At 67.2% G+C, this 224,003-nt stretch carries 225 protein-coding genes and 1 pseudogene; 107 read left to right on the top strand and 119 right to left on the bottom strand.

Annotated elements, in window-relative coordinates:
* Positions 1–140 (top strand): annotated as a pseudogene (locus AB4083_RS00005) (IS30 family transposase); the annotation flags it as partial.
* Positions 141–304: 164 nt separating this feature from the next.
* Here AB4083_RS00005 and rapA read toward each other — a convergent pair.
* Together rapA and AB4083_RS00015 are read right to left on the bottom strand one after the other, a co-directional pair.
* Complete coding sequence (rapA, locus tag AB4083_RS00010) at positions 305–3,145, bottom strand: RNA polymerase-associated protein RapA (RefSeq protein WP_441605698.1); 2,841 nt, start codon at positions 3,143–3,145, stop codon at positions 305–307.
* Between the two features lie 59 nt (positions 3,146–3,204).
* Positions 3,205–3,696, bottom strand: coding sequence for a hypothetical protein (locus AB4083_RS00015; RefSeq protein ID WP_441605699.1), 492 nt, complete (start codon positions 3,694–3,696; stop codon positions 3,205–3,207).
* On the opposite strand from AB4083_RS00015, the gene AB4083_RS00020 reads away from it, so the two are divergent.
* The 7 genes from AB4083_RS00020 (at position 3,683) to AB4083_RS00050 (ending at position 15,917) form a co-directional block, all read left to right on the top strand.
* Positions 3,683–7,693 (top strand): pilus assembly protein, encoded by a 4,011-nt coding sequence (locus AB4083_RS00020; protein WP_441605700.1) that lies wholly within the window; start codon positions 3,683–3,685, stop codon positions 7,691–7,693. The two genes, AB4083_RS00015 and AB4083_RS00020, sit on opposite strands and share 14 nt — an antisense overlap.
* 199 nt (positions 7,694–7,892) lie before the next feature.
* On the top strand, positions 7,893–8,486 hold the full coding sequence (gene pilV, locus AB4083_RS00025; RefSeq protein ID WP_441605701.1) for a type IV pilus modification protein PilV: 594 nt from the start codon (positions 7,893–7,895) through the stop codon (positions 8,484–8,486).
* Positions 8,483–9,868: a PilW family protein gene (locus AB4083_RS00030; protein WP_441605702.1), complete on the top strand. Its 1,386-nt coding sequence runs from the start codon at positions 8,483–8,485 to the stop codon at positions 9,866–9,868. Before pilV ends, AB4083_RS00030 begins: the two co-directional genes overlap by 4 nt.
* A gap of 37 nt (positions 9,869–9,905) precedes the next feature.
* Positions 9,906–10,571 (top strand): pilus assembly PilX family protein, encoded by a 666-nt coding sequence (locus tag AB4083_RS00035; protein WP_441605703.1) that lies wholly within the window; start codon positions 9,906–9,908, stop codon positions 10,569–10,571.
* Between the two features lie 47 nt (positions 10,572–10,618).
* On the top strand, positions 10,619–14,884 hold the full coding sequence (locus tag AB4083_RS00040) for a pilus assembly protein (protein WP_441605704.1): 4,266 nt from the start codon (positions 10,619–10,621) through the stop codon (positions 14,882–14,884).
* Positions 14,881–15,315 carry a type IV pilin protein gene (locus tag AB4083_RS00045; RefSeq protein WP_441605705.1) on the top strand — a complete coding sequence of 145 codons (435 nt, stop codon included), beginning with the start codon at positions 14,881–14,883 and terminating at the stop codon, positions 15,313–15,315. Before AB4083_RS00040 ends, AB4083_RS00045 begins: the two co-directional genes overlap by 4 nt.
* Before the next feature lie 5 nt (positions 15,316–15,320).
* Positions 15,321–15,917 (top strand): GspH/FimT family pseudopilin, encoded by a 597-nt coding sequence (locus AB4083_RS00050; RefSeq protein WP_441605706.1) that lies wholly within the window; start codon positions 15,321–15,323, stop codon positions 15,915–15,917.
* A 36-nt stretch (positions 15,918–15,953) separates the two neighbouring features.
* Here AB4083_RS00050 and AB4083_RS00055 read toward each other — a convergent pair whose 3' ends face one another.
* Both AB4083_RS00055 and AB4083_RS00060 read right to left on the bottom strand, forming a co-directional pair.
* Positions 15,954–16,634, bottom strand: coding sequence for a Fe2+-dependent dioxygenase (locus tag AB4083_RS00055; RefSeq protein ID WP_441605707.1), 681 nt, complete (start codon positions 16,632–16,634; stop codon positions 15,954–15,956).
* Positions 16,635–16,755: 121 nt separating this feature from the next.
* Positions 16,756–19,083: a catecholate siderophore receptor Fiu gene (locus AB4083_RS00060; protein ID WP_441605708.1), complete on the bottom strand. Its 2,328-nt coding sequence runs from the start codon at positions 19,081–19,083 to the stop codon at positions 16,756–16,758.
* Between the two features lie 291 nt (positions 19,084–19,374).
* On the opposite strand from AB4083_RS00060, the gene panE reads away from it, so the two are divergent.
* On the top strand, positions 19,375–20,292 hold the full coding sequence (gene panE / locus AB4083_RS00065) for a 2-dehydropantoate 2-reductase (protein ID WP_441605709.1): 918 nt from the start codon (positions 19,375–19,377) through the stop codon (positions 20,290–20,292).
* Between the two features lie 208 nt (positions 20,293–20,500).
* Here panE and AB4083_RS00070 read toward each other — a convergent pair whose 3' ends face one another.
* The 3 genes from AB4083_RS00070 to AB4083_RS00080 form a co-directional block, all read right to left on the bottom strand.
* Positions 20,501–22,627, bottom strand: coding sequence for a M13 family metallopeptidase (locus AB4083_RS00070; protein WP_441605710.1), 2,127 nt, complete (start codon positions 22,625–22,627; stop codon positions 20,501–20,503).
* A gap of 193 nt (positions 22,628–22,820) precedes the next feature.
* Positions 22,821–24,602, bottom strand: coding sequence for a M14 family metallopeptidase (locus AB4083_RS00075; RefSeq protein ID WP_441605711.1), 1,782 nt, complete (start codon positions 24,600–24,602; stop codon positions 22,821–22,823).
* Complete coding sequence (locus AB4083_RS00080; protein WP_441605712.1) at positions 24,599–25,270, bottom strand: DUF502 domain-containing protein; 672 nt, start codon at positions 25,268–25,270, stop codon at positions 24,599–24,601. Before AB4083_RS00080 ends, AB4083_RS00075 begins: the two co-directional genes overlap by 4 nt.
* A 151-nt stretch (positions 25,271–25,421) precedes the next feature.
* Here AB4083_RS00080 and AB4083_RS00085 point away from each other — a divergent pair, with 151 nt between their 5' ends.
* Both AB4083_RS00085 and AB4083_RS00090 read left to right on the top strand, forming a co-directional pair.
* Positions 25,422–25,934 (top strand): RNA polymerase sigma factor, encoded by a 513-nt coding sequence (locus AB4083_RS00085; RefSeq protein ID WP_441605713.1) that lies wholly within the window; start codon positions 25,422–25,424, stop codon positions 25,932–25,934.
* Between the two features lie 2 nt (positions 25,935–25,936).
* Entirely contained in the window at positions 25,937–26,587 is a 651-nt protein-coding gene (locus AB4083_RS00090) for a hypothetical protein (protein ID WP_441605714.1), read from the top strand.
* 111 nt (positions 26,588–26,698) lie between these two features.
* On the opposite strand, the gene AB4083_RS00095 is transcribed toward AB4083_RS00090, so the two are convergent.
* Together AB4083_RS00095 and trxA are read right to left on the bottom strand one after the other, a co-directional pair.
* Entirely contained in the window at positions 26,699–27,160 is a 462-nt protein-coding gene (locus tag AB4083_RS00095) for a DUF4442 domain-containing protein (protein ID WP_441605715.1), read from the bottom strand.
* 69 nt (positions 27,161–27,229) lie between these two features.
* Positions 27,230–28,087 (bottom strand): thioredoxin, encoded by an 858-nt coding sequence (gene trxA / locus AB4083_RS00100; RefSeq protein ID WP_441605716.1) that lies wholly within the window; start codon positions 28,085–28,087, stop codon positions 27,230–27,232.
* 182 nt (positions 28,088–28,269) lie between these two features.
* Here trxA and AB4083_RS00105 point away from each other — a divergent pair, with 182 nt between their 5' ends.
* From AB4083_RS00105 to nadD, 8 genes are all read left to right on the top strand, one after another.
* Positions 28,270–28,881 (top strand): paraquat-inducible protein A, encoded by a 612-nt coding sequence (locus AB4083_RS00105; RefSeq protein WP_441605717.1) that lies wholly within the window; start codon positions 28,270–28,272, stop codon positions 28,879–28,881.
* Positions 28,878–29,504, top strand: coding sequence for a paraquat-inducible protein A (locus tag AB4083_RS00110; protein WP_441605718.1), 627 nt, complete (start codon positions 28,878–28,880; stop codon positions 29,502–29,504). The genes AB4083_RS00105 and AB4083_RS00110 overlap by 4 nt, the downstream gene beginning before the upstream one ends.
* A complete protein-coding gene (locus AB4083_RS00115; RefSeq protein ID WP_441605719.1) occupies positions 29,497–31,176 on the top strand; it encodes a PqiB family protein in 1,680 nt (559 codons plus the stop codon). Before AB4083_RS00110 ends, AB4083_RS00115 begins: the two co-directional genes overlap by 8 nt.
* Positions 31,173–31,802, top strand: a complete 630-nt coding sequence (locus AB4083_RS00120; RefSeq protein WP_441605720.1) for a PqiC family protein — start codon at positions 31,173–31,175, stop codon at positions 31,800–31,802. Before AB4083_RS00115 ends, AB4083_RS00120 begins: the two co-directional genes overlap by 4 nt.
* Positions 31,803–31,942: 140 nt before the next feature.
* A complete protein-coding gene (gene leuS / locus AB4083_RS00125; protein WP_441605721.1) occupies positions 31,943–34,585 on the top strand; it encodes a leucine--tRNA ligase in 2,643 nt (880 codons plus the stop codon).
* 5 nt (positions 34,586–34,590) lie between these two features.
* On the top strand, positions 34,591–35,133 hold the full coding sequence (locus tag AB4083_RS00130; protein ID WP_441605722.1) for an LPS-assembly lipoprotein LptE: 543 nt from the start codon (positions 34,591–34,593) through the stop codon (positions 35,131–35,133).
* 4 nt (positions 35,134–35,137) lie between these two features.
* Complete coding sequence (holA, locus tag AB4083_RS00135) at positions 35,138–36,157, top strand: DNA polymerase III subunit delta (RefSeq protein ID WP_441605723.1); 1,020 nt, start codon at positions 35,138–35,140, stop codon at positions 36,155–36,157.
* Positions 36,154–36,789 carry a nicotinate-nucleotide adenylyltransferase gene (gene nadD / locus AB4083_RS00140; protein ID WP_441605724.1) on the top strand — a complete coding sequence of 212 codons (636 nt, stop codon included), beginning with the start codon at positions 36,154–36,156 and terminating at the stop codon, positions 36,787–36,789. The genes holA and nadD overlap by 4 nt, the downstream gene beginning before the upstream one ends.
* 83 nt (positions 36,790–36,872) lie before the next feature.
* Here the strand turns inward: nadD and msrB are convergent, their stop codons facing one another.
* Both msrB and AB4083_RS00150 read right to left on the bottom strand, forming a co-directional pair.
* Positions 36,873–37,493 (bottom strand): peptide-methionine (R)-S-oxide reductase MsrB, encoded by a 621-nt coding sequence (msrB, locus tag AB4083_RS00145; RefSeq protein ID WP_441605725.1) that lies wholly within the window; start codon positions 37,491–37,493, stop codon positions 36,873–36,875.
* Between the two features lie 186 nt (positions 37,494–37,679).
* Positions 37,680–39,401 (bottom strand): cytochrome c biogenesis protein DipZ, encoded by a 1,722-nt coding sequence (locus AB4083_RS00150; protein WP_441605726.1) that lies wholly within the window; start codon positions 39,399–39,401, stop codon positions 37,680–37,682.
* A gap of 140 nt (positions 39,402–39,541) precedes the next feature.
* Here AB4083_RS00150 and AB4083_RS00155 point away from each other — a divergent pair, with 140 nt between their 5' ends.
* The 8 genes from AB4083_RS00155 (at position 39,542) to AB4083_RS00190 (ending at position 45,012) form a co-directional block, all read left to right on the top strand.
* On the top strand, positions 39,542–40,198 hold the full coding sequence (locus AB4083_RS00155) for an RNA polymerase sigma factor (RefSeq protein WP_441605727.1): 657 nt from the start codon (positions 39,542–39,544) through the stop codon (positions 40,196–40,198).
* Positions 40,199–40,203: 5 nt separating this feature from the next.
* A complete protein-coding gene (locus tag AB4083_RS00160; RefSeq protein WP_441605728.1) occupies positions 40,204–40,857 on the top strand; it encodes an NrsF family protein in 654 nt (217 codons plus the stop codon).
* 554 nt (positions 40,858–41,411) lie between these two features.
* The gene (locus tag AB4083_RS00165) at positions 41,412–41,678 is read left to right on the top strand and encodes a hypothetical protein (protein ID WP_441605729.1); all 267 of its coding nucleotides are present in this window, start codon (positions 41,412–41,414) and stop codon (positions 41,676–41,678) included.
* 102 nt (positions 41,679–41,780) lie between these two features.
* Complete coding sequence (locus tag AB4083_RS00170; RefSeq protein WP_441605730.1) at positions 41,781–42,848, top strand: NAD(P)H-dependent flavin oxidoreductase; 1,068 nt, start codon at positions 41,781–41,783, stop codon at positions 42,846–42,848.
* A 130-nt stretch (positions 42,849–42,978) separates the two neighbouring features.
* A complete protein-coding gene (gene rsfS / locus AB4083_RS00175; protein ID WP_441605731.1) occupies positions 42,979–43,368 on the top strand; it encodes a ribosome silencing factor in 390 nt (129 codons plus the stop codon).
* A gap of 87 nt (positions 43,369–43,455) precedes the next feature.
* Positions 43,456–43,926 carry a 23S rRNA (pseudouridine(1915)-N(3))-methyltransferase RlmH gene (gene rlmH, locus AB4083_RS00180; RefSeq protein WP_441605732.1) on the top strand — a complete coding sequence of 157 codons (471 nt, stop codon included), beginning with the start codon at positions 43,456–43,458 and terminating at the stop codon, positions 43,924–43,926.
* Between the two features lie 61 nt (positions 43,927–43,987).
* Positions 43,988–44,440, top strand: a complete 453-nt coding sequence (locus tag AB4083_RS00185; RefSeq protein ID WP_441605733.1) for a GNAT family N-acetyltransferase — start codon at positions 43,988–43,990, stop codon at positions 44,438–44,440.
* Positions 44,441–44,451: 11 nt separating this feature from the next.
* Positions 44,452–45,012 (top strand): Maf family protein, encoded by a 561-nt coding sequence (locus tag AB4083_RS00190; RefSeq protein WP_441605734.1) that lies wholly within the window; start codon positions 44,452–44,454, stop codon positions 45,010–45,012.
* A 29-nt stretch (positions 45,013–45,041) separates the two neighbouring features.
* Here the strand turns inward: AB4083_RS00190 and AB4083_RS00195 are convergent, their stop codons facing one another.
* Positions 45,042–45,845: a CPBP family intramembrane glutamic endopeptidase gene (locus AB4083_RS00195; protein ID WP_441605735.1), complete on the bottom strand. Its 804-nt coding sequence runs from the start codon at positions 45,843–45,845 to the stop codon at positions 45,042–45,044.
* A gap of 206 nt (positions 45,846–46,051) precedes the next feature.
* Between AB4083_RS00195 and AB4083_RS00200 the strand changes: the two genes are divergently transcribed.
* Positions 46,052–47,605, top strand: a complete 1,554-nt coding sequence (locus AB4083_RS00200; RefSeq protein ID WP_441605736.1) for a TerC family protein — start codon at positions 46,052–46,054, stop codon at positions 47,603–47,605.
* Positions 47,606–47,609: 4 nt separating this feature from the next.
* On the opposite strand, the gene AB4083_RS00205 is transcribed toward AB4083_RS00200, so the two are convergent.
* Positions 47,610–48,005, bottom strand: coding sequence for an MAPEG family protein (locus tag AB4083_RS00205; protein WP_441605737.1), 396 nt, complete (start codon positions 48,003–48,005; stop codon positions 47,610–47,612).
* A gap of 166 nt (positions 48,006–48,171) precedes the next feature.
* On the opposite strand from AB4083_RS00205, the gene ypfJ reads away from it, so the two are divergent.
* Both ypfJ and AB4083_RS00215 read left to right on the top strand, forming a co-directional pair.
* Positions 48,172–49,038 (top strand): KPN_02809 family neutral zinc metallopeptidase, encoded by an 867-nt coding sequence (gene ypfJ, locus AB4083_RS00210; RefSeq protein ID WP_441605738.1) that lies wholly within the window; start codon positions 48,172–48,174, stop codon positions 49,036–49,038.
* 170 nt (positions 49,039–49,208) lie between these two features.
* Complete coding sequence (locus tag AB4083_RS00215; RefSeq protein WP_441605739.1) at positions 49,209–49,577, top strand: YkgJ family cysteine cluster protein; 369 nt, start codon at positions 49,209–49,211, stop codon at positions 49,575–49,577.
* A 104-nt stretch (positions 49,578–49,681) separates the two neighbouring features.
* Here the strand turns inward: AB4083_RS00215 and AB4083_RS00220 are convergent, their stop codons facing one another.
* On the bottom strand, positions 49,682–50,434 hold the full coding sequence (locus AB4083_RS00220) for an anti-sigma factor family protein (RefSeq protein ID WP_441605740.1): 753 nt from the start codon (positions 50,432–50,434) through the stop codon (positions 49,682–49,684).
* Positions 50,421–50,993 (bottom strand): sigma-70 family RNA polymerase sigma factor, encoded by a 573-nt coding sequence (locus AB4083_RS00225; RefSeq protein WP_441605741.1) that lies wholly within the window; start codon positions 50,991–50,993, stop codon positions 50,421–50,423. The genes AB4083_RS00220 and AB4083_RS00225 overlap by 14 nt, the downstream gene beginning before the upstream one ends.
* Before the next feature lie 143 nt (positions 50,994–51,136).
* Between AB4083_RS00225 and AB4083_RS00230 the strand changes: the two genes are divergently transcribed.
* Entirely contained in the window at positions 51,137–52,090 is a 954-nt protein-coding gene (locus AB4083_RS00230; RefSeq protein WP_441605742.1) for a metallophosphoesterase family protein, read from the top strand.
* A complete protein-coding gene (locus AB4083_RS00235; RefSeq protein ID WP_441605743.1) occupies positions 52,087–52,425 on the top strand; it encodes a cupredoxin domain-containing protein in 339 nt (112 codons plus the stop codon). Before AB4083_RS00230 ends, AB4083_RS00235 begins: the two co-directional genes overlap by 4 nt.
* Here AB4083_RS00235 and AB4083_RS00240 read toward each other — a convergent pair.
* Together AB4083_RS00240 and AB4083_RS00245 are read right to left on the bottom strand one after the other, a co-directional pair.
* Entirely contained in the window at positions 52,412–53,200 is a 789-nt protein-coding gene (locus AB4083_RS00240) for a dioxygenase family protein (RefSeq protein ID WP_441605744.1), read from the bottom strand. The two genes, AB4083_RS00235 and AB4083_RS00240, sit on opposite strands and share 14 nt — an antisense overlap.
* A gap of 113 nt (positions 53,201–53,313) precedes the next feature.
* Positions 53,314–55,212: a DEAD/DEAH box helicase gene (locus tag AB4083_RS00245; RefSeq protein WP_441605745.1), complete on the bottom strand. Its 1,899-nt coding sequence runs from the start codon at positions 55,210–55,212 to the stop codon at positions 53,314–53,316.
* Positions 55,213–55,502: 290 nt separating this feature from the next.
* On the opposite strand from AB4083_RS00245, the gene fghA reads away from it, so the two are divergent.
* On the top strand, positions 55,503–56,348 hold the full coding sequence (gene fghA / locus AB4083_RS00250) for an S-formylglutathione hydrolase (RefSeq protein ID WP_441605746.1): 846 nt from the start codon (positions 55,503–55,505) through the stop codon (positions 56,346–56,348).
* Positions 56,345–56,890, top strand: coding sequence for a GNAT family N-acetyltransferase (locus tag AB4083_RS00255; RefSeq protein ID WP_441605747.1), 546 nt, complete (start codon positions 56,345–56,347; stop codon positions 56,888–56,890). Before fghA ends, AB4083_RS00255 begins: the two co-directional genes overlap by 4 nt.
* A 112-nt stretch (positions 56,891–57,002) precedes the next feature.
* Here AB4083_RS00255 and AB4083_RS00260 read toward each other — a convergent pair whose 3' ends face one another.
* Both AB4083_RS00260 and AB4083_RS00265 read right to left on the bottom strand, forming a co-directional pair.
* Positions 57,003–58,337 carry a DEAD/DEAH box helicase gene (locus AB4083_RS00260; RefSeq protein WP_441605748.1) on the bottom strand — a complete coding sequence of 445 codons (1,335 nt, stop codon included), beginning with the start codon at positions 58,335–58,337 and terminating at the stop codon, positions 57,003–57,005.
* Between the two features lie 101 nt (positions 58,338–58,438).
* Positions 58,439–59,107 (bottom strand): class I SAM-dependent methyltransferase, encoded by a 669-nt coding sequence (locus tag AB4083_RS00265; RefSeq protein ID WP_441605749.1) that lies wholly within the window; start codon positions 59,105–59,107, stop codon positions 58,439–58,441.
* A 156-nt stretch (positions 59,108–59,263) separates the two neighbouring features.
* Between AB4083_RS00265 and AB4083_RS00270 the strand changes: the two genes are divergently transcribed.
* Together AB4083_RS00270 and AB4083_RS00275 are read left to right on the top strand one after the other, a co-directional pair.
* Positions 59,264–60,490, top strand: coding sequence for an MFS transporter (locus tag AB4083_RS00270; protein WP_441605750.1), 1,227 nt, complete (start codon positions 59,264–59,266; stop codon positions 60,488–60,490).
* 194 nt (positions 60,491–60,684) lie between these two features.
* Positions 60,685–61,170, top strand: coding sequence for an FKBP-type peptidyl-prolyl cis-trans isomerase (locus AB4083_RS00275; protein WP_441605751.1), 486 nt, complete (start codon positions 60,685–60,687; stop codon positions 61,168–61,170).
* 70 nt (positions 61,171–61,240) lie between these two features.
* Here AB4083_RS00275 and AB4083_RS00280 read toward each other — a convergent pair whose 3' ends face one another.
* The 5 genes from AB4083_RS00280 to AB4083_RS00300 all read right to left on the bottom strand — a co-directional run bounded on the left by AB4083_RS00280 (position 61,241) and on the right by AB4083_RS00300 (position 65,699).
* Positions 61,241–61,681, bottom strand: coding sequence for an organic hydroperoxide resistance protein (locus AB4083_RS00280; protein WP_441605752.1), 441 nt, complete (start codon positions 61,679–61,681; stop codon positions 61,241–61,243).
* Between the two features lie 46 nt (positions 61,682–61,727).
* Positions 61,728–62,192 (bottom strand): MarR family winged helix-turn-helix transcriptional regulator, encoded by a 465-nt coding sequence (locus AB4083_RS00285; RefSeq protein WP_441605753.1) that lies wholly within the window; start codon positions 62,190–62,192, stop codon positions 61,728–61,730.
* Between the two features lie 111 nt (positions 62,193–62,303).
* Positions 62,304–62,867 (bottom strand): C40 family peptidase, encoded by a 564-nt coding sequence (locus tag AB4083_RS00290; RefSeq protein ID WP_441605754.1) that lies wholly within the window; start codon positions 62,865–62,867, stop codon positions 62,304–62,306.
* 101 nt (positions 62,868–62,968) lie between these two features.
* Positions 62,969–64,342: a hypothetical protein gene (locus AB4083_RS00295; protein WP_441605755.1), complete on the bottom strand. Its 1,374-nt coding sequence runs from the start codon at positions 64,340–64,342 to the stop codon at positions 62,969–62,971.
* Between the two features lie 76 nt (positions 64,343–64,418).
* Complete coding sequence (locus AB4083_RS00300; RefSeq protein WP_441605756.1) at positions 64,419–65,699, bottom strand: hypothetical protein; 1,281 nt, start codon at positions 65,697–65,699, stop codon at positions 64,419–64,421.
* A gap of 59 nt (positions 65,700–65,758) precedes the next feature.
* Here AB4083_RS00300 and AB4083_RS00305 point away from each other — a divergent pair, with 59 nt between their 5' ends.
* From AB4083_RS00305 to AB4083_RS00320, 4 genes are all read left to right on the top strand, one after another.
* Entirely contained in the window at positions 65,759–67,018 is a 1,260-nt protein-coding gene (locus AB4083_RS00305; protein ID WP_441605757.1) for an NAD(P)/FAD-dependent oxidoreductase, read from the top strand.
* Positions 67,019–67,098: 80 nt separating this feature from the next.
* Entirely contained in the window at positions 67,099–68,445 is a 1,347-nt protein-coding gene (gorA, locus tag AB4083_RS00310) for a glutathione-disulfide reductase (protein ID WP_441605758.1), read from the top strand.
* 92 nt (positions 68,446–68,537) lie between these two features.
* A complete protein-coding gene (gene hutG, locus AB4083_RS00315; protein ID WP_441605759.1) occupies positions 68,538–69,341 on the top strand; it encodes an N-formylglutamate deformylase in 804 nt (267 codons plus the stop codon).
* Positions 69,342–69,531: 190 nt separating this feature from the next.
* A complete protein-coding gene (locus AB4083_RS00320) occupies positions 69,532–69,744 on the top strand; it encodes a hypothetical protein (protein ID WP_441605760.1) in 213 nt (70 codons plus the stop codon).
* Positions 69,745–69,995: 251 nt separating this feature from the next.
* Here the strand turns inward: AB4083_RS00320 and AB4083_RS00325 are convergent, their stop codons facing one another.
* The 7 genes from AB4083_RS00325 to asnS all read right to left on the bottom strand — a co-directional run bounded on the left by AB4083_RS00325 (position 69,996) and on the right by asnS (position 76,109).
* Positions 69,996–70,424: a RidA family protein gene (locus AB4083_RS00325; RefSeq protein WP_441605761.1), complete on the bottom strand. Its 429-nt coding sequence runs from the start codon at positions 70,422–70,424 to the stop codon at positions 69,996–69,998.
* Positions 70,421–71,089 carry a carbonate dehydratase gene (gene can / locus AB4083_RS00330; RefSeq protein WP_441605762.1) on the bottom strand — a complete coding sequence of 223 codons (669 nt, stop codon included), beginning with the start codon at positions 71,087–71,089 and terminating at the stop codon, positions 70,421–70,423. The genes AB4083_RS00325 and can overlap by 4 nt, the downstream gene beginning before the upstream one ends.
* Before the next feature lie 12 nt (positions 71,090–71,101).
* Positions 71,102–72,553: an aldehyde dehydrogenase gene (locus AB4083_RS00335; protein WP_441606453.1), complete on the bottom strand. Its 1,452-nt coding sequence runs from the start codon at positions 72,551–72,553 to the stop codon at positions 71,102–71,104.
* A 55-nt stretch (positions 72,554–72,608) separates the two neighbouring features.
* Positions 72,609–73,400, bottom strand: a complete 792-nt coding sequence (locus AB4083_RS00340) for an SDR family oxidoreductase (protein WP_441605763.1) — start codon at positions 73,398–73,400, stop codon at positions 72,609–72,611.
* A 64-nt stretch (positions 73,401–73,464) separates the two neighbouring features.
* Entirely contained in the window at positions 73,465–73,779 is a 315-nt protein-coding gene (locus tag AB4083_RS00345; RefSeq protein WP_441605764.1) for a hypothetical protein, read from the bottom strand.
* 42 nt (positions 73,780–73,821) lie between these two features.
* Positions 73,822–74,700: a hypothetical protein gene (locus AB4083_RS00350; RefSeq protein WP_441605765.1), complete on the bottom strand. Its 879-nt coding sequence runs from the start codon at positions 74,698–74,700 to the stop codon at positions 73,822–73,824.
* Between the two features lie 8 nt (positions 74,701–74,708).
* Positions 74,709–76,109 carry an asparagine--tRNA ligase gene (asnS, locus tag AB4083_RS00355; protein WP_441605766.1) on the bottom strand — a complete coding sequence of 467 codons (1,401 nt, stop codon included), beginning with the start codon at positions 76,107–76,109 and terminating at the stop codon, positions 74,709–74,711.
* Positions 76,110–76,287: 178 nt separating this feature from the next.
* On the opposite strand from asnS, the gene AB4083_RS00360 reads away from it, so the two are divergent.
* The 5 genes from AB4083_RS00360 to AB4083_RS00380 all read left to right on the top strand — a co-directional run bounded on the left by AB4083_RS00360 (position 76,288) and on the right by AB4083_RS00380 (position 79,608).
* On the top strand, positions 76,288–76,614 hold the full coding sequence (locus AB4083_RS00360) for a HesB/IscA family protein (RefSeq protein ID WP_441605767.1): 327 nt from the start codon (positions 76,288–76,290) through the stop codon (positions 76,612–76,614).
* A gap of 158 nt (positions 76,615–76,772) precedes the next feature.
* The gene (gene rpsF / locus AB4083_RS00365; RefSeq protein ID WP_441605768.1) at positions 76,773–77,210 is read left to right on the top strand and encodes a 30S ribosomal protein S6; all 438 of its coding nucleotides are present in this window, start codon (positions 76,773–76,775) and stop codon (positions 77,208–77,210) included.
* A 14-nt stretch (positions 77,211–77,224) separates the two neighbouring features.
* Positions 77,225–77,455 carry a 30S ribosomal protein S18 gene (rpsR, locus tag AB4083_RS00370; protein ID WP_131150740.1) on the top strand — a complete coding sequence of 77 codons (231 nt, stop codon included), beginning with the start codon at positions 77,225–77,227 and terminating at the stop codon, positions 77,453–77,455.
* A 100-nt stretch (positions 77,456–77,555) separates the two neighbouring features.
* A complete protein-coding gene (gene rplI / locus AB4083_RS00375) occupies positions 77,556–78,005 on the top strand; it encodes a 50S ribosomal protein L9 (protein WP_441605769.1) in 450 nt (149 codons plus the stop codon).
* A 208-nt stretch (positions 78,006–78,213) separates the two neighbouring features.
* Positions 78,214–79,608 carry a replicative DNA helicase gene (locus AB4083_RS00380; protein WP_441605770.1) on the top strand — a complete coding sequence of 465 codons (1,395 nt, stop codon included), beginning with the start codon at positions 78,214–78,216 and terminating at the stop codon, positions 79,606–79,608.
* Between the two features lie 48 nt (positions 79,609–79,656).
* Here the strand turns inward: AB4083_RS00380 and AB4083_RS00385 are convergent, their stop codons facing one another.
* Positions 79,657–80,535 carry a LysR family transcriptional regulator gene (locus AB4083_RS00385; protein WP_441605771.1) on the bottom strand — a complete coding sequence of 293 codons (879 nt, stop codon included), beginning with the start codon at positions 80,533–80,535 and terminating at the stop codon, positions 79,657–79,659.
* Positions 80,536–80,617: 82 nt separating this feature from the next.
* On the opposite strand from AB4083_RS00385, the gene gstA reads away from it, so the two are divergent.
* The 5 genes from gstA to AB4083_RS00410 all read left to right on the top strand — a co-directional run bounded on the left by gstA (position 80,618) and on the right by AB4083_RS00410 (position 86,273).
* Positions 80,618–81,232 carry a glutathione transferase GstA gene (gstA, locus tag AB4083_RS00390; RefSeq protein WP_441605772.1) on the top strand — a complete coding sequence of 205 codons (615 nt, stop codon included), beginning with the start codon at positions 80,618–80,620 and terminating at the stop codon, positions 81,230–81,232.
* A complete protein-coding gene (locus AB4083_RS00395; RefSeq protein WP_441605773.1) occupies positions 81,229–81,561 on the top strand; it encodes a DMT family transporter in 333 nt (110 codons plus the stop codon). Before gstA ends, AB4083_RS00395 begins: the two co-directional genes overlap by 4 nt.
* 297 nt (positions 81,562–81,858) lie before the next feature.
* On the top strand, positions 81,859–82,947 hold the full coding sequence (gene alr / locus AB4083_RS00400) for an alanine racemase (protein WP_441605774.1): 1,089 nt from the start codon (positions 81,859–81,861) through the stop codon (positions 82,945–82,947).
* A 76-nt stretch (positions 82,948–83,023) separates the two neighbouring features.
* The gene (radA, locus tag AB4083_RS00405) at positions 83,024–84,406 is read left to right on the top strand and encodes a DNA repair protein RadA (RefSeq protein WP_441605775.1); all 1,383 of its coding nucleotides are present in this window, start codon (positions 83,024–83,026) and stop codon (positions 84,404–84,406) included.
* A gap of 178 nt (positions 84,407–84,584) precedes the next feature.
* A complete protein-coding gene (locus AB4083_RS00410; protein WP_441605776.1) occupies positions 84,585–86,273 on the top strand; it encodes an enoyl-CoA hydratase-related protein in 1,689 nt (562 codons plus the stop codon).
* Positions 86,274–86,277: 4 nt separating this feature from the next.
* Here the strand turns inward: AB4083_RS00410 and AB4083_RS00415 are convergent, their stop codons facing one another.
* Both AB4083_RS00415 and AB4083_RS00420 read right to left on the bottom strand, forming a co-directional pair.
* A complete protein-coding gene (locus AB4083_RS00415; protein WP_441605777.1) occupies positions 86,278–86,886 on the bottom strand; it encodes a glutathione S-transferase family protein in 609 nt (202 codons plus the stop codon).
* A gap of 105 nt (positions 86,887–86,991) precedes the next feature.
* Positions 86,992–87,789 (bottom strand): cytochrome C assembly family protein, encoded by a 798-nt coding sequence (locus AB4083_RS00420; protein ID WP_441605778.1) that lies wholly within the window; start codon positions 87,787–87,789, stop codon positions 86,992–86,994.
* 94 nt (positions 87,790–87,883) lie between these two features.
* On the opposite strand from AB4083_RS00420, the gene ffh reads away from it, so the two are divergent.
* The 5 genes from ffh to rplS all read left to right on the top strand — a co-directional run bounded on the left by ffh (position 87,884) and on the right by rplS (position 91,419).
* A complete protein-coding gene (gene ffh / locus AB4083_RS00425) occupies positions 87,884–89,263 on the top strand; it encodes a signal recognition particle protein (protein WP_441606454.1) in 1,380 nt (459 codons plus the stop codon).
* A 152-nt stretch (positions 89,264–89,415) separates the two neighbouring features.
* Entirely contained in the window at positions 89,416–89,670 is a 255-nt protein-coding gene (gene rpsP / locus AB4083_RS00430) for a 30S ribosomal protein S16 (RefSeq protein ID WP_441605779.1), read from the top strand.
* A gap of 2 nt (positions 89,671–89,672) precedes the next feature.
* Positions 89,673–90,188, top strand: coding sequence for a ribosome maturation factor RimM (rimM, locus tag AB4083_RS00435; protein WP_441605780.1), 516 nt, complete (start codon positions 89,673–89,675; stop codon positions 90,186–90,188).
* 33 nt (positions 90,189–90,221) lie between these two features.
* Positions 90,222–91,001 (top strand): tRNA (guanosine(37)-N1)-methyltransferase TrmD, encoded by a 780-nt coding sequence (gene trmD, locus AB4083_RS00440; RefSeq protein ID WP_441605781.1) that lies wholly within the window; start codon positions 90,222–90,224, stop codon positions 90,999–91,001.
* Positions 91,002–91,032: 31 nt separating this feature from the next.
* The gene (gene rplS, locus AB4083_RS00445; RefSeq protein WP_441605782.1) at positions 91,033–91,419 is read left to right on the top strand and encodes a 50S ribosomal protein L19; all 387 of its coding nucleotides are present in this window, start codon (positions 91,033–91,035) and stop codon (positions 91,417–91,419) included.
* A gap of 141 nt (positions 91,420–91,560) precedes the next feature.
* Here rplS and AB4083_RS00450 read toward each other — a convergent pair whose 3' ends face one another.
* Positions 91,561–93,612, bottom strand: a complete 2,052-nt coding sequence (locus tag AB4083_RS00450; RefSeq protein ID WP_441606455.1) for an EAL domain-containing response regulator — start codon at positions 93,610–93,612, stop codon at positions 91,561–91,563.
* Between the two features lie 141 nt (positions 93,613–93,753).
* On the bottom strand, positions 93,754–94,764 hold the full coding sequence (gene epmB / locus AB4083_RS00455; protein WP_441605783.1) for an EF-P beta-lysylation protein EpmB: 1,011 nt from the start codon (positions 94,762–94,764) through the stop codon (positions 93,754–93,756).
* A gap of 84 nt (positions 94,765–94,848) precedes the next feature.
* Here epmB and efp point away from each other — a divergent pair, with 84 nt between their 5' ends.
* From efp to folE2, 7 genes are all read left to right on the top strand, one after another.
* On the top strand, positions 94,849–95,418 hold the full coding sequence (efp, locus tag AB4083_RS00460) for an elongation factor P (protein ID WP_441605784.1): 570 nt from the start codon (positions 94,849–94,851) through the stop codon (positions 95,416–95,418).
* Between the two features lie 107 nt (positions 95,419–95,525).
* Positions 95,526–96,866, top strand: a complete 1,341-nt coding sequence (locus AB4083_RS00465) for a TRZ/ATZ family hydrolase (RefSeq protein WP_441605785.1) — start codon at positions 95,526–95,528, stop codon at positions 96,864–96,866.
* A 4-nt stretch (positions 96,867–96,870) separates the two neighbouring features.
* Positions 96,871–97,125, top strand: coding sequence for a YciI family protein (locus tag AB4083_RS00470; RefSeq protein ID WP_441605786.1), 255 nt, complete (start codon positions 96,871–96,873; stop codon positions 97,123–97,125).
* 41 nt (positions 97,126–97,166) lie between these two features.
* Complete coding sequence (gene ubiG / locus AB4083_RS00475; protein WP_441605787.1) at positions 97,167–97,877, top strand: bifunctional 2-polyprenyl-6-hydroxyphenol methylase/3-demethylubiquinol 3-O-methyltransferase UbiG; 711 nt, start codon at positions 97,167–97,169, stop codon at positions 97,875–97,877.
* A 13-nt stretch (positions 97,878–97,890) separates the two neighbouring features.
* Positions 97,891–98,571, top strand: coding sequence for a phosphoglycolate phosphatase (gene gph, locus AB4083_RS00480; protein ID WP_441605788.1), 681 nt, complete (start codon positions 97,891–97,893; stop codon positions 98,569–98,571).
* Positions 98,568–99,419, top strand: coding sequence for a squalene/phytoene synthase family protein (locus AB4083_RS00485; protein WP_441605789.1), 852 nt, complete (start codon positions 98,568–98,570; stop codon positions 99,417–99,419). Before gph ends, AB4083_RS00485 begins: the two co-directional genes overlap by 4 nt.
* 101 nt (positions 99,420–99,520) lie before the next feature.
* On the top strand, positions 99,521–100,474 hold the full coding sequence (gene folE2, locus AB4083_RS00490) for a GTP cyclohydrolase FolE2 (RefSeq protein ID WP_441605790.1): 954 nt from the start codon (positions 99,521–99,523) through the stop codon (positions 100,472–100,474).
* Between the two features lie 48 nt (positions 100,475–100,522).
* Here folE2 and AB4083_RS00495 read toward each other — a convergent pair whose 3' ends face one another.
* Genes AB4083_RS00495 through yidD form a run of 3 tightly spaced genes read right to left on the bottom strand, consistent with a single transcriptional unit; the run spans position 100,523 to position 102,943 of the window.
* Positions 100,523–101,335 (bottom strand): M23 family metallopeptidase, encoded by an 813-nt coding sequence (locus AB4083_RS00495; protein ID WP_441605791.1) that lies wholly within the window; start codon positions 101,333–101,335, stop codon positions 100,523–100,525.
* Positions 101,332–102,669, bottom strand: a complete 1,338-nt coding sequence (locus AB4083_RS00500; protein ID WP_441605792.1) for a dihydroorotase — start codon at positions 102,667–102,669, stop codon at positions 101,332–101,334. Before AB4083_RS00500 ends, AB4083_RS00495 begins: the two co-directional genes overlap by 4 nt.
* Positions 102,659–102,943 (bottom strand): membrane protein insertion efficiency factor YidD, encoded by a 285-nt coding sequence (gene yidD, locus AB4083_RS00505; RefSeq protein ID WP_441606456.1) that lies wholly within the window; start codon positions 102,941–102,943, stop codon positions 102,659–102,661. The genes AB4083_RS00500 and yidD overlap by 11 nt, the downstream gene beginning before the upstream one ends.
* Before the next feature lie 110 nt (positions 102,944–103,053).
* Between yidD and dksA the strand changes: the two genes are divergently transcribed.
* On the top strand, positions 103,054–104,196 hold the full coding sequence (gene dksA, locus AB4083_RS00510; protein ID WP_441605793.1) for an RNA polymerase-binding protein DksA: 1,143 nt from the start codon (positions 103,054–103,056) through the stop codon (positions 104,194–104,196).
* 79 nt (positions 104,197–104,275) lie between these two features.
* Here dksA and AB4083_RS00515 read toward each other — a convergent pair whose 3' ends face one another.
* Positions 104,276–104,701: a SufE family protein gene (locus AB4083_RS00515; protein ID WP_441606457.1), complete on the bottom strand. Its 426-nt coding sequence runs from the start codon at positions 104,699–104,701 to the stop codon at positions 104,276–104,278.
* Positions 104,702–104,756: 55 nt separating this feature from the next.
* Positions 104,757–106,139 (bottom strand): cysteine--tRNA ligase, encoded by a 1,383-nt coding sequence (gene cysS / locus AB4083_RS00520; protein ID WP_441605794.1) that lies wholly within the window; start codon positions 106,137–106,139, stop codon positions 104,757–104,759.
* Positions 106,140–106,310: 171 nt separating this feature from the next.
* Here cysS and AB4083_RS00525 point away from each other — a divergent pair, with 171 nt between their 5' ends.
* The 13 genes from AB4083_RS00525 to AB4083_RS00585 all read left to right on the top strand — a co-directional run bounded on the left by AB4083_RS00525 (position 106,311) and on the right by AB4083_RS00585 (position 118,555).
* Positions 106,311–106,847 (top strand): glycine zipper 2TM domain-containing protein, encoded by a 537-nt coding sequence (locus AB4083_RS00525; RefSeq protein WP_441605795.1) that lies wholly within the window; start codon positions 106,311–106,313, stop codon positions 106,845–106,847.
* A 426-nt stretch (positions 106,848–107,273) separates the two neighbouring features.
* Positions 107,274–108,281: an N-acetylornithine carbamoyltransferase gene (locus AB4083_RS00530; protein ID WP_441605796.1), complete on the top strand. Its 1,008-nt coding sequence runs from the start codon at positions 107,274–107,276 to the stop codon at positions 108,279–108,281.
* 10 nt (positions 108,282–108,291) lie between these two features.
* Positions 108,292–108,921: an FMN-binding negative transcriptional regulator gene (locus AB4083_RS00535; protein WP_441605797.1), complete on the top strand. Its 630-nt coding sequence runs from the start codon at positions 108,292–108,294 to the stop codon at positions 108,919–108,921.
* Entirely contained in the window at positions 108,911–109,378 is a 468-nt protein-coding gene (locus AB4083_RS00540; protein ID WP_441605798.1) for an OsmC family protein, read from the top strand. Before AB4083_RS00535 ends, AB4083_RS00540 begins: the two co-directional genes overlap by 11 nt.
* A 31-nt stretch (positions 109,379–109,409) precedes the next feature.
* Positions 109,410–110,606 (top strand): argininosuccinate synthase, encoded by a 1,197-nt coding sequence (locus tag AB4083_RS00545; protein WP_441605799.1) that lies wholly within the window; start codon positions 109,410–109,412, stop codon positions 110,604–110,606.
* A 5-nt stretch (positions 110,607–110,611) separates the two neighbouring features.
* Complete coding sequence (locus tag AB4083_RS00550) at positions 110,612–111,049, top strand: GNAT family N-acetyltransferase (protein ID WP_441605800.1); 438 nt, start codon at positions 110,612–110,614, stop codon at positions 111,047–111,049.
* A 33-nt stretch (positions 111,050–111,082) separates the two neighbouring features.
* Positions 111,083–112,183 (top strand): acetylornithine deacetylase, encoded by a 1,101-nt coding sequence (locus AB4083_RS00555; protein ID WP_441605801.1) that lies wholly within the window; start codon positions 111,083–111,085, stop codon positions 112,181–112,183.
* A 37-nt stretch (positions 112,184–112,220) separates the two neighbouring features.
* Positions 112,221–113,486, top strand: a complete 1,266-nt coding sequence (locus tag AB4083_RS00560) for an acetylglutamate kinase (protein WP_441606458.1) — start codon at positions 112,221–112,223, stop codon at positions 113,484–113,486.
* A gap of 6 nt (positions 113,487–113,492) precedes the next feature.
* Entirely contained in the window at positions 113,493–114,452 is a 960-nt protein-coding gene (argC, locus tag AB4083_RS00565; RefSeq protein WP_441605802.1) for an N-acetyl-gamma-glutamyl-phosphate reductase, read from the top strand.
* A gap of 24 nt (positions 114,453–114,476) precedes the next feature.
* On the top strand, positions 114,477–115,802 hold the full coding sequence (gene argH, locus AB4083_RS00570) for an argininosuccinate lyase (protein ID WP_441605803.1): 1,326 nt from the start codon (positions 114,477–114,479) through the stop codon (positions 115,800–115,802).
* A gap of 11 nt (positions 115,803–115,813) precedes the next feature.
* A complete protein-coding gene (locus AB4083_RS00575; RefSeq protein ID WP_441605804.1) occupies positions 115,814–116,161 on the top strand; it encodes a cupin domain-containing protein in 348 nt (115 codons plus the stop codon).
* A complete protein-coding gene (gene proB / locus AB4083_RS00580) occupies positions 116,154–117,296 on the top strand; it encodes a glutamate 5-kinase (protein ID WP_441605805.1) in 1,143 nt (380 codons plus the stop codon). Before AB4083_RS00575 ends, proB begins: the two co-directional genes overlap by 8 nt.
* A complete protein-coding gene (locus tag AB4083_RS00585) occupies positions 117,293–118,555 on the top strand; it encodes a glutamate-5-semialdehyde dehydrogenase (protein ID WP_441605806.1) in 1,263 nt (420 codons plus the stop codon). Before proB ends, AB4083_RS00585 begins: the two co-directional genes overlap by 4 nt.
* A 112-nt stretch (positions 118,556–118,667) precedes the next feature.
* On the opposite strand, the gene kynU is transcribed toward AB4083_RS00585, so the two are convergent.
* The 4 genes from kynU to AB4083_RS00605 form a co-directional block, all read right to left on the bottom strand.
* Complete coding sequence (gene kynU, locus AB4083_RS00590; RefSeq protein WP_441605807.1) at positions 118,668–119,954, bottom strand: kynureninase; 1,287 nt, start codon at positions 119,952–119,954, stop codon at positions 118,668–118,670.
* Between the two features lie 102 nt (positions 119,955–120,056).
* On the bottom strand, positions 120,057–120,563 hold the full coding sequence (locus AB4083_RS00595; protein ID WP_441605808.1) for a hypothetical protein: 507 nt from the start codon (positions 120,561–120,563) through the stop codon (positions 120,057–120,059).
* Between the two features lie 20 nt (positions 120,564–120,583).
* Positions 120,584–121,597 carry an amidohydrolase family protein gene (locus AB4083_RS00600; RefSeq protein ID WP_441605809.1) on the bottom strand — a complete coding sequence of 338 codons (1,014 nt, stop codon included), beginning with the start codon at positions 121,595–121,597 and terminating at the stop codon, positions 120,584–120,586.
* 150 nt (positions 121,598–121,747) lie between these two features.
* Positions 121,748–123,835, bottom strand: coding sequence for an FUSC family protein (locus AB4083_RS00605; protein WP_441605810.1), 2,088 nt, complete (start codon positions 123,833–123,835; stop codon positions 121,748–121,750).
* A 259-nt stretch (positions 123,836–124,094) separates the two neighbouring features.
* Between AB4083_RS00605 and AB4083_RS00610 the strand changes: the two genes are divergently transcribed.
* Both AB4083_RS00610 and AB4083_RS00615 read left to right on the top strand, forming a co-directional pair.
* Positions 124,095–124,637 (top strand): TetR/AcrR family transcriptional regulator, encoded by a 543-nt coding sequence (locus AB4083_RS00610; protein WP_441605811.1) that lies wholly within the window; start codon positions 124,095–124,097, stop codon positions 124,635–124,637.
* A 151-nt stretch (positions 124,638–124,788) separates the two neighbouring features.
* Positions 124,789–125,616, top strand: coding sequence for a hypothetical protein (locus AB4083_RS00615; RefSeq protein ID WP_441605812.1), 828 nt, complete (start codon positions 124,789–124,791; stop codon positions 125,614–125,616).
* Positions 125,617–125,909: 293 nt separating this feature from the next.
* On the opposite strand, the gene AB4083_RS00620 is transcribed toward AB4083_RS00615, so the two are convergent.
* Entirely contained in the window at positions 125,910–126,425 is a 516-nt protein-coding gene (locus tag AB4083_RS00620) for a hypothetical protein (RefSeq protein WP_441605813.1), read from the bottom strand.
* Positions 126,426–126,569: 144 nt separating this feature from the next.
* On the opposite strand from AB4083_RS00620, the gene AB4083_RS00625 reads away from it, so the two are divergent.
* Together AB4083_RS00625 and AB4083_RS00630 are read left to right on the top strand one after the other, a co-directional pair.
* Positions 126,570–127,379, top strand: coding sequence for a DUF4145 domain-containing protein (locus tag AB4083_RS00625; protein ID WP_441605814.1), 810 nt, complete (start codon positions 126,570–126,572; stop codon positions 127,377–127,379).
* Between the two features lie 32 nt (positions 127,380–127,411).
* Positions 127,412–127,894 carry a hypothetical protein gene (locus AB4083_RS00630; protein WP_441605815.1) on the top strand — a complete coding sequence of 161 codons (483 nt, stop codon included), beginning with the start codon at positions 127,412–127,414 and terminating at the stop codon, positions 127,892–127,894.
* On the opposite strand, the gene AB4083_RS00635 is transcribed toward AB4083_RS00630, so the two are convergent.
* From AB4083_RS00635 to AB4083_RS00675, 9 genes are all read right to left on the bottom strand, one after another.
* Positions 127,891–128,685, bottom strand: a complete 795-nt coding sequence (locus AB4083_RS00635) for a DNA adenine methylase (protein WP_441605816.1) — start codon at positions 128,683–128,685, stop codon at positions 127,891–127,893. The two genes, AB4083_RS00630 and AB4083_RS00635, sit on opposite strands and share 4 nt — an antisense overlap.
* A gap of 141 nt (positions 128,686–128,826) precedes the next feature.
* Positions 128,827–131,700 (bottom strand): hypothetical protein, encoded by a 2,874-nt coding sequence (locus tag AB4083_RS00640; RefSeq protein WP_441605817.1) that lies wholly within the window; start codon positions 131,698–131,700, stop codon positions 128,827–128,829.
* The gene (locus AB4083_RS00645; protein WP_441605818.1) at positions 131,693–131,896 is read right to left on the bottom strand and encodes a hypothetical protein; all 204 of its coding nucleotides are present in this window, start codon (positions 131,894–131,896) and stop codon (positions 131,693–131,695) included. The genes AB4083_RS00640 and AB4083_RS00645 overlap by 8 nt, the downstream gene beginning before the upstream one ends.
* Complete coding sequence (locus tag AB4083_RS00650; protein WP_441605819.1) at positions 131,893–132,123, bottom strand: hypothetical protein; 231 nt, start codon at positions 132,121–132,123, stop codon at positions 131,893–131,895. The genes AB4083_RS00645 and AB4083_RS00650 overlap by 4 nt, the downstream gene beginning before the upstream one ends.
* Positions 132,123–132,914 carry a phage BR0599 family protein gene (locus AB4083_RS00655; RefSeq protein ID WP_441605820.1) on the bottom strand — a complete coding sequence of 264 codons (792 nt, stop codon included), beginning with the start codon at positions 132,912–132,914 and terminating at the stop codon, positions 132,123–132,125. The genes AB4083_RS00650 and AB4083_RS00655 overlap by 1 nt, the downstream gene beginning before the upstream one ends.
* Positions 132,914–134,626, bottom strand: a complete 1,713-nt coding sequence (locus tag AB4083_RS00660) for a hypothetical protein (protein ID WP_441605821.1) — start codon at positions 134,624–134,626, stop codon at positions 132,914–132,916. Before AB4083_RS00660 ends, AB4083_RS00655 begins: the two co-directional genes overlap by 1 nt.
* On the bottom strand, positions 134,623–135,579 hold the full coding sequence (locus AB4083_RS00665; protein ID WP_441605822.1) for a hypothetical protein: 957 nt from the start codon (positions 135,577–135,579) through the stop codon (positions 134,623–134,625). The genes AB4083_RS00660 and AB4083_RS00665 overlap by 4 nt, the downstream gene beginning before the upstream one ends.
* Positions 135,576–136,442, bottom strand: coding sequence for a hypothetical protein (locus AB4083_RS00670; protein ID WP_441605823.1), 867 nt, complete (start codon positions 136,440–136,442; stop codon positions 135,576–135,578). The genes AB4083_RS00665 and AB4083_RS00670 overlap by 4 nt, the downstream gene beginning before the upstream one ends.
* The gene (locus AB4083_RS00675) at positions 136,439–139,783 is read right to left on the bottom strand and encodes a phage tail length tape measure family protein (protein ID WP_441605824.1); all 3,345 of its coding nucleotides are present in this window, start codon (positions 139,781–139,783) and stop codon (positions 136,439–136,441) included. Before AB4083_RS00675 ends, AB4083_RS00670 begins: the two co-directional genes overlap by 4 nt.
* A 39-nt stretch (positions 139,784–139,822) precedes the next feature.
* Between AB4083_RS00675 and AB4083_RS00680 the strand changes: the two genes are divergently transcribed.
* Positions 139,823–140,089 carry a hypothetical protein gene (locus tag AB4083_RS00680; protein ID WP_441605825.1) on the top strand — a complete coding sequence of 89 codons (267 nt, stop codon included), beginning with the start codon at positions 139,823–139,825 and terminating at the stop codon, positions 140,087–140,089.
* 122 nt (positions 140,090–140,211) lie between these two features.
* Here AB4083_RS00680 and AB4083_RS00685 read toward each other — a convergent pair whose 3' ends face one another.
* From AB4083_RS00685 to AB4083_RS00885, 41 genes are all read right to left on the bottom strand, one after another.
* Positions 140,212–140,772, bottom strand: a complete 561-nt coding sequence (locus AB4083_RS00685) for a DUF6631 family protein (RefSeq protein ID WP_441605826.1) — start codon at positions 140,770–140,772, stop codon at positions 140,212–140,214.
* A gap of 3 nt (positions 140,773–140,775) precedes the next feature.
* Positions 140,776–141,540, bottom strand: a complete 765-nt coding sequence (locus AB4083_RS00690; protein ID WP_441605827.1) for a hypothetical protein — start codon at positions 141,538–141,540, stop codon at positions 140,776–140,778.
* 3 nt (positions 141,541–141,543) lie between these two features.
* Entirely contained in the window at positions 141,544–141,717 is a 174-nt protein-coding gene (locus AB4083_RS00695; protein WP_441605828.1) for a DUF7210 family protein, read from the bottom strand.
* A 17-nt stretch (positions 141,718–141,734) separates the two neighbouring features.
* Positions 141,735–142,202: a phage tail terminator protein gene (locus AB4083_RS00700; protein WP_441605829.1), complete on the bottom strand. Its 468-nt coding sequence runs from the start codon at positions 142,200–142,202 to the stop codon at positions 141,735–141,737.
* The gene (locus AB4083_RS00705) at positions 142,199–142,711 is read right to left on the bottom strand and encodes a gp436 family protein (RefSeq protein WP_441605830.1); all 513 of its coding nucleotides are present in this window, start codon (positions 142,709–142,711) and stop codon (positions 142,199–142,201) included. Before AB4083_RS00705 ends, AB4083_RS00700 begins: the two co-directional genes overlap by 4 nt.
* Positions 142,712–142,793: 82 nt before the next feature.
* Complete coding sequence (locus tag AB4083_RS00710; protein ID WP_441605831.1) at positions 142,794–143,057, bottom strand: HI1506-related protein; 264 nt, start codon at positions 143,055–143,057, stop codon at positions 142,794–142,796.
* A 76-nt stretch (positions 143,058–143,133) separates the two neighbouring features.
* Positions 143,134–144,030 (bottom strand): Mu-like prophage major head subunit gpT family protein, encoded by an 897-nt coding sequence (locus tag AB4083_RS00715; protein ID WP_441605832.1) that lies wholly within the window; start codon positions 144,028–144,030, stop codon positions 143,134–143,136.
* A 78-nt stretch (positions 144,031–144,108) separates the two neighbouring features.
* Positions 144,109–144,513, bottom strand: coding sequence for a hypothetical protein (locus AB4083_RS00720; RefSeq protein WP_167256483.1), 405 nt, complete (start codon positions 144,511–144,513; stop codon positions 144,109–144,111).
* 65 nt (positions 144,514–144,578) lie between these two features.
* On the bottom strand, positions 144,579–145,685 hold the full coding sequence (locus AB4083_RS00725; protein ID WP_441605833.1) for a phage protease: 1,107 nt from the start codon (positions 145,683–145,685) through the stop codon (positions 144,579–144,581).
* Positions 145,686–145,942: 257 nt separating this feature from the next.
* Positions 145,943–146,521, bottom strand: coding sequence for a phage virion morphogenesis protein (locus AB4083_RS00730; protein WP_441605834.1), 579 nt, complete (start codon positions 146,519–146,521; stop codon positions 145,943–145,945).
* Between the two features lie 2 nt (positions 146,522–146,523).
* Entirely contained in the window at positions 146,524–147,006 is a 483-nt protein-coding gene (locus tag AB4083_RS00735) for a hypothetical protein (protein WP_441605835.1), read from the bottom strand.
* A 100-nt stretch (positions 147,007–147,106) separates the two neighbouring features.
* The gene (locus AB4083_RS00740; RefSeq protein ID WP_441605836.1) at positions 147,107–148,387 is read right to left on the bottom strand and encodes a phage head morphogenesis protein; all 1,281 of its coding nucleotides are present in this window, start codon (positions 148,385–148,387) and stop codon (positions 147,107–147,109) included.
* A gap of 22 nt (positions 148,388–148,409) precedes the next feature.
* The gene (locus AB4083_RS00745; protein ID WP_441605837.1) at positions 148,410–149,987 is read right to left on the bottom strand and encodes a DUF935 domain-containing protein; all 1,578 of its coding nucleotides are present in this window, start codon (positions 149,985–149,987) and stop codon (positions 148,410–148,412) included.
* Positions 149,981–151,603, bottom strand: coding sequence for a hypothetical protein (locus tag AB4083_RS00750; protein WP_441605838.1), 1,623 nt, complete (start codon positions 151,601–151,603; stop codon positions 149,981–149,983). The genes AB4083_RS00745 and AB4083_RS00750 overlap by 7 nt, the downstream gene beginning before the upstream one ends.
* The gene (locus AB4083_RS00755) at positions 151,600–152,154 is read right to left on the bottom strand and encodes a phage protein Gp27 family protein (protein WP_441605839.1); all 555 of its coding nucleotides are present in this window, start codon (positions 152,152–152,154) and stop codon (positions 151,600–151,602) included. Before AB4083_RS00755 ends, AB4083_RS00750 begins: the two co-directional genes overlap by 4 nt.
* Positions 152,155–152,160: 6 nt before the next feature.
* Positions 152,161–152,466 carry a VpaChn25_0724 family phage protein gene (locus AB4083_RS00760; RefSeq protein WP_441605840.1) on the bottom strand — a complete coding sequence of 102 codons (306 nt, stop codon included), beginning with the start codon at positions 152,464–152,466 and terminating at the stop codon, positions 152,161–152,163.
* Positions 152,463–152,756, bottom strand: a complete 294-nt coding sequence (locus tag AB4083_RS00765; RefSeq protein WP_441605841.1) for a DUF2730 family protein — start codon at positions 152,754–152,756, stop codon at positions 152,463–152,465. The genes AB4083_RS00760 and AB4083_RS00765 overlap by 4 nt, the downstream gene beginning before the upstream one ends.
* Positions 152,753–153,001 (bottom strand): TraR/DksA C4-type zinc finger protein, encoded by a 249-nt coding sequence (locus AB4083_RS00770; RefSeq protein WP_441605842.1) that lies wholly within the window; start codon positions 152,999–153,001, stop codon positions 152,753–152,755. Before AB4083_RS00770 ends, AB4083_RS00765 begins: the two co-directional genes overlap by 4 nt.
* On the bottom strand, positions 152,998–153,225 hold the full coding sequence (locus AB4083_RS00775; protein WP_441605843.1) for a hypothetical protein: 228 nt from the start codon (positions 153,223–153,225) through the stop codon (positions 152,998–153,000). The genes AB4083_RS00770 and AB4083_RS00775 overlap by 4 nt, the downstream gene beginning before the upstream one ends.
* Positions 153,226–153,435: 210 nt before the next feature.
* Complete coding sequence (locus tag AB4083_RS00780; protein ID WP_441605844.1) at positions 153,436–153,864, bottom strand: hypothetical protein; 429 nt, start codon at positions 153,862–153,864, stop codon at positions 153,436–153,438.
* The gene (locus AB4083_RS00785) at positions 153,861–154,628 is read right to left on the bottom strand and encodes a transglycosylase SLT domain-containing protein (protein ID WP_441605845.1); all 768 of its coding nucleotides are present in this window, start codon (positions 154,626–154,628) and stop codon (positions 153,861–153,863) included. The genes AB4083_RS00780 and AB4083_RS00785 overlap by 4 nt, the downstream gene beginning before the upstream one ends.
* The gene (locus tag AB4083_RS00790; protein ID WP_441605846.1) at positions 154,625–154,951 is read right to left on the bottom strand and encodes a putative holin; all 327 of its coding nucleotides are present in this window, start codon (positions 154,949–154,951) and stop codon (positions 154,625–154,627) included. Before AB4083_RS00790 ends, AB4083_RS00785 begins: the two co-directional genes overlap by 4 nt.
* 205 nt (positions 154,952–155,156) lie before the next feature.
* Complete coding sequence (locus AB4083_RS00795; protein ID WP_441605847.1) at positions 155,157–155,381, bottom strand: hypothetical protein; 225 nt, start codon at positions 155,379–155,381, stop codon at positions 155,157–155,159.
* Positions 155,382–155,417: 36 nt separating this feature from the next.
* Positions 155,418–155,828, bottom strand: coding sequence for a Mor transcription activator family protein (locus tag AB4083_RS00800; RefSeq protein ID WP_441605848.1), 411 nt, complete (start codon positions 155,826–155,828; stop codon positions 155,418–155,420).
* Positions 155,812–156,420: a hypothetical protein gene (locus AB4083_RS00805; RefSeq protein WP_441605849.1), complete on the bottom strand. Its 609-nt coding sequence runs from the start codon at positions 156,418–156,420 to the stop codon at positions 155,812–155,814. The genes AB4083_RS00800 and AB4083_RS00805 overlap by 17 nt, the downstream gene beginning before the upstream one ends.
* Before the next feature lie 3 nt (positions 156,421–156,423).
* Positions 156,424–156,687, bottom strand: a complete 264-nt coding sequence (locus tag AB4083_RS00810; RefSeq protein WP_441605850.1) for a hypothetical protein — start codon at positions 156,685–156,687, stop codon at positions 156,424–156,426.
* Between the two features lie 4 nt (positions 156,688–156,691).
* The gene (locus AB4083_RS00815) at positions 156,692–157,129 is read right to left on the bottom strand and encodes a phage protein GemA/Gp16 family protein (protein WP_441605851.1); all 438 of its coding nucleotides are present in this window, start codon (positions 157,127–157,129) and stop codon (positions 156,692–156,694) included.
* An 11-nt stretch (positions 157,130–157,140) separates the two neighbouring features.
* Positions 157,141–157,344, bottom strand: a complete 204-nt coding sequence (locus AB4083_RS00820; RefSeq protein WP_441605852.1) for a hypothetical protein — start codon at positions 157,342–157,344, stop codon at positions 157,141–157,143.
* Positions 157,341–157,673 (bottom strand): hypothetical protein, encoded by a 333-nt coding sequence (locus AB4083_RS00825; RefSeq protein WP_441605853.1) that lies wholly within the window; start codon positions 157,671–157,673, stop codon positions 157,341–157,343. The genes AB4083_RS00820 and AB4083_RS00825 overlap by 4 nt, the downstream gene beginning before the upstream one ends.
* 7 nt (positions 157,674–157,680) lie before the next feature.
* Positions 157,681–158,295 carry a DUF3164 family protein gene (locus AB4083_RS00830; protein WP_441605854.1) on the bottom strand — a complete coding sequence of 205 codons (615 nt, stop codon included), beginning with the start codon at positions 158,293–158,295 and terminating at the stop codon, positions 157,681–157,683.
* Between the two features lie 9 nt (positions 158,296–158,304).
* On the bottom strand, positions 158,305–158,439 hold the full coding sequence (locus AB4083_RS00835; protein WP_441605855.1) for a hypothetical protein: 135 nt from the start codon (positions 158,437–158,439) through the stop codon (positions 158,305–158,307).
* Entirely contained in the window at positions 158,436–158,669 is a 234-nt protein-coding gene (locus AB4083_RS00840) for a hypothetical protein (RefSeq protein ID WP_441605856.1), read from the bottom strand. The genes AB4083_RS00835 and AB4083_RS00840 overlap by 4 nt, the downstream gene beginning before the upstream one ends.
* Positions 158,666–159,274, bottom strand: a complete 609-nt coding sequence (locus AB4083_RS00845) for a hypothetical protein (RefSeq protein WP_441605857.1) — start codon at positions 159,272–159,274, stop codon at positions 158,666–158,668. The genes AB4083_RS00840 and AB4083_RS00845 overlap by 4 nt, the downstream gene beginning before the upstream one ends.
* Positions 159,271–159,507: a hypothetical protein gene (locus AB4083_RS00850; protein ID WP_441605858.1), complete on the bottom strand. Its 237-nt coding sequence runs from the start codon at positions 159,505–159,507 to the stop codon at positions 159,271–159,273. The genes AB4083_RS00845 and AB4083_RS00850 overlap by 4 nt, the downstream gene beginning before the upstream one ends.
* 2 nt (positions 159,508–159,509) lie before the next feature.
* Complete coding sequence (locus AB4083_RS00855; RefSeq protein ID WP_441605859.1) at positions 159,510–159,830, bottom strand: hypothetical protein; 321 nt, start codon at positions 159,828–159,830, stop codon at positions 159,510–159,512.
* Positions 159,827–160,198, bottom strand: a complete 372-nt coding sequence (locus AB4083_RS00860; protein ID WP_441605860.1) for a hypothetical protein — start codon at positions 160,196–160,198, stop codon at positions 159,827–159,829. Before AB4083_RS00860 ends, AB4083_RS00855 begins: the two co-directional genes overlap by 4 nt.
* A 4-nt stretch (positions 160,199–160,202) precedes the next feature.
* Positions 160,203–160,457: a hypothetical protein gene (locus AB4083_RS00865; protein ID WP_441605861.1), complete on the bottom strand. Its 255-nt coding sequence runs from the start codon at positions 160,455–160,457 to the stop codon at positions 160,203–160,205.
* On the bottom strand, positions 160,454–161,416 hold the full coding sequence (locus AB4083_RS00870) for an AAA family ATPase (RefSeq protein ID WP_441605862.1): 963 nt from the start codon (positions 161,414–161,416) through the stop codon (positions 160,454–160,456). Before AB4083_RS00870 ends, AB4083_RS00865 begins: the two co-directional genes overlap by 4 nt.
* Before the next feature lie 78 nt (positions 161,417–161,494).
* Positions 161,495–163,369, bottom strand: a complete 1,875-nt coding sequence (locus AB4083_RS00875; protein WP_441605863.1) for a transposase domain-containing protein — start codon at positions 163,367–163,369, stop codon at positions 161,495–161,497.
* A gap of 80 nt (positions 163,370–163,449) precedes the next feature.
* Entirely contained in the window at positions 163,450–163,884 is a 435-nt protein-coding gene (locus AB4083_RS00880; RefSeq protein WP_441605864.1) for a hypothetical protein, read from the bottom strand.
* A 2-nt stretch (positions 163,885–163,886) separates the two neighbouring features.
* Positions 163,887–164,246: a helix-turn-helix domain-containing protein gene (locus AB4083_RS00885; protein ID WP_441605865.1), complete on the bottom strand. Its 360-nt coding sequence runs from the start codon at positions 164,244–164,246 to the stop codon at positions 163,887–163,889.
* A gap of 158 nt (positions 164,247–164,404) precedes the next feature.
* Between AB4083_RS00885 and AB4083_RS00890 the strand changes: the two genes are divergently transcribed.
* Positions 164,405–164,989 carry a helix-turn-helix domain-containing protein gene (locus AB4083_RS00890; RefSeq protein WP_441605866.1) on the top strand — a complete coding sequence of 195 codons (585 nt, stop codon included), beginning with the start codon at positions 164,405–164,407 and terminating at the stop codon, positions 164,987–164,989.
* Between the two features lie 16 nt (positions 164,990–165,005).
* A complete protein-coding gene (locus AB4083_RS00895) occupies positions 165,006–165,323 on the top strand; it encodes a hypothetical protein (RefSeq protein ID WP_441605867.1) in 318 nt (105 codons plus the stop codon).
* A 464-nt stretch (positions 165,324–165,787) separates the two neighbouring features.
* Here the strand turns inward: AB4083_RS00895 and efpL are convergent, their stop codons facing one another.
* From efpL to AB4083_RS00945, 10 genes are all read right to left on the bottom strand, one after another.
* Positions 165,788–166,354 carry an elongation factor P-like protein EfpL gene (gene efpL / locus AB4083_RS00900; protein ID WP_441605868.1) on the bottom strand — a complete coding sequence of 189 codons (567 nt, stop codon included), beginning with the start codon at positions 166,352–166,354 and terminating at the stop codon, positions 165,788–165,790.
* A 41-nt stretch (positions 166,355–166,395) separates the two neighbouring features.
* On the bottom strand, positions 166,396–167,163 hold the full coding sequence (locus AB4083_RS00905; RefSeq protein WP_441605869.1) for an SDR family NAD(P)-dependent oxidoreductase: 768 nt from the start codon (positions 167,161–167,163) through the stop codon (positions 166,396–166,398).
* Between the two features lie 129 nt (positions 167,164–167,292).
* Entirely contained in the window at positions 167,293–167,712 is a 420-nt protein-coding gene (yiaA, locus tag AB4083_RS00910) for an inner membrane protein YiaA (RefSeq protein ID WP_441605870.1), read from the bottom strand.
* 67 nt (positions 167,713–167,779) lie between these two features.
* Entirely contained in the window at positions 167,780–168,340 is a 561-nt protein-coding gene (locus tag AB4083_RS00915; RefSeq protein WP_441605871.1) for a GNAT family N-acetyltransferase, read from the bottom strand.
* Entirely contained in the window at positions 168,337–168,804 is a 468-nt protein-coding gene (locus AB4083_RS00920) for a GNAT family N-acetyltransferase (RefSeq protein WP_441605872.1), read from the bottom strand. The genes AB4083_RS00915 and AB4083_RS00920 overlap by 4 nt, the downstream gene beginning before the upstream one ends.
* Positions 168,801–169,418: a YdeI/OmpD-associated family protein gene (locus tag AB4083_RS00925; protein ID WP_441605873.1), complete on the bottom strand. Its 618-nt coding sequence runs from the start codon at positions 169,416–169,418 to the stop codon at positions 168,801–168,803. The genes AB4083_RS00920 and AB4083_RS00925 overlap by 4 nt, the downstream gene beginning before the upstream one ends.
* 10 nt (positions 169,419–169,428) lie before the next feature.
* Positions 169,429–169,917: a GNAT family N-acetyltransferase gene (locus tag AB4083_RS00930; RefSeq protein WP_441605874.1), complete on the bottom strand. Its 489-nt coding sequence runs from the start codon at positions 169,915–169,917 to the stop codon at positions 169,429–169,431.
* Positions 169,914–171,227 carry an amidohydrolase family protein gene (locus tag AB4083_RS00935; RefSeq protein WP_441605875.1) on the bottom strand — a complete coding sequence of 438 codons (1,314 nt, stop codon included), beginning with the start codon at positions 171,225–171,227 and terminating at the stop codon, positions 169,914–169,916. Before AB4083_RS00935 ends, AB4083_RS00930 begins: the two co-directional genes overlap by 4 nt.
* Positions 171,228–171,363: 136 nt before the next feature.
* Complete coding sequence (locus tag AB4083_RS00940) at positions 171,364–172,065, bottom strand: alpha/beta fold hydrolase (protein ID WP_441605876.1); 702 nt, start codon at positions 172,063–172,065, stop codon at positions 171,364–171,366.
* Positions 172,066–172,170: 105 nt separating this feature from the next.
* Positions 172,171–173,568 carry a GntP family permease gene (locus AB4083_RS00945; RefSeq protein ID WP_441605877.1) on the bottom strand — a complete coding sequence of 466 codons (1,398 nt, stop codon included), beginning with the start codon at positions 173,566–173,568 and terminating at the stop codon, positions 172,171–172,173.
* Between the two features lie 169 nt (positions 173,569–173,737).
* Between AB4083_RS00945 and AB4083_RS00950 the strand changes: the two genes are divergently transcribed.
* The 3 genes from AB4083_RS00950 (at position 173,738) to AB4083_RS00960 (ending at position 180,511) form a co-directional block, all read left to right on the top strand.
* On the top strand, positions 173,738–176,011 hold the full coding sequence (locus tag AB4083_RS00950; RefSeq protein ID WP_441605878.1) for a TonB-dependent receptor: 2,274 nt from the start codon (positions 173,738–173,740) through the stop codon (positions 176,009–176,011).
* A gap of 26 nt (positions 176,012–176,037) precedes the next feature.
* On the top strand, positions 176,038–177,072 hold the full coding sequence (locus AB4083_RS00955; RefSeq protein WP_441605879.1) for an extracellular catalytic domain type 2 short-chain-length polyhydroxyalkanoate depolymerase: 1,035 nt from the start codon (positions 176,038–176,040) through the stop codon (positions 177,070–177,072).
* Between the two features lie 133 nt (positions 177,073–177,205).
* Positions 177,206–180,511, top strand: coding sequence for a hybrid sensor histidine kinase/response regulator (locus AB4083_RS00960; protein ID WP_441605880.1), 3,306 nt, complete (start codon positions 177,206–177,208; stop codon positions 180,509–180,511).
* Here the strand turns inward: AB4083_RS00960 and AB4083_RS00965 are convergent, their stop codons facing one another.
* Positions 180,512–181,165, bottom strand: a complete 654-nt coding sequence (locus tag AB4083_RS00965) for a response regulator (RefSeq protein WP_441605881.1) — start codon at positions 181,163–181,165, stop codon at positions 180,512–180,514. It abuts the gene before it with no gap.
* Positions 181,166–181,279: 114 nt separating this feature from the next.
* On the opposite strand from AB4083_RS00965, the gene AB4083_RS00970 reads away from it, so the two are divergent.
* The 3 genes from AB4083_RS00970 (at position 181,280) to AB4083_RS00980 (ending at position 184,307) form a co-directional block, all read left to right on the top strand.
* Positions 181,280–183,115, top strand: coding sequence for a 3-hydroxybutyrate oligomer hydrolase family protein (locus tag AB4083_RS00970; RefSeq protein WP_441605882.1), 1,836 nt, complete (start codon positions 181,280–181,282; stop codon positions 183,113–183,115).
* Between the two features lie 69 nt (positions 183,116–183,184).
* Entirely contained in the window at positions 183,185–183,694 is a 510-nt protein-coding gene (locus AB4083_RS00975; protein ID WP_441605883.1) for a peptidylprolyl isomerase, read from the top strand.
* Positions 183,695–183,857: 163 nt separating this feature from the next.
* Positions 183,858–184,307, top strand: a complete 450-nt coding sequence (locus AB4083_RS00980) for a YidB family protein (protein WP_441605884.1) — start codon at positions 183,858–183,860, stop codon at positions 184,305–184,307.
* 65 nt (positions 184,308–184,372) lie between these two features.
* Here AB4083_RS00980 and AB4083_RS00985 read toward each other — a convergent pair whose 3' ends face one another.
* Positions 184,373–184,630: a GlsB/YeaQ/YmgE family stress response membrane protein gene (locus AB4083_RS00985; protein ID WP_441605885.1), complete on the bottom strand. Its 258-nt coding sequence runs from the start codon at positions 184,628–184,630 to the stop codon at positions 184,373–184,375.
* Between the two features lie 515 nt (positions 184,631–185,145).
* Here AB4083_RS00985 and AB4083_RS00990 point away from each other — a divergent pair.
* The 3 genes from AB4083_RS00990 (at position 185,146) to AB4083_RS01000 (ending at position 188,102) form a co-directional block, all read left to right on the top strand.
* Entirely contained in the window at positions 185,146–186,345 is a 1,200-nt protein-coding gene (locus AB4083_RS00990) for a pyridoxal phosphate-dependent aminotransferase (RefSeq protein ID WP_441605886.1), read from the top strand.
* A gap of 81 nt (positions 186,346–186,426) precedes the next feature.
* The gene (locus AB4083_RS00995) at positions 186,427–187,413 is read left to right on the top strand and encodes a malate dehydrogenase (RefSeq protein WP_441605887.1); all 987 of its coding nucleotides are present in this window, start codon (positions 186,427–186,429) and stop codon (positions 187,411–187,413) included.
* 56 nt (positions 187,414–187,469) lie between these two features.
* Positions 187,470–188,102, top strand: a complete 633-nt coding sequence (locus AB4083_RS01000) for a LuxR C-terminal-related transcriptional regulator (RefSeq protein WP_441605888.1) — start codon at positions 187,470–187,472, stop codon at positions 188,100–188,102.
* Between the two features lie 103 nt (positions 188,103–188,205).
* Here AB4083_RS01000 and AB4083_RS01005 read toward each other — a convergent pair whose 3' ends face one another.
* The 6 genes from AB4083_RS01005 to AB4083_RS01030 form a co-directional block, all read right to left on the bottom strand.
* Entirely contained in the window at positions 188,206–190,857 is a 2,652-nt protein-coding gene (locus AB4083_RS01005; RefSeq protein WP_441605889.1) for a hybrid sensor histidine kinase/response regulator, read from the bottom strand.
* 52 nt (positions 190,858–190,909) lie between these two features.
* Positions 190,910–192,217, bottom strand: a complete 1,308-nt coding sequence (locus tag AB4083_RS01010; protein ID WP_441605890.1) for an MFS transporter — start codon at positions 192,215–192,217, stop codon at positions 190,910–190,912.
* A gap of 16 nt (positions 192,218–192,233) precedes the next feature.
* Positions 192,234–193,406 (bottom strand): OprO/OprP family phosphate-selective porin, encoded by a 1,173-nt coding sequence (locus tag AB4083_RS01015; protein WP_441606459.1) that lies wholly within the window; start codon positions 193,404–193,406, stop codon positions 192,234–192,236.
* Positions 193,407–193,446: 40 nt separating this feature from the next.
* Entirely contained in the window at positions 193,447–194,748 is a 1,302-nt protein-coding gene (locus AB4083_RS01020) for a dicarboxylate/amino acid:cation symporter (protein ID WP_441605891.1), read from the bottom strand.
* Positions 194,749–194,916: 168 nt separating this feature from the next.
* Positions 194,917–196,596 carry a ShlB/FhaC/HecB family hemolysin secretion/activation protein gene (locus AB4083_RS01025; protein WP_441605892.1) on the bottom strand — a complete coding sequence of 560 codons (1,680 nt, stop codon included), beginning with the start codon at positions 196,594–196,596 and terminating at the stop codon, positions 194,917–194,919.
* A gap of 108 nt (positions 196,597–196,704) precedes the next feature.
* Positions 196,705–198,414 (bottom strand): collagen-like triple helix repeat-containing protein, encoded by a 1,710-nt coding sequence (locus AB4083_RS01030; protein WP_441605893.1) that lies wholly within the window; start codon positions 198,412–198,414, stop codon positions 196,705–196,707.
* Positions 198,415–198,911: 497 nt separating this feature from the next.
* Between AB4083_RS01030 and prpE the strand changes: the two genes are divergently transcribed.
* Positions 198,912–200,804 (top strand): propionate--CoA ligase, encoded by a 1,893-nt coding sequence (gene prpE / locus AB4083_RS01035; protein WP_441605894.1) that lies wholly within the window; start codon positions 198,912–198,914, stop codon positions 200,802–200,804.
* Positions 200,805–200,984: 180 nt separating this feature from the next.
* Here prpE and ahpF read toward each other — a convergent pair whose 3' ends face one another.
* The 3 genes from ahpF to AB4083_RS01050 all read right to left on the bottom strand — a co-directional run bounded on the left by ahpF (position 200,985) and on the right by AB4083_RS01050 (position 204,797).
* Complete coding sequence (gene ahpF, locus AB4083_RS01040) at positions 200,985–202,568, bottom strand: alkyl hydroperoxide reductase subunit F (protein ID WP_441605895.1); 1,584 nt, start codon at positions 202,566–202,568, stop codon at positions 200,985–200,987.
* A gap of 177 nt (positions 202,569–202,745) precedes the next feature.
* On the bottom strand, positions 202,746–203,309 hold the full coding sequence (gene ahpC, locus AB4083_RS01045) for an alkyl hydroperoxide reductase subunit C (RefSeq protein ID WP_441605896.1): 564 nt from the start codon (positions 203,307–203,309) through the stop codon (positions 202,746–202,748).
* A 171-nt stretch (positions 203,310–203,480) separates the two neighbouring features.
* Entirely contained in the window at positions 203,481–204,797 is a 1,317-nt protein-coding gene (locus AB4083_RS01050; RefSeq protein ID WP_441605897.1) for a dicarboxylate/amino acid:cation symporter, read from the bottom strand.
* Positions 204,798–204,939: 142 nt separating this feature from the next.
* Here AB4083_RS01050 and prpB point away from each other — a divergent pair, with 142 nt between their 5' ends.
* The 8 genes from prpB to AB4083_RS01090 all read left to right on the top strand — a co-directional run bounded on the left by prpB (position 204,940) and on the right by AB4083_RS01090 (position 212,930).
* Positions 204,940–205,827 carry a methylisocitrate lyase gene (gene prpB, locus AB4083_RS01055; RefSeq protein WP_441605898.1) on the top strand — a complete coding sequence of 296 codons (888 nt, stop codon included), beginning with the start codon at positions 204,940–204,942 and terminating at the stop codon, positions 205,825–205,827.
* Between the two features lie 81 nt (positions 205,828–205,908).
* Positions 205,909–207,054, top strand: a complete 1,146-nt coding sequence (gene prpC / locus AB4083_RS01060) for a bifunctional 2-methylcitrate synthase/citrate synthase (protein ID WP_441605899.1) — start codon at positions 205,909–205,911, stop codon at positions 207,052–207,054.
* A gap of 310 nt (positions 207,055–207,364) precedes the next feature.
* On the top strand, positions 207,365–208,381 hold the full coding sequence (locus AB4083_RS01065; protein WP_441605900.1) for a hypothetical protein: 1,017 nt from the start codon (positions 207,365–207,367) through the stop codon (positions 208,379–208,381).
* 470 nt (positions 208,382–208,851) lie between these two features.
* Positions 208,852–209,778 (top strand): hypothetical protein, encoded by a 927-nt coding sequence (locus tag AB4083_RS01070; protein WP_441605901.1) that lies wholly within the window; start codon positions 208,852–208,854, stop codon positions 209,776–209,778.
* Between the two features lie 57 nt (positions 209,779–209,835).
* Positions 209,836–210,246, top strand: a complete 411-nt coding sequence (locus AB4083_RS01075; protein WP_441605902.1) for a hypothetical protein — start codon at positions 209,836–209,838, stop codon at positions 210,244–210,246.
* A gap of 4 nt (positions 210,247–210,250) precedes the next feature.
* The gene (locus tag AB4083_RS01080; RefSeq protein WP_441605903.1) at positions 210,251–210,937 is read left to right on the top strand and encodes a C39 family peptidase; all 687 of its coding nucleotides are present in this window, start codon (positions 210,251–210,253) and stop codon (positions 210,935–210,937) included.
* 8 nt (positions 210,938–210,945) lie between these two features.
* On the top strand, positions 210,946–211,446 hold the full coding sequence (locus tag AB4083_RS01085; protein WP_441605904.1) for a hypothetical protein: 501 nt from the start codon (positions 210,946–210,948) through the stop codon (positions 211,444–211,446).
* 149 nt (positions 211,447–211,595) lie between these two features.
* On the top strand, positions 211,596–212,930 hold the full coding sequence (locus tag AB4083_RS01090; RefSeq protein ID WP_441605905.1) for an acetate kinase: 1,335 nt from the start codon (positions 211,596–211,598) through the stop codon (positions 212,928–212,930).
* A 199-nt stretch (positions 212,931–213,129) separates the two neighbouring features.
* Here the strand turns inward: AB4083_RS01090 and AB4083_RS01095 are convergent, their stop codons facing one another.
* Positions 213,130–213,807, bottom strand: a complete 678-nt coding sequence (locus AB4083_RS01095) for a TerC family protein (RefSeq protein ID WP_441605906.1) — start codon at positions 213,805–213,807, stop codon at positions 213,130–213,132.
* 344 nt (positions 213,808–214,151) lie between these two features.
* Here AB4083_RS01095 and acnD point away from each other — a divergent pair, with 344 nt between their 5' ends.
* The 6 genes from acnD (at position 214,152) to AB4083_RS01125 (ending at position 223,097) form a co-directional block, all read left to right on the top strand.
* Positions 214,152–216,746 (top strand): Fe/S-dependent 2-methylisocitrate dehydratase AcnD, encoded by a 2,595-nt coding sequence (gene acnD / locus AB4083_RS01100; RefSeq protein ID WP_441605907.1) that lies wholly within the window; start codon positions 214,152–214,154, stop codon positions 216,744–216,746.
* A 15-nt stretch (positions 216,747–216,761) separates the two neighbouring features.
* On the top strand, positions 216,762–217,946 hold the full coding sequence (prpF, locus tag AB4083_RS01105; RefSeq protein WP_441605908.1) for a 2-methylaconitate cis-trans isomerase PrpF: 1,185 nt from the start codon (positions 216,762–216,764) through the stop codon (positions 217,944–217,946).
* 100 nt (positions 217,947–218,046) lie between these two features.
* Entirely contained in the window at positions 218,047–219,510 is a 1,464-nt protein-coding gene (locus AB4083_RS01110) for a bifunctional 2-methylcitrate dehydratase/aconitate hydratase (RefSeq protein ID WP_441605909.1), read from the top strand.
* A 187-nt stretch (positions 219,511–219,697) separates the two neighbouring features.
* The gene (locus AB4083_RS01115) at positions 219,698–220,810 is read left to right on the top strand and encodes an OmpA family protein (RefSeq protein ID WP_441605910.1); all 1,113 of its coding nucleotides are present in this window, start codon (positions 219,698–219,700) and stop codon (positions 220,808–220,810) included.
* 321 nt (positions 220,811–221,131) lie between these two features.
* The gene (locus AB4083_RS01120; RefSeq protein ID WP_441605911.1) at positions 221,132–222,238 is read left to right on the top strand and encodes an OmpA family protein; all 1,107 of its coding nucleotides are present in this window, start codon (positions 221,132–221,134) and stop codon (positions 222,236–222,238) included.
* A gap of 79 nt (positions 222,239–222,317) precedes the next feature.
* Positions 222,318–223,097, top strand: a complete 780-nt coding sequence (locus tag AB4083_RS01125) for a pseudouridine synthase (RefSeq protein WP_441605912.1) — start codon at positions 222,318–222,320, stop codon at positions 223,095–223,097.
* Here the strand turns inward: AB4083_RS01125 and AB4083_RS01130 are convergent, their stop codons facing one another.
* The gene (locus AB4083_RS01130; protein ID WP_441605913.1) at positions 223,098–223,967 is read right to left on the bottom strand and encodes a LysR family transcriptional regulator; all 870 of its coding nucleotides are present in this window, start codon (positions 223,965–223,967) and stop codon (positions 223,098–223,100) included.
* Between the last annotated feature and the right edge of the window lie 36 nt (positions 223,968–224,003).

Here is a 224,003-nt window from a genome sequence, read left to right on the forward strand (position 1 = left end):
CCAAGGGCATGGATCTGGCGTCGCTGACCCAGGCGCAGTTGAACAAAGTGGCGCGTGAACTCAACGAACGGCCACGTAAGACGTTGGGCTTCTTGACACCTGCCCAGAAGCTGCAGGAAGTTGTTGCGTCGACCGATTGAAACCGCCCCAGCAGAGAGAAAGTAACTCGGGCGCCGGCAGGCGCACGAAATGCCCGCTGCATAAGCGGCCAGTTCGCGTTAACGCGAAAATTAAACGATACCTTTACTGGATCCCGGCCTACGCCGGGATGACAAGTAGGAGGCCTACGCCAGGACGACGAGCTTTAGCGCAGCGCGAGAAAATCCGGGCTCACGACAAAGCGCACAGCGTCAAGACGCAACCGCGCCTGCGGAAGCGCCTCCAGCAGCGCCGTGCGCTCCCCCGCCACAGCAGCAACCTCAGCCTCGCTGATAGCAGGATTCACGGCGCGCAGCGCCAACAACCGCGAAAGCTCCGCATCGAGCGCCTCCGTCGCCGCCGCGACAGCGGCATCCACGTCAGCTTTAGCGAGCCCGGCGGCGAGCTCCTCCGCCTTCTCCAGCATCGGCGGCACCAGCTTCGCAAGAAACTTGCGATACCGCGGCACCTCGATATTGCGGTCCGCCGCCTTGCGCAAAGCCAGCTCGCTCGGCTGAAACCCGGCGCGCTCGGTCAAGCGCGTATCGACCGTCACCTGCACCGGCAACACCGGCAGAAAACGCTCGGCGTCCAGCTTGCGATCCGCCACGCATTCGAGCAGATACACCGCCTGCAGCAGCGCCGTGCGCGCCGGCAGCGTGTCGTCGACCAGGAAGGCGGCATTGCCTTCCTCGCCGGTCAGCACCAGGTCCAGCGCACCGGCCGTCATCGGATGATCCAGCCGCAGCAGCGGCAGGTCTTCGCGGGCCAGCGCGACGTCGCGCGCAAACGTCACCGCCACGGGGCCTTCGCTGAAACCGGGCAGGGCGTCGGTGGACAGGTATTGCGGATCGAGCAGCAGCACCTTGCCGCCGAGTTCTTCGGCGTGGATGCCGAACTGTTCGAGCAGGCGCTGGATGAAATCGTCGCGGCCGGGATCGTGTTCTTCGCGGGTGAACGCCTGCTGCAAGGCGTCGGCGTGCAGGTCGCGGCTGGCGGCCAGTTCCAGCAGATGATCGCGGCCGTCGCGGATCAGTGCGGCCATTTCCTCGTGGCTGGCGCGGGTTTCGGCCAGCAGCACGTCCAGTTCCTGGTCGCGGTTGTCGTCGCCGCGCGCGTGTTCGTCGGCCAGGCGCGCCAGCGGTTCGCCGTAGCGGCGCAGCAGTTCGCGGCCGTCGGCGGGGCTGAGGCGGAAGGCGTCCACGCCTTCGTCGTACCAGCGCGCCAGTACGTGCTGCGCGCTGTCGGCTACGGCCAGGATGTGGATGCTGATGTCGTGCTTCTGGCCGATGCGGTCGAGGCGGCCGATGCGCTGTTCGAGCAGGTCCGGATCCAGTGGCAGGTCCCACAGCACCAGGCGGTGGGCGAACTGGAAGTTGCGGCCTTCGGAACCGATCTCGGAACAGATCAGCAGGCGTGCACCGTCCGGTTGCGCGAAGTACGCCGCATTGCGGTCGCGCTGCACGATGCCGAGGCCTTCGTGAAAACGCGCCACGCCAACACCGCTCTTGGTGCGCAGCGATTCTTCCAGGGCCAACACCTTGGCCTGGCTGCGGCAGATCAGTAGGAACTTGTCTTGCGGATGCGCATCCAGCAGCGTCACCAGCGCATCGACGCGCGGGTCGGCGGAATAGTCCGGCTCCTGCGGCGGCGAGGGCTGCTGGATATCGGCGTGGAATTCGGCGAGCAGGGCCTGGCGGCCGTCTTCGCTGAGCAGGCCGGCGTCCAGCAGGTGCCACACCGGCACGCGCTGCGGGAAGCCGCCGATGCCGGCACGGCGGTTGCGGAACATGGCGCGGCCGGTGCCGTGGCGGTCGATCAGCGCGGCGAGCAATTCGCGCGCATGCGCAGGCTTGGTGCTGTCGGCCAGATGCGCGAGCAGGGCGTCATCGCCGGCGAAGGCCTCGCGCAGGCGGGCCTGTTGCGTAGCATCCAGCGGCTCGCCATCGAGCAGGCGGTCGGCGATCTGCGACAGGTCCTGGAAACTGTCGGCCTCGGCCAGGTAACTGGCCAGGTCGCGGTAGCGCTGCGGATCGAGCAGGCGCAGGCGGGCGAAGTGGCCGCTGCGGCCGAGCTGTTCCGGGGTGGCGGTGAGCAGGATCACGCCGGGCGTGGCGGCGGCCAGGCGCTCGACCAGCGCATAGCGCGGGCTGGCGGCCTCGGGGCTCCAGGCCAGGTGATGCGCTTCGTCGACCACCAGCAGGTCCCACGGCGCGGCCAGCAGTTGCTCGGCGCGCTTGGCGTTGTGTTCGAGGAAGCCGAAGTCGGCGATCACCAGTTGTTCGTCTTCGAACGGATTGGCGCCGTCGCCGTTCAGGTCCAGCGACTCGCAGCGCTCTTCGTCGTAGATGGCGAAGCTGAGGTTGAAGCGGCGCAGCAGTTCCACGAACCACTGGTAGACCAGGGTGTCCGGCAGCAGCACCAGCACGCGCTGGGCGCGGCCGGTGGCCAGCTGGCGGGCCAGGATCATGCCGGCCTCGATGGTCTTGCCCAGGCCGACCTCGTCCGCCAGCAGCACGCGCGGCGGACGGCGCGCGGCGGCGATGCCGGCCACGCGCAGCTGGTGCGGGACCAGGCCGATGCGTGCGGCGCCCAGGCCCCAGGCGGCGGAGCGGCGGGCCGCGGCGCGCCGCTGCAGGCCTTCCAGGCGCAGGTCGAAGCGGGCCACCGGGTCGGTGCGGCCGCCGATCAGGCGGTCGTCGGCCTGGCTGACGCTCTGCTCGTCGTCGAGCTGGCCTTCGTGCAGCTCGCGGCCTTCGCCGCGGTAGATCAGCAGGTCTTCCTTGATCTCGACCCGTTCGACCAGGAAGGCGATGCCCTTGCCGCAGATGCGCTGCCCGGCGCGGAATTCCGCGCGCACCAGCGGCGCCGAATCCACCGCATAGGGCCGCAGCACGCCGGCTTTGGCGAACAGCACCTGCACGCCGCGTCCCTCCACCCGTAGCACGGTGCCGAGGCCCAGCTCCGGTTCGGCGGTGGAGATCCAACGTTGGCCTGGTACGAACATCGGCGCTGCTTTTTTTGGCGAATCGGGTCGGGGATTATCCGCTCACATGGGGAGAATGCCTAGGGAAAGAGGATGGGAAAAGGGGATGGCAGGGCTGCGCGGGGCGCCGCGGAAGCGGCCGGGTCGATGGCCGAGGCGCCGAATCGTAGCCAGTAGTGCCCGGTGAACCGACGCACGTACTGTTCTGAAAGGAACGTTCCACGCTTATCGGAAGGATGCGGCCGCTCGTCGGACTTTGCTTGGCGTGATCGACTTATCGCGCAGAAAGTAAGCCCCTGTCGCAAGGGGAGCATGCCGATGCATGCCATCACGCGCATCGACGGCCGATCCGGCTGAAGCGCGTTCACCGCCACCAGCCGTTCGACGCTCGCCGTTGAATGCCACTCACCGGCGCCAGCCATTCGGTTGCGCGCCATCGATACGAGCCATGGAGCCGGGGCATGTGCGCCGGCGCGTACCGTCATGCCTATTCGCCAGCTTTTTGCTATCCGTCGCGGGGTCGCGCCGCGTTGTCTCGCTTTCATCTTGACGGGCAGCTTGCCGCTGGCCATCGCGCAGAACGCTGCGCCCGCGGCGGTGACGGAACTGAGCCCGACGCCGCCGAACCTGACCCAAGGCGTGGCGCCGAACATCGCGGTGACCTTCGACAACTCGGGCTCGATGTCGTGGAACTACATGGGCGACATGCGACCCTTCGACGACCAGCGCTGGTCCGGTCCGTGGCAATGCGCCGGTGTGATCGATCCGCGCGTCAGCAGCGCGACGGATATCCGCTCGCGCACCATGAACGGCGTGTACTACAACCCGAACGTGCTGTACCTGCCGCCGATCGGCGCCGATGGCACGGCGTTTCCCGACGCCGATGCAGGCGGCGACCTGACGCGCGTGCCGGTGGAAGGCACGGCGATCCATCGTCCGCGCAATCCGGTGGCGCTGGATGCCAGGAGCGAATTTCGCGGCAACCCGAACAGCCCGACCATGCGATCGCCTTCGTGGGAGACGCGATCGGCGGCTCATCTGGCCGGTGCCTATGAACCGGCGCGGCCAGGGCGGCCGGCTCACGACTATCGCTGGGGGTGCGGGAACCGCCAGGCGTCGCCGATGGATGGAAGGACGATCGGGCCCGATGGGAGGGCCTATCCCAACGGCGGTCCCTACTACTACCGCTACAGATCTTCCGCGCCATCGATTGCGGTCGATGCCTACGGCAATCCGACCGGCGCCGGCCGGGGCAATCTCTACAGCGGCGCAAACTGGGAGGCGGTCGCCATCCGCAACCGGAACGTGATCATCGATGGCGTCACCGTCAACGAATGGAAGAACTTCGCCAACTGGTACGCCTACTACCGCACGCGCATCCTGATGACGCGCACGGTGATGTCGCGCGTATTCGCCAAGCTCGGTGCACCCGCGACCGGTGGCGGCTACGGCAGCCCGTTCCGCGTGACCTGGCAGAACCTCTACACCGATGACACGTTCCGCCTGCAGGACAGCGCGATCATCAGCACGCTGATGGACGCCAACTCGCCGGCCTGCGTCGCCGCCAACGTCAATCCGGTGGTTCTCGGACTGCAGGCGGGCACGGTGAAGACGCCGCCGAACTGCTATCGCTCGGCCTTCTTCAATTGGATTTTCGAGGTGATGCCCAAAGGTGGCACGCCGTTGCGCGCATCGACCATCCGCGCCGGTACTTTCTTCCAGCGCGGCAGAGGCAATACGGGCGCTACCGGCGATCTGCACGATCCGTACTGGGAGCCGCCAGCGAAGCCCGGCGCGGACGGGTTGGAGCTGACCTGCCGGCAGAATTTCCACATGATGGTGACCGACGGCTATTGGAACGGAGCGAATCCGTCGCCGCTGCCCGCGCCGTTCAAGGACAGCCAGAGCCCGCACACGCTGCCCGATGGCGTGCGCTATTCCTCCTACGCCGCGGAGTCGCGCGTGTTCTGGGATGTGCAGGGCAGCAAGTACACCTCGTCGCTGGCGAATATCGCGTTTCACTACTGGGCGACCAACCTGCGGCCGGATCTCTACGATCCGGCCAAGGGCAAGCTGGTGCCGCCGTACATGCCGGACAAGAGTGTCGGCGTGGTGCCGGGTGCCGCTACGCCGGCGCTGGAGCAGTACTTCAATCCGAAGAACGACCCCGCCAACTGGCCGCACCTGGTGCAGTACATGGTGACCCTGGGCATCGCGGGCAAACTGAATTTTTCCGATGATGCGAATTGCACGGTCGCCGCGTCGAACGATCTGTGCGCCTTGCGCCGAGGCAGCACCAACGCGACCGGCGCCGCCGGCTGGACCCGGCCGGAGGGCGACCTGCCGGCCGCGGTGGACGACACCTGGCATGCGGCGATCAATGGCCGCGGCGCCTATTTCAGCGCGGCCAATCCGCAGCTGCTGGTGGACCAGCTCAGCTCGATCCTCACCAGCATCAGCGCGCGTGCGGTGCCGGCCAACACGGGGGCGGTGAACTCGGCCGTGCTGGTGGCCGGCGCATTGGGTTTCAACGCCGGCTACAGCTCGGCGGACTGGAGTGGCAGCCTGCAGGCGATGGCGCTGACGGCGCGTGGCGAGATCGCGGCGATGGCGTGGGATGCGGGGGCGATCCTGGACAAGATGGATCCGGCGAAGCGCCATATTTTGACGGCCGTGCGCCACGCCGACGGCAGTTTCAAGGGCGGTGTTGCGTTCAAGCATTTCGGCGAGCTGGATCGCGACGCGCAGGCATCGCTGGGCGGCCATCCGGCCAGCGCCCAGGACACCGGGCAGGCGCGCCTCGATTATCTGCGTGGCGAGCGCAGCAAGGAGAACAACACGTTCCGCGCGCGCAATCATCTGCTGGGCGCGATCATCGGTTCGCAGGCGGTGTATGTGAGCTATCCGTCCAGCAGTTACCGCAACAGCTGGCCTGCCGGTTCGCCGGAGCAGGCCGCGGTGGCGGGCGATGCGTCCGACTGCGCGACGAAGAAGCCGCTGACCTGCCATACGTACGAGGCGTTCGTGCAGAACAACCTCAGCCGCAAGCCGGTGGCGTATGTGGGCGCGAACGACGGCATGCTGCATGCGTTCGACGCCTCGCTGATCACCGACAGCAACGGCAACGTGACGCCCGCCATCGGCGCTGGCCAGGAACTGTTCGCCTACGTGCCACGCACGGCCTATGCCAACCTGGGCAACTTCACCGTCAAGAACGGTTTCAAGTTCATGCCGACCGTCGATGGCGTGCCGGTGACGCGCGACGTGTACTTCAGCCAGGCCACCGCCACGCCGGTATCCACCTCGCAAGGCTGGCGCACGCTGCTGGTAGGCGGACTGCGGCTGGGCGGTCGCGGTGTGTATGCGCTGGACATCACCGATCCCGGCGCGATGGGTGCGGGCAAGGTGTTGTGGGAATTCAACGCCGACGCGCCCAATCAGGCGGCGTGGACCGACGGTTCGATCAGCAACCCGGGCGGCAAGGCGTCCAACCTGGGCTACACCTACGGCCAGCCGAACATCGGCCGCCTGAACACCGGCAAGTGGGTAGTGCTGGTGCCGGGTGGTTACTTTCCGGATTGCACCAAGGCTCCGTTCACCGGCGCCAACTGCAGCGCACCCGCAGCGGCGTTCAACACCTACAGCTCGCTGTTCGTGCTGGATGCGCAGACCGGCAAGCTGATTCGCGAGCTGAAGACGCCGGACGCGAACCACGGTGGTGCCGACAGCCATGGCCTGGCCACACCGGTGCTGGGCGACTACAACGACGATCAGGTCGACGACGTGGCGTTTGCCGGTGACCTGGATGGCAATCTGTGGCGCTATGACCTGACGTCGAGCGATCCGAACCACTGGGCCGTGACGCTGGCGTTCAAGCCGGATACCGCTGCCGCGCAGCCGATCACCAGCATGCCGCGCCTGTTCGCCGATCCGGTCACTAACAAGTTCATCGTGGTGTTCGGCACCGGCAAGTACCTGGGCGTAGGCGACAACACCAGCGGCAGCGCGGCGACGCAGTCGGTGTATGGCATCCGCGATATCGGCGCGACGGTGACGCGCAGTGCGCTGATGGCGCAGACCCTGACCGAGGCAACGGCGGACGATGGCAAGACCATCGCACGCGGCCTGACCGACGCCGCGGTGCCGTCGAGCAAGCAGGGGTGGTACTTCGACCTGGGACCATCGACCTCATCGGCTGGCGAGCGTGTGGTGGTGAGGCCTGGCGCGCTGTTCGATACGGGGCGCGCCGTTATCCAGACGCTGATCCCCGGCACCAACGATCCATGCAACGCCAGCATCCAGGGCGCACTGATGGTGGTGAATGCGGCCACCGGCGGTGCGAACGGCGGCTTGTCGGCGCCGGGCGTGTCGGCCTGGAACGGCGCCGGCAAGTACGTGGTGGGCGGCCGGGTGAACGACCCGCGCACTACCGGCACGGTGCCGCTGGTGACCGCGGTGGGCGGCGGCAGCGTGCTGGTGCCGGGCTTGAAGCTCACCGGCAGCAATCATGTGCTGAACATCAACGACGCCCTGTGGCGGCGCCGGTCCTGGCGGCAAATCATTCGCTGAGCGAAGCCGCCCGTCTGGCCGAAGCCCCGGGCAGGCCCCGATCTAGTGCGATCCAGTGCTCATTTCTATTGCGAAGCCACGCATTCCCGCTGGATGGGCCTCGCCGCTCATCGGACGAATCCTGCCGCTTGTCGGATTCCGCTTGTGGGAATTCTCCTGTCCTAACGAGAGTAGCCGCGGCTCAAGGGGAGAATCCGTCATGCATGCTGTGTCACGTCAGCGCGGCGTTTCGCTGATCGAAGTGCTGATGGCCGTGCTGATCTTCAGCATCGGCCTGATCGGCCTGGCTGGCCTCATGGTCATGGCAACCCGCTCCAATCACTCAGCCTACCAGCGCACCCAGGTCACCTTCCTGGCCAGCACCATGGCCGACCGCATGGGCGCCAATCCGGTGGGTGTGTGGAGCGGCTTCTATAACGCCACCGGCTACCCGGTGGCCGCCAGCACCGCCTCGAACAACGACTGCAGCTCCGGCTGCACGCCGCAGGAGCTGGCCGCCTCGGACCAGCGCGCCTGGAGCCGGCAGCTGAGCAGCTTCCTGCCGAATGTGAGCGCCGTCATCAGCTGCAACAACGCCCCGGCCGGCTATACGCCGGCGGGCTGGACGATGGGCACGCCCGCCTCGGGCGCCACCGCCGCGGTGCCGGCCGACCCGGGCCAGGTGGGCATGCGGCCGCCGTACGGCGGCGTGTGCAACATGCGCATCGCCTGGGACGAGCAGCAGTCCGGCACTGGTCCGCAGCAGACGACCGGCGTCGCCCAACAGACCTTCTCGTGGACCTTCCAGCCGTGACCAATTCAGCGCATCCGACCCTTGCCGGCCGGGCCGCCCAGGCCGGCCTTACCCTGATCGAACTGATGGTGGCGATGGTGCTGGGCCTGGTCGTGGCCGGCGGCGTGGTCGCCATCTTCAATTCCACCTCCTCGAGCAACCGCGCGCAGACGCAGCTGGCGCGCTTGCAGGAAGAAGGCCGCTTCGCGGTGACCCGGCTCAAGCAGGACCTGGGCATGGCCAACGGCCAGTACTGCACCAACTCCGGCGGCGTGGCCAAGCCGGCGGCGGCATCGCAGCTCTACCTCGATGGCCTGCGCTCGCCAATGGTGTATGCCAAGGGCCTGCCGGCCGCGATCGGCGACATGACGACCGCCTTCGGCGCGACCAGCGCCACCAATACCTATCCGGCCGCGCCGACGGCGCAGTATTCGATGCCGTCGTACCTGTTCATGCGCGGCTACGACTGCACCGCCACGGCCTGCAAGCCGATCGATCCGAATACCGCCATCACCAGCATCCCCGCCACCGGCAAGGCCGTGGGCAACCGCGTGATCGGTACCGACGTGCTCACCGTGCGCTATGTCAACGCCGACCGCGGCTGGGCGATCCGCAGCGGCGGCACCTCGATCGCCACGGCCGCCTCGACCGGTTCGGTAATCACCAGCATCACCCTGGCGCCCGCCACTTCGGCCGGCGAACCGCCGGCCAGCGATTTCGCCAGCGGCGACATGGCCATGCTGGCCGACTGCTCCAACGCGCAGGTGTTCGCGGTGACCAAGACCGGGTCGACGCTGACCCCGGACAGCACCAACAACTTGGGCTCGCCAGCGCCGCAGCAGCCGCTGTCGGCACCGAAGCTGTTCGATTTCAACCGCGATTTCCAGACCGTCACCTACTACGTGAAGATGGTGGACAACGGCAATGGCAACGGCCAGACCACCGGTGCGCTGATGCGTCGCGTCAACGGCGGCGCGTTCAAGTCCGACGGCACCACCGCCAACCCGGGCGGCAGCGAGGACGAGCTGGTGCGCGGCGTGGAGCGGATGGACTTCCGCTACGGCATCCAGGACGCGAACGGCAAGGTGCGCTATGTCACCGCCGACGTGGTGGATGCCGCCACCGGCATCACCTGCCCGCCGGGCGAACTCAACAAGATCACCTCCGCCGGCTGCCTGTGGCGCGCGGTATCGAGCATCGAGATCAACCTGGTGATCGACGGCCAGATACCGCTGTACACGCTGACCGCGAACGACCTGGCCTACACCTATGGCATCGACGGCAAGACCACGCCGGCGGCGCCGACCGCGCACGGCATCAAGCCGAGCGACCAGGGTTTCGTCAATCCGCTGTTGCGGCGCGAGTTCACCGCGGTAGTGGCGGTACGCAATTTCAATCCGTAAGGCGGGACGCCGCCTGGCGGTCACGAAGGGGAAACACATGATGTACGCACGCTCTTGTCCGCGGCCGTCGCGCGCGCATCGCCAGCGCGGCGTGGTGCTGATCGTCGCGCTGATCTTCCTGGTGCTGCTGACCATCCTGGCGCTGAGCGCGTCGGGCCGCTCGCTGCTGCAGGAGCGCATGGCCGGCGGCCTGCGCAATACCAGCCTGGCGGACATGGCGGCGGAGACCACACTGCGCGGCGTGGAATGGAAGCTGTGGACCAGCACGACCAAGCTGACCACCGCGCCGCTGCTGTGCGGCTCCGGCGTGCTGGCCGGCAACTGCTATCGCTATGACCCGAGCAATACGGCGTTGTATGGCGCCAACGGCAGCATCACCAAGTTCCGCACTGGTGCGGGTTGGATCACCACCGGCACGGCGACCTACAAGGGCGCGGACGGCAGCACTGATTTCACCGCGCTGACCGGCAATCAGAAGACGGGCGCCCTGGCCAAGAACCCGGTCTATCTGATCGAGGACATGGGCACGGAGCTGCCGCCGGGAGCGAGCGGCGGCCTGCACGAATCCGGTGCCACCGGCACCGGCGGCAGCGGTGCCGGAAGCACCAGCCGCCACGTCTACCGCATCACGGCGCGCGCCACCGGCGCGGACGCCAACACGGTGAGGGTGATGGAAAGCACCTTCGCCGCCAAAAGCAATTAAACGCGAACCACTGAGCCCACGAGCTTTCGAGCCGGAGCCATCCAGCCATGCGTATTCCCCCCTTCTTCTCGACACGCCGCGGCAGCGCCGCGCTCGTGCTCGGCCTGACCCTGCTGAGCGGGTTGTCGGTACCGTTCGTGCCGACGGCCGATGCGCAGATCGCGCCGGTGCTTGCTACCAGCATCCTGGCGACGTCCAGCACGGCTGCGCCGGCCGCGGTGGTGGAGCTGAGTCCCACGCCGCCGAACCTGACCCAGGGCGTGGCACCGAATATCGCGGTGACCTTCGACGATTCGGGGTCGATGGGCAGCAATTACATGGGTGACAGTCGGCCGTTCGACAACAACGATTGGGATAGCGAGTGGCAATGCGCTGGCGTGATCGATCCGCGCATTAGCAGTGCGACGGACATTCGTTCCCATGCGATGAACGGCGTCTATTACAACCCGAATGTGCTGTACCTGCCGCCGATCAAGGCGGACGGCACGTCATTCCCCAATGCGGATGCAAGTCTGGTGAGGGTGCCGCTGGATGGCATTTCGGTGAATCGGCCGCGTAACCAGAAAACCTTGGCCGCCACCGGTACTTATAGGAACAACCCGAACGGAACGACCGATCCGACGGGTGCGACGAATCTGACCGGCCTGTTTACCGCCGCCAGCAATTCGACGCAGACTTTTACGGGCGCTTCGTGTCCAGGTAATGAGGATACTGGCTCGTGCGTATGTCTTGATAAAAGGCCGAACGGAAACTGTAAATCGACGTCGAAGTACCAATGGACGATAACGACTAATACGCCGCAGTCCGACAATCGGTGGGTATGCGCCGGCGGCCAGTCGTCGCCGATGGACGGCACGTCGCTCGGCTCCGATGGGAGGGCTTACCCCAACGGCGGCCCGTACTACTACCGCTACAAGTCGTCCGCGCCGGCCATCGCCGTGGATACCTATGGCAATCCTACTGCCGCCGCCCTGAGCAACAATCTGTACAACAGCGACAACTGGGAAGCGGTCGCCGTCCGCAGCGAAAACGTGACCATCGGCGGTGTGACCGTCAACGCCTGGCAGAACTTCGCCAACTGGTACGCCTACTACCGCACGCGCAACCTGATGACGCGCACGGCGCTGTCGCGCGTGTTCGGCAATCTGGGTGCTCCCGATTCGAATGGCGGGTACGGCAGTGCGTTTCGCATGGCCTGGCAGAATCTGTACACGTCCGACACGTTCACGCTTCAGAGCGACACCATCATCAATAGGCTGATGGACGTCAATTCGCCGGCTTGCGATGCATCCAGTGCCGACCCGTACGCTATCGGCGTGCAGACCGGCACGGTGAAGACGCCGCCGAACTGCTATCGCTCGGCCTTCTTCAACTGGATCTTCTCGGTGCCGGCCACGAGTGCGACGCCGCTGCGTGCGGCGACGATTCGCGCGGGCAAGTTTTTCCAGCGCGGCAAGGACAACACGGGTGCTACCGGAGACCTGCACGACCCGTACTGGGAGCCGCCGACAAAGACGGGTGCCGACGGTCTTGAGCTGACCTGTCGCCAGAATTTCCACATGGTGGTCACGGACGGTTATTGGAACGAGTCCCCTGATCCCACGCTGCCCACGCCTTTCAACGACGGCCAGACAGCGCAGACACTGCCTGACGGAACGAGCTTCTCCACTTCGGCGGCCGAGTCGCGTGTGTTCTGGAATGTGCAGGGCAGCAAGTACACTTCCTCGCTCGCTAATATCGCCTTCAACTACTGGGCGACGAACCTGCGCCCGGACCTCTACGATCCCACCAACGGCAAGCAAGTGCCGCCGTATATGCCGGACAAGACCACCGGCGTGGTTTCAGGCGCGGGTTCGACGGCGCTGGAGCAGTATTTCAATCCGAAGAACGATCCCGCCAACTGGCCACACCTGGTGCAGTACATGGTGACGTTGGGTATCGCGGGCAATTTGAACTTCTCCAATGACGCCGATTGCGTCGTGGCCACGGCAAACGACCTGTGCGCGCTGCGCCGCGGCCAGACCAATTCCACCGGCGCCGTCGGCTGGACCCGTCCGGCGAACAACTCGCCGCCGGGCATCGATGACACCTGGCATGCTGCGATCAACAGCCGCGGCGCGTACTTCAGCGCGGGCAACCCGCAGAACCTGGTGGATCAGCTCAGCGCGATCCTTACCAACATCAGCGCACGTACCATCCCGGCCAATACCGGCGCGGTGAACACGGCGGTGCTGGTGGCCGGCGCGCTTGGTTTCAATACCGGTTACAGCTCAGCGGATTGGAGCGGCACGTTCCAGGCGGTTTCGATCGCCACCAACGGCGTCACCTCGACGGTGGTGTGGGATGCGGGAGCGATCCTCGACGATGCCACCAAGACCGTGCCAGCCAACCGGGCCATTTTCACCGCCAAGGAAGGCAGCGACGGCAGCTTCGGCGGTGGTGTGGCATTCAAGACGTTCTCGGACCTGGACAGCGCCGGGCAGACCCTGCTGAGCGGCACGCCGGCCAGCGTTGACGCCACCAACGATACCGGTCAGACGCGAGTGGATTACCTGCGCGGCGACCGCGGCAAGGAAACGACCACGTTCCGCACCCGCAACCATCTGCTGGGCGCGATCATCGGCTCGCAGGCGGTGTATGTGAGCTTTCCGTCCAGCGGCTACCGCAACAGCTGGCCTACCGGTTCGCCGGAGCAGACCGCGGTAGCGGGCGATGCGTCCGACTGCGCGACGAAGACACCGCTGACCTGCCACACCTATGAGGCGTTCGTGCAGAACAACCTCGCCCGCAAGCCGGTGGCGTACGTGGGCGCGGACGACGGCATGCTCCACGCATTCGATGCGTCGCAGACGACCGATACCAATGGCAACGTGATTCCGACCACCGGTGCAGGCAAGGAACTGTTCGGCTACGTGCCGCGTGCCACCTACGGCAACCTGGGCAACCTCACCGTCAAGAACGCCTTCAAGTTCATGCCGACCGCCGACGGCATCCCCGTCACGCGCGACGTGTACTTCGGCGCCGACACCACCACGCCGGTGGCTACCTCGGCGGGTTGGCACACCCTGCTGGTAGGCGGACTGCGCCTCGGCGGGCGCGGCGTGTATGCGCTGGACATCACCGATCCGACGGCGATGGCCGCCGGCAAGGTGCTGTGGGAATTCAACGCCGATGCGCCCGATCAGGCGGCCTGGACCGACGGTTCGATCAGTAACCCCGGCGGCAAGGCGTCCAACCTGGGCTACACCTACGGCCAGCCGAACATCGGCCGTCTGAACACCGGCAAGTGGGTGGTGCTGGTGCCGGGCGGTTACTTCCCGGATTGCACCAAGGCTCCGTTCACCGGCGCCAACTGCAGCTCGCCGGCAGCCGCTTCCAACACCTACAGCTCGCTGTTCGTGCTCGATGCGCAGACCGGCAAGCTGATCCGCGAGCTGAAGACGCCCGATGCGAGCAACGGCGGCGCCGCCAGCCATGGCTTGGCCACACCAGTGCTGGGCGACTACAACGACGACCAGGTCGACGACGTGGCCTTCGCCGGTGATCTGGATGGCAACCTGTGGCGCTACGACCTGTCGTCGAGCGATCCGGGTACCTGGTCGATCACCCTGGCGTTCAAGCCGGCGACTGCGGGGGCCCAGCCGATCACCAGCATGCCGCGTCTGTTCGCCGATCCGGCGACCAACAAGTTCATCGTGGTGTTCGGCACCGGCAAGTACCTGGGCGTGGGCGACAACACCAGCGGCAGCGCGGCGACGCAGTCGGTGTATGGCATCCGCGATAACGGCACCACGGTGACGCGCACCCAGCTGGTGGCGCAGACCTTGAGCGAGGCGACCGCCGACGATGGCAAGACCATCGCGCGCGGCCTGACCGACAACGCGGTGGACAGCACCAAGGGCGGCTGGTACTTCGACCTGGGTCCGTCGACCTCGTCGGCCGGCGAGCGCGTGGTGGTGACGCCCGGCGCGCTGTTCGACACCGGCCGCGCCGTCATCCAGACGCTGATCCCCGGCACCAACGATCCGTGCAACGCCAGCATCCAGGGCGCGTTGATGGTGGTGAATGCGGCGACCGGCGGTGCGAATGGTGGCCTGTCGGCGCCGGGTGTAACGGCCTGGAACGGCACCGGCAAGTACGTCGTCGGTGGCCGGGTGAACGATCCGCGCACCTCCGGCACGGTGCCGCTGGTGACCACGGTGGGCGGCGGCAGTGTGCTGGTGCCGGGCCTCAAGCTCACTGGCAGCAATAACGTTCTGAACATCAACGACGCCGTCTGGCGCCGCCGCTCCTGGCGAGGGATTACGCAATGATCAAGAACTTGATGCGCCTGCGCGACCGCAGTACGCGCGGCTTCACCCTGGTCGAGCTGATGGTGGTGGTGGCGATCATCGCCATCCTCGCCGCCTTCGCGATACCGAATTACCTGCGCTATGGCATCCGCGCACGGCGTTCGGACGGGCAGAACCTGCTGCTGCGGGTGGCTTCCGCGCAGGAGCGGTTCTATTCGACCAATAATCGCTACGGCAGTCTGAGCGACATCGGCTTCGTCAACAGCACGGCGTCGGACAAGGGCTACTACACGGTCGCCGTGACGCCCGCCACGCCGGCCACGACGTTCACCGCCACGGCGACGCCGGTGAGCGGCGGCGCCCAGGCCAAGGACGACTGCAAGGCGCTGAACGTCAACAGTTACGGCGTGAAAGGCGCGACCGGTTCCACCACCAACGGCAAGTGCTGGTGACCGCCATGAATCGACAGGGGAAGAATGGCTTCAGCCTGGTCGAACTGATGGTGGCGCTGGCGGTGGCGGCGATCCTGCTGGTGGCGGCCGGGCCGAGCTTCCGCGATGCGATCCGGCGCAACAAGGTGAGCTCGACGAGCAACGCCTTGCTGGCCGATATCGCCTATGCGCGCAGCGAAGCGATCAACCGCGGCAACGTGGTGTCGATCTGCCCGAGCTCGGACCAGGCCACCTGCACGTCCAGCGGCAAGGCCTACGAAGGCGGCTGGCTGATCTATACCTACCAGCCCGGCAAGGGCGTGGTGACCACGGCTTACAGCACCAACGCAACGGATGGCGCGATCCTGCTGCGCACGTCCAATGCGCGCGACAGCGTGTCGATCCAGGCGCTGGACAGTGTGATCCTGAGCTTCGGTTCGCAGGGCCAGGTGCGCCGCACCGACAACAAGCAGCCGAAGTTCGCCACCTGCTTCCGTGCCGCGAATGACAGCGGCACCGGCACCAGCAGCACCGCGGTGCCCGGCGCGCAGCTTACGGTGAATGCTTCCGGCAGCACGACGTCGCAATCGTTGGGCGTACAGACCACCTGCACGCCGAGCTGACGCCAGCCAGCAGGAGCGACGCCGCCATGGCGTCGCTCAGGTCTCGCTCCATTGGCGCAGCAGGTTGTGATAGACGCCGGTGAGCGAGAGCAGGGTGGAGCGATCGGTGTCCGGCTTGGCGGTGAGCGACTGGATCGCAACGTCCAGGTCGAACAGCAGGCGCCGCTGTTCCTCATGGCGCACCAGGCTTTGAATCCAGAAGAACGCCGCAAGGCGCGCGCCGCGCGTCACCGGGCGCACTTCGTGCAGGCTGCTGGAGGGATACAGCAGCAGGTCGCCGGCGGGCAGTTTCGCTTCGTGCTCGCCGTAGGTGTCGTTGACGACCAGTTCGCCGCCGTCGTATTCGTCCGGTTCGGCGAGAAACAGCGTGCAGGAGAGATCGCTGCGCAACTGCCCGCCACCGGGCAGCGCCATCACGGCGCCATCGACGTGGTAGCCATAATGTCCGCCGCCTTCGTAGCGGTTGAAGCGCGGCGCCAGCGCGCGCAACGGCAGCGCCGCGGCGTGATAGAGCGGATGGTGCGCGAGTGCGTCGAGGATCAGGCGGCCCAGCGCTTCGCGCACCGGCGAGGTTTCCGGCAACTGCAGATTGCGTTTCACCTGCGCGCCTTGCGCGCCGACGGTCTGGCGGCCGTCGGTCCAGTCGGCACGATCCAGTTCGGCGCGGACATGGAGCAATTGGTCCGGCGAGAGCACGTTGGGGATATGCAGCAGCATGGCCGGTCCTCGCGGAGCGCCGTAGGTTGGGGTGAGCGCAGCGAACCCCAACGTTGCGGTGGCATGTGAGGCCTGTTGGGGTTCGCCTGCGGCTCACCCCAACCTACGGGGAATCGAAGAGTCAGAAGCGCACGTTGGCCGTGAGCATAGCCGAACGCGGCGCAGCGGGCGTGTAGCGGTAGCCGCTCTTGTTGATCGCCGCGACGTAGTCCTTGTCGAACAGGTTGTACAGGTTCAACTGCAGGTCGACGTGCTTGTTGATCGGGTACGTGGCCACCGCGTCGAACACCCAGTACGACTTGGTATACGCCGGCGTGCCTATCGCGCCGTCGGTGCCGCGCTTGAGCTGGTCGTTGTAGCGCGCGCCGCCGCCGATGGTCAGGCCGAACGGCAGGGTGTAGGTGGTCCACGCGGTGAAGGCGGACTTCGGCGTGTACGCAAGATCCGAACTGCCGTCGCTGGTGACCACGCTGCCGCTGAGCACCTTGCTGTCCATCACGGTGTAGCCGGCGCTGATCGCCCAGTGCTCGGTGAGCTTGCCCACCGCGCTGAGCTCCACGCCCTGCACACGCTTCTTGCCGGTCTGGTAGTACTGCAGGTCGGTCGGATCCTGCACCACGTCATTGTTGATCTCGGTGCGGTAGATGGCGCCGGTGAGCATCAGGCGGCTGTCGTAGAACTCCCACTTGGTGCCGACTTCGGCGGTCTTGGCCTTCTGCGGATTGAAGTTGGGATTGTCCGCGCTGTTGGCCGAACTGCTCAGCGTCAGCGTGCTGCCGCCGGGCGGCTGCTGCGAGATGGCGTAGTTGGCATAGATGCTGGCGTTGGTGGCGGGCTTGTACAGCACGCCGACCTTCCAGTTGGTGAGGTTGCCGCTCTTGCGCGCATTCAAGCCGGGCACGGCCGAGTTGGCGGGCAGGGCGCCGCACACGGGAGCATTGCGGCCGCCGCAGGTCACCGCGCTGTCGAACTCGGTCTTGTAATGGTCCAGGCGCACGCCGGCGTTGACCTGCCATTGCTCGTTGAACTTCAGCGTGTCGAACACGTAGGCCGAATAGGTGTCGGTCTTGCCGTGCGTGTAGCTGCCGTTGCGGAACCACTGCATGCCCGCTACGTGCGGGTTCGGGCGATACAGGTTCGCCGCGGGCCAGGTGTTGAGCAGCGAGACGGTGCCGATGGTGTTGGCTTCCTCGCGGGTCAGCTCGATGCCGGAGCTGAGGTTGTGCGTGATGCTGCCGGTCTGGAAGTTGGCGGTGAGGTTGAACTGGTCGGTGAGGATCTTGTTGGTCTGATCCTTGAACGTCGGGTTGCTGCGCGCGACGGTCCAGGTCGACGGATCGTTCGGGTTCGGCGTGAGCAGGTTGGCCGCGGTCGCCATGAACGAGGTCAGCAGGTAGTCCTGCCTGGTGCGGCCCCAGCGCAGCGTGTTGTGCAGCGCCAGGTCGTCGCTGAAGTCGTGTTCCACGCGCACGGTGAACAGGTCGGCCTTGACGTGGTCGTGGTCGGCGTCGGTGCCGTAGAAGTTCGACGGATCGACCGGGCGCGCACTGGCCAGCCACGGACGCTTGGGATCGGGGCTGCTGTAGCCGGGCAGGCCGATGGTGGAGACGCCGCCGTCGGGGATGTTGTTCTGCTTGACGTGCAGGTAGTTGAGGTACACGCGGGTGGCGGTGCCCAGGCCGAAGGCCAGCGAGGGCGCGACGGCCCAGCGGTTGTTCTCTACTTCGTCGCGGCCGGGCGTACCGCTGTTCTGCGCCATCAGGTTCAGGCGGAACGCGCTGCTGGCGCCGAGCACCTGGTTCCAGTCGGCAGTGGCGCGCTTGCGGTCGGAACTGCCGTAGGCGAGCTGGCCGGACACGGCGTTCTGCAGCAGCGGCTGCTTGGTCACCAGGTTGATCGCGCCGGTCGGCGCGGTGCGGCCGTAGTCGGTGCTGGCCGGGCCCTTGGTCACTTCCACCTGTTCGATATTGAAGATGTCGCGCGAGATGCTGCCGGTGTCGCGCACGCCGTCCACGAAGATGCTGTTGGACGTGTCGAAGCCACGCATGTAGATGCCGTCGCCGGTGGTGGTGCTGCCGTTCTCGCCGGCATAGAAGGTGCCCACGCCCGGGGTGTTGCGCAGCGCCTCGGTCAGCGTGGTGGCGCCTTGCTGCAGGAACAGATCCTTGGTGATCACCGAGATGGTCTGGGTGGTGTCGAGCAGGGGCTGGGTGAACTTGGGCGAGTCCACTTTGTCGGCGACGTAGTCGCTGCCGCGCGTCGCTTCGACCGTCACCGCCGTCAGGCTCTTGGCCTTGGCCTGCTGCGGATCCGACGCGATGTCGTCTGACGCCATGGCCGGCGTGGCCAGGGCCAGGCCGGTGAGCAGCGCGGCGGTGGCTGCGGCGAGCTGGCCGGGCTGCAGCCGGGCGGTAGGAGCGGAGTGCTTGCGGCTTTTGATGTAGGCCATGGGATGTCCAGATGCATCGGAGATAAGGCGGGCGCGCGGCGGCAGCCCATGCGCGCATGCGCCCACGCCGCCGCGGCGATCGCGCGGCACGGGCTGCAGGGAGTTGTCGATCACGGCGCTGCCGGTAGACCCCTGGGTAGGCCGTGATCTTCACATCGTATTTTTAATGAGAATGATTTGCAATCATTCCGTTCAGGCGCCAACCGGAGCCCATGCCGCGGCGGCGTACACTTCCGCTTCCCCTCGCCGGCCCCCGCAAGAACGGGCCGGCTGCTCGCAGGAGATGTATCGATGCGCATCCTCGTAGTCGGCGCCGGCGCCACCGGTGGCTATTTCGGCGGACGCCTGCTGGAAAGCGGGCAGGACGTGAGCTTCCTGGTGCGGCCGGCACGCGCGCAGGCGCTGGCCACGCACGGCCTGGCGATCCGCAGCGCACTGGGCGACGCCAACCTGCGCGCGCCGACGGTCACGGCCGGCGAACTGCGCGAGCCCTACGACCTGATCCTGCTCAGCTGCAAGGCCTACCACCTGCCGCAGGTCATCGCCGATATCGCTCCGGCGGTGGGCGAGGGCACGGCGATCCTGCCGCTGCTCAACGGCATGCGGCACCTGGATGCGCTGGATGCGCGTTTCGGTGCGGCACGCGTGCTCGGCGGCCTGTGCGTGATTGCCGCGACACTCGGCACGGACGGCGAGATCCGCCACCTCAACCGCTCGCACAGCCTCAGCTTCGGCGAGCGCGACGGCTCGCGCTCGGCACGCGTGGAACGGATTGCGCAGGCGATGGAGGGCGTGAAGTTCGAAGCGCGCCTCAGCAGCGAAGTGCTGCAGGACATGTGGGACAAATGGGTCTTCCTCGCCTCGCTCGCCGGCATCACCTGCCTGATGCGCGCGCCGGTCGGCGCTATCGTCGCCGCGCCGGGCGGCCTGGAAGCCACGCTGGCCATGCTGGAAGACTGCCGCCGCGTCGCCTCCGACCACGGCCATGCCCCCGCCGAAAGCGTGCTGGCGAAAGCGCGCGGCGTGCTGACCGAAGAAGGCTCGACGCTGAGCGCTTCGATGATGCGCGACCTGGAACAGGGCAGCCCGGTCGAAGCGGATCATGTGATCGGCGACCTGATTGCCCGCGCTGCGCCTGGCACTGCGCTGCCGCTGCTGCGCACGGCGTATGCGCACTTGAAGGCCTACGAAAACCGCCGCGCGGGTTAAGTCTCGTCATTCCGGCGCAGGCCGGGATCCAGTAGCGAGGCGGTACATGCAGACGAAAAGCGCCCATGGAGGTTTTCGCGAAAATCATGCGGCGGCGCCACTGGATCCCGGCCTGCGCCGGGATGACGGCAAAATAAAAGCGCCGCACTCTCGTGCGGCGCTTTTTTTCAGCAACGAAACGCCGCGACTCACGCCGCGGCGGCACCACTTACCAGATCTTCACCTGCTTCTCGCCATCCCGCACCATCGCATCGCCGGTCTTGCACTGGAACGCCTTGGCGAAGGCTTCCATGTTCGACGGTGCGCCGATCGCGCGCAGCGATACCGGGGCGTGCGGGTCGGTGTTGAGCGAGAGCAGGGCCTGCTTCTCGCGCACGTGGCCGCGCCACACGCGGGCCCAGTTGAGGAAGAAGCGCTGGTCCGGCGTATAGCCTTCGATCTTCTGCTCGGCGGAACCCGGCGTCTTGGACAGCACGCTTTGCAGCGCGTCGTAAGCCACATTCATGCCGCCCAGGTCGGCGATGTTCTCGCCCAGGGTCAGCTTGCCGTTGACGTGCGCGTCCGGCTTGTCCTTGATCGGCGTGTAGTCGCTGAACTGCGCCACCAGCTTGTCGGTGCGCGCGTCGAACTTGGCGCGGTCGTCCTTGGTCCACCAGTTTTCCTGGTTGCCGGCGCCGTCGAACTGGCTGCCTTCGTCGTCGAAACCGTGGCTGGCCTCGTGGCCGATCACGGCGCCGATGCCGCCGTAGTTGATGCCGTCGTCGGCGCTGGCGTCGAAGAACGGCGGCTGCAGGATCGCGGCCGGGAAGTTGATGGTGTTGTCGGTGGGGTTGTAGTACGCGTTCACCGTCTGCGGCGTCATGCCCCAGTCCTTGCGGTCGGTGGGCTTGCCGATCTTGGCCAGGTCGTAGTCGTAGTTGAACTTCGACGCGGCCTGCACGTTGGCGTAGAAATTGTCGCCGCTCACGTTGAGGCCGGACCAGTCACGCCACTTGTCCGGGTAGCCGATCTTCGGCAGGAAGGTGTTCCACTTGGCGACGGCCTTTTCCTTGGTGGCGTCGCTCATCCAGTCCAGCTTCTCGATGCGCGCCTTCAGAGCGTTGCGCACGTTGTCGACCAGCTCCTGCGCACGCTCCTTGGCTTCGGGCTTGAACACCTTGGCCACGTACAGCTGGCCCAGCGCCTCGCCCATCGAACCGTTCACCGCGGCCAGCACGCGCTTCCAGCGCGGCTTCTGCTGCGGCTGGCCGGCCAGGGTCTTGCCGTAGAAGTCGAACTTGCTGTCCTGGAACGCCTTGCTCAGGTACGGCGAGGCATCGCTGATGGTGTGGAAGCGCAGGTAGGCCTGCCACTGCTCCAGCGGCGCGGCGGCCAGCAGCTTGTCGAACTCGGCGAAGAACTTCGGCTGCGACAGCGAGAAGCCCTTGTCGATGTTCACGCCCTGGGCGGTGAAGAACTTCTCCCAGCTGAAGTGCGGAGTGACCTTGTCGGCCTCCTTCACGCTGACGAAGTGGTACTGGTTCTTCGGATCGCGCTCTTCCACCGGCGCCAGCGAAGCCTTGGCCAGCTCGGTCTCGAACTTCAGCACGTCGTCGGCCTGCTTCTTGGCGTCGGCCTCGGCGGTGCCGGTCAGCTGCAGCGCCTGGGCGATATGCGCCACGTAAGCGTCGCGGATTTCCTTGTACTTCGGATCCAGGTAGTAGTCCTTGGTCGGCAGACCCAGGCCACCCTGGTTGGCGTAGCCGATCTGCATGTCGGCGTGCTTGAAGTCCGCACCCGAGCCGAACTGGAACACCTGGCCGTCGCCTTCGGCGTAGCTCTTGGTGAGGTAGTCGGCCACGTCCGCGCCGCTCTTCAGCGCGCCGATGGCGTCGAGCTTGGGCTTGATCGGCTCGAAGCCGGCCTTCTCGATCGCGTCGTCGTTCATGCCCGACTGGTACAGCAGGCCGATCTTCTGCTCGATCGAGCCGGCCTGCGCCTGCGCAGCGCCCTTGGCGGCGGCGTCGACGATGTCGTGCTGGGTGTTGAGGCTGTTTTCCGACAACTGGTCGAAGGCGCCCCAGCGGGTGCGGTCTTCGGGGATCGGGTTGGCGGCGACCCACTTCGCGTTGACGAAGCCGTTGAAGTCCTGGCACGCGTTGATGCCGGTATCGAGCTCGCTGACGTCGAAGGGGCTCTTCTTGGCGGCGGGCGCGGCGGCGGTGGTGGCGGCCGGGGCCGGCGCGCTGCCGGCGGCGGCGGGGGCGGTCTGCTCGGCCTCGTGCTTGCCGCAGGCGGACAGCGTCAGGGCCAGGCTCACCGCAAGGGCGAGCGGCTTCAGGTACGGCTTGGTCATGGATCTCCCTCTCAATCGAATGGCGCCCCCGCGGGGCGATAAGTGCTGGTACGGCCGGTACCGCGGGTATCCCCTGTCACGGCCGCGACCTTCGACCCTAGGCCAAAGGTCACGGGGCGGCCCAGTGTCAAAGGTCAGGGGCGGGGGACGGCGGCGGGTTGCGTTGGGCCGTCCCGGTGGCCTGGCGCGGCGCTTACGGCGCCAGGCCCTGCAGGGTGGCGGCGTCGATCCGGTAGACCGGGTAGGCCCCCACGTCCTGGGCCGTGTACCAGGGTGAGCGCTCGAAGAAGAAAAACAGCCGCTGCGAGGGGCTGGCGGCAAAGGCCGCATCGGCGTGCAGCTTCTGCTCGAAGGCGGCCTTCAGCGCCGGGTCCTTGGCCAGCATGTCGCGCGCCAGCTTTTCCAGCACGCGCGGCTCGCCGTACTCCTTCGGCTCGAACACCGCATCGAGCAGGCCCCAGTGCAGCAGCGAATCCGGCGCCTGCGGCTCCAGCAGCTCGATCGCCACGTTGGCCGTGCGCTGGTCCATCGGCACGAGCACCGAACCGGCCGGCAATTCCACTTCGCGCACGCTGCTGGACTGCGCGAAGTCGCGCAGCATCAGATGCCCTTCGAACGGCTTCGCTGCCCACTGCGGCTTATCGAGCTGGTAGGCCTGCACCTTGAGTTTCGTCGGCCGGCTCAGGCGGCGGTAGCTGATGCCGTGCGCGTCGAGCTTGTCGATCACCTGCGTCCACTGCGCGGGAATCACATATGCGGCCGGCGCTGCGATCGCGCCATCCGGCAGCAGGCCGTTCCAGTTCTGGATGTCGTAGGTGCGCGGCTTCGACGGGTCGTACTGGATCCACTCGCTGTTCGACACATCGCTATGGCTAAGGCTGAACTCGTAGCCCTTGAACTTGAACGGCGTCGACGCCGGATCGTCCTTGAACGTCAGCGCCACCTGCGCTTGCGCGTCGTGCGCCCGCGCCACCACCGCCGCATCCGCCTTGCGATTGAGCGCGATCAGCTTCGCTGCATCCGCGCCGGTCTGCTCCAGCATCAGCGCGACCAGGTCGTAAGTGCCGCGCACGCGCACCTCGTAGCTTTTCAGCATATGCGTCTCCACCAGCAGCGCCGGGCGGTTCTGCAAGGCTGCGTAGCCGGTGGAGAAGCGCGGGCCGGAACCGAAGTTGACGATGCCCTTGCGCGGATCGCGGCCGTCCTTGAATTCCAGGTAGATCGAAGCGAGGTGGCCGCGCTTTTCGTAGGCGGGCATCACCTTGTCGTTGAGCAACTGCTGCTGCCACGCGCTCACGCCGGCATCGAGCTTGTGCGGGTCTTCCAGATACCAGGTCAGGTCGTACTGGTAATCCGCACCGTCGGTGGTGTGGATATCCATCAGCAGATCCGGCTGCCAGCGCTGCCACAGCTTCAGCCAGTCGCGCATCTCCGGCGCATCGGCCTTGACGTAGTCGCGGTTGAGGTTGAGGTATTGCGACTGGCCGCGGAAACCCATGCTGTCCGGACCGTTCTGGTTGATGCGGTGATAGGGGCTGGAATTCTCGTGCCCGTCCACGCTGAACACCGGGATGAACACCAGCACCGCGTGATCCAGCAGATGCGGCAGCTTGCCGCTCACCGCGAAGTCGCGCAGCAGCATCAGGCCGGCGTCCTTGCCTTCGATCTCGCCGGGATGGATGCCGGCCTGCACCAGTACGACGGGTTTTCCGGAGCGGTGCGCGGCTTCCGGCGTAAAGCTGCCATCGCCGCTGGCGATCACCACCGTCATCGGGCGGCCTTGCGGCGAAGTGCCGAAGCTTTCGACTTTCAGCTTGCCCGGCGCCGCATCGGCGAGCTTGTGCAGATAAGCCACGGTGTCCGCATAGCTGGGCGTGGTGCGGAAGTGCGCGGCCTCGGCGGGCGTGGTCCAGTCGGTGGCGTGGGCGAGGCTGGTGGAGGTGGCGAGCAGGGCGGCGAGCAGCAGTCGGTTCATGCGTGGTCCTGGTGTTGCGCCAGCGAGGCGGGCGACGCGGGCAGCGTGTCGGGCGCCACGGCACCGCCGGAAATGATGAAGGCCATGGCCTGGTCCATGGTCCAGTCGGTGGGCGTCAGTTCGTCCACGGCCACCACTTCCAGATAACCGCCGGTAGGGTTGGGCGTGGTGGGGATGTACACCGCGGCCATCTCGCGGCCGGTGCCTTCCTCGATCATCACGCGGGTGACGAAGCCGACCACCTTCATGCCCCGGCGTGGGAAATCGATCAGCACCACGCGCTGCACGCCGGACGGCTTCTGCTGCAGCACCGCCATCAGTTTCTTGGTGCCGCCATAGATGGTCTGCACCAGCGGGATGCGCGCCAGCAGGCCGTCGAACGCCTCCAGCAGGCGCTGGCCGATCACCCGGTTGGCCAGCCAGCCGAGCAGGTACAGCGCCAGCACGGTCAGCACCAGGGCCAGCACGAACAGCAGCCAGCCGCGGTTGAGCGAGCTGCCCAGCGCGGGGGAAGCCTGCCCCACCGCGCCGACCAGGGCGCCCACCAGCGGCGTGCCGATCCCGGCGAGCAGGCCGAGCACGAACTTGAACACCAGCCAGGTAACCCACAACGGGATAAAGGTGAGCAGGCCGGTAAGCAGATAGCGTTTGACGCGCAGTCGCCGCATGGGGCGGGCCCTCGGAAGGCGGGGAAGCGGGCATTGTAGGGGGCAGGCCGGCCGGGCGTGACGTTCGGCCCTTTCGCCGGCGCGGTGATTTTCCCGCTGTGATTTTTTGCGCGGCGCTGCGAATCATGGAAGGAGATCCAGGGGAGCGCAGATGGGCAACCGGCCGGACCAACGGGCATTCGAACAGCGATTACAGGAACACCGCCGGCTGATCGCCAAGGTGGCGAGCGTCTACGCCGCCGGCGCGGAAGACCGGCGCGACCTGGAACAGGAAATCTGCGTGCAGCTATGGCGCGCCTGGCCCGGCTACGACGAAGCCCGCGCGCGTTTCTCCACCTGGCTGTACCGCATCGCGCTCAACGTGGCGATCTCGCAGCTGCGCAGCAGCACCGCGGGCGCCGGGCGATTGGAGCCATTGCAGCCGCATCACCTGGACACCATCGGCGCGGAGCAAGCGCCGGAGCGCGACGAGCGCCTGGTTGCGCTGTACGCCTTTATCGGCCAGCTCGAACCGCTGAATCGCGCGCTGATCCTGCTCTACCTGGAAGACCGCAGCTACGCCGAGATCGCCGAGGTGCTCGGCATCAGCGAGACCAACGTCGCGACCAAGCTCGGTCGCATCAAACAGACATTGCGCGGCCGCATGGTCGCCGCGGAGGCATGACGATGGAACTGGATGAACTCAAGCAGAGCTGGCAGGCGCTGGATGGTCGCCTCGCGCAGCAGCATGCATGGAACCTGCAACTGCATCGCGAAAGCCGGCTGCAGAAAATGAAACACGGCCTGCGTCCGCTGTGGGTGGGGCAGATCGTGCAGATCGTCGCGGGCGCCTTGCTCAGCCTGGTCGCCGGCAATTTCTGGTTCGAGTACCGGCAGTATCCGCATCTGCTGTTCTGCGGTGTGCTGGTGCATCTGTACGGCGTGCTGATGATCGTGTTCGCAGCGCGCAATCTGCACTTGATCAAGCAGCTGGATTACGCGGCGCCCGTGCTGGACATCCAGCGGCGCCTGGCCGAATTGCGCGCGTGGAAAACCAGGGTGGAAGCACCGGTCTTCCTGGTCACCGGTTGCTTCGTATGGATTCCCGCGCTGCTGATGCTGTTCGCCGGCCTGGGCGCGGATGTGTGGCGGTTGCATCCGGATGTGGTGCTGTGGCTGTGCGCCAGCGGGGTAGCGAGTCTGGCGCTGGTGTGGCTGGGTGTTTATGCGATCAGGCGGGTATGGGGTGCGCGGGTGCTGGAACGCGAAGCGGCCGGCTACAGCGTGCGCCGCGCGCAAGCGGTGCTGGATGAAGTGCGCCGCTTCGAAACCGACTGAAACAGCCGGTGTAGGTTGGGGTGAGCCGCCGGCGAACCCCAACATCGGCACATCCATGCGCACCGCATTGTTGGGGTTCGCCTGTGGCTCACCCCAACCTACGCCGTAGCCTTATGCGGCTTCGCGGGCGCGCGGTTTCAGGCGTACGTACAGCTGCTTGCGTACCTTCGCTACGACCTCGCCGTCCGCGGTCGTCACATCCGTCTCGAACCAGCGCAGCACCTTCTCGCCATTCGCCGCGGCGGCGCGCAACTCGTCGAGCACCGCCGGTTCCAGCTTGAACTGAGCAAAGACATCGGCCCGCCCCGGCGCCACGAAATCGATGGCGCCGGCCTTGTCCCACACGAAGTACTCGCCGCCCAGCTGATGCATCACCAGCAGCATCCAGAACGGATCGGTCATGGAAAACAGATTGCCGCCGAACTGGGTGCGCACGTAGTTGCGGTTCCACGGCCGCAGGCGCAGCACCACCCGCGCTTCCGAGTAGTCCTCCGCCACGTGCTGCACGCGGATGCTGTTGAACAGGAACGGCGGCCAGAGGTTGAGCAGGCGGCGGAAGGTGGAGGCGCGCATGGGGGTCGTGGATGGCGAAAGGCAGGCCAGTCTACGACATGCATACGGTGGCGTATGGATTGCAGCCGTTTAGAACAGCAGCGAAGCCATGCGCCGGCGGTACTTACCCACCAGCTCGGCATCGTCGAGCGTGGCGAAGGCGGCGAGCAGGCGCTTCTTGGCCTGGCCCTCGTTCCAGTCGCGGGCCTTTTCCAGGATCGCCAGGAACTGCTCCAGTCCGGCCGCGGCGTCGCCGTCCAGCAGCAGGCGCACGCCGAGCAGGTCGCGCGCCTGCCAGTCGGCGGCATCGGCCTGCACGCGCTGCTGCAGCTCGGCCTGTGCCGGTGCGCCCTGCAGGGCGCGGGCCAGGTCGAGCTGGCTGCGCAGGCGCACGGCGCGGGCATCGGTGGCGAGATTGGCGGGGAGCGCGGTCAGTTCGGCTTCGGCGGCATCGGCCTGGCCGGCCTTCATCAGGGCCAGGGCGAGGTCGAGCTTGAGTTCTGACTGGTCGGATTCGGCGATTTCGGCGCGCAGGCGCTCGATCGCCTGTTCGGGCGTTTCCACCGGAGCCAGCTCGGCCTCTTCGGCCACGCCGTTGTGCGGCTGCACGTGGCGCTCCAGGAATTCGCGCAACTGGCCTTCGGGCAGGGCGCCGGCGAAGCCGTCGACGATCTGGCCGTCCTTCACCAGGATTACCGTGGGGATGCTGCGCACGCCGAACATGCCGGCCAGCTGCTGGTTCTTGTCGACGTCGACCTTGGCCAGGCGGAACGCGCCGTTGAAGGCGGTGGCCAGCTTTTCCAGCAGCGGGCCCAGGGTCTTGCAGGGGCCGCACCAGGTCGCCCAGAAGTCGATCAGGATCGGCGTCGTCAGCGAAGCCTGCAGCACCTCGGCTTCGAAATTCTCCTGGTCGACGTCGAACACATGGGTGGGGGCGTCGCTGGTCACGGCTGAAGCTCCAGGGGGGATCGAGGGAATCGGAATCAGATCAGGGCGGCGCGGAGCATATCAAGAGGCGCTGCCAGCCCATCCTGGCCCGCGCTGAATGGCCGATTTGGCAGGTGGTCGCCCGCCATGCGGATTTGAGAGAATCCGCGGGATGACGAGCCGGACCTGACCCAAGGACCTCCATGGCCGAAAGCGCGCCGCTGCTGATCTGCGAACACTGCGACACCGTGTATCGGCGGCGCGAGCTGTGCTGTGGCGAGGTCGCGCGCTGCCAGCGCTGCGACGCCATCCTGGAGCGCCACCACCGGCTGGGCGTGCCCGGCATGTTCGCGCTGGTGGTCACCGCGATGCTGATCTTCGTGCAGGCCAACGTGTGGCCGATCGTCACCCTCGGCCTCGGCGGGCAGCTGATCAGCACCACCTTGTGGGGCGCCATCCTGATGATGTGGCGCGAGCATTCGCAGGTGGTCTCGGTGTTGGCCGCCGCCACGCTGTTCTTCTTTCCGCTGTGCAAGATGCTGCTGCTGGGCTGGGTGCTGTTCTTCGCCCGCCAGGGCCGCCGCGCGCCGGGATTTCGGCTGGCCATGGTGACGCTGTACCGGCTGGGGCCGTGGACCATGAGCGAGGTGTTCGTGCTCGGCGCGCTGGTGGCGATCGTCAAGGCGCGCCTGTATTTCGATGTGATCCTCAACCCGGGCATTTTCGCCTACGCCGCGCTCACCTTGCTGATCACCGTGTTCTCCAGCATCGACCTGCGCCGCCTGTGGGAACTGGTGCCGGAGACGCGCACATGAGCGCCGAGCTGCCGCGCGCCGGCGAACTGGGCCTGATCGGCTGCCATGTCTGCGGCCTGGTCTGCCGCGATACCGGCGCGGAAGGCGCGCATTGCCCGCGCTGCCATTCGGCGTTGCACCGGCGCAAGCAGGCCAGCTACAGCCGCACGCTGGCGCTGCTGCTGGCCGCCTTCATGCTGTACATCCCGGCCAACGTGCTGCCGATCATGCGCACCGCCAGCGTGGGCGATATCGACGACAACACCATCCTCAGCGGCGTGATCGAGCTGTGGGTGAAGGGTTCGCCGGATCTGGCGGTGATCGTGTTCACCGCCAGCATCGTGGTGCCGATGCTGAAGTTCCTGGCGCTGGGGCTGCTGCTGTGGAGTTCGCGCCGCGCCACGCCGTGGGCGCGCCGGCAGCGCGCCAAGCTGTATCGGCTGGTCGAGCTGATCGGCTACTGGTCGATGCTGGACGTGTTCGTGGTGGCGCTGCTGACCGCGCTGGTGCAGTTCGGCGTGCTGAGCCTGGTGGAACCGTTGCCGGGCGTGGTGTTCTTCGGCCTCACGGTGATCCTCACCATGTTCGCCTCGATGAGTTTCGATCCCAGGCTGATCTGGGATGGCAGGGAATCCGATGACTGAGCAACAAACGCCTTCCGACCTGCCCGAGCCGGTCATCCACAAGCCGCGCATCAACGCCTCCTTCGTATGGCTGATCCCCGTGCTGGCCGCGCTGGTCGGCCTGTCGCTGGTGATCAACGCGTGGCTGGAGGCCGGCCCGAAGATCACCATCAGCTTCCAGAGCGCGGAAGGCCTGGATCCGGGCAAGACGCCGGTGAAGTACAAGAACGTGGTGATCGGCCGCGTCACCTCGGTGACCCTGGCCAAGGACCGCAGCCACGTCACCGCCAAGGTGTCGCTGGAAAAAAGCGCCGAGGGCTTCGCCACCGCCGACACGCGCTTCTGGGTGGTGCGCCCGCGCATCGGACTGGGCGGCGTGTCCGGTATCGACACCTTGCTGTCCGGCGCGTTTATCGGCGCGGACGTGGGCGAGTCGAAGGAATCGCGCGACGAATTCACCGGCCTGGAGGAACCGCCGGCGGTGACCCACGGCGCGCCGGGCAAGACCTTCAAGCTGCACACCGACGATCTCGGTTCGCTGGATATCGGCTCGCCGGTCTACTACCGCCGCATCCAGGTCGGCCGCGTGGTGACCTACCAGCTGGACAAGGACGGAAAGGGCGTGAGCCTGCAGATCTTCGTCGACGGGCCGAACGATGAGTTCGTCAGCAAGTCCTCGCGCTTCTGGAACGCCAGCGGCGTGGACGTGTCGGTCGGCGCCGACGGCATCAAGCTCAATACGCAATCGCTGGCCACGGTGCTGGCCGGCGGCGTCGCGTTTGGCGCGCCGCTGGGCCCGCACGACGAAACGCCGGCCGACCAGGGCGCGGAATTCCGTCTGTTCGGCGACCAGACCACGGCGATGGCGCCGCCGGACGGCGAGCCGCGCTATATCCGCATGCGCTTCGACCAGTCGCTGCGCGGGCTGAAAGTGGACGCGCCGGTGGAATTCCTCGGCGTGCCGTTCGGCCGCGTGGTGTCGATCAACCTGGACTTCGACGAGAAGACGCAGACCTTCCCGGTGGTGGTCGGCGCGGTGGTTTATCCGCAGCGCCTGGGCCGCGCGCACGACAAGCTGGCGGCGCTGGCCAAGGCGCGCGGCGACGACGCGCAGCTGTCGCAGATGATGGGCCGGCTGATCGAGCACGGCCTGCGCGCTCAGGCACGCAGCGGCAACCTGCTCACCGGCCAGCTGTATATCGCGCTGGACTTCGTGCCGAAGGCGCCGAAGGTGCCGTACGACCCGGCCGGGAAGCCGCTGGAGATTCCGACCGTGCCGGGCAGCTTCGACAAGCTGCAGGAGCAGATGGCGGAGATCGTCGACAAGATCCAGAAGATCCCGTTCGACAGCATCGGCGAGAACGTCAACTCGACCCTGGCCGAGCTCAATCGCACGCTCAAGCAGGTCAACAACGACGTGCTGCCGGAGTTCAAGGCCACCCTGCAGGGCGCGCAGCAGACCATGGGCAACGCCAACAATGCGCTGTCGGCGGACTCCCCGCTGCAGCAGAACCTGGGCGGCACCATGCAGGAGATGCAGCGCACCGTGCGCTCGCTGCGCGTGCTGACCGATTACCTGGGCGCCCATCCGGACGCGCTGCTGCGCGGCCGCCGGGCGGACGCCCCGCCGGAACGCAACGCGCCGCCGGCCGCCACGCAACCATCCCGGATAGAAGAAGGGAACAAGCCATGATCCGCACGGGACACCTGCTCATCACCCTGGGCGGCGCGCTCGCGCTGGCCGCCTGCGGCAGCACGGCGCCGGTGCGCTACTACACCCTGATACCGGCGGCGGATGCCTACGTGGCCACCGCCACGCAATCAGCCATCACGCCGCCCGCCGCCGCATTCCAGTTCGAACTGCTGCCGGTCGGCGTGCCGGCCCAGGTCGACCAGCCGCAGCTGGTGGTGCGCCAGGGCGGGCAGGGCGTGGCCGTGCTGAACGGCGAGCGCTGGATCGCGCCGCTGGGCGACGAGGTGCGCGGTGCGCTGTCGGCCGATCTCGCGCGCCAGCTGCATACCCAGGACATCAGCGGCCTGCCGGCCGGGTCCAGGCCGGTGCTGCGGATCAAGGTGGACCTGCGCCGCTTCGATTCGGTGCCGGGTTCGTATGCGCTGCTCGATGCGGCGTGGAGCGTGCGTCCGCTCAAGGGCGGCACGCCGCTGTCCTGCACCAGCCGCGTGCAGGAGAGCGTGGGCCAGGGCTACGAGGCCCTGGTGCAAGGCCACCAGCGGGCGCTGGACGGGCTGGCCGCGCAGATTGCCGGCGCCGCGCAGGCGCTCGCCGCCGGCCAGGCCGGCGCCTGCCCCGCGGGCTGAGCGCGGCATGGCCGGGACGCGGCCTGGCGCCGCTGGCCCGGTGCCCGGCCACCCTCGCATCTGCTAGTCTGCCGCGTTCACCCGCAGCCGCCGGCGGACTCCGGCTCAAGCTGCCGCAAACGAGTTCAGGCGCCGGACACATGCAGGACAACCAAGCACAGGGCAGCACCGACCAGGCCAGCGAGCAGGCCTACCAAGCGCAGGCGGTGGAAGCCGCCGCGCAGCAGTACTGGCGCGAGCAGCGCGCCTACGAGGTGAAGGAAGATCCTTCGCGGCCGAAGTTCTACTGCCTTTCGATGCTGCCGTACCCGTCGGGCGCCCTGCACATGGGCCACGTGCGCAACTACACCATCGGCGACGTGATCAGCCGCTTCCAGCGCATGAACGGCAAGAACGTGCTGCAGCCGATGGGCTGGGACGCGTTCGGCCTGCCGGCCGAGAACGCCGCGATCAAGAACAAGACCGCGCCGGCCAAGTGGACCTACCAGAACATCGAGCACATGCGCGTGCAGCTGCAGCGCATGGGCTTCGCCTACGACTGGACGCGCGAGTTCGCCACCTGCCGCCCGGAGTACTACCGCTGGGAACAGCTGATGTTCACCCGGCTGATGAAGAAGGGCCTGGCCTACCGCAAGAACGCGGTGGTGAACTGGGACCCGGTCGACCAGACCGTGCTGGCCAACGAGCAGGTGGTCGACGGCCGCGGCTGGCGCTCCGGCGCCCTGGTCGAGAAGCGCGAGATCCCGCAGTGGTTCCTGAAGATCACCGACTACGCGCAGGAACTGCTCGACGGCCTGGACACCCTGCCGGGCTGGCCCGACGCGGTGAAGACCATGCAGCGCAACTGGATCGGCCGCTCCGAGGGCCTGGAGATCCACTTCGCCGTCGACGGCGAGGCCGAGCCGCTGACCGTGTTCACCACGCGCCCCGACACGCTGATGGGCGTGACCTTCGTGTCCATCGCCGGCGAACATCCGCTGGCGCTGAAGGCTGCGCAGCACAGCTCGGAGCTGGCCTCGTTCCTGGACGAGCTGCGCCATGGCGGCGTGTCCGAAGCGGAACTGGAGACCCAGGAAAAGCGCGGCATGGCCACCGGCCTGTTCGCCATCCATCCGGTCACCGGCGCCAGGCTGCCGGTGTGGGTCGCCAACTTCGTGCTGATGAGCTACGGCACCGGTGCGGTGATGGCGGTGCCGGGGCATGACGAGCGCGACTTCGAGTTCGCGCACAAGTACGACCTGCCGATCAAGCAGGTGATCGCCGCCGGCGACGAAAGCTACGACCCGTCCACGTGGCAGGAGTGGTATTCGGACAAGACCCGCGCCGACATGCGCGTGGTCCACTCCGGTGCGCTGGACGGCAAGAACTACCGCGAAGCGTTCGACTACCTCGCCGCCACGCTGGAAGGCGACGGCAAGGGCCACCGCCGCGTCAACTGGCGCCTGCGCGACTGGGGCGTCAGCCGCCAGCGCTACTGGGGCTGCCCGATCCCGGTGATCTATTGCCCGAAGTGCGACGCCGTGCCGGTGCCGGAAGACCAGCTGCCGGTGGTGTTGCCCGAAGATGTGGCTTTCTCTGGCGTGCAGTCGCCGATCAAGGCCAACCCCGAGTGGCGCAAGACCACCTGCCCGCAGTGCGGCGGCCCGGCCGAGCGCGAGACCGACACCTTCGACACCTTCATGGAGTCGAGCTGGTACTACGCGCGCTACACCAGCCCGGGTGCCAGCGAGCAGGTGGACGAGCGCGCCAACTATTGGCTGCCGGTCGACCAGTACATCGGCGGCATCGAGCACGCCATCCTGCATCTGCTGTACTTCCGCTTCTATCACAAGCTGATGCGCGACGCGGGGCTGGTGAAAGCCGACGAACCGGCCACCAACCTGCTGTGCCAGGGCATGGTGATCGCCGAGACTTTCTACCGCGACAACGCCGACGGCTCCAAGGACTGGATCAATCCCGCCGACGTGGAAATCCAGCGCGACGAAAAAGCGCGCGTGGTCGGCGCGGTGCTGAAAAGCGACGGGCAGCCGGTAAGCATCGGCGGCACCGAGAAGATGTCCAAGTCCAAGAACAACGGCATCGACCCGCAGGCGATGGTGGAGAAGTTCGGCGCCGATACGGTGCGCCTGTTCTCCATGTTCGCCGCGCCGCCGGAGCAGTCGCTGGAATGGAGCGAGGCCGGCGTGGAAGGCATGGCGCGCTTCCTGCGCCGCTTCTGGCGCGAGGTGACCACGCACGCCGCCGGCCCGGACCACCCGGTGGTCGATCCGGCCGCGCTGGACGCCGGCCAGAAGGCGCTGCGCCGCCAGCTGCACGAGACCATCCAGAAGGTCGGCGACGATGTCGGCCGCCGCCACGCGTTCAACACCGCCATTGCCGCGCTGATGGAACTGCTGAACGCCCTGGGCAAGTTCGACGACCCGAGCGAGCAGGGCCGCGCCGTGCGCCACGAGGCGCTGGAAGCGATGGTGCTGCTGCTCAATCCGGTGGTGCCGCACGTCAGCCACGTGCTGTGGCAGGTGCTGGGCCACCCGGCCGAGGTACTGGAAGACCAGGCCTGGCCGCGGGCGGACGAAGCCGCGCTGGTGCGCGATTCGCTGACCCTGGCGGTGCAGGTCAACGGCAAGTTGCGCGGTACCATCGAGGTCGCCGCCGGCGCCGCGAAGGAAGACGCCGAAAAGCTGGCCCTTGCGCACCCGAACGTGATCGCGTTCATGGAGGGCCAGAGCGTGCGCAAGGTGATCGTGGTCCCGGGCAAGATCGTCAACATCGTCGCAGGATGAAATCCATGAGCCGCATGTTCAAAACTACGCTGATGCTGGTGTCCGCCCTCGCGCTGACGGCGTGCGGTTTTCATCTTCGCCAGAGCGCCGCGCTGCCGGCCGCGATGCAGCGCGTGCACCTGACGGTGAACGGCGGCCTCGATCTGCAGCGCGACCTCGCGCGCGCACTGGAAAGCTCCGGCGTGACGGTGGAGGAAAAGCCCGGCCCCGGCATCGCCGAGCTGCACGTGCCGCTGGCCAGCTTCAGCACAGAGACGCTCACCGTGAGCGGCTACGCGCGCGTCACCGAATACGCCGTGCGCTACCAGGTGCAGGTGCAGTTGAACGACGGCGCCGGCCAGATCCTGCTGCCGGCGCAGAGCATCAACATGTCGCGCGAATTCAGCTACGACGCCACCAACACCATCGGCACCACGGCGCAGGTGGAAGAGATCCAGCGCAGCCTCAACGACGACATGGTGCAGGCCATCCTGTTCCGCCTGCAGGCGCTGCAGAAGCACGGCGGCGGCACGGTGGCGCCGGCCGCGGCCTCGTCTTCCGCGCGCTGATCCGATGCCGTTGAATCCGGCCCAGTGGCAGAAGGCGCTGGCGGGCGATAGCCTGCGGCCGGTGTACCTGCTGGCGGGCGAGGAACTGCTGGTGCTGGAAGCCGCCGACGCGCTGCGCGCGCAGGCGCGCCGCCTCGGCTATGCCGAGCGCGAAGTGCTCGACGTCGGCAACCATTTCGACTGGGACGACCTGGCGCGTGCCGCCGCTGGCATGTCGCTGTTCGCCACCCGCCGCCTGCTCGACCTGCGCCTGCCCAGCGGCCGCCCCGGCACCGAGGGCGCCAAGGCGTTCAACGAGTTCTGCGCCAAGCCGCCGCCGGACGTGACCCTGCTGATCACCGCCACCGAGTGGAGCAGCAAGCACGAAGGCGCGTGGACCAAGAACCTGGATGCCGCCGGTGCGCTGGTGGTGTTCAACGCGCCCAAGCCGCACGAATGGGCGGCCTGGGTCGGCGCGCGGCTCGCTTCACGCGGCCTCAGTGCGACGCCGGATGCCGCGGCGCTGCTGGCCGAGCGCGTGGAAGGCAACCTGCTTGCCGCCGCGCAGGAGATCGACAAGCTGGCCTTGCTGCGCGGCGAGGGTGGCGGTGGACGCATCGATGCGACCGAGATGGAGCATCTGGTCGCCGACAGCGCCCGCTACGACGCGTTCAAGCTGACCGATGCGGCGTTCGCCGGCGACGGCGGACGTGCGTTGCATATCCTGGCCGGCCTGCGTGCCGAAGGCGACGAGCTGATCGCGCTGATGGGCTGGCTGGTCAATCAATTGCAGCTGGCCTTGCGTCTGGCCAATGCACACGACTTTGCCGCGCAGGCCCGCACCGAGCGCTTGTGGCCCGCGCGCGAACAGTTGTTCCGCAAGGCGCTGCGCCGCGCGCCGCGCGAGCACTGGCTGCAGTGCCTGGCGCGGGCCGCGCGCATCGACCGCATCGCCAAGGGCCGCGAGACCGGCGACGCCTGGCTGGAGGCCGAGCGGCTGATCGCCGCCATCGCCGAACCGCGGGCTGCCAGCGCACTCGCATGAAGCCCCTGGCGTTGTTCGGCGGCACCTTCGATCCGGTGCATCTGGGCCACCTCAGCGTGGCGTGGGAAGCGGCCGAACTGCTCGACGCCGAGGTGCGCCTGCTGCCGGCCCACGTGCCGCCGCACAAGCCGCCGCCGCTGGCCGATGCGGAGCAGCGTGTGGCGATGCTGCATGCCGCGTTGCAGAAGCAGGACCGCCTGGCGGTGGATACGCGGGAGTTGCGGCGCAGCGGGCCTTCCTACACTTACGACACCTTGTGCGAGTTGCGCGCGGAGTTGGGAGCGCGGCCGCTGGTGTTGTTGCTTGGAGTGGATGCGTTTGCCGGCTTGCCGAGTTGGCATCGGTGGCGTGAGTTGTTCGAGGTGGCGCACTTGGGTGTGTTGAGCCGGCCCGGGGTCGAGCCGGAGTTGCCGCATACGCTGTGGGCGGAAATCGAGGCGCGCCGCACGGGCGATGTTGCCGAGTTGCATGCGCGCCCTGCGGGGCGGGTGATTGAACTGGCGGTGACGCCGCTGGAGATTTCCGCTACGCGCATTCGCGAGTTGCTGGCGGCGGGGCGGGATCCGCGCTATCTGCTGCCGTGCGGCCTGTTCGAAGATCCTGCGCTGCTGGCGCCGTATCGCAAGGCGTAGGTTGGGGTGAGCCGCAGGCGAACCCCAACATCCACGCGCAGAACAATGTCGGGGTTCGCCTGCGGCTCACCCCAACCTGCGCCTTACGTGGTTGAGCGGGCGACGAAGCGCAACGCCACCGAATTCATGCAATAGCGCAAGCCGGTCGGCCGCGGCCCATCGGTAAACACGTGCCCCAGATGGCTATCGCAGCCGGCGCAGTTCACCTTGGTGCGCACCATGCCCAGGCTGTAGTCGTTGCTTTCCACGATGTTCGCCTTGGCGATCGGCTGCCAGAAACTCGGCCAGCCGGTGCCGGAGTCGAACTTGGTCGACGCATCGAACAGCGCGGTGTCGCATCCGGGGCAGCGGAACAAACCTTTTGCGTGCAGGTTCCAGTACTGCCCGCTGAAAGGACGCTCGGTCGACTCGCGGCGCATCACGTCGAACGCCTCGGCGGAAAGACGCTGGCGCCATTGCGTGTCGGTCAGCACCAGTTTCTGCACGTGGCAGGGGCCGAGGTGGCGGCCGTCGGCGTCGGCGAAACATTCGAGGAGGAGGTCCTTGCCGGTGGCGGGCGTGGCAGCGGAAGCCGTGGCTATCGGCGAGGGGCCGCGTGGCCACAGCAGGGTGCCGATGGCGGCGGCACCGCCGCCCAGCGCGAGTAGGCGCAGGAAGGAGCGGCGCTGTTCGTTTTGGAGTTGGCGGATCGTGCGGGTGTTCATGGGAACCTCTGCGTTACGGACCTTGGGGCTTCCATGCATTCCTCAGTTTTCGCATCGAACCCTTCTCCCTCCGGGAGAAGGTGGCGGCAGCCGGATGAGGGTTCGGCCGGAGCGGTGTACATCACTCTCGCGCTCCGCCTGCACCCTCACCCCAACCCCTCTCCCGGATGGAGAGGGGCTCAAGCATCAACCGAAAGTGAAGGCATAGGCGCGTACGTTCGGATCGAGGAATTCGATCTCGAACTGCCGCTCGCCGGTGCCCTGCGCCTGCCGTACCAGTTGGTAGAGGCGCTGCGTGGTCACGGTGCCGTTGCCGCCGGCGTCGGTGTCCATGCCGTGGTCGTCGCCCGGCGACTTGCCGTCGATGCGTACGCGGAAGCGCACCGGCTTGCCGTCGGCGCCGGGGCCGAGCACCAGGTGCAGGTCGCGGCCGCGGAAGCGGTAGACGATGCGGCCACCGGGGGCGGCGAGTTGCGCGTCTTCGGAGGCGACAGTCCAGTCGCCGTCGAACGACCACTGGTTGGCGCGCAGCGTGGCGGGCAGGTGGTAGGTCTCGCGGTCGTTGCGGATCAGCGGGCCGCCGACGAAGTTCTGCGCGCGCGCATAGCCGACATAGGTTTCCGGCGAGCGGTCGGCGGCCAGCGAATCGGCGGCTTCGGCGCCCTTGGCATCCGGTTGCACGTAGCCGCCGGGCAGGTTTTTCTGGCCGGCTTCGGTGAGCAGCTGGCGAATCACATCTTCGCTTTGCGTGTAGCCGCCTTCGCCGAAGTGGTGGTGGCGGACGCGGCCTTGCGTGTCGATGAAGTAATGCGCGGGCCAGTAGCGATTGCTGAAGCCTTGCCAGATCGCGTAGTCGTTATCGAGCGCGACCGGATAATCCACGTCCAGGTCCTTCACCGCCCGCTGCACATTGCCCAGGTCCTTCTCGAAGGCGAACTCCGGCGCGTGCACGCCGAGTATCACCAGCCCGTGGTCCTTGTACTTGTCGGCCCAGGCGCGCACGTAGGGCAGGGCGCGGATGCAGTTGATGCAGGAGTAGGTCCAGAAATCGACCAGCACCACCTTGCCCTGCAGCGAGGCGGCGGTCAGCGGCGTGGTGTTGATCCAGGCGGTGGCGCCGGCCAGCGACGGCAGCTGGCCTTCGACGGGCAGCGCTTCGCCGGCCTTGCGCTCGGGCTGCGGTGCCGGCGGCGGGGTCACCGCGTCGACCAGGCGCTGTTCGATGCCGCCGGTGCTGGCCAGCGAGACGCGGGTCAGCACGCCGGTATCCAGCCCCAGCGCGATCGCCGCCACGCCGACCAGCACCAGCACGCCGAGCACGCGCCGCACCCATTCGCCGGCGCCGAGCGAGCGCTTCATCAGCGCGAACACCTTGCCGCCCACCAGCAGCGCCAGGGCCAGCGACGTGGCTGCGCCGGCGGAATAGGTGAGCAGCAGCAGGGTGGTCTGCACGCTGGCGCCGTTGAGCGCGGCGCCGGTCAGCAGCAGGCCCAGGATCGGGCCGGCGCAGGGCGCCCACAGCAGGCCGGTGGCGACGCCCAGGCCCGCGGCGGACAGTGCCGAGCCGTCGTCGTGTTCCGCGCGCCGGGTGAGTCGATTGCCCAGCGCCACGAACGGGCGGGCGATCCATTCGGCCACGCGCGGCGACAGCAGGGTGAGGCCGAGCACGGCCAGCACGATCAGCGCCACCCAGCGCCCGTACTGGTTGGCGCGTACCGCCCAACCGCCGCCCACCGCGGCCAGCGTGGCGACCAGGGCGAAGGTCAGCGCCATGCCCAGCAGCATCGGCAGGCCGTTGCGCAGGAACGGCCGGTCGGCGCGGGCGAACACGAAGGGCAGCACCGGCAGGATGCAGGGGCTGAGGATGGTCAGCACGCCGCCGAGGTAGGCAAGGATCAGCACGAGCATGGAAGGGAATCCGCAAGCAGGTTGATGGGGTATTCGGAACGGGGCGGCATGGAGTTACCTCGCACGGCGAATATTCGCCGCAGGTAACTCTGCGGCGGCTTCGTGCGAAGAACGGCCGAACCCCCAGCCGCGAGCACGCCATGCATGCGAGCTTGACCGCGGACGGCGCGATGGGTCTAGATGGCGTATTCCGCCATCCGGATTCACGCGCCACCGTGTCCGCCACACCCGCCAGCGCCCAGCAGGAAGCCGATCAGCGCCGCGCGGCGTGGATGGCGGCTGCGCAGGCCGGCGACCGCCGCGCCTACGAGCGCGTGCTGGCCGACTCGCTGGCGCTGATCCGCGCCGCCGCGCGCCGGCAGGGCGTGGCCACGGACAACATCGACGACGTGGTGCAGGAAACCCTGCTGACCGTGCATCGCGTGCGCCATACCTACGACCCGTCGCGCTCGTACGACGCCTGGATCACCGCGATCGCCTCGCGCCGCGCGATCGACGCATTGCGCAGCCATGGCCGCCGCGATCGCCGCGAACTGCACGACGAACAGGTGCTGGACATGCAGTCCGACCATGCCGACGCCACGCTCGATGCCGAGCGCGAGCAGGAAGCGCGGCGCCTGCGCGCGGCGATCGCCACGCTGCCGCCCGGCCAGCGCGAGGCGGTGGAGCAGCTGGCCCTGCGCGAGCGCTCGCTGGCCGAGGCGGCGCAGCACACCGGCCGCAACGCGGGCGCGCTGAAGGTCAACCTGCATCGCGCGCTGAAGGCGCTGCGCAACCGCTTTCACGGAGATTCCTGAGCACCATGTCCGAGCCACATAACCACCACAGCCTGATCGACGCGCTCGGCGCCGAGCTGGTGCCGGTGCGCCGCCTGCCGCCGCCGTGGCGGCGCGCGGCCGGGTGGCTGCTGGTGGTGGCGGCGATCGCGGCGGTGCTGTTCGCGCATTACGGCAGCGGCGGCATGCTGCAGCGCTGGGCCGGCGCACCGGATCTGGCCTGGGCCGGCCTCGGTGCGGTGCTGACCGCGATCACGGCCGCCTGGACGGCCTTCGCGCTCGGCGTACCGGGGCGCAGCGCGCGCTGGGCCTGGCTGCCGCTGGCGCCGGCGCTGCTGTGGGTCGGCGCCAGCGGCCTGGGCTGCCTGCGCGACTGGATCGCGCCGGGCACCATCGTGGCCGGGCCGCACCAGCCGATCGGCTGCCTGCAATTCATCATCGCCTTCTCGGTGCCGCTGTCGGCGCTGATGATCTGGCTGCTGCGCCGGGCCTGCCCGCTGCGGCCGGTGCTTGCCGCGGTGATGATCGGCCTGGCCAGCGCTGCGGCGTCGGCCAGCCTGCTGGAGATCTGCCACGAGTTCGATGCCGCGGCCTCCGATCTGCTCACGCATGCGCTCGCCGTGGTGCTGGTGATCGGCATCAATGCCGCGATGGGCGGGCGCTTGTTGCGCGCGCGCTGAGCTTTTCTTCACGCAGATCGTCAGCTTCACGAAAGTCGCAGAAACTTTCGTTTCTCTGGTGCGTCGCAACGCTGAACGTGCCAACCGTGCAGCGGCATCCATGCCGGGTATTGGCGCGCTGCTGGCGAAACCCCATCGCAGCGGTGTTCGCGACACGTGACGTTCCGATCCATCCCATTCGCCTTGATGCAAGCCCTGCTGTGGGCATCGCAACACGCCATGCGCCGGCACGCCGCGAGACGGTATTGACGCTGAACGGCGCGGCTTTTCCGCGCGAAGCTCGCGCAACCCGGCGAGCTAGGCTAGCCGGCGTCGGCGGCGCAGGAGGGGGCGCTGCCGCGGCGTCTCGCAGTGGAACCGTCGTGCACCGACCCACCGCCAGACGCAGCGTGTCCGCTGCCGGTTTGCGCCGGCAGCGGTACCGCCGGGGCGGCCCGGGAGGGGGCCGCCCCGGCTCTTTGAACAGCCTGATGAGTTGAGCGACATCTTTCGAAAGTTTTGGGGAAGCGCGGTTCGCGCCGCACGACATTCACCGAATGAAGGAGTACGCATCCATGAAAGTTTCCCGTTACGCCGTCCTCGGTCTTTCCATCGCACTCGCTGTCGGCATCGGCCAGGCCAGCGCGCAGGAAACCACCCCCGCCGCTTCGTCTTCGTCGTCGATGAAGTCCGATGCGCACATGAAGAAAGACTCCATGAAGGCGAACGACTCGATGAGCTCCGGCGATTCGATGAAGTCCGACGCCGGTGCCGCCAAGCCGCACCACAAGAAGGGCCACAAGAAGGCCGCCGAACCGGCATCGGCGAGCAGCGCTCACTGATCGATCGTCAGCGGTTGCAACTGCGGCCCCCGCCGGCAACGGCGGGGGCCGTTGCGTTTTCCGTGGTGTAATGCGCTGGTTTTCGCTCCGCGGAGAAACGCCATGGCTCCTTCTTTCGTAGCGCGGCTCGGCATCGAGCATCCGTTGATCCAGGCGCCGATGTCCGGCTCCAACACGCCGGCGCTGGCCGCGGCGGTGTCCAACGCGGGCGCGCTGGGTTCGCTGGGCCTGGGTTATCTGGAGCCGCAGGTCATCCTCGACCAGGCCGGCGAAGTGCGCACGCTCAGCGACAAGCCGTTCGGGCTCAACCTGTTCGTGCTGCCGGAAAGCTTCGAGGTGGACATGGCCGCGGTGGACGCCGCGCGGCGCAGGCTCGATGCCTTGATGGAGCAGGAGGGCCTGGCCATCCGCACCGCCATCCCCGCGCGCTGGGCGCCGTCTTTCAACGATCAGTTCGCCGCCCTGTGCGAGGCGCGTCCCGCCGTGGCGAGCTTCGCCTTCGAGCTGATCAGCGCCGCGCAGATGCGCCAGCTCAAGCAACTGGGCATCGTGGTGGTCGGCACGGCCACCACGGTGGACGAGGCGCGCGCCTGGGAAGAGCGCGGCGCCGATGCCGTGAGCCTGCAGGGCGCGGAGGCCGGCGGCCATCGCGGTACGTTCCTGCACGATGCGGACGACGGCATGATCGGCCTGTTCGCGCTGCTGCCGCTGGCCAGGCGCGCGGTGAAGATTCCGCTGATCGCCGCCGGCGGCATCATGGACGGGCGCGGCATGCTCGCCGCCGAAGTGCTCGGCGCCGCCGCCAGCCAGCTCGGCACGGCCTTCCTGGCCTGTCCGGAAGGCGGCGCGGCGGCGGGCTGGAAGCGCGACCTGCCGGGGTCGGCCGAGCACCAGGTGACCACCATCCGCAGCTTCTCCGGCCGCGCCGCGCGCGGTTTGCGCAACACATACGTAAACGCCATGGCAGGCATCGAGGCCGGCCTGCCGGCCTATCCGGTGACCAACGCGCTGACCTCGCCGCTGCGCAAGGCGGCGGTGGCCGCGGGCCGCTCCGATCTCATCAACGAATGGTGCGGACAGGGCGCCGGACTCGCACGGCCCATGCCGGCGGCCGAACTGGTCGCCGTGCTGATGGACGAGTACGCCCAGGCCCGCCGCGCCCTGGACTGATGACCTAGGGCGAATGCGCACCTAGGGCAAGGCCCAGGCTTGACGCGGCTTCGGGGGCGGGGCGGTATACTGCGCCCGCGCCGCCGGTACAGGATGGGGGCGCGCCGATCCGCACCGAGGGCACGCCCACTTGAGTCAGACTTCCCAACGCACCAAGGCGGCCGACACCGCCACCCTCCGCAAGCACGTCATCGACGCGCTTGAAGAACTGAAAGCCAAGGACATCCGCGAAATCGACGTCCGCGGCAAAACCTCCATCGCCGACCTGCTGGTCATCGCCTCCGGCACCTCCGCGCGCCACGTCAAATCCATTGCCGACGAAGTGGTCAAGTTCGCCAAGAAGGCGGGCGTGATGCCGATCGGCGTGGAAGGCGAGCAGGAAGCCGAATGGGTCCTGGTGGACCTGGGCGACGTGATCGTCCACGTGATGCTGCCACGCATCCGCGAGTTCTACGGCCTCGAGCGGCTGTGGACCGTGGGCGACCGCGAGCACGACAGCCAGGCCGTCGGCGCGGGCTGAACGCCCGCGTCGAGTCTGCTGCGCGCGGCACCGGCGACGGTGCGCGCCATAGCTTCGTCACCTCTTTTTCCTGATTGCCTTCCGCCTATGCGCGCCCGCCTGATCGCCGTCGGTGAACGCATGCCCGCCTGGGTTGCCGAGGGCTTCGCCGAATACCGCAAGCGCCTTTCGCACGAGTTGCCGCTGGAGCTGGTCGAGCTCAAGCCCGGCACGCGCGGCAAGGGGCGCGACGACGCGCGTGCGATCCAGGACGAAGGCGCGGCGATTCTCGCCGCGCTGCCGCGCGATATCCACGTGGTCGCGCTCGATGGCCGCGGCAAGACCTGGTCCAGCGAAGAACTGGCCGCGCAGCTGGCGAAGTGGCGCATGTCCGGCCGCGATCTCGCGTTCCTGATCGGCGGGCCGGACGGCCATGCGCCGGAGGTGCTGGCGCGCGCCGACCAGAGCTGGTCGCTGGGGCCGCTCACCCTGCCGCACATGCTGGTGCGGCTGGTGCTGGCCGAGCAACTGTATCGGGCGACCACGCTGCTGGCCGGGCATCCCTACCATCGGGCCTGACCGGCCGGTTCAAGCGCGCGGGCTTGCTATGCTCGCCGCAATTTCCGCGGCGGGTCATTCCATGTCCATCATCGTGCGGCAGGCCACCATCCATGATCTCGACGTCGTCGCACCGCTGTTCGACGCCTACCGCCAGTTCTATGCGCAGCCGGCGGATCTCGCGCGCTCGCGCAGCTTCCTGGCCGAACGCTTCGAGCATGCGGAGTCGGTGATCCTGCTGGCGCTGCATGAAGCGACCGGCGAAGGCGTCGGGTTCACCCAGCTCTATCCGCTGTTTTCCTCGGTGCGTGCGACGCGCCGCTATCTGCTCAACGACCTGTTCGTGACGCCGGCGAAGCGCCGCTTCGGCGTGGCCGCCGCGCTGCTGCATGCGGCCACCGCGCATGCGCGGGCGATGGGCATGTCCGGCATGTCGCTGTCCACCGCCAACGACAACGTGGCGGCGCAGCATTTGTACGAGTCGATGGGCTGGCAGCTGGAAAGCGGCTTCCGCGAGTACTACCTCACGCTGTGAAAGGAATGCCGATGCTTTACCTCGCCTCGCAATCGCCGCGCCGCCGCCAGCTGCTGGAGCAGATCGGCGTGGCTTTTACGCCGGTGGACGTGGACGTGCCCGAGCAGCGCGCGCCGGGCGAATCGCCGCTGGATTACGTCAGCCGCGTCGCACGCGACAAGGCGCAGGCGGGTCGGGCGGGATTGCCGCGCGATGCGCTGGTGCTGAGCGCGGATACCGAAGTAGTGCTGGACGACGAAGTGTTCGGCAAGCCCGCCGATGCCGCCGACGCCAGCGCCATGCTGCGCCGGCTCGCCGGCCGCACGCACGAAACCATCTCGGTGGTGTGGGCGGTGCAGGGCGAGCGCGCGGAAAGCGCGACCAGCATTTCCCGCGTACGCTTCGCCGCCCTGAGCGATGCGGACATCGCCGCCTACGTCGCCAGCGGCGAACCGTTCGGCCGCGCCGGCGCGTACGCGATCCAGGGCCTGGGCGCGACCCTGATCGAACATCTGGAAGGCAGCTACACCGGCGTGATGGGTCTGCCGGTGTTCGAGACCGCGCGCCTGCTCAGGCGCTTCGGCATCGCGTAGGTTGGGGTGAGCCGCAGGCGAACCCCAACCTACGATCCTGTCACCAGAAACCACGACACCACCGCCAGCGCATTGTTGACGCCATGCGCCAGCACCGCCGGCCACACCGAACCCGAAGCCAGCCGCAGCCACGCCAGCACCATGCCCAGCACCAGCAGGTTGGGCAGCGCGTACCAGAGAAAGCCCAGGTCCGGCAGGTGCACGCAGGCGAACAGCGCGGCGGTGATGAACATCGCCACGCCCGGTGGCACATGGCGCAACGCCGCCGAAAACAGCACGCCGCGGAACAGCAGTTCTTCCACCAGCGGCCCCAGCGTCACCACCAGCAAGGCCAGCGGAAAGCGCAGCACGGGCGAGGCGGCGGCGCCCAGCTGCTTGATGTCCTGGCTCACCTCGTGGCCCTGCGCGAACCACTGGGTCAGCAGGCCGCCGAGGAACGGCAGCATCAAGCCCAGCGCGAACGCCAGCGCGTAGTAAGCGGCTTGGGAGGGCGGCGTGAAGCCGAAGCCCGGCGGCGCCGATAGCGGCCACAGCGCGGGCCAGCGCCGGCGCGCCAGCAGCAAGGTCACCGTCGCGGTGATCAGCAACGTAAGGATCACCATCAGCGCGTTGACGTCCGGCTGCACCAGCCACTGCTGGATCTGCGCCAGCGCCTCGCCGTGGCGGAAGCCGTGCAGCGCGCCCACGGTCAGGCCGACCAGCAGGCCGACCACCGCGCCCACCAGGTATTGCAGCAGGAAGTACAGCGCGATCAAGCCCAGTGCGGCCCACAAGCTGGGCGCGAGCGGAGCTGCGGCGGGCGTGAAGGCGGAGTCGAGGCGGGGCGCTTCCATCGGGGTCATCCTGTAGCGGGTGGATCGGCCGAACGCAAAGTCCAGGCCAGGCCGGGGTGCCCCATCTCCCTGATCGTTTCCGACGCGCTCACGCTAATCGCCGCCGCAGCAGCCGCGCAATCCTGCCCTTCGTCATGGTCGCTGCGAAACCGGCCTGTATAGTGTCCAGGTTCATACGGAGGAAGCGGGCGTCCAGGCGCCGACCCATGTTCGCATTCGATTGGCTGGCCGACCCCACTGCCTGGGCCGGTCTCCTCACCCTGGTGGTGCTGGAGATCGTGCTGGGTATCGACAACCTCGTCTTTATCGCGATCCTGGCGGACAAGCTGCCGCCGCACCAACGCGACCGGGCGCGCCTGATGGGGCTGGGCCTGGCGCTGGCGATGCGGCTGGTGCTGCTGGGCGCGATGTCCTGGCTGGTCAAGCTGACCGAGCCGATCTTCTCCTGGCAAAGCTTCACGCTGTCCTGGCGCGACATCATCCTGTTGCTGGGCGGCCTGTTCCTGCTGTTCAAGGCCACGCTGGAGCTGCACGAGCGGCTGGAAGGCGGCGACGATCACGAAGCGGGCAACCGCGCGCACGCCAGGTTCTGGCTGGTGGTGACGCAGATCGTGGTGCTGGATGCGGTGTTCTCGCTTGACTCGGTGATCACCGCGGTCGGCATGGTCGACCAGCTCTCGGTGATGATGGTCGCGGTGGTGGTGGCGATGATCCTGATGATCAGCGCCAGCAAGCCGCTCACGGCTTTCGTCAACGCGCGGCCGACGGTGGTGATCCTGTGCCTGTCCTTCCTGCTGATGATCGGCTTCAGCCTGGTCGCGGAAGGCCTGGGCTTCCATATCCCGAAGGGTTATCTGTACGCCGCGATCGGCTTCTCGATCATGATCGAGGTGTTCAACCAGACCATGCAGCGCAATCGCCGGCGCGCGCTGTTCAGCAGCCCGCGCAAGCTGCGCGACCGCACCGCGCGCGCGGTGCTGCGCCTGCTCGGCACCGGCGGCGAGGAAGAAGAAGACACGCCCAAGACCGCCGACGCGGCCGCCGAGCCGAACATCGGCGTGTTCGGCAAGGACGAGCTGGCGATGGTGCGTGGCGTGCTGGATCTGGCGCACCGGCCGGTGCGTTCGATCATGACCCCGCGCACCGAGATCAACTGGGTCGATCCGCGCGAAAGCGCCGAGACGCTGCGTGCCGAAGTCACCGCGTCCTCGCATGCCTGGCTGCCGGTGGCGGGCGACGACCTGGACCAGCTGGTCGGCGTGGCTTCCGCGCGCGACCTGCTGGCCAGCCTGCTGGAACACGGCGGCATCGAGGTCGAGCAGGTGGTGCGCAAACCGCTCACCGTGCTGGAGTCGCTCAGCGTGCTGCGCCTGATCGAGGCCTTCCGCCGCTCGCCGCTGCAGGTGGCGCTGGTGGTGGACGAATACGGCAGCGTGCTGGGCCTGGTCACGCCCACCGACGTGCTGGAGACCATCGCCGGCGAGTTCACCGGCGACAACAGCGGCGACCCTTCGGCCATGCAGGAAACCAGCGGTGCCTGGCTGCTCGACGGCGGCCTGGACCTGCGCCACGCCGAGCACCTGCTGGACCGCACGCTGAGCAGCGACGGCAGCTTCTCCACCCTGGCCGGCTACGTGCTGGAGCAGCTCGGCCGCCTGCCGCGCGAAGGCGACCGCCTGGACAGCGAAGGGCTGCGCTTCGAGGTGGTCGCGATGGACGGCGCGCGCATCGAACGGCTGCGCGTGACCTCCGCGGACTGAACGCTCAGCCCGGCAGCAGGACCTTGACCAGGCCGATGGCGCCGATCGCCAGCGTGGCCAGCAGGCCGATCGCGCTGACGATGAAGCCGCCTTCGCGCTTGGCCGGCTCGCGCAGATACGCGGTGGCGTACCACACGCGCCCCAGCACCCACACCAGTCCCGCGATGCCGGCCCACAGCGGCGCGCCATAGCTGGCGGCCAGCCACAGCGAAGGCAGGAACATCAGGGTCGCTTCCAGCGTGTTCATCTGCACGCGGAACGCGCGCTCGAACAGCGGATGCCCCGTGGTCGCCGGCGCCTTCACCTCATACAGCTTGCGGGCGCGGCCGACCGCGAAGGCGGTGCCGCATTGCAGCAGCACGGTAAGCAGGACGACCACGGCAGGCAGGTGCTGGAACATAAATTCCTCGAAAGGGATGGCGTAGGTTGGGGTGAGCATAGCGAACCCCAACGCGACCTCACCGCTTGCCGCGTCGACCGTTGGGGTTATCACCCCAACCTACGTGGCGCGCGTGGGCACATGGGGTTATCGTCCGCGGCGACGCTCACCGCAGAAAGGCACCGACATGGATTGGCAGAAAGGCGAACGCAGTCAGAACGTCGACGTCGACAGCGGCGGTGGTGGCGGCGGCCCGCGCTTCGGCGGCGGGCGTGGCTTAGGCATCGGCGGCATCGTGATCCTGGCCATCCTCGGCATGGTGTTCTTCAAGGACCCCACCGCCCTGCTCAGCCAGGTGGACCAGGGCGGCGGCCAGGTCGCCGCACCCAGCGGCCAGCCGGCCCAGGTCGATCCGCAGCAGAAGGACTTCGTCAGCGCGGTGCTCGGTTCCACCGAGAAGACCTGGGGCGACATCTTCGCCGCCAACGGCCGCCAGTACACCCAGCCCCGGCTGGTGCTGTTCAACGGCGGCGTGAACACCGCCTGCGGCGCGGCCTCCACCGCGGTGGGGCCGTTCTACTGTCCGGGCGACCAGAAGGTGTACCTGGACCTGGCCTTCTTCCAGGAACTGCAGAATCGCTTCCAGGCCACCGGCGACTTCGCCCGCGCCTATGTGATCGCGCACGAGGTGGGTCACCACATGCAGAACCTGCTGGGCGTGTTCGACCGCGCCGACCAGGCGCGCCGCCAGGGTGCACGGATGGAAGGCGCGGATGGCCTGTCGGTGCGCCAGGAGCTGCAGGCTGACTGCTTCGCCGGCGTGTGGGCGTATCACAGCCAGGAACGCCTGCACTGGCTGCAGGCGGGCGATATCGAATCGGCGCTCAATGCCGCCAGCAAGATCGGCGACGACGCCTTGCAGCAGCAGGCGCGCGGCCGGGTGGTGCCGGACTCGTTCACCCATGGCACCTCGGCGCAGCGCGTGAAATGGTTCCGCGCCGGCTTCGAGAGCGGCAAGGTCGGCAGCTGCAACACCTTCGCCGGCGAACCGTAGCGAGCCGTAGGTCGGGGTGAGCCGAAGGCGAACCCCAACAGACGCCGCACGTGATCGCAGCGTTGGGGTTCGCTGGCGCTCACCCCAACCTACGTCATATTCCCGCGGGCCGGCAGGCCCAGGCACAATCCCGCCGCCGCGCGCCAGGGGGTGCGCTTCGGTCAACTGCGATGAGCCATCCGTGCCTGCGCTGCGGCGCCTGCTGTGCCCACTTCCGCGTGGCTTTCCACTGGTCCGAGGCCGAAGCCTTCATGGGCGGCGTGGTGCCGTCCGCACTGACCGAACAGATCGATCCGCACCGCGTGGCCATGCGCGGCACTCAGGCGCGGCAGCCGCATTGCGTGGCCTTGCAGGGCGTGGTGGGCGAGGGGGCGACTTGCGGTATCTACGCCCAGCGGCCTTCCGTGTGCCGCGAGGTGATCCCGGCCTGGGAATTCGGCACGCCGAGCGCGCAGTGCGACAAGGCGCGCGTTGCTTATGGCCTGGCGCCGCTGACGCCGGCGGATTGGGCGGAACCCGTGCAGCCGCACAGCGCCTGATCCGTCCCCCCATCCGTCACCCTAGCGAAAGCTGGGGTCCAGTGCCTCAAGGCTTAAGTCACTGGATTCCAGCTTTCGCTGGAATGACGGATGGGGACTGAGGACTAGCGCGGCGCGGTGTTGTCGAACGCCAGCGCGAACTGCTTGAGCTCACCTTCGTTGAGGTCCGACACGGCCACGAAGCGCATCCCGCCCTGGCGCCAGTCAATCACCGTATAGCCGTGCCGCTGCGCGATCGCCTGCGGCGTATCCGCACCGTCCGCCGGCCACTGGTACAGGTTGATCGCGTGCATGCGGCGGCGATAGACCAGGGCCGCCACGCTGCGTCCGCCGATCGCATCCAGCCGGCCGCCGGCCAGCGGGAAGCCTTCTTCGGCCAGCTCCTTTACCCGCGGTGCGAAATCCAGCTTGCCTTCGAACCAGGGTTTCACCGTGTGCTGGTCGGTGGAGACCACGTCCATCAGGTGCTGCGGCTGCAGCGAGCGCAGATGGCCGGAGATCGCCTCGTCGACCACCGCGGCCGGCGCCGCATCCGGCCGCGCCAGCCATAGCCAGGCGGGCGTCGACAGCAGCAGCGCGCCGACGAAGCCGGCGGCGGCGGCCAGTGCCAGCGGATGCCGCCGGCGCGGCGCTATGGTGGCGGCCGGCGGCGCCTGCCATTGGCCGCGCAGCGCTTCGGGCGCGCGGCGATACAACTCGGGTTGGGCCAGCGCCTTGCGCAGCCGCTCGTGCTCGCGCTGCGCGGCGGCGCAGGCGGGGCAGGCGGCGACGTGGCGTTCCATCTCGACGCTTTGCGCGGCGTCGAGTTCGTCGTCGAGATAGGCGTGCAGGAGCAGCCGGGATTCATCGCAAGTCATGGCGGCGGCCCTCTTTTGTCCGGTGCGTCAGCTCTTCGCGCAGCTTCTCGCGCGCCCGCGCCAGTCGCGACATCACCGTGCCCATCTTGTGGCCGGTGATGGCGGCGATCTCCTTGTACGAACACTCTTCCAGCTCGCGCAGCACCAGCACCTCGCGCCAGGTCTCCGGCAGGCGCGCCAGCGCTTCCTGCAAGGCGCCCACGTCGACCGCGAGCAAGGCCACGGTTTCCGGCGACGGGCCGGGATCGATCAGCGGATGCGTGTCGTCGTCCAGCGGATCGCGCGCCAGCTCCGGTGCGTGCTTGGCGCGCAGCGTGTAGAAGGTGTTGCGCACGATCGCCAGCAGCCACACGCGCGCATCGGTGCCGTGGAAACTGCCGAAATAGCGCAGCGCCCGCACCATCGCCTCCTGCACCACGTCCTGCGCGTCCGCGTCGTTGCGGGTCAGCCAGTGGGCCAGGTTGTAGGCGGCGTCCAGGTACGGCAGCACCAGTGCCTGGAAGCGCGCGTTGGAGGCGGCTTCGGCAGGTTGCGGCAGGCTGGGCGCATCGCTGGTCATAGGAGCAGATACCTCGCTGCGCGCGACTTTATTCCCATGCCCGAAAAGCGGGAATAGGCGGGCCGTACGGGCGGTATCCGAATCGCTGGCATCGCGTCGATGCCGGTCACCAGGCCTGCCGGCCGACCCATTCGGAGCGCACCATGCGAGACCACGACGACAACCATGACGACAACGCGGTACACGGCCGCCGCCAGTTCCTGCAATGCATGGCCTGGGCCGGGGCCGGCACGCTCTGGCTGATGAAGGGCGGGGTGCTGCAGGCCCACACCCTGGACGGCCTGGCCGGCGACGAGACGGCCGACGCCAGCTTCAGCTTCGTGCAGATCAGCGATTCGCATATCGGCTTCCACAAGGAACCCAATCCCGACGTGGTGGCCACGCTGCGCGCCTCGCTGGCGAAGATCGGCGCCCGCTCCAGCAAGCCGGATTTCCTGCTGCATACCGGCGACCTCACCCATCTGTCCAAGCCGGAGGAATTCGACACGCTGTCCGGCGTGATGCAGGAAGCGAAGGCGCCGCATACCTTCTACGTGCCGGGCGAGCACGACGTGATCGGCGACAACGGCGTGGAATTCTTCCGCCGCTTCGGCCAGAACCCGCAGTCCGGCGGCTGGTACAGCTTCGATCACCGCGGCGTGCATTTCGTCGGCTTGATCAATGTGCTGAACCTCAAGGCCGGCGGCTTCGGTTCGCTCGGCGCGGACCAGCTTGCGTGGCTGAAGAAGGATCTCGCCGGGCTGTCGGCGGAAACGCCGCTGGTGGTGTTCGCGCATATGCCGCTGTGGACGCTGTATCCGCAGTGGGGCTGGGGCACCGACGACAGCGCCGAGGCGATGAGTTACCTGCGCCGCTTCGGTTCGGTCAGCGTGCTCAACGGGCATATCCACCAGATCCAGCAGAAGGTGGAAGGCAATATCACCTTCTACACCGCGCGTTCCACCGCATATCCGCAACCGGCACCGGGCAAGGCGGATGCGCCGGGGCCGCTGAAGGACATCGCGCCGGGTTCGCTGCAGAAGTACCTGGGCGTGCGCGAGGTACGCCACGTGCGCGGCAAGCAGGCGCTGGCGGTGACCGAGCAGGTGCTGGCATGAGCGGCGCGCGCGCATGGTGGCGGGCGCTGGCGCTCGGAGTGGCGGCGCTGGGCGCAGGCTCGGCAAGTGCCGCGGGCAAGGCGCCGGAGGCGAAGGTCGAGATCAAGCACTTCACCTTCATGCCGGAGGCGCTGACCGTCGCCGCGGGTACGCGGGTGGTGTGGACCAACCGCGACGACGAGCCGCATATCGTGGTCAGCGCCGGCAACCGCTTCGCTTCGTCGAAGGCGATGGACACCGACGATACTTACGCGACGGTGTTCGACAAGCCCGGCACCTACGCCTACTTCTGCTCGATCCACCCGCACATGGTGGGCACCATCATCGTGCGTTGAAGCGATAGATATCCATCGCCAGGAACCCCAGGTCGATGCCCGCGTCGATGCGTTCGGCGCGGGTCTCGGCACCGGCGGCACCGAGCGCCAGGAACAGCGGCAGCAGGTGTTCGTCGGTGGGGTGCGCGCGTTCGGCGAAGGGAGCCTGGCGGCGATAGTCGAGCAGTGCTTCGACATCGCCGGCGGCGAGCTTGTCTTCGATCCAGCCGATGAACGGGCGCACGTAAGGCGCCTCGTTTTCCGCGCTGAAACCGGCGCGGAAATCGTGCAGGTTGTGGGTGATGCTGCCGGAGCCGATCACCAGCACGCCTTCCTTGCGCAGCGGTGCCAGCGCGCGGCCGACTTCGTATTGATGGCGCGGGCCCAGCGCCGGCTGGATCGACAGCGGCACCACCGGGATATCGGCCTTCGGATAGAGCAGGCGCAGCGGCACCCAGGCGCCGTGGTCCAGGCCCTGGCGCGGGTCGAGCATGGTCGGCAGGCCGGCGCGGTCCAGCAGTTCCACCGCGCGCGCGGCCAGCGCCGGTTCGCCCGGGGCGGGGTAGCGGATCTCGGACAGTTCGCGCGGGAAGCCGTAGAAATCGTGCACGGTTTCCGGCCGCTGTGCGCCGCCTACGGTGGGCTGGCGCGCCAGCCAATGGGCGGAGGCGAGCATGATCGCGCGCGGGCGCGGCATGGCCTGGGCCAGCTCGGCCAGGCGCTCGCCGACCTGGCCCGGGTGCAGGGCGGTCATCGGCGAGCCGTGGGAGATATACAGGCTGGGCAGGGCGGTCATGGCGTGGGTCTCGTGGGGACCACCCTAGAGTAGGGGCGCCATGTGCCGCCGGTAGCCGTGCCTTATCGGACTAAGCGTTGCCCATGCGGAACGATGGGCAACGCAGGCGCGAATCAGCGCTTCTTGAACGGCTTGCCGCCGCCCGGACGCTTGTTGCCGGAGCCCGCGGCGCCCTTGAAGCCGCCGGGACGATGACTGCCGCCGCCGCCGGCGGGGCGGCGCGGAGCCGTCTCGCCGGCGCTGCTGTCGGTGCCGTCCCATTCGTGGATGCGCAGCTGCTGCTGCGCCACCCACACCTTCTTCAGGTGCTCGAACACTTCCTTGGGCATGCCGTCGGGCAGGTCGATCAGGCTGTATTCGCCGCGGATGCTGAGGCGGCCGATGTGCTGGCTTTCCAGGCCGGCCTCGTTGGCGATGGCGCCGATGATGTTGCCCGGCTTCACGCCGTGCTCGTGGCCGACTTCGACGCGATAGGTGCGCTTGCCCTGCTCGGTCTGGTGCGCGCGCACCGGGCGCGTGCCGAACTCGCGCGGAGCGCTGTCGCGTTCGCGCGACGGGCGGGGCGAACGGTCGCGCTCGCCGCCGTGGCGTTCGTTGCCGTGGCGCTCGTCGCGCTCGCGCGGGGCCTGCTCTCGAAAGGCATGCTCGCGTGCCGCCGGCTCGCGCTTCGGCGGCGGCGCCAGCAGCAGCGGCTGGTCGCCCTGGGCGATGCGCGCCAGCGCGGCGGCGATCTCGATCGCCGGGATGTTGTGCTCCTGCTCGAACTGCTCGATCAGCTGCTGGAACATGCCCAGCTCGCCGACCGCCAGCGTGTCGCTGATGCGCTGCTTGAACTTGGCGATGCGCACGTCGTTCACCGCCTCGACGGTGGGCAGGCGCATTTCCTCGATCGGCTGGCGCGTGGCGCGCTCGATCGCGCGCAGCATGCCCTTCTCGCGCGGCGTGACGAACAGGATCGCCTCGCCGCTGCGCCCGGCGCGGCCGGTGCGGCCGACGCGGTGCACGTAGCTTTCGGTGTCGTACGGGATGTCGTAATTCATCACGTGGCTGATGCGTTCCACATCCAGGCCGCGCGCGGCCACGTCGGTGGCGACCAGCACGTCGAGCTTGCCTTCCTTCAGCTGCTGGATCACGCGCTCGCGCTGCGCCTGGGCGATGTCGCCGTTGATCGCGGCGGCGGCGAAACCGCGCGCCTGCAGCTTCTCGGCCAGTTCCTCGGTAGCCTGCTTGGTGCGCGCGAAGATGATCATCGCGTCGAACGGCTCGGCTTCCAGGATGCGCGTCATCGCGTCCAGCTTGTGCATGCCGCTGACGAACCAGTAGCGCTGGCGGATATTGGTATTGGTGGTGGTGGCCGCCTTGATGGTGACTTCCACCGGGTCCTTCAGATGGCGCTGCGCGATCTTGCGGATCGGCGGCGGCATGGTGGCGGAGAACAGCGCCACCTGGCGTTCCGGCGGCGTGGCCTCGAGCACCTTCTCGACGTCGTCGATGAAGCCCATGCGCAGCATTTCGTCCGCTTCGTCGAGCACCAGGTAGCTCAGCTCGGAGAGGTCGAGCGTGCCGCGTTCGAGATGGTCGATCACGCGACCGGGCGTACCCACCACGACCTGTACGCCGCGCTTGAGCGCGTGCAGCTGCGGGCCGTAGCTCTGGCCGCCGTAGATCGGCAGCACCTGCAGGCCGGGCATGTGCGCGGCATAGCGCTGGAACGCTTCGGCCACCTGGATGGCCAGCTCGCGCGTGGGCGCCAGCACCAGCGCCTGCGGCTTGCCGGGCTTCAATTCGATGCGCGACAGGATCGGCAGCGCGAACGCGGCGGTCTTGCCGGTGCCGGTCTGCGCCTGGCCCAGCACGTCGCGACCTTCCAGCAGACGCGGGATGGTGGCGGCCTGGATCGGCGACGGCGACTCGTAGCCGACGTCGGCCAGCACTTTGAGCAATTCCGGCTTGAGCGCGAGCGCAGCGAAGCCGGCGGCCGCCGGCTGGGATTCGGAGGACGGGGAGGACATGGGGAACCTCGACAGGGCAGGCGCGGCGCGCATGCGTGAGAAGGGCGCCATTGTAGCAGCCTGGCTGGCCTGAGCCGCGGGATGTATGGTCAAAAACCCCGTTCCAGGCAAGGAATTCGTATGCAGCCGCGTCGGCAGGGCCGCATGACCCCGCTGACGGGCGCATCCGCGGGCAGCGGCGCGGCGGCCGCCCAGGTGGCGATCGCGGCCAGCCGCACGTCAAGATCAACCAAGGGCTGCAGCGGCCGGCCGACCAGGCACGCCGGGCAGCACTGCTGAAAGGGAAGGATATGGCCGAGATCGAGATCATCGCCGAGCAGCGCTGCTTCGACGGCGTGCAGGGCTTCTACCGCCACTCCTCGTCCGCCTGCGGCGGCCCGATGCGTTTCGCGGTCTACCAGCCGCCGCAGGCCGCATCGCGCGCCTGCCCTGTGCTGTATTTCCTGGCCGGACTCACCTGCACCGAAGAGACCGCCGCCATCAAGGCCGGCGCACAGCGCGTGGCGGCCGAGCTGGGCCTGGTGCTGGTGATGCCCGATACCAGTCCGCGCGATACCGGTATCGAAGGCGCCACCGGCGACTGGGAGTTCGGCGAAGGCGCGGGTTTCTACGTGGACGCAACCATGGCGCCGTGGTCGGCGCGCTTTCGCATGCACAGCTACGTGGTGGACGAATTGCCGGCGCTGCTGGCGCGGCAGTTTCCGGTGGACACCACGCGCAGCGGCATCTGCGGGCATTCGATGGGCGGGCATGGCGCGCTGACCATCGCGCTGAAGCATCCCGGGAGCTATCGCTCGGTGTCGGCGTTCGCGCCGATCGTCGCGCCGACCCAGGTGCCATGGGGACGCAAGGCGCTGCCGCGCTATCTCGGCGACGATCCGGCCGCGTGGGCGGCCTACGACGCCTGCGAACTGGTGCGCGAGCGCAGCTTCGGCCGCAAGATCCTGATCGATCAGGGCGAGGCGGATAAATTCCTCGCCGAGCAGCTGCGTCCGGAACTGTTCGACCAGGCCTGCGCCGAATCCGGCCAGGCCCTGCAGCTGCGCCGCCATGCGGGCTACGACCACAGCTACTGGTTCATCGCCAGCCTGATCGAGGACCATCTGCGCCACCACGGGCGGGCGCTGGAGGCATGACCATCCTGCTGACGCCGCGCACGCGCATCCGCTACGCCACCGAGGCGGATGCTGCGCTGCTATGGCATTTCCGCATGGAGAACCGCGAGCACCTCGCGCCATGGGAAGCGCTGCGCGAGGAGCGCTACTACACGCTCGGCCACTGCGCGCAGACCATCGCGGACTGGCGCGAAGCGATCCGGCTGGATCGCGGCTATGCGTTCCTGGTGCTGGGTCACGACGAGCGCGCGGTGATTGCCACTTTCAACCTGGCCAACCTGGTGCGCGGCGTGTTTCAGGCCTGCCATCTCGGTTATGCGGTGGCGCAGCGCGGGCAGGGCCAGGGCTTGATGCGCGAGGCGCTGGAAAGCGGGCTGGCCTGGGCGTTCGGCCCCTTGGGCCTGCATCGCGTGATGGCGAACTACATGCCGCGCAATGAACGCAGCGGGCGCTTGCTGGAGCGGTTGGGTTTCGAGCGCGAGGGTTATGCGAAGCGCTATCTGTGCATCGCGGGCGAGTGGGAGGACCACGTGCTTACGTCACTGATCCACCCTCGCGGGTAGGTTGGGGTGAGCCTCAGGCGAACCCCAACAGTGCGATGCGTTTGAAGGTGTCTCCGTTGGGGTTCGCCTGCGGCTCACCCCAACCTACGCCGTACGTCCGTCTGGCGTGACGTCAGGCCTTCGCGGCCGGCCGGCGGCGGCGACGGCGCTTGTGGTTGCCGTCGCTGGCGCGCTCGGCGTTGCCCGACTGCTGCGCATGTCCATGCGGACGATGCGACGACGCGGGCCGCGACGGGCGCTGCTGCTGGCGCTGGCCCTGCGGCTGGCGCTGGTTCTGCACCGGACGCGGCGCGCCGGCATCCAGGCGCAGCGGCTGCGAGGGTTCGAAGCCGGCCACGTCGGTGATGGCGATTTCCTGCTGGAGCAGGCGGCGGATGTCGCGCAGCAGGCCGGACTCGTCGTGGCTCACCAGCGACACGGCCAGGCCCTCGGCGCCGGCGCGGCCGGTGCGGCCGATGCGGTGCACGTAGTCCTCGGCCACCATCGGCAGGTCGAAGTTGATCACGATCGGCAGCTGGTCGATATCGATGCCGCGGGCGGCGATATCGGTGGCCACCAGCACGGTGACGCGGCCGGTCTTGAAGTCGCTGAGCGCGCGGGTGCGGGCGTTCTGGCTCTTGTTGCCGTGGATCGCCGCGGCGCGCAGGCCGGCGGTTTCCAGGTAGCGCACCAGCTTGTCGGCGCCGTGCTTGGTGCGGCTGAACACCAGGGTCTGGCGGCGGCTGTCCTGGGCCAGCACGTGCAGCAGCAGGTCGCGCTTGCGTGCGGCGTCCACCGGATGCACGTGATGGCTGACCGTGGTCGCCACGGTATTGGGCGGCGTCACCGACACCTCCCGCGGCTCATGCATGAACTGCATCGCCAGCGCCTTGATCGGCGGCGCGAAGGTGGCCGAGAACAGCAGGGTCTGGCGCTGCTTGGGCAGGGCCGAGAGGATGCGCTTGAGCGCCGGCAGGAAGCCCATGTCCAGCATGCGGTCGGCTTCGTCCAGGATCAGCGTCTTCACGCCGGAGAGGTCGATGCTGCGCTGCTGCATGTGGTCGATCAGGCGGCCGGGGGTGGCGATCACCACGTCCACGCCGCGGCGCAGGGCCTGCATCTGCGGGCCCATGCTGACGCCGCCGAAGATGGTGGTGCTGCTCACGCGCAGGTGGCGGCCGTAGTCGCGCAGGTTGTCGTTGACCTGGGCGGCCAGCTCGCGGGTCGGGGTGAGCACCAGCGCATGCGGACGGCGCGTGGTGGCCGGGCCGGCGGAGGCCAGCTTGTGCAGCAGCGGCAGGGCGAAGGCGGCGGTCTTGCCGGTGCCGGTCTGGGCGGCAGCGAGCAGGTCGTGGCCTTCCAGGACGACCGGGATGGCGCCGGCCTGGATCGGGGTGGGATTGGCGTAGCCTTGTTCGGCAAGCGCACGCAACAACGCGGGCGCAAGGCCCAGCGATTCGAAAGACATGATGGATGCTCCAAGCGCAACCCGGAGCGTCTTGCGAACCGCGTTGCAGTGTTCAAAAGGGGAGGGCGGCGGTTGCCGCGCCGGCAAGTATAGCTGAATTGTCACGCCGCCGCTTGGCGTGGCCGGCGCGCCACCAGCAGGTAGCTGTTGAACGGCGTATGGCCGAACAGCGGGCCGAGGCTGACGGCCAGGCCGGCCGCCTCCAGCGGGCGCCGCAGCTCGTCGGCGGAGGGGTAGTGCTGGGCGCCGCCCCGGATCAGCCCGCTCAGCCGCAGCCATACCTCCTCGGCCCGGGTGGCCTGGAAACGCCAGCTGCCGTCGCGCAGCACGCTGCGGATCACCAGCACGCCGCCGGGGGCGAGATGGGCGATGGCCGCCTGCAGCAGCGCGGCCTGCGCCTCGCGCGGCAGGTAATGCAGCATGTCCAGCAGGGCTACGTGCCCGTGCAGTGCCGGCAGCGCCGCGGCGTCGGCGGTGCGCAGCTCGATCGCCTGCTCCAGCCCCGCACGGCGCACCGCCGCGCGGCCTTTGGCGATCTTGCGCTCGTCGCGATCCAGGCCCACGTAGCGCGGCAACGTGCCGCGCGCATGCAGGTACAGGCCGAGCAGGCCGATGCCGCAGCCGATGTCGAGCACGGGCAGGGCGCTGCCGTCGATGGCGTCGGCGGTGGCCGCGTAGACCGGATCGGAGGCGAGCTTGCCGCGCACGTAGCTGCGCTGGAACGGGCCGGCGTAGCAGGTGGCGATGTCTCGGTGCGAGAGGGGGGCCATCGTTCCGCAAACTATCCCGGATTGCGCAGACTAGCCCGCGCGCACCGGCGCTGCCATGCGCATGGCGTGAACGATGCGTAGCGGGCAAACGCGGCCTTGCACCGCGGCGCGCATTGGTGTCTTGTGGCGCCACTCGTCGCTATCCATGGAGTTTCCATGCGCCTGTTCGAGCCCTTGCGGGAATTGAATTCCACGCAGCGCCACACCGTGCTGGCGAGCTTCCTGGGCTGGACGCTGGATGCGTTCGACTACTTCCTGCTGACGTTCGTGATCGTCGCGGTGTCCAAGGAATTCCACGCCGACAAGGCGCAGGTGCTGTACGGCCTGTTCCTGACCCTGGCGGCGCGGCCGCTCGGCGCCTTCCTGTTCGGACGGCTGGCCGACCGCTACGGACGGCGGCCGATCCTGATGATCGACGTGGTGCTGTTCTCGCTGTTCGAGCTGGCCACCGCGTTCGCGCCTTCGCTCGGCGTATTCCTGGTGCTGCGCTTCCTGTTCGGCGTGGCGATGGGCGGCGAATGGGGGCTGGGCGCTTCGCTGGCGATGGAGAGCATCCCGCCGCGCACGCGCGGCCTGGTCTCGGGCCTGCTGCAGAGCGGCTATCCCTGCGGCTTCTTTCTCGGTGCGCTGGTGAACTGGCTGCTGGTGGATCACATCGGCTGGCGCGGCCTGTTCATCGTCGGCGCGGCGCCGGCGCTGCTGGTGCTGTACATCCGCTCCAGCGTGCCGGAATCGCCGGTATGGGAGGCGGGGCGCGAGGAGCGCGCCAAGCGCGGCCTGTTCGAGCAGATGCGCGGCCACTGGAAGCTGGCCTTCTACCTGACCCTGCTGATGGCCGCGTTCAACATGTTCAGCCATGGCTCGCAGGACCTGTACCACACCTTCGAGGAAGAGGTCCTGCACCTGCCGACCGGCTCCGGCGCAGCCTTCCTGCTGGTGGCGATGCTCAACCTGGGCGCGATGTTCGGCGGGCTGTTCTTTGGCGGTTTGTCGGAAAAATTCGGGCGGCGGCGCACCATGATGACCGCGGCGCTGCTGGCCATCCCGGTGGTGCCGCTATGGATGTACGGCGGTTCGATGCTGTGGCTCTCGGTCGGCGCCTTTTTGATCCAGGTGATGGTGCAGGGCGCCTGGGGCGTGGTGCCCACCCACCTGAACGAGCTTTCGCCCGACGCGGTGCGCGGCACCTTGCCCGGGGTGGCCTACCAGGTGGGCAACCTGCTGGCGGCCTATACCGCCAATGCGCAGAACCTGATCGCGGACTGGCGCGGCGGCGACCTGGCCTTCGCCATGAGCGCGTGGATCGCCGGCATCGCCCTGGTGCTGGCGTTCCTGGTATGGCTGGGGCCGGAGAAGCAGGGCGTGGGTTTTGGAGAACGCTGACGAAGGAGTCCTTCTCCCTCCGGGAGAAGGTGGCGGCAGCCGGATGAGGGTACGGGCGGAGTGGGGCGCTTAACTCCGCCCGTACCCTCACCCCAGCCCCTCTCTCCCACGGGGACTACCTTCGGGTCGCCGACGGGAGAGGGGCTTCAGGCCTCTGCTAGAATGCCCGCTTTTCGCACATCACGAGACAGGCAATGAAGGCTGGCAAGGACAAGGTCATCTCGCTGCACTACACCTTGACGGTGGACGGCGAGCAGGTGGAAAGCTCGCTCGATCGCAACGAGCCGCTGTGGGTGCTGCTGGGCCATGGCCAGCTGATCCCCGGCCTGGAGAAGGCGCTGGACGGCAACGAGGCCGGCGCGAAGCTGCAGGTGGAAGTGGCGCCGGAAGAAGGCTACGGCGTGCGCCAGGAAGGCCAGATCCAGCGCGTGCCGAAGAAGTACTTCCAGAACGGTGCCAGGCTCAAGGCGGGCGACACCACCGTGCTGGCGCTGAAGGAAGGCGGCCACCGCGTGGTGGTGGTGCACAAGGTCGGCATGAGCGCGGTCGACGTCGACCTCAACCATCCGATGGCCGGCAAGACGCTGCACTTCGACGTCACCGTCAACGACGTGCGCGACGGCACCGAGGAAGAGATCCAGCACGGCCACGCGCATCCGCCGGGCGCCGAGGCGCACTGAGCGCAGCGTTCGCGATGCACGCAAAAACGGCGCCCTGGGGCGCCGTTTTTCGTTGCCTGGCCTGAAGCGATCAGGCAGCCAGCGTGATCTGCACGTCGACGTTGCCGCGGGTGGCATGCGAGTAGGGGCAGATATCGCTGTGCGCGGTATCGATCAGCTTCTGCGCCACCTCGCGGTCGAGGCCCGGCAGGTTCACTTCCAGCTTCACGGCGATGCCGAAACCGGTCGGCTCGCGCGGGCCGATGCCCACCTGCGCGGTGACCGACGCATCCTTCAGCGCCACCTTCTGCTCGCGCGCCACATAGCGCACCGCGCCTTCGAAGCAGGCCGCGTAGCCGGCGGCGAACAGCTGTTCCGGATTGCTGCCGTGGCCGCCCGGGCCGCCGAGTTCCTTCGGCACCTTCAGGTCGAAATCGAGTACGCCATCGCTGCTGTGGATATGGCCTTCGCGGCCGCCGTGGGCGGTGGCGGTGGCGGTGTAGAGGATCTTGCTGACAGTGCCGTTGCTCATGGTGGTTCCTCGGGTTGGGGTGGTGTGGATCAGGCTTCGGTGCGGATCAATGGGCGGTGGGGCTCAGTACCCGCGCGGCGAGCTCTCGCAGTTCGTCGCGCAGGCGGCGCATGTCCTCGGGGCCGACGCAAAGCCGGGCCGCCAGACAGGCGGGGATCGATTCGGCTGCGGCGCGCAGTTCGCGCCCGGCCGGGGTGAGGCGGATTTCCACTTCGCGCTCGTCGCTGCTGCGGCGCTCGCGGGAGACCAGGCTGGCCTGCTGCAGGCGCTTGAGCAGCGGGGTCAGGGTGCCGGAGTCCAGCTGCAGGCGGCGGCCGAGTTCGCGCACGGTCAGGCCGTCCTGTTCCCACAGCACCAGCATGGTCAGGTATTGCGGATAGGTCAGGTCCAGCGCCTCCAGCAGCGGCCGGTACGCCGCGGTCACGGCGCGCGAGGCGGCGTAGAGCGCGAAGCACAGCTGCTGGTCGAGCAACAGGGCGTCCGGGCTGGTGCTGGGCTTGGCGGTCTTCATGGCTGCGAACCTTAGGTGCAAAATTCAATTGTGTACAATTCAATTTCTCAATCGCTGCGATAGGCGGCAGCCCTCAGGGCACGCCGAAGCGTAGGGCGAAGCAGGGGGAGACTAGTCGAGCAGCCGTTTGCCGAAGGCGAAATGGTCCTTCCAGTACGGACCGTCGATATCGTCCAGGCGCACCGTGCCGCCGCTGTTGGGCGCGTGCACGAAGCGTCCCTTGCCGACATACACGCCGACATGGCTGATGCCGCTGCGGCTGCCGAAGAACACCAGGTCGCCGCTGACCAGGTCGCTCATGATGCCGACCCGGTGGCCGTTCATCGCCGACATCTCGCGTGAGGTGCGCGGCAGCTGCAGGCCCGCGGCCTGGCGATAGATGTAGTCGACCAGGCCGCTGCAATCGAAGCCGCCATCCGGCGTGTTGCCGCCCCAGCGGTACGGCGTGCCGACCAGGGCGATGGCGCGGAACAGCACGTCGTTGGCGGTGCCGGCGGCGCCGTCCGGCGCGCGCGCCGGCAGGTTGGCCAGCGCGGAGCGGGATTCCTTATAGGTCGGCTGCGGCCGGCGCGGCGCGCTGGAGCAGGCTGCCAGCGCCAGGATCACCAGGCCCAGCACCGCATGCCGCAGCGCGAACGGCGGGCGGGTGGTCGGGGCGGTGGTGGCCTGGCGCATCGGAATTCCCTGGCGAGCGACGGCGCGAGGCTAGCAAATCAATGAGTTGGATGGAAGTCTTGAGGGTTGATATGAGGCTCGGCGGCGTTTGAGATCGCGGCTCATTTGGCCGGCGTGCCGGCGATGGTGACGGCGCGCTCGCTCAGTACCTTGCCGTCCGCATCGCGCACGCGCAGGCGGTAGTCGCCAGGGAACAGGTAGAGCGCGCTCTGCGCGTCCGAGTCCAGGAAGGCGAAGCGATCCGCGGCCACCGCGGTATCGAGCTCCTTTGCGTAGAACGCCTCGACCAGGCAGGGAAACTTGTCCTTGCACAAGCCGCCGTCGACGGCCAGCGGCAGCCGCTGCCCGCCCAGCCCCAGCCAGTCCGGGCGCTTCTCGTTTTCGCCCGGAGGCTTGGCGGGGATCATTGCGCCGTCCAGCGTGTACCAGCCGGGCACGGCCTTGGCGTCCTTGGGCGCGTTGCCGTCGGGCGGCAGGATCACCGATACGTCGTGCAGCGCCGGATCGGAACTCCATGCCGCCACGCCGGACGCGCCGGCCTCGGGCTTGCGTTCCAGCACCACCGGCACGGTGGGATGGAAGGTCATCACCAGCTGGTCGTAGGCCGCATGCGGCACGCGCGGATTGGCTTCGCGGAACTGGGTCTGGTCGATCGTCAGCGGCTCGATGCCGCTCAGCCGCGCCAGCTCGGCGGCCATCGGCGCGGCCCAGCCCAGCCGGCCCTTGGCCTTGTCGATATGCGCGTAGCCGGCATGCACGAACAGGCGCGCCTGCGGATGGTCCGCGAGCACCCGCTTGTAGAGATTCTTCGCCTGGCCGGTTTCACGTCCCGCCGTCGAGGAGTTATCCGATTCGTACGGCACCACCACGAAGCCCAGCTGCAGCGCGCGGCGCACCAGTTCGCCGTACAGCGGCTCGTGCAGGTATTCGCTGCCGCTGCTGGTCAGCGGATAGCCGCGCCTGGCCAGCTCGGTGTCCTCGTCGCCCAGCGCTTCCACCGCGAAGTGGGTGAAGCCGGCGGCCTTCAGGCGCGGCAGCAGAGCCAGCGTGAGTTCGCGGGTATGCGGGTCGTGGTGCGCCTCGTTGATCAGCACCAGCCGGCGCCCCGCGGTGAGCTGGACGATGGCCGTGGCGGCATCCACCGCCTGCCAGCTGGAGGGCGAGGGCAGCGGGTCGGTGTAGACCTTGCGGCTATCGATCGGGAAATCGCGCAGCGCCTGGCTGTACAGGCCCAGCTCGCTTTCGGTGGTGGCCAGCAGCTGCTTCGCCACCAGGCGCTGGGCCAGCGGCAGCTTGTGCATGGCTACCAGCAGGTAGCGATAGCGCGCCAGGTCATCCGTGAGCGGCTTGAGGTCGCGCAGCAGGGCCAGCGTGGATGGGTCGATGTCGCTGGCGCGCGGCGCGCCGCCGTACAGCAGTCCGAAAGCACAGCAGATGGCCGCGACCGTGCGCGAAACCCGATGACTCGATGGCATGAATCCGTTCCCCCCTGGATGCGTGAAAGCTAGTTGCACCGAAACGAAAAATGCAAAAGCACTGCAACAAACACGGTTATGGAGCCACCTCCAGTTTCCGCTCCGCCAGCGTGCGGCCTTGCGCATCCGCCGCACGCAGCACGTATTTGCCGGGATACAGATAAAGCGAACTCATCCCGTCCGCGGCGAGGAAGGCGAAGCGATCGGCCGCGATCGCCTGCTCGTCTTCGTCCGCATAGCGCGCTTCCACCACGCAGGGCAGGTGTCCCGCGCACAGGTCGGTGGTGATCAGCCGCGAGCTGCGCCGGCCGTCCAGGCTCAGCCAGCGCGGACGGCGCTGGTGGCCGGGCGGCGGCAGGATCACGTCGACGTCGTGCCGCGTCGGGTCCGCGCTCCAGGCGCTGCCGTCGTCGCGGCGCACCAGCACCACTGCGGTCTGCGGCTTGTACAGCGCGAGCAGCTGGCGATACGGATCGTTGTCGAGCCTGACGCCGATATCGCGCCAGCGGGTCTGGTCGATGCTGAGCGGATCGAAGCCGGTGATCTGCTTGAGCTGCATCGCCATGGTCTGCACGCCGGCGCCGAGATTGCCGGGCGCCTTGTCGATATGCGCATAGCCGGCATGGACGAACAGCCTGGCCTTGGGATCGGCTTCGAACACCTTGCGATAAAGCTGGCGCGCCTGGCCGCTCTCGCGGTCGGCAACGGTGGCCGCATCGGACTCGTAGGGCACCACGATGAAGCCGAGCTTCAGCGCCTGCCGCACGATCTCGCCGTACAGCGGCTCGTGCAGGTACTGGCTGCCGCTGGCCGGTGTCGGATAGCCGCGCCCGGCCAGCTCCGGGTCGCCGTCGTGCAGTGCTTCGGCGGCGAAGTGGGTGAAGCCTTCGGCGCGCAGGCGCGGCAGCAGGGCCAGGGTCAGCGCGCGGGTGTGGCCGTCGTGGTGGGCTTCGTTGATCATCACGATGCGCCGATCCTTGGCCAGCTTGCCGATGACTTCGGCCGCATCGTCCGCGCGCCACAGCTCCGGCGGCGGCAGTTCGCCGGTGAAGCTGACGCGGTTGTCGAACGGGAAGTCGCGGATCGCTTCGTCGTACAGCCCCAGCTCGTCCTCCACCGCGGCCAGCAGTTGCAGCGGCATGATGCGGTCGTCGTGTTCCAGCCGCGGGATGGCGTCGACCAGATGCTGGTAGCGCTGCAGGTCGGACTTCAGCGGCTGCAGCTCGGCGTAGAGGTCGCGCGCCTGCGCGGCCTGGTCGGCGGCGGCCGGCGCGGCGAAGCCGGCGCCCAGCATGGCGCAGGCCAGCATGCAGCCGAGCCGCAGGTGCCGACGCGCCACGCCCTGGTCCTTGTCCATGCCTGCCCCCGGATACGAGGCCGGCGGGGGAGCAGCCTCGCGCCGCTACAATAGCCCCTATGGATGCTTCGCGCAGTGATGTTCTGATCCTCGGCGGCGGCGTGATCGGCCTCGCCAGTGCCTATTACCTGTTGCAGGCTGGCGCCTCGGTCCGCGTGCTGGAGCAGGGCACGCCCGGCTGCGGCAGTTCCCACGGCAATTGCGGCACCATCACGCCCAGCCACGCGGCGCCGCTGGCGATGCCGGGCATGGTCGGCGTGGCGCTGCGCTCGATGTTCCGCGCCGACGCGCCGCTATATCTCAACCCCCGGCCCGACCCGGAGCGCCTGCGCTGGCTGCTGGGTTTCGCGCGGCGCTGCAACTGGCGCGATTTCGAACGCGCCACGCGGGCCCGCTCGGCGATCCTGCAGCGCTCGCGCACACTCCTCGAAACGCTGGTGCGCGAGCAGCAGCTCGACTGCGAATTCGTCGCCGGCGGCGAGCTTTATGTCTACCGCGGCCGCGCGCAGATGGAGGCCGACGAGCGCCATCACGCGCAGGTGCTGGACCGCCTCGGCATCGCGGTCGAGCGCCTGCGCGGCGACGAAGTGGAACAGATGGAGCCGGCCCTGCTGCCCGGCGTGGCCGGCGGCCTGTTCCATCCCGGCGATGCGCAGCTGCGGCCGAACCGCTACGCCGCGGAACTGGCGCGCCGCGTGCGTGAGCTGGGCGGGGTGATCGAGAGCGGTGCGCGCATCGACCAGTTCGGCCTGCAGCACGGCCGCATCTCGCACGTGCGCACCACGCGCGGCGTGTTCCATGGCGAACAAGTGGTGATGGCGCTCGGCGCCTGGTCGCCGCTGCTGGGCAAGCTGCTGGACCTGCGCCTGCCGATGCAGCCGGGCAAGGGCTATTCGATCACCTACACGCGTCCCGAGCTGGCGCCGCGCCATGCGCTGGTGCTGCGCGAGGCGGCGGTGTGCGTCACCACCTGGGGCAGTGGTTATCGCCTGGGCAGCACCATGGAATTCTCCGGCTATGCCGAAGGCCTGAACCGCACGCGCCTGGATGCGCTGCGCCGCGGCGCGGCGGCCGCGCTGCGCGAGCCGGAAGGCCCGGAAGTGCTGGAAGAATGGTGGGGCTGGCGGCCGATGAGCATGGACGAAGTGCCGCTGATCGGCCCGAGCACGCGCTGGTCGAACCTGTTGCTGGCCACCGCGCACGGCATGCTGGGCGTCAGCATGTCGGCGGCGACCGGCGAACTGGTCGCCGCGCTGGCCGGGCGCGGCACGCCGGCGCTGGATCCGGCGCCTTATGCACCGGCACGCTTCGGCCTGTGACGGATTGACGTGGACTTACAGCGGCGGCCGTTAGCGTGGCCCGTTTCGAATTCAAGTTTCATCGCGAGGAACCTCGACGCATGGCCGATACCTACGACCTGATCGTGCTCGGCGCCGGCTCCGGCGGACTGGCCATGGCCTTCCGCGCGGCGCGGCATGGCGCGCGCGTCGCGCTGCTGGATCCCGGCGCGCTCGGCGGCACCTGCGTCAATGTCGGCTGCGTGCCGAAGAAATCGCTGTGGTTCGCCGCCCAGCTCGCGCACGCGATGCAACTGGCCGGGCCCTATGGTTTCGAGGGCGGGCCGGGCAGGCTGGACTGGGAGCATTTCCGGCAGCGGCGGCTGGCGTATATCGACGGCATCAAGCTGCGCTACGAAGAGCGCCTGGCCGCCGCCGGCGTGCAGTGGCTGCGCGAGGCCGGACGCTTCGTCGCGCCGGACACCATCGCCACCGACAGCGGCGCGGAACTGCGCGCGCCGCAGATCGTGATCGCCACCGGCGCGCGGCCGCTGCGCCTGCCGCTGCCGGGCTTCGAACTGGGCCTGGTTTCCGACGACATGTTCGCGCTGCGCGAACTGCCGCGGCGCGTGGCCGTGGTCGGCGGCGGCTACATCGCGGTGGAATTCGCCGGTCTGCTGCGCGCGCTGGGCAGCGAGGTGACGCTGCACGTGCGCGAACGCATGCTGCGCGGCTTCGACACCGAGCTGGTCGCCTCGCTGGAAGAACACCTGCGCACCCAGGGCATCACCCTGGCCAGCGGCGCACGTATCGCCGGCGCGCGCCGCGACGGCGATGCGATCGTGCTGGACGACACCAGCTGCGGCGAGCGCGGACCTTACGACGCCGTGCTGTGGGCGCTGGGCCGCGTGCCGAATACCGAACGGCTCGATCTCGACGCCGCCGGCGTGCGCTGCGACGGGCGCGGCCACGTGCTGACCGACGCCTGGCAGAACACCAACGTGCCCGGCATCGCCGCATTGGGCGACGTCACCGGCCGCCTCGCGCTGACGCCGGTGGCGGTGGCTGCCGGCCGGCGCCTGGCTGAGCGCTGGTTCGGCGGCATGAATGAAGCGAAGCTCGATTACCACGACGTGCCCAGCGTGGTGTTCTCCGAACCGCCGCTGGGCGCCGTCGGCCTGACCGAGGCGCAGGCGCGCGAGAAGTTCGGCGACAGCGTGCGCGTCTATCGCAGCCGCTTCACCCCGATGCAGTGGGCGCTGGCCGGCCAGCACGGCCAGACCCTGATGAAACTGGTCTGCGTGGGCGAGGACGAACGCGTGGCCGGCGTGCACGTGCTGGGGCCGGGCGCGGACGAGATGCTGCAGGGCTTTGCGGTGGCGCTGAAGATGGGCGCGTGCAAGCGCGACCTGGACGCCACGGTGGCGATCCATCCCAGCTCGGGCGAAGAGCTGGTGCTGATGTCGTAGCTTGGGATGAGCGCCGCGAACCCGGGCGTGGCGCTTGCGGTGCGAGGTCCGTTGGGGTTCGCTGCGCTCACCCCAACCTATGCATGCTGCGCATGCGCCGCCATTACACTGCACCGATGGATACCTGCACCCTGCACCAAGGCAGCGCGCCGCTGCTGATCAGCCTGCCGCACGACGGCAGCTTCATTCCCGAGGCCATTGCCGCGCGCCTGCATCCCGCCGCGCGCCGCGCGCCCGATACCGACTGGCACGTCGGCCGCCTGTACCAGCCGCTGGCCGAGCTGCTCGGTGCGAGCGTGATCCGCCCACAGGCGTCGCGCTACGTGGTCGATCTCAACCGTCCGGCCGATGGACACGCGCTTTATCCGGGCCAGCGCGAGACCGGCCTGGTCTCGACCATCGGCTTCGACGGCGCGCCGCTGTACCTGGACGGGCAGGAGCCCGATGCGGCAGAAGTTCAACAGCGGGTAAACGATTATTGGCGGCCGTATCACCAGGCGCTCGCGCAGGAAATTGCGCGGCTGCTGGCGGCGCACGGACGCGTGACGGTGTGGGAAGGCCATTCGATCCGCAGCCGCGTACCGATGCTGTTCGAAGGCCGGCTGCCCGACCTCAACCTCGGCACCGCCGACGGCGCCAGCTGCTCGCCCGCGCTGCAGGCGCAGCTGGCGGCCTGCCTGAAGGCGCAGTCCGACTACGCTTTCATCGTCAACGGCCGCTTCAAGGGCGGCTATATCACGCGGCAGTACGCCCGGCCGGAGCAGGGCGTGCAGACCGTGCAGCTGGAGCTGGCGCAGCTCAACTACATGGACGAGGACAGCTTCGCCTACGACGAGGCGAAGGCCGCGCGGCTGCAGCCGCTGATCCTGTCCCTGCTGCGCTTGTGCGTGGCCTGAGCGCAAGGAATTTCGACGCTTGACGGCATGCCGCAAAGTCAAGAACTCCACGGCTTCCACGTATACGGAAACCGCTGCTTTTCCCGCTTCCAGCGCAGCCTCGAACGTGCCAAGGTGAACCCGCCGCGCCACCCGTGACGCCGGGTTCCGGCCGGGCCCGCGGCTATCCAAGGATTTCGAGGTTTTCCCCATGCGCAAACTGGCCATCGCTTCCCTGCTCATCGCGGCTGTCGCCTTTTCCGGATCGGTGCTCGCCCAGGACGGCGCGGCCGCACCGCAGACGGGCACGACCAAGTCGGCGACGCATCACGCCAAGCATTCCAAGAGCAAGGGCCACAAGGCGGCGAAGGGTTCGAAGAGCTCCAAGAAGAGCGCCATGCCGGCCACTACCACGTCGCCCTGAGCGCAGGCCGGTGGATCGAAGCCCCGGGGCTCAGGCCGCCGGGGTTTTTCTTTGCGCGCTTAAAGCCCCTCTCCCACCGGGAGAGGGGTTGGGGTGAGGGTTGGGGTGAGGGTACGGGCGGAGTAGCAAGAGTGATGTGCGCCGCTCCGCCCGTACCCTCATCCGGCTGCCGCCACCTTCCTCGCTCCTCAAAGCCGGGCACATCCCTGTGCCCTCTCCGCGTGCTCCCGGAGGGAGAAGGGTTTCATCTTTCAGGTACTCGCCGATAGCGCCGCGATGCACTTCAGCTCGATCGCGATCGGCGTCGGCAGGTCGGTGACGCCCAGCGTGGTGCGGCAGGCGTCGACGCCGGCGAAGTATTCGGCGTAGAGGCGGTTGTAGGCGGGAAAGTCGCGCGCCATGTCGGTCAGGAAGACGGTGACGTCGACCAGGTCTTCCCAGCGCGCGCCGCTGGCTTCGAGTACGTGGCGCACATTGGCGAACACCTGGCGGCACTGCGCTTCGATGTCGTAGCTGAGCAGGCGTCCCCCGGCATCGGTGACATTGCCGGGAATGCCGTTGCTGCCGGGCATGCGCGGACCCACGCCGGAAAGAAACAGCAGGTTGCCGACGCGCCGCGCGTGCGGATACGCGCCCACCGGCGCGGGCGCCTTGTCGGTGCGGACCACGCCGTCGTTCATCGCGGCAGGGCCGGGCCGGTGGTGAGGCGGCGCAGCGCATCTTGGTAGGCCGGATACAGCTGCTCGCGCGCACTCACGTGCAGACCGAGGTCGTTGATGTGGCCGTCGAACAGGCTGTAGCACCAGGCGTGCACGGACAGCTTCTGCCCGCGCTCCCACGCATCCATCACGATGGTGGTGTGGCAGACGTTGACCACCTGCTCGATCGCATTGAGTTCGCACAGGCGGGTATTGCGCAACTGCATCAGGTCCAGTGCGGCGAGCATGCCGGTGTGCTTCTGCGCGACGTCGGCCACGTGGCGCAGCCAGTTGTCGACCAGGCCCAGCCGGCGATCGTCCAGCACCGCCTGCACGCCGCCGCAGCCGTAATGGCCGACCACCAGGATGTGTTCCACCTTCAGCACGTCGACCGCGAACTGGATGGCGCTGAGGCAGTTGAGGTCGGTATGCGAGACCACGTTGGCGACATTGCGCTGCACGAAGATATCGCCCGGCGGCAGGTCGACGATCTGGGTGGCCGGCACGCGCGAATCGGAGCAGCCGATCCACAGGTACTTCGGCGCCTGCTGCTGGGCGAGGCGTTCGAAGAAGTGCGGGTCTTCGCCGCGCACGGCGGCGGACCAGCGGCGGTTGCTGTCGAGCAGGTCTTGCAAGGGACTGTTCAAGGCGAGGCCTCTTTAGTAACGGATGCAGATGTTCTTCGGTTCGGTGAAGAAGCGCAGCGCCTCGACCCCGCCTTCGCGGCCGACTCCGGATTGCTTGCTGCCGCCGAACGGCGTGCGCAGGTCGCGCAGCAGCCAGCAGTTGATCCAGACGATGCCGAAGTCCAGGCGCGCACCGAAGCGATGCGCGCGCGACAGGTCGCTGGTCCATAGCGAAGCAGCCAGGCCGTAACCGGTGCCGTTGGCGATCGCCAGCGCTTCGTCCTCGTCGTCGAACGGAATCAGGCTGACCACCGGGCCGAAGATTTCCTGCTGGTTGGTGCTGGCCGCGGGAGCGAGGCCTTCGAGCACCGTCGGCGCGACATACCAGCCACCGGCCAGCGGACCGGGCAGGGCGAGCGCATCGCCGCCGCACAGCACCTCGCCGCCTTCGGCGCGGGCCTGCGCGATGCAATCCAGTACCTTCTCGAAATGTTCGCGCGAGACCAGCGCGCCCAGGTCGCTGGACGCCTCGCGCGGATCGCCCACGCGCAGCGCACGCACCTTGGCGAGATAGCGTTCGCGGAAAGCCGCATAGATCGAGCGCTGTACCAGCAGGCGCGAACCGCACAGGCAGATCTCGCCCTGGTTGGCGAAGCCCGAGCGCACGATGGTGTCGAGGTTGGCCTCGCTCAGCTCCGCATCGGCGAACACGATCGCCGGATTCTTGCCGCCCAGTTCCAGCGACAGTTTCTTGAAGCGCGGCGCCGCGGCTGCGGCGATCTGCGCGCCGGTGCGCGTGCTGCCGGTGAACGACACCGCCTTTACCTCGGCATGCTCGACCAGCGCCTGGCCCACGCTCGGGCCGCGGCCCTGCACGATGTTCAGCACGCCGGGCGGAAAGCCGGCTTCGATGCTCAGCTCGCCCAGCAGCGCGGCCGTGCATGGCGTGATCTCGGACGGCTTGGCCACCACCGTGTTGCCCGCGGCCAGCGCGGGCGCGATCTTCCAGGTGAACAGGTACAGCGGCAGGTTCCACGGACTGATGCAGCCGACCACGCCGAGCGGCTGGCGCAGCGTGTAGTTGATCGCGCCCAGCTCCATCGCATGCGACTCGCTGCTCCACGGCACGATCGCCGCGGCGAAGTAGCGCAGGTTGCTTACCGCGCGCGGGATGTCGAGGCTGCGCGCCAGGCTCAGCGGCTTGCCGCTGTCGCGCGATTCGAGCGCGGCGAATTCGTCCAGGCGTGCTTCGATCAGATCGGAAAGGCGCTGCAGCAGCTGCGCGCGCTGTTCGGTCGAGGTGGCTGCCCAGGCCGGCGCAGCTGCGCGTGCGGCGACGACGGCGGCATCGACGTCGTCAGCGGAGGAATCGGGACAATGCGCGAAAACCTCGCCAGTGGCCGGCTCGAACACATCGAGCCAACGATCCTGGCGCGGCGCCTGCAGGCGACCGTCGATCAGGTTGGCGAGGCGCAGGCTGGGCATCCGCACAAGCTTAATCCCTGGGGCGCGCGAATGCACCGGACGCCGAGGTATGGCTTCAGGACAGGGCGCGCGTGCGGCCGCCGTCCACCGCGATGCTCACGCCATTGACGTAGGCCGCGGCCGGCGTGCACAGGAAGGCGATCACCGAGGCGACTTCTTCCGCTTCACCGAAGCGGCCGGCGGGCACGCTGGCGAGCATGCCGCGCTCCAGTTCCTCGCGGCTGCGGCCGCTGCTGGCGCTCTGCGTTTCCAGCAGGCCGTCGAGGCGCGCGGTGCGGGTGTAGCCCGGCAGCACGTTGTTGACCGTGATGCCTTCGCCGGCCAGTTCGCCGGCCAGGGTCTTGGCCCAGGCAGCGACGGCGGCGCGGATGGTGTTGGACACGCCGAGCCCCGGAATCGGTTCTTTCACCGAGGTGGAAATCACATTGACGATGCGGCCGTAGCCGCTGCTGCGCATGCCGGGCAACACCGACTGCACCAGCGCCTGTCCGGCCAGCACGTGCTGGCGGAACGCCGCTTCGAACGCCGCGCTTTCGGCGGTATGCGCGCTGCCGCCGGGCGGGCCGCCGGTGTTGTTGATCAGGATCTGCACCGGCTCGGTGGCGACCGCGTCGGTGGCGGCGGTGAACAGCTTGGCGGTATCGAGCATGTCCGCCGATTGCCAGCGGTGCTGCTGCTGCGCATGCACGCGCGGCAGGGCTTCGGCGAGTGCCTTGAGCTTCTCGGTGGAGCGCGCCAGCAAGGTGACGTTGGCGCCGAGGGCAGCCAGTTCGATCGCGGCGGCGCGGCCGATGCCTTGCGAGGCACCGCAGACCAGGGCGTGACGCCCGCTCAGATCCAGCTGCATGACGACACTCTCCAGGTATCAGCGGATATCGGTGAATCAGGATCGGTGAATCAGGATCAGTGAATCAGTGCGCCATCCATTGCAGGCCCAGCGCTGCGAACCAGCACAGCCATGCACCCCACGGACAATAGCGCCACACCCGTCGCCAGCGGGTGATGGCAACGTCTTCCAGCGCCGGCAGGATCGGCGAGCGCAGCGCCAGCTGCAGGCGCATCCACACGCCGAGCAGGCCGGTGCGGCCGGTTTCGGTCTCGGCGATGATCTTCCACTGCGCCGGATGGCGCGTGCGCAGCAGGCTGACGATGCGCACCTGCGCGAAGAAATGCAGCAGGAAGAACACCACGCCGGCGAACAGGAGCGAGAGATAGAACGTGAGCATGCGGGTGATTCCGGGTGTATGCGTAAGCGTGGGCGCGGACGATCAGTCCGGCTTGGCCTGGTTGCCGTCGTCGGGCCTGGCCGGAGTATCGGCCGCCGGGGTGTTCACCGTGCCGGGCTTGGCCGCCGGATCCGCGCCGGGCCACAGCGGCACCGGCAGCGCGGTGCGCAGCGTGTTGAGCACGCCGTCGCCCTTCGGCGCCTTGCCGCAGATCGAGCTGTCCACCGCGTCGGCGAAGGTGCTGTTCATCAGGCCGACCCACACCGAGCCGTCCGGTCCGTGCGGAATGCGGAAGCTGCCGGCGGTGGCCATCTTCACCGGTGCCTCGGCGGAGAACGCCGCGGGCGACTGTTCCCAATAGGTGCTGTCGGCCTGCTGCTTGGCCGAGCTGTACAGCACCAGGTAGCGCGCCTGCTTGCTGGTGACCTTGACGCTGCCGAACGCGCCGGTGGTCTCGCTGGTCCAGCCCATGTGCTCGCACAGCGGGATGTCTTCGCTGCTGACCGGCTGGAAGGCTTCGTCCAGCAGCGTCACGGTGGGGCCGAACAGATAGCTGGCGCGCAGCCAGCGGCCGTTCAATTCCGCCTTGATCGCAATGCGGTACGGCAGCTTGCTGTCCGGCGGCAGGCGGAAGCTGAGGAAATAGCTGCGCTCGCCATTGATGCTGGCGACCAGGCTGCCCGGGCCCAGCTCGAAGCGCTTGGGTTCCCACGGCAGCAGGTTCTGGAACGAGAAGTCCGCGTAGCTGCTGCAGCAGGGCGTGGCCTGCTGCAGCGTGGCCTTGGCCTGGTCCAGCGCCGTGCTGCTGTCCTCCGGCGAGCGGAAGTTCGGCGGCACCAGCTTCTTGACCTGGTGGCAGGCGCCGAGGGCCAGCACGGCCACGGCGAACAGCGGGACGAGGAGCAGTCGGCGTGAAGGCATCTTCGAGATCAGAACTCGGCCGTGCCGGCGGCACGAGGGTAGGGGATGGCGTCGCGGATATTGGCGAGGCCGCAAACGTAAACCAGCAGGCGCTCGAAGCCCAGCCCGAAGCCCGCGTGCGGCACCGTGCCGTAGCGGCGCAGATCACGGTACCAGCCGTAGGTGGCGGTATCGAGACCGAACTTGGCCATGCGGCGGTCGAGGTAGTCCAGGCGCTCCTCGCGCTGGCTGCCGCCGATGATCTCGCCGATGCCGGGGGCCAGCACGTCCATCGCGGCGACGGTCTTCCCGTCGTCGTTCAGGCGCATGTAGAAGGCCTTGATCTGCTCCGGATAGTTCATCACCACCACCGGGCGGCCGACGTGCTTCTCGGCCAGGTAGCGTTCGTGCTCGGTCTGCAGGTCGATGCCCCAGGCGACCGGGAACTCGAACTTCTGGCCGCAGTTCTTCAGGATCTCCACCGCCTCGGTGTAGTCGATCCGCTCGAACGGCTGGGCGATGAAGTGCTCCAGGCGGGTCACCGCTTCCGGCAGCACGCGCTCGGCGAAGAACGCCATGTCGTCCGCGCGCTCGTCCAGCACCGCCTTGAAGATGGCCTTGAGGAAGATTTCGGCGCAATCGGCATTGGCGGTGAGGTCGGCGAAGGCGATTTCCGGCTCCACCATCCAGAACTCGGCCAGGTGGCGCGGGGTGTTGGAGTTCTCGGCGCGGAAGGTCGGGCCGAAGGTGTAGACCTTGCTCATCGCCAGCGCGTACGCCTCGACGTTGAGCTGGCCGGACACGGTGAGGAAGGCCTCGCGTCCGAAGAAGTCCTTGCGGAAGTCGATCTTGCCGTCCGGCAGGCGCGGCAGGTTGGCCAGGTCCAGGGTGGACAGGCGGAACATGTCGCCGGCGCCTTCGGCGTCGGAGGTGGTGATGATCGGGGTGTTGATCCAGAAGAAGCCCTGCTCGGTGAGGTGGCGGTGGATCGCCGTCATCATCGTGTGGCGGACGCGGGTGACCGCGCCGAACAGGTTGGTGCGCGGGCGCAGGTGGGCCACCTCGCGCAGGAATTCCATGGAGTGCTGCTTGGGCTGGATCGGATAGGTTTCCGGGTCGTCGACCAGGCCGGTGACCTCGACGCTGTCGGCCTGCAGCTCGAAGCTCTGGCCCTGGCCCTGCGAGGGCACCAGGGTGCCGCTGACGATCAGGCCGGCGCCGGCGGTGAGGTGCTTCACCTCGGTTTCGTAGTTGGCCAGGGTGGCTGGCACCACGGCCTGGATCGGGGCGAAGCAGGAGCCGTCCGTGAGATTGACGAAGGACAGGCCGGCCTTGGAATCGCGCCGGGTACGCACCCAGCCCCGGACCGTCACCTTGCTGCCGGCCTCGAGCTTGCCGGAGAGGGCCTGTTTGACACTGACCACCGTCATGGATTGAAACTCCTGCTGGGGTGCCGCATCTGGCACATGTAATTGAAGAAAATCGGGCTGCAAAGCGCGCTGGAGCGCCCCGCCGCATCGCAGCGGCCGGGGGCAAACCTCGATCATAATGTAGGCTTCGACCGGACCGCGACGTTCCGATCCCCATTTCGTGCCATCAGTTCCCGCCATGACCATCAGCATCACTCCCGCCGCCAACGAACGCATGCGCCACTTCCTGGCCACCACGCCGGGCGCCGCCGGCGTCCGCTTCGGCGTGAAGCGCACCGGCTGCTCGGGCTTCGCCTACGTGGTGGACCTGGCCGACAGCGTCTCGCCCGAGGACCAGACCCTGGAACTGGACGGCGTGCGCCTGATCGTCGACGCCAAGAGCCTGCCCCTGGTGGACGGCACGGTGATCGACTTCCAGCGCCAGGGCCTCAACGCGGCCTTCGTGTTCCACAACCCCAACGCCACCGGCGAGTGCGGCTGCGGCGAGAGTTTCACCATCTCCTGAGGCCCGGCCGGGCCTGCCGCTTGCGGTAAACCCGCACGCCCGTTTATAATTCCGCTTCTGTCCAGACGAAAAAGGTCCGGGCAGGCCCTTGCCTCACCGCATCCAGCGGGAGGCTGCCAGGCCCCGAAAGGGCCGCATCCGCAAGGAGTTACCTACCAATGACGACTCTGCGTCATTACGAAGTTGTGTTCCTGGTCCATCCGGACCAGAGCGAGCAGGTCCCGGCCATGGTCGAGCGCTACAAGGCGCTGATCGAGACCGACGGTGGCAAGATCCATCGCCTGGAAGACTGGGGCCGCCGCCAGCTGGCCTACCCGATCGTGAACCTGGCCAAGGCTCACTACGTCATGCTCAACATCGAAGTCGGCCAGGCCGCGCTGAACGAGCTGGAGTCGGGCTTCCGCTTCAACGACGCCGTGCTGCGCCACCTGGTGATCAAGCGCGACATCGCCGATACCGAGCCGTCCTTCATCCTGAAGTCCAAGGAAAAGGATGACGCCAAGTCCTCGCGCCGCCGCGATGACGACAGCGACAGCGAAGGCAGCGACGACCGTCGCGGCAGCCGCAACGACAACGACCGCGACAGCGACGACTGATCAGGAGCACAGCCATGTCCAAGTTCTTCCGCCGCCGCAAGTTCTGCCGCTTCACGGCCGAAAACGTGAAGGAGATCGATTACAAGGATCTCAACACGCTGCGCCAGTACATCACCGAGAACGGCAAGATCGTGCCGAGCCGCATCACCGGCACCAAGGCGCGCTACCAGCGCCAGCTGGCCACTGCGGTCAAGCGCGCGCGCTTCCTGGCGCTGCTGCCGTACACCGACAACCACGACGTCTGATGGATCGCGCCCGGCCTCGCGCCGGGCGCCTCCTCAACTCTTCGGACAACCGTCCACGGCTGCGCCGGGCCACACCGGTGCTAACGAAAAGGAATAAACCATGGATCTGATCCTCCTCGAGAAAGTCCGCGGCCTCGGCAACCTGGGCGACAAGGTCAAGGTGAAGCCGGGCTACGGCCGTAACTACCTGCTGCCGCAGGGCAAGGCCGCACGGGCCACCGCCGCCAACCTCGAAAGCTTCGAGAAGCGCCGCGCCGAGTACGAAGCGAAGGCCAACAAGCAGATGTCCGACGCCACCACGCGCCAGGCCAAGCTGGTCGACGTTGCGGTGACCATCGCCGCCAATGCCAGCCCGGAAGGCAAGCTGTACGGTTCGGTCGGTCCGCGCGAGATCGCCGACGCCCTGCAGGCCGCCGGCCACGACATCAACAAGAACGAAGTGATCCAGGGCGAAGGCCCGATCCGCGTGACGGGTGAGTTCGAAGTGGTCGTCGCGCTGCACGCCGACGTGCAGTCGACCGTCAAGGTGACGGTGATCGGCGAGAAGTAAGCCGGTCCTCAGCCTTGCTGATCAGACGGGCGCCCCAGGGCGCCCGTTTGTTTTGGGGGTGAAGACTCCTCGCCGGGGATGGTTATCCACCGGTACCCACAGCTTATCCACAGAGTTATGGTCTCGTCGCATGAGAAAACGCCGCGTATCCTCTGATGGCGACGATCCGCGTTGGTCGGATTCGCCCGGCAACTCGCGAGGAGACTCGATGCCCTTTGCCCCCGATCGCAAGCACGGCAACTCCGCCATCGAGGCGCTGCGCGTGCCGCCGCATTCCATCGAGGCCGAGCAGGCGGTGCTGGGCGGCCTGATGCTGTCCCCCGATTCGCTGGACAAGGTGGCCGACCGCCTGAGCGAGCAGGATTTCTACCGCAAGGATCACCGCCTGATCTGGCGCGCCATCACCGAGCTGGCCAACAAGGGCATGCCCTGCGACGCGGTGACCCTGGGCGACTGGTTCGAGGCCAACGGCCTGGCCGAGCTGGTCGGCGGCGCCACTTATCTGGTCGAACTGGCGAACTCCACGCCCAGCGCCGCCAATATCGCCGCCTATGCGGACATCGTGCGCGAGAAGTCGATCCTGCGGCAGCTGATCGATGCGGGCACCGAAACCACCGAGGACGGCTACCGCCCCGAAGGCCGCAGCGTGCAGGAGGTGCTGGAAAGCGCCGAGCAGCGCGTGTTCAAGATCGCCGAGTCCGGCGCGCGCGGCAAGAAGGACACCGTGTCGATGCGCGAGGCGGTGAAGGACGCCTTCCGCATCCTGTCCGAGCGCTACGAAAACCGCGGCCAGCTCACCGGCATCTCCACCGGCTTCACCGACCTGGACGAACTCACCTCCGGCCTGCAGCCGTCGGACCTGATCATCGTCGCGGCGCGTCCCTCGATGGGCAAGACTGCGTTCTCGGTGAACATCGCCGAGGCCGCCGCGCTGGGCGCCAAGAAGGCGGTGGCGATCTTCTCCATGGAAATGTCGGCCTCGCAGCTGGCCTTCCGCATGATTTCCTCGGTCGGCCGCATCCATGCGCAGCATCTGCGCAACGGCGATCTGGCCGAAGAGGACTGGCCGCGCGTCACCAATGCGATCGCGCTGCTGTCCGAGGCCAAGATCTTTATCGACGACACCCCCGGCCTGTCGCCGGTGGAACTGCGCTCGCGCTCGCGCCGCCTGCATCGCGAGCACGGCGGCCTGGGCCTGATCGTGATCGACTACCTGCAGCTGATGCAGGTGCCCGGCAACAAGGAAAACCGCGCCACCGAGATCTCCGAGATCTCGCGCTCGCTGAAAGGCCTGGCGAAGGAACTCAACTGCCCGGTGATCGCCCTGTCACAGCTCAACCGCTCGCTGGAGCAGCGTGCCGACAAGCGTCCGATGATGTCCGACCTGCGCGAGTCCGGCGCTATCGAGCAGGACGCCGACGTGATCATGTTCATTTACCGCGACGACTACTACAACAAGGAGTCCGCGGATAAGGGCCTGGCCGAAATCATCATCGGCAAGCAGCGTAACGGTCCGACCGATACGGTGAAGCTGACCTTCCTCGGCCACTACACCAAGTTCATGAATTACGCGCCGGATTCGTTCGTCGGGGCGTTCGAGTAAACACGGCAAGTTTCTCGCTGGGTGACGAAGCGGGTGTGGCCAGGCAAGTCAGTCCGCTGGCCAGAACTCCGCCGCGTGCTGCTGCACCCAGGCCAGGGTGAAATCGCGGAACAGCCGCACGCGGGTCGCGCGGCGCAGATCCGGATGGGTGACGAACCATAGCTGCGACTGCACTTCCGCCAACGGCGGACCGAGGCGGCGCAGATGTGGCGAAGCCTCGGCGTAGAAGCAGGGCAGCAGGGCGCGGCCCATGCCGGCTTCGCAGGCGGCGAGCGCGGCGGGCAGGGTGTCGACCACCAGGGCGATCTGCGCGGGTTCGACGTGGGTGTGCAGCCATTGCGCGGCGTCGAGATGGGCGAGCGCACCGCCCAGGCCGATCCAGCGCCCGGCATTCGCCTGTCCGCGCTTTCCTTTGGCCTGATAGACCGCGGTAGCGATCGGCGCCAGCTTGCGCACGGCAAGCCCCGCCGGCGAGCTGCGCGCCGGGCGCAGCGCCACATCGGCATCGCGTTTCTGCAGGGTAAGGAAGGCGTTGTTGATCACCAATTCGAAGCGCACCGACGGATGCTGCGCTTCGAACGCGCCGCACAGTGCCACCACGTGGCGCACCAGCGTGTCCGGCGCGGTGACGCGCAGCAGTCCCTGCACGCGCTGGTCGCGTCCCTGCAGTTCGCGCGACAGCAGCGCGGTCTCGGCCAGCACGCGCTCGGCGGCGGCCGCGGCCAGCTCGCCCGCTTCGGTCGCCTCGTAGCCGCGGCGGCTGCGCCGGAACAGCGTGACGCCGGTGCGCGCTTCCAGTGCGCCGAGCCGGCGGAACGCGTTGGAATGATCCACGCCCAGTTCGCGCGCCGCGCCGGCCAGGCTGCCGTGCGCGGCGATGGCGCGCACCAGCGCCAGATCGTCGAGTGACCAATCGCCTGACTTCATGCGCAAGCTTTCCTTGTGCCGGCGACAAATGGTGCCGGCGGGCCCATGGCGGGATGCTGCCGCCTCCCCACAGGAGGCTCGCATGAAACTCTACTTCACCCCCGGTACCTGCTCCCTGGCCCCGCATATCGTGTTGCGCGAACTCGGGCTCGAGGTCGAGCTGGAGCGCGTGCGCCTCGGCGCCCCGCCAGTGATCGCCTCGGCCCAGGCCGATTACCGCAGGCTCAACCCCAACGGCTACGTGCCGCTGCTGCAACTGGACGACGGCAGCCTGCTCAGCGAAGGCGTGGCGATCCTGCAATACCTGGCCGACCTGCAGCCGGAACGCGGCTTGCTGCCCGCGGCCACCCCGCTGCAGCGCTATGAATCGATGCGCTGGCTGGTCTACATCAGCTCGGAGCTGCACAAGATGTTCAGTCCGTGGCTGTTCCATCCGGAGTACGGCGAGCAGGCCGCCGAAGTGGCCAGGGCGCGCATCGCCAAGCGGCTGGAGCTGGTCGAGCATCAGCTCGACGGGCGCGGCTTTCTGCTTGGCCCGGCCTTCACCGTGGCCGATGCCTATCTGTTCGCCATCGTGAGCTGGGCCAAGCCGTGCAAGCTGCCATTGGACGCGTTCCCGCAACTGCAGGCCTGGCTGGAACGGATCGGCGCCAGGCCAAGCGTGCTGGCCGCGCAGCAGGCCGAGAAGCTGCGATGAAGCCCTCGAGCGCGTGGCTGATGCTGCTCTGTGCCGGCGCGCTCGACGTGCTGTGGGCGCTGTCGATGAAGTTCGCCCAGGGCTATACGCGCCCGGGCTGGACGGCCTTGTCGCTGGTGGCGCTGGCGGCGTTCGTGTGGCTGCTGGGGCGGGCGCTGGCGGTCTTGCCGGTGGGCAGCGCCTATGCGGTGTGGACCGGCCTGGGCGCGGCGGGTACGGCGCTGCTCGGGGCGCTGTGCTTCGGCGAGGCGCTGACGCCAGGGCGGGTGGCGGGCATCGTGCTGATCGTGGGTGGGGTGATCGTGTTGCATGCGGCGTCGCATGCTTGAGAAAAGCCCCTCTCCCGTCGGGAGAGGGGTTGGGGTGAGGGTGCGGGCGGAGTGGAGCGTTGCACTCGGGCCGTACCCTCATCCGGCTGCCGCCACCTTCCTCGCTCCTCAAAGCCGGGCACATCCCTGTGCCCTCCCCGCGCGCTCCCGGAGGGAGAAGGGCTTCCATCGGACACTGAGTGTGCCCGCGAATTTCCCCGCGCCAGCCCCGGCCGCCGCAGACCCGGCCTGCTAAGCTTTTCCGCGATCACGCCCGCCGCCATACAGCCGCTGCCACCCGCGCGGCACCAAGGAATCATGAGCCGTACCACCGTCGCCACCATCCACCTCGGCGCTCTGCGTCACAACCTCGCCCGCATCAAGGCGATGGCTGCGCCGGCCAAGGTCATGGCGGTGGTCAAGGCCGACGCCTACGGGCATGGCCTGGAACGCGTGGCGCGCGCGCTGGATGGCGCCGCGGATGCCTTCGCGGTGGCGGCGCAGGGTGACGGGCTGCGGCTGCGCGCGGCGGGGCACCGGCAGCGCATCGTGGTGTTGTCCGGTCCGGACCGCGCCAGCGATATCGCGGAGATGCAGCGCCTGCAGCTGGATGCCGCGATCCATCACGAGTCGCAACTGGCCTGGCTCGACGAAGCCTCGCCCGCGCGCGGCCCGCTGCGCGTGTGGCTGAAGGTCGATACCGGCATGCATCGCCTGGGCTTTGCGCCGGAACGCGCGGCCGAGATTCATGCGCGCCTGTCGGCGATGCCTGCGATCGATCCCGAAGTAGGCCTGCTCACGCATTTCTCCGAGTCCGAGGCATTCGAAGGCGACCAGACACGCGCACAGATCCGCCGCTTCAACGAAGCCGTGCAAGGCTTGGACGGGCCACGCGCATTGTCCAATTCCGCCGGCGTGCTCGGCTGGCCGGAAGCGCATGGCGACTGGGTGCGCACCGGCGGCCTGCTGTATGGCTTGTCGGTGGTGCCGGGCAAGAGCGGGGCGGATCTCGGCTTCCGTCCGGCGATGACGCTGACCACGCGGCTGATCGCGGTGAATTGGATCCGCCGCGGCGAACGCATCGGCTACAACGGCACCTGGACCTGCCCGGAAGACATGCCGGTCGGCGTGGCCGCGGTCGGCTACGGCGACGGCTATCCGCGCAGCGCCGCCAGCGGCACGCCGGTGCTGGTCGGCGACCGGCGCGTGCCGCTGGTCGGGCGGGTCTCGATGGACCTGATCACGCTGGACCTGCGCGAAGCGCCGCAGGCCAGGGTGGGCGACCGCGTCACCTTGTGGGGCGCCGAATTGCCGGTGGAACAGATCGCCGCCCAGGCCGGCACCATCTCCTACGACCTCACCTGCGGCATGACCCGACGCGTGCTGTTCGTCGAGGACGATAGCTGAGCGAGGCGTCCGCCGTCTCGCGGTTTGCGATCAAGGCGGGCTAAGCTCGCCTTTCATTTTTCGGGGTTTGGATGCCATGGCCAAGGCCAAGACCGCCTATGTCTGCGCCGATTGCGGGGCGGAACATTCCAAGTGGCAGGGACAGTGCATCGAATGCGGTGCCTGGAACACGCTGAGCGAATTCGTGGTGCAGCCGGCGGCGGTGAAGTCGGCCGGCGCCGCGCGCAGCTCGGGCTATGCCGGCGCCGCCGCCGGCGCGCCGAAAGTGACGCCACTGACCTCGGTCGCGCTCACCGCCGAGATGCGCACGCACACCGGTATCGGCGAGCTGGACCGCGTGCTCGGCGGCGGCCTGGTGGACGGTTCGGTGGTGCTGATCGGCGGCGATCCGGGCATCGGCAAATCCACCCTGCTGCTGCAGATGCTGGGCAAGCTCGGCGAGCAGCTCGCCAGCGTCTATGTCACCGGCGAGGAATCGCTGGGCCAGGTGGCGGCGCGCGCGCAGCGCCTGGATCTGCCGCTGGGCCCGCTGCATGCGCTGGCCGAGACCTGCATCGAGCGCATTCTCGAGCAGGCCGTGGCGACGCGTCCGCGCGTGCTGGTGATCGATTCGATCCAGACCATCTGGACCGAACTGCTCACCGCGGCGCCCGGCTCGGTCAGCCAGGTGCGCGAATCCGCCGCCAAGCTCACCCGCTTCGCCAAGGAGACCGGCACCTCGGTGTTCCTGGTCGGCCACGTGACCAAGGAGGGCGGCATCGCCGGCCCGCGCGTGCTCGAACACATGGTCGATGCGGTGCTGTACTTCGAAGGCGAATCCGGCAGCCGCTTCCGCGTGCTGCGCGCGTTCAAGAACCGCTTCGGCGCGGTGAACGAACTGGGCGTGTTCGCGATGTCCGAGAAGGGCCTGCGCGAAGTGCCCAATCCTTCCGCGATCTTCCTGTCCGCACACAGCGGGCCCACCTCGGGCAGCGCGGTGATGGTCACGCGCGAAGGCACGCGGCCGCTGCTGGTGGAAGTGCAGGCGCTGGTGGACCAGTCCTCGCTGGGCAATCCGCGCCGCGTCGCGCTGGGCCTGGAGCAGAACCGCCTTGCCATGCTGCTGGCGGTGCTGCATCGCCACGGCGGCGTGGCGGCATACGACCAGGATGTCTTCGTCAATGTGGTCGGCGGCATCCGCGTGCAGGAAACCGCGGCGGACCTGCCGGTGCTGCTGGCGGTGCTGTCGAGCCTGCGCGACCGGCCCTTGCCGGAGAAGACGATTACCTTCGGCGAGGTCGGCCTGTCGGGCGAGATCCGTCCCGTGCCCAATGGCGAGGAGCGCCTGAAAGAAGCCGCGCATCATGGCTTCCAGCGCGCGATCGTGCCGAAGGCGAATGCGCCGAAGAAGGGCAAGGTGGGCGAGATGGAAGTGGTCGGCGTGGAGCGTCTTGCGCAGGCGATCGACGCCTGCCGTTGAGCGCTGGATATCGGCGCATCGATCATGGCGTGCGTCGATATGACGTGAAAAAAGTTCGCACATCTTTCTTCATTTTCTTTTTTTTGAAGCTGTGCGTTGCATCAACTTAAGCCGCCATCGCGCGCTGTCAGCATCGCTCACTCAAGTGCGAGGAACGCACTTCCAAGGAGAGGGGGCTATGCGGATCCTGTTCCTGTCCACCAAGCACAATGGACTGTCCCAGCGCGCGCAAGTCGAACTGGAAGAGCTGGGGCATCATCTCGATATCGCCGAAGTCGCCAGTGGCGCGCAGATGGAAGCCGCGGCGCAGCGCTTCCGGCCCGACCTGATCCTGGCGCCGATGCTGAAGTCGGCGATTCCCGCCAGCGTGTGGCAGCGCTGCACCTGCCTGATCGTGCATCCCGGTATCCCCGGCGACCGCGGACCTTCGGCGCTGGACTGGGCGCTGCTCGAAGGCGCGCTGCAGTGGGGCGTCACCGTGCTGGAGGCGCGCGACGAGATGGATGGCGGCCCGGTCTGGGCGCATCGCGAGTTCCCGCTGCGCGCCGCCAGCAAGAGCGCGATCTACCGCCGCGAAACCACCGACGCGGCGATGGCCGCGATCCGCGAAGCGCTGGAGCGCTGCCAGCGCGGCCAGCGCCCGCCGTTCGGCGAACGCATCGAAACGCGGGGCCGCGAACGTCCGCCTTGCCGCCAGTCCGATCGCCAGCTCGGCTGGGATGCACCGGCGGAACAGCTGCTGCGCCATATCCGCTCCGCCGACAGCGCGCCGGGCCTGCAGGCGACGCTGGCCGGGGTGAAGGTCCGGTTGTTCGGCGCGCAGCTGGAAGCGAAGTTGCGCGGCAAGCCGGGGCAGCTCCTGGGCCGGCGCGACGACGCGCTCTGCGTGGCATGTGCCGATGGCGCGCTGTGGATCAGCCACGTGCGGCGCAGGCACGGCCTGTCGCTGGACGATCCGCGCTACGACGTGAAGCTGCCCGCGACCATGGCGCTATCCGAGCGCCTCGACGGCGTGCCGGAACTGCGGCTGGCGCCGGAGGCGCGTCCCTCCGCGTCCACCTGGCAGCCGATCCGCTATCGGGAGCGCGGGCATAACGGCTATCTGCATTTCGACATGCTCAACGGCGCGCTGGGCACCGAGCTGCTGGAGCGGCTGCTCGCCGCGTATCGCCATGCGCGTTCGCGGCCCACCCGCAGCGTGGTGCTGTGTGGCGGCGAGGATTTCTGGTCGAACGGCATCGATCTCAATGCGATCGAGGCGGCGCATGATCCGGCGGACGAATCCTGGCGCAATATCCTGGCGATGAATGCGCTGGTGCGCGAGATCGTGCTCACCCACGACAAGCGCACGGTGGCGCTGCTGCGCGGCAACGCCGGCGCGGGCGGCGTGATCCTCGCGCTCGCCGCGGACCTGGTCTATGCCCGCGAAGGCATCGTGCTCAATCCGCACTACAAGGGCATGGGCGGTTTGTACGGTTCGGAGTACTGGACCTACCTGCTGCCGCGCCGCGTCGGCGAAACGGCCGCACGCCTGCTCACCGAATCGCTGCAGCCGCTGGGCACCGCGCGCGCCCGGCGTATCGGGCTGGTCGACGGCGTGCTGCCGGCGAGCGAACTGCCCGGCGCGATGGAAGCCATCCTGGCGCCCGGCAACGAGGCGCGGCATTGGCGCGACGAACTCGCGCGCAAGGCGGCGCGCCGCGAGGACGACGAGCGACGCAAGCCGCTGGAGCGTTATGCGGAAGAGGAGCTGGCCGAGATGCGGCGCAATTTCTTCGGCGCCGATCCGGCCTATCACCTGGCGCGCCGCGCCTTCGTGCGCAAGCAGGAGATGGCGACGGACGCCGCTGCGGCCGAACGCGCCTAGCGGGTCAGGCCGGCGGCAGCGCGAGAAACGCCGGCAGCAGTTCGGCCCGCGCCGAATGCGCGGCGAGGGCAGGGTAGTCCTGCGGCGCCACCAGTTCCGGCTGCATCAGCTGGGTGAAACGCCAGGCCACCGCGATGGTGATGTCGGCCTGGGTGAGCGTGCTGTTCACCAGCCAGCCGTCGCGGCCGCGGGCTTCGCGCTCCAATCCCGTGTAGGCCGCCTTGAGCTGGCCTTGCACGCGCGCCAGCCAGCCGGCGTCGCGGTGATCCTCGCTGCGCTTGCCTTCGTAGACGATCTGCACGCTCTTCTCGGCGGCGATCAGGGCGAGGCCCGTGAGGCGCAGCGCGCGCAGGCGTTCGGCGGGGTCGCCCGGCATCAGGCTGGGGCCGCTGCCCGCGCTTTCGGCCCAATCGATGATCAGCGAGGAATCGACCAGCTGCCAGCCTTCGTCGCCGATCAGCGTCGGCGCCTTCACCAGCGGGTTGATCGACTGGAACTCGTCGAAGTTGCGGAACACCGACAGCGACAGGTGCTCGAACGGCAGGCCTTTCAAATGCAAGGTGATCGCCGCGCGGCGGACGAAGGGAGAGTCGAGCATGCCGATCAGCTTCATGGGCTTTCTCCTGATGCAGGCAAAACATGGGGCGTAGGTTGGGGTGAGCCGGCGGCGAACCCCAACACCGCGAGGTGTATGGAGTTGGTCAGGTTGGAGTTCGCCTCAGGCCGTGCGATGCAGGATCAGTTCCAGCACCGCCTTGGTGCCGAAGAAGGCCAGCAGCAGCACACCCATGCCGACCAGGGTGAGGTTCACCGCGCGGCGGCCGCGCCAGCCGTAGCGCCAGCGCCCGAACAACAAGGCGCCGAACACCAGCCAGGCGATGATCGACAACACCGTCTTGTGGATCAGGTGCTGGCCGAACAGGTCGCCGACGAACAGCGCGCCGGTCAGCAAGGTGAAGGTGAGCAGCACGAAGCCGGCGCCGATCAGGCGGAACAGCAGCGACTCGGTCAAGGTCAGCGGCGGCAGCGCGCGCAGCCAGGGGCCGAAGTGGCGATGGCGCAGCGCGCGTTCCTGCACCGCCAGCAGGATCGCCAGCACCGCGGCGATCGACAGCACGCTGAAGGCGAGCAGGGCCACCGTCACGTGCAGCTTGATCTGCCAGCCCATCGCCAGCGGCAGGGTGGCGGGGGCCATGAAGCTGTCCGCCGCCAGCAGCAGGGCGCTGAGCGGGAACACGATCACGCCCAGCGCGGCGACCGGCCGGGTCAGGTTGACCATCAGGGTGAGCGCGGACACCACGCAGGCCACCAGCGACAGCGCCGCGAAGAAGTGCAGGTCCAGCGCGCCGCGATGCACGCCGAGCAGGATGCCCGCGTGGATCAGCACGGCCGCCCCGCCCAGGCCCAGCGCCGATTTGTTCAGCGGCTGCCCGCCGCCCAGCAGCGGCCGGGCGAGCCCGCCGGCAGCGGCGAGGTAGAGCACGATGGCGAGCACGGAGAGCAGTTGGATAGCCATGACCGACGAGTGTCGCATACGGTCCCGGGACAGGTGAATGCGGCCCAGGCGCACTCCGCTATACTTGTCCACTTTCCCCCTGCCGTACTCCGCCATGTTCGAGTCGCTCAGCCAACGCCTGTCCGCCACCGTCAACCGCCTGCGCGGCCGCGGCCGCCTGACCGAGGAGAACATCCGCGAGGCCCTGCGCGAAGTGCGCATCGCCCTGCTGGAGGCCGACGTGGCCCTGCCGGTGGTGCAGGCGCTGATCGAGCGCGTGAAGGTGCGCGCGGTCGGCCAGGACGTGCTCAAGAGCCTCAGCCCCGGCCAGGCCCTGGTGAAGGTGGTCAGCGACGAGCTGACCGCGGTGATGGGCACCGTCAACACCGAACTGAACCTGGCGCAGCAGCCGCCGGCGGTGGTGCTGATGGCCGGCCTGCAGGGCGCGGGCAAGACCACCACGGTGGCCAAGCTGGCGCGCTTCCTGACCGAGCGCAAGAAAAAGAAGGTGATGGTGGTGAGCTGCGACGTGTACCGTCCGGCCGCCATCGAGCAGCTGCGCACGCTGGCCGAGCAGGTCGGGGTGAAGTTCTTCCCGTCCGAGGCCGGCCAGAACCCGGTCGACATCGCGAAGAACGCGATCGCCGCGGCGCGCCGCGAAGTGGTCGACGTGCTGCTGGTCGACACCGCCGGCCGCCTGCACGTGGACGAGGCCATGATGGCCGAGATCAAGGCGCTGCACGCCGCGATCACTCCGGTCGAAACCCTGTTCGTGGTCGACTCGATGACCGGCCAGGACGCGGCCAACACCGCCAAGGCCTTCGCCGAGGCACTGCCGCTGACCGGCGTGGTGCTGACCAAGACTGATGGCGACGCCCGTGGCGGCGCCGCGCTGTCGGTGCGCTACGTCACCGGCCGCCCGATCAAGTTCCTCGGCGCCGGCGAGAAGACCGACGCGCTGGAGCCGTTCCATCCGGACCGCGTGGCCCAGCGCATCCTCGGCATGGGCGACGTGCTGTCGCTGGTGGAGGAAGTCGAGCGCAAGGTCGACCACGAGAAAGCCCAGAAGCTGGCCGAGAAGGTCATCAAGGGCAAGCGCTTCGATCTCAACGACATGCGCGACCAGCTCGAGCAGATGTCCAACATGGGCGGCCTGGCTGGCCTGATGGACAAGCTGCCCGGCGTAGCCAACCTGCCGGACAACGTGAAGTCCAAGGTCAACGACGGCGAGATGAAGCGCATGGTGGCCATCATCAATTCGATGACCAAGAAAGAGCGTCGCCACCCCGATCTGCTGAACGGTTCGCGCCGTGCCCGCGTGGCGCGCGGCTCGGGCACCCAGCCGGCCGACGTCAACCGCCTGCTCAAGCAGTACATGCAGATGGAGAAGATGATGTCCAAGCTCTCCAAGGGCGGCTCGAAGGGCCTGCTGCGCCAGATGCGCGGCGCCATGAAGGGCATGGGCGGCATGGGTGGCCTGCCGCCGATGCGCTGAAGATCGTCCGGCAGCGGGGTAGCGGGCCGTTTTTCGCCCGCTTTTAACGCTGCCTATTCCCTTTTTTACATTCCTTCCCTAAAATGCCGCGTTTACCGCGCCCGTGCTCGGGCGTGCTGCCGGTGCGACCGGCACCTCTGGAGCTTTTACTTATGGTCAAGATTCGTCTTTCGCGCGGCGGCGCCAAGGGCCGTCCGTTCTACCACGTCATCGTTACCGACTCGCGCAGCGCGCGTGACGGCCGCAACATCGAGAACGTGGGCTTCTACAACCCGGTTGCCGCGGGCAAGGACAAGCGCCTTGAGCTGAACGTCGTGCGCATCCAGGAATGGGTGTCCAAGGGCGCCCAGCTGAGCGACAAGGTCGCCGCCCTGGTGAAGGAAGCCGGCAAGCTGCAGGCTGCCTGAGCGTGACCGCAGCCGGCCGGCGCGTCCTGGTGGGACGCATCGTCGGGCTGTACGGAGTGCAGGGCTGGCTCAAGATCGAATCCTGGACCGAGCCCCGCATCCAGATCTTCCGCTACCAGCCCTGGCTGCTCCTCACGGCGCCGGGCGAGGTAAAGGAACTGCAGGGTGTCAAAGGACGTCCGCAGGGCAAGGGCCTGGTGGCCTATTTTCCCGGCATCGACGACCGCGACGCGGCGACAGCGCTCATCGGGCAGGACATCTACGTCCCCCGCGAGCAGCTGCCACCTCCCGGCAAGGACGAGTATTACTGGGTCGATCTCGAGGGTCTCGAGGTCGTCACCACGGAGAACGTGGTCCTGGGACGGGTGGCTCACCTGTTCGCCACCGGGGCCAATGACGTCGTGGTAGTGAGGGACGGCGAGCGCGAGCGGCTGATTCCCTTCATCCAGGGCTCTTATGTGCGTTCGGTGGACCTGTCCGGCGGACGCATGGTGGTGGACTGGGATCCTGAATTCTGACGGCGGTTGCGCCGCAGCTGGAGTTTGAGGGTCATGCGCTTCGACGTCGTCACGCTGTTTCCCGACTTCGTGCGCCAGTGCGCCGCCGTCGGTGTCGTCGGGCGCGCCCAGCAGCGCGAGCTGCTCCAGGTGGAAACCTGGAACCCGCGCGACTACGCCACCGATAATTACCGCACCGTGGACGGCCGCACCTGTGGCGGCGGACCCGGGATGGTGATGCTGATCGATCCTCTGCGCGCGGCCCTCCAGGCCCTGCGCGAGGCCGCACCGGAGCCGGTGCACGTGATTTACCTCAGCCCGCAAGGTGCGCGGCTGACGCAAGGCAGGGTGGAAGCGCTGGCGAAGCTGCCGCGGATCGCCCTGCTCTGCGGACGTTACGAAGGTGTGGATGAGCGTCTGCTGGCGCACGAGGTCGACGAAGAGCTCTCTATCGGCGATTATGTGCTGTCAGGTGGCGAGCTGGGCGCGGCGGTGATCATCGATGCCGTCGGCCGCTTGCAGGATGGGGCGCTCAACGACGCGCAGTCGGCGCAGCAGGATTCGTTCTCGGACGGATTGCTGGATTGCCCGCACTACGCGAAACCGGTGCGCCACGCACTGGGTGACGTGCCGGAGGTACTGTTGTCCGGCGACCACGCGGCGATCCGCCGCTGGCGCCTGAAGCAGGCCCTGGGACGGACCTGGCTGCGGCGTCCAGATCTCCTGGTACAACGCGCGCTGGATAAAGAATCCCGGGCGTTGTTGGAAGAATTCCGTCGCGAACACGCTCGACATGAGCTCACGCGGCAAGCTAACGATGCGGCCGAGCAGTAACCGCAGCCATTGAAATCAGATAGGTGTTGCCATGAACAAGATCATCGAACAGTTCGAAGCCGAGCAGATCACCCGCCAGCTGCCGGAGTTCGGCCCTGGTGACACCGTGGTCGTCAACGTCAAGGTGAAGGAAGGCAATCGCGAGCGCGTGCAGGCTTTCGAAGGCGTGGTCATCGCCAAGCGCAGCCGTGGCCTGAACTCCGCCTTCACCGTGCGCAAGATCTCGCACGGCACCGGCGTGGAGCGCGTGTTCCAGTCGCACAGCGCGGCCATCGAGTCAGTGCAGGTGAAGCGCAAGGGCAAGGTCCGCGGCGCGAAGCTGTATTACCTGCGCGGCCTGGAAGGCAAGGCTGCCCGCATCAAGGAAGACGTCGCCGCCGCCGCCAAGGCGAAGGCTGCCGCCGCTGCCGCCAAGTAATCCGGCCGCCGCTTCCGCTGCACGAAAGCGCATGACGAAAAACCCGCGGATGCCTGGCATCCGCGGGTTTTTTCATGCCTGAATCCTGCTGCCGGTTCGATACCGGCGGCGCCCGCAAGCAGCGGGCGCCGGCCATTCCGCTTACGGCGTGATCGCCAGCCGCTGCGGCTCCTGCAGGAAGTTGCCCTGCACGAAGTCCACGCCGCAGGCGAACAGCAGCGAGGTGCTGGCCGCGTCTTCCACCCATTCGGCGATGGTCAGGCGGTTGATCTCGCGCGCCTGGCGGCACAGCTCGGCCACCTTCTTCTGGCTGTCCGGCTGCTGCGGCAGGTTGGCCATGTAGCTGCGGTCGATCTTCACGTAGTCCGCGTCGATATGGTTGAGCAGCTGGAACGAGTTGAGGCCCGAGCCGAACTGCTCCAGCGCGAACTGGCCGCCCAGCTGCTTCCACGCCCGCACGAACACCTGCGCGGGACGCATCGAGGTGACCACCTTGCTCTCGGTCATCTCCAGCACGATCTTGCCGTGCTTCAGGCTGGCCTGCTTCAGGCGCGCGGACAGCCACGGAATCAACTGATCGTCATGCAGCGAACCGGCGGTGAGCTTGACGAAGAAGGTGGTCGGCGAAGCCAGCCGCTCGCGTGAGCTCAGCGCCTGGATCGCCTGGTTCAGCACCCAGCGGTCGATCGCGGGGGTGAGGTTGTACTTCTCGGCGATCGGCATGAAGAAGCCGGGCAGCACCTCGCCCTGCGGGCCGTTGAGGCGCAGCAGGATCTCGGAGAACTCGCCCTCGGCATCCTGCAGGCTGATGATGTGCTGGTGGTACAGCACGAATTCGTCCTGGCTCATCGCCTGCTTGAGCTGGCCCAGCCAGTAGCGCTCGCGCTCGGCGTCGGCCTTCTCGCGCGCCGCCGGGTCGTGCAGGTCGTAGCGGCTGCCGCCCAGGCTCTGCGCATTGCGCAGCGACTGCCCGGCCTGCTCCAGCAGCAATTCGGTATTGGCGTTCTTCTCGCCCAGCAGGCTGCCGCCGATGCTGGTGGTGACGGTGAGCGAGCGCGAGCCGACGTCGAAGATCTCGCTGGCCACCGCCTGCTGCAGGCTGGCGATCCATTCCTTGATGCCGTCGTCGTTGCGCGAATGCAGGATCACGCCGATGGTGTGCTCGGCGAGCACGCCGGCGGTGTCCTCCAGGCCGAGCAAGGCGTTGATGCGGGCGGCGAACGCCGCCAGCAGCTCGTCCGCCTTGCCCAGGCCGATGCCGGACACGATCGCCTGCCAGTTGTCCGGCTCGATCAGCAGCAGCGATTGGCCCTTGGTGCCTTCGGTGGCCGCGGCCACCGCCTGGTCGACGCATTCGAGCATGCGTGCGCGGTTGAACAGCCCGGTGACCTGATCGCGCTGCAGCTGTTCGAGCACCGACGGGTCCACCTGCTGGCGGCGGAACACGATCTGCACGCAGGGTTCGCTCTCGAAGGTGGCATGCGCGAATTCGACCATGGCCTTGAAGCTGCTGGCATCGGCGCGGCGCGCCTGCAGCTCCATCGGCGACGACGGCTTCTCGCCGCGCGAGAGGCTCTTCAGCGTGGCCTTGAAATCCTCGGCATGGTTCGAGCCGATCATGTCCAGCACGGGCAGGCCGAGCAGGTCGTCGAATTCGGCGTAGCCGAAGGTGTCCAGATAGGCCTGGTTGGCGCGTACGTGCATGCCTTCGTGCACGTAGGCGATGGCGTCGGTGGAGGAGTCCAGCAGTGCGTCGCAGCGGCGCTCGGATTCGCGCAGCGCGGTTTCCAGGCGACGCACCTGGCGGCGCGTATTGAGCGACTCGAACTCGCGCTGCACCACCGCCAGCAGCTGCTTGGGCTGCGGCCGCAGCGCGATCGCGCGCACGCCGTTGACGAAGAAGTCCGACACGATGGTGTTGTCCACCTGCGGCACCACCGCGATCACCGAGAGATCGCGCCCGTTGGCGTCGAGCTGGTGCAGCAGGTCGGCCAGCGCGACCGTGCCGATGGACGGATCGTAGAGCACCACGTCGGGCCCCAGTTCCTCCAGCGCCGCCTGCACCTGCTCGGCGTTGGTGGCGCGGGCCGGGCGCACGGCGATGCCGTTGTTGCGCAGCAGGCTGACGATCTGTTCCGCGTCTTCGACCGATTTCTCGATGAAAAGAATCTTGATGACCAGGTCTGTCTTCATTGGCACGTTGTACGGTCCATGGGCGCCCGAGCTGTCGATGGGGCTGGCCGGCATGGCGCCGGCCGGCAGCGCTTGGTTTTAACGGATTCGTATGACATCCGCCAGCGAAAAAGTCCTAGGAGTGACGCGGCGCACTGAGTTTCAGACGGGTCGCTTGGAAGCATCTCCGCCGACCTCGCGCACCAGCTTCGGCACCAGGTACCCTGGCAGCCGGCGGCGCATCGCCTCGACCAGCGCCAGCGCGCGCACGTCGTCCACCTCGAAGTGCGCCGCGCCCTGCACGCGGTCCAGCTGGTGCAGGTAGTAGGGCAGGACCTCCGCGGCGAACAGGCGCTCCGACAGCTTCACCAGCGTATCGGCATCGTCATTGATCTGCTTTAGCAGCACCGACTGATTGAGCACCGTGGCGCCCGCCTCGCGCAGGCGGCGGCAGGCGGCATCCACGGCGGCATCGAATTCGTTGGCGTGGTTGGCGTGCAGCACCACCACTTTCTGCAGCGGCAATGCGGCGAACCAGGCCAGGAAGGCCTCGTCGATGCGCTCCGGCAGCACCACCGGCAGGCGGGTGTGGATGCGCAGGCGCGTGACCTGCGGGATGGCGGCCAGGCCGCGGCTGAGTTCTTCCAGCTTGGGCGTCGCCAGGGACAGCGGATCGCCGCCGGACAGGATCAGCTCCGTGATCGACGGGTCCTGGCGCAGATGCTCCAGCGCCTTGCGCCACTGCCCGGCCGCGGCCATCTCCTCGCCGTAGGGAAAGTGGCGGCGGAAGCAGTAGCGGCAGTTCACCGCGCAGCTGCCGCTGGCGATCAGCAGGGCACGCCCTTCGTACTTGTGCAGCAGGCCCGGCGCCTCGCGCGCGGCCAGGTCGCCCACCGGGTCGGCCAGATAGCCGGGCGCCTGCTCCAGCTCGGCCAGCTGCGGCAGCACCTGCAGCAGCAGCGGGTCGTTGGCATCGCCGGGCCGCATGCGCGCCGCGAAGCCGCGCGGGACGCGCAGGGCAAACCCGGCATCGCCGGGCGGCAGGCGCCCGGCCAGGTGTTCCAGGCCGACCGTCCGCAGCAATTCGCTGGCATCGGTGATAGCCGCGCGCCACAGCTCGCGCCAGTCGGCAGCGGGCGGCAATAGGCGGGCGGCGGGGCTTGCGGTTATCATGGCGGGCCTTGGATCGGGCCTCGAGCCCGGACGATCCCCTATTGTAGCCGCCCCCGGCGGCGTCATCTCTGGAGCAGAAAGCGCATGGCCACCGCCGGTCTGAACGACGTCAAGAAGGGTATGAAGATCCTTCACAACAACGACCCGTGGGTCATCACCGATGCCGAGTTCATCAAGCCGGGCAAGGGGCAGGCGTTTACCCGCATCTTCATCCGCAACCTGAAGAACGGCCGCACCAGCGAGCAGACCATGAAGTCCAGCGACAGCTTCGAGGTCGCCGACGTGGTCGACACCGACATGCAGTACCTGTACTCCGACGGCGAGTTCTGGCACTTCATGCAGCAGGAAAGCTTCGAGCAGCACCAGGCCGCCAAGGCCGGCATGGGCGATGCCTCGAAGTGGCTGAAGGGCGAGGAAGAGTGCGTGGTCACCCTGTTCAACGGCGAGATCATCGCCGTGCAGCCGCCGAACTTCGTCGAGCTGAAGATCACCGAGACCGACCCGGGCCTGCGCGGCGACACCTCCGGCGGCGGCGGCAAGCCGGCCACGCTGGAAACCGGCGCCGTGGTGCGCGTGCCGCTGTTCGTCACCACCGACGAAATGATCAAGGTCGACACCCGCACGGGCGAATACGTCAGCCGCGTCGGTAAATAATCGCGGCGGCGACATCGAACGGCACGGCAGCCTCACGGACGCCGTGCCTTTTTTTATAGATAATTTTTTATAGATATTTTCTGCAACCGATTTCGGCGAGGTAGCGCATGAGCCCCGGCAGCACTGTGATTGACCTTCTTATCGAAGCGCGCTGGGTAGTCCCGGTCGAGCCGCACGCCGTGGTGCTGGAAAACCATGCGGTGGCGGTGGACCAGGGTGTCATCGTCGGGCTGCTGCCGATCGCTGAGGCGCGCGCCGCCTATGCGCCGCGCGAGCGCATCGAGCTGGGCGAGCACGCGCTGATCCCCGGCCTGGTCAACACGCATACGCACAACCCGATGACCCTGCTGCGCGGCCTGGCCGACGACCTGCCGCTGATGGTGTGGCTGCAGCAGCACATCTGGCCGGTGGAAGGGCAGGTGATCGGGCCGGAGTTCGTGCGCGACGGCGTCGAGCTGGCGGTGGCCGAGATGCTGCGCGGCGGCACCACCTGCGCCAATGAAAACTATTTCTTCCCCGACGTGATCGGCGCCACTTATCGCCGCCTCGGCTTCCGCGCCACGGTCGGCCTGCCGGTGATCGAATTCCCCACCGCCTGGGCCAAGAGCCAGGACGAATACTTCGAGCGCGCCGGCGAAGTGCACGACAGCTTCCGCGGCGATGCGCTGATCAGCACCGCGTTCGCGCCGCATGCGCCGTATACGGTGTCGGACCAGAGCTTCGAGCGCATCCGCGTGCTCGCCGACCAGCTCGATATCCCGGTGCACCTGCATACGCACGAGACCGCGCAGGAAGTGGAAGACGAGAAGCAGAAGAGCGGCCTGCGCCCGTTCCAGCGCCTGCAGCAGCTGGGCCTGGTCAACGACCGCCTGATCGCCGTGCACATGACCCAGCTGACCGACGGCGAGATCGCCGCCTGCGCCGAAGCCGGCGTGTCGGTGGTGCATTGCCCGGAGTCCAACCTCAAGCTCGCCTCCGGCTTCTGCCCGGCGGAAAAGCTGCGCCGGGCCGGGGTCAACGTGGCCATCGGCACTGACGGCTGCGCCTCGAACAACGACCTGGACATGTTCGGCGAGATGCGCACGGCCGCCATGCTGGCCAAGGCGGTGTCCCATGACGCCGCCGCGTTCGACGCGGCCTATGCGCTGCGTGCGGCCACCCTCAACGGCGCCAAGGCGATGGGGCTGGAAGGGAAGATCGGTTCGATCGAGCGCGGCAAGCAGGCCGACCTGGCCGCCGTGCGGCTGTCGGACCTGGAGACCCAGCCGCTGTTCCACGTCGCCTCGCAGCTGGTCTACGCCACCGGCCGCCACCAGGTGACCGACGTCTGGATCGCCGGCCGGCGCAAGCTGGCCGACCGCATCCTGGTCGACATGGACGTGGACGGCATCCGCGCACGCACGCATGCCTGGCGCGACCGCATCGCCGCCATCGACGCCAAGGCCTGAGCCGATGCAGCGCTATCTGGTCATGCTGATGCGCAACGCCGGGTTCGACCCGGCGGCCGTGCAGCCGCACCGCGATTTCCTGGAAGGCCTGCGCGCCGGCGGCCGGCTGGAACTGGCCGGCGGTTTCGCCGACGGCAACGGCGGCGCCTACCTGCTGTTTGCCGAGGACCTGGCGCAGGCCATGGCCTCCATCCATGCCGATCCGGCCTATGTCAGCGGTGGGTGGGATTTCACCGTCCACGAGTGGCACGCGCGTTAAGCTACGGCCTCCCCAAAGCAAGACCCCCCAGAGGTACCCCCATGCAAGCCTCGTCGCCCAACGTCAGCCCCGACGAAATCGCCCGCTTCGGCAAGCTGGCCGCCCGCTGGTGGGATCCGGACGGCGAATCGCGTCCCTTGCATGATCTGAATCCGGTGCGGCTGGGTTACGTGGCCTCGCGGATCGACCTGCGCGGCGCCCGCGTCGCCGACGTCGGTTGCGGCGGCGGCTTGCTGAGCGAGGCGCTGGCGCGTTCCGGCGCCGAGGTCACCGGCATCGACCTGGGCGAGAAAGTCATCGAAGTGGCCAAGCTGCATCTGCACGAGTCCAACCTGCAGGTGGATTACCGCGTGCAGTCCTCGGCCGCGCTGGCCGCCGCCGAGCCGGCGTCGTTCGACGCGGTGTGCTGCATGGAGCTGATCGAGCACGTGCCGGACCCGGCCGCGCTGGTCGCCGACCTCGCCAACCTGGTGCGTCCGGGTGGCCTGGTCTTCATATCCACCATCAACCGCACGCCCGCCGCGTTCGGCGCGGCCATCCTCGGCGCCGAATACCTGCTGCGCATGCTGCCGCGCGGCACGCATCACTACGGCAAGTTCCTCAAGCCGTCCGAGCTGGGGCGCCTGCTGCGCCACACCGGGCTGGAACTGGAGGACGTCACCGGCCTCGGCTACAACCCGGTGAACCGCAAGGCCTGGCTGGGCCGCATCACGTCCGTCAACTACGTGCTGTGCGCACGCAAACCTGCCTGAAGCCCCGCTCCCGATGAAGCCACTCCCTCACGATCTGCAAGGCGTGCTGTTCGATCTGGACGGCACCCTGCTCGACAGCGCCCCCGACCTGTACGACGCCCTGGTGGCGCTGTGCGCCGAACAAGGCGCGCCCACGCCGGCCTTCGAGCCGGTGCGCGAGGTGGTGTCGCGCGGCTCGCGCGCCATCATCGCCTGCGGCTTTGCCGACCGCGACGAAGCGGCCCGGCTGGCCCTGGTGCCGCGCTACCTGGAGCTTTACCAGGACGTCATGTCACGCCAGACGCGCGCTTTCGACGGCGTGGAACAACTGCTCGCACTGATCGAGGCGCAAGGCCTGCGCTGGGGCATCGTCACCAACAAGCCGGGTTTCCTTACCGACGAGATCGTGCGGCAGATCGGCTGGGCCGAGCGCGCCTGCGCGGTGGTGTCGGGCGACACGCTGCCGGTGAAGAAGCCGGACCCGGCGCCAGTGCTGCTGGCCTGCGAACGCGCGGGCCTGGACCCGGCGCGCTGCCTGTTCGTCGGCGACGACCGCCGCGACGTGCTGGCCGGTGCCGCCGCCGGTTCGTACACGGTAGCCGCGGCCTGGGGTTATCTGGATGGCGGCGATCCGCATGCGTGGAACGCCGACCTGGTGCTGGATGCGCCGGCGGAGCTCACCGCGCTGCTCCAGCGCGGCACCGTCGCGGCATGATCCCCGCCGAGCCCAGCGGCCCGCTGCAAAGCTACGTCGACAAGTGGCTGGCGGTGCAGCCGCGGCAGCGTATCGCGCTGGCCTTCGTCGACGGCGCGCGCTATCCGGGGCATATCGCGCTGGCCGCGCTGGAACAGGAATTGTTGTCCGCCGCCTACGGCATCCGCGAGCCGCAGGTGGCCGCGGTCAAGCTCAACTGGTGGGCCGAGGAGTTGTCCGGCGCCGCCGCCAGCGGCGGGCGCCATCCGCTGACCCAGGTGCTGTTCGACGACGAACGCGCGCGCCGCATCCCCGCCGAGCGCTGGCTGGCGCCGGTGCTGGCCGGCATGGCGCAGCTGGAAGAGGGCACCGCCGCCGACTTCGACGCGCAGCTCGCCGCCAGCGGCCAGCTGCACGGTGCGCTCGCCGCGCTGGAAACCGCCTGGTGGTACGGCGACGCCGCGTCCGGCGACAAGGCGGCACGGGTCGCCACGCTGTCGCATCTGCTGTTCGCCCTGCTGCGGGTGGAAGAGGACGCCGACCGCGACCGCCTGCCGCTGCCGATGGCGCGCATGGCGCGCTTCGGGCTCGCCCGTACCGACCTGCGCAAGGACAACCCGGCGCGCGAACAGGCGATCCGCGCCCAGCTCGGCGATCTTGCCGCCGCCTGGCGCGACGCCGAGCGCATGCCGGGGCCGCTCAGCGTGTTCCGTGCGCTGGAATCGGACACAGGCCGCGCGCTCGCCCGCCGTGCCGGCAAGGCCGAGGACCCGCTGGCCGCGCTGCGCGCCGGCCTCTCGCGCAGCGGCTTCGGCACCGCCTGGCAGGCCTGGCGCGCCGCGCGCCAGTGGCAGCGGCTGGCCGCCTGAAGCCGCGTTTGCGCGGCGCGACTATTGCGGCAGGCGCGCGCTGTCCCAAGATACAAAGGTCCGGGCGCGCTGACCCGATACCCGTCTGAAGGGTTTTTCCCATGTACACCCAGGAACAAACCGCACGCCTGCTTCCCGATGTCGCCCATCACGCCCAGCCGCACCTGGCTGGCGCGCTGGACTGGGTCGGCATGGACGGCATCGAGGTGCCGGTGCGTTTCGATGCCGGCGACGGCGAGCTGCAGCGGGCCAGCGCGCGGGTCGGCGCCTTCGTCAACCTGCATCGGCCGGACCAGCGCGGCATCCATATGTCGCGGCTGTATCTGCTGGTGGAGCATGCGCTGAGCACACAGCCGCTGACGGCCGGCTCGCTGCGCGACCTGCTGCGTGCCTTCCTGGAATCGCACAAGGATCTTTCCGACCGCGCCTGCCTCAGCATCCGCTTCGAGCAACTGGTGCGCCGCCCGGCGCTGCGCAGCGGCAACAGCGGCTGGCGCGCCTATCCGGTGTGCATCGAAGCGAGCATGGTCGGCGAGGACTTCCTGCTGGAGTACGGCACCGAGGTGGTGTACTCGTCCACCTGTCCGGCCTCGGCCGCGCTGTCGCGGCAGCTGATCCAGGACCAGTTCGCCAGGGACTTCGACGCTGCCGCGGCGCTCGACCACGCCGCCGTGCTGGCCTGGCTCGGTTCGGAGCGCGGCATCGTCGCCACGCCGCATGCGCAGCGCAGCGTGGCGCGCCTGCGCGTGCGCATGGTCGAAAGCGGCAGGTTCGATCTGATCCAGCTGATCGACCGCACCGAGCAGGCGCTAGGCACGCCGGTGCAGACCGCGGTGAAGCGCGAGGACGAACAGGCCTTCGCACTGGCCAACGGCGGCAACCTGATGTTCTGCGAGGATGCGGCGCGCCGCATCCAGAAGGCGCTGGATGCCGATGCGGCCTTAAGCGATTTCCATATCCGCGTGGAGCACCAGGAAAGCCTGCATCCGCACGATGCGGTGGCCTACGCCAGCAAGGGCGTGGCCGGCGGTTTCGGCGGAGCGCCGCGCGGCTGAGCGTGCTTTCGGATCGGGATGAAAAAACGGCGCCCGAGGGCGCCTTTTTCATGGCTTGGCAATGCCTGGCAGCAGCAGCGGATCCAGCCGCACGCCGAACCAGTTGAAGCCCCAGTGCACATGCGGGCCGGTGGCGCGCCCGGTCATGCCCGCCGCGCCGATCACCTCGCCCTGGCGCACGCGCTGTCCCACTTTCACGTCCAGCCGCGACAGGTGCAGGAAGTTCGAGCTGAGCCCGTAGCCGTGGTCCAGCAGCACGGTGCCGCCGGTGAGATACAGGCCGGGCTTGGCGAAGGTGACGATGCCGTCCGCCGGCGCCTGCACCGGCGTGCCCTGCGGCACCGCGATATCCATGCCCGAATGCGGCGACTTGGGTTCGCCGTTGTAGATGCGCTGGTTGCCGAAGCGCCCGCTGATGCGGCCCCGCACCGGCCAGGCGAAGCCGGCGCGGAAATCCTCGCGGTCGTCGTCGCGGTTGCGCGCGGCGACGACTTCGGCTTGTTCGCGCTGGATGCGCGCGGCGAGTTCGGGCGGCGGGTTGACCGTTTTCGGCGGCACGCCGTCGACCCGCTCGATCGGCCAGTCGCGCGGCGCCACCGCGATGCGCAGCGTTTCACGATGGCCATTGCGGTAAGCGAGGTTCACCAGCAGCGGGCCAGCTTCGTCGCGGCCCGCACCGAACACCAGCGTGCCGTCCGCGCCCACCCGCACCGGCTTGCCGCCGACGCTGGCCTGGGTGAGTTCGGGCAGCCGGGCGACCACCAGGCCGCCTTGCGAGATGCTGGCGGGCAGGGCGGTGCCCGCCGCATGGGCCGCGATCGCGCACAGCAGCGCGAGCGCGGCCGTCGACCATCGCCTCACCGGGCGAAGGTCAGGCGCTGGCCGCGCACGGACGGATCGACCTGGCGGCCGTCCCATACGCGCTGGCCGTTGACGAAGGTGGCGGCGATCGAGCTGTTGAAGGTATAGCCCTCGAACGGCGACCAGCCGCACTTGGACAGCACTTCCTCGCGGCGCACGGTGTGCGGCCGGTTCGGATCGACCAGGGTCAGGTCGGCCGCATAGCCTTCGCGCAGGTAGCCGCGTTCTTTCACGTCGAACAGCGTGGCCGGTGCATGGGTCACTGCCTCGACCACGCGCTCCAGCGTCAGCTTGCCCTCGAACACCCGCTGCAGCGCCGCCTGCAGCGCGAACTGCACCAGCGGCAGGCCGGACGGCGCCTTGTCGTAGAGCTGGGCTTTTTCTTCCAGCAGGTGCGGGGCGTGGTCGGTGGCCAGCACGTCCAGGCGGCCCTCGGCCAGGGCGCGGGTGATCGCCTCGCGGTCGGCCGCGGTCTTGACCGCCGGATTGCACTTGATCAGGAAGCCGAGGCGCTCGTAGTCGCGGTCGTCGAAGTGCAGGAAGTGCACGCAGGTTTCTGCCGTGATCCTCTTGCCCTTGATCGGGCCTGGCTGGAACAGCGCCAGCTCGTCCGCGGTGGAGATATGCAGCACGTGCAGGCGGCTGCCGTGCTTCTGCGCCAGCGAAATGGCCAGCCGGGTCGACTTGATGCAGGCCTCGCGCGAGCGGATCAGCGGGTGCTCCCAGGCCGGGATGTTGTCGCCGTACTTCTCGCGCGCCTTGGCGTGCAGCGCGTCGATCATCGGGGTGTCTTCGCAGTGCGTGATGATCGGCGTGGGCGCATAGCGGAAGATGCCGTCGAGCACCTCCGGGTTGTCCACCAGCATGTTGCCGGTGGAGGCGCCCATGAACACCTTCACGCCCGGCGCGGCCAGCGGGTCGAGCGAGCGGATCGCTTCGAGGTTGTCGTTGCTGGCGCCCATGTAGAAGGCGTAGTTCACGGCCGACACCTCGGCGGCGCGCGCATACTTCGCTTCCAGCGTGTCGCGGTCCAGCGCGGGCGGCTTGGTGTTGGGCATTTCCATGTAGCTGGTGATGCCGCCGGCCGCGCAGGCGCTCGATTCGTGGGCGATGTCGGCCTTGTGGGTGAGGCCGGGCTCGCGGAAGTGCACCTGGTCGTCGATCATGCCGGGCAGCAGCCACAGACCGGCGGCGTCGAGCACCTGTTCGCCGGGGCGGGCGTCGAGGTCGCCGGCGATGGTTTCGATGCGTCCGTGCTTCACGCGCAGGTCGGCGTGGAAGCGGCGGCCTTCGTTGACCAGTTCGGCGTTCTTGATCAGCCAGTCAGTGGACATGTGGTTCCTCGTGATTGCGGCAGCGGCGGAAAGTGAATTGCTCAGGCACCGGATCCATGCCACCGTCGCACAGCGGCTGGCAGCGCAGCAGGCGCCAGCCGGCCAGCAGGGTGCCGCGCAGGGGCCCGAAGCGCGCCACGGCGATCCGTGCATAATCCGAGCAGCTCGGATGGAACCGGCAGCGCGGACCCAGCAGGGGGCTCAACAGGCGCTTGTACAGGCTGAGCAGTAGAAGTAAGAGTCGTGTCACGACGGTTTTACGCTGCCGAAACAGCTAGCGGTGAGGGTGGCAGAGCGGACGTGAAGTATTCCAGATGCATGGTTGCCGGGGTAGGTCACATGGGCTATAACACCCGGCCGCCAAGGCCAAAATGGTGAAGGGAAATGGCGAAAACGACGCGTAGTTCGACAGCTGCCAAGACGCAGAAGGGAAAACCTGCGGCCAAGGCCAAAGAGGTCAAGCCCAGCAAGTCGAAAGTCGCCGCCAAGGCGGCCAAGGCAGTCAAGACGACGGCCAAGAAGCCCGCCTCCAAGGTCGCGCCCGCCAAGAAGGCGGCGCCGGCCAAGCAGCCCGCGGCCAAGAAAGCTCCCATAAAGACCGTGGCCGCCAAGAAGCCGGCCCCGGCCAAGAAGCCGGCTCCCAAGCCGGCCGCGAAGAAGGCACCCGTGAAACCTGCTCCCGTGAAACAAGCCGCAGCCAAGCCGGCGCCCAAGAAGGCCGCGCCGCCCGCCAAGCCGGTCGCCGCCAAGAAGGCGCCGCCGCCCAAGCCCGCCGCCAAGCAGGCGCCCGTGAAGCCGGTCGCCGCCGCACCCGCCAAGGCGCCGGTGGCGTCCAAGCCGTTGCCTAAGCCGTTGCCCAAGCCGGTACCGGAAAAGAAAGTCGCCGCGCTGGCTCCGGCCACCGCGAAGCAAACCCCGAAGCCCGTCGCCGCGCCCCCACCGGGCAAGGTGGCGAGCGCCATCGCCGTGGCGCCCCCCAAGGTGGCAACTGCTACCGCGCGCCATATCCCCTCCAAAAAACAGAAGACCCCGCAGTCCTCGATGAATAGTTCCACAGCCGTACTCGACAATGGCATCACCAAGGAAGACGGGCGCTACGCCCTGCCTTCCACGACCTCTATCGACCTGCCCAAGGGCTACAAGCCCGTGGACGACGATGAGTACATGAACCCGCGGCAGCTGGCCTTCTTCCGCAACAAGCTGCGCGAATGGCGCGAGCAGTTGGTGGAAGAGTCGCGCCAGACCATGGAGAACCTCCGCGACGAGGTGCGTGACGTCGGCGACGAAGCCGAGCGCGCCACCCGCGAAACGGAGAACTCGCTGGAGCTGCGCACCCGCGACCGCTACCGCAAGCTGATTTCCAAGATCGACAAGGCCCTGCGCCGGATCGAAGAAGGCCGCTACGGTTACTGCGAAGAGACCGACGAAGAGATCGGCGTGGAGCGCCTGGAAGCGCGCCCCATCGCCACGCTCTCGCTGGATGCGCAGGAGCGTCGCGAACATCTGCAGAAGCAGATGGGCGACTAAAGGTCGATCGTTCGCGATGGCCTGCAAAGCCCCGCCTCCGGCGGGGCTTTTTGCGTGTCCGCTCGGCTGGGAATGCGGCTCAGAGCGCCGCGGCGGCGTAGGCCTTCAGCTTGGCCAGCATCGCGGCCAGGCCGTTCGAGCGGGTCGGCGAAAGGTGCTTGGCCAGGCCGATGGCGTCGATGAAGCGCGGCTCGGTATCGACGATTTCCCGCGCGGAACGGTCCGAATACACGCGCAGCACCAGCGCGATCAGGCCGGACACGATGGCCGAGTCGCTGGCCGCCTGGAAATGCAGCTGCGCGGCATTGCCCTCGGGCACCAGCCACACCATCGACTGGCAGCCGTGCACGCGGTAGGCCTCGGTCTTCAAGTCCTCGGGGAAGGGCGGCAGCTGCTTGCCCAGGTCGATCAGGTACTGGTAGCGCTCGGTCCAGTCGCCGAAGAAGGCGAACTCGTCGACGATGTCCTGCTGCGCCTGTTCGGCGCTGGATACGGTGGTGTTCATCCACGCATTATCGCGCGTTTCGGACGATGCCATGGCGAACAGGCCGCCTTGCGGATCAAGCCTTGGCGACGCTCCAGCGCGTGCCCTGCGCACCGTCCTCGATTACCACGCCCATCGCGCTCAGTTCCTCGCGGATCGCATCGGCGCGCTTGAAGTCGCGCGCGGCGCGCGCGTTGCGGCGTTGTTCCAGCAGGGATTCGACCTGGCTCGCATCGACCTCGGTGGCGCCGCCGTGCTTGAACCACGCTTCCGCATCCTGCTGCAGCAGGCCGAGCAGGGCGCCGCCGCCGAGCAGGGCGGCCTTGGCCGCCTGGCGTCCGGCCGCATCGGCCTGGCGCGCGGCGTCCGCGAGCTGCGACAGCTCGGCCAGCGCCTGCGGGGTGTTGAGGTCGTCGCACAGCGCCGCTTCGACCGCGGCCGGCACCGGCAGCGGTGCTTCGGGCAGGGCCACCTCGGCCAGGTCGCGCAGCACGCGGTACCAGCCGTCCAGCGTGCTCACCGCCTGGGTGACCGCGTCGTCGGACCAGTCCAGCGGCTGGCGGTAGTGGCCGCGCAGCAGCACCAGGCGCAGCGCCTCGGCCGGGTGCTGCTTCAGCAGCTCGTGCACTTTCAGCACATTGCCCAGCGACTTGGACATCTTGCGTCCGTCGAAGGTGAGCATGCCGTTGTGCAGCCACCAGCGCGCGAACACCTTGCCGCCGTGCGCGCAGGTGGACTGGGCGATCTCGTTCTCGTGATGCGGGAACTGCAGGTCGACGCCGCCGGCATGGATGTCGATGGTCTCGCCCAGGTGCGCCTCGCACATGGCCGAGCACTCGATATGCCAGCCCGGGCGACCGATGCCCCAGGGGCTGTCCCAGCCCGGCAGGTCCGGGGTGGAGGGTTTCCACAGGACGAAATCGCCGGGGTTCTTCTTATACGGCGCCACCTCGACGCGGGCGCCGGCGATCAGCTCCTCGGGGTCGCGGCCGGACAGCGCGCCATAGGCGGCGTAGCTGCCCACCTCGAACAGCACGTGGCCGGAGGCCGCGTAGGCGTGGCCGCTGGCGATCAGGCTCTCGATCATCGCGATGATCGGCTCGATATGCGCGGTGGCCTTGGGCTCGATATCCGGCGGGGCGATGCCCAGCGCGGCCATGTCCTGGCGGTAGGCCTCGGTGTAGCGCTCGGTGATGACGCTGATCGGGCAGCCGGCTTCCTTGGCTGCGGTGTTGATCTTGTCGTCTACGTCGGTGATGTTGCGGGCATACACCAGCTGCGGGTAATGCCGGCGCAGCAGGTTGGCCAGCACGTCGAACAGCACCGGGCCGCGCGCGTTGCCGATATGCACGTAGTTGTAGACCGTGGGACCGCACACATACATGGTCACTCGCTGCGGGTCGCGCGGGGCGAACGGCTCGGGGCGGCGGGTGAGGCTGTTGTAGAGCGTGATCGGCATCGGTTCCGGTCCGGTGAGGGCCGCGCGGCGCGCGGGCCAGCCGGGCATCTTAACAAGCTGTAAGCGGGCCCGCTGGCAGCCCTTTATTCTAAGCCGCGATTCAGAGATGTTTTGCTGCAATTCACATAAGCGCAACGGAGCGCCGTGATAGTCCCCCGCTGGAGGGCCGCGATGATCAAGCTGTTTATCCCCGCACTGGTGCTGAGTCTTGCAGCCGCCAGCGTCGGTGCGCAGGACGCGCGTTACCCCAACCCCAATGACGACAACACCCACTACGGCTGGGCCGACGTGCTGCGGGTGGACCCGGTCTACGGCGTCGCCCGCACCGAAGTCCCGCGCCAGGAGTGCTACGACCAGCAGGTGGTCCGCCGCGACCCGGGTTCGGGCAGCGCCGCGGGCACCATCCTCGGCGCCGTGGTCGGCGGCGTGCTGGGCAGCACCGTGGGCAAGGGCGATGGCCGCCGGGCCGCCACCGTGGCCGGCGCGGTCGTCGGCGGCGCGGTGGGCAACGGCGTGTCACGCAACGGCGGCGGCGAGTACGAGAGCACCGAAACGCATTGCCGCCAGGTTTCGGCGGTGAGCGAGCAGCGCCGCATCATGGGTTACGACGTGGAATACCGTTACCGCGGCGAGGTCTACGTGTCGCGCTTGAACTACGACCCCGGCGAGCGCCTGCGCGTGCGGGTCAACGTGGCCCCGGCGGACTGAGCGCCGGACCGGTCGCAGCGAGTCCAACCGCCGCCTTCGGGCGGCGGTTTCTTTTTGGGCCGTACTTTTGGGACCGCTTCCCTGTTGCAGAGCAGCGAAATTCCCGTCATCATGCCGATTCTTCTACCCGAGCACCCCATGTCCTCAGCCGTCTATACCGCCACCGTCCTGACCAGCGCCCGCATGGCTGCTGGGATGACGTCGCGTGCGCGCCGACCGCTGGTCCGACATTCGGCCGGGTAGGCTGTCGCACGCGTTTCATGCGTATAGACGACAAAGGAACCCGGCCCTCGCGCCGGGTTTTTTTGTGTTTCGGTTTTGGGTACGCAAGGGGAAAACCGGCCCGGCCGGGAGTAGCTCACCGTGGTTCCGCCGGTACGGCAGGGCCATCGTTTCGAATACCGGATTGACTAGCAGAGACATGCCATGACGCTTCGCCACTTCCTCACCACCCAGGATTACAGCCGCGCCGAGATCGACGCCCTGCTCGAACAGGCCGCGGCGTTCAAGCGTTCCCCGCGCGGCCAGCAGCTGGCCGGCAAGTCGGTGGCGCTGCTGTTCTTCAATCCCTCGATGCGCACGCGCACCAGCTTCGAACTCGGCGCGTTCCATCTCGGTGCCCACGCCATCGTGCTGGCGCCCGGCAAGGACGCCTGGCCGATCGAGTTCGAGGTCGGCAGCGTGATGGACGGCGACACCGAGGAACACATCGCCGAAGTCGCGCGCGTGCTCAGCCGCTACGTCGACCTGATCGCGGTGCGCGCCTTCCCCAAGTTCCAGGACTGGTCGGTGGACCGCGAGGACCGCGTGATCAAGGCCTTCGCCCAGTACGCCAGCGTGCCGATGATCAATATGGAAACGATCACCCACCCCTGCCAGGAGCTGGCCCACGCGCTGGCCATGCAGGAACACCTGGGCAGCCTGCAGAACAAGAAATACGTGCTGACCTGGACCTACCACCCCAAGCCGCTCAACACCGCGGTGGCCAACTCCGCGCTGCTGATCGCCACCAAGATGGGCATGGACGTGACCCTGCTGTGCCCCACGCCGGACTACGTGCTCGACGAGCGCTACATGCAGGCCGGCCACGACAACGCGCAGGCCAACGGCGGCTCGCTGCGGGTCAGCCACGACATCGACGAAGCCTACCGCGGCGCCGACGTGGTCTACGCCAAGAGCTGGGGCGCGCTGCCGTTCTTCGGCCGCTGGGAACAGGAAAAGCCGATCCGCGAAGCGCACAAGCACTTCATCGTCGACGAACGGAAGATGGCGCTGACCAACCACGGCCTCTTCAGCCACTGCCTGCCGCTGCGCCGCAACGTCAAGGCCACCGACGCGGTGATGGATGCGCCCTACTGCATCGCCGTCGACGAAGCCGAGAACCGCCTGCACGTGCAGAAGGCGGTGATGGCCACGCTGCTCGGCCAGCGCTGAGCACGCCGGCATGTATCTGCCCCGTTCGTTCCAGGAAACGCGCGAGCCTGCCTTGCAGGCCTTGCTGCGCGACTATCCGTTCGCCACGGTGGTCACCACCGGCGCCACCGGCCTGGCCGCCAACCACCTGCCGCTGGAGCTGGTCGACGGCCGGCTGCACGGCCATGTGGCGCGCGGCAACGAACTAGCCAAGGCGGATGGTGCGCAGGTGCTGGCGATCTTCCAGGGGCCGGACGCCTACGTCAGCCCCAACTGGTACCCGAGCAAGCACGAGACCGGCCGCGAAGTGCCCACCTGGAACTACGCCGTGGTGCACGTGCATGGCCGCCTGCGCGTGATCGAGGACAAGAGCTGGCTGCGCGCGCTGCTCGAACGCCTCACCAACCGCCACGAGGCAGGGCAGGCCAAACCCTGGCAGGTCGACGATGCGCCGGCCGATCACATCGAGAAAATGCTCGGTGCGATCAGCGGCCTGGAGATCGCCATCGAGCGCATCGAAGGCAAGTTCAAGCTCAGCCAGAACCATCCCGCCCGCAACCGCGCCGGCGTGGTCGACGGCCTGCGCGCACGCGCGCAGCGCCACGACGGCGACCTCGCCGCATTGATGATCGCCACTCAGGAGCCCGCCGATGGCGCATGAACACCACTACCCGGTCGAAGTCGTATGGACCGGCAACCGCGGCGACGGCACGCGCAGCTATCAAGGCTATGGCCGCGAGCACGAGATCCGCGTCGAAGGCCGCCCGGTCATCGCCGGCTCCTCCGACGCCGCGTTCCGCGGCGACGCCAGCAAACACAACCCGGAAGACCTGCTGGTCGCCTCGCTCAGTGCCTGCCACATGCTGTGGTACCTGCACCTGGCCGCCGATGCGGGCATCGTGGTCACGCACTACGTGGACCGCGCCGAAGGCAAGCTCGTGGTCGACGCCAACGGCGGCCGCTTCAGCGAAGTGGTGCTGCATCCGGAAGTGACCATCGCCGCCGGCGACGCGGCCAGGGCCGCGGCGCTGCACGAAGACGCGCACCACGCCTGCTTCATCGCCAACTCCATGAATTTCCCCGTGCGCTGCGCACCGCGCATCGTCGTTTCCGCCTGACGTTCCTTTCCACCCAGGATTTCCGAAAGCCATGAGCAAAGACATCGTCCTCGCCTTCTCCGGCGGCCTCGACACCAGCTTCTGCGTGCCCTACCTGAAGGAGCGCGGCTGGAACGTGCACACCGTGTTCGCCGACACCGGCGGCGTGGACGCCGAGGAGCGCGCCTATATCGAGGCCCGAGCCAAGGAGCTGGGCGTGGCCAGCCACGTCACCGTCGACGGCGGTCCGGCGATCTGGAACGGCTTCGTCAAGCCGTTCGTGTGGGCGGGCGAGGGCTACCAGGGCCAGTACCCGCTGCTGGTGTCCGACCGTTACCTGATCGTCGACGCCGCCATCCAGCGTTGCGCCGAACTGGGCACGCGCGCCATCGCGCACGGCTGCACCGGCATGGGCAACGACCAGGTGCGTTTCGACCTCGCCGTGAAGGCGCTGGGCGAGTACGAGATCGTGGCGCCGATCCGCGAGATCCAGAAGGAACACACCCAGACCCGCGCCTACGAGCAGGCCTACCTGGAGCAACTCGGCTTCCCCGTGCGCGCCAAGCAGAAGAGCTACACCATCAACGAGAACCTGCTGGGCGTGACCTTGTCGGGCGGCGAGATCGACCTGTGGAAGGCGCCGGGCGAAGGCGCCCGCGGCTGGTGCAAGCCGCGCGCCGAATGGCCGTCCGAAACGCTCAGCGTCACGCTCGGCTTCGAGCACGGCGAAGCCGTGTCGCTCAACGGCGAAAAGCTGCCGGGCGCGAAGATCCTGGCCAGGCTCAACGAGCTGTTCGCGCCCTACGGCGTGGGCCGCGGCATGTACACCGGCGACACCACCATCGGCCTGAAGGGCCGCATCGTGTATGAAGCGCCGGGCCTGATCTCGCTGCTCGCCGCGCACCGCGCGCTGGAAGAAGCCGTGCTGACCAAGCAGCAGAATCGCTTCAAGCCCGAGATCGCACGCAAGTGGGTGGAAGTGGTGTACGAAGGCTTCTTCCACGACCCGGTCAAGACCGACCTCGAAGCCTTCCTCGCCTCCAGCCAGCAGCAGGTCAACGGCGAAGTGGTGCTGGAAACCTCGGGCGCCCAGGTCACCGCGGTGGAAGTGCGCTCGGCGCATATCCTCAACGCCAAGGGCGCGACCTATGCGCAGTCGGCCGACTGGGGTGTGGCCGAGGCCGAAGGCTTCATCAAGCTGTTCGGCATGAGCAGCACGCTGTGGGCCGAAGTGAACCGCAAGGGCTGAATGCGATGAGCGAGGCCTTGCGCATCAGCACGGACAAGAGCGAGCTGGATCTCGCCCTGATCCACGACTTCCTTGCCACCGGCTCCAGCTGGGCGCAGGGCATTTCGGCGGATACGGTGCGCAAGTCCATCGAGCATTCGCTGTGCTTCGGCGGCTATCTCGGCCAGGGCCAGGTGGCGTTCGCGCGGGTCATTTCCGACTTCGCCACTTTCGCCAACCTGGTCGACGTATTCGTCCTGCCCACGCATCGCGGGCAGGGCTACAGCAAGGCGCTGGTCGAGGCGGTGCTGGCGCATCCCGAACTGCAGGGGCTGCGCCGCTTCACCCTGGCCACCTTCGATGCGCACGAGCTCTACGCACGCTACGGTTTCACCCCTCCGCACAAGCCGGACACGCTGATGGAAATCTATCAACCGGGCATTTACCAACGCGCCCGACGATGACCACCCCGGAATAACAGACACAAGACGGATTTCATGAGCCACCTACTCGACGACACTCTCCGGCATCTCCGGGCCCTGGTCAGCTACGACACGCGCAATCCGCCGCGCGAGATCGGCACCGGCGGCATCTTCGACTACCTGCGCGAACAGCTCGCCGGGTTCGAAGTGACCGTCACCGATTTCGGCGCCGGCGCCGTGAATCTCTATGCCGTGCGCGGCAAGCCGAAATACCTGTTCAACGTGCATCTGGACACGGTGCCGGATTCGCCGCACTGGAGCGCCGACCCGCACCTGCTGCGCGTGGAAGGCGACCGCGCCATCGGCCTGGGCGCCTGCGATATCAAGGGCGCCGCCGCGGCACTGGTGGCGGTGGCCAATGCCACCCAGGGCGACATGGCGCTGCTGCTGTCCACCGACGAGGAAGCGAACGACGCGCGCTGCATCGATGGCTTCCTCAAGGACCACCCCGTGTACGAAGCGGTGATCGTCGCCGAACCGACCAAGGGCGAAGCCGTGCTGGCGCACCGTGGCATCCACTCGGTGCAGATGCGCTTCACCGGCAAGGCCGGCCATGCCTCGGGCGAGCAGAAGCCGTCCGACAGCGCGGTGCACCAGGCGGTGCGCTGGGGCACCGCCGCGCTGGCCTACGTGGAGAAGCAGGCGCACGAGCGCTTCGGCGGGCTGACCGGCCTGCGCTTCAACATCGGCAAGGTCGAGGGCGGCATCAAGGCCAATGTGATCGCGCCCACTGCCGACGTGCGCTTCGGCTTCCGCCCGCTGCCGTCGATGGACGCGGACCGGATGCTGGAAACCTTCCGCACCCTGGTCGAACCGCAGCCGGTGGAATTCGGCGAAACCTTCCGCGGCGATTCGCTGCCGGCCGGCGACACCGCCACCGCGGAAACGCGCCGCCTGGCCGCGCGCGACCTGGCCGACGAACTGGGCATCCCGGTCGGCAATGCCGTGAACTTCTGGACCGAAGCAGCGCTGTTCTCCGCCGCCGGCTACACCTCCTTCGTCTACGGCCCTGGCGATATCGCCCAGGCGCACGCCGCCGACGAATGGGTGGCGCTGGACCAGCTCGACCATTACGCACAAACCATCTACCGGATCGTTGACCGTGGAAGCGCATAAGCACACTCGCAAGACCATTGTCCGGCTGCTGTCGAGCATGGGCAGCGCCAAGGAAATCCAGCAGTACCTCAAGCGTTTCTCGCAGCTCGACGCCAAGCGCTTCGCCGTGGTGAAAGTCGGCGGTGCGGTGCTGCGCGACGACCTGCCGGCGCTCACTTCCTCGCTGACCTTCCTGCAGCAGGTGGGCCTGACGCCCATCGTGCTGCACGGCGCCGGCCCGCAGCTGGACGAGGAGCTGGCCGCTGCTGGCATCGAGAAGCAGACCGTCAACGGCCTGCGCGTCACCTCGCCCAAGGCGCTGGCGATCGTGCGCAAGGTGTTCCAGGCGCAGAACCTGCGCCTGGTCGAGGCGCTGCAGGGCATGGATACGCGCGCCACTTCGGTGCCGTCCGGTGTGTTCACCTCCGACTACCTGGACCAGGACGTCTACGGCCTGGTCGGCAAGGTCAGCAGCATCAATCTCGCCCCGATCGAAGCCAGCCTGCGCGCCGGTTCGATCCCGGTGATCGCCAGCCTGGGCGAGACCGAGGAAGGGCAGATCCTCAATATAAACGCCGACTTCGCCGCCAACGAACTGGTGCGCGTGCTGCAGCCGTACAAGATCGTGTTCCTCACCGGCACCGGCGGCCTGCTGGACGACAAGGGCTGCATCATCGACTCGATCAACCTCAGCACCGAGTACGAGCATCTGATGGCGCAGCCGTGGATCAACGGCGGCATGCGGGTGAAGATCGAACAGATCGCCGACCTGCTCTCCAGCCTGCCGCTGACCTCGTCGGTGTCGATCACCCAGCCGTCGGAGCTGGCCAAGGAGCTGTTCACCCACAAGGGTTCCGGCACCCTGGTGCGCCGCGGCGAGAAAGTGCTGCGCTACGCCTCGTGGGAGGGCATCGACCTGGAGCGCATGCGCGAACTGATCGAATCCAGCTTCGGCCGCCAGGTGGTGGCGGATTACTTCACCCGCACCACGCCGTATCGCATCTACGTCAGCGAGAACTACCGCGCGGCGATGATCCTCACCGAGGAAGAAGGGCTGGCGTATCTGGACAAGTTCGCCGTGCTCGACGACGCCCAGGGCGAAGGCCTCGGTCGCGCGGTGTGGCAGGTGATGCGCGAGGAGAACCCGCGGCTGTTCTGGCGTTCGCGCCATGGCAACCAGGTCAATATCTTCTACTACGCCGAGTCCGACGGCTGCTTCAAGCAGGAGCGCTGGAAGGTGTTCTGGTACGGCCTGAAGGATTTCGCCGAGATCGAACGCTGCGTGGCGCATTGCGCCATCCGTCCTGCCACCCTGGTGGACTGAGAGCTCATGAGCACTGACAAGAAAACCATCGGCATCGTCGGCGCGCGCGGCCATACCGGCGCCGAGCTGATCCGCCTGATCGCCGCGCATCCGGCGCTGCAGCTGAGCTTCGTCTCCTCGCGCGAACTCGATGGCCAGCGCGTGGCCGAGCAGGTCGAGGGCTACACGGGCGAGTTGCGCTACGCCAATCTCGACCCGGCCGCCGTCGCCGCGCAAGGTGCCGACGTGGTGGTGCTGGCCCTGCCCAATGGCAAGGCCGCGCCGTATGTCGAGGCGATCGATGCGGCGAAGCCCGATACGCTGATCCTGGATCTCTCGGCCGATTACCGCTTCGACGAGCGCTGGTATTACGGCCTGCCGGAGTTGACCCGCAATAAGTGGCGGGGCGAGAAGCGCATCAGCAATCCCGGCTGCTACGCCACCGCGATCCAGCTTTCCGTCGCACCGCTGAAGGACCTGCTGGCGGCGCCGCCGGTGAGCTTCGGCGTGTCGGGCTATTCCGGCGCGGGCACTACGCCCTCGGACAAAAACGACCCGGAAAAGCTGCGCGACAACCTGATGCCGTATGCGCTCACCGGCCATACGCACGAGCAGGAAGCCAGTCGCCATCTGGGCTTGCCGGTGGAATTCATGCCGCACGTGGCGCCGCATTTCCGCGGCCTCACCGTCACCACCAATCTGTACCTGGTGCGGCCGATGAAGCGCGAGGAAATCCTGCAGCGCTTCCGCCATGCCTACGAGGGCGAGAAGCTGGTGAAGGTGGTGGACGAGGCGCCGTGGGTGAGCCGGATCGCGCACAAGCACCATGCGGACGTCGGCGGTTTCGCCGTGTCGGTGGACGGCAAGCGCGTGGTGATCGTGGCCACCCTCGACAACCTGCTCAAGGGCGCCGCCACCCAGGCGATCCAGAACATCAATCGCGCGATCGGCGTGGACGAATACACGTCCATTCCGCTTGAAGGCTGACCCGAGTTTTCCAGGACTTCCCCCATGACCCAACCCCTGTGGCAGAAATCCGGCATCCAGATCGACGCGCGCATCATGCGTTTCCTCGCCGGCGACGATGTGGTGCTGGACCGCGAGTTCTTCCTGCATGACATCACCGCCAGCAAGGCGCACGTGGAAGGCCTCGCCAACATCGGCGTGGTCAGCGCCGACGAGGCCGCCGCGCTGAAGCGCGAGCTGGATGTGTTGGCCGAGGACTTCCGCGCCGGCAGCTTCGTGCTCGACGAGCGCTACGAAGACGGCCACTCCGCCATCGAAGCGCGCCTTACCGAGCGCCTCGGCGACGCCGGCCGCCGCGTGCATACCGGGCGCAGCCGCAACGACCAGATCCTGGTCGCCACGCGGCTGTGGTTGAAGGACCAACTGGCGGCGCTGGAGCTCCATTGCCATGCGATCGCCGAGGTGTGCCTTGAGCGCGCTGCGCAGCCGGCCCTGCCGCTGCCGGGTTACACGCATATCCAGCGCGCCGTCGTTTCGTCCACCGCGATGTGGTTCGCCGGCTTCGCCGAGGCCTTCATCGACAATACCTTGCGCGCCCGCCAGACCCTCGCGCTGATCGACTGCAATCCGCTGGGCACCGCCGCCGGCTATGGCGTCAACCTGAAGCTGGACCGCGAGCACACCACGCGCGCGCTCGGCTTCGCGCGCATGCAGATCTCGCCGATCTACGCACAGCTGTCGCGCGGCAAGTTCGAGATGGCCGTACTGGAGGCGATCGCCTCCGCGGTGCTGGACGTGCGCCGCCTGGCCTGGGACCTGTCGCTGTTCACCACGGCGGAATTCGGCTTCGTCAAGCTGCCGTCCGAATACACCACCGGCAGCTCGATCATGCCGAACAAGCGCAACCCCGACGTGGTGGAACTGCTGCGCGCCAGCTACGCCAGCGTGGCCGCCGCGCGCACCGAGATCGAACAACTGCTGTCGCTGCCTTCGGGCTACCAGCGCGACCTGCAGTTCTCCAAGGGCTCGCTGTTCCATGGCTGCCGCCATGGCCTGGCTGCGCTGGAACTGGTGCCGGACCTGCTGGCGCGGATGGCATGGCACGAGCCGGCCATGCGCGCGGCGATCGAGCCGGCGATGTATGCCACCGACGTGGCGATCGAGCAGGCCGCCGCCGGCGTGCCGTTCCGCGACGCCTATCGTGCCGCCGCCGATGCCGCGGCCTCGGCCGGCGAAGGACGCACGCCCGAGGACAGCCTGGCCGCGCGCGTGTCGCCCGGTGCGGGTAACGACCTGCGGCTGGACGAGCTGAAGGCGCGGCTTGCCGCGCTCGATCACGACGCACTCGATAACGACACGCTCGATAACTGAGGGCCATTGCAATGAAAGCCGTCAGCACTGCCAATGCACCGCATTACACCTGGGGCCAGCAGTGCGACGGCTGGCATCTGTTGCAAGGCTTCGACCTCAGCGTGATCGAGGAACGCATGCCGCCCGGCGCTGTCGAGGAACGCCACCGCCACGTGCGTTCGCGCCAGTTCTTCTATGTGCTGGAGGGCGAGGCCGTGCTGGAGCTGGAAGGCGTGGCGCATCGCCTCGCCGCGCGCGAAGGGCTGCACGTGCCGCCGGGCGCCGCACATCAGATGCGCAACGAAACCGGCGGCGAACTGCGCTTTATCGTGGTGTCTTCACCGAAGAGCCACGGCGACCGGGAGACGGTCGATGGCTGAGCGCTTGCCAGCGCAGGCGTTGCCGTCGTGGCGGCGCGCCGTGCTGAAGGTCGGCAGCAACCTGCTGGCGGCCGACGGCGGCGGCCTCACACCGCGTCATGCGCGTGCCATCGCCACCTTTATCGGCGACAGCCATGCGCAGGGGCGGCAGGTGGTGCTGGTGTCTTCCGGCGCGGTCGCCGCCGGCCGCGCGCTGCTGCGCGAACGGGCGATGCCGGGCGACGATCTGGCCGCGCGCCAGGCGCTGGCTGCACTGGGCCAGGCGCCGATGATCGCACTGTGGCAAGCGCTGTCGCCGCGCCCGGTGGCGCAGGTGCTGCTCACCCATGACGATCTGCGCCACCGCCGCCGCTACCTCAATGCGCGCGCGACCTTGCGCGAACTGCTGCTGCTCGACGTGCTGCCGGTGGTCAACGAGAACGACACGGTGGCGGTGGATGAGCTCAAGCTCGGCGACAACGACAATCTCGCCGCCATCGTCGCCGCGCTGGTGGACGCCGACCTGTTGCTGATCGCCTCGGATATCGACGCGCTGTACGACGCCGACCCGCGCCGCGTGGCTGCCGCCGCAGCGGTGCCGCACGTGCCCCTGCTCACGCCGGAAGTGATGGCGATGGCCGGCGGCAGCGGCAGCGCGGTCGGCACCGGCGGCATGCATACCAAGCTGGAGGCCGCGGTAAAGGCCGGCGCGGCCGGTGTGCCCACCGTGCTGTTCGATGGCCGCAACACGGACACCGTGGCGGCGCTTGCCGCCGGCCAATTGCACGGCACCTTGTTCGACGCGCCGCGCAGCCGCATGCAGGCGCGCAAGTACTGGCTGCGCCATGCACCCGCGGCGCCCGGCAGCATCCTGGTCGATGACGGCGCGGCGCGCGCACTGGCCGGCGGCCGTGCGTCGCTGCTGCCCGGCGGCATCGTCAACGCCGATGGCGAGTTCCATCGCGGCGATATGGTGGAGATCGTCGACGTCACCCGGCGCCCCGTGGCGCGCGGCCTGTGCCAATACGGCGCGGCCGAAGTGCGCCGCCTCGCCGGCAAGCACAGCAGCGCGATCGACGCGGTGCTCGGCTACAGCTACGGCGCGGAAATCGTGCATCGGGACGATCTGGTCGTCCTGGCGGAGATCTTTTCATGAGCGAGATGCGAACCCAGGCGCTGGCCTGCCGCGATGCGGCGCTGGCCATGGCGGAACTGAGCACCGAGGCCAAGCGCGCGCTGCTGCGCGCGATGGCCGATGCGCTGCATGCCGGCACCGGCGAGGTGCTCGCGGCGAATGCGCGCGACATGGCCGCGGCGCAGGAGAAAGGCGTGCAGGGCGCCATGCTCGATCGGCTGCGGCTGGACGAGGCGCGCGTCGCGGTTATCGTCGCCGCCTTGCGCGAAGTGGCGGAGCTGCCCGACCCGGTCGGCGTGGTCACGCGTCGCGAAACGCGGCCCAACGGGCTCGAGGTCGAACGCGTGCGCGTGCCGCTTGGTGTGATCGCGATGATCTACGAGGCGCGTCCGAACGTCACCGCCGATGCGGCTGCGCTGTGCCTGATGGCCGGCAACGGCGTGATCCTGCGCGGCGGTTCCGAAGCGGTGCATTCCAATACGGCCATCGCCGATGTGCTGCGCCGGGCCCTGGCCGCGCATGGCGTGCCCGCGGCGGCGCTGACCCTGGTCAGCGATCTGCGCCGCGAAACCATGGTCGAACTGCTGCAGCTCACCGACATCGTCGACCTGGCCATTCCGCGCGGCGGCGAAGGCCTGATCCGTTTCGTCGCCGAGCATGCGCGCGTGCCGGTGATCAAGCATTACAAGGGCGTCTGCCATCTGTACGTGGACCGCGCCGCCGATCGGGCGCTGGCGCTGGATCTGCTGGTGGATGGCAAGGCCTCGCGCCCCGGCGTGTGCAATGCGCTGGAGACCTTGCTGGTGCACCAGGACATCGCCACCGAGTTCCTGCCGCGTGCGGCCGAGGTGCTGGGCCGGCGCAAGGTGGAACTGCGCGGCTGCGAGCGCAGCCGGGCGCTGGTGCCGGCGATGCAGCCGGCGGACGAGGCGGATTACGCCGCCGAATATCTGGACCTGATCATCGCGGTGCGCATCGTCGACGACCTGGATGCTGCGCTGGCGCATATCCATCGCTACAGCTCCGACCATACCGAGGTGATCGCCACCGGCGATGACGAAGCGGCCCGCCGCTTCGTGCGCGGCATCCGCTCGGCGGTGGTGATGGTCAACGCCTCCTCGCGCTTCAGCGACGGCGGCGAGCTGGGGCTGGGCGCGGAGATCGGCATTTCCACCACGCGGCTGCATGCGTATGGGCCGATGGGCGCGGAGGCGCTGACGGTGGAGCGCTTCGTGGTGCGTGGGGGGGGGCAGGTGCGGCATCCCGAGAGCCGATCGTGAATACCCATGCGACGTAGGTTGGGGTGAGCCGCAGGCGAACCCCAACATGGCCACCACCAAGCGTCTCGCAACGTTGGGGTTCGCCTGCCGGCTTACCCCAACCTACGCGGGTTCAGGCGAGGCGGTGCGCCCAGTCGCGCACCGCTTCCACCAACGCCACGCAATCCTCAAACCGGTTGTACAGCGGCGTCGGCGCCATCCGGATCACGTCCGGCTCGCGCCAATCGCCGACCACGCCGTGATCCATCAAATACTGGAACAGGGCCCGTCCACGCTCCCGCCCACCCAGCACGCGAATCGACAACTGCGAGCCACGGCGCGACGGCTCGCGCGGCGTCACCGATTCCAGCACATCTTCCAGCTGGGTCTGCACCAGCCACTCCAGGTAGCCGGTCAGGTGCAGCGCCTTTTCGCGCAACTGCGCCATGCCGGCGCGCTGGAAGATCTGCAGCGATACGCGCAACGGCGCCAGCGACAGAATCGGTGGATTGGAAATCTGCCAGCCGTCCGCACCGGGCATCGGCACGAATTCCGGACCCATGCGGAAACGCGACTGCTTGTCGTGCCCCCACCAGCCGGCGAAACGCGGCAGATGCTCGGTGTTGGCGTGGCGCTCGTGCACGAAGGCGCCGGCCACCGCGCCGGGGCCGGCGTTGAGGTATTTGTAACTGCACCACACGGCGAAGTCGGCGCCGCTGTCGTGCAGTTGCAATGGCAGGTTGCCCACGGCGTGGGCGAGATCGAAGCCGACTGCGCAGCCCTGCGCATGCGCCAGCCGGACGATCGCCTGCAGGTCGAACGCCTGCCCGGTGCGGTATTGCACGCCCGGCAGCAGCACCAGGGCGATGCGTTCGCCGTGTTCGGCCAGCGCGCGTTCGATCGCCGCCATCGACAGCGTGCCGTCCGCTTCGTCCGGTTGCAGTTCGATCAGCGACAGCGCGGGGCTGAAACCATGGAAGCGGATCTGCGATTCCACCGCATAGCGGTCGGTGGGGAAGGCGCCGGCTTCGATCAGGATCGCGTGGCGCTCCAGGGTGGGGCGGTAGAAGCTCACCATCATCAGGTGCAGGTTCACGCCCAGCGTATTCATCGCCACCACTTCGGACGGCAGGGCGCCGACCAGGGCGGCCAGGTCGTCGCGCACGAACTCGTGGTAGTCCAGCCACGGCAGGCGCACCTTGAAATGGCCTTCCACCGCCAGCGCGCCCCAGTCGTCCAGCTCGGCATTCAGCGCCTCGCGCACCGCGCGCGGCTGCAGGCCCAGCGAATTGCCGCAGAAATAGTGGCTGTCGCGGCCCTCGTGCGGCGGGATCAGGAACTCGTCGCGGAACGCGCGCAGCGGATCGGCGGCGTCCTGGGCGCGGGCCCATGCAAGGGTGGCTTCATAGGCGGTCGACATCGAATTCTCGTCCCACGCGGAAACAGCGCTGAAGCTTAGGCCATGCACGCGGGCAAAGAAAAAGCCCGGGTGCTTGGCCCGGGCTTCGGAGGCTCGCCGCGCTTACTTCAGGCGGTCGGCGATGGCGTCGCAGCCCTTGTCGAAGGCGGCCTTCCAGGCGGCGCCGGCCTGGCTCTGCGCCGGGCGGGCGCAGCGCAGCTGGATGGCGTGGCCTTCGCGGAACCAATAGCGCTCCACGTAGCTGAACTGGGCGCCGTTCTCCTGCGCGGTGTAGGTGCTGGCGTTCGGCGCGGGGCTGCCGCCGGGCTGGTAGCCAGTCAGGCCCTTGGCCTTGGCGGTGGCGGCGTTGACGTAGCCCTGGAAGGAGCCCACGTCCGGCACCTGCTTCACCGTGATGGTGACGCGGGCCAGGGCGGTGCTGCCGGTGGGCGAGGTGTCGGGCACCTGGAACACGCGCAGTTCCGGGTCGCCCTGGGTCTCCATGATGCCCAGCCAGTTGTCGGGCGTGCTGAAGTGCACGGTGCCGTGGGCCATCTCCACCTCGCCCGCGTGGGCGGCGCCGGCCAGCAGCAGGGCGCTGGCCAGGAGGGTGTTGCGCAGGAAACTCATGCCGGGTGTGCTCTCGAAAGTCAGTCGGGTGCGAAACGGTAGAGGGGCAGGCCCAGCCATTCCAGGGCCGTGCCGTGGAACAGGCGCGCTCGCGCCGCCTCGTCCAGTCCCAGGGCCTCGATGCCGCTGCCCGGGTGCTGCTCCCCCAGCGGGAAAGGATAATCCGTGCCGAGCATCACGCGCTCGACGCCGGTCACATCCAGCAGATAGCGCAGCGCCTGGGGATCGTGCACGCAGGAGTCGAAATACAGCCGCTGCAGGTACTCGCGCGGGTTGCGCGGATTGTCGGTGGCGACCAGGTCCGGGCGCATGCGGAAGCCGTGCTCGATGCGCCCGATGGTCGACGGGAAGCTGCCGCCGCCATGGGCCAGCATCACGCGCAGCCGCGGCAGCCGCTCCAGCACGCCGCCGAAGACCAGGCAGCAGGCCGCGCGCGACTGCTCGGCCGGCATGCCGACCAGCCAGGGCAGCCAGTACTTGGGCATGCTGGCCGCGCCCATCATGTCCCAGGGGTGGACCATCACCGCCGCGCCCAGGTCGGCGGCGGCCTCGAAGAACGGGAATAGCTCCGGCGCGTCCAGGTTCCAGTCGTTGCAGTGCGAGCCCACCTGCACCCCGTGCAGGCCGAGTTCGTCGATGCAGCGCTCCAGTTCGCGGATGGCCAGGTCCGGCGACTGCAGCGGCACGGTGGCGATGCCGGCGTAATGGCGCGGGTAGTCGCGGCACAGGCCGGCGACGTTGTCGTTGAGGTGGCGATGCAGTTCCAGCGCCTGGTAGCCCGGAGCCCAGTAGGAGAACAGCACCGGCACGGTGGAAACGACCTGGACCGACACGCCGAAGCGCGCGTAGTCGTCGATGCGGTGCTGCGGGTCGAACGCGGATTCCCACACTTCGCGGAAGAATTTCCCGTCCTTGTAGATGCGGTGCTTCCCGTCGTGATGGGTCATCACCGGGAAACGGAGGTCGTCGAACTTGGCCGCAAGATTCGGCCAGTCGCGGGGCAGGACGTGCGCGTGGGTGTCGATCTTCAGCATGTCGGCGAGTGTAGGCGCTTGGGGTGACGCTGCCTTGTCGCGGCGCGGCAAATTCGCACGGCGCAGGTTGGGGTGGGCCGCAGGCTAACCCCAACATCGCAACGTCCAAGCGCATCGCATCGTTGGGGTTAGCCTGCGGCTCACCCCAACCTACGCCGCGGCGTCGGCTTTCTCTCGCTCGCCACGCCCCACGATGTGCGCCAGCGTATTCACGTTATCCACCAGCCGGTCGCTGAGCCGCTCCAGCAGTTCCGCCGCGCGGCGGTCCTCGGCCATCGCCAGCAGGGAAGCCAGGCTGCGCTGCAGCGTGCGCAGGTCGGGCAGGTCGGTGGGGGCCTGATGGTCGCGCAGGGCGGTGGCGATGGTGTGCAGGGCCACGGCGACGTGTTCGACGAAGGCGCCGATCTCGGTGGATTCGGGCAGCGTGTCGTGGTCGTCGATCACCGCTTCCAGCGTCATCGCGGTACGCGCCAGGCGGTTGCCGTTGGCGAACAGCGTGCTGGCCAGGTCCATCAGATGCGCGGGCGTGGCCGGCTCGGCGCGCATGCGGTCGAGCGAGGCCTGCGCGTTGCTGCGCGCGGTGCGTGCGGCGGTGCGCGCTTCGCGCTGCGCGTCGCGGCGGCCGGAGCGGGCCAGGCAGCGCAGGTAGCCGGCGTAGGCGTCCAGCATGTCGGCCAGGGCGGCGCGGGCGCGGCCGCGTTCCCAGGTCGGCCACAGCAGGTAGGCGAGCAGAGCCATGCCGCAGCCGAGCGCGGTGTTGAGCACGCGGTCGGCCACCGCGGCGCTGGAGTTGACGCCTTCGAACGACAGCAGGATCACCACCGTGCCGGTCAGCGCCGCCACCGCCACGCCGTAATGCGCATTGGCCAGATAACGGAAGGCCATGCACAGCACCGCCATCACCGCCAGATGCGCCCACGGATCGTGCGGCGTGAAGTGCAGCACCGCGGTGGTCAGCACCAGGCCGAGCACGGTGCCGACCACGCGCAGCAAGCCGAAATTGAAGGTGGCGCCGAAATCCGGACGCAGCACGATGGCTGCGGTCATCGGCAACCAGTAGCCATGCGGCAGCGCCAGCTTGCGCGCGACCAGCAAGGCCACGCTCAGGCACACCGCGCTGCGCACCGCATGGCGGAACGCCACCGAATGCGGCGTGAGGTTGGCGCGCAGGATCGACCAGGTGGAATCCGAACGCAGCGCCGCCGGCAGCGGCGTTTCCGCGGCCGAGGCGCGCAGTTCGCCGCGGCTGCCGGCCCAATTGGCATTGCGCACCGCGGCGGCGAGCTGGCCCGACAAGGCATGGATATGCGCGGCCAGGCCATCGCCGGAACCGCCGCGGCCGAGCAGGGCGTTCTCGCTCGCCTGCAAGGTCTGCAGCGCGCGCTCGGCCTGCCGCGGCGGCTCGGCCGCGGCCAGCGCATCGGCGATCGCAGCGAGCACGCGCGCGGCGTCGCCGCGGAACATCGCATGCACGCCGGGGTTGGCGCGCAGCTCGGCCATCGCGGTCAGTTCCAGGCGGATGCGCTCGGCGATCTCCAGCAGCACGCGGAACGCTTCCATCGCACGCCCGTTGGCGTGGTGGCGGCCGAGCAGGGTGTGCTGCAGGGTGGTCATCGCGTCGGTGAGCGCGGGCACGTCGGCATCGTCGTGCGCCTGCTGTCTGGCCAGGCTGGACAGGCCGCGGTACACCGCCGCCAGCGCGTGCCGCTCGGGGCGATAACGTTGCAGCGGCCACGCCGCCACCGAGAACATGGCCAGCAGCAGGCCACCGGCGAAGATCAGCCCCGCGCCGCTCAAGGCACCCACCAGCGTGGTGGGCGAGGCGGCGGTGACCACCAGCAGGATCATGCTGGTCATGCCTACGCGTGCGATATCGGTGCCGAACACCACCAGCAGCCCGCCGAAGAAACCGAATGCCGCGGTAGCCACCAGCATCGGCGCGAGCTGGTCGCCGAGCAGGAAGCCCAGCACCGAAGCCAGGCCCGCAGCCAGCGAAGCGAGGAACAGCTGCCACATGCGCTGGCGGTAGGGGCCGGGCTGGTCGGAGAACATCGTGTCCAGGGCGCCCGCGGCGACCCCCAGACCGATCTCGGCGTGTCCGGTGGCGAGGCCCAGCCCCAGCGGCAGGATCACCGCCGCGGTATTGCGCAGCACGACACGCGGCGGCACGTCGGGGCGCTTGGCGGTCAGCAGGCTCTCGATGACAGTGGCACGTAGCGAATAGCCGCCGGCGGGCATGGGTTCTCGTTCGCTCCTAAACGAATACGGGATTCTGCCTGACGCGGCCTGAAGACGGGGGGCGCGGCGCGCGTAAATGGATAAATGGGTAAATGGGTAAATGCCGAGGGCTTTATTTCCTGGCGAAAGAGCCTAGTTCGAAGGAGGGGCACGGGCGGGGCCGTTCAGGCGCTCAAATCGCTTACAGTCAAATCACTTACAGTAGGTCGCCGTGGCGTCCCGGGATGGATGCCTGGCTTATGCAATCTGGAAGGCCATTATGAAAACTGATCCATCCAATCTGATCGAGGTGTCGCTGTCGCTGTTTAGGAGCAAGGGATACCGGCGTACCTCGATGGCCGATATCGGCCGGGCGACCGGGTTGCTCAAGGGCAGCATCTATCACCACTTTCCGAATAAGGAGCGCTTGCTGATCGAGGTGGTGCAGCATGTCATCGGACTGTTCGAAAACGGTGTGTTCGAGGAGGCGCGGCGGACCGACCTGAGCGAGAAACAGCGGCTGGACGGCATGGTCGACGCGGTCGAGAGTTATTACATCCAGCACCGCGTCTGCGCTCTGGTTCACTTATGGCCGGACGCGCTGCAGGAAAGCGAGGAGGCGCGCGGCATGATCCAGCGCTTTTTCCGCGATTGGCGCGACCTGCTGGCCGGCCTGCTGCAGCCCCGCCACGGCGAAGCCCAGGCCCGCAGCCTGGCCACGGACGCCCTGGCGCGGATCGAGGGGGCGGTGATCTGGCTGCAGATCGCCGGAGAAGAGGAAGCCCTGCGGGAATGCAGTAAACAGGTGCGTAACCTGTTGTAGCTCCGAAAAAAGCGCTTTACACGGGGGCGTGCCGTCTGGTAGAAAACCAAACGTTTGGTTTTGGCTGTTCGTGCAGGCAAACCCAGGGGGAACAACCATGCCTTCGTTGATGGCTGATCTGGATCAACCTCGCAGGAAGGCGATCGCCGCCATGCGGGCGAGCGTCGCTCCTGCCGTATGGCAACGGAATGCCGGTTTCGTCGAAAACCTCAGGCAATTGATCTCCACGCATCCGGTGGCGCGCCATCGCGCCATCGGCGTGCTCAACAGCGGCACGCTCGATCTCGAAGCGATGCGCACGATCCATCTGGAATATCGCCACGCGATCGTGCAGATCTTCACCGACGCGCTGCTCGCCGCGCAGCTGCAGACCCGCCAGCTGGAACCGCGCCTGCCGCCAGGTTCCAAGCTCGCGCCGCGCTTCCTGATCACGCTCAACGATCTGGACGAATTCGGCTTCCGCCCCGGCCTCGACGCCGAGGGCTATTACCGCGGCAATCCGGCCTACGCGCATTACCCGCTGTTCGAGCGCGTGCTGGACGACTACGGCATTTCCATGCAGCAGCGGCAGTCGTATCCGGCCAGCCGCATCTCGCGCAAGGTGCGCGAATTCCTGGAACACAGCTACGGCGATTATCTCGACGTGGTGGTGCTGCTCGCCGCCGCGGAAGAGGAAGTGATCCTGTACAGCCCGCCGCTGCGCGAGGCCACCCGCGCGCTGGGTTTCGACGTCGACGACGGCTACTACTTCGTGCACGGCGTGAGCGAGGACGTCAGCGCCGAAGCAGCTGACGACGATCACGAGAATGATCTGTGGCTTGCGCTGACGCAGGCGCTCACGCCGGAACACTATCCGCGCGTGCAGTCGCTGTGCCTGCGCTATTGCGATTTGTGGGACCAGTTCTGGACCGCGCAGCTCGCGCTGATGCGCCCGGCAGCCTCCCTGGCAGGTACCCAGGGGCTGGCTGAAGCGGTTTGACGGAACGGTCTTGACGGGGGTTGGGAAGGAGGAGAGCCCAGGGAGCCGGGTTCTCCTGCGGCGAATGGAAGCGCCGGGCACAGGGTGTGCCACAGCTGATCAGCGCGCCGGGCGGGGTCAGCAGGGGGCGGGTCCGGCGCATGAGGCGCTGGACCCGTAAACCTTGCGGCGAGGTGGAATTTAAGCCCCTCTCCCACCGGGAGAGGGGTTGGGGGTGAGGGTTCGGGCGGTGTAAGCGGCCACATGATTTGCGCAGCCGGGACGCTTGGTTTGCGAACGTAACACCGGGCAGCTTAAACGCCCTTTGAAGCCCGCCCAAAGGGGGTATGAAGCCGGCCCGCAGCCGCCGCGAAGTCCCTATTTGGCGGGCGCGGGCGCCCACCCGGCAACGGTACCTGCTGAAGGCTGGCCATGTGGGTCGCGTCCCGCGGCTCAGCCGGGAGGTTGACGCCCAGCCGGTCCGCCAGCCGCCGGACCGGCTCGCTCCAGGTCGAGCTGTGGAAGCTCAGATGGTGGAGCGCGACACAGGCCCGTAGACCGTCGATCGGCCCATCCGCCTCGACCATCCCAAGCAGATGCGCCTGTACCAGGGCGATGGCCGGGATGAGGTTGGCAATCTCCGTACGGGGTGCGCAGGCATCGAGCCAGGGCGATGGCGGGTCCAGCTCCTCGACTCGCCAATGGGGGTCGGTCAGAGACCAGGTCTTGGGACCCGTCTGCCGGCGCCAATGCCATTGGTCGATCAGGCGCATGTGAAGCCTGGCCAGCGAGCTGCTGGCGGCGATCAGGAGGGTGCGGGCTTCGTCCATGCCCACGAGCCTAGTCCCAACCCGTCTCAGCGCCCGCGATGAGGGGCGGTGGCTCCCCAAGGCCGTCCGCATAGACGATCATGTAAGCCAATCGGGGCGCGGTTCGTACCGCCGCAGGTGCCCGCGAATTGTCAGGGGGAGCCTATGAACAAGCCTGTCGAACCATCCGTCAAACGTGACGCATTCAATTGTCCAACCTGTGACGCCTATGCGGCCCAGGACTGGCACCTTGTGGCCACCGATGGCCGCAATCAGCTCATAGAAATCGCATCGCCAGAGACCGTCGATAGAATCCGACGCAACGCAGCAGTCTCCGCCAATCTAAAGCCGGCGCTAATGGCATTTCAGGAACAGCTGATGCGGGGCAGGCCCGTCTTGAAGCGGGAGCCGGACTTCCCCGTGATGATGGAGCTTCACAACGTATTCGTCAGTCGATGCCATCGATGCGACCAAATAGCCATTTGGGTCTACGACAAGCTTATCTATCCTTCCAAGCAGGCAGCGGTAGTCCCCAACGCGGACCTCGATCCTGAAATCCAGGATGACTTCAATGAGGCTCGGCAGATCGTACATCTATCGCCCAGGGGGGCGGCGGCGCTGCTGCGACTAGCGCTTCAAAAGCTATGCGCTCAATTGGGTGAGCCGAACAAGAAAATCGACACAGCTATTGCCAACTTGGTCGCAAGGGGCCTCGACCCGACCCTGCAGAAGGCGCTGGATTCGGTCCGTGTCATTGGTAACGAAGCGGTGCACCCCGGCGAGCTGGATCTCCGCGACGATAAGGAGACTGCGCTACTCCTATTCGACCTTCTGAACCTGATCGCAGAGCAGATGCTCACACGTCCGAAAGCTGTCCAGGGTCTGTATGACCGAATCCCGCAAGCCAAGCGCGATGGCATCGATGCACGTGACGCCGCGGCTTTAAAGGCAGCAACGGAAAGCAAAGGAAGCTAGCCATTTCTGTGGCCACGAGGGCCAGGGGAACTATGAAACGCACCGACTTAGTCAAAGCGCACAACGACGCGCACACCCAATTCACGTATTTCATGCTCGGCGCCGCGGGCGCGTCCATCGGCTACGCACTTACCAAACTGGATGGCCAACAGTCCTCTTACTGGCTGATTCCCGGAGGGGTTGCGCTTCTGCTCTGGATGATCAGCTTCTTCTCCGGGTGCATGATGATCACCTGGGGGTTGAAAGCAATGAAGGATGACTGGTTCCTCGCCAGCCTCTACGAGAAGTTTGAAAAACAAGCGCCGGGCTACATTCCACTCGAACTGGAGGCGTTGCAAGCAAAGGTAACGAGCGAAGCCAAGCGCAAAACGGGGATCGCGGGTATTTTCAAGAAGATCCAGGTCTGGACCCTTTATGGAGGCGTCTTTGCCTTTATCGTGTGGCGAGCAGTCGAGATGTTCCGGCCACACGCTGATTCACGTCCTTGGTGTTTCGTGCCAGGCTTCTCGATCTAGAACAGCCCTGCCGGCTCGGCCTGGATGTCCCAGGAAAAGATCAGCACTTCGCCTACATCTTTTGTTCTGGCGCCACCGCCGACCGTATAGGTGTGCTCGGCTCGTTCAATGTGGAACTGAGCGAACAACTGCCGGATAGCCGGGTGGTCGTTTAGGGTCAGGATCGCCCGGCCCTTCAAATTGGCCAGCGTCGCCGCCAGCGCTTGGTACTGCTCCCACCCGAAGTCCACCCCGTAGCCCTCGGTCTCCCAATACGGAGGGTCCATGAAGAACAGGGTGTGCGGCCGATCGTACTTCGCTACGCATTCCTGCCAGGGCAGATGCTCAATGTAGGCGGTGGCCAGGCGCAGGTGCGCGGCGGATAGCGTCTCCTCAATGCGCAGCAGGTTCAGGCCGGGCGGCTGCGTGGTGGCCGTCCCGTAGCTCTGCCCTTCGATCTTCCCGCCGAACGCGGACTGCTGCAGGTAGTAGAAACGCGCCGCGCGCTGGATGTCGGTCAGCGTCTCCGGCCTGGTCATCTTCTGCCACTCGAACACCTTGCGGCTCGACAGCGCCCATTTGAACTGGCGAACGAACTCCTCAAGGTGGTTCTGCACCACGCGATAGAGGTTGATCAGCTCGCCATTGACGTCGTTGAGCACCTCGACGTCGGTGGGCGCCTTCATGAAGAAAAGAGCCGCGCCGCCGGCAAAGGGCTCGACGTAGCAGGTGTGCTGGTTGTCAAAGAACTTGAAGATCCGATCAGCCAGGCGGCGCTTGCCACCGAGCCAGGGAATGATGGGCATGGCCATCGGTGCTGTCTCCACATCTGAGAACGAAGGTGTTTAGGCTTCACCCCGCGACGCGTCGCTAGGGGTCTTGCCGATCCACGTCCTGTTCCGTGGAGAGGGCCGGGCTGCTCCAACAGCCCGGTGCCCTGATTTCTGATCTAACTAGCTATCCGGGAACGGCGTCGACGGGATCGTGCTGCCAGGCAGCGCCACGCCCTGGGTGAAGCGAAGCTCGTCGATGTAGCCGGTGAAGAACAGGCTGTTGCCCACCACATACCTGCCGATGCTGATCGCCGAACTCGGGTTGCTGGAGGACGGCGCGCTCGGGTCGACCTGGCCGATCAGCACGTTGTCCATGTACAGCTGCAGCTTGGTGCCGGCGCCGCGGGCGGGATCGAACGACACCTTGAAGTAGTGCGACGCGTTGACCGAGACCGAGCCGCCGGTGATGCGCGCGCAGTAGGTGCCGCTCGTGCCCTTGGCCCACACGAAGTCGAGCTTGCCGTTGGCCATGACATCGAGGCCGATGCCGATCGTGTCGGTGCCGATGCCGCCGCAGTCGAAGATGCACACGGTGCTTCCCGACGTGGTTGGCCGGAAGAACCCCTCGATCGTCCAGGCCGCCACGCCGTCGGTGAAGGGTTTCCAGGCCGACGCCGCCAGCGTGGAGGCCACGTAGCCACTGCCGCCAAGGCTCAGCGATGTGGCGCCGAACTGCGCCCATGCGCTGCTCAGCTGCGCGCCGCCGCTGGCCGACCAGGTCGACGTGGCCACCTGGTCAGTGATCGTGGTCGAGCCGTTCGTGCCGTTGAAATGGAGCAGCGAGAAGACGTTCGCCCACGGCGGGTTCACTACGTCGAGCGCCGTGATCGTCAGCGGGAAGCTGTAGCGCTGCCAGCTGACGTAGCCGCCCTGGCTCGCCTCCAGCTCCACGCGGTAGGTGCCTTCCGCCGAGGGTACATAGGACGCCGTGGTGCCCGTGATGCCGCTGAGCGTCTGCAGCAGCACGTTGCCGGCATCGTAGATTCGCATCGTATACGTGGTGCCGGCGTCGGGCCCCACGCTGCCCTGCGTGTGGTCGACCAGCTGGTCAGCCTGCAGGACGCGCGCGCGGTGCGACCAGGCCAGCGTGATATGCCCCGTGAGGGCCGGCGTGCCCCAGGGCGAGCCGCCGTTCATGGTGACGTTGCCAGGCGCGTATGGGCGGATCTGCCGGCGATTCATGGTGACGCTGCTGATCGGCGCCAGGCTCGGGTCCAGGTCTCCATCGCCGCTGCGCGTGATCAGCTTGCCGTCTACCGTTTCGCCGGCCACCCATTCGGTCGGGTCGGACACGGTGAAGCCATCCGACACCCACAGGCGGGCGCCGATGCCATGCGCTGCTGGCAGCGTATCGACGCAGCCGCGGGCGAGCGTCATGGTGCCGGCGGCGACGTTGATGGCATCGAGGCGGCACAGCTCCGTGCCGATCGCCACCTCCATGCCCACCTGCGCGCTGTCCAGATCGCGGCCGCTGGTGACGGTGACGACGGTCGGGCCAGGCTCCGCCGACATGGCCGTCGCGAGCAGTGCGGTCGGCGCAAACCAGCCACTGGTGCGCTCCGTGAAATCCGCGGCGCCTGTACGGGTGTGGAGCGCATAGCCGTAGCTCACTGACGTCGGCTTGGCGCCCAGGGCGCCGACGTAGCCGTCATCGGGCTGCACCTGCTGCAGATCGGCGGCGCGCAGGTTCGCCGCCAGGTCGCGGTAGCTCGCCTCGAACAGCATCTGCGCGGGCGCCGCCTTGGGCGTCAGATCGGGCTCGACCCACTGCGACGGCTGGTCGACCACGTAGGTCTGGCTCGGCAGCGCGTACACGTCCTGCGCGCAGGTCAGCGTCAACTTGCCATCGGCCGCCGTGCCGCGATCGATGTCGAGCACGCGGATGGGCATGCCGGCCAGGTTGAGCTTGGCCCAGGAGAAGGCATAGACCTCGCCCTTGCGGATCTCGATCTCCTGCAGGACGCCGTTGACGACGGCCATCGTCGGCGACTGCAGGCTGAGCTTGAGCTTCGCCGGCAATGCGCTGGCGGCGCGCAGGTCGCGCATGGCCAGGCGCGCGGCGATATCGCCGTTCCAAGCGCCCTTGTATTCCACCGATTGGTTGACCACCACGCCGCCCTGGGCCTGGACGTTGGCGGCGTTCTTTACGGTGAGCGTGACATCCTGGTTGGTTTCCGGGTTGCGATAGGTGACCGTCATCTGGTTGACGGTGTCCTTCGTCAGCAGCGGTTGCTCGAAGCTGGTCAACGCGACGATGTTGCTCTCGTCCAGGATGGGCAGCAGCGCCGGGTCGTAGTCGCCGCGCAGCAGCTTCATGTACTGCTTGCCGGTCGACGGATCATCTGCCCACACCGCGCCGGCGTGATCGCACAGCGTGCCGATGAAGTTACCGGTGGCGTCGCTCTTGGTCCAACGCAGGCACACGCCTAGCCCTTCGCCCTTGAGCTGCTGCGCGGCGATGGCCAGGCGATCGAGGTCGAGCGCGTCCGCCGGATCGCGGCCCTGGCCCGTGACCGGATCGGTAACCACGCGATAGGCAATGTGGGCTGGATTCATGCCCTGATCGATCTGGCACAGATCGGCGCGCCATACCGGCGTGCGCCACCCGGCCGTGAACTTGGAGACCTGCACACTCCAGGGCTTCACGTAGTAATTCATCGCCCCGATCCAGCCGACCACCACCAAGGCGAGGCGACCGCGGAAGGCAGGCAGGTGATCGCCGAGCTGGGACTTCAGGTAGGCGTTCTGACCCTGATCGGCACCGCCCATGCAGACGTCGACCGCCACATCGAGGCCGCCTTCCTTTTTCTCGCCACCGAACAGGTTGCGGTTATTGATGCGAAAGCTGGTGTTGCCCGTGATCGAGCCGGACCAGGCCAGCTTGCCGCCGACGACGATCTTGCGCACCTGGTCGACCGGACCGGCCATCAGGCCGATATGCATGCCGAGCTTGTACCAGTAGCCCTGGATAATGGACTTCGAACTCTTACCCATGCGCGGCCTCCTCGCGAGCTGCGGCGACGGCACGCAGCGCGAGCGGGTCGCCGGTCTGTTCCAGCTCCTCGGCAGCGATGCCGCCATCGAGCAACGTCGACCAACTGAAGCCATTGGCCTCGCACCAGGCGCGCGCACCACGCGAGCAGAGCTTGGCGGCGCGTACGTGCCGCATGGTCACGACCAGGTCGCTCACTTGCCGCCACCCTTGTTATAGATCGGTTTCGTATCGAGGTCGCCGTACCAGGGGATCATGATGTCGGTGATCCAGAACGTGCCGCCGCCGTCGGAGATCTCTTTGCCGTCTTCGATCGATGGCACGTCAATGTCCTGCAGGCTGGGCGGCGCCACGGACTTGGGGCGCGCCATACCGGCGTACACCGCCAGCAGCGAGCCCACCAAGATGATGACTATCCACCACATCAGTAAATCGCCTCGTTGCCCATCGGGTTCTTGGTCGGCCACCACGGGAAGCCGCCGTAGTTGAGCCAGTTGCCGAACTTGTTGATGCAGGTATCGATGGTGCCGTCGCAGCCCGGGTAAGTAGCCACCACCGTGCCCACCGGCAGCAGCGCTGGCGTCATCAGCGTCAGCGTGTCGCCCGTGTGCTGGATGACAAAGCGGCGTTCAATCGCGGTGCCTTCGCCCCACTGAACCCACCCACCGTCGAACCAACCATCCGGTTTGGCCGCCCACGCCGACGACTGCACGACGCTGCCGGACACGGCGCTGACGGTGGCGTTGACGCGCATCGTTTCCTGCGCGGCGTTGCACAGGCCCAGGCCGGCGCTGTAGACCATGTGCGGGCAGTTCTTCTGCCAGCATTCCTTCAGCCCGTTGGTTGTCTGGCTTGCGCTCGGCGGGAAATGCCGTAGCACCACCTTGCTGTCCGACCAGGTGACGTTGCCGATCTCGCCGATCCAGCGGCGCACGACGCTGTTGTCGCGCTTGCGCTCGTACACGGTCAGCAGCAGGCGCTCGGTCGGCGTGCGGCCGCGGAACAGGTCCAGGAAGGACAGGTCCACCGGCACGGTCACGTCCAGCGTGTTCTTGTTCGGCTCGTTGCTCTCGCTGATCGAGCCGCGCTTCATGCCCGCGACAGGCGTATAGGTTTGCTGCAGGTAGATCTGCGGGCGATCGTCAGTCGTGTAGCGCCAGTGCTGGGGGCCGCGCTGCCAGTCGTACAGCTCACTCTTTCGTCCGAACCAACCCATTACGGCTCCTCCGCCGGCACGCCCGAGAAGGTCACGCCGCAGCTGGCCAGACCCTCGGAATCGGTGATGTGTTCGATCGCCACGCTGTCGCTGGCCAGCGTGGCCAGCATCATCCAGCTGATCTGCAGGACCTTCGCCGGATCGATCGGGGTGCCGAAGGCGCTATCGATGCTGAGCTGCTCCGTGCCGTCACCGAGGTCAATCGCGGTGGACACGCGGCGGTAGAACACGCGGCCGTCGACCATTTCCAGACGGATATGCCGGCGTCCAGCCTTGCCCGCCAGAAACTGCGACACGCCTGTCCACTCGACGATCAGCACCAGGCTGGTGGCGATGACGCTCACGAGGAGCGTCAGGTCGGTGGTCCATGTCGGCACCCACACTGCCGCGGCGCGGCCCTGCAGGTAATACAGCAGGCTCCGGTGCGCACTGCGCTGGGCGCGGCCGTAGAGCTGCCAGTTGTAGGTCTGCGTCGGCCATGCCTTGTCGGTCGGATCGGTGACATAGGCGAAGCCCACGTCGCTGTCGAGGGTGACGAGCTGGCGGGCATAGGTAGCCGTCGGGTCACTCGGCTCGTTGCCACGCGCTTCCAGCACGGGCAGGCCCAGGTAGGTGACGGCCGGCGCGATCGCTGGCCAGTCGCATGGCTCCACGGCCTCGAAGCGCACGCGGCTGGTCACGGACGCGTCCGTGGTCCTGACAAGGCTGGCGGTCTCGGTGAGGCGCGCCGTCCGGCACGGGTAGATCCGAGCGCCGCGCGGCCACCCCTGGACCGTTGCGTGCTGCAGCTGCAGGGCGTTGGCGGCCACATCCTGTATCTCGACCAGCTCGTAGTGACGCACGTCGGTCCAGAGCATGGCCAGGCCGCCCACGGCGAAGTCCAGGCCGGTGGTAGCCACCGGCACCGACATCGAGCCCGCCGGCAGCGCGCTGGCCAGCAGCGAGATCTCCGCCCATACCGGCAGCGCCCACACGCGGCCGCTCCACTCGAACAGCTGGGCCTCCAGCACGGTCCGCTCGATGCCGGCGGCCAGGAGGCCGAACTCCCACTGCCGCTGCGGCGCGGCGCGGACGATCTGCCGCACTTGGTTGCCGTTGTACGACTGCTGCACGTCGGTCGACCAGGTCAGCGTCTCGGTGATGCTGTCGGTCCAGTTGGGCGGGGTGAGCCAGGCGATCAGGCGGCTGCCGCGGATCGACATGCTGACCGGCGGGTCGCCCGCGAAGATCCACGACAGCGTTGCGTCGATATTGGGCGGCCCACTGGTGCTGACCGACACGGTCCACACGCGCTCCTGCAGGGGCGTGAAGGTCAGCGGCGGGGCATCCTGCCCGGTGATGGCGATACCGTCTGCGCCCTGCGCGGTGAGCTGTTGCAGCTGCGCGCTGCGGCTGCGCCAAGCGTTCCAGACGCTTACCTGGCGCACCTGCGTGGTGACCAGGTTGCCGAGATCCAGCAAGGCCGGCGTCACGTGGATGCGGTCGTAGAAATCCTCCACGTAGCTTTGTAGGGCGAAGCCGTCGCGCGCCGTGCCATTGGCCTCGACCGGATAGTGCGTGGCCAGCGTTCCCGCGCCAGAGCGCCAGCCCGGAATCTCCGACACCGCGGGCGGGTACGCCGGCATCGGGAACGTGTTGAGATTCACCGATGCGGTGTTGGGCGGCGCGACGAAGTCGTCCACGCCCAGACGGATACCGGCCAGCACGGTCACGAGGTGTACTCCATCGCGATCGCGTAAGTGCCGCTGTGGTCCGCATCGGCGCCTTCACGTTGACTCTGGGCTGCGTTCTTGCAGCGGGCGGAGATCACCTTCCACTGCTGGCCACCCAGGGCGATTACCGCGTTGTCGTCGTAGTTGTCGTTGCGGATGACGCGCATGTGGGGCACTTCCGCGACCCAGCTCTTGAGCTGGCTCGGTCGAATCGCTTGGACGCGCACGCGGATCAGAATCGACTGGCCATTCCAGGCGTTCGGCTGGCGCTGCGCGGTACCGAGCGAAGGGCCAGTGCGCGACGTGACCGTGTTCGAGCTGCCATCGGGCGTCCAGCCCACTGCGCCGCCGCTATAGGTAAAGCTCGCCGGCTCGTTCATGTACAGCCAGGCATTGCGGTAGTTGACGTCGTTCTGGCCACCCTGGCTGTCTGCAGACCAGAACGGGATGCTCGGATGGTGAGGGACCGAGCCCTGGCCGGAGTTGCCGCCCTGGTTAATGCTGATCTTCGGCGCGTTGCCGATGCCCGCCCGCACCGACGCCCACACGAAGGGCGCGTCGCCGCCCGCGCCCGTCAGGCCCAGGTTGACGGTCAAGCCCCACATCATCCACTGCCAGTAGTTCACGCTGTGGTTGATGGCCACCGCGATCATGACGGGCGCGTCGTAGACGAAGATCTGGTAGCTGACGGGCCACGCTACCGGCGTAGCAGTCGCGCCATACATCTGCGAGTAGTTCGGCGCGGCAGCGACCAGGTTGCCGCTGCCGTCGACGCCCACACCGCCCGTAATGCGCAGGTAGGAAGTGCCGCTCGCCGTGAGCTGCACCGACGAGTTGCCGTTGACGAGCGTGCCCTTCGACGCGTTCCAGGTCCATCCGTTGGCGGTGGCGGCGGCGACGATCGCCGTGAGGAGATCGCTGAAGCTGGTGACGGTGCCTTCGTAGTGATTCATACCAGTGCGATCGCCACGTAGTTGTTGAAGCCCACCCGGTAGATGTTCTGCACCACCAGGTACGTCACGCCGTCGATCACGATGGTGTTTTCCACGACGTTGTTGAAGCCGGTGATGTGGTAGACACCATCGAGCCAGGCCCACACATTCCCGCTGGGCCACACGCTGCTGTCCATCAGCTCCAGCGGCGTGAGGTGATACTTGCCATTGGTGTCTCGGTACTGCTCAGTGTCCGTGTTGAACGGGCCGACGTAGGGAGCAGTCCAGGCGCCGCCCACGGTGCGAAACTGCATGTTGTTGACGTTGCCCTGGAACGGGAACACGCGCGACGTGTCGCTGTAGCGCACCGCCGGCATGCCCTGGAGCGTGCCCGCGGAGACCACCGGGTACGGGAACTGCGAGGGCGGCGCGGTGGGGAACGCTTTCCCCCAATACCCCGACTCGTAGACCGGCGTGCCTACCTTCAGCCCCATCGTGATGCGCTGGCCATTGATCGGGCACCAGTAGTCGATGCGCTGGTTGTGTGCGCACATGCTGGTAATGCTGATGCCTGGCTGCGCCGTCCACAGATTGCCGGCGACATAGTTGGTCGCCGTCATGCCGGCGAGGTTGTAGTAGTCGTTGTTGGCGTCCTGGTAGGTGCGGAAGCCCACGATGATCTGCTCGCCGCCGGACAGCCCCGGGGCGATGCCGATCCATTCCTTGTGATACGTGGCTGAGCCAGGCGCGCCGCTACTATCCGGGCTGATGCCGCTACGCATGGTGGTCCAGCCCTCGGCCTCGGCCCAGGTTTGGATAGCGGCGAGCAGCGCTTCGTGCGCATAGCCGCTGCTGTTGTCGACGAAACCAACGTGAGCCGTCATCCGATCCTCTGCTTGATCTTGACCGCGTTGCGGTCGATGAAATTCATGAACACCTCTTCGCCATCCGGGCCGGCCATCGTGTCCGTGATCAGGCCCGGGTCGACGACGTTGACGGCGCGGAAATAGATCGGGCGAGCCGCCGCCGCGCTGCCGGCGGGCGGCGCAATCGCGGGGGCACGAGGGGATGGCGAGACCGAAAGGCGCGGCGCATCGATCAGCCCGCCCGTAGCGAAGCGCGGATACTGCAGGCTGTTCACGGCATGCATGAAGTCGAGGCCGTAGTAATCGACGGCCGCGGCACGCTGCATGAATTCACCGCGGCTCGCGCGAATGAGCACGCTGTCGCTGGTGGCGGTGCCCGGGCCGTCGATCTCGCCACCCGTCGCATAGCCCGAGGGCGAGAAGCTGGCACCGGACAGTAGACCGACGATCTGCGCGCCCTGTGCGAACGCCGCGGCGATCAGCGGGAGGTTGGCGGGGAAGCCTGCCTCCGATGCCTTGGAGACATTGGTGGCCAGGCTCACCGCCGCCTGAGCGATCGAGAACGCCTTGCTCAGCGCGAACAGGGCGCGGTAGCTCTTCGACTCCTCGCCGAATCGAGCCTTGGCCAGGTCCGCCAGGTTGCCGAACACGCTGCTCGCCGCCGCCAGTTCGGCGGTCTGCCGCGCCACGACGATCTGCTGCAGGGAATCTTCGTGCTGCTTCTGCAGCGCCTGCTCCTGGGCGTTCCATTGCGCCTCGGTCCCGAGCTTCTGGGCGCGGAACTGGTTGAGGATCTGCAGCTGCTGCTGGTACCACAGCTCCAGCTGCTTCTGCGCGTCGAAGGTCTTACCGATCTCGCCGAAGGCGCCGCCCACCTCCGGGGCCAGACCGGAGAACTGAGGCGGCTTGGTGAAGCCAGCCTGCACAGTGCGGCCAAGAGCCTGCTGATACTGACCGGCAGTGATGATGCCGTCCTTAAGATATTTGTTCAGCTCGGCGATGCGGGTGGTGGCGGTCTCCACGGCCACCTCAATCGGCGTGCGGAGGCTTTCGCGCAACCGTTCCCATCCTTGGCGCTCTTCATCCGTGATGCGCTTGATGTCCGCAGCACGGATCGCGGCGGCCAGTTGGATCACCGCTTGGCGCTCAGCGTCGATGCCGGCGACGTTGGCGCTTGGCGCCTTCTTGGCTTCCTCCGCTTGCTTCGTCGCCCGGGCGACGGTTTCGTTGTATTTCGCCCAGGCCGCCGCAGTAGGGTCAAGCTGCCCTTGCAGCTGGTTGAGCATCTGGATCAGTTCTTGTTGCGCGTTGACGGCTTCCTTCGTGTTGAGCTTTGGCGTCGCGACCTTCGGGTCCGCGTAACGCTTCTCGATCTCCGCCTTGATCCTGTCCCATCCAGCGCCTTGCGGAGTATCAGCGGCCGCTCCGTTGAAGTTAACGCCCTCCGGCAGTTTTCCGCCGGCCAGATGTATCTTGTAGAGGTCGGCAGCCGCCTTATTGAGAGCGTCCTGCCGCTGCTTCGCGCGATCGAGGCTCAGAGTCAGTTGATCGATCCGCGTAGCCGCCGCATTGCCCTCTGACTGCACTTGAGCCGCCGTGGCAGCCGAGGCGCGATCACGATCCTCTTGCGCTTGGCGCCGCTCTTCGGCCCTATACAGGCTGGCTGCCTTGGCGTACTGGTCCTGCGCGTACTTCAGCTCCTGCTGAGCGGATGAAGCCGCGAAGTCGTCGACGATGCTAATTCCGGTCGTCGTCTGCTGCTGCGATTTGAGAGCTTCGATCTGGCGCGCCCACTTATTGGCTTCGCGCTGCAACTCCAGAAGGCGCTCATCGCCAGTCGACTGCGCCCCGAGTCCGAGCGCTTGGTCCTTCCAGTACGATCCAGCCTCTTTGATGAAGGTCCAGGTGCGTTCGACATAGCCAAGGTTCGCCTGCACATCTTTGGCACGTCGAGCCATTGTGTCGGCCAGCGCGCTATACGCTGTTGCAACAGCCTGTGTGGCATTTCCCTCCTGCTGCAACTGTGTGATCTGCTGGAGTTGCGTGGTGGATAGGAAGTGGTACTGCTGATCGAGCTGCTGAATCGCCCGCACCGGATCATCGGCAATGCGGAGAAGTTCCTTTACCGCCTGGTCCACGCTCTGGCCTGTCACACGCGAGAAATCCACGGCCGCCTGGCTCGCGGTGACCAGCGTTTCCCCGCTTACTTTGCCGGACGCGCTGAAGGCCTCGATCGCCTCCCTGGCGCTACCGTACTGGCCCGTTGCCTGGCCGATATCGTCTGTGGCCATGCGCAGCTGCGACGCAGAGAGTGCGGCATAGTTGCCGGTGGCAATGAGGGTATTGATCAACTGCTGCTGATCTCGATAACCCTCGATCGCAGCAGCCGATAGCAACCCGACGGCACCAGCCAGAAGCCCAAGACCAACCCTAGTCGGTGTGAGCAATGTCGCTACGCCACGAAGCGCATTGCTAATGCCGCCGAAGCTGTCCCGGATCTGGCCTCCCTGTTGAATGGCGACCAGCCATACCGGCATTCCGGAGGCGAGACTGACGGTCACGTCGGTTATCTGTGCTGGCAGCTGACGCATGGCCTGTGCAGTCTGGCCGGCAGATACACCCATGCGGCCAAGAGCTTGCCGGCTAGTTTCGATCTGTCCGCGGAACCGCGCAAAGCTCTCATCGTCGATCAGACCGAGGCTGCGGAATCGCTGCAGCTCCTGCTCCTGTGCGTCCAGACGCTCCAGGGCTGCTATGGTCGGATCGATCTGGCCAAGAAGCGCGGACAGCTCCGCCGCGTGGTCCTGAGCCGCACCTGCGGCTTGACGTTCGGCGACAGCGGCTTCTGCGGCGGCAACCGACGAGCGCGCCATCTGCGCGTTCTGGCGTTCAACGGATCGCGCAACATCGTCGACCTGTGAGGCGTTCTGACGGGCGCCAATGGCCACCTGATCATATGCCGCTGCGCTGGCTGTTGCCGCAGCAGCTTGCTCGCGGGAGGCTGCGATTACCTCGCGGATTCGTGCGGCCGCTTCGTCCTCGGCCTCAGCGAGGGCGCGAACACCGGTCACCGCCGCGTGGGCGCCCGCTTCGACCTGCTCCGTAGCTTGTGCGGCCTGGACCGAGCTTTGAGACAGCGTAGCCAGGCGGGCGTCCATGCTCTGAAGGACCTGCACCACCTGGGCGGTGGTAGCAAGTAGCGCGTCCATCCGCTGGCTGGAACGCCCTAGCGCGGCATTCGCCGCGTCCGCTGCCTTGCCGGTATCCGAGACGTCCTGGTTTAGGGCCTTGACCTGGCTACGTGCTGTATCCAGGTCCGCCTTGATCCGCAGGGCAACATCGAGGTTGGGGCCGGTCACTGATACACTCCGGTCGACAAGGACCCAGGGGAAACGCACATGGCACTGATTGCATGCCCGGACTGCAGCAAGCAGGTTTCTGATGCCGCGCCGGCCTGCCCGAATTGCGGCAAGCCCATCGCTCCGGTGCAGATCGAACAGACCAGAAAGTCATTCAAGCTGGTCATGGTGATCGGCATCCTCATTGCGTTGGTTGGCTTTTTTTTAGGACCCGTGGCCAAAGGCGCGGTCCCCACTGCGCTACTTCTGTTCGGCAGCCTTCTTTTCGTCGGATCGATCATTGCCGCGTGGTGGAATCACGGCTGATCAGTCTTTCCGTAACGTGCTTATGAACGCCTGCATGTCGCGTATTCCGTCCTTGCTCTTGCTTCCGGCATAGCCGAGATTGATGGCCTCGACGAGGTCGGCTCTGCTGCGATTCCTTTGCGCTACGGTTCGTTCGTAGAAGAGTTGGAGCTGCCGTTCGGTATAGCGTCCGAGTCGATCAGGGGGTCCGAATCCGGCGGCGGTGAGGACAACGTAGACGTCGCCCCATCGAGGGCCTGGCGTCGCGCTCTTTCCGCTACGCGACGAGTGGCCTGTCGGAGAAAAAAAAGGCCGTTCACTCCCCACCAGGTATTCAGCAGTCGATCGCCGTCCAGGTCCTTAAGCTGGCCGATCCATTGCATGTCCGTTTCGCTAGCTTCGTTGCCAGCCACGGCGATGCTCTGTGCCAGAGCGCGATGGACGAGATGGGCGTGCAATCCAATGGCGTCCATAACGTCTTCCGTGAGCACCTCGCTACCGGTCGACAGCATCCGCTCCAGATCGGCCGTGAAGGGCCGCATATAGCCGCGAACGATGAGCCCTTCCAGAAGCCCGTACTCGCGCACCGTCACAGACTGTCCGGCAATCGAGACGGTCATGTCAGGGTGCAGCACAGAAAGATCATCGGCGCCGCTCTTCGGCGGCGCCTTGTTGGGTTCGTCCTTCCGCAACTTCCTGGCCATGCGTTAGGTCTCCGAGGGAAGCTCGATACGACCGAACCCGCCCATGTTCGAGTCCGCCGCGTTGGTGCTGTCGTAGAGCACGGCGCCGGACAGCTGCAGCGTGCCGAGCGAGTCGGTGATCAGGTCGAGCGTGTCCGTCGGATTGAAGCTGCAGCGGAACAGGCGCACGCGCACGCGGCTGTCGTCGACGGTGTTGATGCCGTCGAGCACCAGGTAGCGCTCCGGCGTCGGGCCGGTGAACGCAGGCAAGCGGACCTCCGCCGCGTGCGTGTACGCATTCTTGAACGGCTGCGTGTACGGCGTCGGCGTGCCCACCGACAGCAGGCGCCACAGTCCGCCCGCGAGCGACTCCTCGGCGTAGTCCACGTCCTTCACGAGGGTCTTCGGCGTGGCGGAGCTGTCGGTGATCGTCAGCGCGCTGACATCCTTGTGGTCCAGAGCGATCACGTCACCGACGACCAGGCCGGTGGGAGTGGGCTCGGCCGTCACCGAACCGGACGTGACGTCGACCGGGGTTGCCGACAAGGCAATGCCGAGATTGAGCTTGGAGAAGTAGTTCAGCGTGAGGCTGAACTCGGCCTTGCGTGCCTTGATCAGGCGGACGCTCGTCAGCCGCGAGCCGCTGTAGCTCTCCTGGCGCTCGTCGGTATCCACCGAGAGCTTCACCTGCAGCTGGCTGGCATCACCCACCCACGCAAGCGCCAGCGGCTTGCCATCGGCCCCGCGCTGGGCGAGGTAGATCTTTCCCTGGAAGCTGAAGTCTTTCATGGCTTACTTCTCCTCGGCGATCTTGCCGCCCTTGGTGGTGGCCGCCGGCGGATCGATGACGCCGTTCTGTTCCAGCCAGGTCTTGTCGTGCTCCTGCACATCGATCTCCGTTTCGGCGGGGAGCCTCGCGCCGGCATGCGTGTGCTCCTTCTTGAGGGTGACCTTGAAGGTCTTCACGTTGGTGTCCTGCATAGCTATCGAGCCTCCGGGCCGATGATGGTTTGCGTCTTCCACACGTCGCACCACAGTGCGATCGAGTCGTCGTATTGGAGGAGATCGCCGCGATCAATCTGCAGCGGCCGCGCTCCGGGCACATCCGGCACCCATCCTTGCAAGCACGAACGGGCGGCATGGATCAGATCCACGATCTCCCCGGCGAGCTGTCCGCCGGCCTGCTCGCGGTAGTTGCGTCCCGCCAACACCACCCCGAATGTGGCCAGCCCCTTCTGAGTCACCGCCACCTGGGAGCCGCGAGGGGCGTGACCAGGTGCGTTGTCCTGAAACTGTTCCTGAGCGAGCAGCACATAGGCGCATGGCGTCGGGAAGTCGCGCAGGTTCTTCACGGCCGCGTAGTCAGCCGCGACGCCGACCTGGCGCAAGGTTTTTCCCAACGTCTTGAGCCTGGCGGCCACGATGCGCACGTCGAAGGGAGCGAAGGTCACAGGCAGTCCCTGAAGCTCTTGCGTCGGAAGGGGTTGCCGTCGCTGACGAACTGCACATCGTTGTCCTGTGGATCGGTCAGCACCGGATCGTCTGCGCCCAGGCTGAACTGTCCTGTCGCCGCGAGCTGCAGGAGCTTCTGCGCATCGCGGTAGTCGCGGACGATGGGGTCGTTCTGCTCCATCGAGTGCCGGTCTTTGTGCAACAGGTAGCGAGTGATCGCCCTCGACCAGTTGGTGACCACGGGATACACGCGGGTAAGCGGCACCGGATAGCGCTTGGCCAGGTACCCATCAATGATGCCGTCGGCTTCGCCGATCGCTTCGACGATGCGCGCCAGGGCGTCGTCCGCGATGGCGATGTCTTCCGGCGTCCAAGCGCTGCGGTCCAGACCGCGCAGCGTGGCATCCATGAGGGTGTCGTCCACGATCGCGTCCTGCTCGCGCGTAGCCACCTGGGCCAGCTCGCGGGCAGCGGGTCGTTCGGCGAGTTGTGCGGTGGTGACGTACATGCGTTCTCTCGATGGTGCGGCGGTGGCCGGGCGCTCCCGGCCACCCCGCATTGCGCCATGCGGCGCTCTCGCTCCTTTCGAATTACTTCGCCGCCGGGTCCTTCGCGGGCTTGCCCGGGGGCTGCTTGGCGCTCTTGGTCAACTGAGCCTTGCCACTGCCCTCCGCGGTGGCGGCGGGCTTGCCATCGTCGTCGGCGCGGTAGACGACCAGCAGCGGCTCGTCGTTGATCGCTTGCAGCTGGTCTTCGGTGAGGTCGTCGGTGTCGACAGGGACGCCCTCCCGGGTGAACGTGATGCCGGCACGGCGGAAGCTTTCGCGCATGGACTTCACAATGAACTTGGGCACAGCGGGTTCTCCTGGTGAAGGATGGGCGGCGGCTAGTCACCGCCGCCCATCGCGTTGCGTCAGATCGCCGAATGGGTCAGACGAGCCACTCGGAATCGATGGTGTTCACGATGCCCTTCATGACGTTGTCGGCGCCGTTGGCCAGCGTGGTCGCGTTGACCAGCTTGTCGGCAGCGATCTTCATGCTCGGGCGGACCACCAGGAGGTTGGGGCGAATGCCCAGGGGCCGGCCGTTGTCGCCCTTCTGCTCGCGCATCGCGGTGTACGCCGCCGTCAGGTGCGCTTCGTCGAGCGGCTGGTTGCTCGCGTAGGCCATCTGCCAGAAGCCGTAGCCGACGTTGCGGCGCGCATCGACGCCGTAGACGTATTCGGCGCGATCGAACACGTTGTCATCGGTCTCGGCGGTCTTGGACACGAAGTTGGCCGCCTTGCGGTCCTGGTAGATGACCGGCTTCAGCGCGCGAGAGGTATCGAGCAGATACCAGTAGGGACCGCTGCCGCCGGAGTCGACGTTGGACACGGACCCGACCGTGCCGTCGGCGTTGGTGACCGGGTGATCGGTGTCGAAGAAGTACTGGCCGTCGTAGCAGGGCTGATTGATACCGCCCTTGAGCAGGCCGAACACCAGCTCGTCCGGGTGCGCCGCCGTCGAGCGACCCATTTCCTGCATCATCGGCGCGAAGATGCCGTACTGGTCATCCTCGATCGCGGCGCGCGGCACGCTCACGGTCAGCTCGAACGGCTTGTTCTTGATCGTGTAGCCGTGCGCCTTGACGCCGTTGATGACGCGGTCGCCCACCCACTCGCGCATGCCCGGGAAATTGCCGAGCCAGCCGTATTCCTCGCTGCCGGTGCTCGACGGCACGACGGTCGCGATCTTCAGGTACTGCGACTGCGCTTGCGTCAGGCCGCCCTGGAACGCCGCTTTGAAGGCGATGAAAATGGTCTTCAGATTGCCCGCATTGATGAACATTGGTGGTTCCTCTCGAATGGATGTGCAGCCAGCTTCAGCAGCTCGACACGGTTGACGGTGTGGGTGACGGGCAGCGGGCTAGAACTCGACCCACACGCCCGCGGCGTCGACGCCGCGGATGACGCCGGCCTTCGAGCGCGTGGTCGAGCCGTCCGTCTTGGCGACGGTCTGGTTGTCGACCAGGTAACAGGTGGCGCCGTAGTCGGTGTTGGCGATGGCATCGGCCGACGCACTGTTGGCCAGGCGGAAACAGCCGCGGCTGATCGGCACCTGCTGATCGCCTGCCGCACCGGCACTGTTGTCGATGGTCGCTTCGGCGACGCCGAGGGCGATCTTGCCGGTGGCGGTGGTGGCCGGCTCCGCATAGCCGCTTGCGTTGAGCACCACGATGGTGCCGGCCAGGATCTTCACGGCCGCCGCCGGGAAGGACAGTTCGCGCGCGGCGCGACGCGGGGTATTGCGTTCGACGGTGGTAGCGGACATCGGTGGATTCCTCGTTGACTGGAGCGTCTTGGCTCAGGCGGCTGCGGCCGCGCGGTGATCAGGGATCAGGCTTTCGCAGCGGCGAAGTCCTTCGGATCGATGCCGGTGGCCGAGCAGACGGCCAGCTCTTCCTCGGTGAGTTTGTTGTCCTTGTCCGCCACCGGCGCGCGACGATTGGCGGTCTGCGTCGCCGTCAGGGCGGCGATGGGCTGGGCGGTGTCGAGGTAGGCCGTCAGCGCGGCCAGGTCGCTCTTGCCCAGGTTGCGCGCCCATTCCGCCTGGCCCTTGAGCAGGCGGCCGTCGGCCAAGCCTTTCTCGACCAGCTTCTCGACGTCGTCGCCCTGCACCTTGGCGGAGAGCACGGCCAGGTCCTTCTTCAGGTCTTCGACCACGGAGACCGGTACGAACTTGGCCGGATCGGGCTGGGCGGCGGTATCGGCCTTGGTCTTGAGCGCCGTGCAGGCAGTGACCAGAACGTCCTCGGTGACATTCGCTTCCACGCCCAGCGCCTTGCGCACCTTCGCCAGCGGGTCCGCTTCCAGGCGCGCAGTCAGCGCAGCGACAGCGTCTTCTTCGGTCGCGTTGGCATTCAGCGCGAGCAGGGCGATGGCCGTCGCGAGCAACGACTTCTTCATAGTGGTTTCCTCAGTGTCGAGTTGGATGCCGAAAGTGGCTGCGGCTCGGAGCGCGAGCGGCTCCATGCCGTCGATGGCGGGGTTGTTCGTGATGGCCGCCATCTGGATGTCCAGCACGTCGCCCGTGCGGCGATCGAAGCTGAAGACGGGGGAGACGTACCGATATTCCTTGGCGGCGATGGCATCACCGGCGCGCGCCGTCAGCTCGACGGTGCCCCATAGGCCGGAGCCTTCTCGCCACTCCAGGCCCTTGATCCAGCCCGCTGCAGGAGCGGGCTGGCCGTTCTTCTCCGCGAGGAGGGTCTGATGCTCATAGTCGAGCACCCGGTCGTTCCGACGCGCGGTGAAGTTGCTGATCACCTTTGCGGCGACCGCCTGGTCGATATGCCAGTGACCGGACGGTAGGTCGCGGCCGTCCCAGGGCTTGAAGTCGCCGGTGGGCGTCAGCTGCAGGCTGACCAGGTTGGAGCCATCCGCGGGAGCGGTCAGCTCGAAGGTGCACGCGGCAAGCGCGATGGAGATCGGGGAACGGGCCATGCGGCCAGTCTCGGTGTCGAGACCCTGCGCATGGATGCGACACGCGTCGCTGCTCCCGGGACCGGAAAGTCGTGGCCGAAGGCGCCAGATCCGGGGGGTGTTTCCAGCCTACGCCGGGTCGGCGGACGCCGGCAACCGACCCGAATCCCATTTGAGGGCATTTAAAACCCGTTTGAGAGCGCCGACCGCCCCCGAGGACATACCGTTGCCGCCCCCAGGGGCGCCGGAGGCGCCCACAGGCGCGATCTGAGAGGGGGTCACCCGACCGCCGCGGCCAGGTGGTCCAGAGTGAGCTGGACGATCTCGTTGGCGTCCTGCTCGCTGACACCGAGCCAGGGGCGCGCCGGCATCTTGATCGTGTAGGCCGGAAGGGTCACCCACTGCGCGAAGTTGGACTTGCGCTTGTTGACGAAGTGCGGGCTTACCTCCCCATTGCGTTCGTGGAAGTACGCCTGCTGCGACCTGGCGGCGATGTGGATCTCGCCGCCGCCCTGCTGGATTGCGCCGTAGGGCGCATTGGTGCCGACATAGAGGGTGCTGCTATCCACCTGGTGGGTGAACTGGTCACCGATCATGTGGTTGTCGAATTTCAGCTTGGGCACACCGGGCCGCTGGCGTTCCTTCCACTTTGCATACCGTGGCGATAGCGCCGCCCAGGGCGTCCCGTCCGGCGATACCTGCGCCGCCGCGCGATCACGCGTGGAGCGCACCAGGTACTCGCCGATGTCCGAGAGCAGCAGGGCCTGGCCATCAGTATCCAATGCGCGAGCGGCATTGTTGAGCGCGGTGCTGACGCGCGCGATGTCCAGTTCATACTCGATGCGTGCGCCGGCCACGACTACCTCCAGAATTTCCAGGCAGGTTCATTCAGCGTAGCCCCGTGCTTGGTCGCTTGATGCAACAACTTCGTGCGCGACTGAATGATCTTATCCATGTGGGCAAGGAACGCCGCACGATCCCCCGAAACCTTCTTCAACTCGTCGACCAGTTCTGCTGACTTAACAAGCTCGGGGTATAGCGCTGGGAAATAGATCGACACCAGCGTATTGAGTCGAAGCATATCGTCCGTAACTCCTGACGATGTCTTCTCTAGAGCTTGCCGCACGTCCGCAAGCGTGAAGTTCCGGCTAGTTATCTCTTCGTAGTTGGTCTTGAGAACGTATACGAAGCGCGTGCCCTTCTGGATCGCTACGCATAGTTCTTCCAGCTTGTTTCGACGAAGCTGTCGTTCCGCCTGGCTGAAATTGAGTAGCGTTGTCGCAACGGCCGAGACAATGCCGCTCGTAAGTACCGTCAGCAATCCATTGACGAAGGCATCCATCGACCATTCCCCTGTACGCCGGCAAAGCCCGGCGGCCTTAGCATCCCGCCTGGATCGGCGGATTCCAAGGGGGGCATGCAACGGGCGTGGCGCGGGCATATCAGTCCAATGATCCCTGGACAAGCAACAGCGAACCCGTTGCGACCTGCGCACGGATATCCGTCAACGTGCTGATCGAGGCACCGCGGAACGTATTGGCCAGGTTCGGTGTGCCAGCTCCCTTGGGCCGGTAGGTAACCGATACGACTACGCTGTTGCCATTGCTGCTGGGCGCGACATAGATCAGTGCGTTACTGGCGACATCCAGCAGCACAGCCCTTGGTGCCGACAGCATGTTCGGAAGGTGGGCCAGGTCCTCGGGCGCCAGGCGCGTCTCACTGCCACCAGGCGAGGCATCGGTGCCCCGTCCTAGAGCACGTAACACGTCGGCGTCCTTGGCCATGATCGACGCCGTCGCTGGCTCCGCGTTGGCCTTGGCCATCTGCTTCACCGTGTCCACATCGAGCGTGCCGACAGGTACCGCCAGGCCGCGGGCGTGCCCTTCGTTGACGACCTGGGCCTGCCAGGCGCCATAGCCATCATCGAGCGCCTGCCGTGCCCGCGGCAGCGCCATGACTGGCTCCAGGGCCTTGGCGCCGATCGGCGCCGGCAACTGCGCAGCCTTCGCCACGGTGTTCTGCGCGAGCTGCTCGAAGGCGCTGCGACCTGGTGCATAGCCGAAGCCAGGATCAACACCGGCGGGCGTTTGCACCGTCATCGGTGACGACCCCTGCTTGCCCACGACCACGTCCTGCATGTCGTCGTCAGGTGCGGTGTCCGGCGCATCCTTGCCGAGCCGCTTCAAGTCACGATCGTTTAAAGCCTCGACGGTGCACTGGCAACCCCAGCCATTCGGCGGGTAATGCGTGTCCCACCAGGGATCGTCCGCCAGAAGCACGAGGCCGTTCCAGGCGAGATGCTGGGGGCGCGGGTGCTGCACGCTGTCGCTATGGCGATATCGCCAGTATGGCCGTACCTTCTTCAGCGCCTGCAGCTGCGCATAGCGGCCGGCGGCGTAGCTGGTGCGAAGGTTGGTCTCGAAGATCACGCGCGTGCGCCAGTTGCGGCCGCCTGTGTAGTCCCAGCCGTACTTCGCAACGATCCCGTCGAAGTCCTTCCGGAATTGTTCCAGCCCCGTGCCGCTGGCGATTGCCTTGTCGACGGCATCGCGAAGGTCGACGAGCAGATCGATGCGATTCGCGCCGGCCACCATGAAGGCGTGGTCATGCTCCTCCTGCCACACGTCCGTCCACCGGTCGGTCGTGACGTTGCCCTTGCGGCGGAAGAATGCGATCTGCTCCTGGAAGGGAAGCGACGCATAGGCGACTGCTGCATCGGCCATCAGTGGTCACCCGCTGCGCCGATCATGCACCACCCGCTTCCCGCAGGATCTCGTAGTGTCCAGCCAGTGCGGCAGCTGCCAGGCCGATGCGCATGGCCGCGGCATAGTCGTCCAGGCTCAGATCCGGCAGCAGCACGAACAAGCCGTCGCGGAGCTGTTCCAGGGACTCGGCCTGCCTGGCCAGGTCGCGGATCTGCCCCACCCACCCGGCAAGCGCTGGAGAGACGACCTGGTCGAGCTGCTCCGTCATCCTCGCGGGTGGGTCCTGGGGCTGGTTGCCCATCTGCGCGGTCGCCGCTGCCACGTCGACTACTGTCTGACCGGCAGGCCGTGCCGGCGCCGGGGCCTGCAGCAGGTCCGTCTCGTCGGTTTCCGGCTCCGGGATGCCGACTCGCTCCTGTGCCCACTGCCGCGAGATCTTCATGCCCATGCTGACGAACGTCGGCAACGCCGCCGAGTAGGTCTCGATGTCCCCCGTCTCTTCCACAGGGAAGAACATCCGAGGTGAGCGACGCAGGCTGTCCGTCAGGCCGTTGAAGAGCGCGATGGGATAGATCAGGTCGCGCGTCAGCGTGGCGGCAACCTGTTTGGCATCGCCGTTGCGGATGTCCTTGCGCACCTCGTTGTGGACGTTGCCCAGCGCATTGGTGCTGCTCTTCCCATCGGCCTGGCTGGTCAGGGTTCCGCCGAGGATCATTTTCGACTGCGTGCGTTCGCACCAGTCGATCATTGCCTGGTACGCCTTGGGATCGCCGGTGGCGGCATCCAGGAATTCCAGCTCCATGCCCGCCGGAATGATGCCGGCGGCGTTGTGCCCCAACTCGGACAGCGCGCGCAGCAGGGTGAGCTTGTCTTCCTTGCTGCTGCCAGGCGGGTATTTGCCCAGGCGCATCGGGATGCCATAGATCTCCAGGAACTCGGCCAGATCGCCCACGGCGTAGTTCTTGAAGAGATAGGGCCACACCAGCACGCGGAACAGCGATGATCGCGCCAGAAGCCCGCTCTTGGCTTTATGGACATGCCTGATCCACCCGAAGGGCTGGAGCGGCTCGCCATCGGCGGTGCCATCGCGCAGCCGGATCTCTTCGCGATAGCCGCGGTAGATCTGGAACCAGGATTGCGGTCGGTGAGTCACGCTTGCGGGTAGCCAGAAGCCCTCGACCTGGTGCCACTCGATTTCGAGGTTGGTGTATCCCTTGCCGATTGCGTCGGTGGTGTCGAACAGCAGCTCGTCGAACCCAGGGATTTCCGCAAGCAGTTCCTTCAGCTGCTTGGCGGCGGCCTTCTCCTTCGGGAAAGGACTGGACGGCGGCACGATGTCCCAGGGCAGCTCGATCACCGCGCCGCGACGCTTGAGCATTTCGCTGGCCAGGTGGCCATCCCGCTCTTCCATGTCCTCGAACAGCTCTGACTGCGCGACCAGGCTGCCCTGCTCGGCATCGACCAGGATCGCCGCCAGGCGCGAAGGCGTCAGGCCGCGACTGGGATGGCCCTGCCATTCGTTGCGCAACTGCTCGGTGCGGCTCGTCTGCGGCTCTTTCAAGTCAGCAAGGGCGAAGGGCTGGCCGTCCGGCCCCACAACCCGCGTGGTCGTTACCATGCCTTCGGCTCCGGTGCTTCTAGATCAGAAAAATCATCGGTGGCATGCATGCGCATACCGTCGGTGCGGACGTTGTCGAAGCCGCGAGAATTCTTCGGCACAGCCTCGAACTCGATCGGCGCGCTTGGATTGCGGCTGGCGTAGTGCATCAGCGATATCGCGATCGCCGCGTCACCGTGCCGCTGCCCACCGTCTTTGCCGGAGCTGCGCTTCTCCGGCACGCGTGCCACGCCATTGATCAACTTCAGGATACGCAGGTCCGCAGCCACATCCTTGTCGCGCGGAACCAGAATGGTGCCGTCCTGGAACGCCGCCTTGAGTGGCGGCATCTGCTCGCGATACCAAGTCTCCGAGAGCATCACCAGCTCGATGCGTGTGTATCCGTATCGCTGCGCGAGGAACTCCGCCACCGCGCTGCCGTTGCCGCGCGCGTCGACGGCGCCCTTGGCAAAGTTGGGTAGGCGATCGCAAACGAAGAACAGGATCTGCTCTTGCTGGCGATGCGGCATATTGCGCAGCTCCAGCATGAACGGGATGCGGCGCGTCAGGTCCTGCGCAATCTGCGCCGGAGCGATCACCGACAGGTCGCCAGTGCGGCCGAAATCCATCCCCATGAAGCTCTGCAGGCGCGGGTCCAGCTCGGCCAGGAGTGGCTCCACTTCGAGTCGGAGCCACTCCTGGATCACCTGGTAGCGATAGGCGTCCGGCTCCTTCTCGAAGCCCTGGGGGCAGGTGTAGCGCAGCACCGACGCCGAGTGCATGCGCGCTTCGATGAGGACGCCCGACAGCCATGCGCCCGATCCCTGGGATGGCACGACGTCCAGCTCTTCAGAAGCGGCATCGCCGTATGTCTTGCGGATCGCTGCGTTCCACATGGCCTGCACTTCATCTGACCACACCTTTCCCTGGCGTAGGCAGACACGCTCGAACAGGCCCTGCACGATGGCATCCTCGAATGTGATGCGATGGATGCTCCCGGATCGCTTGCCGGCGCGGATGTCCTCGATCAGCTGATTGAATGGGTTGTCGACGCCGTCGTGGGTGGAGATCACGCGCACCTTGCCACCCCACATTAGCAGAGCGATCGCCGCCTTCAGCAGCTCGTCCAGATCGTTGTGGAAGGCGGCCTCATCGATCACCACCACGCCCTGCTTGCCGCGAAGGTTTGCGGGACGGCTCGACAGGGCGACGATGCGGAAGCCCGAGGCGAAGCGGATTGTGTAGGTCTTGATCGCCTTCTCGTCGTTGCCGTCCTGGAACAGCTCCTCGCCTTCCTCAACGGCCTCGCATGCCTGGTCAAAGGCGCGCGCCCACATGGCGCAGGCTTCGATGAACTCGATAGCCATGTCCATGTTGTAGCCGATGTAATACACGTTCATGCCGCCGGCTTCGCGAGAGCGTCCGGCGATCAGCACGTCATCAGCAGCCTCGGCCCAGGTCAGGCCGGTGCGGCGGCTCTTCTCGCAGACCTTGAAGTCAGCCTGGTCGGCTATCCATGCTTGCTGGTACGGCAGCAGCGCGGCGGGAACGTCACTGCTAGCGGTGCTGGGAAGGTCGGTCCGCAGGTGTTGTTCCAGCGTCACTGCCAGCGGCGTCTTGGCCACGTCGACGGTCATGCCGGAATACCTAGGATCTGACGCTTGATGGTGTCCGCCGTTGCTGCGGTCATGCCGGCAGCCTTCGCCACCTCCTTCAGCTTCTCCGCCTGCTCGGACAGCAGCTGCTCGCGCGCAATGCGCGCGATCTCCTGGCGCTCGGCCAGGCTCATCTTGCGGGCTTGAAGCACAGCACGTGCGGCGCGGGCCAGTTCGCCTACTTGTTTGATCGAGACTTCCTTGTCCTCGCCCGTAGCGTTCAGGGCAGCATGTGTGGCCAGCGTCGTCACCGACTGCACCAGGAGCTGCCCGGCACGATCGTTGGGGTCTTCGCCTAGCTCGGAGACCAGGACTGTGCTGGCGGCCTGGATGTCGCGCATACGGCCGGCCAGCTCGTTGACCTGCTGGCTGTATCGTCCCAGGGCGCTCCGGCTCGGCGCCTGGCTGCTCGGGAAGCGCTCCTGCACCTTGGCCAGGATCTCATCCAGGGTGTAGCGGTCCTCGCGCAGCAGCTTCTCCAGGAAGGCGCGCTGATCCGCCGGCAAACGCTTGATGCTCGATGCGCGCGGCATGATCGATTACCGCGGGGTCGGCCGGCTGACGCCAGGCACCCGGGCATTGCCACACGCGACATCGGCGCCGCGGGACGTAAGGGTGCAGAGGTACAGGTTGCCCACCTCCGGCACTTCCTCCAGCGACAGCAGCGACTGGTCGCGCAGCCAGTGGATATCGGTCACGACGTCGTCTCGCGCGGCGACCACGCCCAGGTGGTGCAGGCCGGCGTGCAGGTTCGACGAATTGAGGCGGTAGCCAGGCTGCTCGGAAAGAATGCGAAGGATCACCAGCCGGCGGTCCTCGCGTAGGCAATCGGCAAAGGTCTTCATCGGTCGTTCTCCAGCAGGTGTTCCTGAATGGTCCGCATCAGTTGCGTCATGGTTTGCATCTGACCATTGATGGCCGCTGCAGCTTCGTTGACTTCGCTTATGTCCTCGCGCAGGTCGGCCAGGTCGCGATGCGACGGCATGGTGTTGACCCGGGCTTCGAGGTGCGTGATGCGGTCGGCGAGCGCCCGGTTCTCGCTGCTCTGTCCGCTGACTCGGTGGCCTAGCCAGAGCAGCCCGACCAGGTTGGCCAGCAGCAGCGCGATGATTACGGCGGTAACGACGTCGTTCACCGGAACCCCCGCAGACGATGCTCGTGGTCGCGCGCGCATTGCGCGCAGCGGCTGGTCTTGTGGGACAGGGCCTTGAGCCGTTCCGGCTCGATGGCTTCATCGCAGTCGATGCAGGTCGCTTCAACGCCTTCCACTCGCGGGGCGAAGCTCGCCTTGATGCGGGCTTGGCGTTCGAGCTGCAGGCGCAAAGCGTTGTCCCTGTCTCTCTGCTCGATCTCTTGTGCGCGCTCGATGTCGTCGGTCAACGCCGTGCTCCGTTTTGCTTCTTGTCCGAGCCCGGCTCGATGCCTAGGCCGTGCTGCCACATCAGGCGAGTCAGTCGATCGGCAACCGACGCCTTGACGTTGGCGTGCGTCGTCGCCGCAGCACGCTCGATGCCCTTGAGCTTGCCGGCGACGTTCAACTGCTCCCAACCCTCGCGCCGCACTTCTTTGATCAGCGCGTCCACGTCTTTCTCGAAGGGCGTCATGGTGTCGGCCCCGCACTGGTCTTCGCTGCGGTCGCGCGATCGGTGTTCGCTTCGCGCACCTTGCCCCGCCACTCTTCGATCCAGACCAGACCATCAAGCACGCACCAGGCAGGCTTCCCTTGGTAGGTGCAGTTCTTAGGCGGCGGAACCGGCTCGACGATCGGCTGCGTCAGCGTCCGATCGAGCGGCCGGTATGCCGGTACCGGTACCTCAATGACTGCCGCTGGGCGGGTCGTTTGCTGGTGAGAACAGGCGATCAGCAACAGCGGGACAGATAGGCAGATGACGAAGATCAGCGCATTCAGGGCTTTCACGGGCGGCCGTCCTCAGCGCTTCACTGCGCTGCTGGGTGAGCTTGGAGAGGTCGTTCAATGCGGCGTCGCGCTGTTGGAGCGCGAGGGATGCAATCTGCCGAGCGTGGTCGAGGTCGGCCTTTTGCTGCTGCAGGCGCCGCTGCACATCGGTCAGGGCGTCGCGGGCCGCCTTGGCATCGCCGTTCGCGTTCGTCGCCTCGCCCTTGGCTTTGCCGATCGCGGTGGCGCTGACACGAGACTCATATGCAACACCCAGGCCGAACCCTGCGAGGGCCACGGAGCAGGTGAAGATGGCCACCCCGATAATCACGGCTCCGGTCTTCATACGCAGGCCGCCTTCCCGGCCCAGCCGGCGTTGATGTAGGCCGGTTCGAGCACGGTGAGAATGCGATGCACGTAGGTGCGGTTCTCGCGCCATGCGTCCGGCGAGCGGGCGCGCATATCGGCAACATGCCCGAACCATCGGCCTCGATCGCGACCGGCTTTGCTGGCCAGAAGTTGCTCGGCATGCAAACGCCCCTCGCCGCCGTTGTAAGCGCTAAGCGCGAACGACCAAGTGCTGCAGGCGCCGGTCCCAGGATTCCGGTCGGCAAGCCATCGGTCGTAGATCGCCGCGGCCAGCGCCGCCTGCTGCGGGTCCCAGGGGTCGAAGCCGCCGAGCTTGTCCGGGAACTTGTCGGCGATCCATTTGCTCGTCGCAGGCATGAACTGCGTCAACCCCTCCGCGCCGACCGGGCTGCGTGCCTTGGCGTTCCAGCTCGATTCGGCGTGGATCTGCGCAGCCAGGCGCGCGGGAGAGCCGTCGACACCCCATTCCTCAGTCACGGCCTGCTCAACCCAGCGGCGATACATGGCGCTGGCCTCGGGGATGCGCACGGCTGCCGGTGCCGGCGCCGCGGCCTTCTGCGGCGCTGCGGTGGCGGTCAGGCTGAGCACCAGCACGCCGATCACCACCAGTACCGGGCCGAGGCGGCCGCGCCAGGTCCGCTGCACGCCGCCCGGACCGATGCACCACTCGCTGCGGCCGCAGCTCAGGTCGGTCAGCGTCCAGACCAAGCCGATCAGCACCAGCAGCGCGCCGCCGATCACGGCATCAGTCCCGCGGCGACGATGCAGGCCGCCATCAGCATGTTGCGCCTGGTCTGCGCCATCGACTTCTCCAGGCCATCGAGCTGACTGGGGCGTTCGTCGGGAAACGCAGCACGGTCGTAGCAGTAACCCAGCACGGCGGCCAGGCTGAGCTTGCTGACGATCCACAGGTAGCTGCCGAACTTCGCAGGGTTGAACAGCACCGCGATGACGACCAGCAGGGCAAGCGAAATCAGCGCCCACACCGCCATGCGGCCGAAGCCGTTCGCGGCCGCCAGGAAGCCCTGGAAAACCACGTTCAAACGCTCTTTGATTCCTGACATGCCTGCGCTCCTAAATAAGAGGTGCCGGCGGGGCTGCAGGGGGTACAGCCCGCCGGCGGTTGAGCGCGCTCCAGGGGAGGGGAAAGCGCGCTACGCGGTCAGGCTACGGATGCAAGGCATGGTGATGGATGCGACATGCGTCGCTGCAAATAGAAAGCCCCGCTCGATGGCGGGGCTCAGTGGGAAAAACGTAGACGGCGTGGGTTTAGAGGTAGCTCCAGCCGTCCGCGTCAATGTTGGCCAGTACCGTGTCAGTGTCTACGCCGACCCGCTTGTCACCCGGCTGAATGTTACGGATCGTGTTGTGATGATGCACCGTCGCGAAGTCAGGATCTTTCGTCAGCGCAAGCAATCCTGCCGGCTCATAGCCCAATGGCACAGCAACGAACTTGGCCTTGTTGATTGCGCTCTGATACAGGTCGACGTCCATTCGATTCCTTCCTGTTGGTTTGGTATCAAGAGCCTACTAGAAAAGCTGGGACTGGCGCTTGCGAGTCTCAATTGAGCGCTGTTCCGCATATACGCGTTGAACGTGACGCACGGTGTAGCCAAAACGCTCGGCCAACTCTTCCACATTCCGGCCGTTGTGGAGGAGGTAGATCTGGCGCGCAACGAGGGCTTGCTGCAGGCGATCGCCGCGCGGGAGATATATGGGACGACCGCCGAAGTCATGGGCGAGTAGCGCCACCACCTTCTGCGCTTCCCCGATAGCGGCTTCGTCATTGCGCCCATTACGGCGATAGAAGTCAGCCAGGTGGTCGACCAAGCTGGCTAGGGTTGCTGCCCACTTCTCGGGGGGCGGGTCCAGGTCGCCGATGTGATCGGCGAGCAGCGCACCGTCAATTTCGCCGAGGGGCAGTTCAGTCTGATCGTTCACGGTCGCCTCCGAACTTCACGTAGGCCGCTGCGCGCTTCTCGTCATACTCCGCATCGCTCAGTTGGCCGTAACTGTGCAACTGGTCGAGATACGCCAGTTCGTTCTTCAGTGGGTCTTCGCGTGGCTGGGGCGGGCTAACACCCGTTCCCCGTGATAGCGGTCGCCCCGCACGGGCATCCGCTTCACGTCGGATCTCGGCTTGCGCACCGGCCAGCTCGGCAATTCCGAACACCACGGTGCGCAGGTAGTTGTGGTTTGCCAGAGGGAGCGTGAGTGCCGATCGCTTCTCCAGCATTTGCTCGATGCCGGCAATCCATTGTGCGGTTGAACACGGGCGCCGCATCCCCGCGCGCTCATCGCGACATACGCTGCCTTCCTTCACCAGGGCGTCCAGCTCGGCCACCAGCCTTACTGCCTTGGCGAGACGCAGCTTCTGTTTGGCGGGCGAGAACAGAGCCAGGTAGTCGAGAATCGCGCGACCAAGTGCCGGCTCCATGCTGGCGAGCTGCATGCCGAAACGCTTGCCGTCCTGCTCCAGAAAGCCCGCCGCAATGGGGAACGAATCGCTGCAGCAGGGGCAAGTCACGTGCATGGGTTACTGCACCCTCGCCGATGAACCAGACTCAACGACGCTTACGCCTTGCTCGAAAGTCGACGTTACCGAGACAAGCAGACCCCTTGCGCCGTCACTTCCCATACGCGCAGCGGCCATACCGAGCAGGCCCATGAAATGGCCCGACAGATAGCCGGCGAGGTACTCCATCGAACCGCCGTCGTGGGCGGCAATGTCATTGCTCACTTCCTGCGCCGTCGATGCGCCTCTGTTGAGTCCATCGAGCGTAGCCTTCACTGCTTTCATGCCCTCACTTCCTCCGATTCGCACTGATCTGCAGAGCCGCCACGAGGCGGTGTAGCTGGTCCGCGCGTAGCCATTCGACGCGCTGGACCTTGAACATGTTGCGGGCGGTGCCGTGGGCGTAGCTCCAGGGCTTGCCGATATCCGCGAGGATCGCCGCGACCTTACCCACCATGCTGGCGATCTCGTCACGCACGTTCTGCGGCGCGTCGGGCATCGCGACGGCATTGGTCATCTGCCTCTCGCCTTCGCCCGTGAGCCGCCGCAGCTCCTTCAGGACACGCGCGCGGCCGCGCTCGTCGAGGTCGGCGGAGGTGGATACGCCGCCGACCCGCTGGAGTAGCCCCACGTAGGTCTCGCGATCCAGGCGCAGCTGCTTCTGCGCGATCACATGGATCGCGGCGAGCTGGCGTGTGCGTGGCGTACCTGGCTTGGACTTACGCATGATCTGCTCCGCTACGCCCGCGCGTTCCACACACTGGCCTTGTCGGCCCAGCTGCGCCAGCTGGCCTCGAACAACGAACGGACGGCGATCTTGCCCGGCCAGCTGTAATAGATCCGACCGTCACGCACGGCTTCCACCTCTCGCGTTTCACCGTCAACGGTGACGCTGTCGCCGGGCTGCGGGTCAATGCGCGGATCTCGCTGCTCAACCATCACGCCGCACTCCTATCGGAAATGCCGGCTCCCGCTTCGAGCAACCCAGCGGGAGATAGCGACGAGAGCTTGGCATCCAGGCCGAGGATTAGCGCCACGATCTCCAATGGCAACTGCCCATTCCAGCGGTCCAGCACCTGCTGAACTTCGGGATGCTCCGGCGCGACGTCCATCGCACCGCGGTTCAACAGCGCAACCACTTCCCGCGCTTGCCCTTCATCCCAGCAGCTGGCCACGGGCGTGCCGTAGTAGTTGACGATCAGTGCGTCCTGGCGCGTGTCGATAGACTCGAACCGAAAGGGAGCCTGCATCCGGGTGGCGTCTGTAAGCATGCCCATATCAGACCCCCGCGATGTCGAGGCTGACGGCCTGGTACTGGCCATTGGCGTCGCGATGGTGGAAGCGCACATAGCTCTTGCTGCCCACCACCTGAACCGCATCGCTGATTGCCTGCATGGCGTCCTGCCAGCGCGGGTCGGTGATGTCGAGGCGACGCAGCGCCAGAACGGAACCCGTACGGAGCTTGCCGGCAGAGTCGACCCGGAAGGCATCCTGCACGAGGGTGGCGATCTCCGGCCGGGCGCCGACGGTCCATTCCCGCAGGCATTCGTCGATCAGCTCCTTCGCCGCCTGCAGGCGCTCATCGAACTGGATGCTTTCCTGAATGGCCAGCTGCACGCGCAGCGCGCCGTCGAACGTGAGGAGCGAAACGTTGCCCTTGTTCCCGCCGAGCTTGGCGCCGTACTTCTCCGCGCTCAGATCGACGAAGGTGTTGATGGTGTCGAACGCCTTCTTCTTGAACTTAGCCAGGACCGCCTGCACAGCGATCGCCTCAGCGTTAAGCTCACGCACCAGCTCATCACGCAGCAGGTCGATTTCCTTAATCTGGCTCTCGGGAACCAGGCGGCCGCGGCTGTCTTTGCGATGCCCGGCCGGAATGATGTCGGTGTTCATAGTCTTCCTTTACTGGTTGGCGGCATTGTTCGCCGCATGGTTGATGTCGCAGAGGACGTCGCGGTACCGCTCGCCAAGTACGGGAGGCAGCTCGTCGTCATCGTCGTGTTGTACGTTGCCCCGCTGGGCATCGATGTCCGTCATGTGCCTGGTCTCCTAAAACTCAGCTCGCTGATATCCCACGCCTCACGGACCTGGTTCTCGTTGATGCCAGCGCACAACTTGTCGTGCGCGCCCTTGGCGAGGAGGGCTGCAGCCTCCTTCGCCTCTTCGCTGGTCGGTGCCACTCTGTTGCCCCACAGGTCGATGCTGACCAGCAAAAAGCGCAAGAGCGTGTTCACGGCGGTCGCTTCGTTCAAGGTGGTGATGCTCATTGCGCACCCCGCTCGAACGTAGCCAAGGCGTCCCGCGCGGCGCGCACGCTTTCCTGCAACCAGCCGTAGACGTGTTTGTCCACCAAGGTGTCGATGTAGGCTTCGCGCGCAAACTCGGCGAACTGGACGGCCTTGCGGAGAGCCTCCAGCGTCTGCGCATCATCGGTCGGGCGTTGGACGCCTACGAGGGCAGTGCTTTGGGGCGCGACAACCGCGCGCCGCCGCCTACGGCCATTCGTCTGGAGCACGGCGGTTACAGCGGCCTCGCTGGGGCGGTCGGCCAGCGCGTCCTTCACTACCTGGCTTACCGTAGTACTGACCACTACCGCGGCGGGCACCGGGGTGTCGACAGGCGCGGGAGCGTCTGCAGCCTTGTCAGTGCGCGTTGGCGCCGACCGCGGCGACGCGCGAAAGCCATCGGACAGTGCAAAGCAAGCCTTGCCGTCTTCGACACAGACGACGATCTCGCCGGCACGCTTGCGCTGGTGGAGGAGCTGCGATGCCGTCTGCCGGTTGGCGTGCGGCAGCTGCTCCATGATCTGGTCGAGGTTGAGGGGCGCAGCGGCCCTTTTCAGCAGGTCGCGCATCTGATCGGTGAGCGTCATGACATGGCCTCCGTCTTCTCGATCTTCACGATGGGATAGCGGATGTTGTGAGTGTGCTTGCCGTCTGCGCTGCGGTAGATGAGGCAGTCGCCAATGCGCAGTTGTGCGTGCCACAGGACACGGCAACCGCGCCACAAGCTGTTCTGGAATGGGAAGCTCTCGATCACCACGCCGTCCTGGTCGAGGGTCCAGCGATAGAAGTCTTGGCCGTGGTCTTCGAAGTGGATTTGCACGCTCAGCCCTCCCTCTGCAGGAGCGGGTGGGCCTCGCGCTCGATCCATTGCACCTGGCAACCACGCACCTTGGTCACCCTCACCAGCTCGCGGTAGCGGCCGTTGATGCGGCTGAGGAGAATCGACCCCTTCAGCCATTCGCCAGGCTGATCGATATCGATGACGGCGTAGTCCGGGCGCACAGTGAGCTGCTGGATCGTGCAGCCCTGTTCCATCAGATGGACGATGCACTGTGCCGCCTTCTGAACGGTCTCCTGCAGTTCGACGCTTTGGGCGCGCAGCCGCATGTCGATGTTCTTCTTGACCTCTTCCAGCGTATTCATGGGTTGGTCTCCAAGGGCAGGCCAAGCTGCCCGCGTAAGTCCGGCATGGCCACACGCCTCATGGCAGCGACCTGGCGGATGGATGTGTTGGCGCGGTCGAGGAGGAAGCCGCACTCCCTGTCCAGCTCGGCCTCGTTAGCGGCCAGAAAGTAGCCGTGCGTCGGATTGGCGCAGACACGGTGACCAGCGGAGCGAAGCGCTTCGATCACCTGGCGCAGCTTTCGCTGGTCGGCGAGGCTGGTTCGGCCGGTGACTGCGCGCGCCAGTTCCTCGGCGGTGCGCCCCTTGGTCTCGCCGACGCAGTGCTGCAGTACGGCCAGCACCGAGTCGGGAGTCAGCTCTTTGCCGCAGAACAGGTCGGCCTGCATGGCACTACGCCAGCATGTCGATGCCGCCGGACTGTTCGGCCGGCCGGTCGCTGGTGACCTCGGTCATGGCGAGAGCCACGAGACCAGGAGCATCGAGCACCACCAACGTCTCAGCACGGCTGTCGTAGACCCCGAGGTCCGTCGCGTCGTTGCCCAGTTGGTAGATGGCTCGGCCGCTGCTCTCCGAGACCTTCCTGGCCTGCCGGATGATCAGATAGGCGGCCGGCCCCTTGATGACGTGACGAGCGAAAGTGCTCATTTCACGCTCCCGGTCAGTTCCTGGGCGGCGGCGCGCACGTCTTCGCAGCAGACCTGACGTGCCTCGGCGGCGGCATGCATGCTGGCGAGGCGCAACACCTTGGTAAGCGAGCGCAGAGCGCCACCTTCGCTGGCGATCGAGAACAGCGCGTCGCGACACTTGGCGTCGTCGATTCCCCAAGCCTTGAGCAGCGCCACCACGTCGGTCTCCGTCGGCTTCTTGAGACTGAGGCGCTTGCCGACGCGACTGGCCAAGCGGTCCAGCTGCTGGGCGTTTCGGCCGCCAACCATGCGCGCGAACACGCCGTCGTTGCCTACGAATGCGATAGCCACGCCAGTGGCGTCGTGGATGCTGCGGATCTCGTCGAGCGCCTGCGTTGAGAGGTGCTGGGATTCGTCGACGACGATCAGCCCGTTCGTATCCTTCACGCGCTTTGCGATCGCCCGGGACATACGGCGGGCGCCGCCACCAGGTGCCAGGCCAAGGGCGTCGCAGATCTCCTCCAGGGCCGTCACCACGCCCGATGTGCTTGGCGCCATCGTGGCGATCCACACATTCGGACTGCTCTTCTGATAGTGCTTGCAGGCCTCGCTCTTGCCGACGCCGGCAGAGCCGTGGATCACGGCGATATCACCGGCCATTTGTGCGTAGCCGAGTGCTCCGAGGACGCGGCCGCCCGTCGGCGTGTCGACGTAGCCGGGGGCTTCCGGCATCTGCCCGCCAGCGGCCCGGCGGTTCGTGTACGCCTCAAGCCACAGGCGCAACTTCTGCTCGATGCCGTCGTTGTCGCCCTGATACTTCCCGTTGATCCACTGATTCAGCGTCGCTGCGCTGAATCCGGCCTCCTTGGCGAGACTCGCCTGGCTGAGCCGCTTGTCGGCGGTCATGGTCGAACGGACCACCTCGCGCAGCTCATTGTCGCCCTGGTAGATTGCGGTTACGGATGCGGTGTCGCTCATTTTGCTCCCCTTGCGTATGGGTGGTTAGTGGGTACTGCCGTTTCCTAGTCGCAGCGGCGCGCCAACGCCGCTGCGGCGCTAGATCTCGCTTTCTTTGCGTTGCTTGGCCCGCTCGAACATGAGCAGGTCCAACGTGCTTGGCCCCTCCGTCCCGGTCGCGGCGAACCGCTCGCGCTGGGTGTCGGGTTTCTTGCCGTGCAAGCCGAACACAGGCGCGATTACTGCCGCGTTCGGCATCGCCGGGGCGCTGGTTGGCGGCAACTGCGCGGCAACCTGTGCGGCGTCCATCAGGCGCTCGGCGTCGAGCATGGCCTTGGCAGCTTTTCGATATTGCTTGCGGCCGCGCATGTGTTCGCGCGCAGCGTTGACGTCTGCGAAGCCCACCGCAGCCGTGCAAGGCGCCGTAGCGATGAATGTTCCATCCAGTGCATATACGTGCGCTTCGCCCTGCAGGCGCCAGGGATCGATGCGCAGCACAACCTTGCGACCGGCATGCTCGCTCAGCTGCTCGGTCCAGTACCGATTGCCGGCGAGGCGCACACTGCCATCGATCGCGCTGGCTGTGACTGCCTCGGCGGCGAGGAGCAGGAGCCGCAACTGTTCTTCGCTGACGCGCCGCACGGCATTCTTGGCGTAGCTTTCGCTAAAGACCTGGTCGAAGCTGCGGCCATTGCAAACCTTGGTCCGGCGCCCCTGTCGGGCGTTGTGCTCATGGATTTCGCTGGTTACGGTCCGCTCGAACTCGTCCCATTCAATAACGCGGCTGCCGTAGTTCGCAGGTTTGTTCATCACGTTGTTGCCGACATAGGCGCCGGCAAAAGCCGGGTGCTTGGCGATGCGATCGCAGAAGTCGCGCCATGCGCGCTCGATCGGCTTAGCCTGGCCGTGATACGGCGTTACCCAATGCACGTTGTCTTCGCCGACGAGTACGGTAATCAGACCAGCAGGGTCTTCCTCGCGGACTTTGAAGCGGTAGCGGGTCGGTGTTCCGCCCGTCATCCACTTGCTCGCGAAGGCACGGCCGTTATCGAGCCAAACGTTCCCCGGGACACCGTAGTTGCGCAGCACGTCGCCGAAGCTCAGACGCACTGCGTCGCTGCTCTCGTGATCGCAGAGTCGCCATGCCAGGATCTTCCCGCTGTACAGGTCCTGCCAGCCGACGATGCATGGGCGCCCCTCGCTGCCGTCTGGGAAGCGCACGCGGACGTCCCATCGGTGACCGTCGGCGTTCACCCCTTCGAGGGCCACGAACATGCTGCGGTCACGCTCCTGCGCCGGATAGGAACGCATCAATGCCTCCTCGCCCTCTCGCGCCAACAGACGCACCGCGCGCGGTAGCTCGCGCTCGATGCGGCGCGTAAACGTTTTGAGACTAGGGAGCGTCCAGCCGCGCCCTTTCGCAATGCGCATCAGGCGGTCGTAGCAGCTGCTCGCGGTAGGCTGTTCCAGACGCAGGTAGTCCGCTTTGAACAGCTCCCATGCCTCGGGATCGATCTCTGCAGTGGCTGTACGCCCGGTGTAGTGCGGTACGAGTAGCGCCAGCCAATCCGATGCGGGCGCCTTCTCGACGATCGCCTGCCAGCGCGCGATGCTGGCGGCGCTAGCTCCGCGAACACCTTCGCGCTGCAACTGGTCGGCGATCAGCGTGCGCGCCTGCATGATCGGCATTCCACCGCTGATTAATTTGCGAACGGCATGCAGAGCCTTAAGGCGACGGGCTGCCTCATCCTTCTGCGGCGCTTTCACCAACTCGTAATGTCGCCAGGCCGATGCAGCAGCCTCCGCCGTTCTATCAGCGCTGGGTCTGGAGGGGGCTGCTGGCTGTTGCGCCCGGTTGCGAAGCAGGACAGCGGCCTGCACCGGCGCAGGAAGCAGCGCAAGATCGAATATGCGTCGCTGCCCACCACGTGCTGCCCTGGTTTGATAGCTCCAGCCTTCGCGGGTCGCGCGCATTTCTACCGCACGCTTAGTAAGCCCCAGGGCATCAGCGATCGCGCAGAGGTCCACGGCATGTGTAGAACTACCGTCAGGCATCAAGAACCCCTCCGGAGAGTTTCGCGGAGGTATCGAGCCCGCGTTGCAAGCTCGTCTCGCTCTCGTTCGATGCGTCCAAGCTCTGCAGCCAGGGCGTCTTGTCCGATCAGCAGGCGGCCGCCCCTGACACTGGCCAGCCAGTTGGAGTAGATGAACGATTGGCAGGCCGCCTCGGCGACCGGCATGAGGTAAGCCGGGATGTTGAATTCGTCTCGGCTCTCGGCCGTGTAGCCGTCGAGCATGTACTTGCTGACTTCTTTCCCCGCGAGGCGGGTCATATCAGCCGCGACCGATTGGCGGTCCTTGCCAGACTCACGAAACATTTCGCTCAGCAGGTGGGCGACAGTCGTGCGGTAGTCCATCGAGCCGGGCAGAGTTGCGGCCGGGCGCGGAACCTCGAAGAGGTCCAAATTGTTGGGATCGCGGCGGCGCATATCTATTTCCGCGCCCCCGTTTGGTTATCGCGCCCGCGGCCTCGGGTGGTAGGCTGGACGAGCTTGACGTGATCGGGGCGCCGCGGCTTCGCACCAGGCGTTCCCCGGTTGGGCGTGACCTGGTCGGCTTCGTAGCGGCTTGGCCATATGTCGCCAGGCTTCACAGTCAAGGTGTCGGCGATGATCGCCTCCGCCTTGGGATACGGACGGTGCAGGGCGTTCGCCAGGGCCGTTCGGGCGGTATAGCCGTGATGGAAGGCCAGCTGTTGCAGTGACCAGCCGGCTTTACGCAGGGCCGCGATCACATCGGCCGGATGCCAGTCCTTCGAGGCTGGCTTTTTCGGCGCGGCGCTTGTGGTCATGTCTGAGTGGTCCCCTTGGTCATGTCTACGGCGCATAGATTAGCCCCGTTTGGGAATCGTAGGCAAGCCCATTCGGGCTTCGCACTTCCCAATCGGGAATTTTGTCAAAAGTAGAGCCCTCTACTTGTTATGAAACAAACACTTATGGAAAGCGCGAAATGACGGAAAAAGACGCCGGATCGCTTCGTGCTTCGGAAAAGGAAACTGCGAACCCCGATTGGGAGCAGATTGGTCAGCGGCTGGCGTCCATTCGGGGGTCGAAGTCACAGCCCGAGATGGCCAGGGAGTTGGGTGTTTCCAAAACGACCTACGGCCGCTGGGAGCGTGGCGTTCGTGAATTGGGCGCCGACGGGCTCCGCAAACTGTGCTGGAAGGGCTGGAATCCGACCTGGATATTGGTCGGAGGCGGCCTGCCGAGACGCTTGACGGATATGCCTTGGATGGCGGATGACCGGCCGGCCGCTCAGGCGGAGGGCGCCCTTCGCAAAACCGCTTCAGATAAGGGTTCTCAGCCTGTGAGAGCGCAGGATGCTGCGATGGAGCTGGGCTTATTGACGACGGCGGTTCGGATTACGGAGGAGGTGCTGGGCAAGTTCGGCATCCGCCAACAGGTCTCGTCCGACCAGTTCGCCGAATTGGTACGCATCACGTTCCGGGATCTGGCGCGTGGCGCTGCTGAAGACGCAGCAGGAGAAGCGCTGGACCGTATCCTTGCAATAGCCCGGAAACCGCAAACCGAATGAGTTTCAGGGGTCAATCATGGAATACGAAAAGCGCACCCAAGCGCGCATGGAACGGGCAATTAAACAGGTTCTCGGTCAGCAGCAAGCGGAACACCGCCCGCGGCAAGGACCGATCGGCACAATCCGGCGAAAGTATTTGATCTCCCGCTGTCGCTATCTGGCCGCGCAGTACGGGCTAGAGGAGGCAGTAGCCGGCTTCGTGTACGGAAAGGGCTGTGAAGCCATCACCGGGCTTGGTCTGTGCGAACTGGAGGAGCTGGAAGGTCGCCTGAGCACGATGGCGACGCGGGTGGTGGAGGCATGTGACCTGCCCGATACGCCGCCGGCGCGTTGAATGCGCTTTAAAGGCGTGTGAAGCGGGCTTTGGATTCGCCTTCATTTCGCAAACGTAGTGTCCGGGGCCGGCTATTCCGAGCCATTTTGCAAACCTGGCATGTAGGGCGATGCCCACCTCAGCCGGGCCCCGGAACCCGCGCACCTATGCGGTTTCGTCCCGATTCGTCCCTTTATTTTCCGCCTGATCCCGATTCCTCAATCCGGGTGTCCCCCAACAGGCGGAGTGGTGCGTTGCGTTTCGCCCGAACCCTCATCCGGCTGCCGCCACCTTCTCCCGGAGGGAGAAGGGTTTCACTGGGCAGTGGAGGTACCAGATCAAAGCGGAGCCGCGCGACCGGGAGCGCGCGGCCCGCGCAGCAAGGGGGAGGCTGGCGCGCTTCGGCGCGACGGCCTCCCAAGGGTGAATCGGGTGATGCCCATTTTGGCCCGTGGTTTTCACGGGCCTTTTTTTGCGCGTCTGGTTTACGAAGCGCGGCCGCCGAATTCGCCGGTGGTGGTGTTCACCCACACCTTCTCGCCGTTGGTGATGTATTCCGGCACCTGGATTTCCACGCCGGTGCTGAGCTTGGCCGGCTTGGTGCGCTTGGTGGCGCTGGAGCCCTTCAGTTCCGGCGCCGTGTCCACCACTTCCAGCATCACGCTGGTCGGCACCTGCAGGCCCACCGGTGCGTCGTCGATCAGCTGCACGTAGAAGCCTTCGGTGTCCTCGACGATATAGCCGGCGTTGTCGCCGACCAGTTCCGGACCGAGCAGGTACTGCGTGTAGTCCTCCGCGTCCATGAACACGAACGCCTGGTCGTCCTTGTAGGAATAGTTGGCGGCGCGGCGCACCAGGTCCATTTCCTTCAGGTCGTCGTCCGCGCGCAGGCTGAGGTCGTACTTGCGCGCGCCGGGGATCGAATACAGGGTGAAACGGAACGTCACGTTGCCGCCGCGCGCGGTGGGCGAGCTGCGCTCGATGTCGCGCACCTGGTAGACCGAGCCTTCGTGCTCGATCACGTTGCCTTTCTTGACGTCGGAAGCTTTCATGGGATGACCGGAGATGAGGGAAAGGGGGAGCGCTCAGGCGCTCACTTCGGCTGCAGGCGCACCGCGCCATCCAGGCGGATGGTCTCGCCGTTGATGTAGCGGTTGGTGAGGATGAAGGCGACCAGCTCAGCGAATTCCTCCGGCTTGCCCAGGCGCGACGGGAACGGGATCGAGGCGGACAGCGCCTCCTGCACCTGCGCCGGCATGCCGTCGACCATCGGGGTCCAGAAGATGCCCGGCGCGATGGTCGCCACGCGGATGCCGAAGCGCGACAGCTCGCGCGCCATCGGCAGGGTCATGCCGACCACGCCGCCCTTGGAGGCCGAATACGCAGCCTGGCCGATCTGGCCTTCATAGGCGGCGACGCTGGCGGTGTTGAGGATCACGCCGCGCTCGCCGTCCTCGCCTGCTTCGTTGGACTGCATCAGGGCCGCACCGGCCTTGGCCACGTTGAAGCTGCCCACCAGGTTGACCATCACGGTGCTGGCGAAGGTGCCCAGCGGCATCGGGCCTTCCTTGCCCAGCACACGGCCGGCGCCGAGGATGCCGGCGCAGTTCATCACCACGTTGAGGCCGCCCATGGCATCGCGCGCGGCGGCCACGTTGGCCGACACGCCGTCTTCGGAGGTGACGTCGGTGCGCAGGAAGCGGGCGCTGGCGCCGAGCGCCGTGGCCGCGGCCTGGCCTTTTTCCTCGTTCACGTCGAACAGCGCGACCTGGCCGCCGGCGGCCACCAGCCGCTGCGCCACCGCGTAGCCGAGACCGGAGGCGCCGCCGGTGATGATCGCCTTGACCTGCTGGAGCTGCATGGGGTGTCCTCGGGAATGCCGAAAAGCGGAATGGTAGCCGAGGAGCCGGGGGCGGCGCTTGTTCAGGGCGTGGGTTGGGGGGGGCGCCCGCGGCTCGCCCCAACCCGCGCCGAAGCTGGAAAGAGCGGCTTATTCCGCCGCGTAGTCGCTACCGCCAGCCGCCTGGCTGTCACGCGTGTTCTTCTGCACCGCGATCGCCGCAAACAGCGCCAGTGCATAGGACATCCCGTAGAAGCCCTTCTCGCTCAGCGCCAGCGTGGCATTCCACAAGCCCACCACCAGCAGCACGATGCTCAGCAGCACCGAGACCCAGCTCAGGCCGTAATAGATATTGGTGACCGGAATGCCTTCCAGGCGGTCGCGCACGCTCTTCTGCACCGACACCGCGGAGAACAGGCCGTACATCAGCACGGTGAAGTAATAGCCCTTCTCGTTGAGCTGCATGCCGGCGTTCCACAGGCCGGTCACGAAGGCGAAGAAACCGGCCAGCAGCGCCGCCCAGGACACGGCGATAAAAGCGGGCGAGGGTTTCTGGGGCAGCTGTTTCATGGCAGTTCCTTTGCGTGGGTGCCCCGGTGGGGCGGCGCGGCCATCCTAATCGAAGCCGCGCCATTTGCTACAGCAGCGCCTTCCACGCGGCCTGTTCGCGCAATCGGGCGAACGGGATCACCGCCGGCGGCGGCACTACCGGCGCCTGCAATTCCTTCTGCCACACGCCCACATCCCACCATTGCCCGAGTTTGTAGCCGGCCTTGCGCCAGATGCCGGCTGGCGCGAAGCCCATCGATTCGTGCATCGTCACGCTGGCTGCGCCGGGCATGGTGATCACGCCGACGGCCTGGTTGATGCCCTGCAGAAGCATGGCGTCCAGCAGCACGCCGTAGAGCTTGCGCGCGATGCCGCGGCGCTGCGCATCCTCGTGCACGTAGATCGAGGTTTCGGCGATCCAGTCGTAGGCCGCACGCTCGCGGAAGCGGCTGGCATAGGCATAGGCGAGCAGGCGGCCCTGTTCCTCCCACACCAGCCACGGATAGTGCTGCAGGCGCGCGACGATGCGCTCGCGCATCGCGGCCGCGCCGGGCAGTTCCGTCTCGAACGTGGCCATGCCCTGCAGTACGTGCGGCGTGTAGATGGCATGGATCGCGGCGGCATCTTCGGGTACGGCGATGCGGATCATGCGAGTATTTTCTCCATGCAGACGCTCTGCGGATTGGTGCGATGGTCGCCGAACGGCGGACAGCGGTGATAGCCGGCGCGCCCGTACAGCTCCAGCGCCTCGGCCTGGGCGGTGCCGGTCTCCAGGCGGATGATGCGGCCGCCGCGAGCCAGCACGTGCTGTTCCAACGCTTCCAGCAACTGCTTGCCCAGGCCCAGTCCACGGCAGGCCGGCAGCACGTACATGCGCTTCACCTCGACGTAATCGCCTTCGTCGACGCAGGCGCCGCAGGCCACCGGGGTGCCGTCCACGCGCGCCGTGACGAAGGTGACATGGGCGCGGCGCAGTTCATCCAGCGCCACCGGCTGGATATTGGCGGTGGGATAGAGCTCCGCCAGATAGCCGTCCAATTGCTGGGTCAGCGGCAGGATGTCCGGCGTGCCCGGATCCTCGACGGCGAAGCTGAGCTGGGGTCGCGTATTCACATGTACTTCCAGTTGCGCTGCTTGCCTTCGGCCAGCCACTCCAGGGTGGCGGCGAGGCGTTTCTGGCGGGTGGCGTCGGTCCTGGCCTCGCTGATCCACTCGACGTATTCGCGCTGCATGCTTGCGCTGAAGCCGTCGAAGGTCTTGCGCGCGGCAGTGTGCTTTCTCTGCGCGAGCAGGGCGGCGAGGTCTTCGGGCACGGCCGGCGCCGGTTTCGCTGCTGTTTTCGGGCGTGCGCGCCTGGCGCCGCCTTCGATCAGTGCCATCGCTTTCTTGATGTGGACAGTGAGTTCTTTTTTCGAAGGCAGATCGCGCACCGAAGCGAGCTTGCCGAACTGGCCCATGCCTTCGCCCGCGCCTTCGCCCACGCTTTCATCCGCCACGCCGAACAACTCCTTGTAATGCCAGAAATGCAGGCTGGCATGCTGTTTGAACGCCGCCATGCCGCACATCAGCGCGCCCTGGTAGCTGAAGTACGGCATGCTCCATTTCAGCGTTTCTTCCACCGCGGGGCAGGCGGCGTGCACGGTCGCGCGGATATGTTCCAGGATCGGCCGCGCGAATTCGGCGGACTTGGCGATATACGCATCGATACGCGGATCGTGGCTGCTCATGGCGCTGTCCTCACAGCTCGCGGATAAAGAACTGGTCGCAACTGAAATGCCCGGTGCCGCCCATCGGCCCCTCCAGCGTGGTGAAGCCGCTGCGCCGGTACAGCGCCTGCGCCGCGTCCATGCCGGTGAGCGTTTCCAGATAGCAGCGCCTGAAACCGAGCGCGCGGGCAGCGTCCAGGCAGCGCTCCATCATCGCGCTGCCGGCGCCGATGCCGCGCGCAGTGGGCAGGAAGTACATCTTGCGCAGTTCGCAGACGTCTTCGCCGCCGTTCTCCAGCGGCGCCACGCCACCGCCGCCGATCACCCGGTCATCCACCTCGACCACGAAGTAGGCACTGCGCGGTCGCGCATACGCGGCATGCATCGCATCGACCTCGGCATCGTGGATGGCGAAGCCGGGGCCGTCGGCGCCGAACTCCGGCATCACGGCGCGGATGATCGCGGCGACGTCGGCATCGTCGCGCGGCTCGATGGGGCGGATCAGGAAAGTCTGGCTCATGGCTGGCTATGGGGGTTCTTGTCGTCGGGGTCGCGGTAGATGCTGCCGTCCTTCATCACGAAGACCGGATGCTGCAGATCGTCGATGCGCTCGCTCGGGTCGCCGGCGAATGCCGCAAGGTCCGCGCGCAGGCCGGGCGCGATGCGGCCGAAGCGATCCTGCTCGCGCAGGATGCGCGCGGCCACGTCGGTAGCAGCATGCAGCGCCTGCGCCGGCGTCATGCCCGCACGCACCATGGCCGCCGGCTCGCGCCAGTTGCTGCCGTGCGCGAACACTCCCACGTCGCTGCCGTTGCCGATGGTCACGCCGACTTTCATCGCGCTGCGGAACGCGCGCCCGGCTTCCTGCATGCGCGCGGTCGGCTCGCTCTTGCCGGGCACGTAGTGCTCGAAATATTCGGCGGTGGATTCCACCGCGGTCAGCGTCGGCTCGTAGGCCACGCCGCGCTGCTTCATCAGGCGGAAGGTCGCCTCGCTGGCGCCGTAGCCATGTTCGATGCTGTCTACGCCGGCTTCCACCGCCATGCGCACGCCGGCGTCGCTGGCCGCATGCGCGGCAACCGGGCGGCCGGACAGATGGGCGGTGTCGACGATCGCTTTCAGCTCCGCCGCGGTCAGCGTGGGCGCGGTGCTGCCGCCAGGGCCGACCCGGTAATCCGCGTACAGCTTGATCCAGTCCGCGCCGTGGCCGGCCTGTTCGCGCACCGCACGCATGGCTTCGTCCGCGCCGCTGATTTCCTGGGCGCCGCCGGGCAGGTCCAGGTCCGGCCGGAAGCCGCGCGGCCCGGGGCCGTAGCTGGCGCTGGCGACGATGGCGCGCGTGGCCACGAACAGATGCGGGCCCGGGATCAAGCCTTCGTCGATCGCGCGCTTTACCGACACATCGGCATAGCCCGCGCCTTCCGTGCCCAGGTCGCGCAGCGCGGTGAAGCCGGCCAGCAGGGTGTCGCGCGCGTGCGCGGCGGCTGCCAGCGTGCGGTAGTCCTGCGCTTCCTTCAGCACCTGGTCGTTCCACAGCGTTTCGTTGTACGGATGCAGGAAGAGGTGGGAGTGCAGGTCGATCAGGCCGGGCAGCAGGGTGGCGCCGGGCAGTTCGACGCGGCGCGCGCCGGCTGGTGCCTGGATGCCGGAAGCCGGGCCGACGGCGGCGATGGCGCCGTCGTGCACCAGCACGGCCCAGCCGGCATGGGCCTGGTTGCCTTCGCCGGTCCAGACGCGGTCGGGCACCAGCAGGACGTCACCGGCGGCGGCCGGCAGCGATGCCCAGGCGAGCAGGACGGCGAGCAGGCGGGTTTTCCGGCGCGGGGGCATGCGGGCTTCCTTCGGTGGAAGTGCCCGATGATAGCGAGGAGTGGCGTAGGTTGGGGTGAGCGCAGCGAACCCCAACGGTCGCTGCGGCCAGGCCGGTGTTGGAGTTCGCGTTGCTCACTCCAACCTACACTGGGAGCTATTGCAACAGCGACACCTGATCGGCCGCCGTGTACCACAGCAAACCATAATGCCCATACGCATACGTCAGGCTGCCCGTCTCGCCATCGATGCTCGACGTATGCACCCCGCCCACCGTGCACACCCCGCCATAGCAATTGATCTCATCGATCCACGATTTGATCGAATACATCTTCTGCCCGAAGCGATGCCCCGCGATGCCGCTCAGGAACGGACTGCCCACCGACAGCCCCCAATAGCCGCAGGTGCTGGTGATCACGTTGAACGGATAGCTGCCGCACGACCACAAGCCATGGAACGCACCGGCAATGCCGACAAACACATCGACCTTGCCCGACACGCCGAGCTTGTCGATCTCGCGCGCTGCCAGCGTGGCGCCCATCGAATGGCCGAGCACATCGATGCGCCCGGTGCAGGAACTGGCGATGGCCGCCTTGAGCGCGTTCGCCACCGGCGTCTCTTCGCTGCCGTTATGGTCATTGCAGGCCGCGCACAGCGAATTGCCCCAGCTCGGCGCATAGATCTGCGCATCGGTATAACCGTGCTGGATCAGCGCGTCATAAGTGTTCTGGAAATCGCTGGGACTGCCGGTATTGCCGTGCACCAGCACGACGCTGTCCACGCAGGCGGCATGCAGGCTCAAGGCCGGTATCAGCAACAGCAGGGCCAGCAGGCCCAGACCCCTTCGTTTGATCGACATCGCGGTACGCTCCCTTCGCTTTGACGAGTCCCGCCGTGGCGGAACGGTAGAGAGCCGCGCGCAACGCACGGCTCCGTATCGCAAGCGACGTCACCCGCCACGGGGCTACACCAGCCCCAGCAGGTAATAGCCGCCGATCGCCACGAACACCGCTGCCGTCTTGATCAGCGTGATGGCGAAAATGTCCCGGTACGACTGGCGATGGGTCAGCCCCGTCACCGCCAGCAAGGTGATCACCGCGCCGTTGTGCGGCAGCGTGTCCATGCCGCCGGAAGCCATCGCCGCCACGCGGTGCAGTACTTCCATCGGAATGCCGGCGGCCTGCGCGTTCTTGATGAAGGTATCGGCCATCGCTCCCAGCGCGATGCCCATGCCGCCGGAGGCCGAGCCGGTGATGCCGGCCAGCGCGGTAATCGAAATGGCCTGGTTCACCAGCGGATTGGGAATGGCGTGCAGCGCGTCGGCGATCAGCTTGAAGCCGGGCAGGGCGGCGATCACCGCGCCGAAGCCGTATTCGGACGCGGTATTCATCGAGGCCAGCAGCGCGCCGCCGACCGCGGCCTTGCTGCCCTCGGCGAACGACTGCCGCACCGGTTTCCACGCGAACAGCAGCACGCACAGGATGCCCAGCAGCAGCGCGCCTTCCACCGCCCAGATCGCGGCGAGCTTGGACACCTCCTGCACCACCGGCTTGGCTTCGCCGATCACCGCCGGCACGAACGACTGCGTGGCGCCGTAGAGGCGCGGCATCGCATCGGCCAGCAGCTTGTTGGCCACGCCGACCACTACCAGCGGCAGCAGCGCCACCAGCGGATGCGCCAGGCGCGTGCCTTCGAACGGCGCCGGCTCGTTCGCCAGCACCTGGCCATAGCCTTCGCCGGCTGCCGCGGCGCGGCGGCGGCGCGATTCCAGGTAGCTCAGGCCGACGGCCAGGATAAACACCGCACCCAGCGTGCCCAGCCACGGCGCGGCCCAGGCGGTGGTGCCGAAGAACGAGGTGGGAATGATGTTCTGGATCTGCGGCGTGCCCGGCAGCGCGTCCATGGTGAAGGTGAACGCGCCGAGCGCGATGGTGCCGGGGATCAGCCGCTTGGGGATGTCCGCCTGGCGAAAGAGTTCCGCCGCGAACGGATACACCGCGAACACCACCACGAACAGCGACACGCCGCCATAAGTGAGCAGCGCACACACCAGCACGATCGACAGCATGGCCCGCCCGCGCCCGAGCAAGCCGATGGTGCCGGCCACGATCGCCTTGGAGAAGCCCGACATCTCGATCAGCTTGCCGAACACCGCGCCGAGCATGAATACCGGGAAGTACAGCTTGAGAAAGCCGACCATCTTGTCCATGAACAAGCCGGTAAACATCGGCGCCACCAGCGCGGGATCGGTCAGCAGCACCGCGCCCAGCGCGGCCAGCGGCGCGAACAGGATCACGCTGTAGCCGCGGTACGCCGCCAGCATCAGGAAGCACAGTGCGGCCAGCACGATCAGGAACGACATCCGGGGACTTCCTCGCTGCAGTACCGAAGACGGAACGCCGGCGAGTATCCGTAGGTGCCTTCGGTCACGGCACTGTACGAAGGTACAAGTGCCTCGCCGGCCGGCCCTGCCTACATTGCCCGGCATCGGCAGCCTGGGTGAGGGGCTGTTCTTCATTGCGAGGGGAACCATGAAGCGCACGCGTTTGAGTCTGGCCATCGGCCTGGTCGTGAGCCTGTCCTGCCTGCCGCTGTACGCGCAGCAGGCCAGCGACAGCCAACAGTCTGGCGCCAAGAAGACCGAGGCCAAGCAGCTGGAGGAGATCACCGTCAGCGCGCGGCGCCGCGAGGAGTCGCTGGAAAAAGTGCCGGTCGCGGTCACCGCCTTCAGCGGCGAGGACCTGAAAGACCTGCAGGCGATGAATATCGACGGCCTGCAGGGCGCGGTGCCCAACCTCAATATCGTGCAGGGCCGCGGTTCGTCCTCGGCGGTGAATATCTTTATCCGCGGCATCGGCCAGCCCGACGCGCTGCAGACCTTCGATCCCGGCGTCGGCATGTACGTGGACGACGTCTACTACTCGCGCATCCAGGGTGCGCTGCTGAATCTGTTCGACGTGGAGCGCGTGGAAGTGCTGCGCGGCCCGCAGGGCACGCTGTACGGCAAGAATTCCACCGGCGGTGCGGTGAAAGTGGTCACGCGCAACCCGGGCGAGCAGACCGAGGGCTCGGCGGAAGTGACGTTCGGCCGCTTCGGCCGGCGCGAAGGCAAGTTCTATCTCAGCGGCTCGCTGGGCGGTGCGTGGTCGGCCTCGATCGCCGGCGTGGCAACCAAGACGGATGGCTACGTCAAGGATCCCTCGACCAACCACGAATACAACGACGAAGACACCAAGGCGGTGCGCGCCAAGCTGCGCTATCACCCGTCGGACCGCTTCGACGCCGTGCTGAGCCTGGACTACACCAAGCAGGATACCGGCCTGACCCTGGGCCAGCCGGTGTCGCCGCTGATCCGCACCGACCTGGTGCGGGGCCCGGTGGTGCTGTACAAGCCGGACCTCGACCAGAAGTACAACTTCCAGACGCGCACGTCGTTCGACCCGGACAAGGGCCAGCAGCTCAAGCACGAAGGCGCCGCGCTCAATCTGAGCTGGAAGCTCAACGAGCAGTGGACGCTGAAGAGCATCAGCGCGTTTCGCAAGCTCAACAGCGATTCCTACATCGATATCGATGCCTCGCCATACCAGCTCGGCGACGTGCGGGTGGATTTCCACCAGAAGCAGACCAGCCAGGAACTGCAGCTGCAGTACGACAACGGCAGCAACCTGCAGGCGGTCTACGGCCTGTACTACCTGCGCGAGACGGTGCCTTCGCACCAGGAAGCCTACGCCAACGACCTGTTCGCGCTGGCCGGCCGCCAGATCACCTTCCTGCGCACCATCGACGACGACCTGAAGACCACCAGCTATGCCGGCTTCGCCCATGTGAACTGGCAGTTCGTGCCGTCGTGGACGCTGGCCGCCGGCGTGCGCTACAGCAGCGACGAAAAGGACTACTACCGCACCACCAGCACCTTCTGGGGCGTGCCGTTCACCGCGCTCAACGGCACGGTGGCGCTGGACAAGAGCAAGCGCTGGAGCGCGTGGACACCCACGGTCAGCTTGCAGAAGCAGCTCGATCCGCAGACCATGGTCTATGTTTCCGCCGCGCGCGGCTTCAAGTCCGGCGGTTTCAACGGGCGCGCCAACGACGCCAACGAAGCACGCAATCCGCAGTTCGCGCCGGAATACGTGTGGACCTACGAGCTGGGCCTGAAATGGCGCTCCGCCGACCAGCGCCTGCAGGCCAACATCGCCGCCTTCCACAGCGAGTACAAGGATTTCCAGGCGCGCGTGTCGGAGATCCAGAATACCGGCTCGATTACGCCGACCTTCGCCTTCCCGGTGATCAACGCCGCCAAGCTGAAGATGGACGGCATCGAGTTCGAAGGCGCTGCGGTGCTGGGCGAGGGCACGCGCCTGCAGGCGCAGGTGGGTTATCTCGATGCGCGCTACGACCGCTTCGACGACCATCGATTGATCCCCGGCGATCCGCAGTACAACCCGAACCTGCACAAGTACGTGCCGTTCTCGCCGAAGTGGACCAGCCGGCTGGCGCTGACGCAGAGCTTCACTATCGGCGACGCGGGCACGCTGACCCTGGGTGGCGACGTGTCGTATCGCAGCGAGACCTGGCTGAGCGTGGACAACTACGCGGCGCTGAGCCAGAAGGCGTACACCCTGCTGGGCCTGTTCGGTATCTACGACACGCTGGATGGCCATTGGCAGTTCCGCGCCGGCGTGCGCAATGCCACCAACAAGGTGTACAAGACCGACGGGCAGGAGTTCTCCAGCGTGGGCAATATCCGCACGGCGTACTACGGCATGCCGCGCAACTGGTATGTCAGCGCGCGCTACAACTTCTGAGCATGGACATGGCGCGGAGGAAGGCGATGAAGCATCGATGGGGGAATTGGCTGGCGGCGTGCGCGCTGCTTGCCTCGATGGGCGCGGCGCAGGCCGCGGACGTGGCGGCCTTGCCGCAGCTGAAGCTGGACGCATCGCGCGTGGCGGTGGCCGGCCTGTCCTCGGGCGCTTATATGGCGACCCAGGTGCAGATGGCCTACCCGGAGCGATTTCCCGCCGCCGCGCTGGTGGCGGGCGGGCCTTATGGTTGCGCCGACGGCAAACTCGACGTGGCGCTGAGCACCTGCATGAAGGGCACGCCGGCGGCCGATGTAGCGGCACTGGTGGAGAAGGCGCAGAAGCGCGCCAAGGCGGGCGAGATCGGCTCACTCGCCGCACTGGCGAAGGGCAGGGTGTACCTGCTGCACGGCAAGGGCGATGCGCTGGTGGCGCCGCCGGTGGCCGAGGCCGCAGCGAGCTTCTACGAGAAGCTGCGCGCCGCCGATCCGGCACTGAAGAACTTCAAGGTGCATGACGACGGCGCACGCGACTTCGCCCACAACCTGCCGATCGCGGCGAGCGGTGACGATTGCAACAAGTCGGTGTCGCCATATCTCGGACATTGCGGCTTCGATGCGGCGGGCGAGATTTTTGCCGAGTTGTTTGGCAAGCCGGCGCACGTCGCTAGCGAAGCCAAGGGCGAATTGCGCCGCTTCGATCAGAACGCCTACAAGCCCGATGGCGCCGATGCTTTCCTCGCCGACGAAGGCTATGTCTACCTGCCGCCTTCGTGCCTCGCCGGCAAGCCCTGCGGTTTGCTGGTGGCCTTCCACGGCTGCAAGCAGAACGCGACCGCGGTGGGCGAGGCCTTCGTCAAGGACGCCGGCTTCAACCGCTGGGCGGACGTGTACGGCATAGCCGTCCTGTATCCTCAGACGCGCGCCAGCATGGCGCCTTTGAATCCGCAGGCATGCTGGGATTGGTGGGGATACTCCGGAGCGAACTACGACACGCGGCAGGGTGTGCAGCTGCGCTGGCTGGTGCGTGCGGTGGAAGCGCTGGGATTGCCGCCGGCAAAGTGAGCATGTCGCGAGGCCCGCAGGAGCTGGGCGTAGGTTGGGGTGAGCCGCAGGCGAACCCCAACGTGGACGTGTGGCTCGGCGTCGATGTTGGGGTTCGCTGGCGCTCACCCCAAACTACGGTGGCGACGCGTCGATGCTGACCCCAACAGTCATCGCCACTGCCGCGCTGGTCTGGCTCGGCCTGCTGTTCGGCGTCGCCCTGCTCGGCGAACGCCGTCCAGCACTCTTCGAAAAACGCTGGTCCATCGTCTACGCCCTCTCGCTGGCGATCCACTGCACTTCCTGGACGTTCTACGGCACCGTGACCCAGGCCAGCCGCTCCGGCTGGTGGCTGCCGCCTACCTTCGTGGGCGCCATCCTGATGTACCTGTTCGGCATTGCCGTGCTGCGCCGGCTGGTGCAACTGGCGCGCGACTACAACGCGGGCTCGCTGGCCGACCTGATCGCGGTACGCCTCGGCCGCCACTCCGGCCTCGCGGCACTGGTGACGGTGGTGGTGCTGATCGGCATCGTTCCCTATATCGCGCTGCAGCTGAAAGCGGTGGCGATGAGTTTCGCCATGCTCGGCCGCGGCCAGGTGACGGAATCGCCGCCATGGCAGGACAGCGCGTTGTACGTGGCCTTGCTGATGGCGCTGTTCGCCATGCTGTTCGGCACCCGCCGCGCCTCCACCATGGCGCACAACCGTGGCTTGGTGCTGGCGATGGCGTTCGAGTCGCTGTTCAAGCTGGCGGCGATGCTGGCGCTGGGCACGCTGCTGTTCGCACCGCTGCCGGCGGGCCTCGCCGCCGCTGCTGCACCGCCACCGCACGACAGCACCGGCTTCCCCGCGATGATCCTGCTCGGCGCGCTGGCGATGTTCACCCTGCCGCACCAGTTTCACGCCGGCGTGGTGGAGTGCCGCGACGGCACGCACCTGCGTACCGCACGCTGGCTGTTCCCGCTGTACATGCTGCTGATCGCGCTGCCGATCCTGCCGCTGGCGCGATTGGGCGACGCGTGGCTGGCGCCGAGCGGCGTGCCGTCGGATCTCTACGTGCTGGCGCTGCCGATGGCACGCGGCCAGCACGGCCTGGCCTTGCTCGCCTTTCTTGGCGGCTTGAGCGCGGCCACCAGCATGGTGGTGGTGGCGACGCTGGCGCTGAGCCTGATGGTGGTCAATCACCTGATCGCGCCGCTGCGCGTGCAGGCGGGCTGGGGGCGCGACGAACACGGCGACCTGCGCGGCGAGGTGATCAACCAGCGCCGCGTGGCGATCCTGGCGGTGATCCTGCTGGCGTGGGCGTATAGCCGCGTGTTGGCGCGCAACGATGTGCTGGCCGATATCGGCGCGATTTCGTTTTCCGCGCTGGCGGGGCTGGCGCCTGCGCTGCTGGCTGCGGTCTATCGGCCGCAACTGGGGCCGCGCGCGGTAGCGACCGGGCTCGCCGCGGGCACGCTGGTGTGGTTGTACGTGCTGTTGCCGGCGATGTTTCCCGCAGTTGCGGCGTGGTGGAGCCACTGGCCGTACGGATTGCGTTGGCTGTCGCCGGACGGCTTGCTCGGGCTGGGCGAATGGAGCCGCCTCGGCCGCGCGGTGGCGGCCGGTCTCGCGGCTAATGTGGTGGCGATGTTCGCGGTGGCCGGTTCGCGCTTCGGCCGCGCGCGCAAGCCGGCGGCGGTGGGCGCGATCGGCATCGACGAACTGCGTGCGCTGGCCTCGCGCTTCCTGCCGGCCGAGCGCGTGGCGCATCTGTTCGAAGATGCACCCTCGCAAGGCTTCGCCAGCGCGGCGCGCGTGGCCGAGGTGGAACACGAGCTGGCGGCGGTGATCGGCGCGGCTTCCGCGCGCCTGCTGCTGGAAGTGGTGCGGCAGCAGCGCCGCGACGAACTCGACGCCGTCGCCGCCATCGTCGGCGAGGCGGCGCAGGATCTGCGCTTCAACCAGCGCGTGCTGGAAGCGGCGCTGGAAAACATGAGCCAGGGTATCTGCGTGGTCGACGCGGAACTGCGCCTGGTGGCGTGGAACCGCCGCTATGCGAGCCTGTTCGGTTATCCCGACGGCCTGCTGCAGGTGGGAAGGCCGGTGGCGGACCTGACGCGCTACAACGTGGCGCGCGGCATGATCGGCGCAGGCGATATCGAGGCGCGCGTGCAGCGCCGCCTCACGCATATGCGCGCCGGCACGCGGCATCTTTCCGAACGCAGCTTTCCCGACGGCACCGCGGTGGAGATTCGCGGCAACCCGATGCCCGGCGGCGGTTTCGTCGCCACCTTTACCGACGTCACCGCATTCCGCCATGCCGAGGACGCGCTGCGCGGCGCCAACGAAACGCTGGAGTTGCGCGTCGAAGAACGCACGCGCGCTTTGGCGGACGCCACCGCCGAGGCGCAGCGCGCGAACACCGCCAAAAGCCGCTTCCTCGCCGCGGTCAGCCATGACCTGATGCAGCCGCTGCATGCGGCCCAGCTGTTTGCGCATGCACTGGCCGAGCGCGGTGGCGAGGCGGCCACGGTGCGCCATCTGCAAGGTGCGCTCGCGGCGACCGAAGGCCTGCTGGCCGGTTTGCTGGATATCGCGCGGCTGGAAGGCGGCCGCCTGCGTGCGCAGCCGCGCGAATTCGCGCTGGGCGAAGTGCTCGGTCCGCTCGCGGCGGAGTTCCAGGCCATGGCGCTGGATCGCGGCATGCGGCTGAGCGTGGTGGACAGCGAAGCGTGGGTGCGTTCGGATCCGCTGCTGCTGCGCCGCGTGCTGCAGAACTTCCTGTCGAATGCCTTGCGCTATTCGGAGCGTGGCCGCGTGCTGCTCGGCTTGCGCCGGCATGGCGAACTGCTGCGGCTGGAAGTGTGGGATACCGGGCCAGGCATTGCGCCGGAAGAACGCGAGCGCATCTTCCAGGCTTTCCATCGCTTGAACCACGCGGGCGGGCAGGGGCTGGGGCTGGGTTTGTCGATCGCGCAGCGCATGGCCGCCCTGCTCGAACATCCGCTGGGGCTGCGCTCATGGCCAGGGCGTGGCAGCGTGTTCCATCTCGACGTGCCGCGCGCGCAACCGGTGTCCGTGCCGGCGCTCGCCGCGGAAGTCACGCACGGCGTGGCGACCGGTCGCGCCGTGGTGCTCGACAACGAACCCGCCGCGCGCACCGCGCTTGCCACCTTGCTGCAGGGCTGGGGCTGGGAGATCCATCTCGCCGCGCAGCCGCGCCAGGCGATGGATGCGCCATGGCGGCCGGATCTGTTCGTGCTCGACTACCACCTCGACCACGGCGTCACCGGCCTGGATGTGCTGCGCGCCTTGCATCGCGCGCATCCTGGCGTACCGGCACTGATCCTTACCGCCGACCGCGACGGCGAGCTGCGCCAGCGCATCCTCGATGCCGGCGCGATGGTGCTCTACAAGCCGCTCAAGCCGCTGGCCATGCAGCAGGTGCTGCAGCGCCTGGCGATCGCGATGGCCTGATCACAGCGCCGGTTCGCTCAGCGCCAGCGAGTTCAGCAGCACGCTGGCCTGGGTGCGGTTGCGCACGCCGAGCTTTTCGAAGATCGCGGTGACGTGTGCTTTCACCGTGCGCTCCTGGATCGACAGGCGGTCGGCGATCTGCTTGTTGAGCAGGCCTTCGCCGAGCAGGGTGAGCACGCGGTATTGCTGTTCGGTCAGCCGTGCCAGGCGCGCGGCGAGATCGGCATCGGCCGGATCGGCCGGAAGCGCAGCCACCGCCTGCGCCAGCACCGGCGGCAGCCAGGTGCCACCGGCCAGCACGCTGCGCACGGCGTCGCTGATCTGCGCGGGCGACGCACTCTTGGCGATAAAGCCCGCGGCGCCGTGGTCGAGCACGCGGCGCACGGTGCGCGCTTCGTCATGCGCGGAAACCACCAGCACGGCCACGCCCGGATGCTGGCCGCGCAAGGCGGCGAGTCCGGACAGGCCCTGGCTGCCGGGCATGTTGAGATCGAGCAGGACCAGGTCGGTGTCCGGGTCCGCCGCCAGCGCGGCCAGGGCGCTGGGCAGATCGGTGGCTTCGTGGATGCGGCCATCGGCGACGCTTTCCGTGACGGCCTGGCGCAGGGCGGTGCGGAACAGCGGGTGGTCGTCGGCGATCAGGAAGGTGGGCATGAAGAGGGACGTTAGCGGGGTGGGGGCACGGCGTCGAGGGTTGCTCGCCAGTGCCACAAACCCGCTGTACCTTCGTACGATAGCGCGCCAACCGCCGCTTGCTATGGTGGCGCGATGACCATCCTCTATCGCTCCTGGCTGTTGCTCGTGCCGCTGCTGGCCGCCTGTGCGGCGCAGCCGCCTTCCTCTCATCGATCGGGACAGGGTTTCATGCGCGATCCGGATTTCATTGAAGGCGACGTGTGGGTCAGCGAGCATCGCGGCGGCGACGATCTGCTGAGTGCGGGACTGGGCCTGGCCGGGTTGGCCGGCGTGCCCGCGCCGTATGCCGATGCCGTGCATCCGACGCCGCAGGAACTGCGCCGGCGTGCGATCCAGAACAGCTGGAAAGGCATCGCCGATCTCGGCCCGCTCGGCGGCTATGGGCGCGTCTATGGCGCGGTGCCTGAAGTGCCGGGGCGCGAGTACCAGGCCTTCGCGCGCATTCCCGGCGCGCATGCGCCGCATCGCGTGCTGCTGCAGCTGCCGGACCATTTCGATACGCAAAAGCGTTGCCTGGTGGTGACGGCCTCGTCCGGTTCGCGCGGTATCTACGGTGCGATCGCGCTGGCCGGTGCATGGGGTTTGCCGCGCGGTTGCGCGGTGGTCTACACCGACAAGGGCACCGGCGCGGGCTATTTCGACTACGCCGACGACAGTGGCGTGAAGCTCGACGGCACGCGCGCGAAGCGTGGCGAGGCGCCGCTGGAATTCGAACCGGCGAAGACATCCGCCGCAGCCGGCGTCGCGATCAAGCATCTGCACTCCGGCGATCATCCGGAAGCCGACTGGGGACGCCACGTGCTGCAGGCGGCGCGCTTCGGCCTGGCCATGCTCGACCGCGCGTATCCGAACCAAGCGCCGTTCACGGCGCAGAACACGCGCATCATCGCCACCGGCCTTTCCAACGGCGGCGGCGCGGTGCTGCAGGCGGCGGGTCTCGATCAGGAAGGCGTGCTCGCCGGCGTGGTGGCACTCGAACCGAACGTGCACGTCGAGGGCCACGGCCGCGCGCTCTACGACTACGCCACCGACGCGGCACTGTGGCTGCCTTGCGCCTTGAGCGACGCACGCTTCGACAAGACGCCCCTGGCCCGCGGCAAGGACGGCAAGCCGCCGGCCGCATGGCTGGCGCGTTGCACCAGCCTGCGCGAGCAAGGGCTGGTCGGCGGCGATACGCCGCAGGCCCAGGCCGCGCAGGCGTACGAGCATCTGCATGCGGGCGGCTGGACGGATGCCGCGCTGAACGTGGCGGCGAGCACGCAGGCGTTCGATCTGTGGCGTGCGATCGCCGCCGGTTATGCGTCGTCTTATCTGCGTCGCGGCGCGGCGGACATGCCCTGCGGTTTCCACTACGCCACGACCGCCGAGGCGACGCCGGCGGTGCGCGCCTCGTGGTGGGCGGATGCGGCCGGTATTCCTCCAGGCAATGGCATCGCACTGCTTGGCGGCACCGATACTTCTACGGACCCCGCGCTGCCCGGCACGCGCTGCCTGCGCGCGCTGTGGGACAGCACCGGCGCCGACGTCGCCGACCTGCATGCCAGCGTCGCCGCGACCTCGGTGCGGCTGCCTCGCCCGGAGCTGCCGCTATGGGTGCTGCACGGCGCCGAGGACGGCCTGCTGCCGACCGCCTTCACCTCCGAACCCTATGTCGACTGGCTGCGCGCGCTGGGCCGCCATCCGCTGTACTGGAAGGTGCCTTACGCGCAGCACTTCGACGCCTTCCTGCCGCTGCCGGGTTTCGGCGAGCGCCACGTGCCGCTGCTGCCCTATGGCTACCTGGCGCTGGACCGGCTGTGGAGCCACCTGTACGAAGGCGCGCCATGGCCGCGCGAGGCCCCGGCAGTGCCGGCGAGCCGTCCCCGCGGCGCCGGGGCGATCGAGCGGGCGGCGCTCGGCCTGCCCTGAACGGGGTGGCCTGAACAGGCCGCCCGGCTGGAGTATCCTTGCCGGCTTCCGTCCGTCCAAGGAACACCGATGACCATCCATGCGACCTTCACCACCAACCGCGGCCCCATCCACCTGCGCCTGCACGACGACAAGACGCCGGTGACCGTGGCCAGCTTCGTCAACCTGGTGCGCCGCGGTTACTACGATGGCCTGAGTTTCCACCGCGTCATCAACGACTTCATGGTCCAGGGCGGCTGCCCTGAGGGCAGCGGCCGCGGCGGCCCGGGCTACAAGTTCGAGGACGAGTTCAATCCCGCGCTGCGCCACGACAAGCCGGGCGTGCTGTCGATGGCCAATGCCGGTCCGCGCACCAACGGCAGCCAGTTCTTCATCACCCATGGCGCCACGCCGTGGCTGGACGGCAAGCACAGCGTGTTCGGCGAAGTGGTCGGCGCGGAAGACCAGAAGGTGGTCGATGCGATCCGCCAGGACGACGTGATCGAGAAGGTCACCGTCGAAGGCGACGTGGACGCACTGCTGGCCGCCCAGGCCGAGCGCGTGAAGGAATGGAACGCGGTGCTCGACCAGCGCGGCTGAGCCTCGTTTTCCTGCGAATGGAAGAAGGCCGCTGTCGGCGACGACAGCGGCCTTCTTCATTAACGATGCCGTCACATGCGGCTAGCCGAAGCACGTCTAGAATTGCCGGACGCGCCAGACGTGCGCTACCGGGGTAGACCTTTCAATCTTAGGGAGAGCAAACATGGCATCACTTAATGATCTGCTGGGCGGCCTGGGTAGTCTGCTGGGGCAGGGCGGCCAGGAAGGACAGGGCGGCTCGCTGATTTCCGTGGCGGGCCAGCTGATCGACAAGGCCGGCGGCCTGCAGGGCCTGCTCAACATCCTGCAGCAGCATGGCCTGGGCGAAGCGGCGCAGTCGTGGGTCGGTTCGGGCGCCAACCAGCAGGTGTCGGGCGACCAGCTCGGCCAGGCGCTGCAGAACGGCGGCCTGGGCTCGGTAGTGCAGGAGGCGGCCGGCAAGCTCGGCGTCAATCCGGGCGACCTGCTGGGCCAGCTGTCGCAGGTGCTGCCGCACGCGGTGGATCACCTCACCCCCGACGGCCAGGTGCCGCAGGGTGGCAGTGGCATCGATCTGGGTTCGCTGGCCTCGCTGGCCGGTTCGCTGCTGGGCGGCAACAAAGCCCAGGTCTGACGGTCAGGTCTGACGGTTGCGAAAAAGCCGCCGGCGGGTTGCCCCGCCGGCGGCTTTTTTTGTGCTCAGGTGGTGCGATTGCGGTTGAACACGAAGTGGTAGATCAGCAGCAGCACCACGGCGCCGAGAATCGAGCCGACGAAATGCATGAGGCCCGTTCCAGGCCACCAGCCGAGCTGTTCGCCGACATAGGTGGAGATGAAGGAGCCGGCGATACCCAGCAGTGCCGTGATGATGAAGCCGCCCGGGTCCTTGCCCGGCATGATGGCCTTGGCGAGCAGGCCGACGACCAGACCGACGATGATTACCCACAGCCAATGCATACCCGTTCCTCCGTCATGATTGGATAGTCCCCTGAGTACGACTGGCGGGCGCCTTCCTGATGGCCCGCTGCCTCCGGTGGCCTGGTGCGCCGAAGCGACCGGTAGCGAGCGCATCATGCCCCGCCCGCGGTCCGATTGCACCGGGTAGTTCCAGCGCCGGCAAGGACTTGCGACAACCCCGGATGCGGCAGCGCCGCATGCTAAAATCGCCGGGTTTGCTGCCTCCGTCCCCCAAGAGCCTGTTGATGATCTTCCCGTGGCCCGCGTTGCCTTTGAATGGCCGTCAGGTGGTAGCGCGTGGCGCAGCGCCTGGCTGGCTGCCAGGTCAAGCCGCGCGCTGCCGCATGGCGGCCATTCAAAGGCAACCCGGAGGGCCGGGCCTGTTTGCCCGCATGGCGGCGTCATCACTCAGTCGTGTACGGACGTACACTCCTTCGCTCTTCCTTGCCCTGCGCGCAAACAGACCCGGCGCGGGCTACGGGAAGATCATCAACAGGCTCTAACCAGAGGAAGTCATGCCCCAGCTCGCCCAGCGTGTCGGCCGCGCCAAACCCAGCGCGATCATGGTCATCGCCGAAAAGGCCAGGCAGCTCAAAGCCGCCGGCCGCGACATCATCAGCTTCTCGATCGGCGTGCCGAATTTCCTGCCCGGCGAGCATGTGTACGAGGCGGCGCGCGAGGCGCTCAAGCACGACTCCGGCCAGTACGGCAGCAACCGCGGCGCCGAGCCGCTACTGGATGCCTTCCTCAAGCACATCGAGGCGCTGGGCTTCAGCGGCTACGGCCGCATGAACCTGTCCATCGGCATCGGCGCCAAGCAGGTGCTGTACAACCTGGCCGAGGCGATGTTGAACGAGGGCGAGGAGATCTGCTTCGCCGCGCCGTACTGGACCACCTACCACGACATCGCGGACATCGTCGGCGCCAAGACCAACGTGCTGCACTGCGGTCCGGAACAGAACTACAAGCTGGCACCGGCCCAGCTCGAAGCGGCGCTCAAGCGCAAGCCGAAGGTGTTCCTGTTCAACAACCCGTCCAACCCCACCGGCATGGTCTATACGCGCGAGGAAATCGCCGCGCTGGCCGACGTGCTGGCGCAGTATCCGGACACCTGGATCATCACCGACGACATCTACAACTCGATGGTGTTCGACGGTATCGGCTATCACAACTTCGTATTCGCGCGGCCGGAGCTGCGCGAGCGCCTGGTGTTCGTCGATTCGGTCTCCAAGACCTATGGCATGCCCGGCTGGCGCGTCGGCCTGATCGCCGGCCCCGAGTCGGTGGCCAAGGCGATGACCACGCTCAACTCCAACCACATCACCAGCGTGCCCGAAGTGATCACCGCGGCGGCCGTCGCGGCCTTCGGCGGCCCGCAGGACGTGCCGCGCGCCAAGTGCGCGGAGTTCGCCGGCAAGCGCGACGTGGTGTTCGAGGCATTGAGCGCGATCCCCGGCGTGGTGTGCCCGCGTCCGCAAGGTGCGTTCTATGCGTTCCCGGATATCTCGGTCGCCTTCGGCAAGAGTCACAACGGCACCAGGATCACCAACGACGTGGAGTTCTGCGCGGCCCTGCTGGAAGCCACCGGCGTGGCCTGCGTGCCCGGTTCGGCCTTCGGCGAACCGCGCGCGATGCGCATCTCCTACACCTGTCCCACGGCGCAGCTGAAGCCGGGCCTCGAACGCATCCAGGCCTTCTTCGCGCAGCTGAGCTGATCCATCCGTATCGGTGGGTCTCAAGGGCCCGCCAACACCATTCGGTGGGCCTGCCCACCCGACCATGAAGGAGTGCAAGTGATGAAAGCCCCCGTTCGCGTTGCCGTTACCGGCGCTGCCGGCCAGATCGGCTATGCCCTGCTGTTCCGCATCGCCGCCGGCGACATGCTCGGCAAGGACCAGCCGGTGATCCTGCACCTGCTGGAAATCACTCCGGCGCTGCCCAACCTGCAGGGCGTGGTGATGGAATTGAACGACTGCGCCTTCCCGACCTTGGCCGGCATCGTCGCCACCGACGATCTCAACGTGGCCTTCAAGGACGTCGACTACGCCCTGCTGGTCGGCGCGCGTCCGCGCGGCCCCGGCATGGAGCGCAAGGACCTGCTGGAAGCCAACGGCGCCATCTTCGGCCCGCAGGGCAAGGCGCTGAACGACCACGCCAAGCGCGACGTGAAGGTGCTGGTGGTCGGCAACCCGGCCAACACCAACGCGCTGATCGCACAGCAGAACGCCCCGGACCTGGATCCGAAGTGCTTCACCGCGATGGTGCGCCTGGACCACAACCGCGCGCTGTCGCAGCTGGCCGAGAAGACCGGTGCGCACACCACCGACATCCACAAGGTCACCATCTGGGGCAACCACAGCTCGACCCAGTACCCGGACCTGCACCAGGCCTCGGTGAAGGGCAAGGCCGCGCTCGAGCTGGTCGACCAGGCCTGGTACGAGAGCGACTTCATCCCGACCGTGCAGCAGCGCGGCGCGGCGATCATCAAGGCGCGCGGCGCTTCGTCCGCGGCCTCGGCGGCCTCGGCCGCGATCGATCATATCCACGACTGGGCGCTGGGCACCACCGACGGTGACTGGGTCTCGATGGGCATCCCGTCCGACGGCTCGTACGGCATCGCCCCGGGCGTGATCTACGGCTACCCGGTGACGGTGAAGAACGGCAAGTACGAGATCGTGCAGGGCCTGGCCGTCAACGACTTCTCGCGCGCCCGCATGGACGCGACCGACAAGGAACTGCGCGAAGAGCGCGCCGCGGTCGAACATCTGTTCGCCAAGAAGTAAGCTGCAATGCATCGCCCCCGCCTCGCGCGGGGGCGATCGTATCCGGGGGAGCTTTTTTGCAGACCGTCATCGTCGCCGACGACCATCCGCTGTTCCGCGCCGCGATCCTGCATGGGTTGCGCGAGGCGCTGCCCGCGGCGCGGATGGTGGAAGTGGCCAGCCAGAGTGCGCTGGAAGCGGCGCTGGCCGACGAAGCGGTGATCGACCTGGTGCTGCTGGACCTGGCCATGCCCGGCGCGATGGGTTTTTCCTCGCTGGTACTGTTGCGCGGCGAGCGGCCGGAAGTGCCGGTGATCGTGATTTCCTCCAACGACCATCCGCGCACCGTGCGCCGCGCGCAGCAGTTTGGCGCGGCGGGTTTCGTTTCGAAGTCCGCGCCGGTGGGCACGCTGGGCGAGGCCGTGCACCAGGTGCTCGCGGGCGGCAGCTGGTTTGCCGCGGAGAGGGCCGAACGCAGCGAACAGGATGCCGCGCTGGCGGCGCAGCTGGCGCAGCTTACGCCGCAGCAATTGCGCGTATTGATGCTGCTGGCCGAAGGCTTGCTCAACAAGCAGATCGCCGATCAGCTCGGGCTGGCCGAGAACACCGTGAAGATTCATGTGACGGCGGTGCTGAAGAAGCTCGACTGCCGTTCGCGCACGCAGGCGGCGGTGCTGGCGAAGTCGCTGGACTTGGACGAGTCGCCGTAAAGCGCACACGTAGGTTGGGGTGAGCGCAGCGAACCCCAACAAACCGCTCACGCCGAATGGCGCCACCCGTTGGGGTTCGCTGCGCTCACCCCAACCTACGAGGCTACGATGCGCCGCCGGCCAGCAACATCTGCGACACCAGCGCCCGCAACGCCGCCGGCGCAGCCGGCTTGGGCAGGAAGCGCAATCCGGCTTCCTGTACGCGCAGCCGCGTTTCCGCATCTTTCTGCGCCGACAGCACGATGGTCGGCGGTTGCACGCCCCAGCGTTGCGCCAGCTGCGGCAGCAGATCCAGTCCGGTGACGTCCTCGCCGAGCTGGTAGTCCAGCAACAGCAGGTCCGGCGCTTCGCCCGCGCGGGCAAGCGCGATGGCCCGCTCGGCGCTGTCGACCAGGGTGGCCGCGCAACCCCAATGCCGCAGCAGCGCACCCGTCGCCTCGCGCACGCTCGGCGCGTCGTCGACGCACCACACGCGGCAGCCGCGCAGCGGTGAATCGTCATCCGTCATGACCGAACTCGCTGCGGGCGCGGCGACCACGCCGGCCGGATCGCCATGCGGCACGGTCACCGAGAACACGCTGCCGCGCCCCGGCCACGAACGCAGCCCGATACGGTGATCGAGCAGGCGCGCGATGCGATCGACGATCGACAAGCCCAGGCCGGCGCTGCGCCCATCGCGGTCGATGCCGCTGTCGAGCCGGTGGAATTCCTCGAAGATCGCCTGCCGCTTCGCTTCGGGAATGCCCACGCCGGTATCCCACACTTCGATGCGCAGGCCGTCGTACACGCGGCGACAGCCGAGCAGCACGCGTCCGCGCCGCGTGTAGTGGATCGCATTGGAAAGGAAGTTCTGCAGCACGCGCCGCAGCAGCAGCGGATCGCTGTGCGCGATGGCGTGGCAGGGCACGTAGTGCAGTACCAGGCCGCGCGATTGGGCGAGGATGCCGAACTGCCGCGCCAAGCCGGTGAGCAGCGGTTCCAGCGGCACGTCCACCGGTTTCGCGGTCAACGCGCCGGCTTCCAATCGCGCGATGTCGAGCAGGCTGGCCAGCAGTTCGTCCTGTGCCTCCAGCGCGCTTTCCACGCGGTCGGCCAGGCCGCGATCGTCGCCGCCGGGCAGGCGCGCGCGCAGCACGCCGACATACATGCGCGCGGCGTTCAGCGGCTGCAGCAGGTCGTGCACGGCGGCGGCGACGAAGCGCGTCTTGCTGCGGTTGGCGTGTTCGGCTTCGGCCTTGGCGGCTTCGAGGTCGTGGGTGCGTTCCTCGATGCGCTGCTCCAGTGTGGTGGCGAGATTGCGCAGGTCGCGCGCGGCGGCCTTGTAGGCGGTGATGTCGGCGAAGCTGGTGACGAAGCCGCCGCCGGGAAGGGGATTGCCGCGGATCTCCAGCACGCTGCCGTCGGGGCGCTCGCGCTCGAACATATGGGCCGAGCCGCTGCGCATATGCTCGAGGCGGCGCTGGATCGCCTCGTCCACCGAGCCAGGGCCGAGCCGGCCCAGCCGCGCGTTGTGGCGCAGCACGTCCTCGATCGGCATGCCGGCGCGCAGCAGGCCCGGCGGGAATTTGAAGATTTCCTGGTAGCGCGTGTTCCACGCCACCAGGCGCAGTTCCTTGTCCACCACGCTGACGCCTTGCGGCAGGTGTTCCAGGCTGGCGTTGCGGCTGCCAGCCGCTTCCGCCGCCTGCACCACGCTGTCCTGCGCCGAGCGCAACTCGCCGGTGTAATGGGTGATGAGCCGTTCCAGTTCGGCGCGGCTGTGCAGCCGGTGCTGGATCAGGCGGCGGCGCTGCTGCAGGAACAGCCCCAGCAGGATCAGCGGCGCCCACGCTCCCGCGGCCACGGCGGCGGCCAGGCGCGCGGTGGCGAGGCTGCCGGCGGCGCTGCGCAGCAGATGCAGGGTCCAGCCTTCCAGCGGCAGGTTGAGCGAGGTCCACAGGCGCGTGCCGCGGCCTTCCGGTTCGATGATGCGCACCAGCCGGCTGCCGTCGCCGAGCTCGTCGAGCACGCGATAGACGGTCGGGCGCAGTTGCTGGCCCTCGTACTGGCGGGTGGCTTCCATGCGTGCGGCTTCGTCGGGCTTGAGCGTGGCCAGTTCGCGGAATTCCCATTCGCGCTGGTTGGTGAGGAAGACCACGCCGGCCTTGTCGCTCAGCAGCAAGGTGCCTTCGCCATGCAGCCATTCGCGTTCGAGTTCGCCCACCGGCACCTTGACCGAAATCACGCCGATGACTTCGCCGCGGTTGCCTTTCACCGCCTCGGCGATGAAATAACCGGGCACGTGGGTGGAAATGCCTACCGCATAGAACGTGCCGACGCCGTTGGCCACGGCACCCTGGAAATACGGGCGGAAATCGTAGCGGTGGCCGACGTTGCTGCTCGGCTCGCGCCAGTTGTTGGCGGCGAGGGCGAGGCCGTCGCGGTCGAGCAGGGTGAGCGTCGAGGCGTGCGTCACGCCGTTGGCGTGTTCCAGCTTGAGATTGAGGTAGTGCTGCATGGTCGCGTCGGGCGGCGCGAGCAGGGCGGCGCGCAACTCGGGGTCCAGCGCCAGGGTGCCGGGCAGCACGCGGTAGCGGTCGATCAGCCGCTGCAGGGCCAGCGATTGCAGTTGCAGTTGCTGCGCGCTGTCCTCGGCCATCTTGCCCAGGCTCTGGCGCAGCGCGATGCGGTAGGCGAGCAGGGCGGACAGCGCCATGCCGGCGGCGAGCAGCGCGGCGATGGCGAGGGTCTTGCCGTGGCGGAAGCGGATGGTCATGAAGGAGAACGGCACGCCTCGATCGCGGCGGCGTCCCCGGTCGCGGACGGGTTCAGTCCTCGACAATGCGCGAATGCCGCCGGGTGTCGCGCATGCCTATGTATACCAGCAGGGAACACGCGATGCAGGCGGTGACGTACCAGTAGAAGTAGTCCTCGTGGCCGATCTTCTTGAACCACAGCGCCACGTATTCCGCGGTGCCGCCGAATACCGACAGCGCCAGCGCATAGGGCAGGCCGACGCCGATCGCGCGGATCTCGGTCGGGAACAGCTCGGCCTTCACCACCGCATTGATCGAGGTATAGCCGCTGACGATGATCAGCGCGGTCATGATCAGGCCGAACGCCTGCCACCAGTCGTGCACCTCTTTCAGCGTCGACAGGATGGGATAGGTGAGCAGGGCGCCCAGCTCGCCGAAGCCGATCAGCAGCGGCCGCCGGCCGATGCGGTCCGACAGCGCGCCGAACGCCGGCTGCAGCAAGGCGTAGACGAACAGCGCCGCGGTGGAAATCGAGGTGGCGTCGGCCTTGCTCATCCCGGCCGAGTTCACCAGGAATTTCTGCATGTACGTGGTGTAGGTGTAGAAGGCCAGCGTGCCGCCCATGGTCAGGCCGATCACCGTCAGCACTTCGCGCGGATGGCGCATCAAGGTGCGCAGCGGGCTTTCCAGCAGCTTGGCCTTTTTGAACGAGGCCGTCTCGTCCATGTTGCGGCGGATGATCACCGCGATCACCGCCAGCAGCGCGCCGATCAGGAACGGAATGCGCCAGCCCCAGTCGTGCAGCTGCTCGGTCGACAGCAGGAATTGTTGCAGCACTACCAGCAAGGCCAGCGCGATCAGTTGCCCGGCGACCAGGGTCACGTACTGGATGCTCGACCAGAAGCCGCGGCTTTCGCGCGGCGCCATCTCGCTCAGGTAGGTGGCCGAGGTGCCGTATTCGCCGCCGATCGAAAGGCCCTGCAGCAGGCGCGCCAGCACCAGCAGGATCGGAGCGGCGACGCCGATCTGCGCGTAGCCCGGCGACAGGCCGATGATCAGCGAGCCCAGGCTCATCATGAACACCGACAGCAGCAGCGCCGCCTTGCGCCCGCGCCGGTCGGCGAAGGTGCCGAGCAGCCAGCCGCCGAGCGGGCGCATCAAAAAGCCCACCGCGAAGATGCCGGAGGTATTGAGCAACTGCGTGGTCTGGTCGCTGGCCGGAAAGAACACGTGGGCGAAGTACAGCGAGAACGCCGAATAGACGTACCAGTCGTACCACTCGACCAGGTTGCCGATCGAGCCGCTGAAGATCGAACGCAGGCGCTGTCCCGCCGTGATGGCGGGGGCACGGGTGGCGAGTTCGGCGGTGCTGCTGCTCATGCCTTGCTCCGGCTGCTCAGAAGTACACCTGCGCGCGCACTTCGAGCACGTCGGGGTCCTGCCGCTTGCCCAGGTGGGTGGAGTGGGCCTTGACGTAGTTGGCCTGGAACTTGAAGTGCTGGGTCAGATACCAGTTGGCGCCGAAGGTGAGGTCGTGCTCGCGGCCGCCGCGCACCTTGCCGTCGTCCAGGTCCAGCGCGCTGTAGCGCACCAGCAGCTCCACCGCGCCCCAGGGGTTGCGCGGCTTGATGTTGGCGACGTTGCCGGCGGTGTAGGGGCGCGATTCGCCGGTCAGCACATAGCTGCCGAACAGGTACCAGCCATCGGCCGTGTAGTCGGCCAGGCCGTCGGTGCGCTTGGTGTGCGCCTGCAGGTATTCGCCCTGGAACGAGAGCGGGCCGTCGATCCACAGGCCCTCGAGGCCGAGGCGGCGGTTGCTGTCGACGTGGGTCAGCGTGCCGGAGTCGATCAGCCGCACGGTGGTGAGGCCTACTTCCGGACGCGAGCGCCAGCGCGCGGAAGCGGAGTGATAGGCGCCACGGCCGTCGGTGCTGCCGTCCGGATGCTCCAGCGAGGCGGACAGACCCAGGTGCAGCACGTTGCCTTCCTGCTTCAGCGGCGTCCATGCGGCGCGCGCGGCGACGGTAGTGCCGTCGTTGTCGCCCTGCAGGTCTTCGCCGAAGTAGTAGCCGAGATTGACCAGGTAGGCCGGGCGCTCGTAGGCCCAGTCGACGCCGGTGCGGCGCGTCTCGTACACCGCCTGCAGCGGCAGTGCGATCTCCACGAAGCTGTCATTGCGCGCGCTGGTGACGCCTTCGAAGCCCACCGGCAGCTTGCTGTAGCCGAAGCGCAGCTTGCCGTAGTCCTGGCCGAACAGCCATTTGGTCTCCATCCGCCAGTACACGTCCAGCCACTGCCTGGACTGGAAGTCGAAGTACACCAGCGCGTCCCATTCGCCCTTTTTCTTGGCGGTGAAACCGAATTCCTTGCGGCGGTTGGTGTGCGAGTCCTCGATGGTGTCGCTGTGGCGCACGTCCATCACGTCGTACTGGTAGTTGCCGTACAGCGCCCACTCGGTGCCGCCAGCGGTGGTGTACTTGATCGGCCAGTTGTTGATATCGGCCGCCTGCGCCGCCGGCACGAGGTCCAGCGCGCACAGCACGATTCCACTGAGCGTCTTCATCGGCATGGCTTTCATCGCGACCTCGTCGGAGCAGGAAGGGGCCGGCTCAGCCGGCTTCGGTGAGCAGGGGAGCCGCGTCCGCGGCGGGCGAAGGCGGGCGGCCGTCGAGCGCGGCCTGCAGGCTGGCGTGGTCGAGTTCCTTCTCCCAGTGGGAGACCACCACGGTGGCGACGCCATTGCCGATGATGTTGGTGATCGCGCGAGCTTCGCTCATGAAGCGATCGATGCCCAGGATCAGCGACAGGCCCGCGACCGGTACCGAGGGTACGACCGCCAAGGTAGCGGCCAGTGTGATGAAGCCCGCACCGGTGACACCGGAGGCGCCCTTGGAAGTAAGCATGGCGACCGCGAGCAAGGTCAGTTCCTGGGTCAGCGTGAGCTCCACGCCCAGCGCCTGCGCCACGAAGATCGCGGCCATGGTCAGATAGATATTGGTGCCGTCCAGATTGAACGAATAGCCGCTGGGCACCACCAGGCCGACCACCGATTTGGAGCAGCCCAGGCGCTCGAGCTTCTGCATCAGCGGCACCAGCGCCGACTCGGACGAGGACGTGCCCAGCACCAGCAGCAGCTCGTCGCGGATATAGCGCAGGAACTTGAAAATGCTGAAGCCGGTGGCGCGTGCGATGGCGCCCAGCACCACCACCACGAACAGGATACAGGCCAGGTAGAAGCTGCCCATCAGCTTCAGCAGCGGGCCCAGGCTGTGCACGCCGTACTTGCCGATGGTGAAAGCCATCGCGCCCATCGCACCCAGCGGCGCCAGCCGCATGATCATGCCCATGATGCGGAAGAACACTTTCGACAGTGCTTCCAGCAGGGTCATCACCGGCTTGGCGCGTTCGCCCAGATGGATCATGGCGAAGCCGAACAGCAGCGCCAGCAATAGCACCTGCAACAGATCGCCGTCGCCGCTGAAGGCATCGGTGAAGGTCTTGGGGATCAGGTGCAGCAGGAACGGAACAGTGCCCTGCTCGTGCGCCGCGGTGGCGTACTTGGCCACCGCAGCGGCGTCGAGCGATGCCGGCGTGGCGTTGAAGCCGGCGCCAGGCTTGAGCGTATTGACCACCACCAGGCCGATGATCAGCGCGAAGCTCGACACCACTTCGAAATACAGGATCGCCTTGACACCGACGCGGCCGACCTTCTTCACGTCGGACACGCCAGCGATGCCCAGCACCACGGTGAGGAAGATGATCGGGCCGATCAGCATCTTCACCAGCGAGATGAAGCCGTCGCCGAGCGGTTTCATCGCTACGCCGGTTTCCGGCGCGTAATGGCCGATCAGCCCGCCCGCGACGATCGCGGCCAGCACCCAGAAATAGAAGTGGCGGAAAAACGCAGGCATGACGGCATCCCGGTGGAGGGTGACCGGGAGCTTGTCAGGCGGGGGGCGGGGGGCAAATAACACATACCGGCTAGTCGGCCGGTCCGCCGGCGTAGGTTGGGGTGAGCCGCAGGCGAACCCCAACGTTGCGGGGCGTGCGCTTGGCTATGTTGGGGTTGTCACCCCAACCTACGGGAACAGCTGGTACGAGAACGTCAGGTCGTAGCGCGTGTGCCGCGCCAGGTTGTCCTGCGTCTTGTCACCCACCGGCTGCGCGGCGGAGATGTCCACCGTGTAGTGCTTGCCGTCGGTGAGGCGCAGGCCGAGCGCGGCGGTCTGCAGGCTGTCGGCGGCCGGCCGCGAGCCGTTGAGGTAGACGCGTGCGGTCTGGCCGAGCACATAGGGTGTCAGCACGGTCACCCACTTCGAGCTCAGCTTGAACGGCCGGTTGAGTTCCAGCGACGCGCCCCAGCCGCTGTCGCCGGACACCGCACCCGGATCGTAGCCGAGCGCGAAGCGCGGGCCGCCGAAGCTGATCTGTTCGGCGGAGGGCAGGCGATAGTGGCTGTACTGGCCCACCACGCTGGCCACGGTGACCAGGTGCGCCGGCCAGGTGTCGCTCTGCATCGCGTTGAGGTTGTAGCGGGTGAAGCGCACGTCGGTGGGATTGGCCACCAGGGCGCCGGGGATATTGGTGAGGCCGCGGCTGCCGGCGCCGAGCATGTCGAAGCCCTGGGCGATGCCGATGCCGAGCTTGCGCGAACGCTTTTCGCCGACCTGGGTGAAGTCCAGTTCGCTGTGCAGCACGCGCACGTCGTTCTTCAATTCCAGCTGCGCACCGTTGACGAGGTTGCGGTACTTGTCGTTCTGGTTGGAGCCGTACAGGCCGCCGCCGAGGATCAGGCTGCGCGTATTGCCCAGCAGCAGCGGATAGCTGAGGCTGAAGTCGAGGCGGTCCTGCGACAGGCGGTGGCGCAGATAGGAAGGCAACTGGCTGTCGGTGTCCGGATTGCCGTAGTAATGCGAGGCGTTGAGGCGAGCCATCAAGCCGCTGGAGCCGAGCATCTGCGCATAGCCGGCGCTGTAGAACTGCTGCTTGCCGCGGCCGGGCGGGTACAGCACCGAGCCGGTGAGCTGCTCCGCCAGGGGCGTCATGCCGTTGAGCGTGCCGGCGAAGATGCCCTGCACGCCGGGGTGGTTGGTATCGATGCCGGTGCTCACGTCGTAGCGCTGGCGCTTCACCTTGAGCTTCAGGCGCGTGGCGCCGTCGGTGGTGGTGGGCGCGGCGACGTCCGCATCGATCTTGGCCCCGGGCAGCATGCCGAGCGTCTGGATATAGCGCTCGAAGGTGCTGCGGCGCAGGGGGCGGTCGGCGGTGATGTGGCTGGCGATGGCGCGGATCTTCCGCTCCATGTTGCCGGGCGCGCCGGCGATGTCCACGGCGGCGACGTAGCCTTCCACCACGTTGACCTTGACCACGCCGTCCTGGAAGTCCTGCGCGGGAATGAAGCAGAACGACAGCGCGTAGTCGTGTTCCTGATACAGCTTGGTACAGGCATTGGCCGCGGCGACCAGGTCGGCGATGCGCACCGTCTTGCCGGTGAGCGGCTTGAACAGCGCGGCGACCTGCGCGAACGGCACGGAATGCACGCCGTCGATATCGATGCGCGTCGGGGTGAGCGTGAGCGCCATCAGCGCGGCGAGCTGGTCGTTGCGCTGCTGCTCGACGTTGAGGGTGACACTGGGTTGCCGTACGGGCGTTTCCACGCGCGGCAAAGTCTGCAGGGGATTGGGAACCGGAGGACGACTCTGTGCCCAGCCCGTGGTCGAGGCTGCGGCGGCGGTGGCGAACACCAACCATCTCCTCATGCGCTGACGCTCCTTCGTGTCGCTGGATCTTCACTGCACACGGCCAGTGTGCAGCGAAGCGATGCCTCATGCGAAGAGGCGGCCCTGCGGCCGCCTCTCCGTTGCCGCTTACTTCTTGTGCAGCAATCCGCCTAGCAGGCCCCCGTTGTTATTGGAGGAACTGCCGCCTGAGTTGGCGCCCAGGCCCGACGTCACGCTGCCCACCGTGCCGGTGAGCGTACCGACCAGGCCGCCCAGCGGGTTGCTGGCGCCGGACGTGCCGCCTGCGGCACCGCCGGACACGGCCCCGGTGATCGGCGCCGTCACGGTGCTCACCAGGCCACCGAGTGCACCGAGCCCGCCGAGGCTGCCGGTGCCCGCCGTGGCATTGCTGCCCAGCGGTACGGTGGTGGCGCTGGCCACGGTGTTGACCACATTGCTCAGGCCCTGGGTGACCGGTGACAGCGGACCGTTGACCGTATTGGTCACCGCGCCGCCCAGATTGGTCACACCGCCGCCCACCTGGTTCACCGCCGAAGCGAGCGTATTGGTCAGCGGGCTGAGGCCGGACAACTGGCCGCCGCCGAGGCTGGCGACCACGCCGCCTACGCCATTGGCGGTGGCGCCCACGCCGGCCACCACGCCGCCGGTGCTGGCCAGGGTCACGCCGACCGGGTTGGCGATGCTGCCCGCTTTGCCCAGGCCGTTGCTGAGGCCGCCGCCGAGTGCGCTGACCGTACCGCCGACATCGCTGACGGTATTGCCCAGTGCCACGGTGGTCGGATTGCTCAGGCCGCCCGGCAGGGAAGTGCCGAGCGAAGCGCCGATCCCGCTGAGGCCGTTGCCCAGGCCCGTCGCCGCGCCGCCGCCGGCCGTCGAGACGGCTGCGACCAGGTTGGTCGGATTGCCGCTGCCGCTGCCGTTCTGGCCAACCAGCGCGATCGGCGTCAGCGTATTGCTCAGCGTCTGCGTCAGCTGCTTCGGCAGGCCGGTGGCGAGCTGGCCGTTGAGGCTGGTGTCGAGCTTGCTCACGTCGGTGCCGACGGTGGAAACCACGTTGCCGACCAGCGACGTGATCGGCGTGATCGGCGAGCCCTGGAACGCGCCGGCCGCGGTCACGGTGCCGCCAAGGCTGGTGACGGCCTGGCCGAGATCGTTGACGGCGCTGCTGGTGCCGAGCACCGTGGTGCCGATCGGATCGCTGGTATTGCCGATCTGGCCCAGCCCGTTCTTCAGGCCGTTGCCGACGTCGACCACGGCATCGCCGGTGTTGGTCACGACACCCGCCAGACCCTGGGTTACCGGGGTATTGCCGAGGATCGTCGTGTTGGGAATCTGCTGGCCGATACCGATGACGGTATTGCCTACCGCCGTGACGATGCCGCCACCGCCGGTCGCGACCGCACCAACCACGCCCGTGGGCGCAGGAGTACCGCCGCCAGTGCCACCACCACCGGTGCCGCCACCGCCAGTGCCACCACCACCGGTGCCGCCACCGCCAGTGCCACCACCGCCGGTGCCGCCACCACCCGTGCCGCCACCGCCCGTGCCACCACCGCCCGTGCCACCACCGCCGGTGCCGCCACCGCCGGTGCCGCCACCGCCCGTGCCGCCACCGCCCGTGCCGCCGCCACCGCCACCGCCGCCGCCCGAACCATCGCCGCCGCCGCCGGAACCGCCGCCATCGCCGCCACCGGCGCCGCCGGGATTCACGACGCCGCCGCCGCCGGATTTATAGGAACTGTGACCTGAGCAGGCCGTCAGCGAAATGCCGGCGGCGAGCATGCAGGAAATCAATAAGGTCTGTTTCAACACGGTGCTCACATGTCGGTTACTCATCGCCATTTCCTCCGAGAAACGCAGCCGAGTGTCTGGTAATAGGCTTCCGGCAGAACACGCGCGCCGCCCGATTCCGTCCTGGATCCAGGCAGTCAATTAATACCGCGGATGTCTTTACCGGATTAGCCACTCCCCTGTCCCAGTGGCATGTGCGCGTCGTTTCCCCATGCCCATCCGAGCACCTCGAACGCGCGTTGCTGGGCGGCCCAGATACTCAGTGAAGAAATGTGAAAATTCCGTGTTAATTAAGGATTATTTTTGATAATCACATGATTTATTTCTCAGTGCTACAAACACATATGTGAAGAACGGGTGGTTGGCATTTTCTATGCAGACAGTTTCTCAATGTTGCTTTTTATTGCATCGTTCTAATAGTCCTTTTGGCTAATTCCAATTAAGCCCATAAGGCCTTTCATTCGGTGCGACCAAGGTCTAGTGCAATCCTTCTCACCGCTTGGGCGAGTCTTGCCTTCTATTCAGCGCGGGCGGATGCGGACATGGATTACGAGGCATTTTATCGGCGCTCGATCGAGGAGCCCGAGGCGTTCTGGGCCGAACAGGCGCGGCTGATCCATTGGCAGGTGCCGCCGCAACAGGTGCTCGATTATTCCCGCCCCCCATTCCGCCGCTGGTTTGTCGGCGGCACCACCAACCTTTGTTACAACGCCGTCGACCGCCATCTGGCCGAACGCGGCGAGCAGCTCGCCCTGGTGGCGATATCGAGCGAGACCGGCCTGACCCGCGAGTTGAGCTATCGCCAGCTCTACCGCGAAGTGAACGTGTTCGCCGCGGTGCTGGCATCGCTCGACGTGCAGCGCGGCGATCGGGTGGTGATCTACCTGCCGAACATCGCCGAAGCGGTGTTCGCCATGCTCGCCTGCGCACGGCTGGGTGCGATCCATTCGGTGGTGTTCGGTGGCTTCGCCGCGCACAACCTCGCGCTGCGCATCGACGATGCGCGGCCCAAGCTGCTGATCGCCGCGGATGCCGGCATGCGCGGCGGCAAGGTGATTCCGTACAAGCCGCTGGTGGATGCGGCGCTGGAGGAAACCGCCGCGCCGCCGCCGCATGTATTGATCGTCGACCGCGGGCTCGATCCGCAGATGACCCGCGTGCCCGGGCGCGACCTCGATTACGCCGAACTGCGCCAGGCGCACGAGCAGGCCGAGGTGCCGGTGGCCTGGCTGGAATCGAACGAGCCGAGCTATCTGCTCTACACCTCGGGCACCACCGGCAGGCCCAAGGGCATCCAGCGCGACGTCGGCGGCTATGCGGTGGCGATGGCGATGTCGATCCGCTGCATCTTCGACATCGCGCCGGGGCAGGTGATGTTTTCCACTTCCGACGTGGGCTGGGCGGTGGGGCATTCGTACAACGTCTACGGGCCGCTGATCGGCGGCGCCACCTCGTTGTTGTACGAAGGGCTGCCGACGCGGCCCGATCCGGGCATCTGGTGGTATCTGTGCGAACGCTACGGTGTGCGCACCATGTTCTCTTCGCCCACCGGTATCCGCGTGCTGAAGAAGCAGGAGCCGGAATGGCTGCGCAAATACGATCTCTCGACCCTGCACTGGCTGTTCCTCGCCGGCGAGCCGCTGGACGAACCGACCGCGCACTGGATCACCGACGGCCTGGGCGTCCCGGTGATCGACAACTATTGGCAGACCGAAACCGGCTGGCCGGCGATCACGCTGATGCCGGGCCTGGACTTGAAGCCGATCAAGTTTGGCTCGCCCGGCCTGCCCGCGCCGGGCTACCGGATGAAGGTGATCGACGAGGCGAGCGGCAAGGAGGCGGCACCGGGCAGCAAGGGCGTGCTGGTGTTCGAACCGCCGCTGCCGCCCGGCTGCCTCAGCACCGTGTGGGGCGACGACGAGCGTTATCTGAGCAGCTACTTCAGCCACTTCAACGAGCTGCTGTATAGCTCGCTGGACTGGGCGATCCGCGACGCGGACGGCTACACCACCATCCTCGGCCGCACCGACGACGTGATCAACGTGGCGGGGCATCGGCTGGGCACGCGCGAGATCGAGGAATCCGTCGCCACTCATCCGGCCGTGGCGGAAGCCGCGGTGATCGGCGTGCACGACGCCTTGAAAGGGCAGGTGCCGGTGGTATTCGCCACGCTCAAGCAGGATGCCGGAGCGCAGGCCGGACAGGTGGCGCACGCCATGCAGCAGCGTGTGGTGGACCAACTCGGCGGCATCGCCAAGCCTTCGCGCATCTATGTGGTGAATGCCTTGCCGAAGACGCGCTCGGGCAAGTTGCTGCGGCGGTCGTTGCAGGCCTTGGCGGAGCAGCGCGATCCGGGGGATCTGTCGACGCTGGACGATCCGGGCGCGCTGGAAGAAATTCGCCGTGCGCTGGAGCGGGGTCCTGACCAGGCGTAGGTTGGGGTGAGCCGCAGGCGAACCCCAACATCACGGCACCGTTCGACACACGAATGTTGGGGTTCGCCTGTGGCTCACCCCAACCTACGCCGGATGCGGGCATAAAAAATCGCCCGCCCGACCAGCCCCCGCCTGTTGGCGTACCGGGGACCCTGCGGGCGGGCGAGCTTTAAACAACCATCAGGCGGCGACGGCTTCCGCTTCGATCACCGGCATGCGGATCAGATGATCGAAGGCGCTGAGCGAAGCCTTGGCGCCTTCGCCCATGGCGATCACGATCTGCTTGTACGGCACCGTGGTGACGTCGCCCGCAGCGAACACGCCGGGAATCGAGGTCTCGCCGCGCGCATCCACTTCGATCTCGCCGCGCGGCGACAACTTCAGTGTGCCCTTCAGCCAGTCGGTATTGGGCAGCAGGCCGATCTGCACGAACACGCCTTCCAGTTCCACGCGGTGGCTCTCGCCGCCCTGGCGGTCGGTATAGGCGAGCGCGCTGACTTTCTGGCCGTCGCCGTGCACCTCGGTGGTCTGCGCGTTCACGATGATCTTGACGTTGGGCAGGCTGCGCAGCTTGCGCTGCAGGACGTCGTCGGCGCGCAGCTTGCCGTCGAATTCCAGCAGGGTGACGTGGCCGACGATGCCGGCCAGGTCGATCGCCGCTTCCACGCCGGAGTTGCCGCCGCCGATCACCGCCACGCGCTTGCCCTTGAACAGCGGGCCGTCGCAGTGCGGGCAATAGGTGACGCCCTTGTTGCGGTACTCCTGCTCGCCCGGCACGTTCATGTTGCGCCAGCGCGCGCCGGTGGAAAGGATCACCGTCTTGGACTTCAGCGTGGCGCCGTTGGCCAGCTTCACTTCGAACAGGCCGTTGGGGTCGGCCGGGGCGACCAGTTTTTCGGCGCGCTGCATGTTCATCACGTCCACGTCGTACTCGTGCACGTGCTGCTCCAGCGAGGCGGCCAGCTTGGGGCCCTCGGTATAGGTGACCGAGATGAAGTTCTCGATCGCCATGGTGTCCAGCACCTGGCCGCCGAAGCGCTCCGCCGCCACGCCGGTGCGGATGCCCTTGCGCGCGGCATAGATCGCTGCGGCGGCGCCGGCGGGGCCGCCGCCGACCACCAGCACGTCAAATGGCTGCTTCGCGTCGATCTTCGTGGCGTCGCGCTGGGCGGCGCCGGTGTCGAGGCGGGCGACGATCTGCTCGATCGTCATGCGGCCCTGGTCGAACGCCTCGCCGTTGAGGAACACGGTGGGCACGGCCATCACCTGGCGCTCGTTTACCTCGTCCTGGAACAGCGAGCCGTCGATGGCGACGTGCTTGATGTTGGGATTGATCACGCTCATCAGGTTCAGCGCCTGCACGGTGTCCGGGCAGCTATGGCAGGACAGCGACATGAAGGTCTCGAAACGGTATTCGCCTTCGAGGTTGCGCACTTGCTCCAGCAGTTCCGGCGCGGCCTTGGACGGATGGCCGCCGACCTGCAGCAGGGCCAGCACCAGCGAAGTGAACTCATGGCCGAGGGGGATGCCGGCGAAGCGCACTTCCACGTCGGTGCCCACGCGGCTGATCGCGAAGGAGGGCTTGCGCGCGTCGTGGCCGGTGCGGCTGAGGCTGACCTTGTCGGACAGCGCGGCGATGTCTTCCAGCAGTTCCGACAGCTCCCTGGAGGCGGCGCTGTCGTCGAGGGAGGCCACCAGCTCGATCGGGTGCGTGACCTTTTCGAGGTAGGCCTGCAATTGGGTCTTCAGATCGGCGTCCAACATGGTGGTTACTCCGCTGTATCGAGGAATTCGGGGTGAGCGCCACGAGCACCTGGCGCAGGCCAGGCGTCGCGGGACAGCTTGTATGGCGAGGCTTGCTTGTTCGGGAACGGACCCGGCGGGACGCCGGGTCCGAGGCGGCCCGAAGAGGCGGGCCGCAGATGACGGCAAAGCGCTGGCTTAGATCTTGCCAACCAGATCGAGCGACGGCTTCAGGGTCTTTTCGCCTTCCTTCCACTTGGCCGGGCACACTTCGCCCGGATGGGAGGCGACGTACTGCGCGGCCTTGACCTTGCGCAGCAGCTCGGAAGCGTCGCGGCCGATGCCGTTGTCATGGATCTCGCACAGCTTGATCTGGCCTTCCGGATTGATCACGAAGGTGCCGCGCAGGGCCAGGCCTTCTTCTTCGATCATCACGTCGAAGTTGCGCGTGATGGTGCCGGTCGGATCGCCGATCAGGGTGTACTGCACCTTCTTGATCGCGTCGGAGGTGTCGTGCCAGGCCTTGTGCGCGAAGTGGGTGTCGGTCGACACGCCGTAGATCTCGACGCCCAGCTTCTGGAACTGGGCGTAATGGTCGGCCAGGTCCTCGAGTTCGGTCGGGCACACGAAGGTGAAGTCGGCCGGGTAGAACACCACCACGGACCACTTGCCCTTCAGGCTGGCGTCCGTCACTTCGACGAACTTGCCGTCTTTGTATGCCTGGGCCTTGAACGGTTTGATTTCGGTGTTGATCAACGACATCGGTGCTTTTCCCGTGTAGTGGTGGTTGGAAGCCGCAAAGATTAGCGCCGGCAACAGGATTTATCTAATCGATTGTCGGGATGGTGATGATAGGCGGTGGCTATCGACAGCCGGCGCCGGCGCAAGACCCGCAGTCTGCGCAGCTCATCGTGACAAAACCGCGAGCCTGGATCAGGCGTCGGCGGTGCCGGGGTTGCCGGTGCGTGCGTCCACCACGGTGGCGGTGACCAGGTCGCCGCCCACGTTCACGGTGGTGCGCAGCATGTCCAGGATGCGATCCACGCCCAGCACCAGGCCGATCCCGTCCGGCGGCACGCCGAAGGTGGCGAGCAGGCCGGCGATCAGCGGCATCGAGCCGCCGGGGATGCCGGCCACCGCCACCGCGCTGAGCACCGCCAGCAGCATCAGCACGCACTGCTGGCCCAGCGCCAGCTCCACCCCGAACGCCTGCGCCACGAACAGCACCACGCAGCCTTCGAACAGCGCGGTGCCGCTCATGTTCATGGTCGCGCCCAGCGGCAGCACGAAGCCGGCGGTGCTGGGCGAGAGCTTGAGTTCGTCGCGCGCCAGCGCCAGCGAGGCGGGCAGGGTGGCGCTGCTGGAACTGGTGGAGAACGCGGTGATCAGCGCCGGCCGCACCTGGCGGAAATAAGCCAGCGGCGCGCGGCCGGCCAGCAGGCGCAGCCACAGCGACATGGTGCCGAACAGATGCAGCATCAGCGCGAACGCGCAGCCGGCGGCGAACACCGCCAGGGTGAGCAGCGCGTCGATGCCGATCTTGACGATCACGCTATAGATCATCGCCGGCACCGCGATCGGCGCCAGCCGCAGCGCGAAGCCGACGATCCCGGTCATCAGCTCGCTGACCAGGTCCAGTCCGGCCTGCAGCTTGCGCCGCTTGTCCTCGTCCAGCACGGTGGCGGCCGCACCGACCAGGATGGCGAACAGGATCAGCGGCAGCACGTCGCCCAGCACGCCGCGCTCGTGCCCGACGAAGGCGCCGAACAGATTGCGCGGCATGAACATCTCGACCAGGGTGGCCAGGCTCATGCCCGGCTGCTGTTGCTGGCGTTCCACCGCGCGGTGCGCGCTGCCGCCGTACTCCTGCATCAGCCGCTCGCGCGAACCCGGTTCCAGCTGATGGCCGGGCTGCAGCAGGTTCATCATCAGCAGGCCGAGCGCCACCGCGATCAGCATATTGGCCGCGAACAGCGCGAAAGTGCGCCCGGCCAGCGGCCCGAGGCGGCCCAGCCGGCCCAGTTGCGCTACGCCCGAAGCGAGCGAGGCGAATACCAGCGGGATCACCACGAAGAACAGCAGGCGCAGGAACACCTGCCCGAGTGGATCGAGCACCGCGCTGGCGAAGGCCTGCATCGCCTTGAGGCTGGCCGGATGGAAGCGGCCGATGGCCAGCGTGAGCACGGCGGCGACGACGCCGGCCAGCAGGCCCTGGAGGATGCGCGTGGCGAGTCGGTTCGAGGTACTCATGCAAGCAATGTAGGTAGCCATGCGGCGCCCGGCGATGCGCAAACCGACGGTTGCGGTACCCGATTGGCGCGATCTTTGACGCGCTGCAGCAAGGGGTGGGCCGGCTCGGCGCGCTAAAATCGCCGCTTTACGCGGAGGCTCCATGACCCAGCACGCATCCCCCGGCGCCCGTTTCCGCGCCGCCGTCGCCCAGGAACAACCGCTGCAGGTGATGGGCGCCATCACCGCCTACGCCGGCCTGATGGCCAGGCGCGTGGGCTACCAGGCGCTGTACCTGTCCGGTGGCGGCGTCGCGGCCAATTCGCTGGGCGTGCCGGACCTGGGCATCTCCACCATGGAAGACGTGCTCACCGACGCGCGCCGCATCGTCGACGCCACCGGGCTGCCGCTGCTGGTGGACATCGACACCGGCTGGGGCGGCGCCTTCAATATCGCGCGCACCATCCGCTCCTTCATCAATATCGGCGTGGCCGCGGTGCATATCGAGGACCAGGTCGGACAGAAGCGTTGCGGCCACCGTCCCGGCAAGGAAGTGGTGCCGAAGGAAGAAATGGTCGACCGCGTGAAGGCCGCGGTGGACGCACGCACCGACGCCGGCTTCGTGATCATGGCGCGCACCGACGCCGCCGGTTCCGAAGGCGTCGATGCGGCGATCGACCGCGCCTGCGCCTATGTCGAGGCGGGCGCCGACATGATCTTCCCGGAAGCCATGCAGAGCCTGGACGACTACCGCCGCTTCAAGGCCGCAGTGAAGGTGCCGATCCTGGCCAACCTTACCGAATTCGGTTCCACCCCGTTCTTCACCACCGACGAGCTGCGCAGCGCGAACGTGGACATCGCGCTGTACTGCTGCGGCGCCTACCGCGCCATGAACAAGGCCGCGCTGAACTTCTACGAGACGGTGCGCCGCGAAGGTACGCAGAAGAACATCATCGACACCTTGCAGACGCGCGAGCAGCTGTACGACTTCCTCGGCTACCACGCCTACGAAGACAAGCTCGACGCGCTGTTCGCCAACCAGAAGGGCTGATCCCCCAGGCCCGGTTTCCCCGGCCGTCGCGCGGCATTCGCACGGGACGGCCACGTTGCATGCATTGAGGAGAGGTATCCGATGAGCGAGCAAGTTCTTCCCAAGGCCAAGAAATCCGTCGCCCTGTCGGGCGTGGCCGCGGGCAACACCGCGCTGTGCACGGTCGGCCGCAGCGGCAACGACCTGCATTACCGCGGCTATGACATCCACGACCTGGCCGCCAAGGGCTGCTTCGAGGAGGTTGCCTACCTGCTGGTGCACGGCGTGCTGCCGAACTGGGCCGAGCTCAATGCCTACCGCGCCAAGCTCAAGCGCCTGCGCGGCCTGCCCGCGCCGGTGAAGAGCGCGCTGGAGCTGCTGCCGGCTGCCACCCATCCGATGGACGTGATGCGTACCGGCTGCTCGGTGCTGGGCACGGTGCTGCCGGAGAAGGACGACCACAACCTCACCGGCGCGCGCGACATCGCCGACCGCCTGATGGCCAGCTTCGGTTCGATCCTGCTGTACTGGTACCACTTCAGCCACAACGGCAAGCGCATCGAGACCGAGACCGACGACGAGTCGATCGCCGCGCACTTCCTGCACCTGCTGCACGGCAAGAAGGCCAGCGAGCTGCACGCGCACGCGCTGGACAAGTCGCTGGTGCTGTACGCCGAGCACGAGTTCAACGCGTCGACCTTCACCGCACGCGTGATCGCCGGCACCGGTTCGGACATGTACTCGGCCATCACCGGCGCGATCGGCGCGCTGCGCGGTCCCAAGCATGGCGGCGCCAACGAAATGGCGATGGAGATCATTGCGCGCTACCGCAATGCGGCCGAGGCGGAAGCGGATATCCGCGCCCGTGTCGAGCGCAAGGAGATCATCATCGGCTTCGGCCATCCGGTGTACACGGTGTCCGATCCGCGCAACGAGATCATCAAGGAAGTCTCGCGCAAGCTGTGCACGGAAGGCGGCAACCCGACCCTGTTCGAAGTGTCCGAGCGGATCGAGAAGCTGATGTGGGAACTGAAGAAGATGTTCCCCAACCTCGACTGGTTCTCGGCCAGCGCGTACCACATGATGGGCGTGCCTACCGCGATGTTCACGCCGCTGTTCGTGATCGCGCGGACCTCCGGCTGGAGCGCGCACGTGATCGAGCAGCGCGAGGACGGCAAGATCATCCGTCCGAGCGCGAATTACACCGGCCCGGAAGACCAGGCCTACGTGCCGATCGAAAAGCGCTGAGCGCAGGTCGCTGAGCGGTGAAGAAAGGGAGCCTGCGGGCTCCCTTTTTTTTGTTCCTGGCGTACGGCTTTTCGCACGTTCTTGCGCTCGCGTCAGCATCGTCTGCGACCGGTGAAGAACCTGCGGCCTTCCATTCACCTCGGTTGTACGCGCGAGTCGCAGCAGGCGATCCGCATTCGGTGTCAACTTGCCCGGCCATTTTGGACGGCCATTCGCGCGGCCTGTCTTCGCACACGCAGCCGCGTGCGTCGAGGGCGCGCTCCATGCCAGGACGGCTTTCATCCAAACCGTCATCAGGAGTGTGCGACCCATGAATAGATTCATCGGAAGAACGCGCCGGAGCTGGATCGGCGCATCGCTGATCGCCGTGTTGTCCGTGCTGGCCGTGGCCGGAGGCGCGCAGGCGGCCGAGCAGGCTGCGCTGAAGCCCGACGCCGCCCTCACTTCGGTGGGAACGATGGAACAGCAGTTGCGTCCGCAAGGCGTGCCAAGCAATTTCGTGGTGACACCCAATGGCTATTTCGATCCTTCCTGCGTGCAGGAAGTGCGTGAGGGCGAGGAGCTCAACCAGGACGGCAAGATCCGTCGCGTCGACGGTTCGCTGCGCAAGCCGGCGCTGTGCGGCCAAGCGCATTTCGCGCTCAACGGCACGCGGATCGAACCGAACGGCCTGGTGACCTTCCCGGCCGCGCACAATCCCACCATCAACGGCTGGGTGATCGACACCAACTATTCCAGCAGCGTGGCGATCGGCCGCATCGTCGCCAGCTGGAAGGTGCCGAGCAATCCGACCACCTCCGCCAGCCAGGTGATCTATTTCTTCCCCGGCCTGGAACAGCTGCCCAATGTGCAGTCGATCCTGCAGCCGGTGCTGGGCTGGAACGGCTATAACGACCACGTCTGGACCATGGCCAGCTGGAACTGCTGCGTGAGCGGCACCACGTACCACAGCTCGCCGATCAACGTGTCGGTGGGCGACAGCATCACCGGCGACACTTATTCCAACTGCGCGGCGGGCGTGACCTGCTCGACCTGGAAGATCGCGTCCAAGGACGTCACCAAGGGCACCAGCACCACGCTGACCACCAACCCCTATGCCACGCTGAACTGGGTCTTCGGCGGCGTGCTCGAGGCTTATGGCGTCAGCAGCTGCAACCATTACCCGAGCAACGGTTCGATCGCCTTCACCAGCATCAAGGTCTACAACCTGAACCAGGTGCAGATCGCCAACCCGCCGTGGACCAAGGACTTCCCGGTCGGTTCGACCACGCCGCAGTGCAACTACGGCATCACCGCCACGACTTCCGCCACCACCCTGGTGTACTGAGCCAGCCCGGTGCACTGAGCCAATCCAGTGCACTGAGCCAATATGTCGTCTTCGTTCGCGGGCGCGCCGGTTGCGGCGCCCGCGGATTTTTTTATGGGTTCTTGCGCCGCGTAGGTTTTGTTCGCGGTGCGTGGATGCTTTGTTGCCGATACACAGGCACAGGGCGTAACGCGGCTGTTACAGCGGAGCGAAGCGTCGCTTCGAGCAGGCGGCAACTGGTGGTGCCCAGGTTTTCTCCCGCCGCATCGAGCGGTGCACGCCTGTGCGGCGTAACAGGAGTGATGCAGCCGGGCTCGCTCGGCATTATCGCGTTCAGCGGCGCGTTTGGTTTCCAGGCTTGCAAGTGATTGACTCTGCGCGAAGATTTCGCGCAGCAGGAAACTGCGTCAGTGGGTGGCATGCAAGTTGCCACGTCTGGAAGCCGCGTAACTCGGCGTACCAGGGGGCCACTGTTCCGTAGGAGAGAGTCCATGCGCAAGACACTTATCGCCACGGCAATCCTGCTTGGCATCGGCTTGACGCTACCCGCCATGGCAGACGACAACTCGACCAACTCGCACAACAACAGCTCGACGCATACCCGTACCAATTCGAGCCAGGGCAACGATCGCAACAACATGGGCGATGCGAATGCATCGGCAGTGGGCGCGGCATCCGCCAACAACGGCGGCACGGCGACCTCGGCGGTCACCAACTCGTTCAATAACAGCAAGGCAGTGGCGGTCAGCCGGCTCGACGGCACGGTGACCGATATCCAGGTCAGCGGCATCGGCAACGTCGCGCAGAACTGGGGCAACGCCAACGGCGCGCGCGGCGGTTCAGGCGGCGAGGCCTATGGCGGCGACGGCAACGGCGGCAGCGGCGGTTCCGGCGGCGGCGGCGGCAATGCGCATGCGCGCAGCGGCGGCGTGGGCGGCAGCTCGGGCAACAGCGGCGGCGCGCTGGCGGGCGCGGGCGCCTGGGGTGGTGGCAGTGATGGCGACAACTCCGGCGATTCCAGCGCGGATGCCCGCCGCCACAGCACCGGCGGTACCTCGACCGGCGGCAGCGGCGCGTGGGCCGGCGGCTCGGCGACGGGTGGCACGTCGACGTCGACCAGCGGCAGCGCGACGGCGACCGGCGGCGCCAGCGGCGCGGCCGATGCGACCGCGGGCGCGGGCGGCATGGGCGGCGAAGGCGGTGCGGGCACCGGCGGTGGTGCGGCCGGCGGCGCTGGTGGTGCAGGCGCGGCGGGCGGTGCGTCGTGGGCCAGCGCCGGCAGCTTCGACATGTCCAACCACATGGAAGGCGCCGCGGCAGCGGCGGCGGGCGTGACGGTGATGGCGCAGAACAGCGGCGTGGCCGCGCTCACGCAGCAGAGCGTGAACGTACAAGCCAACCTCAACGTCGGCCATTGACGTGCAACCGCGTGGCGGGGCTCGCGCCCCGCCACGTTCGCGCAAGGGAGAACCGCCATGAGGAAGAACGCCACCGATATGTTCGGGGCCGCATGCGGCGTGGCCGTAGCGTGCCTGTGCATGACTGGCCTGGCGCGGGCGCAGTCGTCGCCCGCTTATCTGTCCGCGTCGCCGACGGCGACGTATCGCACGGCCGCGGCGCCGCATGCGGACGAGGTCAACGGCTTCGGCGCGAGCGTCGATAGCAAGGTGCTCGCCGGCTTGAGCGGCGGCGCCGACGTGAGCGCCAAGATGACGCTCAATGGCACGGTCAGCAACAACCACGCCGACGACGTCGTGACCGGTTACAACTCGATCAGCGCAGGCTCGTTCCAAGGCGCCTCCGGGGTGCCGATGGTGATCCAGAACACCGGCAACAACGTGCTGATCCAGAACGCCACCATCATCAACGTGCAGTTCCGGCCGTAGCGCCATGAAGCCATGGCTGCCGGTACTGCTGCTGTCCGCGCTGTGCTGGCACGGCGCGGCGCAGGCCGCGTCGATCCCGGTGCCGGGCGCGCAGGGGCAGGGCATCAGCCTGCGGCTGACCAGCCTGAAGGAAGCGCGCTTCCGCAACACCATCCGCCAGAAATACGATTTCAGCTGCGGCTCGGCGGCGGTGGCGACCTTGCTGACCTTTCAGTACGGCTATCCGGTCGACGAGCAGGCAGCGTTCGCGCAGATGTATGAGCACGGCGACCGCGCCAAGATCGGCAAGGAAGGCTTCTCGCTGCTGGACATCAAGCGCTATCTCGCCGCCAACGGTTTCGACGCCGACGGTTTCGAGGTGCCGCTGGACAAGCTGCAACAGGAACGCCTGCCGGCGATCGTGCTGATCGACGAGCGCGGCTATCACCATTTCGTGGTGGTGAAGGGCTTGCTCTACGACCGCGTGCTGATCGGGGATCCCGCGCTGGGCACGCGCTCGCTGCCGCGCGTGCGCTTCGAGGCGATGTGGAAGAACCGCCTCGTCTTCGTCATCCACAACCGCCGCACGCTGGCGGTCTTCAACAGTCCGTCCGACTGGCGCGCCGCGCCGCTGGCGCCGCTCGGCTCCAGCATCGACCGGCGCGGCCTGGACGGCATCACCATTCCCAAGCGTGGGCCGGGGGACATATGAGCATGCGCATGCTTCGCACCAGCCTGTGCCTGGCGCTGCTGGTTTCCACCGCCCTGGCGGCGCCTCGGGCGTACGCGGACGAACCTGGCGTCGCGCAGTGGACGCCGGTGAGCGAGGCGCGCCTGGATGCCGCGCGCGGCGGTTTCGATCTTGGTGCGGGCCTGATCGCCTCATTGGGGCTCGATCGCGTGGTGTACGTCGACGGCACTTTGGTGACTTCGACCCATCTGCAGATCCCAGACGTCGCGCACCTGACGCCGGCGCAGGCCAGTGCGTTGTCCAGCGCGATCAACACGGCGGCGGTGGTGCAGGTCGGGCCCGGCAACCGTGTCGACCCGGCCGCGCTCGGCCAGAACGCCGCGACCACCGTGGTGCAGAACACGCTCGACAACCAGCGCATCGCGGCGATCACCACGCTCAATGTGTCGGTGAACACGCTGAGCGCGTTTCGCAGCCTGAACCTGGGGCAGAGCCTGCAGTCGGCCTTGGCCAATCCGCTGGGCCGCTGACGGAGTGCGCGGATATCAAGTGCGTGCATATCAAAAGAAGGGGAGAAGCAATGATCAGGGTCCATGGAACCAGACATGATCGGGCAGGGGGCACGGCATCGCGCGCACGTTGCAGCTGGCGCCACGTCGCCGCAGCGGCGGGCTTCGCGTTGCTCGCCGGCACGGGTGCGGCGCAGCAGGCGCCAGCGCCGGTTGCGACACCGGGCGCAGCGGCGCCCGCGGCGGAGCCGGACGAACTGCACCAGCAGGTGAAAGCACAAGGCGAGCGGCTGGATGCGATGCGCAGCCAGATCGCCGCGCAGCTGGAACAACTGGAATCGATGAAGCGCACACTGGCCGCGCAGGAAGCGCAATACCGCGAACTGCGGCAGGCGGTCGGCATGGATGTGCTGGACCGGCAGCGCGCGGGCAATATCCGCGCAGCCGGCAGCTCGGTGGCTGCACTGCCGATGCCGGGCGACGCCGTGGCCACGGCCGCCGCGGCGGAAGACACGCAACCGGTCGGCCAGGCGCCGCAGCGCGATTCGCGGCCGCCCGAGGTGGCGCCGATCTTCGACCAGCCCGGCGTGCTGACGCCGCGCGGCAAGCTGATCGTCGAGCCCTCGTACCAGTCCGGCTATTCGTCGGCGGACCGCGTGGCCCTGGTCGGCTACACCATCATTCCGGCGATCCTGATCGGCCTGATCGACGTGCGCCAGGTGAAGACCACCACCCAGACCGGTGCGATCGCGCTGCGCTACGGCATCACCAACCGCCTGGAAGCGGAGGTGCGCATTCCGTATGTGTACGGGCATACCGACACGATCAGCCGCGAGATCTTCACCGGCACCGCCACCGACCGCGTATTCGGCGCCAGCGGCCATGGGCTGGGCGACGTCGAGGCGACCGCGCGCTACCAGCTCAACGACGGCGGCGCGGACAAGGCTTATTACGTGGCGTGGCTGCGTTTCAAATCGCGTACCGGACGCGACCCGTTCGAAGTGACCACCGACTGCGTGCAGCGCTGCGTGCAGAACGCCACCGGCACCGGCCTGCCGCTGCAGTTGCCGACTGGCAGCGGCTTCTATTCGGTGCAGCCGGGCGTGACCTGGCTGTATCCGTCCGACCCGGTGGTGTTCTTCGGCAATGCCAGCTATCTGCACAACTTCGCGCGCAACGACGTCAGCCGCACCTTGCTGCTGGCGGGCAGGGAGCAGCTGGGCAAGGTGAAGGTGGGCGACGTGGTGGACCTGAGCGTGGGCATGGGCCTGGCGCTGAACGAGAAGGCCTCGATCAGCATCGGCTACGACCAGAGCTGGGTGGGCGTGACCAAGCAGAACAACCACACGGTGGCGGGTTCGGCGAAGTCGGTGCTGGGCACCTTGCTGATCGGCGGTTCGTACCGCCTCAACGAAAAGCGCACGCTGAATTTCACGCTGGGCGTGGGGGTGACGCGGGATACGCCGGATGCGACGGTGACGGTGCGGGTGCCGATGACGTATTGAGCGCGCCGCGACGGTGCTGCAAATTCGTCATTCCGGCGCAGGCCGGAATCCAGTAGCGCCAACATTCGGTTGTCGTGTTGCCGCTCAAGCGCTGCTTGTGGCGTAGTCGCTCGAGCCAGCGCCGCCGCCACTGGATTCCGGCCTGCGCCGGAATGACGAGGGTGGGGTGGGCGGCACGCTTTGGCCGCCTTCCATCGATTTACGCCAAGCGTGCCCGCCGCTTCTGCATATACCAGCCGCCGCCGCAGACGGCGGCCACCAGCAGCACGTCCAGCACATAGCGCGCCCAGCCGTGCGCGTCGAACCAGGGCTGCAGCAGATGGTCGTGCGCCATCATGCGCGCGGCGGTCCAGGCGATCGCGCCTGCGCCGATGTAGACGATCACCGGGAAGCGCTCGATCAGCTTCAGGATCAGGGTGGAACCCCACACCACCAGCGGTACGCTGATGGCCAGGCCGATGATGACCAGGGTCATGTGGCCACCCGAGGCGCCGGCGATGGCCAGCACGTTGTCCAGGCCCATCAGCGCGTCGGCCACCACGATGGTGCGGATCGCCGCCCAGAAACCCGCCGCGGCGCCCACCTGGTGCCCGTCGCCTTCGTCCGTGCGCAGCAGCTTCCAGGCGATCGGCAGCAACAGCAGGCCGCCGGCCAGCATCAGGCCGGGCAGCTTGAGCAGGTAGACCACCACCGCGGTCAGCGCCACGCGTACCGCCACCGCGCCGAAGCTGCCCCAGAACACCGCCTTCTTCTGCAGGTGCTTGGGCAGGTTGCGCGCGGCCATCGCGATGACGATGGCGTTGTCGCCGGCCAGCACCAGGTCGAGCAGGATGATGGCCATCAGGCCGGAGAAGAATTCGGGGGTGAGGAAATCCATGGCAGCTCATGTTCCTGCGTGCGGGACGAATGCAGCAACCACGGGCGCACGCAGCCCCGTGATTACCGCAAAAGTCTCGTTCGCGGCCGAGCCGCTGCAGTGACCGGAGCGGTGCTCCGCTCGTGATGACGACCACCACACGGACGCCGATGCAAGCGTGTCCGGAACTACTCCCCTTTGGGATTAGTGCCGGCCATTGTCGATGCGGCCATGCATACCAGTCAAGCCAAAGCCTTTAAGCAAAAGGCTTTCCCTCGTTACAATGTGACGGTTTTGCATCGACATGAGCGGCCGCCGCCTGGCGAACGCGGGTCGGGCGTCTCCCTGCAGGGTTCTCGACACTTATGAATACCGACTACCGCAAAGCTCTTCCCGGCGCCTCGCTGGACTACTTCGATGCGCGCGCCGCCGTAGAGGCGATCCAGCCCGGCGCCTACGCCGAGCTGCCGTATACCTCGCGCGTGCTGGCCGAGAACCTGGTGCGCCGCTGCGACCCGGCGATCCTAGCCGATTCGCTCAGGCAGCTGATCGAGCGCAAGCGCGAACGCGATTTCCCCTGGTTCCCGGCGCGCGTGGTCTGCCACGACATCCTCGGCCAGACCGCCCTGGTCGACCTGGCTGGCCTGCGCGATGCGATCGCCGACGGCGGTGGCGATCCGGCCAAGGTCAATCCGGTGGTGCCGGTGCAGCTGATCGTCGATCATTCGCTGGCGGTGGAATGCGGCGGTTTCGATCCGAATGCGTTCGCCAAGAATCGCGCGATCGAAGATCGCCGCAACGAAGACCGCTTCCATTTCATCGAGTGGACCAAGCGGGCGTTCGAGAACGTCGACGTGATTCCGCCGGGCAACGGCATCATGCACCAGATCAATCTGGAGAAGATGTCGCCGGTGATCCAGGTGGCGGACGGCGTGGCCTATCCCGATACCTGCGTGGGCACCGACAGCCATACGCCGCACGTGGATGCGCTGGGCGTGATCGCCATCGGCGTCGGCGGCCTGGAGGCGGAGAACGTGATGCTCGGCCGCGCCTCGTGGATGCGCCTGCCCGACATCATCGGCGTGGAACTGAGCGGCAAGCGCCAGCCCGGCATCACCGCCACCGACATCGTGCTGGCGCTGACCGAATTTCTGCGCAAGGAAAAGGTGGTCGGCGCGTACCTGGAATTCCGTGGCGAAGGCGCGGCCAGCCTGACCCTGGGCGATCGCGCCACCATCTCCAACATGGCACCCGAATACGGCGCCACCGCCGCGATGTTCTTTATCGACGGCCAGACCCTCGACTACCTGCGCCTGACCGGCCGCAGCGACGAGCAGGTCAAGCTGGTGGAAACCTATGCCAAGGCGGCCGGCCTGTGGGCCGACACGCTGGTCGCCGCGCAGTACGAGCGCACGCTGAGCTTCGACCTGTCCTCGGTGGCGCGCAACATGGCGGGCCCGTCCAATCCGCACAAGCGCCTGCCCACGGCGGAGCTCGCCGCGCGCGGCATCGCCGGGCAGTGGCAGGAGCAGCCGGGGCAGATGCCGGATGGCGCGGTGATCATCGCCGCCATCACCAGCTGCACCAACACCAGCAACCCGCGCAACGTGATCGCCGCGGCCTTGCTGGCGCGCAACGCGAATGCGCGCGGCCTTGCGCGCAAGCCGTGGGTGAAGAGCTCGCTCGCACCCGGTTCCAAGGCGGTGGAGCTGTATCTGAAAGAAGCGAACCTGCTGCCGGAGCTGGAGCAGCTGGGCTTCGGCATCGTCGCGTTCGCCTGCACCACTTGTAATGGCATGTCCGGCGCGCTCGATCCGGCGATTCAGCGCGAAATCATCGAGCGCGACCTGTATGCCACCGCGGTGCTGTCCGGCAACCGCAACTTCGACGGGCGCATCCATCCGTATGCTAAGCAGGCCTTCCTGGCCTCGCCGCCGCTGGTGGTGGCTTACGCCATCGCGGGCACCATCCGTTTCGATATCGAGCAGGACGTGCTCGGCGTCGACGCTGATGGCGAGGCGGTGCGGCTGAAGGACATCTGGCCCAGCGACGAGGAGATCGACGCGATCGTGTCCTCCAGCGTGAAGCCGGAGCAGTTCCGCCAGGTCTACGAGCCGATGTTCGCGCGCAGCGGCCATGGCGGCACCACCGCCGCGCCGCTGTACGACTGGCGCGCGCAGAGCACCTATATCCGCCGTCCGCCGTACTGGGAGGGTGCGCTCGCCGGCGCGCGCACGCTGACCGGCATGCGTGCGCTGGCGGTGCTCGGCGACAACATCACCACCGACCATCTGTCGCCGTCCAACGCGATCCTGGCCGACAGCGCGGCGGGCGAATACCTGGCGCGGATGGGCCTGCCTGAAGAAGACTTCAATTCGTATGCGACCCACCGCGGCGATCACCTCACCGCGCAGCGCGCCACCTTCGCCAACCCCACCTTGCTCAACGAGATGGCGGTGGTCGATGGCGCGGTGAAGAAGGGCTCGCTGGCGCGGGTGGAGCCGGAAGGCAAGGTCATGCGCATGTGGGAAGCGATCGAGACCTATATGGAGCGCAAGCAGCCGCTGATCGTGATCGCCGGCGCCGACTACGGCCAGGGCTCGTCGCGCGACTGGGCGGCAAAGGGCGTGCGCCTGGCCGGCGTGGAGGCGATCGCGGCCGAAGGCTTCGAGCGCATCCATCGCACCAACCTGATCGGCATGGGCGTGCTGCCGCTGGAGTTCAAGCCCGGCACCGACCGCAAGACGCTGGGCATCGACGGCAGCGAAACCTTCGACGTGAGCGGCGCGCGCACGCCGCGCGCGGAGCTGACCCTGGTGATCCACCGCCGCAGCGGCGAGCGTGTCGAGGTGCCGGTGATCTGCCGCCTGGATACCGCCGAGGAAGTGTCGATCTACGAAGCCGGTGGCGTGCTGCAGCGCTTCGCGCAGGATTTCCTCGAAGCCTCACAGGACGCGTAAGCGAGACGGATGACCATGACTCACGCTCCCCAGCTCCGCATTCCCGCCACCTACCTGCGCGGCGGCACCAGCAAAGGTGTGTTCTTCCGCCTGCAGGACCTGCCCGAAGCCGCGCAGCAGCCGGGCGCCGCGCGCGATGCGCTGCTGCTGCGGGTGATCGGCAGCCCCGATCCCTACGCCAAGCAGATCGACGGCATGGGCGGCGCGACGTCCAGCACCAGCAAGACGGTGATCGTGTCGCGCAGCACTCGCCCGGACCATGACGTGGATTATCTGTTCGGCCAGGTGTCGATCGACCAGGCCTTCGTCGACTGGAGCGGCAACTGCGGCAACCTGTCGGCGGCGGTCGGTCCGTTCGCCATCTCGGGCGGTTTGGTCGATCCGGCGCGCCTGCCGCGCGACGGCGTCGCCATCGTGCGCATCTGGCAGGCCAATATCGGCAAGACGATCATTGCCCACGTGCCGATGACGGACGGCGCGGTGCAGGAGACCGGTGATTTCGAGCTCGACGGGGTGACCTTTCCGGCGGCCGAAGTGCAGCTGGAATTCATGGATCCGGCGGCCGACGAAGATGGCGCAGGCGGCGCGATGTTCCCCACCGGCCACGTGGTCGACGACCTCGAAGTGCCGGGTGTCGGCACGCTCAAGGCGACCATGATCAACGCCGGCATTCCCACCATCTTTGTCGAGGCCACCGCGATCGGCTACACCGGTACGGAGCTGCAGGACGCGATCAACGGCGACGCCAGGGCGCTGGCGATGTTCGAGACCATTCGTGCGCACGGTGCGCTGCGCATGGGGCTGATCGGCTCGCTCGAGGAGATCGCTACGCGGCAGCACACGCCGAAGGTGGCGTTCGTCGCCGGCCCGGCGGATTACCTGGCGTCGAGCGGCAAGCCGGTGCAGGCGGGCGATGTCGATCTGCTGGTGCGCGCGATGTCGATGGGCAAGCTGCACCACGCCATGATGGGCACGGCGGCGGTAGCGATCGGCACTGCCGCGGCGATTCCGGGCACGCTGGTGAATGTGGCGGCCGGCGGCGGCGAGCGCCATGCGGTGCGCTTCGGCCATCCGTCGGGGACCTTGCGGGTAGGCGCCGAGGCGGCCCAGGTCGGCGGTACGTGGACGGTGACCAAGGCGGTGATGAGCCGTAGCGCGCGCGTGCTGATGGAAGGGTGGGTGAGGGTGCCTGCGGGCTGAGTCCGCGGGCGCGGTTCGCCGCGGCGGGCGTTGACTCTTCGCTGCCACGGCGACATGGTCAGCTGGCCGCGACCAGGCCTGTTGCCGGGAGACGAGCTCCATGAGTTCGCATGACATCCGCTCCGCCGAGCGTCCACCGCCGGATCAGGCGATGGTCGACATCGCCGACTACGTCCTCGACTACGCCCTCGACGACCAGATCGACTCCACCGAGGCCTACGACACCGCGCGCTACATGCTGCTGGACTCGCTGGCCACGGCGATGCTGGCGATGAAGTTTCCCGAGTGCGTCAAGCACCTGGGTCCGCTGGTGCCGGGCGCCACCCTGCCGGGCGGCGCGCGCGTGCCGGGCACCAGCCACGAGCTCGACCCGGCGCAGGCGGCGTTCGCCATCGGCACGCAGATCCGCTGGCTGGACTTCAACGACACCTGGCTTGCGGCCGAATGGGGCCACCCCTCCGACAATCTCGGCGCGATCCTGGCCGTGGCCGACTACCTCGGCCGCAAGGCGCAGCGCGAAGGCGGCCGGGCGCCGAGCGTGCGCGAGGTGCTGGGCTGGGCGATCAAGGCCCACGAGATCCAGGGCTGCTACGCCCTGCTCAACAGCTTCAACCGGGTGGGCCAGGACCACGTGATCCTGGTGCGCCTGGCCTCCACCGCGGTGGCCACCGCGATGCTGGGCGGTAATAAGGAGCAGATCGTCACCGCGATCTCGCACAGCTGGATCGACAACGGCAGCCTGCGCACCTACCGCCACGCGCCGAACACCGGCCCGCGCAAGAGCTGGGCCGCCGGCGATGCCTGCCGCCGCGCGGTGATCCACGCGATCAATGCGGTCCACCGCGGCGTGGTGGGTTATCCGTCGGCCTTGAGCGCCAGCACCTGGGGTTATTACGACGTGGCGTTCAAAGGCAACGCCTTCCGCTTCGAGCGCCCGTTTGGCAGCTACGTGATGGAGAACGTGCTGTTCAAGCTCAGCTATCCGGCCGAATTCCACGCGCAGACCGCGGTGGAGTGCGCCATGCAGCTGCACGCGCAGGTTGCCGGCAGGATCGAGCAGATCGACCAGGTGGTGATCGAGACCCAGGAGGCGGGCGCGCGCATCATCGACAAGACCGGCCCGCTGGCCAATTACGCCGACCGCGACCACTGCATCCAGTACATGGTGGCGGTGCCGCTGATCTTCGGCCGCCTCACTGCCGACGATTACAGCGACGAGGTGGCGGCCGATCCGCGCATCGATGCCTTGCGCGCCAGGATGGCGGTGAGCGAGAACCCGCAGTTCACCCGGGACTATTTCGACCCCGCCAGGCGTTATATCGGCAACTCGGTGCAGGTGTTCTTCAAGGACGGCAGCAGTACGGAAAAGGTCACGGTCGATTATCCGATCGGACACCGCAGGCGCCGCGCCGAGGGCATCCCGGTGCTGCTCAGCAAATTCGAGGCGGCCCTGCGCGGGCACTTGCCCGGGCACCAGGTCAAAGCCATCCTCCGGGACAGCTCGGATTTCGCCAGGCTGGACGCCATGCCTGTTCAGGAATTCCTGGGACTCTTCACGTTGTAAAGACGGTGTGAGCTAAAAACTGAACGGGCGTTCGGAGAATTGTTTGTTTTTTGCTAAGCTCTCTGCGCCCGTTTCGGGTGGTTTGGCTTCAAGGCCGGCTTCGGCCGGGACTCATGGCGGCATGGCCCGCGGGGTCGTACGCCTGGGGTGGAACGGACGCGAAAACCAATAAACGAGGAGACACCTGATGAAACGTAAGGGCTTGTACTTCGTGATCGCGCTTGCCCTGGGCGGCGTAGGTGCCGCTCACGCGCAAGACACGGCCAGCGCTGCCACTCCCACCTACGACGGCCGCTGGTACATCGCCCCGACTGTGGGCGGCTACTACAACGATACCGACCGCAATACCAACAGCCGTCAGGTCTATTACGGCCTGGGCGTCGGCAAGTTCATTGCGCCGAACACCTCGATCGATCTCTTCATCGATCGCACCAAGCGCGACATCGATTCCAAGATCGGTGGCGGCAACTGGTCCAACAACAATTACGGCGTGACCGCCCGCTATTACTTCGGCGCGTGGGACGCATGGCGTCCGTACCTGCTGGCCGGCGTGATGGGCAGTTACCACCACAGCCGCTTCGACAAGGCCTGGTCGCCCGCCGCCGAACTGGGCGTCGGCATTTCCAAGACCATCACCGACAGCAGCGATATCCGCGCGGAAGCCGGCTACCGCTACGACTGGGACGACAAGACCCAGCCGGAGAAGAACGGCTACGGCGACTGGTTCCTGGGCTTCAGCGTGGTGTCACGCTTCGGCGCTCCGCCGTCTGCCCCGGCCACGGTCGCGCCGCCCCCGCCGGCGCCGGATTGCTCCAAGCTCGACAGCGATGGCGATGGCGTGAACGATTGCGACGACAAGTGCCCGGGTACACCGGCCGGCACCATCGTCGGTCCGGATGGTTGCCCGCAGAAGGTCGTGATCGACCTGCGCGGCGTGAACTTCAAGTTCGACTATCCGAAGAAGGGCCACGTAAAGGCTGGCGAGATCGGCAAGGCCCTGGCCGCCCCGACCGCCGACTCGATCGCGATCCTGGACCAGGCCGTCGATACCCTGGGCCGCTATCCGAACGTGAAGGTCACGGTCGCCGGCTATACCGACTCGGTCGGCAAGGACGACTACAACCAGAGCCTGTCGGAGCGTCGCGCGCAGATCGTGTTCGACTACCTGACCTCGCATGGCATCGACGCCAGCCGCCTGCAGGGTCCGATCGGTCATGGCAAGAGCGACCCGATCGACAGCAACGACACGGATGCCGGCCGCGCCCGCAACCGTCGCACCGAGCTGCAGGTCCAGCAGTAATCGACCGCAAGGTCGTTGGAAAAGCCCGGCGCAAGCCGGGCTTTTCTTTTGCCCCCGAGGCATCCGCGAAGAACTTTCGGTGAGCCGCGTTTTCACGCGAATTTGCCTGAACGACAACCCACCAAAAGCTTAACCTGTCACGTTTACCTGTTAAGGGACGTGTGTATCTCTTAACGGTTTTGCTACACTCTGCGCCGCTTGCTGTTAGGAACGCCAAGCAGGGGACCATGAGGTCCCCGAATGTCGAACCCTGAAGTTCTGACGCGCGATTTCCGTCTGGGGTGGAACGGACGCGAAAACCAATAAACGAGGAGACACCTGATGAATCGTAAGGGCTTGTATTTTCTGATTGCCCTGGCCCTGGGCGGCGTGGGTGCCGTTCACGCGCAGGACACCAGCTCCAGCGCATCCGCCGGTTTCGATGATCGTTGGTACATTGCCCCGACCGTCGGCGGCTACTACAACGACACCGACCGCAACACCAACAGCCGTCAGGTTTACTACGGCCTGGGCGTCGGCAAGTTCATCGCGCCGAACACGTCGATCGACCTGTTCATCGATCGCACCAAGCGCGACATCGATTCCAAGGTCGGTGGCGGCAACTGGTCGAGCAACAACTACGGCGTGACCGCCCGTTACTACTTCGGCGCAGCCGACGCATGGCGTCCGTACCTGCTGGCCGGCGTGATGGGCAGCTACCACCACAGCCGTTTCGACAAGGCCTGGTCGCCGGCCGCCGAGCTCGGCGTCGGTATCTCCAAGTCGATCACCGACAGCAGCGACATCCGCGCGGAAGCCGGCTACCGCTACGACTGGGACGACAAGACCCAGCCGGAGAAGAACGGCTACGGCGACTGGTTCCTGGGCTTCAGCGTGGTGTCGCGCTTCGGCGCTCCGCCGTCCGCCCCGGTGGCCGCTACCCCGCCGCCGCCGCCGGCTCCGGACTGCTCCAAGCTGGACAGCGACGGTGACGGCGTGAACGACTGCGACGACAAGTGCCCGGGTACCCCGGCTGGCACGATCGTCGGTCCGGACGGCTGCCCGAAGCAGGTCGTCATCGATCTGCGCGGCGTGAACTTCAAGTTCGACCGTCCGAAGAAGGGCGAGAAGGACATCAAGAAGGCCCTGGCTGAGCCCAGCACCGACTCGATCGCCATTCTCGACCAGGCCATCGACACCCTGCAGCGTTACCCGCAGGTGAAGGTGGCGGTTGCCGGCTACACCGACTCGGTCGGTAAGGACGCCTACAACCAGAGCCTGTCGGAGCGTCGCGCACAGATCGTGTTCGACTACCTGACCGGCCACGGCGTCGACGCCAGCCGCCTGCAGGGCCCGATCGGTCACGGCAAGAACGACCCGATCGACAGCAACGACACGGATTCGGGCCGCGCCCGTAACCGTCGCACCGAGCTGCAGGTCCAGCAGTAATCTCGACCGCAAGGTCGTGTGGAAAAGCCCGGCGCAAGCCGGGCTTTTCTTTTGGGCGGACTGGGGCACGATGGCCGGCATGGACCGAAAGCAAGGGCAGGGCAGGCACACTCCGTCGCGCCGCAGCGCGAGCGCACCGGCGGCAACGCCCAAGCACGGACTCGCGCGCGTGCTCAGCAAGCTGGGCGTGTGCTCGCGCAGCCAGGCAGAGAAGGCCGTGCGCGAAGGACGCGTCAGCGTGGACGGGCGCGTGGTGCTCGATCCCGAACGCCCCGCCGACGCCTCGCGCCAGCGCATCCTGCTCGACGGCGCGCCCGTCGGCGAAGCCCAGCGCGTCTACATCGCTTTGAACAAACCCCGCGGCATCGTGGTGAGCGCCGCCGACGAGCGCGGCCGCGACACCGTCTACGACCTGCTTAAGGACGCCGGCCTGCCCTGGCTGGGCCCGGTCGGCCGCCTGGACAAGGCCAGCGAAGGCCTGCTGCTGCTGAGCAACGACAGCGCCTGGGCCGCCCGCCTTACCGAGCCGCGCCACCACGTCGACAAGACCTACCACGTGCAGATCGACGCCGTGCCGGACACCGCGCTGCTGGAGCGTCTCGCCCATGGCGTGGTGGAAGAGGGCGAACGCCTGGCCGCGAAGCAAGCCGCGCTGTTGCGCACGGGCGAGAAGAACGCCTGGCTGGAGATCGTGCTGGACGAAGGCAGGAACCGCCATATCCGGCGCCTGCTGGCCGCGCACGACATCGGCGTGCTGCGCCTGATCCGCGTGGCGATCGGCACGCTGCCGCTGGGCGAACTGGCCAAGGGCCAGTGGCGGCATCTGCGTCCTGAAGAAGTTGCGGCGCTGTCGCGCTGATCAGGCGCCCAGCCGCTCCCGCACCCCGTCCAGCGTGCGCTCCTGCAGCGGATGCGTACGCGCCGGATCCATCACCGCATAGATCGTATTGAGACAAGGCCGGTCTGCGCGCCCCACCGCCACGACTTCGCCGCGCGCCTCGGCTTCCCGCGCACACGCATACGGCACGATCGACAGCCCGCGGCCGGCGGCCACCCAATCCAACACCTCTTCCAGCTCCTCGAAGTGCGCGACGCTGCGCAGGCGCGCGGGTTTCTCGCCCAGCACCTGGGTGAACCAGGTGGCGAATACGTAGTCGCTCTCGTCGTAGGTGACGTAATCGGCCTGCGCGAGGCTGGCGAGATCCAACGTGGGCAACGCCTGCCGCGCGGGTGCAATCAAGGCCGCCTGCTCCATGCCTACCGCCACCAGGCGCAATGCTCCGTGCGGCAGCATCAGATGCACGAAGCCCAGATCGCTTGCACCGGTCTCCACCTGCCGCACCACCTCTTCGGCGGTGGGAAAACTCATGCGGATCGGCACATCCGCCAACGGCCCTTCGCGAAACAGCGGCAGCAGGTCGTAGCGCCCGAAGCCGCTCACCGCTGCGATGCGCAGCGGTTGTGCGGGCTCGTCGCGCATCGCCTCGTGCACCTTGGCCAGGTCGCGCCCCAGGTCGCGGCAGAACGCCAATAGCCGCTCGCCGGCGGCATTGGGTACCAGCGGTCCCTGTCCGCGATGGAACAGCGGCATGCCCAGCGCTTCCTCCAGCTTGCGCAACTGGTAGCTCACCGCCTGCTCGGTGCGATGCAGCGATGCCGCCGCCGCGCGCAGGCTGCCGCCTTCGCAGACGGCGCGGAACGCATGCAGATAACGCAACTCGACATTCATGCACGGAACCCTGGGCAAGGGGGCGAAAAAAACTTC

Source organism: Dyella sp. 2RAB6, from assembly GCF_052115385.1.
In the GTDB taxonomy this organism is placed as follows: Bacteria; Pseudomonadota; Gammaproteobacteria; order Xanthomonadales; family Rhodanobacteraceae; genus Dyella_D.

Bases quoted from the DNA above. Each gene is read 5' to 3' on its own strand.
- AB4083_RS00190 (WP_441605734.1), top strand. From the start codon at position 44,452: ATGCTTTACCTCGCCTCGCAATCGCCGCGCCGCCGCCAGCTGCTGGAG.
- AB4083_RS00595 (WP_441605808.1), bottom strand. From the start codon at position 120,563: ATGAGTTTCCTGCGCAACACCCTCCTGGCCAGCGCCCTGCTGCTGGCC.
- AB4083_RS00050 (WP_441605706.1), top strand. From the start codon at position 15,321: ATGAATCGACAGGGGAAGAATGGCTTCAGCCTGGTCGAACTGATGGTG.
- AB4083_RS00780 (WP_441605844.1), bottom strand. From the start codon at position 153,864: ATGAAGACCGGAGCCGTGATTATCGGGGTGGCCATCTTCACCTGCTCC.
- AB4083_RS00750 (WP_441605838.1), bottom strand. From the start codon at position 151,603: ATGACCGTCGACGTGGCCAAGACGCCGCTGGCAGTGACGCTGGAACAA.
- AB4083_RS00130 (WP_441605722.1), top strand. From the start codon at position 34,591: ATGAGCCGCATGTTCAAAACTACGCTGATGCTGGTGTCCGCCCTCGCG.
- AB4083_RS00970 (WP_441605882.1), top strand. From the start codon at position 181,280: ATGACCATCCTCTATCGCTCCTGGCTGTTGCTCGTGCCGCTGCTGGCC.
- AB4083_RS00200 (WP_441605736.1), top strand. From the start codon at position 46,052: ATGTTCGCATTCGATTGGCTGGCCGACCCCACTGCCTGGGCCGGTCTC.
- AB4083_RS00965 (WP_441605881.1), bottom strand. From the start codon at position 181,165: ATGCCCACCTTCCTGATCGCCGACGACCACCCGCTGTTCCGCACCGCC.
- rpsP (WP_441605779.1), top strand. From the start codon at position 89,416: ATGGTCAAGATTCGTCTTTCGCGCGGCGGCGCCAAGGGCCGTCCGTTC.
- AB4083_RS00295 (WP_441605755.1), bottom strand. From the start codon at position 64,342: ATGCCATCGAGTCATCGGGTTTCGCGCACGGTCGCGGCCATCTGCTGT.
- AB4083_RS01030 (WP_441605893.1), bottom strand. From the start codon at position 198,414: ATGAGTAACCGACATGTGAGCACCGTGTTGAAACAGACCTTATTGATT.
- AB4083_RS00715 (WP_441605832.1), bottom strand. From the start codon at position 144,030: ATGTTCATCAATGCGGGCAATCTGAAGACCATTTTCATCGCCTTCAAA.
- nadD (WP_441605724.1), top strand. From the start codon at position 36,154: ATGAAGCCCCTGGCGTTGTTCGGCGGCACCTTCGATCCGGTGCATCTG.
- prpB (WP_441605898.1), top strand. From the start codon at position 204,940: ATGACCCAGCACGCATCCCCCGGCGCCCGTTTCCGCGCCGCCGTCGCC.
- AB4083_RS00340 (WP_441605763.1), bottom strand. From the start codon at position 73,400: ATGCAGCTGGATCTGAGCGGGCGTCACGCCCTGGTCTGCGGTGCCTCG.
- AB4083_RS00360 (WP_441605767.1), top strand. From the start codon at position 76,288: ATGACCATCAGCATCACTCCCGCCGCCAACGAACGCATGCGCCACTTC.
- AB4083_RS00220 (WP_441605740.1), bottom strand. From the start codon at position 50,434: ATGACTTGCGATGAATCCCGGCTGCTCCTGCACGCCTATCTCGACGAC.
- AB4083_RS00525 (WP_441605795.1), top strand. From the start codon at position 106,311: ATGATCAAGCTGTTTATCCCCGCACTGGTGCTGAGTCTTGCAGCCGCC.
- leuS (WP_441605721.1), top strand. From the start codon at position 31,943: ATGCAGGACAACCAAGCACAGGGCAGCACCGACCAGGCCAGCGAGCAG.
- AB4083_RS00950 (WP_441605878.1), top strand. From the start codon at position 173,738: ATGAAGCGCACGCGTTTGAGTCTGGCCATCGGCCTGGTCGTGAGCCTG.
- acnD (WP_441605907.1), top strand. From the start codon at position 214,152: ATGAATACCGACTACCGCAAAGCTCTTCCCGGCGCCTCGCTGGACTAC.
- yiaA (WP_441605870.1), bottom strand. From the start codon at position 167,712: ATGAAACAGCTGCCCCAGAAACCCTCGCCCGCTTTTATCGCCGTGTCC.
- AB4083_RS01115 (WP_441605910.1), top strand. From the start codon at position 219,698: ATGAAACGTAAGGGCTTGTACTTCGTGATCGCGCTTGCCCTGGGCGGC.
- AB4083_RS00305 (WP_441605757.1), top strand. From the start codon at position 65,759: ATGGATGCTTCGCGCAGTGATGTTCTGATCCTCGGCGGCGGCGTGATC.
- AB4083_RS00450 (WP_441606455.1), bottom strand. From the start codon at position 93,612: ATGAAGACAGACCTGGTCATCAAGATTCTTTTCATCGAGAAATCGGTC.
- AB4083_RS00990 (WP_441605886.1), top strand. From the start codon at position 185,146: ATGCCCCAGCTCGCCCAGCGTGTCGGCCGCGCCAAACCCAGCGCGATC.
- gph (WP_441605788.1), top strand. From the start codon at position 97,891: ATGAAGCCACTCCCTCACGATCTGCAAGGCGTGCTGTTCGATCTGGAC.
- ypfJ (WP_441605738.1), top strand. From the start codon at position 48,172: ATGGATTGGCAGAAAGGCGAACGCAGTCAGAACGTCGACGTCGACAGC.
- AB4083_RS00090 (WP_441605714.1), top strand. From the start codon at position 25,937: ATGGAACTGGATGAACTCAAGCAGAGCTGGCAGGCGCTGGATGGTCGC.
- prpF (WP_441605908.1), top strand. From the start codon at position 216,762: ATGACTCACGCTCCCCAGCTCCGCATTCCCGCCACCTACCTGCGCGGC.
- AB4083_RS00415 (WP_441605777.1), bottom strand. From the start codon at position 86,886: ATGAAGCTGATCGGCATGCTCGACTCTCCCTTCGTCCGCCGCGCGGCG.
- AB4083_RS00680 (WP_441605825.1), top strand. From the start codon at position 139,823: ATGGCACTGATTGCATGCCCGGACTGCAGCAAGCAGGTTTCTGATGCC.
- AB4083_RS00545 (WP_441605799.1), top strand. From the start codon at position 109,410: ATGAGCAAAGACATCGTCCTCGCCTTCTCCGGCGGCCTCGACACCAGC.
- AB4083_RS00155 (WP_441605727.1), top strand. From the start codon at position 39,542: ATGCATGCGAGCTTGACCGCGGACGGCGCGATGGGTCTAGATGGCGTA.
- AB4083_RS00290 (WP_441605754.1), bottom strand. From the start codon at position 62,867: ATGCGCCAGGCCACCACCGCCCCGACCACCCGCCCGCCGTTCGCGCTG.
- AB4083_RS00465 (WP_441605785.1), top strand. From the start codon at position 95,526: ATGAGCCCCGGCAGCACTGTGATTGACCTTCTTATCGAAGCGCGCTGG.
- cysS (WP_441605794.1), bottom strand. From the start codon at position 106,139: ATGCCGATCACGCTCTACAACAGCCTCACCCGCCGCCCCGAGCCGTTC.
- AB4083_RS00240 (WP_441605744.1), bottom strand. From the start codon at position 53,200: ATGACCGCCCTGCCCAGCCTGTATATCTCCCACGGCTCGCCGATGACC.
- AB4083_RS00795 (WP_441605847.1), bottom strand. From the start codon at position 155,381: ATGGACGTCGACCTGTATCAGAGCGCAATCAACAAGGCCAAGTTCGTT.
- AB4083_RS01080 (WP_441605903.1), top strand. From the start codon at position 210,251: ATGAAGCCATGGCTGCCGGTACTGCTGCTGTCCGCGCTGTGCTGGCAC.
- rpsF (WP_441605768.1), top strand. From the start codon at position 76,773: ATGACGACTCTGCGTCATTACGAAGTTGTGTTCCTGGTCCATCCGGAC.
- AB4083_RS00630 (WP_441605815.1), top strand. From the start codon at position 127,412: ATGAAACGCACCGACTTAGTCAAAGCGCACAACGACGCGCACACCCAA.
- AB4083_RS00955 (WP_441605879.1), top strand. From the start codon at position 176,038: ATGAAGCATCGATGGGGGAATTGGCTGGCGGCGTGCGCGCTGCTTGCC.
- AB4083_RS00060 (WP_441605708.1), bottom strand. From the start codon at position 19,083: ATGGCCTACATCAAAAGCCGCAAGCACTCCGCTCCTACCGCCCGGCTG.
- AB4083_RS00485 (WP_441605789.1), top strand. From the start codon at position 98,568: ATGATCCCCGCCGAGCCCAGCGGCCCGCTGCAAAGCTACGTCGACAAG.
- AB4083_RS00585 (WP_441605806.1), top strand. From the start codon at position 117,293: ATGAGCGAGATGCGAACCCAGGCGCTGGCCTGCCGCGATGCGGCGCTG.
- AB4083_RS00810 (WP_441605850.1), bottom strand. From the start codon at position 156,687: ATGAAAGCAGTGAAGGCTACGCTCGATGGACTCAACAGAGGCGCATCG.
- rplI (WP_441605769.1), top strand. From the start codon at position 77,556: ATGGATCTGATCCTCCTCGAGAAAGTCCGCGGCCTCGGCAACCTGGGC.
- AB4083_RS00285 (WP_441605753.1), bottom strand. From the start codon at position 62,192: ATGAAGACCGCCAAGCCCAGCACCAGCCCGGACGCCCTGTTGCTCGAC.
- AB4083_RS00915 (WP_441605871.1), bottom strand. From the start codon at position 168,340: ATGATCCGCATCGCCGTACCCGAAGATGCCGCCGCGATCCATGCCATC.
- AB4083_RS00195 (WP_441605735.1), bottom strand. From the start codon at position 45,845: ATGGAAGCGCCCCGCCTCGACTCCGCCTTCACGCCCGCCGCAGCTCCG.
- AB4083_RS00960 (WP_441605880.1), top strand. From the start codon at position 177,206: ATGCTGACCCCAACAGTCATCGCCACTGCCGCGCTGGTCTGGCTCGGC.
- AB4083_RS00535 (WP_441605797.1), top strand. From the start codon at position 108,292: ATGTATCTGCCCCGTTCGTTCCAGGAAACGCGCGAGCCTGCCTTGCAG.
- AB4083_RS00845 (WP_441605857.1), bottom strand. From the start codon at position 159,274: ATGACGCTCACCGATCAGATGCGCGACCTGCTGAAAAGGGCCGCTGCG.
- AB4083_RS00350 (WP_441605765.1), bottom strand. From the start codon at position 74,700: ATGCCTTCACGCCGACTGCTCCTCGTCCCGCTGTTCGCCGTGGCCGTG.
- AB4083_RS00670 (WP_441605823.1), bottom strand. From the start codon at position 136,442: ATGACGGCTCACGTTGGTTTCGTCGACAACAGCAGCGGCTATGCGCAC.
- ubiG (WP_441605787.1), top strand. From the start codon at position 97,167: ATGCAAGCCTCGTCGCCCAACGTCAGCCCCGACGAAATCGCCCGCTTC.
- AB4083_RS00500 (WP_441605792.1), bottom strand. From the start codon at position 102,669: ATGTCCACTGACTGGCTGATCAAGAACGCCGAACTGGTCAACGAAGGC.
- ahpC (WP_441605896.1), bottom strand. From the start codon at position 203,309: ATGTCGTTGATCAACACCGAAATCAAACCGTTCAAGGCCCAGGCATAC.
- AB4083_RS00885 (WP_441605865.1), bottom strand. From the start codon at position 164,246: ATGACCACAAGCGCCGCGCCGAAAAAGCCAGCCTCGAAGGACTGGCAT.
- holA (WP_441605723.1), top strand. From the start codon at position 35,138: ATGCCGTTGAATCCGGCCCAGTGGCAGAAGGCGCTGGCGGGCGATAGC.
- radA (WP_441605775.1), top strand. From the start codon at position 83,024: ATGGCCAAGGCCAAGACCGCCTATGTCTGCGCCGATTGCGGGGCGGAA.
- msrB (WP_441605725.1), bottom strand. From the start codon at position 37,493: ATGAACACCCGCACGATCCGCCAACTCCAAAACGAACAGCGCCGCTCC.
- AB4083_RS01005 (WP_441605889.1), bottom strand. From the start codon at position 190,857: ATGACCATCCGCTTCCGCCACGGCAAGACCCTCGCCATCGCCGCGCTG.
- asnS (WP_441605766.1), bottom strand. From the start codon at position 76,109: ATGACGGTGGTCAGTGTCAAACAGGCCCTCTCCGGCAAGCTCGAGGCC.
- AB4083_RS00945 (WP_441605877.1), bottom strand. From the start codon at position 173,568: ATGTCGTTCCTGATCGTGCTGGCCGCACTGTGCTTCCTGATGCTGGCG.
- AB4083_RS00870 (WP_441605862.1), bottom strand. From the start codon at position 161,416: ATGAGCGACACCGCATCCGTAACCGCAATCTACCAGGGCGACAATGAG.
- AB4083_RS00905 (WP_441605869.1), bottom strand. From the start codon at position 167,163: ATGCAGCTCCAGCAGGTCAAGGCGATCATCACCGGCGGCGCCTCCGGT.
- AB4083_RS01085 (WP_441605904.1), top strand. From the start codon at position 210,946: ATGCTTCGCACCAGCCTGTGCCTGGCGCTGCTGGTTTCCACCGCCCTG.
- AB4083_RS01125 (WP_441605912.1), top strand. From the start codon at position 222,318: ATGGACCGAAAGCAAGGGCAGGGCAGGCACACTCCGTCGCGCCGCAGC.
- AB4083_RS00575 (WP_441605804.1), top strand. From the start codon at position 115,814: ATGAAAGCCGTCAGCACTGCCAATGCACCGCATTACACCTGGGGCCAG.
- AB4083_RS00985 (WP_441605885.1), bottom strand. From the start codon at position 184,630: ATGCATTGGCTGTGGGTAATCATCGTCGGTCTGGTCGTCGGCCTGCTC.
- AB4083_RS00555 (WP_441605801.1), top strand. From the start codon at position 111,083: ATGAGCCACCTACTCGACGACACTCTCCGGCATCTCCGGGCCCTGGTC.
- AB4083_RS00880 (WP_441605864.1), bottom strand. From the start codon at position 163,884: ATGCGCCGCCGCGATCCCAACAATTTGGACCTCTTCGAGGTTCCGCGC.
- AB4083_RS00385 (WP_441605771.1), bottom strand. From the start codon at position 80,535: ATGAAGTCAGGCGATTGGTCACTCGACGATCTGGCGCTGGTGCGCGCC.
- AB4083_RS00540 (WP_441605798.1), top strand. From the start codon at position 108,911: ATGGCGCATGAACACCACTACCCGGTCGAAGTCGTATGGACCGGCAAC.
- AB4083_RS00335 (WP_441606453.1), bottom strand. From the start codon at position 72,553: ATGCCCAGCCTGCGCCTCGCCAACCTGATCGACGGTCGCCTGCAGGCG.
- AB4083_RS00255 (WP_441605747.1), top strand. From the start codon at position 56,345: ATGACCATCCTGCTGACGCCGCGCACGCGCATCCGCTACGCCACCGAG.
- AB4083_RS00515 (WP_441606457.1), bottom strand. From the start codon at position 104,701: ATGAACACCACCGTATCCAGCGCCGAACAGGCGCAGCAGGACATCGTC.
- rplS (WP_441605782.1), top strand. From the start codon at position 91,033: ATGAACAAGATCATCGAACAGTTCGAAGCCGAGCAGATCACCCGCCAG.
- AB4083_RS00865 (WP_441605861.1), bottom strand. From the start codon at position 160,457: ATGAGCACTTTCGCTCGTCACGTCATCAAGGGGCCGGCCGCCTATCTG.
- AB4083_RS00740 (WP_441605836.1), bottom strand. From the start codon at position 148,387: ATGGCCGATGCAGCAGTCGCCTATGCGTCGCTTCCCTTCCAGGAGCAG.
- AB4083_RS00925 (WP_441605873.1), bottom strand. From the start codon at position 169,418: ATGAGCAGCCACGATCCGCGTATCGATGCGTATATCGCCAAGTCCGCC.
- AB4083_RS00115 (WP_441605719.1), top strand. From the start codon at position 29,497: ATGACTGAGCAACAAACGCCTTCCGACCTGCCCGAGCCGGTCATCCAC.
- AB4083_RS00095 (WP_441605715.1), bottom strand. From the start codon at position 27,160: ATGCGCGCCTCCACCTTCCGCCGCCTGCTCAACCTCTGGCCGCCGTTC.
- AB4083_RS01050 (WP_441605897.1), bottom strand. From the start codon at position 204,797: ATGAGTACCTCGAACCGACTCGCCACGCGCATCCTCCAGGGCCTGCTG.
- AB4083_RS00745 (WP_441605837.1), bottom strand. From the start codon at position 149,987: ATGGTAACGACCACGCGGGTTGTGGGGCCGGACGGCCAGCCCTTCGCC.
- AB4083_RS00995 (WP_441605887.1), top strand. From the start codon at position 186,427: ATGAAAGCCCCCGTTCGCGTTGCCGTTACCGGCGCTGCCGGCCAGATC.
- pilV (WP_441605701.1), top strand. From the start codon at position 7,893: ATGCATGCTGTGTCACGTCAGCGCGGCGTTTCGCTGATCGAAGTGCTG.
- AB4083_RS00550 (WP_441605800.1), top strand. From the start codon at position 110,612: ATGAGCGAGGCCTTGCGCATCAGCACGGACAAGAGCGAGCTGGATCTC.
- AB4083_RS00230 (WP_441605742.1), top strand. From the start codon at position 51,137: ATGCGAGACCACGACGACAACCATGACGACAACGCGGTACACGGCCGC.
- AB4083_RS00035 (WP_441605703.1), top strand. From the start codon at position 9,906: ATGATGTACGCACGCTCTTGTCCGCGGCCGTCGCGCGCGCATCGCCAG.
- AB4083_RS00225 (WP_441605741.1), bottom strand. From the start codon at position 50,993: ATGACCAGCGATGCGCCCAGCCTGCCGCAACCTGCCGAAGCCGCCTCC.
- AB4083_RS00760 (WP_441605840.1), bottom strand. From the start codon at position 152,466: ATGAAGACCTTTGCCGATTGCCTACGCGAGGACCGCCGGCTGGTGATC.
- AB4083_RS00790 (WP_441605846.1), bottom strand. From the start codon at position 154,951: ATGTCAGGAATCAAAGAGCGTTTGAACGTGGTTTTCCAGGGCTTCCTG.
- AB4083_RS00045 (WP_441605705.1), top strand. From the start codon at position 14,881: ATGATCAAGAACTTGATGCGCCTGCGCGACCGCAGTACGCGCGGCTTC.
- AB4083_RS00930 (WP_441605874.1), bottom strand. From the start codon at position 169,917: ATGAGCCAGACTTTCCTGATCCGCCCCATCGAGCCGCGCGACGATGCC.
- rlmH (WP_441605732.1), top strand. From the start codon at position 43,456: ATGCGCGCCCGCCTGATCGCCGTCGGTGAACGCATGCCCGCCTGGGTT.
- AB4083_RS00975 (WP_441605883.1), top strand. From the start codon at position 183,185: ATGACCATCCATGCGACCTTCACCACCAACCGCGGCCCCATCCACCTG.
- efpL (WP_441605868.1), bottom strand. From the start codon at position 166,354: ATGAAAGCTTCCGACGTCAAGAAAGGCAACGTGATCGAGCACGAAGGC.
- AB4083_RS00110 (WP_441605718.1), top strand. From the start codon at position 28,878: ATGAGCGCCGAGCTGCCGCGCGCCGGCGAACTGGGCCTGATCGGCTGC.
- AB4083_RS00280 (WP_441605752.1), bottom strand. From the start codon at position 61,681: ATGAGCAACGGCACTGTCAGCAAGATCCTCTACACCGCCACCGCCACC.
- kynU (WP_441605807.1), bottom strand. From the start codon at position 119,954: ATGTCGACCGCCTATGAAGCCACCCTTGCATGGGCCCGCGCCCAGGAC.
- AB4083_RS00160 (WP_441605728.1), top strand. From the start codon at position 40,204: ATGTCCGAGCCACATAACCACCACAGCCTGATCGACGCGCTCGGCGCC.
- AB4083_RS00775 (WP_441605843.1), bottom strand. From the start codon at position 153,225: ATGACGCCCTTCGAGAAAGACGTGGACGCGCTGATCAAAGAAGTGCGG.
- AB4083_RS00635 (WP_441605816.1), bottom strand. From the start codon at position 128,685: ATGGCCATGCCCATCATTCCCTGGCTCGGTGGCAAGCGCCGCCTGGCT.
- AB4083_RS00265 (WP_441605749.1), bottom strand. From the start codon at position 59,107: ATGGCCCCCCTCTCGCACCGAGACATCGCCACCTGCTACGCCGGCCCG.
- AB4083_RS00940 (WP_441605876.1), bottom strand. From the start codon at position 172,065: ATGTCGATCAAACGAAGGGGTCTGGGCCTGCTGGCCCTGCTGTTGCTG.
- argH (WP_441605803.1), top strand. From the start codon at position 114,477: ATGACCCAACCCCTGTGGCAGAAATCCGGCATCCAGATCGACGCGCGC.
- fghA (WP_441605746.1), top strand. From the start codon at position 55,503: ATGGCCGAGATCGAGATCATCGCCGAGCAGCGCTGCTTCGACGGCGTG.
- AB4083_RS00650 (WP_441605819.1), bottom strand. From the start codon at position 132,123: ATGTGGTGGATAGTCATCATCTTGGTGGGCTCGCTGCTGGCGGTGTAC.
- AB4083_RS00665 (WP_441605822.1), bottom strand. From the start codon at position 135,579: ATGAATCACTACGAAGGCACCGTCACCAGCTTCAGCGATCTCCTCACG.
- epmB (WP_441605783.1), bottom strand. From the start codon at position 94,764: ATGATAACCGCAAGCCCCGCCGCCCGCCTATTGCCGCCCGCTGCCGAC.
- AB4083_RS00530 (WP_441605796.1), top strand. From the start codon at position 107,274: ATGACGCTTCGCCACTTCCTCACCACCCAGGATTACAGCCGCGCCGAG.
- AB4083_RS00720 (WP_167256483.1), bottom strand. From the start codon at position 144,513: ATGTCCGCTACCACCGTCGAACGCAATACCCCGCGTCGCGCCGCGCGC.
- AB4083_RS00725 (WP_441605833.1), bottom strand. From the start codon at position 145,685: ATGGCCCGTTCCCCGATCTCCATCGCGCTTGCCGCGTGCACCTTCGAG.
- proB (WP_441605805.1), top strand. From the start codon at position 116,154: ATGGCTGAGCGCTTGCCAGCGCAGGCGTTGCCGTCGTGGCGGCGCGCC.
- AB4083_RS00895 (WP_441605867.1), top strand. From the start codon at position 165,006: ATGGAATACGAAAAGCGCACCCAAGCGCGCATGGAACGGGCAATTAAA.
- AB4083_RS00705 (WP_441605830.1), bottom strand. From the start codon at position 142,711: ATGTACGTCACCACCGCACAACTCGCCGAACGACCCGCTGCCCGCGAG.
- AB4083_RS01025 (WP_441605892.1), bottom strand. From the start codon at position 196,596: ATGAGGAGATGGTTGGTGTTCGCCACCGCCGCCGCAGCCTCGACCACG.
- prpE (WP_441605894.1), top strand. From the start codon at position 198,912: ATGGATTACGAGGCATTTTATCGGCGCTCGATCGAGGAGCCCGAGGCG.
- AB4083_RS00325 (WP_441605761.1), bottom strand. From the start codon at position 70,424: ATGAACGACGGCGTGGTCCGCACCGACAAGGCGCCCGCGCCGGTGGGC.
- AB4083_RS00615 (WP_441605812.1), top strand. From the start codon at position 124,789: ATGCGGGCGAGCGTCGCTCCTGCCGTATGGCAACGGAATGCCGGTTTC.
- rapA (WP_441605698.1), bottom strand. From the start codon at position 3,145: ATGTTCGTACCAGGCCAACGTTGGATCTCCACCGCCGAACCGGAGCTG.
- AB4083_RS00075 (WP_441605711.1), bottom strand. From the start codon at position 24,602: ATGAACCGACTGCTGCTCGCCGCCCTGCTCGCCACCTCCACCAGCCTC.
- trmD (WP_441605781.1), top strand. From the start codon at position 90,222: ATGCGCTTCGACGTCGTCACGCTGTTTCCCGACTTCGTGCGCCAGTGC.
- alr (WP_441605774.1), top strand. From the start codon at position 81,859: ATGAGCCGTACCACCGTCGCCACCATCCACCTCGGCGCTCTGCGTCAC.
- AB4083_RS00150 (WP_441605726.1), bottom strand. From the start codon at position 39,401: ATGCTCGTGCTGATCCTTGCCTACCTCGGCGGCGTGCTGACCATCCTC.
- AB4083_RS00015 (WP_441605699.1), bottom strand. From the start codon at position 3,696: ATGGCCAGCGGCAAGCTGCCCGTCAAGATGAAAGCGAGACAACGCGGC.
- gorA (WP_441605758.1), top strand. From the start codon at position 67,099: ATGGCCGATACCTACGACCTGATCGTGCTCGGCGCCGGCTCCGGCGGA.
- hutG (WP_441605759.1), top strand. From the start codon at position 68,538: ATGCGCCGCCATTACACTGCACCGATGGATACCTGCACCCTGCACCAA.
- AB4083_RS00805 (WP_441605849.1), bottom strand. From the start codon at position 156,420: ATGCACGTGACTTGCCCCTGCTGCAGCGATTCGTTCCCCATTGCGGCG.
- AB4083_RS00080 (WP_441605712.1), bottom strand. From the start codon at position 25,270: ATGCGGCGACTGCGCGTCAAACGCTATCTGCTTACCGGCCTGCTCACC.
- AB4083_RS01065 (WP_441605900.1), top strand. From the start codon at position 207,365: ATGAATAGATTCATCGGAAGAACGCGCCGGAGCTGGATCGGCGCATCG.
- AB4083_RS00620 (WP_441605813.1), bottom strand. From the start codon at position 126,425: ATGGACGAAGCCCGCACCCTCCTGATCGCCGCCAGCAGCTCGCTGGCC.
- AB4083_RS00935 (WP_441605875.1), bottom strand. From the start codon at position 171,227: ATGCCCCCGCGCCGGAAAACCCGCCTGCTCGCCGTCCTGCTCGCCTGG.
- AB4083_RS00320 (WP_441605760.1), top strand. From the start codon at position 69,532: ATGCGCAAACTGGCCATCGCTTCCCTGCTCATCGCGGCTGTCGCCTTT.
- AB4083_RS00685 (WP_441605826.1), bottom strand. From the start codon at position 140,772: ATGGCCAGGAAGTTGCGGAAGGACGAACCCAACAAGGCGCCGCCGAAG.
- prpC (WP_441605899.1), top strand. From the start codon at position 205,909: ATGAGCGAGCAAGTTCTTCCCAAGGCCAAGAAATCCGTCGCCCTGTCG.
- folE2 (WP_441605790.1), top strand. From the start codon at position 99,521: ATGTACACCCAGGAACAAACCGCACGCCTGCTTCCCGATGTCGCCCAT.
- ffh (WP_441606454.1), top strand. From the start codon at position 87,884: ATGTTCGAGTCGCTCAGCCAACGCCTGTCCGCCACCGTCAACCGCCTG.
- AB4083_RS00840 (WP_441605856.1), bottom strand. From the start codon at position 158,669: ATGAGCATCACCACCTTGAACGAAGCGACCGCCGTGAACACGCTCTTG.
- ahpF (WP_441605895.1), bottom strand. From the start codon at position 202,568: ATGTTGGACGCCGATCTGAAGACCCAATTGCAGGCCTACCTCGAAAAG.
- AB4083_RS00235 (WP_441605743.1), top strand. From the start codon at position 52,087: ATGAGCGGCGCGCGCGCATGGTGGCGGGCGCTGGCGCTCGGAGTGGCG.
- rpsR (WP_131150740.1), top strand. From the start codon at position 77,225: ATGTCCAAGTTCTTCCGCCGCCGCAAGTTCTGCCGCTTCACGGCCGAA.
- AB4083_RS00655 (WP_441605820.1), bottom strand. From the start codon at position 132,914: ATGGGTTGGTTCGGACGAAAGAGTGAGCTGTACGACTGGCAGCGCGGC.
- AB4083_RS01130 (WP_441605913.1), bottom strand. From the start codon at position 223,967: ATGAATGTCGAGTTGCGTTATCTGCATGCGTTCCGCGCCGTCTGCGAA.
- AB4083_RS00410 (WP_441605776.1), top strand. From the start codon at position 84,585: ATGCGGATCCTGTTCCTGTCCACCAAGCACAATGGACTGTCCCAGCGC.
- AB4083_RS00560 (WP_441606458.1), top strand. From the start codon at position 112,221: ATGGGCAGCGCCAAGGAAATCCAGCAGTACCTCAAGCGTTTCTCGCAG.
- AB4083_RS00205 (WP_441605737.1), bottom strand. From the start codon at position 48,005: ATGTTCCAGCACCTGCCTGCCGTGGTCGTCCTGCTTACCGTGCTGCTG.
- AB4083_RS01070 (WP_441605901.1), top strand. From the start codon at position 208,852: ATGCGCAAGACACTTATCGCCACGGCAATCCTGCTTGGCATCGGCTTG.
- AB4083_RS00855 (WP_441605859.1), bottom strand. From the start codon at position 159,830: ATGAATACGCTGGAAGAGGTCAAGAAGAACATCGACATGCGGCTGCGC.
- AB4083_RS01010 (WP_441605890.1), bottom strand. From the start codon at position 192,217: ATGAGCAGCAGCACCGCCGAACTCGCCACCCGTGCCCCCGCCATCACG.
- AB4083_RS00835 (WP_441605855.1), bottom strand. From the start codon at position 158,439: ATGACGGACATCGATGCCCAGCGGGGCAACGTACAACACGACGATGAC.
- AB4083_RS01015 (WP_441606459.1), bottom strand. From the start codon at position 193,406: ATGCCGATGAAGACGCTCAGTGGAATCGTGCTGTGCGCGCTGGACCTC.
- AB4083_RS01095 (WP_441605906.1), bottom strand. From the start codon at position 213,807: ATGGATTTCCTCACCCCCGAATTCTTCTCCGGCCTGATGGCCATCATC.
- AB4083_RS00470 (WP_441605786.1), top strand. From the start codon at position 96,871: ATGCAGCGCTATCTGGTCATGCTGATGCGCAACGCCGGGTTCGACCCG.
- efp (WP_441605784.1), top strand. From the start codon at position 94,849: ATGGCCACCGCCGGTCTGAACGACGTCAAGAAGGGTATGAAGATCCTT.
- AB4083_RS00120 (WP_441605720.1), top strand. From the start codon at position 31,173: ATGATCCGCACGGGACACCTGCTCATCACCCTGGGCGGCGCGCTCGCG.
- AB4083_RS00625 (WP_441605814.1), top strand. From the start codon at position 126,570: ATGAACAAGCCTGTCGAACCATCCGTCAAACGTGACGCATTCAATTGT.
- AB4083_RS01120 (WP_441605911.1), top strand. From the start codon at position 221,132: ATGAATCGTAAGGGCTTGTATTTTCTGATTGCCCTGGCCCTGGGCGGC.
- dksA (WP_441605793.1), top strand. From the start codon at position 103,054: ATGGCGAAAACGACGCGTAGTTCGACAGCTGCCAAGACGCAGAAGGGA.
- AB4083_RS00085 (WP_441605713.1), top strand. From the start codon at position 25,422: ATGGGCAACCGGCCGGACCAACGGGCATTCGAACAGCGATTACAGGAA.
- AB4083_RS00825 (WP_441605853.1), bottom strand. From the start codon at position 157,673: ATGCTTACAGACGCCACCCGGATGCAGGCTCCCTTTCGGTTCGAGTCT.
- AB4083_RS00165 (WP_441605729.1), top strand. From the start codon at position 41,412: ATGAAAGTTTCCCGTTACGCCGTCCTCGGTCTTTCCATCGCACTCGCT.
- AB4083_RS00300 (WP_441605756.1), bottom strand. From the start codon at position 65,699: ATGGACAAGGACCAGGGCGTGGCGCGTCGGCACCTGCGGCTCGGCTGC.
- AB4083_RS00605 (WP_441605810.1), bottom strand. From the start codon at position 123,835: ATGCCCGCCGGCGGCTATTCGCTACGTGCCACTGTCATCGAGAGCCTG.
- AB4083_RS00860 (WP_441605860.1), bottom strand. From the start codon at position 160,198: ATGCAGGCCGACCTGTTCTGCGGCAAAGAGCTGACTCCCGACTCGGTG.
- AB4083_RS00640 (WP_441605817.1), bottom strand. From the start codon at position 131,700: ATGGGTAAGAGTTCGAAGTCCATTATCCAGGGCTACTGGTACAAGCTC.
- AB4083_RS00170 (WP_441605730.1), top strand. From the start codon at position 41,781: ATGGCTCCTTCTTTCGTAGCGCGGCTCGGCATCGAGCATCCGTTGATC.
- AB4083_RS00755 (WP_441605839.1), bottom strand. From the start codon at position 152,154: ATGCCGCGCGCATCGAGCATCAAGCGTTTGCCGGCGGATCAGCGCGCC.
- AB4083_RS00875 (WP_441605863.1), bottom strand. From the start codon at position 163,369: ATGCGCGCGACCCGCGAAGGCTGGAGCTATCAAACCAGGGCAGCACGT.
- AB4083_RS00270 (WP_441605750.1), top strand. From the start codon at position 59,264: ATGCGCCTGTTCGAGCCCTTGCGGGAATTGAATTCCACGCAGCGCCAC.
- AB4083_RS01075 (WP_441605902.1), top strand. From the start codon at position 209,836: ATGAGGAAGAACGCCACCGATATGTTCGGGGCCGCATGCGGCGTGGCC.
- AB4083_RS00185 (WP_441605733.1), top strand. From the start codon at position 43,988: ATGTCCATCATCGTGCGGCAGGCCACCATCCATGATCTCGACGTCGTC.
- AB4083_RS00070 (WP_441605710.1), bottom strand. From the start codon at position 22,627: ATGACCAAGCCGTACCTGAAGCCGCTCGCCCTTGCGGTGAGCCTGGCC.
- AB4083_RS00275 (WP_441605751.1), top strand. From the start codon at position 60,685: ATGAAGGCTGGCAAGGACAAGGTCATCTCGCTGCACTACACCTTGACG.
- AB4083_RS00690 (WP_441605827.1), bottom strand. From the start codon at position 141,540: ATGAAAGACTTCAGCTTCCAGGGAAAGATCTACCTCGCCCAGCGCGGG.
- AB4083_RS01110 (WP_441605909.1), top strand. From the start codon at position 218,047: ATGAGTTCGCATGACATCCGCTCCGCCGAGCGTCCACCGCCGGATCAG.
- AB4083_RS00890 (WP_441605866.1), top strand. From the start codon at position 164,405: ATGACGGAAAAAGACGCCGGATCGCTTCGTGCTTCGGAAAAGGAAACT.
- AB4083_RS00105 (WP_441605717.1), top strand. From the start codon at position 28,270: ATGGCCGAAAGCGCGCCGCTGCTGATCTGCGAACACTGCGACACCGTG.
- AB4083_RS00215 (WP_441605739.1), top strand. From the start codon at position 49,209: ATGAGCCATCCGTGCCTGCGCTGCGGCGCCTGCTGTGCCCACTTCCGC.
- AB4083_RS00600 (WP_441605809.1), bottom strand. From the start codon at position 121,597: ATGCTGAAGATCGACACCCACGCGCACGTCCTGCCCCGCGACTGGCCG.
- AB4083_RS00610 (WP_441605811.1), top strand. From the start codon at position 124,095: ATGAAAACTGATCCATCCAATCTGATCGAGGTGTCGCTGTCGCTGTTT.
- AB4083_RS00830 (WP_441605854.1), bottom strand. From the start codon at position 158,295: ATGAACACCGACATCATTCCGGCCGGGCATCGCAAAGACAGCCGCGGC.
- AB4083_RS00260 (WP_441605748.1), bottom strand. From the start codon at position 58,337: ATGTCTTTCGAATCGCTGGGCCTTGCGCCCGCGTTGTTGCGTGCGCTT.
- AB4083_RS01020 (WP_441605891.1), bottom strand. From the start codon at position 194,748: ATGCCTGCGTTTTTCCGCCACTTCTATTTCTGGGTGCTGGCCGCGATC.
- AB4083_RS00815 (WP_441605851.1), bottom strand. From the start codon at position 157,129: ATGCGTAAGTCCAAGCCAGGTACGCCACGCACACGCCAGCTCGCCGCG.
- AB4083_RS00980 (WP_441605884.1), top strand. From the start codon at position 183,858: ATGGCATCACTTAATGATCTGCTGGGCGGCCTGGGTAGTCTGCTGGGG.
- AB4083_RS00735 (WP_441605835.1), bottom strand. From the start codon at position 147,006: ATGGATGCCTTCGTCAATGGATTGCTGACGGTACTTACGAGCGGCATT.
- panE (WP_441605709.1), top strand. From the start codon at position 19,375: ATGCGCATCCTCGTAGTCGGCGCCGGCGCCACCGGTGGCTATTTCGGC.
- AB4083_RS00380 (WP_441605770.1), top strand. From the start codon at position 78,214: ATGCCCTTTGCCCCCGATCGCAAGCACGGCAACTCCGCCATCGAGGCG.
- gstA (WP_441605772.1), top strand. From the start codon at position 80,618: ATGAAACTCTACTTCACCCCCGGTACCTGCTCCCTGGCCCCGCATATC.
- AB4083_RS00055 (WP_441605707.1), bottom strand. From the start codon at position 16,634: ATGCTGCTGCATATCCCCAACGTGCTCTCGCCGGACCAATTGCTCCAT.
- AB4083_RS00040 (WP_441605704.1), top strand. From the start codon at position 10,619: ATGCGTATTCCCCCCTTCTTCTCGACACGCCGCGGCAGCGCCGCGCTC.
- AB4083_RS00420 (WP_441605778.1), bottom strand. From the start codon at position 87,789: ATGGCTATCCAACTGCTCTCCGTGCTCGCCATCGTGCTCTACCTCGCC.
- AB4083_RS00395 (WP_441605773.1), top strand. From the start codon at position 81,229: ATGAAGCCCTCGAGCGCGTGGCTGATGCTGCTCTGTGCCGGCGCGCTC.
- argC (WP_441605802.1), top strand. From the start codon at position 113,493: ATGAGCACTGACAAGAAAACCATCGGCATCGTCGGCGCGCGCGGCCAT.
- AB4083_RS00345 (WP_441605764.1), bottom strand. From the start codon at position 73,779: ATGCTCACGTTCTATCTCTCGCTCCTGTTCGCCGGCGTGGTGTTCTTC.
- AB4083_RS00245 (WP_441605745.1), bottom strand. From the start codon at position 55,212: ATGTCCTCCCCGTCCTCCGAATCCCAGCCGGCGGCCGCCGGCTTCGCT.